The 206195-nt window shown below is 43.0% G+C and carries 166 protein-coding genes, 10 tRNA genes, 1 CRISPR repeat array and 1 riboswitch (1 of these 178 only partly in view); of the genes, 76 read left to right on the plus strand and 100 right to left on the minus strand.

Going from position 1 to position 206195, the window contains the following annotated elements:
• From ACK4EX_RS05560 to ACK4EX_RS05575, 4 genes are all read left to right on the plus strand, one after another.
• Positions 1-336 carry the final stretch of an RsmB/NOP family class I SAM-dependent RNA methyltransferase gene (locus ACK4EX_RS05560; RefSeq protein WP_277028527.1) on the plus strand. Its footprint begins 909 nt before the window's first position, so the window shows 336 of its 1245 coding nt (coding positions 910-1245); its start codon lies beyond the left edge, outside the window; its stop codon occupies positions 334-336.
• On the plus strand, positions 329-1153 hold the full coding sequence (murQ, locus tag ACK4EX_RS05565) for an N-acetylmuramic acid 6-phosphate etherase (RefSeq protein ID WP_124398338.1): 825 nt from the start codon (positions 329-331) through the stop codon (positions 1151-1153). The genes ACK4EX_RS05560 and murQ overlap by 8 nt, the downstream gene beginning before the upstream one ends.
• On the plus strand, positions 1150-1398 hold the full coding sequence (locus ACK4EX_RS05570; protein ID WP_124398339.1) for a DUF6095 family protein: 249 nt from the start codon (positions 1150-1152) through the stop codon (positions 1396-1398). Before murQ ends, ACK4EX_RS05570 begins: the two co-directional genes overlap by 4 nt.
• Before the next feature lie 291 nt (positions 1399-1689).
• Entirely contained in the window at positions 1690-2763 is a 1074-nt protein-coding gene (locus ACK4EX_RS05575; RefSeq protein WP_409770592.1) for a class I fructose-bisphosphate aldolase, read from the plus strand.
• 110 nt (positions 2764-2873) lie between these two features.
• Here ACK4EX_RS05575 and ACK4EX_RS05580 read toward each other — a convergent pair whose 3' ends face one another.
• Both ACK4EX_RS05580 and ACK4EX_RS05585 read right to left on the minus strand, forming a co-directional pair.
• On the minus strand, positions 2874-5027 hold the full coding sequence (locus ACK4EX_RS05580; RefSeq protein WP_409770595.1) for a S46 family peptidase: 2154 nt from the start codon (positions 5025-5027) through the stop codon (positions 2874-2876).
• A gap of 145 nt (positions 5028-5172) precedes the next feature.
• Positions 5173-7092 (minus strand): alpha-amylase family glycosyl hydrolase, encoded by a 1920-nt coding sequence (locus ACK4EX_RS05585; protein WP_409770597.1) that lies wholly within the window; start codon positions 7090-7092, stop codon positions 5173-5175.
• A gap of 63 nt (positions 7093-7155) precedes the next feature.
• Between ACK4EX_RS05585 and ACK4EX_RS05590 the strand changes: the two genes are divergently transcribed.
• Positions 7156-8478: a T9SS type A sorting domain-containing protein gene (locus tag ACK4EX_RS05590; RefSeq protein ID WP_409770600.1), complete on the plus strand. Its 1323-nt coding sequence runs from the start codon at positions 7156-7158 to the stop codon at positions 8476-8478.
• Between the two features lie 275 nt (positions 8479-8753).
• On the opposite strand, the gene ACK4EX_RS05595 is transcribed toward ACK4EX_RS05590, so the two are convergent.
• The 3 genes from ACK4EX_RS05595 to ACK4EX_RS05605 all read right to left on the minus strand — a co-directional run bounded on the left by ACK4EX_RS05595 (position 8754) and on the right by ACK4EX_RS05605 (position 11881).
• Positions 8754-9524, minus strand: coding sequence for a S1/P1 nuclease (locus tag ACK4EX_RS05595; protein ID WP_409770602.1), 771 nt, complete (start codon positions 9522-9524; stop codon positions 8754-8756).
• 76 nt (positions 9525-9600) lie between these two features.
• Complete coding sequence (locus ACK4EX_RS05600; protein WP_409770603.1) at positions 9601-10302, minus strand: ComF family protein; 702 nt, start codon at positions 10300-10302, stop codon at positions 9601-9603.
• Between the two features lie 25 nt (positions 10303-10327).
• Positions 10328-11881, minus strand: a complete 1554-nt coding sequence (locus tag ACK4EX_RS05605) for a PglZ domain-containing protein (RefSeq protein WP_409770605.1) — start codon at positions 11879-11881, stop codon at positions 10328-10330.
• Between the two features lie 27 nt (positions 11882-11908).
• Here ACK4EX_RS05605 and ACK4EX_RS05610 point away from each other — a divergent pair, with 27 nt between their 5' ends.
• On the plus strand, positions 11909-13183 hold the full coding sequence (locus tag ACK4EX_RS05610; RefSeq protein ID WP_409770606.1) for an HD domain-containing protein: 1275 nt from the start codon (positions 11909-11911) through the stop codon (positions 13181-13183).
• Positions 13184-13443: 260 nt separating this feature from the next.
• Here the strand turns inward: ACK4EX_RS05610 and ACK4EX_RS05615 are convergent, their stop codons facing one another.
• The 9 genes from ACK4EX_RS05615 to ACK4EX_RS05655 all read right to left on the minus strand — a co-directional run bounded on the left by ACK4EX_RS05615 (position 13444) and on the right by ACK4EX_RS05655 (position 30867).
• Positions 13444-20952: a GEVED domain-containing protein gene (locus tag ACK4EX_RS05615; RefSeq protein WP_409770608.1), complete on the minus strand. Its 7509-nt coding sequence runs from the start codon at positions 20950-20952 to the stop codon at positions 13444-13446.
• A gap of 104 nt (positions 20953-21056) precedes the next feature.
• A complete protein-coding gene (gene map / locus ACK4EX_RS05620) occupies positions 21057-21842 on the minus strand; it encodes a type I methionyl aminopeptidase (RefSeq protein ID WP_409770610.1) in 786 nt (261 codons plus the stop codon).
• A gap of 14 nt (positions 21843-21856) precedes the next feature.
• A complete protein-coding gene (locus ACK4EX_RS05625; protein WP_409770613.1) occupies positions 21857-22288 on the minus strand; it encodes a BT0820 family HAD-type phosphatase in 432 nt (143 codons plus the stop codon).
• 5 nt (positions 22289-22293) lie between these two features.
• Positions 22294-23826 (minus strand): 2,3-bisphosphoglycerate-independent phosphoglycerate mutase, encoded by a 1533-nt coding sequence (gene gpmI, locus ACK4EX_RS05630; protein WP_409770615.1) that lies wholly within the window; start codon positions 23824-23826, stop codon positions 22294-22296.
• A gap of 56 nt (positions 23827-23882) precedes the next feature.
• Complete coding sequence (locus ACK4EX_RS05635) at positions 23883-26660, minus strand: TonB-dependent receptor domain-containing protein (RefSeq protein ID WP_409770616.1); 2778 nt, start codon at positions 26658-26660, stop codon at positions 23883-23885.
• A gap of 106 nt (positions 26661-26766) precedes the next feature.
• Complete coding sequence (locus tag ACK4EX_RS05640; protein WP_409770618.1) at positions 26767-27054, minus strand: P-II family nitrogen regulator; 288 nt, start codon at positions 27052-27054, stop codon at positions 26767-26769.
• Positions 27045-27995, minus strand: a complete 951-nt coding sequence (locus tag ACK4EX_RS05645) for a sodium-dependent bicarbonate transport family permease (RefSeq protein WP_409770620.1) — start codon at positions 27993-27995, stop codon at positions 27045-27047. The genes ACK4EX_RS05640 and ACK4EX_RS05645 overlap by 10 nt, the downstream gene beginning before the upstream one ends.
• Before the next feature lie 9 nt (positions 27996-28004).
• Positions 28005-28565 (minus strand): hypothetical protein, encoded by a 561-nt coding sequence (locus ACK4EX_RS05650; RefSeq protein ID WP_409770621.1) that lies wholly within the window; start codon positions 28563-28565, stop codon positions 28005-28007.
• Between the two features lie 184 nt (positions 28566-28749).
• Positions 28750-30867: a S9 family peptidase gene (locus ACK4EX_RS05655; protein ID WP_409770623.1), complete on the minus strand. Its 2118-nt coding sequence runs from the start codon at positions 30865-30867 to the stop codon at positions 28750-28752.
• 81 nt (positions 30868-30948) lie between these two features.
• Here ACK4EX_RS05655 and ACK4EX_RS05660 point away from each other — a divergent pair, with 81 nt between their 5' ends.
• Both ACK4EX_RS05660 and ACK4EX_RS05665 read left to right on the plus strand, forming a co-directional pair.
• Complete coding sequence (locus ACK4EX_RS05660) at positions 30949-31794, plus strand: SDR family oxidoreductase (RefSeq protein WP_409770624.1); 846 nt, start codon at positions 30949-30951, stop codon at positions 31792-31794.
• Positions 31795-32046: 252 nt separating this feature from the next.
• On the plus strand, positions 32047-32937 hold the full coding sequence (locus tag ACK4EX_RS05665; RefSeq protein ID WP_409770626.1) for a glycerophosphodiester phosphodiesterase family protein: 891 nt from the start codon (positions 32047-32049) through the stop codon (positions 32935-32937).
• 17 nt (positions 32938-32954) lie between these two features.
• On the opposite strand, the gene ACK4EX_RS05670 is transcribed toward ACK4EX_RS05665, so the two are convergent.
• From ACK4EX_RS05670 to ACK4EX_RS05695, 6 genes are all read right to left on the minus strand, one after another.
• The gene (locus tag ACK4EX_RS05670) at positions 32955-33734 is read right to left on the minus strand and encodes a (Fe-S)-binding protein (protein WP_409770628.1); all 780 of its coding nucleotides are present in this window, start codon (positions 33732-33734) and stop codon (positions 32955-32957) included.
• A 9-nt stretch (positions 33735-33743) separates the two neighbouring features.
• On the minus strand, positions 33744-34328 hold the full coding sequence (locus ACK4EX_RS05675) for a hypothetical protein (protein ID WP_409770631.1): 585 nt from the start codon (positions 34326-34328) through the stop codon (positions 33744-33746).
• On the minus strand, positions 34328-34762 hold the full coding sequence (locus ACK4EX_RS05680) for a phosphoheptose isomerase (RefSeq protein WP_277028534.1): 435 nt from the start codon (positions 34760-34762) through the stop codon (positions 34328-34330). Before ACK4EX_RS05680 ends, ACK4EX_RS05675 begins: the two co-directional genes overlap by 1 nt.
• A 21-nt stretch (positions 34763-34783) precedes the next feature.
• Positions 34784-36097, minus strand: coding sequence for a (Fe-S)-binding protein (locus ACK4EX_RS05685; RefSeq protein ID WP_277028535.1), 1314 nt, complete (start codon positions 36095-36097; stop codon positions 34784-34786).
• Between the two features lie 33 nt (positions 36098-36130).
• Positions 36131-37096: an MlaD family protein gene (locus ACK4EX_RS05690; protein ID WP_277028536.1), complete on the minus strand. Its 966-nt coding sequence runs from the start codon at positions 37094-37096 to the stop codon at positions 36131-36133.
• 76 nt (positions 37097-37172) lie between these two features.
• Positions 37173-38435, minus strand: coding sequence for an N-acetylmuramoyl-L-alanine amidase (locus ACK4EX_RS05695; RefSeq protein ID WP_409770633.1), 1263 nt, complete (start codon positions 38433-38435; stop codon positions 37173-37175).
• Here ACK4EX_RS05695 and ACK4EX_RS05700 point away from each other — a divergent pair.
• On the plus strand, positions 38424-41186 hold the full coding sequence (locus ACK4EX_RS05700) for a putative LPS assembly protein LptD (RefSeq protein WP_409770635.1): 2763 nt from the start codon (positions 38424-38426) through the stop codon (positions 41184-41186). The genes ACK4EX_RS05695 and ACK4EX_RS05700 overlap by 12 nt on opposite strands.
• 12 nt (positions 41187-41198) lie before the next feature.
• Positions 41199-41969 (plus strand): TIGR02757 family protein, encoded by a 771-nt coding sequence (locus ACK4EX_RS05705; protein WP_409770637.1) that lies wholly within the window; start codon positions 41199-41201, stop codon positions 41967-41969.
• A 9-nt stretch (positions 41970-41978) separates the two neighbouring features.
• On the opposite strand, the gene coaD is transcribed toward ACK4EX_RS05705, so the two are convergent.
• The 4 genes from coaD to ruvC form a co-directional block, all read right to left on the minus strand.
• Positions 41979-42437 (minus strand): pantetheine-phosphate adenylyltransferase, encoded by a 459-nt coding sequence (gene coaD / locus ACK4EX_RS05710; RefSeq protein ID WP_277028543.1) that lies wholly within the window; start codon positions 42435-42437, stop codon positions 41979-41981.
• Entirely contained in the window at positions 42437-43420 is a 984-nt protein-coding gene (locus ACK4EX_RS05715; RefSeq protein WP_277028544.1) for a D-alanine--D-alanine ligase family protein, read from the minus strand. The genes coaD and ACK4EX_RS05715 overlap by 1 nt, the downstream gene beginning before the upstream one ends.
• A 141-nt stretch (positions 43421-43561) precedes the next feature.
• Positions 43562-44455: a 3-hydroxyacyl-CoA dehydrogenase family protein gene (locus tag ACK4EX_RS05720; protein ID WP_409770641.1), complete on the minus strand. Its 894-nt coding sequence runs from the start codon at positions 44453-44455 to the stop codon at positions 43562-43564.
• Between the two features lie 92 nt (positions 44456-44547).
• Positions 44548-45102, minus strand: a complete 555-nt coding sequence (ruvC, locus tag ACK4EX_RS05725; protein ID WP_277028547.1) for a crossover junction endodeoxyribonuclease RuvC — start codon at positions 45100-45102, stop codon at positions 44548-44550.
• Between the two features lie 32 nt (positions 45103-45134).
• On the opposite strand from ruvC, the gene ACK4EX_RS05730 reads away from it, so the two are divergent.
• The 3 genes from ACK4EX_RS05730 to cas9 are packed head-to-tail and all read left to right on the plus strand — an operon-like array spanning position 45135 to position 51250.
• A complete protein-coding gene (locus ACK4EX_RS05730) occupies positions 45135-46226 on the plus strand; it encodes a glycosyltransferase (protein ID WP_409770643.1) in 1092 nt (363 codons plus the stop codon).
• A 15-nt stretch (positions 46227-46241) separates the two neighbouring features.
• Positions 46242-47411 carry a sensor histidine kinase gene (locus ACK4EX_RS05735; protein WP_409770645.1) on the plus strand — a complete coding sequence of 390 codons (1170 nt, stop codon included), beginning with the start codon at positions 46242-46244 and terminating at the stop codon, positions 47409-47411.
• 53 nt (positions 47412-47464) lie between these two features.
• Positions 47465-51250, plus strand: coding sequence for a type II CRISPR RNA-guided endonuclease Cas9 (gene cas9 / locus ACK4EX_RS05740; protein WP_409770647.1), 3786 nt, complete (start codon positions 47465-47467; stop codon positions 51248-51250).
• Between the two features lie 251 nt (positions 51251-51501).
• A CRISPR array of direct repeats spans positions 51502-54281; the repeat unit is 46 nt; unit sequence GTTGTGATTTGCTTTCAATTTTTTATAATTTTGGGTCTTTGACATC.
• A 113-nt stretch (positions 54282-54394) separates the two neighbouring features.
• Here cas9 and cas2 read toward each other — a convergent pair.
• Entirely contained in the window at positions 54395-54742 is a 348-nt protein-coding gene (gene cas2 / locus ACK4EX_RS05745) for a CRISPR-associated endonuclease Cas2 (protein ID WP_277028555.1), read from the minus strand.
• Positions 54743-54745: 3 nt separating this feature from the next.
• A complete protein-coding gene (cas1, locus tag ACK4EX_RS05750; RefSeq protein WP_409770649.1) occupies positions 54746-55648 on the minus strand; it encodes a type II CRISPR-associated endonuclease Cas1 in 903 nt (300 codons plus the stop codon).
• 217 nt (positions 55649-55865) lie between these two features.
• Here cas1 and ACK4EX_RS05755 point away from each other — a divergent pair, with 217 nt between their 5' ends.
• Together ACK4EX_RS05755 and dut are read left to right on the plus strand one after the other, a co-directional pair.
• Positions 55866-57320 (plus strand): lipopolysaccharide biosynthesis protein, encoded by a 1455-nt coding sequence (locus ACK4EX_RS05755; RefSeq protein ID WP_409770651.1) that lies wholly within the window; start codon positions 55866-55868, stop codon positions 57318-57320.
• Positions 57317-57757: a dUTP diphosphatase gene (dut, locus tag ACK4EX_RS05760; RefSeq protein WP_409770653.1), complete on the plus strand. Its 441-nt coding sequence runs from the start codon at positions 57317-57319 to the stop codon at positions 57755-57757. The genes ACK4EX_RS05755 and dut overlap by 4 nt, the downstream gene beginning before the upstream one ends.
• Before the next feature lie 2 nt (positions 57758-57759).
• Here the strand turns inward: dut and ACK4EX_RS05765 are convergent, their stop codons facing one another.
• The 7 genes from ACK4EX_RS05765 to ACK4EX_RS05795 all read right to left on the minus strand — a co-directional run bounded on the left by ACK4EX_RS05765 (position 57760) and on the right by ACK4EX_RS05795 (position 68136).
• Entirely contained in the window at positions 57760-59007 is a 1248-nt protein-coding gene (locus ACK4EX_RS05765) for an ABC transporter permease (protein ID WP_409770656.1), read from the minus strand.
• Positions 59008-59019: 12 nt separating this feature from the next.
• Positions 59020-59781, minus strand: a complete 762-nt coding sequence (tpiA, locus tag ACK4EX_RS05770) for a triose-phosphate isomerase (RefSeq protein ID WP_409770658.1) — start codon at positions 59779-59781, stop codon at positions 59020-59022.
• Between the two features lie 206 nt (positions 59782-59987).
• Entirely contained in the window at positions 59988-61814 is a 1827-nt protein-coding gene (locus tag ACK4EX_RS05775) for a phosphoenolpyruvate carboxykinase (GTP) (protein ID WP_409770661.1), read from the minus strand.
• Positions 61815-62089: 275 nt separating this feature from the next.
• The gene (gene trxA, locus ACK4EX_RS05780; protein WP_124398803.1) at positions 62090-62458 is read right to left on the minus strand and encodes a thioredoxin; all 369 of its coding nucleotides are present in this window, start codon (positions 62456-62458) and stop codon (positions 62090-62092) included.
• Positions 62459-62606: 148 nt separating this feature from the next.
• Positions 62607-65114, minus strand: coding sequence for a sodium-translocating pyrophosphatase (locus ACK4EX_RS05785; protein ID WP_409770665.1), 2508 nt, complete (start codon positions 65112-65114; stop codon positions 62607-62609).
• Between the two features lie 113 nt (positions 65115-65227).
• Entirely contained in the window at positions 65228-66502 is a 1275-nt protein-coding gene (locus tag ACK4EX_RS05790; protein WP_409770668.1) for a hypothetical protein, read from the minus strand.
• Positions 66503-66594: 92 nt separating this feature from the next.
• Positions 66595-68136 (minus strand): AbgT family transporter, encoded by a 1542-nt coding sequence (locus ACK4EX_RS05795; protein WP_409770671.1) that lies wholly within the window; start codon positions 68134-68136, stop codon positions 66595-66597.
• 63 nt (positions 68137-68199) lie between these two features.
• On the opposite strand from ACK4EX_RS05795, the gene crtD reads away from it, so the two are divergent.
• From crtD to yidD, 6 genes are all read left to right on the plus strand, one after another.
• Positions 68200-69681: a 1-hydroxycarotenoid 3,4-desaturase CrtD gene (gene crtD / locus ACK4EX_RS05800; protein WP_409770672.1), complete on the plus strand. Its 1482-nt coding sequence runs from the start codon at positions 68200-68202 to the stop codon at positions 69679-69681.
• Positions 69678-70331 carry a carotenoid biosynthesis protein gene (locus tag ACK4EX_RS05805; protein ID WP_409770674.1) on the plus strand — a complete coding sequence of 218 codons (654 nt, stop codon included), beginning with the start codon at positions 69678-69680 and terminating at the stop codon, positions 70329-70331. The genes crtD and ACK4EX_RS05805 overlap by 4 nt, the downstream gene beginning before the upstream one ends.
• Positions 70328-70804 carry a carotene hydroxylase gene (locus ACK4EX_RS05810; protein WP_409770676.1) on the plus strand — a complete coding sequence of 159 codons (477 nt, stop codon included), beginning with the start codon at positions 70328-70330 and terminating at the stop codon, positions 70802-70804. Before ACK4EX_RS05805 ends, ACK4EX_RS05810 begins: the two co-directional genes overlap by 4 nt.
• Positions 70805-70856: 52 nt before the next feature.
• A tRNA-Leu gene (locus ACK4EX_RS05815) sits at positions 70857-70938 on the plus strand.
• Between the two features lie 323 nt (positions 70939-71261).
• Positions 71262-72743 carry a cysteine--tRNA ligase gene (cysS, locus tag ACK4EX_RS05820; protein ID WP_409770679.1) on the plus strand — a complete coding sequence of 494 codons (1482 nt, stop codon included), beginning with the start codon at positions 71262-71264 and terminating at the stop codon, positions 72741-72743.
• The gene (gene yidD, locus ACK4EX_RS05825) at positions 72743-73042 is read left to right on the plus strand and encodes a membrane protein insertion efficiency factor YidD (RefSeq protein WP_277028573.1); all 300 of its coding nucleotides are present in this window, start codon (positions 72743-72745) and stop codon (positions 73040-73042) included. The genes cysS and yidD overlap by 1 nt, the downstream gene beginning before the upstream one ends.
• Here yidD and ACK4EX_RS05830 read toward each other — a convergent pair.
• The 4 genes from ACK4EX_RS05830 to ACK4EX_RS05845 all read right to left on the minus strand — a co-directional run bounded on the left by ACK4EX_RS05830 (position 73004) and on the right by ACK4EX_RS05845 (position 77082).
• Positions 73004-73828, minus strand: a complete 825-nt coding sequence (locus ACK4EX_RS05830) for a nucleoside phosphorylase (protein WP_409770681.1) — start codon at positions 73826-73828, stop codon at positions 73004-73006. The two genes, yidD and ACK4EX_RS05830, sit on opposite strands and share 39 nt — an antisense overlap.
• 88 nt (positions 73829-73916) lie before the next feature.
• On the minus strand, positions 73917-74900 hold the full coding sequence (locus tag ACK4EX_RS05835; protein ID WP_409770683.1) for an alpha/beta fold hydrolase: 984 nt from the start codon (positions 74898-74900) through the stop codon (positions 73917-73919).
• Between the two features lie 26 nt (positions 74901-74926).
• Positions 74927-76492 (minus strand): hypothetical protein, encoded by a 1566-nt coding sequence (locus tag ACK4EX_RS05840; RefSeq protein WP_409770684.1) that lies wholly within the window; start codon positions 76490-76492, stop codon positions 74927-74929.
• 80 nt (positions 76493-76572) lie between these two features.
• A complete protein-coding gene (locus ACK4EX_RS05845) occupies positions 76573-77082 on the minus strand; it encodes a hypothetical protein (RefSeq protein WP_409770685.1) in 510 nt (169 codons plus the stop codon).
• Positions 77083-77691: 609 nt separating this feature from the next.
• On the opposite strand from ACK4EX_RS05845, the gene rplM reads away from it, so the two are divergent.
• From rplM to tsf, 4 genes are all read left to right on the plus strand, one after another.
• Positions 77692-78147 carry a 50S ribosomal protein L13 gene (gene rplM / locus ACK4EX_RS05850; protein ID WP_409770688.1) on the plus strand — a complete coding sequence of 152 codons (456 nt, stop codon included), beginning with the start codon at positions 77692-77694 and terminating at the stop codon, positions 78145-78147.
• A gap of 1 nt (position 78148) precedes the next feature.
• Complete coding sequence (gene rpsI, locus ACK4EX_RS05855) at positions 78149-78535, plus strand: 30S ribosomal protein S9 (RefSeq protein ID WP_409770691.1); 387 nt, start codon at positions 78149-78151, stop codon at positions 78533-78535.
• Positions 78536-78647: 112 nt separating this feature from the next.
• Entirely contained in the window at positions 78648-79418 is a 771-nt protein-coding gene (rpsB, locus tag ACK4EX_RS05860) for a 30S ribosomal protein S2 (protein ID WP_409770693.1), read from the plus strand.
• Between the two features lie 99 nt (positions 79419-79517).
• Positions 79518-80342: a translation elongation factor Ts gene (gene tsf, locus ACK4EX_RS05865; protein WP_409770696.1), complete on the plus strand. Its 825-nt coding sequence runs from the start codon at positions 79518-79520 to the stop codon at positions 80340-80342.
• Positions 80343-80593: 251 nt separating this feature from the next.
• Here tsf and ACK4EX_RS05870 read toward each other — a convergent pair whose 3' ends face one another.
• The 8 genes from ACK4EX_RS05870 to ACK4EX_RS05905 form a co-directional block, all read right to left on the minus strand.
• A complete protein-coding gene (locus tag ACK4EX_RS05870; RefSeq protein ID WP_409770698.1) occupies positions 80594-81073 on the minus strand; it encodes an ExbD/TolR family protein in 480 nt (159 codons plus the stop codon).
• Between the two features lies 1 nt (position 81074).
• Entirely contained in the window at positions 81075-81608 is a 534-nt protein-coding gene (locus ACK4EX_RS05875; protein ID WP_409770701.1) for an ExbD/TolR family protein, read from the minus strand.
• A 1-nt stretch (position 81609) separates the two neighbouring features.
• Positions 81610-81930, minus strand: coding sequence for a hypothetical protein (locus tag ACK4EX_RS05880; protein ID WP_409770704.1), 321 nt, complete (start codon positions 81928-81930; stop codon positions 81610-81612).
• A 19-nt stretch (positions 81931-81949) separates the two neighbouring features.
• Positions 81950-82759: a MotA/TolQ/ExbB proton channel family protein gene (locus ACK4EX_RS05885; protein ID WP_409770707.1), complete on the minus strand. Its 810-nt coding sequence runs from the start codon at positions 82757-82759 to the stop codon at positions 81950-81952.
• A gap of 39 nt (positions 82760-82798) precedes the next feature.
• Positions 82799-82886 (minus strand) — tRNA-Ser (locus tag ACK4EX_RS05890).
• Positions 82887-82955: 69 nt separating this feature from the next.
• Positions 82956-83984: an asparaginase gene (locus ACK4EX_RS05895; protein WP_409770709.1), complete on the minus strand. Its 1029-nt coding sequence runs from the start codon at positions 83982-83984 to the stop codon at positions 82956-82958.
• On the minus strand, positions 83981-84763 hold the full coding sequence (locus ACK4EX_RS05900) for a TatD family hydrolase (RefSeq protein ID WP_409770711.1): 783 nt from the start codon (positions 84761-84763) through the stop codon (positions 83981-83983). Before ACK4EX_RS05900 ends, ACK4EX_RS05895 begins: the two co-directional genes overlap by 4 nt.
• 29 nt (positions 84764-84792) lie before the next feature.
• Positions 84793-85326, minus strand: coding sequence for a hypothetical protein (locus ACK4EX_RS05905; RefSeq protein ID WP_409770715.1), 534 nt, complete (start codon positions 85324-85326; stop codon positions 84793-84795).
• Between ACK4EX_RS05905 and ACK4EX_RS05910 the strand changes: the two genes are divergently transcribed.
• The gene (locus ACK4EX_RS05910) at positions 85326-86321 is read left to right on the plus strand and encodes an acyl transferase (RefSeq protein ID WP_409770717.1); all 996 of its coding nucleotides are present in this window, start codon (positions 85326-85328) and stop codon (positions 86319-86321) included. The two genes, ACK4EX_RS05905 and ACK4EX_RS05910, sit on opposite strands and share 1 nt — an antisense overlap.
• Before the next feature lie 37 nt (positions 86322-86358).
• Here ACK4EX_RS05910 and ACK4EX_RS05915 read toward each other — a convergent pair whose 3' ends face one another.
• Together ACK4EX_RS05915 and ACK4EX_RS05920 are read right to left on the minus strand one after the other, a co-directional pair.
• Positions 86359-87009, minus strand: coding sequence for a response regulator transcription factor (locus tag ACK4EX_RS05915; RefSeq protein WP_409770719.1), 651 nt, complete (start codon positions 87007-87009; stop codon positions 86359-86361).
• A 65-nt stretch (positions 87010-87074) separates the two neighbouring features.
• Positions 87075-88847, minus strand: coding sequence for a tetratricopeptide repeat protein (locus ACK4EX_RS05920; protein WP_409770721.1), 1773 nt, complete (start codon positions 88845-88847; stop codon positions 87075-87077).
• Between the two features lie 197 nt (positions 88848-89044).
• Positions 89045-89149, plus strand: a riboswitch (TPP riboswitch).
• A 58-nt stretch (positions 89150-89207) separates the two neighbouring features.
• Here ACK4EX_RS05920 and ACK4EX_RS05925 point away from each other — a divergent pair.
• From ACK4EX_RS05925 to ACK4EX_RS05955, 7 genes are all read left to right on the plus strand, one after another.
• Positions 89208-91622 carry a TonB-dependent receptor gene (locus tag ACK4EX_RS05925; RefSeq protein ID WP_409770723.1) on the plus strand — a complete coding sequence of 805 codons (2415 nt, stop codon included), beginning with the start codon at positions 89208-89210 and terminating at the stop codon, positions 91620-91622.
• A 159-nt stretch (positions 91623-91781) separates the two neighbouring features.
• Positions 91782-92195, plus strand: coding sequence for a 6-pyruvoyl trahydropterin synthase family protein (locus ACK4EX_RS05930; protein ID WP_409770726.1), 414 nt, complete (start codon positions 91782-91784; stop codon positions 92193-92195).
• 35 nt (positions 92196-92230) lie between these two features.
• Positions 92231-93109, plus strand: coding sequence for an ACP S-malonyltransferase (gene fabD / locus ACK4EX_RS05935; protein ID WP_409770729.1), 879 nt, complete (start codon positions 92231-92233; stop codon positions 93107-93109).
• A 21-nt stretch (positions 93110-93130) separates the two neighbouring features.
• Positions 93131-93910 carry an enoyl-CoA hydratase-related protein gene (locus tag ACK4EX_RS05940; protein WP_409770732.1) on the plus strand — a complete coding sequence of 260 codons (780 nt, stop codon included), beginning with the start codon at positions 93131-93133 and terminating at the stop codon, positions 93908-93910.
• 54 nt (positions 93911-93964) lie between these two features.
• Entirely contained in the window at positions 93965-94924 is a 960-nt protein-coding gene (locus ACK4EX_RS05945) for an isochorismate synthase (RefSeq protein WP_409770735.1), read from the plus strand.
• Entirely contained in the window at positions 94873-96477 is a 1605-nt protein-coding gene (gene menD, locus ACK4EX_RS05950; RefSeq protein ID WP_409770738.1) for a 2-succinyl-5-enolpyruvyl-6-hydroxy-3-cyclohexene-1-carboxylic-acid synthase, read from the plus strand. The genes ACK4EX_RS05945 and menD overlap by 52 nt, the downstream gene beginning before the upstream one ends.
• A 10-nt stretch (positions 96478-96487) precedes the next feature.
• A complete protein-coding gene (locus ACK4EX_RS05955) occupies positions 96488-97480 on the plus strand; it encodes a hypothetical protein (protein ID WP_409770740.1) in 993 nt (330 codons plus the stop codon).
• Here the strand turns inward: ACK4EX_RS05955 and ACK4EX_RS05960 are convergent.
• From ACK4EX_RS05960 to uvrC, 6 genes are all read right to left on the minus strand, one after another.
• Complete coding sequence (locus tag ACK4EX_RS05960) at positions 97477-98559, minus strand: ABC transporter permease (protein WP_409770742.1); 1083 nt, start codon at positions 98557-98559, stop codon at positions 97477-97479. The two genes, ACK4EX_RS05955 and ACK4EX_RS05960, sit on opposite strands and share 4 nt — an antisense overlap.
• 5 nt (positions 98560-98564) lie before the next feature.
• Positions 98565-99716, minus strand: a complete 1152-nt coding sequence (locus tag ACK4EX_RS05965; RefSeq protein ID WP_409770745.1) for a BT_3928 family protein — start codon at positions 99714-99716, stop codon at positions 98565-98567.
• On the minus strand, positions 99713-100270 hold the full coding sequence (locus ACK4EX_RS05970) for a DUF1599 domain-containing protein (RefSeq protein WP_409770748.1): 558 nt from the start codon (positions 100268-100270) through the stop codon (positions 99713-99715). The genes ACK4EX_RS05965 and ACK4EX_RS05970 overlap by 4 nt, the downstream gene beginning before the upstream one ends.
• A 79-nt stretch (positions 100271-100349) precedes the next feature.
• Positions 100350-100886, minus strand: a complete 537-nt coding sequence (locus ACK4EX_RS05975; protein WP_409770750.1) for a hypothetical protein — start codon at positions 100884-100886, stop codon at positions 100350-100352.
• 13 nt (positions 100887-100899) lie between these two features.
• Positions 100900-103011: a patatin-like phospholipase family protein gene (locus ACK4EX_RS05980; RefSeq protein ID WP_409770752.1), complete on the minus strand. Its 2112-nt coding sequence runs from the start codon at positions 103009-103011 to the stop codon at positions 100900-100902.
• Positions 103012-103055: 44 nt separating this feature from the next.
• Positions 103056-104870: an excinuclease ABC subunit UvrC gene (gene uvrC / locus ACK4EX_RS05985; protein ID WP_409770754.1), complete on the minus strand. Its 1815-nt coding sequence runs from the start codon at positions 104868-104870 to the stop codon at positions 103056-103058.
• A 601-nt stretch (positions 104871-105471) separates the two neighbouring features.
• Here uvrC and ACK4EX_RS05990 point away from each other — a divergent pair.
• The 14 genes from ACK4EX_RS05990 to trxB all read left to right on the plus strand — a co-directional run bounded on the left by ACK4EX_RS05990 (position 105472) and on the right by trxB (position 122081).
• A complete protein-coding gene (locus tag ACK4EX_RS05990; RefSeq protein ID WP_409770756.1) occupies positions 105472-105936 on the plus strand; it encodes a division/cell wall cluster transcriptional repressor MraZ in 465 nt (154 codons plus the stop codon).
• 11 nt (positions 105937-105947) lie between these two features.
• The gene (gene rsmH, locus ACK4EX_RS05995) at positions 105948-106856 is read left to right on the plus strand and encodes a 16S rRNA (cytosine(1402)-N(4))-methyltransferase RsmH (protein ID WP_409770759.1); all 909 of its coding nucleotides are present in this window, start codon (positions 105948-105950) and stop codon (positions 106854-106856) included.
• Between the two features lie 5 nt (positions 106857-106861).
• Positions 106862-107206: an FtsL-like putative cell division protein gene (locus tag ACK4EX_RS06000; RefSeq protein ID WP_409770761.1), complete on the plus strand. Its 345-nt coding sequence runs from the start codon at positions 106862-106864 to the stop codon at positions 107204-107206.
• Between the two features lie 2 nt (positions 107207-107208).
• Positions 107209-109230, plus strand: a complete 2022-nt coding sequence (locus ACK4EX_RS06005) for a penicillin-binding transpeptidase domain-containing protein (RefSeq protein ID WP_409770763.1) — start codon at positions 107209-107211, stop codon at positions 109228-109230.
• Positions 109227-110690 carry a UDP-N-acetylmuramoyl-L-alanyl-D-glutamate--2,6-diaminopimelate ligase gene (locus tag ACK4EX_RS06010; protein ID WP_409770765.1) on the plus strand — a complete coding sequence of 488 codons (1464 nt, stop codon included), beginning with the start codon at positions 109227-109229 and terminating at the stop codon, positions 110688-110690. The genes ACK4EX_RS06005 and ACK4EX_RS06010 overlap by 4 nt, the downstream gene beginning before the upstream one ends.
• Positions 110691-110694: 4 nt before the next feature.
• Positions 110695-111933, plus strand: coding sequence for a phospho-N-acetylmuramoyl-pentapeptide-transferase (gene mraY, locus ACK4EX_RS06015; protein ID WP_409770766.1), 1239 nt, complete (start codon positions 110695-110697; stop codon positions 111931-111933).
• Positions 111933-113285: a UDP-N-acetylmuramoyl-L-alanine--D-glutamate ligase gene (murD, locus tag ACK4EX_RS06020; RefSeq protein WP_409770768.1), complete on the plus strand. Its 1353-nt coding sequence runs from the start codon at positions 111933-111935 to the stop codon at positions 113283-113285. The genes mraY and murD overlap by 1 nt, the downstream gene beginning before the upstream one ends.
• A gap of 4 nt (positions 113286-113289) precedes the next feature.
• Positions 113290-114522, plus strand: a complete 1233-nt coding sequence (locus ACK4EX_RS06025) for an FtsW/RodA/SpoVE family cell cycle protein (RefSeq protein ID WP_409770770.1) — start codon at positions 113290-113292, stop codon at positions 114520-114522.
• A complete protein-coding gene (murG, locus tag ACK4EX_RS06030; protein ID WP_409770772.1) occupies positions 114491-115591 on the plus strand; it encodes an undecaprenyldiphospho-muramoylpentapeptide beta-N-acetylglucosaminyltransferase in 1101 nt (366 codons plus the stop codon). Before ACK4EX_RS06025 ends, murG begins: the two co-directional genes overlap by 32 nt.
• Positions 115588-116961: a UDP-N-acetylmuramate--L-alanine ligase gene (gene murC, locus ACK4EX_RS06035; protein WP_409770775.1), complete on the plus strand. Its 1374-nt coding sequence runs from the start codon at positions 115588-115590 to the stop codon at positions 116959-116961. Before murG ends, murC begins: the two co-directional genes overlap by 4 nt.
• Positions 116945-117682 (plus strand): cell division protein FtsQ/DivIB, encoded by a 738-nt coding sequence (locus ACK4EX_RS06040; RefSeq protein WP_409770777.1) that lies wholly within the window; start codon positions 116945-116947, stop codon positions 117680-117682. Before murC ends, ACK4EX_RS06040 begins: the two co-directional genes overlap by 17 nt.
• Complete coding sequence (gene ftsA / locus ACK4EX_RS06045; protein ID WP_409770780.1) at positions 117672-119057, plus strand: cell division protein FtsA; 1386 nt, start codon at positions 117672-117674, stop codon at positions 119055-119057. The genes ACK4EX_RS06040 and ftsA overlap by 11 nt, the downstream gene beginning before the upstream one ends.
• Positions 119058-119070: 13 nt before the next feature.
• Complete coding sequence (gene ftsZ / locus ACK4EX_RS06050) at positions 119071-120951, plus strand: cell division protein FtsZ (RefSeq protein WP_409770782.1); 1881 nt, start codon at positions 119071-119073, stop codon at positions 120949-120951.
• A 188-nt stretch (positions 120952-121139) separates the two neighbouring features.
• Positions 121140-122081: a thioredoxin-disulfide reductase gene (gene trxB, locus ACK4EX_RS06055; protein ID WP_409770785.1), complete on the plus strand. Its 942-nt coding sequence runs from the start codon at positions 121140-121142 to the stop codon at positions 122079-122081.
• A 70-nt stretch (positions 122082-122151) separates the two neighbouring features.
• Here trxB and ACK4EX_RS06060 read toward each other — a convergent pair whose 3' ends face one another.
• The 6 genes from ACK4EX_RS06060 to ACK4EX_RS06085 form a co-directional block, all read right to left on the minus strand.
• Positions 122152-124335, minus strand: a complete 2184-nt coding sequence (locus ACK4EX_RS06060) for a peptidylprolyl isomerase (RefSeq protein ID WP_409770787.1) — start codon at positions 124333-124335, stop codon at positions 122152-122154.
• A gap of 83 nt (positions 124336-124418) precedes the next feature.
• The gene (locus ACK4EX_RS06065; RefSeq protein WP_409770789.1) at positions 124419-125684 is read right to left on the minus strand and encodes a hemolysin family protein; all 1266 of its coding nucleotides are present in this window, start codon (positions 125682-125684) and stop codon (positions 124419-124421) included.
• Between the two features lie 201 nt (positions 125685-125885).
• On the minus strand, positions 125886-126449 hold the full coding sequence (gene lptC, locus ACK4EX_RS06070) for an LPS export ABC transporter periplasmic protein LptC (RefSeq protein WP_409770791.1): 564 nt from the start codon (positions 126447-126449) through the stop codon (positions 125886-125888).
• Entirely contained in the window at positions 126449-127882 is a 1434-nt protein-coding gene (locus ACK4EX_RS06075) for a tetratricopeptide repeat protein (protein WP_409770793.1), read from the minus strand. The genes lptC and ACK4EX_RS06075 overlap by 1 nt, the downstream gene beginning before the upstream one ends.
• The gene (locus ACK4EX_RS06080; protein ID WP_409770794.1) at positions 127882-129201 is read right to left on the minus strand and encodes a hypothetical protein; all 1320 of its coding nucleotides are present in this window, start codon (positions 129199-129201) and stop codon (positions 127882-127884) included. Before ACK4EX_RS06080 ends, ACK4EX_RS06075 begins: the two co-directional genes overlap by 1 nt.
• Entirely contained in the window at positions 129194-129958 is a 765-nt protein-coding gene (locus tag ACK4EX_RS06085; protein WP_409770797.1) for a type III pantothenate kinase, read from the minus strand. The genes ACK4EX_RS06080 and ACK4EX_RS06085 overlap by 8 nt, the downstream gene beginning before the upstream one ends.
• A 57-nt stretch (positions 129959-130015) precedes the next feature.
• Between ACK4EX_RS06085 and ACK4EX_RS06090 the strand changes: the two genes are divergently transcribed.
• A tRNA-Phe gene (locus ACK4EX_RS06090) sits at positions 130016-130088 on the plus strand.
• Between the two features lie 43 nt (positions 130089-130131).
• On the opposite strand, the gene ACK4EX_RS06095 is transcribed toward ACK4EX_RS06090, so the two are convergent.
• From ACK4EX_RS06095 to ACK4EX_RS06130, 8 genes are all read right to left on the minus strand, one after another.
• A complete protein-coding gene (locus ACK4EX_RS06095) occupies positions 130132-131028 on the minus strand; it encodes an exopolyphosphatase (protein ID WP_409770800.1) in 897 nt (298 codons plus the stop codon).
• Between the two features lie 63 nt (positions 131029-131091).
• Positions 131092-132813 (minus strand): single-stranded-DNA-specific exonuclease RecJ, encoded by a 1722-nt coding sequence (gene recJ / locus ACK4EX_RS06100; protein WP_409770803.1) that lies wholly within the window; start codon positions 132811-132813, stop codon positions 131092-131094.
• Positions 132810-133931 carry a DNA-processing protein DprA gene (gene dprA, locus ACK4EX_RS06105; protein ID WP_409770805.1) on the minus strand — a complete coding sequence of 374 codons (1122 nt, stop codon included), beginning with the start codon at positions 133929-133931 and terminating at the stop codon, positions 132810-132812. The genes recJ and dprA overlap by 4 nt, the downstream gene beginning before the upstream one ends.
• Complete coding sequence (locus ACK4EX_RS06110; protein ID WP_409770808.1) at positions 133928-134692, minus strand: SDR family NAD(P)-dependent oxidoreductase; 765 nt, start codon at positions 134690-134692, stop codon at positions 133928-133930. Before ACK4EX_RS06110 ends, dprA begins: the two co-directional genes overlap by 4 nt.
• Positions 134693-134696: 4 nt before the next feature.
• The gene (locus ACK4EX_RS06115; protein WP_409770810.1) at positions 134697-135050 is read right to left on the minus strand and encodes a hypothetical protein; all 354 of its coding nucleotides are present in this window, start codon (positions 135048-135050) and stop codon (positions 134697-134699) included.
• Between the two features lie 51 nt (positions 135051-135101).
• Complete coding sequence (locus ACK4EX_RS06120; RefSeq protein ID WP_409770813.1) at positions 135102-136292, minus strand: ABC transporter permease; 1191 nt, start codon at positions 136290-136292, stop codon at positions 135102-135104.
• A gap of 16 nt (positions 136293-136308) precedes the next feature.
• Complete coding sequence (locus ACK4EX_RS06125; RefSeq protein WP_409770815.1) at positions 136309-136950, minus strand: ABC transporter ATP-binding protein; 642 nt, start codon at positions 136948-136950, stop codon at positions 136309-136311.
• Positions 136951-136976: 26 nt separating this feature from the next.
• The gene (locus ACK4EX_RS06130) at positions 136977-139718 is read right to left on the minus strand and encodes a T9SS type A sorting domain-containing protein (protein ID WP_409770817.1); all 2742 of its coding nucleotides are present in this window, start codon (positions 139716-139718) and stop codon (positions 136977-136979) included.
• 385 nt (positions 139719-140103) lie between these two features.
• Between ACK4EX_RS06130 and ACK4EX_RS06135 the strand changes: the two genes are divergently transcribed.
• Together ACK4EX_RS06135 and ACK4EX_RS06140 are read left to right on the plus strand one after the other, a co-directional pair.
• The gene (locus ACK4EX_RS06135; protein WP_409770818.1) at positions 140104-140496 is read left to right on the plus strand and encodes a DUF2237 family protein; all 393 of its coding nucleotides are present in this window, start codon (positions 140104-140106) and stop codon (positions 140494-140496) included.
• A 75-nt stretch (positions 140497-140571) separates the two neighbouring features.
• Positions 140572-141882 (plus strand): MFS transporter, encoded by a 1311-nt coding sequence (locus tag ACK4EX_RS06140; RefSeq protein WP_409770820.1) that lies wholly within the window; start codon positions 140572-140574, stop codon positions 141880-141882.
• Between the two features lie 148 nt (positions 141883-142030).
• Here ACK4EX_RS06140 and ACK4EX_RS06145 read toward each other — a convergent pair whose 3' ends face one another.
• A complete protein-coding gene (locus ACK4EX_RS06145) occupies positions 142031-143959 on the minus strand; it encodes an SPOR domain-containing protein (protein WP_409770823.1) in 1929 nt (642 codons plus the stop codon).
• A gap of 547 nt (positions 143960-144506) precedes the next feature.
• Here ACK4EX_RS06145 and ACK4EX_RS06150 point away from each other — a divergent pair.
• The 5 genes from ACK4EX_RS06150 (at position 144507) to ACK4EX_RS06170 (ending at position 148818) form a co-directional block, all read left to right on the plus strand.
• A complete protein-coding gene (locus tag ACK4EX_RS06150) occupies positions 144507-146090 on the plus strand; it encodes a S8 family serine peptidase (RefSeq protein WP_409770826.1) in 1584 nt (527 codons plus the stop codon).
• Complete coding sequence (locus tag ACK4EX_RS06155) at positions 146087-146788, plus strand: hypothetical protein (protein ID WP_409770828.1); 702 nt, start codon at positions 146087-146089, stop codon at positions 146786-146788. Before ACK4EX_RS06150 ends, ACK4EX_RS06155 begins: the two co-directional genes overlap by 4 nt.
• A gap of 16 nt (positions 146789-146804) precedes the next feature.
• Entirely contained in the window at positions 146805-147443 is a 639-nt protein-coding gene (locus ACK4EX_RS06160) for a Crp/Fnr family transcriptional regulator (protein ID WP_409770830.1), read from the plus strand.
• Between the two features lie 34 nt (positions 147444-147477).
• Positions 147478-148668, plus strand: coding sequence for a T9SS type A sorting domain-containing protein (locus ACK4EX_RS06165; protein ID WP_409770832.1), 1191 nt, complete (start codon positions 147478-147480; stop codon positions 148666-148668).
• Positions 148669-148744: 76 nt separating this feature from the next.
• Positions 148745-148818: transfer RNA gene (locus ACK4EX_RS06170), tRNA-Arg, on the plus strand.
• A 197-nt stretch (positions 148819-149015) separates the two neighbouring features.
• Here ACK4EX_RS06170 and ACK4EX_RS06175 read toward each other — a convergent pair.
• Positions 149016-149627: a superoxide dismutase gene (locus ACK4EX_RS06175; protein WP_409770834.1), complete on the minus strand. Its 612-nt coding sequence runs from the start codon at positions 149625-149627 to the stop codon at positions 149016-149018.
• A 91-nt stretch (positions 149628-149718) separates the two neighbouring features.
• Positions 149719-150588 carry a glucose-1-phosphate thymidylyltransferase RfbA gene (gene rfbA, locus ACK4EX_RS06180; RefSeq protein WP_409770836.1) on the minus strand — a complete coding sequence of 290 codons (870 nt, stop codon included), beginning with the start codon at positions 150586-150588 and terminating at the stop codon, positions 149719-149721.
• A gap of 146 nt (positions 150589-150734) precedes the next feature.
• Between rfbA and ACK4EX_RS06185 the strand changes: the two genes are divergently transcribed.
• The 4 genes from ACK4EX_RS06185 to ACK4EX_RS06200 all read left to right on the plus strand — a co-directional run bounded on the left by ACK4EX_RS06185 (position 150735) and on the right by ACK4EX_RS06200 (position 156550).
• Positions 150735-150808 (plus strand) — tRNA-Ala (locus ACK4EX_RS06185).
• Positions 150809-151104: 296 nt separating this feature from the next.
• Positions 151105-154116, plus strand: a complete 3012-nt coding sequence (locus ACK4EX_RS06190) for a tetratricopeptide repeat protein (RefSeq protein WP_409770838.1) — start codon at positions 151105-151107, stop codon at positions 154114-154116.
• Between the two features lie 11 nt (positions 154117-154127).
• A complete protein-coding gene (locus ACK4EX_RS06195; protein ID WP_409770840.1) occupies positions 154128-155849 on the plus strand; it encodes a hypothetical protein in 1722 nt (573 codons plus the stop codon).
• An 8-nt stretch (positions 155850-155857) separates the two neighbouring features.
• Complete coding sequence (locus ACK4EX_RS06200; RefSeq protein ID WP_409770843.1) at positions 155858-156550, plus strand: cell division ATP-binding protein FtsE; 693 nt, start codon at positions 155858-155860, stop codon at positions 156548-156550.
• Between the two features lie 22 nt (positions 156551-156572).
• On the opposite strand, the gene ACK4EX_RS06205 is transcribed toward ACK4EX_RS06200, so the two are convergent.
• The 16 genes from ACK4EX_RS06205 to ACK4EX_RS06280 all read right to left on the minus strand — a co-directional run bounded on the left by ACK4EX_RS06205 (position 156573) and on the right by ACK4EX_RS06280 (position 170565).
• Positions 156573-157175 (minus strand): alpha-ketoglutarate-dependent dioxygenase AlkB family protein, encoded by a 603-nt coding sequence (locus ACK4EX_RS06205; RefSeq protein WP_409770845.1) that lies wholly within the window; start codon positions 157173-157175, stop codon positions 156573-156575.
• An 80-nt stretch (positions 157176-157255) separates the two neighbouring features.
• Positions 157256-157570 carry a DUF3467 domain-containing protein gene (locus ACK4EX_RS06210; RefSeq protein WP_409770938.1) on the minus strand — a complete coding sequence of 105 codons (315 nt, stop codon included), beginning with the start codon at positions 157568-157570 and terminating at the stop codon, positions 157256-157258.
• Between the two features lie 14 nt (positions 157571-157584).
• Positions 157585-161892 carry a DNA-directed RNA polymerase subunit beta' gene (rpoC, locus tag ACK4EX_RS06215; RefSeq protein WP_409770847.1) on the minus strand — a complete coding sequence of 1436 codons (4308 nt, stop codon included), beginning with the start codon at positions 161890-161892 and terminating at the stop codon, positions 157585-157587.
• 20 nt (positions 161893-161912) lie between these two features.
• Positions 161913-165737 carry a DNA-directed RNA polymerase subunit beta gene (gene rpoB / locus ACK4EX_RS06220; protein WP_409770849.1) on the minus strand — a complete coding sequence of 1275 codons (3825 nt, stop codon included), beginning with the start codon at positions 165735-165737 and terminating at the stop codon, positions 161913-161915.
• A 102-nt stretch (positions 165738-165839) separates the two neighbouring features.
• Positions 165840-166223, minus strand: a complete 384-nt coding sequence (rplL, locus tag ACK4EX_RS06225; protein ID WP_124397168.1) for a 50S ribosomal protein L7/L12 — start codon at positions 166221-166223, stop codon at positions 165840-165842.
• A gap of 68 nt (positions 166224-166291) precedes the next feature.
• Positions 166292-166816: a 50S ribosomal protein L10 gene (gene rplJ, locus ACK4EX_RS06230; RefSeq protein ID WP_409770851.1), complete on the minus strand. Its 525-nt coding sequence runs from the start codon at positions 166814-166816 to the stop codon at positions 166292-166294.
• Positions 166817-166835: 19 nt separating this feature from the next.
• Positions 166836-167531, minus strand: a complete 696-nt coding sequence (rplA, locus tag ACK4EX_RS06235) for a 50S ribosomal protein L1 (protein ID WP_409770854.1) — start codon at positions 167529-167531, stop codon at positions 166836-166838.
• Between the two features lie 6 nt (positions 167532-167537).
• Positions 167538-167981: a 50S ribosomal protein L11 gene (gene rplK, locus ACK4EX_RS06240; protein ID WP_124397171.1), complete on the minus strand. Its 444-nt coding sequence runs from the start codon at positions 167979-167981 to the stop codon at positions 167538-167540.
• A gap of 86 nt (positions 167982-168067) precedes the next feature.
• Entirely contained in the window at positions 168068-168616 is a 549-nt protein-coding gene (gene nusG / locus ACK4EX_RS06245; RefSeq protein ID WP_409770857.1) for a transcription termination/antitermination protein NusG, read from the minus strand.
• A 19-nt stretch (positions 168617-168635) separates the two neighbouring features.
• Positions 168636-168884, minus strand: coding sequence for a preprotein translocase subunit SecE (secE, locus tag ACK4EX_RS06250; RefSeq protein WP_409770859.1), 249 nt, complete (start codon positions 168882-168884; stop codon positions 168636-168638).
• A tRNA-Trp gene (locus tag ACK4EX_RS06255) sits at positions 168858-168928 on the minus strand. Before ACK4EX_RS06255 ends, secE begins: the two co-directional genes overlap by 27 nt.
• A 64-nt stretch (positions 168929-168992) precedes the next feature.
• On the minus strand, positions 168993-170180 hold the full coding sequence (gene tuf / locus ACK4EX_RS06260; protein ID WP_409770861.1) for an elongation factor Tu: 1188 nt from the start codon (positions 170178-170180) through the stop codon (positions 168993-168995).
• Between the two features lie 38 nt (positions 170181-170218).
• Positions 170219-170290 (minus strand) — tRNA-Thr (locus ACK4EX_RS06265).
• Between the two features lie 9 nt (positions 170291-170299).
• Positions 170300-170372: transfer RNA gene (locus ACK4EX_RS06270), tRNA-Gly, on the minus strand.
• 4 nt (positions 170373-170376) lie between these two features.
• A tRNA-Tyr gene (locus tag ACK4EX_RS06275) sits at positions 170377-170460 on the minus strand.
• Between the two features lie 32 nt (positions 170461-170492).
• Positions 170493-170565 (minus strand) — tRNA-Thr (locus ACK4EX_RS06280).
• Positions 170566-170845: 280 nt separating this feature from the next.
• Between ACK4EX_RS06280 and rfbB the strand changes: the two genes are divergently transcribed.
• Positions 170846-171898: a dTDP-glucose 4,6-dehydratase gene (rfbB, locus tag ACK4EX_RS06285; RefSeq protein WP_409770863.1), complete on the plus strand. Its 1053-nt coding sequence runs from the start codon at positions 170846-170848 to the stop codon at positions 171896-171898.
• A 40-nt stretch (positions 171899-171938) separates the two neighbouring features.
• On the opposite strand, the gene ACK4EX_RS06290 is transcribed toward rfbB, so the two are convergent.
• Both ACK4EX_RS06290 and glgB read right to left on the minus strand, forming a co-directional pair.
• Positions 171939-174362 carry a DUF3536 domain-containing protein gene (locus ACK4EX_RS06290; protein WP_409770865.1) on the minus strand — a complete coding sequence of 808 codons (2424 nt, stop codon included), beginning with the start codon at positions 174360-174362 and terminating at the stop codon, positions 171939-171941.
• 21 nt (positions 174363-174383) lie between these two features.
• The gene (gene glgB, locus ACK4EX_RS06295; RefSeq protein ID WP_409770866.1) at positions 174384-176294 is read right to left on the minus strand and encodes a 1,4-alpha-glucan branching protein GlgB; all 1911 of its coding nucleotides are present in this window, start codon (positions 176292-176294) and stop codon (positions 174384-174386) included.
• A gap of 130 nt (positions 176295-176424) precedes the next feature.
• Between glgB and ACK4EX_RS06300 the strand changes: the two genes are divergently transcribed.
• The 3 genes from ACK4EX_RS06300 to hemF all read left to right on the plus strand — a co-directional run bounded on the left by ACK4EX_RS06300 (position 176425) and on the right by hemF (position 180452).
• Positions 176425-177501, plus strand: a complete 1077-nt coding sequence (locus ACK4EX_RS06300; RefSeq protein WP_409770868.1) for an SPOR domain-containing protein — start codon at positions 176425-176427, stop codon at positions 177499-177501.
• A gap of 153 nt (positions 177502-177654) precedes the next feature.
• Entirely contained in the window at positions 177655-179280 is a 1626-nt protein-coding gene (gene pruA, locus ACK4EX_RS06305) for an L-glutamate gamma-semialdehyde dehydrogenase (RefSeq protein ID WP_409770870.1), read from the plus strand.
• A gap of 248 nt (positions 179281-179528) precedes the next feature.
• Positions 179529-180452 carry an oxygen-dependent coproporphyrinogen oxidase gene (hemF, locus tag ACK4EX_RS06310; protein WP_409770940.1) on the plus strand — a complete coding sequence of 308 codons (924 nt, stop codon included), beginning with the start codon at positions 179529-179531 and terminating at the stop codon, positions 180450-180452.
• Here the strand turns inward: hemF and ACK4EX_RS06315 are convergent.
• Genes ACK4EX_RS06315 through rsfS form a run of 5 tightly spaced genes read right to left on the minus strand, consistent with a single transcriptional unit; the run spans position 180449 to position 185084 of the window.
• Positions 180449-181114, minus strand: coding sequence for a phosphatidylserine decarboxylase family protein (locus tag ACK4EX_RS06315; RefSeq protein WP_409770872.1), 666 nt, complete (start codon positions 181112-181114; stop codon positions 180449-180451). The two genes, hemF and ACK4EX_RS06315, sit on opposite strands and share 4 nt — an antisense overlap.
• Complete coding sequence (locus ACK4EX_RS06320; RefSeq protein WP_409770875.1) at positions 181111-181980, minus strand: phosphatidate cytidylyltransferase; 870 nt, start codon at positions 181978-181980, stop codon at positions 181111-181113. The genes ACK4EX_RS06315 and ACK4EX_RS06320 overlap by 4 nt, the downstream gene beginning before the upstream one ends.
• Position 181981: 1 nt before the next feature.
• Positions 181982-182590: an LUD domain-containing protein gene (locus ACK4EX_RS06325; protein WP_409770878.1), complete on the minus strand. Its 609-nt coding sequence runs from the start codon at positions 182588-182590 to the stop codon at positions 181982-181984.
• A gap of 14 nt (positions 182591-182604) precedes the next feature.
• Complete coding sequence (gene ftsH, locus ACK4EX_RS06330; RefSeq protein WP_409770881.1) at positions 182605-184704, minus strand: ATP-dependent zinc metalloprotease FtsH; 2100 nt, start codon at positions 184702-184704, stop codon at positions 182605-182607.
• 5 nt (positions 184705-184709) lie between these two features.
• Complete coding sequence (gene rsfS / locus ACK4EX_RS06335) at positions 184710-185084, minus strand: ribosome silencing factor (protein WP_409770883.1); 375 nt, start codon at positions 185082-185084, stop codon at positions 184710-184712.
• A gap of 90 nt (positions 185085-185174) precedes the next feature.
• Between rsfS and ACK4EX_RS06340 the strand changes: the two genes are divergently transcribed.
• On the plus strand, positions 185175-185912 hold the full coding sequence (locus ACK4EX_RS06340; RefSeq protein ID WP_409770885.1) for a biotin--[acetyl-CoA-carboxylase] ligase: 738 nt from the start codon (positions 185175-185177) through the stop codon (positions 185910-185912).
• Between the two features lie 3 nt (positions 185913-185915).
• Here the strand turns inward: ACK4EX_RS06340 and ACK4EX_RS06345 are convergent, their stop codons facing one another.
• Together ACK4EX_RS06345 and pyrE are read right to left on the minus strand one after the other, a co-directional pair.
• The gene (locus ACK4EX_RS06345) at positions 185916-186308 is read right to left on the minus strand and encodes an SRPBCC family protein (RefSeq protein ID WP_409770887.1); all 393 of its coding nucleotides are present in this window, start codon (positions 186306-186308) and stop codon (positions 185916-185918) included.
• Positions 186309-186324: 16 nt separating this feature from the next.
• Positions 186325-186966, minus strand: coding sequence for an orotate phosphoribosyltransferase (gene pyrE, locus ACK4EX_RS06350; protein WP_409770889.1), 642 nt, complete (start codon positions 186964-186966; stop codon positions 186325-186327).
• 22 nt (positions 186967-186988) lie between these two features.
• Here pyrE and ACK4EX_RS06355 point away from each other — a divergent pair, with 22 nt between their 5' ends.
• Positions 186989-187594: an NUDIX hydrolase gene (locus ACK4EX_RS06355; protein ID WP_409770893.1), complete on the plus strand. Its 606-nt coding sequence runs from the start codon at positions 186989-186991 to the stop codon at positions 187592-187594.
• An 89-nt stretch (positions 187595-187683) separates the two neighbouring features.
• Positions 187684-189000 carry an adenosylhomocysteinase gene (gene ahcY, locus ACK4EX_RS06360; RefSeq protein ID WP_409770895.1) on the plus strand — a complete coding sequence of 439 codons (1317 nt, stop codon included), beginning with the start codon at positions 187684-187686 and terminating at the stop codon, positions 188998-189000.
• A 105-nt stretch (positions 189001-189105) separates the two neighbouring features.
• Here the strand turns inward: ahcY and ACK4EX_RS06365 are convergent, their stop codons facing one another.
• On the minus strand, positions 189106-189309 hold the full coding sequence (locus ACK4EX_RS06365; protein ID WP_409770897.1) for a hypothetical protein: 204 nt from the start codon (positions 189307-189309) through the stop codon (positions 189106-189108).
• Between the two features lie 235 nt (positions 189310-189544).
• Between ACK4EX_RS06365 and ACK4EX_RS06370 the strand changes: the two genes are divergently transcribed.
• Positions 189545-190522 carry a polyprenyl synthetase family protein gene (locus ACK4EX_RS06370; protein ID WP_409770899.1) on the plus strand — a complete coding sequence of 326 codons (978 nt, stop codon included), beginning with the start codon at positions 189545-189547 and terminating at the stop codon, positions 190520-190522.
• A 26-nt stretch (positions 190523-190548) separates the two neighbouring features.
• Here the strand turns inward: ACK4EX_RS06370 and ACK4EX_RS06375 are convergent, their stop codons facing one another.
• The 4 genes from ACK4EX_RS06375 to ACK4EX_RS06390 form a co-directional block, all read right to left on the minus strand.
• Entirely contained in the window at positions 190549-192315 is a 1767-nt protein-coding gene (locus tag ACK4EX_RS06375) for an AMP-dependent synthetase/ligase (protein ID WP_409770902.1), read from the minus strand.
• Between the two features lie 127 nt (positions 192316-192442).
• The gene (locus ACK4EX_RS06380) at positions 192443-192667 is read right to left on the minus strand and encodes a DUF2795 domain-containing protein (RefSeq protein WP_037357876.1); all 225 of its coding nucleotides are present in this window, start codon (positions 192665-192667) and stop codon (positions 192443-192445) included.
• An 83-nt stretch (positions 192668-192750) separates the two neighbouring features.
• A complete protein-coding gene (locus ACK4EX_RS06385) occupies positions 192751-193299 on the minus strand; it encodes a cob(I)yrinic acid a,c-diamide adenosyltransferase (protein WP_409770905.1) in 549 nt (182 codons plus the stop codon).
• Positions 193300-193351: 52 nt separating this feature from the next.
• Positions 193352-195343, minus strand: a complete 1992-nt coding sequence (locus tag ACK4EX_RS06390) for an OmpA family protein (protein ID WP_409770907.1) — start codon at positions 195341-195343, stop codon at positions 193352-193354.
• A 6-nt stretch (positions 195344-195349) separates the two neighbouring features.
• Here ACK4EX_RS06390 and ACK4EX_RS06395 point away from each other — a divergent pair, with 6 nt between their 5' ends.
• From ACK4EX_RS06395 to ACK4EX_RS06435, 9 genes are all read left to right on the plus strand, one after another.
• Positions 195350-195556 carry a DUF2892 domain-containing protein gene (locus ACK4EX_RS06395; protein ID WP_409770909.1) on the plus strand — a complete coding sequence of 69 codons (207 nt, stop codon included), beginning with the start codon at positions 195350-195352 and terminating at the stop codon, positions 195554-195556.
• Positions 195557-195991: 435 nt separating this feature from the next.
• On the plus strand, positions 195992-196228 hold the full coding sequence (locus tag ACK4EX_RS06400; protein ID WP_409770911.1) for a hypothetical protein: 237 nt from the start codon (positions 195992-195994) through the stop codon (positions 196226-196228).
• A gap of 1027 nt (positions 196229-197255) precedes the next feature.
• Entirely contained in the window at positions 197256-198188 is a 933-nt protein-coding gene (locus ACK4EX_RS06405) for an ABC transporter ATP-binding protein (protein WP_409770913.1), read from the plus strand.
• A complete protein-coding gene (locus ACK4EX_RS06410) occupies positions 198185-199528 on the plus strand; it encodes an ABC transporter permease (RefSeq protein WP_409770915.1) in 1344 nt (447 codons plus the stop codon). Before ACK4EX_RS06405 ends, ACK4EX_RS06410 begins: the two co-directional genes overlap by 4 nt.
• Before the next feature lie 682 nt (positions 199529-200210).
• A complete protein-coding gene (locus ACK4EX_RS06415; protein ID WP_409770918.1) occupies positions 200211-201431 on the plus strand; it encodes a GAF domain-containing sensor histidine kinase in 1221 nt (406 codons plus the stop codon).
• Between the two features lie 42 nt (positions 201432-201473).
• Complete coding sequence (locus tag ACK4EX_RS06420; protein WP_409770920.1) at positions 201474-203669, plus strand: heavy metal translocating P-type ATPase; 2196 nt, start codon at positions 201474-201476, stop codon at positions 203667-203669.
• Between the two features lie 31 nt (positions 203670-203700).
• A complete protein-coding gene (locus ACK4EX_RS06425; protein WP_409770923.1) occupies positions 203701-204240 on the plus strand; it encodes an IS1096 element passenger TnpR family protein in 540 nt (179 codons plus the stop codon).
• A 23-nt stretch (positions 204241-204263) separates the two neighbouring features.
• On the plus strand, positions 204264-205661 hold the full coding sequence (gene lpdA / locus ACK4EX_RS06430) for a dihydrolipoyl dehydrogenase (RefSeq protein ID WP_409770925.1): 1398 nt from the start codon (positions 204264-204266) through the stop codon (positions 205659-205661).
• A gap of 314 nt (positions 205662-205975) precedes the next feature.
• Positions 205976-206195, plus strand: a 220-nt coding sequence (locus tag ACK4EX_RS06435; protein WP_409770928.1) for a hypothetical protein, incomplete at its 3' end; no start/stop codon positions are given.

Here is a 206195-nt window from a genome sequence, read left to right on the forward strand (position 1 = left end):
CATAGCGCCGATAAGCTGCTGCTCGATGTACCCTGTACCGGAACCGGTGTGATTCGCAGAAATCCGGATACAAAGTGGAAGTTGAGAGACGAATACTTTCAACGTGTACTTAGCATACAGCGCGAAATACTCGACACCTACACCGATATGCTCAAGCCCGGCGGAACCCTCGTATATGCGACCTGTTCGCTCATTGACGACGAAAACCGCCGACAAGTAGAAGCCTTCCTGGAGCGAAAGAAAGGCGAATACACCTTGATCACTGACAAGCAAATACTGCCCACCGAACTCGACGCTGACGGATTTTACATGGCATTACTTCAGAAAAATGGCTGAATTCCAACGCATCACAGAGCAAGACTCGCCTTACCGACATCTGGAAAAAAGATCTACCCGCGAACTGCTGGAAATCATCAATCGCGAAGACCAGACTGTGCCTCTGGCAGTGCATAAGGCTCTACCAGAAATTGAAGCTCTTGCAGAAGCAATTTACCAAAAACTCGCTAACGGCGGTCGTCTTTTTTACATCGGTGCAGGTACAAGCGGAAGGCTCGGCATTGTAGATGCCAGCGAATGTCCTCCGACCTATGGAGTACCCCACGGCATGGTCATAGGCCTGATAGCCGGTGGCGATGGAGCCATACGAAAAGCCGTGGAATTTGCCGAAGACGACTACGAAGGCGCCTGGCGCGACTTGCAAGAACATGGAGTAAACGCGGCCGATATTGTAGTAGGAATAGCTGCCTCTGGCACTACTCCTTATGTGGTGGGAGGTCTCGACCACTGTCGCCGGGCAGGAATAGCTACGGGCTGCATCACTTGCAATCCCGGTGCGCCGGTGACTCAGTTTGCCGACTATCCGGTAGTAGTCGTCACAGGACCTGAAGTGGTTACCGGCAGCACGCGAATGAAAGCCGGCACAGCCCAAAAACTCGTACTCAATATGCTCACTACCACAGCCATGATCCGCTTGGGTCGGGTAGAAGACAATAAAATGGTACGCATGCAGCTGGCTAACTACAAACTGATCGACCGCGCTGCCCGCATAGTTGCCGAAAAGGCCTCCATTTCTTACGATATAGCTCTTGATTTGGTACGCCGAACCGGTGATGTAAAATCTGCGTTAGCTTTGTATGAAAATCAGAAAAAATGAAGTTTGAGTACAAACCTCGCCCTCATTCTGACAAAGAGTTACTGGCAAAAGGCGCTACCCTGATGTTTGGCTCTATGCCTTTCATCTTCAGTGGTCCGGTTTTGTTTTATTACATTGGTTTTCCGCTGCTCGACGAGGGCAAAGTGTGGGGCATCGTTCTATCGGCTGCCTTCAGCATTACAGCAATTGTGTTGTTTGTCTTAGGCTTGAGAAAAGTCCTTAAGGGATTTTTTTCAGCGAAATAATTACACTTTATATCCAAATTTGACTGAAGCAATCCTTCACTGCCGGTTTATTGATTCATATTCCTTTCGATAACAAGGACTTTTAACAAAATCAGGTTGATATCCTTTGTCAAAACACTTTTTACAGCCAAACATACTCTGGCCGGATGCTCTCAGTGTATGTTTCGCATTTAGATTTGATCGAATGAATTTTCGTAGTAAAGAATCATGCGAAAATTCTCTAAATGAAAAAGATATTCAACAAAGTGACATGTTAACTTTGTCGGCAACAGAACACAAATACCAAAATGTATGACCCACGCTGAAATCGTTTCGCTGCTCGGTGACCAGGCAGAATCGCTGCTAACGCATACCTGTACAACCATTCCCAAAGAACAACTCCACTTGCCGGGACCTGACTTTGTAGATCGTATTTACGGCCCTAGCAATCGCAACATCCCCACACTGCGAAGCCTACATGCACTTTACAATCATGGACGTTTGGCCGGGACAGGTTACCTGAGTATATTACCAGTTGATCAAGGCATAGAGCACAGTGCTGGCGCATCCTTTGCAAAAAATCCCATTTATTTCGACCCAGAAAACATTGTAAGACTGGCCATCGAAGGTGGCTGCAATGCTGTGGCCTCGACTTTCGGCGTTTTGGCTGCCACTGCCCGCAAGTATGCACACAAAATTCCATTTATCGTAAAAATCAACCACAACGAACTTCTAACCTATCCGAATAAATTCGACCAAATAATGTTTGGCACCATCGAAGATGCTTGGAATATGGGAGCAGTAGCTGTGGGAGCCACTATCTACTTTGGCAGCGAAGAATCTAGCCGCCAGATCGTAGAGGTAGCTGAAGCATTTGCATATGCTCATGAACTCGGCATGGCAACCATCTTGTGGTGTTATACTCGAAACAGCGCTTTCAAACGCGACGGAAAAGATTACCACACCGCTGCTGACCTCACTGGTCAAGCAAACCACTTGGGTGTAACCATTCAAGCCGATATCGTAAAGCAAAAACTACCCACCCTCAATGGAGGATACAAAGCGCTCAACACTGGAGGATCATCTTACGGCAAGCTCGACGAGCGCATTTATACTCACCTCACTACCGATCACCCCATCGACTTAACCCGCTATCAAGTAGCCAACAGCTATATGGGCCGTGCTGGTTTGATCAACTCTGGTGGCGAATCAAAAGGCGCCAGCGACTTGGCTGATGCCGTATTTACTGCAGTGGTGAATAAGCGTGCCGGTGGGCAGGGATTGATCTCCGGCCGCAAAGCCTTCCAGAAGCCTATGAACGAAGGTGTTGCTCTGCTGCACGCCATTCAGGATGTTTATCTGGACGCTGAAATCACTGTGGCGTAAGGTTCGTTGATAGTTTAAAATTCTTTCAAACGGTTTTTAAAAAACGAATCTTTAAAACAAAATCCCCGGTCGCGAAACCGGGGATTTCCATTTTAATTTCTAAGAGTAATTTATTTGCGAATTTCCATCTCTTCGAGTAAGTGGCCTGCATTGGCAAACTTATCGATGATGAAAAGCACGTATCGGATATCGACATTAATGGTGCGCTGGAGCTTTTCGTCGAAGATTACATCGCCTGCCATTGCTTCAATGTTTCCGTCGAAGGCACAGCCAATGAGTTCACCTTTTCCGTTGAGTACAGGCGAGCCAGAGTTACCTCCTGTAATGTCGTTATCAGTTAGGAAATTAACTGGCATAAAACCGGCCTTATCGGCATATTGACCAAAATCGCGCGCATTATAGAGATCGATGAGCCTTTTTGGCAAGTCAAACTCCTCGTCACCGGGCTTGTATTTGGCGATTTTACCCTTTAGAGTGGTGTAGTAGTTGCGAGCAGCATCGTTTCTCGGGTCGCGGGGCAAAGCTCTCACAGTGCCGTAAGTGAGGCGGAGTGTGCTGTTTGCATCCGGATAGAAGGCCTTATTCGGATTAGCACGGCGGAATCCATCTACCATTAGTCTAAAAGCACGGCGGTATTTCGCTTCGAGTTGTTTCTGCTCTGGCGTCTCTTCGCGGTATTTTTCGAAGAGGGCGGAAGAGATTTTATAAATCGGATCGGCTTCGATCAGCGCAATATCTCCGAGCTCTATAGCTGCCTTCAGGCGTTCGGCTGATGAAAACACACTTGCTTTCAGTGCATTAGATATATATGGATGGAAATTGCCACCTGTGCGCTTGCGCAGTTCTTCGATGTAGGGAGCTATGGGGTAGGGAGCCGACTTTGTGCTGTAGAGCGCAAGTTGTGCAGCCAGTACATCCTCTTCGAGCGGCATGTACATGTCGGCGTATTGTTCGTCGATGGTAGCGAAAATACGCTCCTTGAGCATATTACCTCGTTCAGCATCAGCCTTCAGCATTGCATCGATGGAATTTTTGATGCGTACCGGGAATATGGACAACGACGCAGTACGGAAAATGGTCATCAAGTAGTTGTCGTGCCGGGCTTTTAAATTGGTAGCATCGTAATAGGCCTGAATATCTGCCATCACACTGCCATAGAGCTCTCGGTTTTCGGGTCTGTTAGCCCAGCGTTGAAAGTCGCGCTCTTGCTTTTGGCGCGTAGCCACAGTACGATGCTTAGTCAGAGCATCGATCATTCCTTGGCGGTTTTTCCAATAGTTGGCCACTTGAGAATATTTAGTGGCATACATCAGGCGTACGGCATCGTCCTTGTCCATGTATTTCTTCATCACGTCCATGCCGAGCTTTGACCCCTCAACCCAGGCCGGATAAGCATAAGAAACGTTTTGTTGAACGCCGGCCGAAGGCAACCAACGATTTGTGCGGCCAGGATAGCCAAGGATCATGGCAAAATCACCTTCTCTAATTCCGGCCAACGAAATTGGGAAGAAATGTTTGGGCTTAAAGGGTACATTTGCCTTACTATAGGCGGCAGGTTGATTGTCAGGCCCTGCATACACGCGGAAGAGTGAAAAATCGCCGGTATGGCGCGGCCACTCCCAGTTGTCGGTATCGCCACCAAATTTGCCTATGCTCTCGGGCGGTGTACCTACCAAGCGCACATCTGAATAGTCTTGATATACAAAGTAGTAATATTCATTGCCTTCGTAGAAGGAGCGCACCGAAACCACGTATTTGCCGCCTTCGCTGTTTTCGCGCTCGATTTTAGCAATCTCTTCACGGATGATGCGGTCGCGCTCCTCCTCAGTCATTGAGTTGTTTACCTTACTAAGGATACGCTGTGTTACATCGTCCATGCGGATAAAAAAGCGTACAAAGAGCGACTTCGGCTTCAGCTCCTGATCGCGGGTCTTAGCCCAGAAACCATCCCTAAGATAGTTGTTCTCTGGAGATGAAAGTTCGGCAATAGCGCCATAGCCGCAGTGGTGATTGGTGAGCAGCAATCCATCGCGCGATATAAGTTCAGCCGTACATCCACCATTAAACTGAACTACAGCATCCTTTAAGCTCGAATTATTGATTGAATAAATTTCTTCAGCCGTAAGTTGAAGGCCGAGCTTTTGCATATCTCTGTAATTGAGTCGGGCGATGTGCATCAAAAACCACATTCCCTCATTAGCCCGGGCTACCGGAGGTATCAGTAGAAAGAGGGCAAGGCTTAAGCCAATTAGACTTTTTTTCATCAGATTAAAAATTTAGATCGTTTAATGGGCGAAAATAATACGAGCCCGAATGTATTTACGCACGATAGATATATTCTCTATACGAGAATGCGCATGATGAATACTTTTGAAAATGTCATGGATAAGTGTTCTAATCCTACAAACTTTATCTAATTTTAAAAAGCGTAAACGATTTGGGCGGCAAAATCAGCGACTGCCCCTTTTCATTTTCGCCTGACCATTCCACAAGATCGCCAAATACGTATTTTAATTCTGCGAATTCAAAAAATTCAGTAGGGATAAAAGACATCGGTTTGTTGTTTACGTTTGAAACAATGAGAAATGTGTTTTTGGCATCTGACTTTGTATAAAAATAAATTCCGTTACGAGGTATAAACTGCGTAAACTTGCCTGAAGCCAGTGCCGAATGCTCTTTGCGCAAGCGAATAAGTGTATTTATGAAGTTAAAGGCCTCATTTTCATCTGGAGTTCGGCCTTCGGCTGTAAACTTGTTAACCTTATCATCAGGCCATCCGCCGGGAAAATCCTGTCGTATCAAGCCATGACCATCGGTATGTGCCATCAAAATTTCAGTGCCGTAATAGATACACGGAATGCCTCTTAACGTAAGTAACCATCCCAGTGCGATTTTAAGCTTTTTCAAATCTTTGCCTAAAACCCCATAAATGCGCGATACATCGTGATTATCGAGAAAGGTGACAAGCTTTTCGGGAGATTTATACAAGTAATCTGAAGCTAGGATGTAATATAGCTTATTCACACCTTCGGCCCAGCCCGGCTCGCGATTAAGAGCCTCCTGAATGGCAAAGTGGAGCTGAAAATCAGTAATACCATCGAGATGCGTATTCGCCAGCCGGCGCTGAGGAAGGTCAGTATCAAAAAAGAGTTGCGGTGGCACGGTATGCTCCCAAATTTCTGCTACGATATACAGGTCGGGATAGTCTTTCTTTACTGCCTCGATCCAGCTCGACATAAAATCCTGATCGCAATAAGCATATGTGTCAATGCGAATGCCGTTCAGCTTAGCAATCTCTATCCAATAAAGCGTATTTTGAATTAAGTAGCGCGACAGATGTGGATTCTTCTGATTTAAGTCTGGCATATGCGTATCAAACCACCCTTCCGTCATCACTTTGTAATCCAGCTCAGAACGGTAAGGGTCCATTAAGGTGGTGGCTCTATAGTTCGTGCGCGTAAAGGTTGGCCACCAATGATACCAGTTTGAGTCAGGAATGTCGGTATACAAATAATTTTTATCACCAAAATGATTAAATACCATGTCTTTAATGAGCTTAATGCCATTTTGCTGAAGGCTGGTGCTTAGCTTGATGTATTCTTCAAGAGATCCCATTCGTGGGTCTATTTTATATAAGTCGGTAATCGCATACCCGTGATAGCTTTCGTATGGCTGATTGTTTTCCAAAACGGGCGATATCCACAATGCTGAAACTCCTAATTCTTTAAAATATTCGATCTTAGACGCAATTCCAGCAATATCGCCTCCGTGCCGTTCGTAGGGCTCATTTCGGTTAGTGTTCGATTGGAAAAAGCCCTTTTGAATATCATTAGCCCTATTTCCATTGACAAAACGGTCAGGAGTGATGAGATAAATGACATCCGACGTTGTGATGGTCTGAAAATTCTTATGCGTTTTGGGGTAAATAGGAATAGAAACAATTTGAGATTTTTTATTTGCCTTAATATTTAATTTAATAACTTGACTAACAGGATTCTGAGGTATTTCTAGAGTTACAAATAAATATTTTGGATTTTTAGCCGGTGAGAAGTTTTTAATCGTAGCATAACCGGAAACAAGCTCAACAGTTGCATTTTTAAAATCTTTACCCTTCACTAAAAACTCTACCGTATTCCAATACATACCACTCCACCACTGGGGTGGGTCGATGCGCTCTACCAATTGTGAAGAGTTTTTTTGTGCAACTAGTATCCCTGTATTTAATACACTGAAAAAGAGCAGCACCTGAAAATATCTCAATAATTTTACATTGAAATCACCTGTATTTAACAGTCGGTCGTTAAAACCTGATAAAAATCGTGTTTTCATTTTTTAATTTTTGAGTACATTCGCGGTAAATGTAAAAAGTACACTAACTAAAATTTACAAAAGATGAAAAAAATCTACCTTTTTCTCTGCGCAATGCTTACTGGAGGTATGCTTATGGCGCAAACAACATTTCCCGTCACCTTTCAGGTTGACATGGCCACTCAGACCGTAAGCGCTAATGGAGTACACATTGCAGGTAACTTTCAACAGGCTGCAGGTTTTCCATCAAACTGGTCGCCCAACTCTACTCAAATGACCAAAGTGGGAAACACCACCGTATACGCTATCACTGTAAACCTACCCGCAGGATCGTATGAGTACAAGTTCATCAATGGCAACGCCTGGGGCAGCGACGAAAGTGTGCCCGCAGCCTGTGCTGTAAACGGAAACAGAGGGGTAACCGTATCAGGGCCAACAACAATTCCGGTTGTGTGTTTTGGAATGTGTACCGCCTGCCCTACCGGTCCGATACCGAAGTACAACGTAACCTTCCAAGTTGACCTTCAAAACTTCTGCGGAACTTTCGATTCTGTGACCATAGCTGGTACTTTGGCTAACTGGGGTGCCGGAGTTAAAATGAATGCATCACCTACCAATCCAAAGCTTTACACTGTTACTTTAAATGTTGACAGTGGTTCACACGAATACAAATTCCGAACTCACTCCGGAGGTAACACCAACTGGGAAGGGCTTCCAAATAGACAAATCACTATTACAAGCAACCAGACCGTCCCGGTAGTATGCTTTAATCAGACCACACCTTGTACTCCTAAGCCTGCTGATGGACCTGTGACCTTCCGCGTTGATTTGAGCAATGGTCCAGTGCCAGCTGACACGGTATTCCTGATTGGTGATTTTACCACACCAGCATGGCAAGCAGGCCGCGTGCCTCTGACTCCGATCGGAAACGGAGTTTACCAAGTTACCATTCCTAACCTCTGTCCAGCTATTCTCTACTTTAAGTTTGTGAACGGCGATGTATCAAACACTGCTAATGAAGAATCCTTCCCCGATCCTAATGACAGAAACTGTGTAGAACCTAATGGCTTGGGTGGATTTAACCGCAAGTATGTTCGCACTGGCAACAACGATGTGGCTCAGTACAAGTGGAATAGCTGTCAGACTCTGAATATCAGTGTAGATGAATTTACTACTCAGTCTTTTGCAATATTCCCCAATCCATCAAACGACGTAATGACTGTTCGCCTAGGTGAAAAGTCTTACACACTTCGCCTTACTGACATCAGCGGTCGCCTGATCAACGAATGGAATAGAGCCACAGGCGACTTCAACATCTACAAAAACAACCTTGCCGCTGGGGTGTACATGCTGCAAATCATTGACGCAACCGGTAAGTCAATTACACAAAAGATTTCTTTCAGATAATTTCTGGAAATCAAAAAGAAAGCCACCTCAAGTGGGGTGGCTTTTTTTATTTGTTGTTAAAATTTTTAAACCAAAGGAACTTTTATTGCCACATAATTCCATCATTAAGAAAATGAAATCAAAAAAACCTTCGAAAAACTATTTTGATTAATTGTGACAGCCAGATAAACTGTAAATTGAATCCTTAGATAATGCATGAAGGAAAAAAAGCACTATCAATCAACAAATAATTCTATTGTTAATCCAAAAAGAATCCTGAATTTATTTAATAATAACTACCCGAGTAAAGAGTTTAACAAAGCAGCAATTCGAACACCAGCTTGCATGAGGCGCTGTTCATAAAGATCACGCATTTTGTAGTGATATTGATACCCAAGCGATTTATCCCGGTCGAAGGCATAAATTTCTTCTCTAGGTTGCATCGACTCATAGGCCCATGCTCTGGGATCGGTAGAAATCCATTGGTGAGCCTGATGACGGTACTTGCGATAGATGGCTTCTGTGTATTCAGTGTAAGAAAGTTGATAAGAGTCGATCATGTCGCTATCCCAAACTCTGTGGAGATTGGAATTCTGACCAAACCAGCGCACACGTACGTCGTTGCCACCGCGGTCGTCGCCTCTACCCACATGTAGCGGCTGATGGATATCGCCCACCAGATGCACCAGCATCATCAGCGCATCGCGACGGGCAGAGTCTGATTGCGTCAGGTCTTTTAGAACTTTACCTAGCCGATCGATGGCTTCAATTACATCGCCTTTCGGATTTTTCTCCGTTTGTTCGTAGGTTTGTCCATCAGGTATTGTCACCCAGTGCCAGTCGTGCGTGTGATTGTAGCGCGGATCACTTTTTATTTCATCCATCCAGGTACTGACAATGGCAAGCGACTGGTTGCCGATTAGCTTTTGAATGTTTTTTCGAGCTTTATGAGTCAAATATTTTTCAGCAATCTCACCAGTTATGCGATGTCCGGTTTGGCCCCAAGAGAAAGCTTTTGATGAAAAGAAAAACAAGACAATACTTAAAAATAAAACAGACCTTTTCATAGAGTACAAGTGTGATGCAGGGCAAAAGTACTCTTGAGTAGAAGCTTTTCAGCTATTAATAATAAATTCAGTTGTCTTAAATACGCGAGGCAAAAGCTATCGTGAGCACTGAAATGGATTTAATGTCGGCTTTTTTCACCTCTTGATAGCATCGCTCAAGAGTGGCACCCGTAGTAAAAACATCATCGACCAGGATACAATGTTTTCCGGCAATTTCTTGAGGACGTTCGAGCATATAGGTCTCTTTGAGGGTAAGCCAGCGCAGTAATCTTCCTCTCTTTGTAAGCGTATCAGCATACTTTTTGCGCACTAAGGCCGTGGAATTAATATCGATTTTAAATACATCGGCCAATCCTTTCGCATATTCTTCGGCCTGATTATAACCTCGTTTTCTAAGTTTTTTGGGATGCAGAGGTACTGGTAATAGAACAGTATCAGCATAGGGTTTAAAGTTTGCCTCATCGCGAAGCAATCTTGCGTGAATTCGACCCATATATCGGCCGATATCCGGGTTGTTGTTGTATTTCAATTCATGCAAAATGCTCTGGGCCACAGTATTTCTGTAGAAGTAAAGCATGAAATGCGCATACCTGATTGGAATTCTCCCGTGGAGTATTTCGGTTAGCTGATTCTGGCTGATCGAGTAGTTTTGGTTAAACCCAGCCTCAGCCTCACACCGAAAACAGTAATACCACTCAGCTTGCGAAAGTTCGGCACTGCAGTGAATACAACTGTTTGGATAAATAAGATCCAAAAAGTCGGTGAGTGGCGAACCCATAGCATGCTCGTGTAAAAAATACTATCTACCTCGGCCGTAAATAAGCTACGGGTATAAGCATTTCTTCGAGTGAAATACCTCCGTGTTGATAGGAATTGCGGTAATATCGCACGTAATGGTTGTAATTATTCGGGTAAGCGAAAAAGTCATCCTTTCCAGCAAAAATGTAATGAGTATTGACTCCCATGCGAGGCAGGTGATACTCTTCAGGATTTTTTATTTCAAAGACCTCTTTCGGGTTGTACGACATATTGCGCCCGGCTTTGTAGCGAAGGTTTGTCGTCAATTCTCGCTCACCTACGATTTTAACTGGGTTTTGAACATTTATGGTTCCGTGGTCAGTTGTAAGAAGTACAGGCAACTTACGGTCAGCACAGAAGCGCAGAATTTCATATAAGGGCGAATGGATAAACCAGGTTCGGGTGAGCGAACGATAGGCTTTGTCGTTATCGGCCAGTTCTTTGATCACATCCATCTCCGTTTTTGCATGGCTGAGGATATCTACAAAGTTGTACACTACTACGTTTAGATCATTGTCTGCGAGCGATTTAAGGTTTTCCACAAATTTTCGGGCAAAAGCCAGCTGGGATATTTTGGCATAGCTCCATTTGATATGCCCTAATCCGTAGCGCTTTAGGTTTTCTTGTAAGAAAAATTCTTCAAACTGATTTTTCGTTTCTTCCTCGTCATCGTCAAACCACTTGTCGGGATATCTGCGCTTTATTTCAGCCGGCATGAGCCCAGCAAACAACGCATTGCGTGCATATTGGGTAGCTGTGGGCAGAATGGAGCAAAATATTTTCTCAGTCTCCACCACAAAGAACTGCGTGAGCTCTGATTCAATCACTTTCCACTGATCGTAGCGAAGATTATCTATGATAATAGTAAATATTTTTTTTCCCGCTTTCAACGAGGGGAAGAGTTCACGCGGAAGCAATTGTGGAGAGAGTGTGGGAGCAGAGTCGCTCCCTTTGAGCCAAGCTTGATAATTCTTCGATATAAATTTGAAAAACAGAGCATTAGCCTCTTTCTTCTGAGTTTCCAACAAATCGCGAAAGGTGCTGTTTTCCACATGGTCGAGGCTTAAATCCCAGCGAACCAAGTCTTTGTAAATTTTTACCCAATCTTCAATCGTATCGGCCATACTCATATCGATGGCAAGCTGGCGAAACTCAGTTTGGTAGTCCGTTGCAGTTTTTTCGTTGATGAGCTTTCTCTGTTCTGTGAGTTTTTTAATCGATAGCAAAAGTTGATTAGGGTTTACGGGCTTAATCAGATAATCAGCTATTTGAGCTCCTATGGCCTCTTCCATGATGCGCTCTTCTTCGCTTTTGGTGACCATCACCACCGGAATATTTCGATTGATTTTTTTGATTTGAACAAGCGTATCAAGTCCGGTCAAGCCAGGCATATTCTCGTCGAGAAAGACCACCTCATAATGATTCTCCTGAATCATATCGAGTGCATCGCGGCCGTTTGTGGCGGTATCGATTTTATAACCCTTTTTTTCAAGAAAAATTATGTGTGGCTTTAACAGATCGATCTCGTCGTCGGCCCATAGAATGCGCGTGCTCTCCATACTTTTGTGCTTATTGTTTAAGAATGTATGTCTAAAATCAAAAATAAAACCAAGATCATTAACGACCCGATCTATGGTTTCATTATAATCGAAAGCCCACTGATTCTAAAAATTATCGACCATCCTTATTTTCAGAGGCTTAGACGCATAAGTCAAACTGCACTTACTTATCTGGTGTATCCAGGTGCCACGCACACACGTTTTCACCACGCATTAGGTGCCATGCACCTTACACAGAAAGCCATTGAGATTTTGCGTCGAAAAGGTATTGAAATTACTTGGACGGAAGAGGAAGCTACTCTTGCAGCTATTTTACTGCACGATATTGGTCACGGCCCGTTTTCGCATACATTAGAGCATTCGTTGCTGCCCGTGCGGCACGAACATCTCTCCTTACTAATCATGGAAAAGCTCAATATCGAATTTGAGTATGCGCTATCAACGGCCATACGCATTTTCAGAGATCAATACCCAAAGCGCTTTTTGCATCAACTTGTCAGCGGACAGCTCGATATGGATCGCCTCGACTACTTGCGTCGCGATAGTTTTTACACCGGAGTTCATGAAGGCATGGTTAATTCTGAGCGTCTTATCACCATGCTTCATGTGCACGAAAACGAGCTTGTAATAGAATCGAAAGGGATTTACAGTGTAGAAAAATTTTTGATTGCCCGCCGGTTGATGTATTGGCAAGTGTACTTGCACAAGACTGTGCTTTCAGCCGAATTTCTGTTGCAAAAAATATTTGAGCGCGCCCGGCAGCGATATCGGGATGGATATAAAATACAAGCAGGACGCTCGCTGGAAGCTTTGTTACGTAAAGACATTAACATCGAGACTCTTCGAAACGACCCTGTCTGGCTCTCCATTTTTCTTTCGCTTGACGATACCGACATCTGGTCAGCCGTTAAGCAATGGTACTACGATCCTGACCCTGTTCTAAGTAGTCTTTGTATCCGCCTGCTCGACCGCAACTTGCTCAAAATTAAACTTACCGATAAAGAAATCAGCCACGACTACATTACAAAACTCCGTCGGATTGTTAGAACAGCATTAGCCCTTAACAATGGAGAAGAGGAATACCTTGTTTTCGCTGGTAAAGTGGAAAACAAAGCCTATGATCAAAGTCAAAAATCTATTAAACTGCTGATTAGCAGCGGAGAGTGTATTCCCATAGAAGAACATCCCGACTTCCTCCGGATCGAAGCTCTTACTGAGCTCAAGGAACGCAACTTTATATGCTACCCTGCCATAGAAGGTCTGTTCGATGGAAAGAGCTTAAATATCTCAACGACTATTTAATTTTTTAAATCAATTGGTTTCATCTTTAGAGTTCACAGTGTTTTAGTATTCTAAAACTTGTAAAAAAAACGCAATTATTTAATTAAAATATCCCATTTAAATAAATACTCTAATTTCATTTTGTTTATTTTTTCTTCTATTTCATTCAAACAATTAATATACTCAATCCTACAACTTAACTCAATGACCGAATAGTTAAGTTGAAAAAAAAACTGCCCCCCATTTAGGAGGCAGTTCAATAGTTTTTTATGAGAAAATATTTATTTACCGATTACAACCTTCCGGTTAATAATTCCGGCGGATGAGTGTACCCGTAGTAAGTATGTACCTGCAGCTACATCTTCGAGTCTGATGGTTTCTCTGAAGGTGCCACCAGCACTTCTCCACTCCGTGCGATAAACCACTTTACCGGTGAGATCTACAACTTCAATAGGCAGCGTGGCTACATCGTCGCTAAAGGTCACCTCGAATAATCCTCTGTTCGGGTTTGGATAAACCTTCAGGAAGCTGCCGAGCAGCTGCTCTGCCATTGATACTTTGAATTCGAGCGTATCACACTTAGTAGCAGTTCCGCACTTGTTGTAGGCAGTAAGGCAAACGCCATACTTACCATTTTGCGGGAAGGTAAAGGTTGCATTCAGCGTATTGGCAGAACCCAATCCGGCAAAGTTCCACTTCACAGAATCGGCATTTGTAGCAGTTCCATTAAAGGTTACGGTGTAGCTGGTTGGTATTTGAGTGAAGGTGAAGTTAACTGTAGGTGTTGGCGTCGGTGTGATAATCACAGGAGTTCGTACTTGTGAGCATGCTGAAGCTTGATAATAAACCCGAACGGTCCAGGAATTAGCCGGTACAAACTGATAGAGGTCATTACATGGACCCGTTCCACCATCAGGCCAGGTTCTACCCACATGGAGTTCAAGTGTTAATGTATCTGAGTTGATCACACCATTTGCTATAGTCAGCGTACGGGAATAAGCCTGAGTACCACCCTGATTTAGACCCGGTCCAACTACTACAGGTTCTGCTGCATTGTTATTAACCACCCTGATTCTTGAAAGCTGTTCAGAGATCCAGCCACCACCAGTAGCAGTGATTGAATACGATACACGTATTGAGTCGATTACAGCTCCAGCAGGAACCGGCACTTTTAAAATTCCCGGACACGTACTGAATGATGTAGCCGAGTTCACAAAAGTACCTGAACTTTGAATAAGTGGCCCATGTGTCGCACTTGAAGAATCACCGACAATTTGGCGATATTGCAGATAGTAGTCATTCTTTGTTGAAATAGATGGAACAAAGAAGGTGTTTCCGGTAGCTAATGGTGTACCGCCAGTAGGCTGGCCATACCATTCGTACAATAATCCCGGGCCAGGTTTGGCCTGTAGGGTGATGGTATCAATTCCCGCACATACTGAATAAGGCAGAACAACAGGATTCCTTGGTTTGATGAAGACCGCTACGTTCAGAGAGTCGTTGTTTGTAACCTGGTCGTTTGGCAGGGCGGTGTAGCTAAGAATATTCAGGTTAAGTCCCATAAAACCATTTATACTACCCATGGTTATGGTGTCCCTGGCTCCTGGTGCTAGTGAAGGTACAGTAGCGTTGAATGTCTGAGTGATATCTCCTGTTATCTGGCAAGTGACAGGGATGTTAGTCAGAGCGTTTGCTCCCTGATTCCTTACAACGACACGAACGTTCATCACACTATCACCGCACTGCCCGTTTCTCGGATTAACCAACGCTTCAAGGCGGGCATCAAATGCAATCGGGGTACAAACCTGTACCGGGCCTACCCATGCGCTAAACTGATTAGGTCCACAGCTGTCGCGTACATACATATCATAGCAGACATTAGATGTAAGACCTGTAACAGTGTAAGGCTTGGTTGTGATGTTTGTAATTAGTGTGCCCTGCAGCGAACCGGGAGTAAAACCTACAGGACCCCATTCTAGCTGATGGTTGTTGTCAAAACTTCCCCAGTTGAGAGTTGCTGAAGTCGGAGTTGTACTTACTAATGTGAAGTTAAACGGACCTGTACAGGGCAGGGGTACAAACTCTACTGCACCGGGATCGGGTGTAGAAGTACGGGCTACTCCATTGATGTCAGTTGGTACAACACTAAGCAGATTTGCACCAATGTTATTAAACTGAGGTGAACCTGGTGTAAAGTTGTTTGCTGCAGGATTCACATAGAATGGCTGGCCAAACTGGCTGTTCGCATCAGGATTGCCTGTCGATGCCTGCCAGTTAGCAAACGTATTGATATTTGACCCGTTAAATCCAAAGAATGCATTTGTGGAGTTGGTTTGTCTCCAGTATGCATTGTTGTTGTAGGTAATGTTGGTTACAGTATTTGACTGATAAATAACATAGGATGTACCATTGGTGGGTCTGCTTGAAGTGATCAAATTATTCCTGAAGTCAATATTACTCATTGTACCTAGTAAATAGAGCAGATATTCACCACCTGATCCGGCATTAGTGTGCTGTATCGAAATAGAATTGTGATAAATATTCCAGTTGCTGGATGAAGAAAGATAGATTCCATAATTGAATCCTGTATTTTCCCAGCCATACATCCAGTTATTGGCGAAGAGATTTCTGTTGTTAGGATTACCGGTTGATGTGAAATTATAGAATCCAAATGTAGCTCCTGTAATTGAAGTGGAGGTAGCTGCTGCATATGGATTTCTGATTCTGTTATTTGTAATTTTTGAGTTCCTTATTTCATTAGTTACGTAAATTCCGTAGAAGGTAGTTAATGTCGTACGGTTCAGGCGGTGAATATCATTTCCATGAATTTCTAGACTGTCAACACCTCTGGCAAAGAATGCATAAATGTAAGCATCAGCGAGGATGTTGTTCAGTATTTTGTTTCCAATGGTGAATGGTCCTGTAGTGGTAGTATTGCCTCCGATGTAAATGTTTTGATAACCACCAGATATAAAGTTCTTCTCGATGGTAATGCGATCACATACTTTGCCAACTCCGGTGATGTTGCTTTCAGAGATTGATGCCAAAATACCGTTGTAATTGGTATTGGTGAAGTTCATTGGCATTACGATCGAACAATTCTTTACAGTGATGTTTTCTGCATTACCCGTAATAAAAACACCTGTAGCAAATTGTGAGATTGTACCAGTTGAGCTGATATTTAGTGAATCAAGTACAAAGTTTCTTGTACCTTCAAAGGCGATAATAGCTCTGCGATCAGTATTGGTAGAGCTAAATGAAATGGATTCACCATTACCTTTCAGTGTCACAGTATTTGCTACGCTTGTATTTGGTATTGTTCCAAAATAGGCTTGCTCGACATAGGGACCTGAACCAGGTACAACGTTGACTGTGACAGGTCCACAGACACCTACTTGTGATAGAGTATTTGCAAATTCCGTAAAGCTCGCGAAGTTGGTTCCTGAAGTGGCGGAAAAAGCATTAATTGTGTAGCTTCCGCTCAGGCTTCGTCTGATTCCATTCCTTGTCAGAGTGTTGTTAGACGGATCTGTATCCACTCCTGGGCCACTTGAAGTGATGGTTGCTGTAATGTTTACCAATGCATTTGCAGGTAAATTAAAGGTACCTAGCGTAATGTTAACACTCTGAGAGGACGCCAGCACTCCGGTCCAGTTAACTGGCGACTGAGGTGTATTGTTAACAGACCATGCAATAGTAAGGGATGTAACTGTATCAAGACCAAGGTTAGCAATTTGCACTTGAGCTGTAGCAAATGTATCGCAGATTGCTCCAGTGGGTTGGGTAAATGAAACAATTGCAGGATCAGGACCAGGAGGCGGATTGAATTCAATTGCACCAGCATCAGGGAATGCGCCACGGGGTGCACCAAAGAAGTCTGTCGGTACCCAGTTTTGCAAATTGAAGCCCATTCCATTGAATAATACGTTGGTAGGCTGAACGTTTCCTGACCAGATATTGACAAAATTAGGATTTGCATAGCGTCCTTGCTGATCAAATGCATTTGAAGCCACGGCCTGCCAATCGGAAAAGGTGTTGATGTTAGAGCCACGCCATCCAAAGAAATAGTTAGAACCTATTGAATCATGGATAAAGTAAGCATTGTGGTTAATGAGAGGACGGCTAGTAGCCGAGTTGAGGTACATGATGTGCTTTTGTCCTGATCCGGCTCGCATCAGATAGAATAGGTTATTCATATATCTGATAGAGTCGTTTGCAGTTGCATGCCATACAAGACGTGTAGCGTTTGAAGATATGGCGTTGGGAAGATATATGGCAATCGTGTTGTGATATACCTTCCACCAGTTACATGAGCTTAGGAAGTAAATAGCATATATCAAACCATTCGTCTTGATGTCACGAACGATGTTGTTGGCAATCAAGTTCCACTGACCCGGATCAGAACCACCAGAAATGTAAATCGGATAAGCTGCTGATGTTGGGAAGGTAGTTGCTGCGTTAAAGGCATTGTGAATCAGGTTTCCTACAATACGACAGTTGTTGAAGTATCCAGAGTACAATAGACCATAAAAGGTTGTGTGAGTAGTACGAGTGGGCTGTGAAAACTCATTTCCAATTACCTCTAAACTATCATTCGGACCGGCATACACTCCCGCCAGGTAATAATCAAAGAATTTATTGTTTCTTATCCTATTGAATTTGGATAATCCGGCAGAAGTTGAAGAGATACCCATCACGGTGATACCATAATAACCGCCAATTATGGTATTATCTTCAATAAGATTATAGTTACCACAGTTACCAAATGAAGTAGAGCTAGTATTTGTGCCAGATATTACAATGGGCACGTTATTAAAAGTTGTATTTAATGGACACTCGATGCGGCATTTCCGTATGATGTTGTGGTCAGCGTTGTTGGTAAGGTGGAAGCCCCAGCTATTTGAAGCATTAATAGACCGGACATTCAAACTGTCGAATGTAAAGAAATCTGCCCCATTAAGACGGATTACGAAGTTCTGGGCTGAGTTTGTCACATCAAAACGTATTGTGTCTCCATTACCATTAATAGTAATTCTATTTGTTGCATTTGCTCCTATTACTGGATTAAACTGAACTTGCTCAACATAGGGGCCTGAGCCTGGAACGACATTTATTGTTACAGGTCCGCAAATTCCATTTGTATGAAGAGCGTTTGCCAATGCATTAAAAGACTGGAAGTTTGTGGCTGTAGCTGGCGCACCTGCATTGATGGTCAATACTCCCTGTAGACCATTTGTATTGTAAATTCTGGATGTAGTATCATTAGTAGGATTCACATCAGTACCAGGAGCTACTGAGTCTACAAAAGCAACGAGATTATACGATTGACCCGGAACAACAGGAAACGTTCCTAAGGATACAGCCTGATTGGCAGCAGTGGCAAGATTGCCGGTAAAATTAACCGGAGTTTGAGGCACTCCATTCACTGTCCAGCGAATCCGGGCAAATGTCATGGATGTTAAACCATAATTGCTTAAGTTGACTGAAGCTGATACATTACCAGAACATCCTGATCCCGGAACAGGACTTATAAAGGTAGTCAACACGGCATCAACGCCCGGTAAAGGAGTAAATTCATATGCACCCGGGTCAGGTGGTACTGAACGAGTTACATTCAGGATATCATTAGGCACAATCGCAGTCAGGTTAAACCCAATGTTGTTAATCGCCGGATTGATGGGCTTAAGATTACCAGCAGCTTCATTTTCGTAAATCGGATTCGCAAAGGCACCATCCTGATCAAAGGCTCCTGAAGCTACAGACTGCCAGTTGCTCCATGTTTTTACATTCGTACCTCTGAATCCAATAAAGTTAGCAGCTCCGATGGTGTCAATGAAGTATACGTTATTGTTAATTAAAGGAGTATAGGTTGAACTGCTCAAATAGATGATGTGGTTCTGACCTGTACCTCCGCGCACGCAAGTAAATACGTTGTTTCTAATACGCATGCTATCAGGTGAGGTTGAAATAAATACCAATCTGTTTGCACTTGTCGATGTTGAACCTGGATTATTGATTGAAATTGTGTTGTGGAAAAAGTCAAAATATCCGGTTGTACCAGTGTGATACCAGGTATAAATCAATCCATTTGTTCGAATGTTATAAAAAATATTGTTTGCAATAAGGTTACGGTCAGATGCAGTGGTTGCTCCTGAAGTGTACCAAATGCCGTAAAATGAATTCGTAGTGTTTGGCTGTTGCTCAAATGGTGCGTGAAATCTGTTACCTATAATTCTGTTTCTGCGATTGTTTGTACCAAAAACATATATGTAATAACAGGTTGTGAGTGAATTTCTTGTCAGGCGGTGCACACTGTTACCTTCAAAGACAAAATCATCCAGATTGGCGCCATAAACAGCATATAAATATGAATTCCGTATTTCATTATTAATGAATTTATTACCAGTGTTTGGTGTTGTAGCTGTACCATTGAGTGAAATGGTATAATATCCACCTTGAATTATGTTATTAATGAATTCGTTAAAATTACCATTGTTACCTTGACCTGTAGAAGTAGTTTTAGAATTGGTAAATACGATAGCACCGGTGTTAAAAGCTGTGTTTTCCATGTCTGCATGGCCGATGGTACACCCCACGAATTTGTTTGAATCTGCACTGTTTCTAAATTCTAGTGCATGACCATTGGATGCACCTGTTGATAAAATATTTAGATTATTAAATTCGAAGTGTTTGGCTCCATTTAAATCAATAGTATGACGTGCAGCCGAGTTGGTGGCATTAAATTGAATGGTATTTCCATTTCCGTTTATTACTATTTTATTTGTTGGTGAGGTTCCAGGTACATAAGGCAATACTATTTGCTCATTGTAGGGTCCTGAATTTGGAGCTACGTTAATGGTTACTGGTCCAGTCACCGATCCACAAGCAAGTGCATTAGCTAAGGCGGTGAAAGATGCAAAATTGTTTGGACCTGATCCCGAAGGATTAATGGTATATGTTCCATTAAAAATATTTCCAGCGGCAATCACTTGACGGGTGGTAGATGGCGTGGTAGCACTTCCGCAAGTCACATTACATCTAAAGAATGTAGTTGTTGATACAGCTTGTGAATAATTAGGAGAAGTTGCTCCTGTAATATTAGTCCAAGGTCCAGAGGCTGAAGGAGCTGACTGCCATTGATAGGTCTGACCAGCACCAAAGGTGATATTTGCTAAAGAAAAATTCACAGTTGTTCCTGGGCAAACATTTGTATCTGAAGCTACAGTAGTTGCAACTGGAGGAGGAGATGTACAAGGTGTAGTAGGCAATACGTTAATTACATAATCCTCTGTTTCACCAAATGTTTGGGCGTCACACGGGCCTGTAGGTATGGCTACATAATTACATCTTACCCGCAGCCTGATATTGCCTGGAGGAGTAGCTACAGGTATTGTGAAACTTCCGTTAAACGGGGTTGTTGCCCAGGTAACGGAGTTCCAGAGGTCTTCACCTGCATCAAAAAAGTCTCCGTCGTTGTTCCAGTCAGCCCAGATCCTAAAACCTTGTGACCAAGTCGAGCCAGACTGCACTGTAAAATTAATTTGTGTTCCCGGCAACGCTGTAACTACCTGGTTTGAAAAAAACTGATATCCATTTGGCGAACATCCTGAGTTCAGGTTGCTTATGTTTGTTACACCACCGGTGGTTGAAAAATTTTCAATCTGGTCACCTGAAGTACAGCTATTGGTCGGAATACAATAAGTCTGAGCCTCAACATGTTGAAAAGTTAAAAGACTTACAGTTGAAAATAAAATTACCGGAATAAGATTACGAAAGTAATTTTTTGTCATAACAGTATTGGTTTTTATACAAATATACACAAAACGTTATGAAATAAATAATTGTTCTTTGTGTTTTTGTTATGCAAGCATAATGTTAATAAAATATCACAAAATTATGAAAGCGGATTTCCGCCAAGTGATTCATAAATAAAATCGAAAGTAGACAGGATTTCAGCTTTTCCGTTCACAACGGCTACATCGTGTTCGAAGTGGGCTGAGGGCTTTCCGTCTGCTGTTACAATACTCCATCCGTCTTTAAGCTGCCGGACTCGATGGGTTCCGAGATTGATCATGGGTTCTATGGCAATGACAAGGCCGTCTTCTATCTTTTTGCCTTTGCCGCGCTTACCGTAGTTGGGCACTTGAGGTTCTTCGTGCAACTGACGACCTAGTCCGTGCCCTACAAGCTCACGTACCACTCCATATCCGTAAGCCTCTGTATGTGTTTGGATGGCGTATCCTATATCACCAATTCGATTGCCAGCTTTGCACTGATCGATGCCGAGATATAAACTTTCAAGAGTGATTTTCAACAATTTTTTTACTTCAGTTGATACCTCACCAACCATAAAAGTGTAAGCGTGATCGCCCATATAGCCATTGAGCTTCACTCCGCAGTCAATCGATACAATATCTCCTTCTCTTAATGGTTTGGTACCGGGTATGCCGTGTACTACTACCTCATTGATAGAAATACACAGTGTATTGGGAAAATTGTAGAGACCTAAAAATGCTGGTACCCCACCATGATCACGTATAAATTCTTCAGCTTTTTTATCGAGATGGAGAGGTATAGCACCAGGTACTACCTCTTTGGCTAACATTCCTAAGGTCTTACTTACAAGCAATGCGGCCTGACGTATCAGCTCTATTTCTTCTGCTGATTTGAGATAAATCATTTGCTGATTTTTCCTTATTTTTTAAATAATCTGCTTAAAAAAGATCTTTTAGACCTGTTTTTCTTGAGAATTTCCTCGATGTCTTCAGATGGACCGTAAAGTTGCTGATAGATAACTCCCCAGCCAGGAAACCCTCCAAAATTCCTGTCATCTATGAAAAGGTCAGCGTGTATTTTCCGAGATGTTTCTTTTTCGTCAAACTTTTCTTCCGGATATGATTTATTGACGGCATAAAATTCAATTCCGTGCTTTCGGCAAAATTCTACAGCCTCTTCTAATCTGGCACCAGTGCGATATGTCCACAAAATCAACCGATGCCCGTCGGCTTGCAGTTTTTTAAGCGTTTCGAAAGCGAATATCAAAGGCTTTCCGATGTCAGGATATTTATCCTCTACGATGGTGCCATCAAAGTCGATGGCTATAATTTTAGAACCTTTCCTGATCAAGACTTTTAAATTATTTCCTTTACCAAAATATCACCTGTCATCTCTACAGGAATTGGTAATCCCATCAAAGTCAAAATAGTGGGGGCAATATCTCCTAATTTGCCATCTACAATTATGTGGCGTTGTTTTGGTTCACATAAAAATATTGGTACCGGATTGGTGGTGTGAGCCGTATTAGGTGTTCCGTCCTCATTAATCATGAATTCAGCATTGCCATGATCTGCTAGTACTATGCATATATAACCGTTGTCCAATGCTTTTACAACGACTCTTCTCGTACACTCATCTACTACTTCACAGGCTTTAATGGCTGCCTCCATCACGCCTGTATGCCCCACCATATCAGGATTCGCAAAGTTCAAGCAAATAAAATCTGCTGATTTACTTTCTATTTCCGGCAAGATGGCTTCGGCTACTTCATAGGCGCTCATCTCCGGCTTTAGGTCGTACGTAGCCACTTTGGGCGATGGAATCAAAATGCGTCTTTCACCCCTAAAGGGTTCTTCTCTTCCGCCGGAGAAGAAGAAAGTAACATGAGGATACTTTTCGGTCTCGGCAATGCGGATTTGGCTTTTTCCGTGCATTTCAAGTACTTCACCGAGCGTCATTGTTAGATTGTCTTTTTCAAACAGCACCTCTACACCTTGATAGGTGTCGTCGTAGCGTGTAAGGGTGATGTAATGAAGGGGTAAAGTATGCATGCCGTACTCTGGAAAATCCTTTTGGGTAAGCACGGTAGTAATCTGTCTGCCGCGATCGGTGCGGAAGTTGAAATTGATGACCACATCGCCAGGCTGTATGCAAATGGCTTCAGCTGCTGATGGTGCCGCGACGATTGGCTTCAAAAATTCATCCGTTACTTCTGCATTGTATTGTGTCTTAATAGCCTCAATAGGATTATCGGTATACTGACCAATTCCATTTACAAGAGCATCATAAGCTAGTTTTACTCTTTCCCAGCGTTTGTCGCGATCCATTGCGTAGTAGCGACCTGTGATGCTCGCAAGCTTAGCCCCTGTTTTATGCAATACCTCTAAAAGTCTTGTAATGTATCCCACCCCAGACTTTGGATCTGTATCACGGCCGTCAGTAAAAGCATGAACGGCTACATTTCGCACTCCGGCCTGAGCAGCTATTTCAAGTAATCCGATCAGATGATCGATGTGCGAATGGACACCGCCGTCGCTCACAAGCCCGATGAAGTGAAGCTTTTTGTCGGTATTGTTTTTTAAATATTCAAAAGCATTATTGAGCACTGGGTTTTTGGCCAACGAACCATCTTCTATAGCAAGAAAAATTTTTACAAGGTCTTGGTACACTACGCGACCAGCTCCAAGGTTCATATGGCCCACTTCGCTGTTGCCCATTTGGCCATCTGGCAAACCCACATCAAGCCCTGATGCGCGAAGTGTAGCATGTGGAAAACGTTTATATAAACTATCAATAAAAGGCGTATGCGCCTTATCAACAGCTGAAACCTCGGGATTGGTGGCTATGCCCCAACCATCGAGGATGCACAGCAAAACTTTAGAACTCATATGGCGCAAAGATAGATTTTGCTGCTACTAAAAGAGGTGAAAAAAATCAGTTCTTCTCATCGGGGTGGCCCCATCATGGGACTTTCTTCCTTAGGAGCGCGATTACCTCGGTAGTTGCGAAATTGATATAAAAACGATACCAAGTAAAAGCGATTGAGCACCAGCGATTGTGTATCTTCAACATAAAGCTCAGTAACTGTACGATTGATGCTGGTGTTTTGATTGAGCAAATCGTACACTGAGAGTCGAAATTCACCGGCTTTGTTTTTCAAAAATTTGTAGCCAATATATCCATTAATGCGAATAAAATTCGGATTAATCGCATCCGACAGACCTATGTATCTCGTTTGTGTAACCTCGGCATTGAGCACCAAACCTTTCCAAGGCAGTATAGTGGCCGAGGCTGTGTTCAGATTGAGCCAATAGTTGTTATTGAGCTCGGGCTGAAGTTTGTTGTTTACGATGAAATAAGTAAGGTTGGTGCGAAGGTTGAAGTCCACTCGTTCGCCGAGATTGCTGCTTATGCCGAGCCCGCCGTTTGTGGAATAATTGTCCACCCGATTGTCGATGCCGTTGATTCTTGATGGATTCTGTAGCCAGCCAAGGGCACCATTCACATTGAGGTTTATTCTCAGTTTTTGTATCGGCATATTGAAGGCTCCAAAGAAATTGGCATTGGTACGCGAATTTAAATTTTCAGGTACAATTACTTGCGTTCCTCTCTTAATCACAGTGCCATCGGGCAAGATGGAGTCTTGAAGCAGAATTTTTGAAATGTTGGCTATTGGATTGTTTGTCAGGCCATACGAAAGGCTCATAAAACCGCCCTTTCCGCTGAAGTTAAAGAAGCCATATGCGATTCGAATATTGTGCGTGTACTCTTGTCCGAGATTGGGGTTACCGGTAGTTAATACCAATGGATTTGAATTGTCAATTACATTCTGAAGCTGGCTAACTGAGGGTAAATTGTTTGACGTAGTATAGTTGACTCTGAAGTTTTGACGCGGACCTATTCTGTATCTAAAAAAGATGGAAGGAAAAATGTTGTAAAAGGGCTTGTCCACTTGTTTAAAGTCGGGGAACAACTGTTCGCTGTAAAGCCTTGTATAGGCAAAATCAATACCTGTGGTCAGGGTAAATTTTTCATCAGTAGTGCGAAACTGATGCTTAGCCCCAGCCCGTTGGGTGTGAATGAAATTATCAAATTCATTGCTCAGTGCAGTATCAGGCAAATAAACGGTTTGCCCAAAGGCAGTAAGAGCAGCTGTGTATTGATTTGAACGAGTAATTCTGTATTCAGGAGCATAATTGAATTCGATTGAATGCAATTTACCTATGGGTTCAGTAAACGAAAAGCGCACATTGGTATTCAAAGCATCGTTTAATCTATCCTGCTTCTGATCGCGGAAGGTAGAATCAATGTTTCCGATATAAAATATGTTTTCTGCTAAAAGCAGGTTTAGGGTAGTTGTGTTGGATTGATTGTAGTTCAAGTCAGCAGAAAAGGTTCTGCCTGGCTTTAAGAAGCGCTTTCTGAAAACCAGCTGTGTTTGTACTGCCCAGGTTTCTGAGCTGTTTTTCAGCCGATTAAAACCTTCATTCAGATTTTGTACTTTGCCTATGGTAGTCTTAGTTGATGTTGTATCCAAACGATCTGACGTATTGAAGCTGATCGAAGGCACGAAAACGATAGAATGAAGTGTATCGAAGTTGTATTCGAAGCGCCCGTTGAAGCGATGGCTTTGGGTAGTAGTTTGAGCTATCCTGTTTTCGTCGGCAAACTGACTGGTGGTTTCATTTAAAAAAGTTTCGCGCACTCGTTTGGTTTCAAGATCGTTGACGTTGTTTCGGAAATTATATCCTGTGGTCAATTTCCATTTGGCTCCAGAATTCTGGTAGTTAATGCCAAACGTCGATAGAGTATTAATACCATCAGCCGGACTTTCGGCGGGTATAAACTGTCTGAATCTCCTAAACTGGGAATTTGCCAGCGGATCTTCTTGTCCTACATTGAGTTGATTCAAGTTATTGTGCTGACCGTTGATGCTGATGCGCTCTTTGTTGCGAAAGAAGTTGATGTTTCCACCAAAAGCAAATCGGTCATTTGTACCAGCTCCAGCTTCCAATTTACCAAAATTTCCAAACCTTTTTTCTTTTTTAGTTACAATATTCAAAACCCTTCTCTCTCGCCCATCGTCAAACCCTGAGAATCGGGCTTGCTCGCTGCGCTCTTCGTAAATCTGTATGCGATCGGCTATATCAGCAGGCAAATTCTGAACAATGCTCAAGGCATCGTTTCCAAAAAATTCTTCTTTATCAACCAAAACGCGGTCGATTACCTGACCTTGTGATTTGATCTGCCCGTTTTCGATGGTAACACCCGGCAATTTTTTCAATAAATCGGCAACAGTGGCATCGGGATTAACTTTAAACGCATCTGCCGAATATTCCGTTGTATCGCCCTTTACCTGAATTGGAATTACATGACCAATTACTATGACATCTTCGAGCAGACTTGTATCTGATTTGAGTGTAATAGTGCCTAAAACTGTGTCTTTGTTTAAGACAAACTCGGTTTGAAAGGTTTGATAGCCGATAAAAGATATTTGAAAGCGGTATTCTATGCCTTTTTTTAGTGAAACTTCAAATTTTCCTTTGGCGTCGGTCACTGCAGCACCTGCCAGTTTGGCATCTGTTTTTTTTCTTGCCACCACATTTACGCCCGGTAAAGGTTGCTTGTCTGAAGAAGCTATCACTATTCCTCTTACCAAAGCATTTTGCCCCTGTAAAAGACTTGAAACAGCTATAAGTATTAATGCGAATACGTTTTTCATGCGATTTTAAGATGTGCAATGACGATGTTTAGACCTTAAACACTCTAAAATGTTTAAAGTCTGAATGAAAATTGATTGAATGCTTAGAAATCTTTTAAGAAAATATTTACAAAGTTTGTACAGTGGAAACGCTGGCTATACCGCCTGATTTCGAGATGAGTTGCCGGATAGAGGGCGAAATACTTTCTACAACGGCTTCGTCGCAAACTACAATGACAAGCAAATTTGTAAATGAATCGCTTAATCCCAAGTTATCGCGATCACCTCTCTGGCCGTGCCCTTTCACACTGTCAATCACGGTATAACCTTCGATTCCCGGATGCTCCAAGATCTTTTTCAATCTCGGAAAGTCTGGTTTGGGTATTACAATTTCGAGTCTTGATTTCAATGCCATAGGAGCTGAATAACAGAATTATACAAAGGTATTCCGATCAATATATTCACTGGAAAAGTAATACCAAGAGCCAGAGGCACATACAATCCGGGATCAGCCTCAGGAACCGCTGTGCGAAATGCCGCTGGCACCGCTATGTACGAAGCACTTGCGCCGAGTACCGCCATAAGGAGCGCATCACCTGCGCTTGCCCTCACTAAGTAAGCTAAACCCATAAAAAATACAGCGTGAAAAAAGGGTGAAAACAACCCAAATAAAATGACTTTTTTTCCAAGTTTGGAAAGAAAGCTCATCCTATGGCCTGCCACAATGCCAAGATCTAACAAAAAAAAGCAAAGCATACCTTTAAAAATATCTTGAGTAAAGGGCTTAATACCTTGCATCAGATCGTGATCAGAAATTAGACCGATTAGAAACGAGCCCAACAGAATGAATACCGAGCCATGTGTAAGAGTTTCGAATACCAATTCCCGAAAACCCAGCTGTTGGTCAGGCTGATTTTTGCGCACGAAGAAAATCCCTTGAATTATGGCCGGAAATTCCATGAGGGCAAGTGCAGCCACCATATAACCGCCGAAATCTATACGTTGTTGTTCCAAATACGAGACTGCTGTGATAAAGGTAACTGCCGATACTGAACCATACGTGGCTGCTAATCCAGCTGCGTTTTCGATGCCCAAATTCTTTTTAAATAAGTGAAATACATACCAACCCGTAAACAGTGAGCCAGCCACGCACACCAGAAGTATAATTACAATACTCAGAGAGAAGGCATTTTCATGAAGCTCATACCCCCCTTTTAACCCAATGCTCATTAAGAGGTAATACGAAATAAACTTGGTGATAGGCTGAGGCAACTGAAAGTCGCTCTTTACAAAATGTGCTAAAACACCGAGAAAAAAGAAGAGAATTACAGGGTTTAAAAATTGATCAATGTTCATGATTTTGATTTAGAAAGAATTCAATGACCAGGTGACAATTCCTGTTGAACAATCAATGTCCAGCGCCTTTGATTGAGGTTCTTCAAAGATTTTTAATAGCGACTTTTTTAAATTATTCCACTCTTCCTTTTCCCATTCGTAACAAGGGGTATCCAATACAAGAATATATTCTTGATTAAAAAGTATGTAGTATTGTCCTTCGGGATCGTTGATCTTAGCCTTGCGGTTTGGCTTAACAGAACTGTTTCTTATAAACTTTTTAAACCAAATTTCAGCTGCTAACCGACATTCATCTGGATCACTGTAATAGTAAATTGTTAAGTAAATTCTCGATTTTTTCCCAGTTTCAGGATTTTTGTCTTTTCGAGTCAAAAGCATTTCAAATGTCGAAGCAGGTGCAGTTTCCTGAATTTTTCCATGATCGCGAGAGGCAAGATTGTACAACTTCCGCTCGTATTTTTCAGCGTTGGCTTGATAAAAGGCATTTGCCATCTGTTTCAGTTCTTCTATTTGGGCATTAGCTAGTAATCCGAAGAGGTACAGGAATAAGAATACCCATTTTATTTCCATATTTTGGATATTTTTTCCAAATTTTGGACATTTCGTAGCGACCTCGTTTTTCATATATTATTGATATTCAGCGATTTTTATTCATTAAATCACTTTGGCATAGAGCTTGAATTTTTCTTATTGGAGTAGAGTTTTCATAGTTTTGGCTTTTGCCCATAAACCCCGACGTGATGTCGGGGTTTTTTTATAATTCTTTTACGGCTAGTTGAGCCATATCGAGCAGAAATACGTATTTCATCGCTACTTCTTCCAAATAAGAATACCTGCCAGATGCTCCTCCATGCCCGGCATCCATATTAGTGTACAGCAGCAGCGGATTGTTATCTGTCTTTGTAGCTCTAAGTTTGGCTACATATTTAGCCGGTTCCCAATATTGGACTTGAGAGTCGTGTAGCCCAGTGGTGACAAGCATAGGGGGATACGCCTTTTTCTCAATATTGTCATATGGCGAGTAACTTTTCATGTAATAATAGTACTCCGGATCTTTGGGATTGCCCCACTCTTCGAATTCACCTACAGTGAGTGGCAACGATTCGTCGAGCATGGTGGTCACTACATCTACAAAAGGCACTTCAGAGATGATACCTGCCCATAGTTCAGGACGCATGTTAGCCACTGCACCCATCAATAATCCACCGGCTGAACCACCCCAGGCAAACAGCCTTTTTGGGTCAGCATATTTTTCAGCAATGAGATGCTCTGCACAAGAAATAAAATCGGAGAAAGTATTTTTCTTCTTCAGAAATTTTCCTTCTTCGTACCACCTTCTCCCCTTCTCCTGTCCGCCTCTGATGTGGGCTATAGCATATACAAATCCGCGGTCAAGAAGGCTGATACGAGAAGTGCTGAAGGTTGCCTCAAGGCTGTAACCATAGCTGCCGTAACCGTAAAGTACACAGGGAGCTGAGCCGTCGAGTTTGGTGGATTTTCGGTAAACAATCGATATGGGCACTTCTTCGCCATCTACGGCTTTAGCGTAGATATATTGGCTCTCGTACTTTTCACTGTCGTAGCCAGGTACTTCCCTGGTTTTGAGCACTCTGGTCTCTCCGGTTCTCAAATTGTACGCACGCGTTGAGGGTGGGGTTACAAAGCTTTGATATTCAAAGCGCACCCACTCCGACTGTTGATTTTCGTTAATTCCCAAATTGAGGGAATACGTAGGCTCGGGCATTGATACTTCATTGAGCTTTCGCCCGCTGTAGTCGTAGATGGATAGGTGAATCTGACCGTCGTACTTTTCCTCTACCACTAAGTGGCTTTTAAAAGGCATGATGTCTTCGATTAGTACATCAGTGCGATGCGCGATTAAGTCCATCCAGTTTGATCTAGATGTTTTATCGAGCGGTGTGGTCATCAACTTAAAATTCTCTGCTCGGTCAGCGTTGGTCTTTATGATCCATCGGTTTCCAATGTCAGCCACAAAATAGCGAACGCCTGTTTCTCTGGGTTGAAAGATCTTGAAAACTTCATAAGGCCGATCAGCAGGAATATAGCGAATTTCAGATGTAAGAGTACTGCTGCTGCCTATTAAAATAAACCTCTTAGAAGCAGACGGATATACATAACAGCTAAATTTTTCATCTTTTTCATGGAAGACTTCGTCAATTACCTGCGTTTCCAGATTAAAACGCATCACTTTAAAAGAACGCAAAGCATCGTCTTTGATATTGAAAAAAACCGTCTTATTGTCGGCTGCCCACACCGCTTGCCCTGTGGTGTTAGGAATTGATTGTGGTAATACCTCATTTGTTTTGAGGTTTTTGAAACGTATCACATACTGTCTTCGTCCGATCGTATCTTCAGAAAAGGCCAGCAACTGATTGTCAAAGCTCACCGCAAACCCTCCAATGCTGTGAAATTTTTTGCCTTCAGCCAGCTTATTCTGGTCGAGCATTATCTCTTCAGAGGCTTGCAGATTCCCCTGTTTGCGGCAGTAGACCGGATATTCCTTGCCAGCTTCATACCGATAGTAGTAGAAATACCCATTGCTCTCGTAGGGCACCGAACTGTCGTCTTCCTTAATGCGCGATTTCAGCTCTTGAAATATTTTGTCTTTCAGTGGCTTAAGTTCGCTGAAAATAGTCTCGGTATAGGCATTTTCAGCTTTTAAATAGTCGATTACTTTCGGATTCTCGCGTTCGTTGAGCCAATAGTAGTAATCTATTCTTCTATCACCATGAATCTCAAGCACTTTGGGAATTCGCTCAGCCATCGGAGGCTTAATGCGCGACTTTTCATTCTTCATTTCACAAGAAAATACACCAAGTAGTAAAAATACCATCGGCCCGTATTGCTTCATAAACTTTATTTGCGGGCAAGATTACTTCAAATTTTTGACCATTCATACACCATGTTTTCTAAACCAAATACGGGCTCATTGATGCCTGCGGGTGTTTTCCGCGAAAAAGTTTTCTGGGTAACGGGCGGTGGTACAGGTCTCGGCAAGTCTATGACTCGCTACTTTGCCGAACTCGGAGCCACAGTAATAATCTCGAGCCGCCGACAAGAAGTGCTTGATGCAGCCGCACAAGAAATCAACGCTTTAGGATATGAAGGCAAGGTAGTACCCATAGCCTGCGACGTGCGGGAGTACGATCATGTGGAGGCACTTACCGAACAGATCATTAACACTTATGGCACTCTACACGTGTTGGTAAACAATGCCGCCGGAAATTTTATTTCGCCTACCGAAAGGCTTACTTCCAAAGCCTTCGACGTGGTAATCGACATCGTACTGCGCGGTACAAAAAACACTACCCTTGCCGTTGGAAAAAAGTGGATCGATACCAAACAAGGAGGCGTAATGCTTAACATTACCACCACTTACGCCTTCACAGGCAGTGGCTACGTAGTGCCCTCAGCCATCTCAAAGGCCGGAGTACTCGCCCTTACTCGCAGCCTTGCCGTAGAATGGGCTAAGTACGGCATCCGCCAGGTAGCTATAGCCCCCGGACCTTTCCCTACAAAGGGAGCCTGGGAGCGACTCTTCCCAGGTGGCCTCGACCAAAAACTCAACGTCATTAACGAAATCCCCCTTCGCCGTGCCGGTGAGCACCAGGAGCTGGCCAATTTAGCCGCATACCTGGTCAGCGACTATGCCTCCTACATCAACGGCGAAGTGGTCGTGATCGACGGTGGTGAGTGGCTCCAGGGTGCCGGCGAGATGAACTTCCTGGAAGTAATTACTCCAGAAATGTGGGACGAACTATCCAAGTACCGCAAATAACTTCTTTGAGAATTTTTTAATATTTCTTGTTTTTTGGGCTTGCCCCAGACAAGGCACTTAAGGTGCCTGTGTCTGGGTCGGTCCATTCCGGGCTCGCTGTTCGTTCGGTGCTTCGCTTCGCTCAGCCCTGCCGGCTTTGCCGGCACCCTCCATGTACCACACGTATTCAATGTTCTAACGATGTAAAATCGTTCGAACTACTTTGCATACTTTTAGCTGAGGAATTGCCCGAAAAAAACCGCACCTATTACCATGAAGCAAGCTTTTTCCTTTTTGCTATTTTTTCCATTGTTGTTAATACCTTCAGCGTGCAAAAAATCAGAAATTGAAATTCAGGGACATCGGGGCTGCAGAGGCTATTGGCCTGAAAATTCTATATACGGCATGCTCGAGGCCATAAAGCAAGGTGTAGATGTGCTTGAAATGGACGTAGTCGTATCAAAAGACCTCGAAATTGTACTTTCTCACGAACCTTTTTTTCACCACGAAATTTGCCTTGACCCCAACGGAAACCTCATATACGAAAGCACCCAAGAGGCTTATAATATTTATGAATTCACTTACGAACAAATTCGCAACACCCGCTGTGGAACCTTCCCACACCCGCGCTTCCCCCTACAAAAACAAAAGAGCTATTACAAACCGACCCTATCAGAAGTGATCGACACTGTTGAAAAAGTATCAAAACATCTCAATAAACTTATCAGATACAACATTGAAATCAAAGCACGAGACGAGTGGAACGGCATATTCCACCCCGACTATCGGGCCTTTGCCGATTTAGTCGCTGGTGTCATTTACCGACATGGCATTACTGAAATTACAACAGTTCAAAGCTTTCACATTCCAACCCTTCAATACTTACACCATGCACATCCCAGTTTGAAACTTGTGCTTTTGGTCGATGAAGACGAAGATTTGGCAAAAAAATATAAACAATTAGGCTTTACACCTGATGTGCTCAGCCCACACTACAGCCACGTTTCGGTGCCTTGGATAAAATTTGCTGAGTCAAGAGGGATGAAGCTGATCACCTGGACGGTAAACGATGCGGAAACTGCCATTAAGCTTGTGAATATGGGCGTACACGGCATCATTACCGATTACCCCGACAGCATCCATAAGGCTGTAAAAAATAAATAACATTAACAGGCAAAATTTTATACAGTTTGATCGACGAGCTCGGCTATGTCGAGCACTTTCACCGATTGCTCTTTTTCCTTGTGCTTTACGCCATCTGTGAGCATTGTATTGCAAAACGGGCAAGCAGCTGCGATCACTTCACTTCCTGTGGCTAGGGCCTCTTCTGCTCGCTCTATGTTGATATCCTTAGTGCCTTTTTCTGGCTCTTTGAACATCTGTGCACCACCGGCTCCACAGCACAATCCCTTGGCTCTGCTTCGCTTCATCTCCGCCAGATCAGCATCCAGTGCTTCGATGATTTCGCGCGGGGCTTCGTACTCGCCATTGGCTCTGCCCAAATAGCAAGGGTCGTGATAGGTAATTTTTTTGCCTTTAAAGCTACCGCCTTGTATCTTGAGCTTATTGTTTTTCAGCAATTCATTGATCAGCTGTGTATGGTGTACTACCTCGTACTTTCCGCCCAGCTCCGGATATTCATTTTTCAAGGTATTAAAACAGTGTGGACAGGCTGTTACTATTTTTTTCACCTCATATGCATTCATCACCTGAATGTTTTGCATGGCCATCATTTGGAAAAGAAATTCGTTACCGGCTCTTTTAGCCGGGTCGCCGGTACAACTCTCCTCTGTGCCTAAAATTCCAAAGGTGATGCCTGCTTTTTGCAGTATTGAAGCCAAACTGCGCGTAATGCGCTTCGCACGTTCGTCAAAAGAACCCGCACAGCCTACCCAAAAGAGAATTTCAGGACTTTTACCCTCGGCCACCCATTCGGCCATTGTTTTTACACTTTGATTCATGCTTTCCTGTTAATCAATCCACAGATATTGAAGATTGTGGCTGCATTTAAAGCCAATTAATTTACCACCGTTTGACAAAGAATAATAGAGCACCGGATAGGTAGGTGACCGCATTGTTAAGACCGATATGTATTCTTGTCCAATAAGTTTAAGAGATTCGAGGTATTGGCAATTTTTTACGCACACCATTTCTTTCGGCAAGTTGTTGAGGATCATTTCATTTTGAATACCAAGATGAGAAATTTTTACAGTTAATTCATCGTGTAGCCTTGAAAGATTGGTGGAATCATATCGCGCTTTGAGCTGAAATTCAATGAGCAACTGAAGATCAGATACTAATAGTTTATGTGTTATCACCTGATAAACAGGCACCTGGTTGTTTAAAGCTTCACCGGCTATGTAAAAGGTGTCAGCAAAATGACGTGCCGTGAATGTATCTCCCGCCTGTGAAATGCAGCGCTTTAAGTCTTTAAAATCTTTAAAAATATCTTGTGAAGCTTTGTGAACCGGGATAATAATTTCGGATTTGTTTTTACATCCTGAAAAAATAATTGAGAGAAGAACTAATAAAGCGAAACTGGAGAATCTTTTCATCACTCTTCAAAAACCTCAATTGTTAGATTTCGTTCGACCAAATCGGTAAATTTTCCCTTATATCGGGTAGCGCGCACGATGTGGTTGTCGATCCAGTGGTAATTGCCACCACGCGGCTTGCCAAAGAGTATGCCGTGGTATTTAAATCCATGCTTTTTAAGCCAGGCTTCTGTCACTTCGCGATGCTCTTCGGTACGCGATGTAAAAAAGGTGATAATGTGCCCCTGATCATACCATTGGTTACAGATTCTCAAAGCATCGGGGTACACTTCAGCATCGATCATGCGCCAAGGCTCTTCGTTAGGGATGTCTTCGCAGATCGTACCATCGATATCAATCAAAAAGTTTTTGATACCCGGAGGCAACTGCGGGCTGATTCGCTTGCCGTTTTCTTCTGCTTCCTGTAAAGGTGGGGTTGTGTGAATGTGTGTCATGGCAATGCTGAGTCAAGGAGATTACTGATAGATCCAGTTGGCTCTGTCTGCTTGCGAAAACTGCCAGGGAGCTCCGTTGTTTTCCACGTTGGTCATCATCATGTTCAGGCTTTGCGGGGCCTTTGATTCTTCCATCACCACATACTGCCTGAGCTGCATGATGATGTCGAGCGGATCGATGAGCACCGGACAGGCCTCTACGCAGGCATTACAACTGGTACAAGCCCAAATTTCTTCCCGAGTGATGTAATCGTCAAGCAGACTTTTGCCATCGTCCACAAACTTTCCACCATTAGCATCCATTATTCTACCAACTTCTTCGGCGCGGTCGCGCACGTCCATCATTATTTTGCGGGGCGAAAGCTTCTTGCCAGTCTGATTGGCAGGGCATTCGGCAGTACATCTACCACACTCTGTACAAGTGTACGCATTCAGCAAATTGACCCAAGTGAGGTCCATTACGTCTTTTGCCCCAAACTTTTCGTTTTCAGCGGTTTGCCCATTTTCAGGGGCATCATACGGATTAGCGTTAGGGTCGAGCATCAGCTCGACTTCCTTCTTTACGCGCTCATTGATGGGAAACTTTCCTTTGGGAGTCAGCTTGGCATACCAGGTATTTGGGAAGGATAAAATGATGTGAAAGTGCTTTGAAAAAGGTAAATAGTTTAAAAAGGCGAGTATGCCGAGAATGTGAGCCCACCAGGCTACTCGCTCAGCAATGTGAAGGCTTTCTTGTGACCACCCTGAAAAAATCGGCGACAACATCGAAGATACCAAAAATGGACCGGCGGGGGCATTGTCTAAATTGGCCTCAGCTGCTCCTATCATCAGCAGGGCTACCATCAGTACGATTTCGATGATCAATATGTTGTTGGCGTCTTTAAATGGCCAGCCTTTCAGTTCCGGTTTTTGGAAGCGATCGATCTTCATCACATTGCGCCTCCACAAAAAAACTATGCATGCAACAATAACCGCTACAGCAAGCACCTCAAAAAAATTGATGGCAAGGGTATAAACCCCGCCTAAAGGCTTAGCAAACAGCCGATGTGTACCTAACAAACCATCTAAAAGTATCTCGAGTACCTCAATATTGATAAGCAGAAAGCCAGCGTAAATGATGATATGAAAAAAGCCAGCTACAGGATTTATTACCATTTTGCTCTGCCCCAGCGCTACGCGCATCATGGTACGCCAGCGTTTTTCTGGTTGATCTGTGCGATCAATATCTCTGGCCATTAGGATATTCCGCCGAATTTTTTTTACATTTTTTGTGAAGAAATAAATTGCTGTAGCAAGGGCAGCTGCAAAGAGCACATTGCTGATTCCGAAACTCATAATCCTTTCAATTCCAGTTAGTGAAAAAACAGGTTAAGGCTTTAATGGTTTTTCATTCTTAAATTTTTCACGTACTTCCTCGTCAGAGTAGGGTTTTGTTTTTTTTCCAAAAACAGATACGTGAATGTATCGCTTTGGATTGTACTTCAAATCGATAAGGAGTTTATTGAGCTGGTCGGTAGTGATGCGCAGATTTTCATACAGGGTTGAGTCTTGGGTTAATTTTCCTAAATTTCCTCTACCAGCCTGTATATCTGCAAGCAATTTTTTTAGTTCGTCAGTGGTCTGTTGCAGGCTTGCCACCAGTCGGGCTGGATTTTCAGCCATTAGCGAATCTGTAATGGCAGCGGCATTGTTGAGCGTGCGATTGAGGGCAGAATTATTTGCCGACAATGTTTGTGTCAATTTTTCAAGGTTGCTGACTATGGTGCTGATACTCTTGGCGTTTTGGTCGATTACTTCATTGATTTTAGCGATGCTTCTATTCAGATTACGTACATTGTTTTCGTCGAGGATGTGATTAACCTTAGTTAATAGCGAATCGATATTGTGAGCTATGTTTTCAAAATTGTCTTTAAGCTGAACGAGTTCTTCTGCAAATCCGTTGTCGAGAGCTGCCTGCAGCGTATCACCTGCTTCGAGAAATTCCGGTGAGTCGCCCGGCTTTAGCACTATGGATTTACCGCTCAACAGGTCGGTCGTCGAAATCATTGCAATGGAATTCTTAGGCAGCTTGATTTTTTCGCGTAAAGAGAATTCTACAATAAGTTTACTGCCCGTAGCATCGAGAAAGGAAATGCTTTCTACTTGCCCAACGTTATATCCATTCAAGATTACAGCCTGAGCGCGAGCCAGACCATTGACATTGTCGTAAAGAGCGTAATATGTGGTTTTGGTTACAAAGATGTCGTTTCCTTTTAAGAAATTGATGCCCCAGTACAAGAAGGCTACAGTGATTAGTGCGATTGATCCTGCTTTAAATTCTCTTGAAAACTTCAATTTTAAAAATTTTGTGCAATATTACAATGCAAAGTAGGACATAATATTTGAACTAGTGCCAAAATGCCTGAAAGAGTTATTGGCTCTTGATCAAGTTTTCAGCTTCGATCACCGATATGCGCTTAGAACCATTGTAAGGAGCGACGAAGGCATCTTTGAAACCTTTTTTTCGCACTTTATTCTGTGTGGATACTGCTTCGGCCATGCTTTGAAAGCAGCAAATCTGATATTTATACAAATTCCCTTCTTTTACTTCAATAACGCCCTCATCTATCTGATACACCTTGTCGCCTTTTGACTTTTGCGAAGAGGAAGTCTCAATCTGTACTCTGAAATGTACACCTTTGCCAAGATCCGTTTCCAAGAGGTTTTTTGTTGGTTCTGACGAGGGAGTGGCAGAAGGAGTTTCAGTAGCTGTTTCTTGGGAAGATGCGGACGTATTTTTTGTTTGGTTTCCGGCAGTTGGATTAGTCCTTTTATAGGGCTCTGTCTTTCCAGCCACATCACTGGCTGGAGTTAGTGGTATTGACTTTCGGCTGCGAGCTTCGACCGTGGTTTTGTATTCTTTCACAGCGCGATAAATGGCTGACGCCATGAGCTCTTGCCCTTCGCGTGTGTTTAGAAAATCTTCTTCAGCCGGATTGGTAAGAAAGCCCAATTCAATCAATACGGCTGGCATGCTCGTGCGACTGGTAACGTATAAGGGCTGCTGACGCACTCCGCGATCTTTGCGCTTGGCTCGCTCTCTGAATTGGTTTTGCACCATTTGCCCGAACTCAATACTTTGATTTAAGTGCGCGTTTTGATAAAGAGTGAGTGCGATATATGTCTCAGGCTTGGTAGGATCAAAGCCTTCATAGCGCAATTTGTAGTCTTCTTCCAGAAAGATTACAGAGTTTTCTTGAATAGCTACGCGCATGTTCTCTTCGCTGTGGTTCATTCCCATCACAAATGTGGTAGCTCCAAATGCCACCGGAGAGGTGTAGGCGTCGCAATGGATGCTGATGAATAAATCGGCTTTGGCTCGATTGGCAATGTTGGTGCGTTCGTAAAGTGGCACAAACACGTCTCGATCGCGTGTGTACACTACCTTTACGTCGGGAAGATTTTCTTTAATGTATTTGCCGACCAAAAGCGAAACTTCAAGAGCAATGTCTTTTTCTTTCTTCTGTTTTCTTCCCGTTCCTTTATTACCTGTATCGTTGCCTCCGTGGCCGGCATCGATCACTACTGTACGGATAGTACCATCACTGGCTTTGTGAAATATTTCAAATCCAGGCAGAAAAACAAACATTCCGAATACTACTGCTGTGAATTTGAAATATTTGTGAATTTTCATAAGCACAAGAGCGCCAATCTTAACCAAGATTTTCAAAATTCGTTCCTAATACAAAATACTTTTGCCCGTTTTAATCACGAACTCTATCCAAAATTAGTAGCTATTAACTTACAGATTTCTAAAAATATACACAACTTTTCAACGCTGCTATGTGTGTTGTTCCTTTTGATTGTGGTAAACTTCGCACATGGCCAGTCAAGCGATTCTCTGGTGGTGCCTGCATCACTTGGTGGTTCAAAACGGGTAATCAAAACTTCAAAAACCCTGCTCGATGTGGTGAAATACACAGCCGATGACACCATTTCGATCTCAACTAACGGAAACTATGCCTTGCTGTACAACAACGCTCGCGTGGAATACGAAAACATCTCGCTTAAGGCCGGCAAAATCATCATTTACCTCAAAACAAATGAACTGGTAGCCATGGGCATACACGACTCAACCGGCAGGGTAGTTCAAAAACCTGTCTTTACCGAAGATGGTAAGTCGTACAACACGGATACCATCCGCTACAACTTCGAGTCAAAAAGAGCTAAAATCAAAAAAGTTATTACTCAAGAAGGTGAAGGATTTCTGCACGGTGAGGAAGTAAAAATGATGGAAGACCAAGTTCTGTACATACGAAGGGCCTCTTTTACCACTTGCAGCCACGAACATCCTCACTTCCGCATTGTAACTCAAAAAACAAAAGTAATCCCCGGCAAGCAAATTGTGACAGGACCGGCATTTCTCGAAATGCTCGATATACCAACACCGGTAATTGTGCCTTTTGGTTTTTTTCCAACCATTCAAAGACAGAAATCTGGTTTTATACTACCGGGCTACACCAACAACGCAGAGCGTGGATATGGCCTTACCAACCTCGGCTTTTACTGGGCAGCAAGCCGGTATTGGGATATGCAAATCAATGCTGACATCTACACGATGGGCGGCTTTCAGCTTCGTACAGCCAACCGCTACGCCCGTCGATACAAATTCTCCGGAAATGTAAATATGACCTTCAACCGACTGATTATTGGTAAGCCGATCTACTCGGAATTTGGCAAATACATCAATCAAAGCGACTTTCAAATCACCTGGTCACACACCCAAGACCCCAAAGCTCGACCTGATCTGAATTTTACTGCCAACCTCAACTTCGTGACGACCAATTTCTACCGCACCAGTACTTTTCAGCAAAACAACGTACTGAATAATAACATCGGTTCATCCATTAATCTGGTAAAAACCTTTCCCGGAAAACCCATTTCGCTGAACATTGGAGTAAACCATCGACAAAACCTCCAAACCGGCCAGGTAGACTTAAACCTGCCGGAACTTGCTCTTAACATCACACGCGTATTGCCATTCAAAAAGAAAAATGCCACCGGACTACCTCGCTGGTACGAGGAGATTGGATTTAATTACTCCATGAACTTCAGAAATTCGGTATCTTTTATTTTGGATTCACTCGGAGCAAATCCACTTGATCAATTGCTGCGAAGGTCTGTTAACGGCATTAGTCACCGGATTCCTTTTTCAGGCAACTACCGCATTTTGAAGCACATTACGATGGTGCCATCCTTTAGCTTCAACTCGAGATGGTATTTCCAATCGTACTCTTATGTGTACAGTGACTCCCTAAGGCGCGCTGTTATTACGGATACACTGAGAGGTTTTAATATGCTTAACGACTTTTCGACCTCTGTTCAATTCAGCACCAAACTGTATGGAATTTTCAATTATAAATACGGTCCTTTGAAGGCCTTACGCCATGTAATGACTCCCCGACTTGGCCTAAGCTATACGCCCGACTTCGCTTCACCCGGCTGGCGAGGATTTTCAGGAAATCCCTATCAACTCGTACAAGTGGATACGAGTGGAAAGCTCGGATTTCAAAACCGCTTTCAAGGAGCTGTGTTCGGTACACCCGGGCTTGGCATGCAGGGCCTGGTCACCTTCGGGCTCGACAACATTTTAGATGCCAAATTCAAAAGCAAACGCGACTCAACAGGCGAAACCAAAGTAATGCTGATCGAAGGTTTTTCAATCGACGGGAACTACAACATGGCAGCCCGCGACTATAAGTGGAGCATTATAAACGTCACGGCACGCACCTCTCTCTTCAAGGGCAAACTGAACCTCAATTACACCACTTCCTTTGACCCTTATACACTGGATTCGATTGGAAATCGCATCCCTGTGCTCGAATTCGATAAAACCGGCCGACTCCTTCGCCAGCAGGCTACCACGCTAAACCTTGGCACGAGCATCAGCAGCTCCACCTTCGACCGTTGGTTTGGAAAATCGGCGGAAAGCAACAAAATCAGCACATTATCCTCTTCAGTGGCTACTGATGACTTCAATCCAGCTGGTGTTACAGCCGGCGACATCAATTACTACAGCCCGGTAACCTATGTGGATTATATGGCTAAATGGTCGCTGTCAGTAAATTATGCGCTGGCCTACACGCCTAGTGCGAGGGGCAATCAGTCTTCAACGGTGCAATCGCTGATGTTTAGTGGCAATATCGAACTCACTCAGAACTGGAACATCAATTTCAACTCGGGCTACGACCTGGTGCGCAAGCAAATTGGTTTTACAAACATCAACATCACCCGAAACCTACATTGCTGGAATTTGTCTTTCAGTTGGGTGCCGGTAGGATTTCAGAAATCGTACTTCATCACCATCAACGCCAAAGCAGGCATGTTGCGCGATCTGAAGTTTGACCGAAGAAGAGGTGTGGGCGACTTCCCCGCGGTATTATGAGGATGTGAGCATATGGAAATTCTGGCACTTAAAGAATTCTTAGACCAAAAAGCGCACTACTACGAAAGCGAAATATTTATTCTCGACGATCCGATTTCGGTACCACACCGTTTTCAGCTGAAAAACGACATTGAAATCGCCGGATTACTCACAGCCACCATCAGTTGGGGCAATCGAAAGTCCATCATTAAAAGCGCAAATTTTTTAATGGAATTGATGGACGACACCCCTTATGAATTTGTGATGCATCATTCACCAAAAGAACTGAAAAGACTATCTCGTTTTGTGCATCGAACGTTTAATGCAGAAGACGCTATGTTCTTTGTAAAAGCTCTGCACCAGTACTATCAGCGGTTTGATAGCCTTGAAGAGGCTTTCTTACCAAAAGAGGGCGAAAACGACTTAATGTGGGCAATTACCCGGTTTCGCCAATTGATGCTGCAGCTGAAGCCTACCGAGCGGAGCGGAAAGCACATAGCCGACCCCTCAACGGGCTCAGCTGCAAAGCGCATACACATGTATCTTCGCTGGATGGTGCGGAGCGAAAAAGGAGGAGTAGACTTTGGATTGTGGAAGAGAATCTCTCCAGCCCTCTTGAGCTGTCCGCTCGATGTACATACAGGAACCACAGCACGAACCCTTGGCCTGATCACGCGCAAGCAAAACGACCGCAAAGCAGTGGAAGAGCTGGATCGAGTGCTGAGAACCTTAGACCCCATCGACCCGGCGAAATACGATTTCGCCCTGTTTGGCATCGGGATGGAAAAGAAAATCAAGATCTAAAAGTCCGTTTTAAATTCTCACGGCATCAGGCACTAAAAGCGTGTAATCGCCACCGTTGCGAATGACATCGCGTACAATGCTGCTCGATATGGAAGAATGGCCCGAAGAGGTAAGCAGAAAGACCGTGTCGATGTCTGGCATCAACTTTCGATTGGTTTGAGCCACAGCTTTTTCAAACTCAAAGTCAGCCGGATTACGCAGGCCGCGCAGTATGAAGCGCGCGTTAACCTTTTTGCAATAGTTTACTGTAAGGCCTTCATAGGAATCGACGCTAATGTTGCTACGCTTTTCAAACGTCTTGCGAATCCATTCCATGCGTTGCTCGAGCGAAAACATGTAGGTTTTGTTAGAATTGATTCCAACAGCTACAATGATATGGTCAAAAAGCTCGGCAGCTCGACAAATCACGTCGTAATGTCCTTTGGTAATTGGGTCGAATGACCCCGGAAACACGGCAATTCGCTGCATCAGGCTCGGCGTTTTAAAGCGTTAAAAATACAGGCTGAAAATAGTTCAGACAGCCTGATGCCGAGATAAGCTGCCTGGCGCGGCAAAATAGATTGCTCAGAAAGGCCCGGTACGGTGTTAATTTCAATCAAAACAGGGTTGGAATCGTTGGGTACTATAAAATCCATACGGCACAAACCACTTAAATTCAACAACTTGTATACTTCCACAACGGTTCGCTTAATGTGATCGGCGGATTCAGGACGTATGCGCGCCGGGGTAATTTCTTGCGACTTGCCACTGTACTTGGCGTTGTAATCAAAGAAATCGCCTGCAGGCACTATTTCTGTAATTTCTAAAGCTCTGACTTCGCCAAAAACGTCTGTAACTCCGCACGATACCTCAATGCCCTTTACCATCTGCTCGATAAGAATAAGCTTGTCAATCTGACGAGCGATTTCAATGGCTTTTGGCAAATCGGCGGGAGTTGTCACTTTTGATACACCCACGCTGCTGCCACTTTTTGCAGGTTTTACAAAAACGGGAAATCCGAGTTCTTGCTCTACTCGTTCAGCTTCGACATTTTCGGTGGTGTAAATACCTTGGGGAACAGTGAAGCCCATTTTTGACACATAGGCATTGCACTCAGCTTTGCTGAACGTCAAGGCCATTGGTAAAACGCCTCCGGTAGTGTAGGGAACATGAAGCATATCGAGCATACCTTGTATGATGCCGTCTTCACCGGGCGTGCCGTGTATGGCTATAAACGCTACATCGAAAGTGCATGTGACATCTTCTGTATAAAAACCAAACGGACTTAAGGTAGCGGGAACCTCACCTTGAGGGGTTTGAACGAAAAGCCCTTCAGGACGAACATCGACGAGATATTTATCAAAAGTGTCGGAGGGCAGATGGTCGAAGACAACTTTTCCGCTTTTAAGGGAAATTTCTCGCTCTGCACTGTATCCGCCGTAGAGTACGGCAACACAAATCTTTTTTGACATGCTATATCCTGGGTAATTGGCGACAAAGCTATGCAGTGGGTAAAGATGATGGATTGTACCTTGAAAGGCTGTTGCAAAAAGCTCAGAACAATAATAAAGCCGCCTTAGCAAGAGACGGCTTAAAGCAAAAGGAGTTAATGTTTATTTTTTGACAAACATGCGACTAACTTTAGTGGCTTTAGAGCCCTCTGAATAGTCATAAAAGCCTTCACCACTTTTAACGCCTAGCTTGCCGGCAGTAACCATGTTGATAAGCAGCGGACAAGGAGCATACTTGGGATTGCCCAGTCCGTCGTGCAATACTCTGAGGATGGCCAAGCACACATCAAGGCCGATGAAGTCAGCCAGCTGAAGGGGCCCCATAGGATGAGCCATGCCCAGGCGCATGATAGAGTCGATCTCTTCAACGCCGGCTACTCCCTCGTGCAGGGCGATGATTGCTTCGTTGATCATTGGCATCAGAATGCGGTTTGACACAAAGCCGGGGTAATCGTTACAGGGCACGGGTATTTTATCGAGTGCTTTAGAAAGCGCAGTGATTTTTTCGGTAGTTTCATCAGAGGTGCTGTAACCGCGTATGATTTCGACCAGCTTCATGATGGGCACAGGATTCATAAAGTGCATTCCAATGACACGGTCGGGCCTTCGGGTGGCTGCGGCAATGCGGGTGATGGATATGGATGATGTGTTGGAAGCTAAGATGGTGTGTTCGGGTGTGCTGGCGCAGAGGTCAGCGAAGATGCGCAGCTTGGTTTCAAGGTTTTCGGTAGCGGCCTCTACTACGAGGTCAGCATTGGTCACGCCGGCTTTTAAGTCGGTGTGGGGGGTTATGTTTTTCAGAGCTTGCTCCTTTTCAGCTTCAGTGATGGTGCCTTTGGCTACCTGGCGATCGAGGTTTTTGGCTATGGTGGCTAGCCCTTTTTGAAGGCTGGCATCATTTATATCGATGAGCGATACGCTGTACCCTTTCTGTGCAAAGACGTGGGCAATACCATTGCCCATAGTACCTGCTCCTACTACTGCTATGTTTTTCATTCCGTTTGCGATTGAAATTTTTCTATTGAGGGCGCTAAAGTACTGTGCAATTGAGTGCTATGGTATGGTCAATGCGTGGAGACAAGCGCAAATCAACGAATGCGGTCGGGATTGGAGCGAACAAAGGCCTGCCACGAATTAGCTCCCTTGCTTGTGGGCAGGGATTGTTGCTGATAAATATGGGTAATGGCTACAGCAAGGGCATCGGTGGCATCGAGGATGGCTGCAGTAGCAGGCAAAGTGTACTGTGCTGCTAATAAAGCTGCCACTTGCTCCTTCGTAGCACTGCCGCGGCCGGTTATACTTTGCTTTATCTTTCGTGGAGAGTACTCGGCTACTGACAAACCTCTGTAAAGTGCAGCAGCAATAACTACTCCCTGTGCGCGACCCAGTTTGTGCATCGATTGAACGTTTTCACCATAAAAGGGTGTCTCTATAGCTAATTCAGTTGGCAGAAATTGGTCGATGATGTATAGGATTTTTTCGAAAATGATTTTTAAGCGCAGTAATGCATCGCCCTCAGCACGAAGGCGAACCACATCGCAAACTGCTACGGTGATTTTATTGCCCGACTGTTCGGCGATGGCGTAGCCAAGCACCTGAGTGCCAGGATCAACACCTAATATTATTTTTTTTTTAAGTTCCATTTAATTTTTTTGTGGATTTGTACTTTTAGCTCGTGGAATGGGTAATTTTTTTCATTTCAATCTTTGCTTTTGGACTTTATTTATATCTCTTTTTGAACGGTAAAAAATACCTAAAAAGCAGAGATATAGATAACTATTCCAATTTTTCAGGAAGCACAAAGGTAACCATCGTCATTCCATTTCGCGATGCTACTGAAGAGCTTCTATTATGGCTCAATGCTTTCGAAAAAGTAAAATATGCTGAAAATGCTGAGATACTGCTCATAAACGACGGCTCAGTAAACAGCCTTTTAAAGCTGCGCAAGCGGGTACCTCTCTACCCTAATGTGCGCCTTATCGACCGCAGCCATCAAGGCAAAAAAAAAGCGATTGAAGTAGGAGTCAAACTGGCCTCAAACGACATTATCATCTGTACCGATGCCGATACAGTGCCCCAACAGAACTGGATTGCCGGCATTTTGGCGTGCTTTGACTCAGAACAAGTACAAATGGTCTGTGGCAGGGTGGTTCCATCCAGAGGATATTGGCTAGCTCAAATCGACTTTTTGGCTCTGATGGCAGCCAGCGAAGTATTGATTAAAAAGAAGCTGCCGGTGATGTGCTCTGGCAGCCATATGGCCTTTCGCAAGTCGGCATTTAAAGCGGTAGAGGGCTACACAGGATATTGGCACTTTAAGTCAGGCGACGATGTTATTTTACTTCATAAAATCAAAGCACATTTCGGCGGCCAAAGCATTGTATTTAACGACTTTTTCAAGGCCAACGTACTAACAGCTATGCCCGATAGCGTCGGTCGCTTTTTGATTCAGCGGCAGCGCTGGGGCGGAAAGGCAGTTTATTATCGCGATACATTTTCGAAAGCTCTTGCTTTCACTGTGCTGTATTGTGCAATTATGACGTATGCAAGTTTTCCTATATTTTGGAATAGTGCCTTCGCATTGGGTATCTCTGCAGCCTTGATTTCTATCAAGATTCTGACAGATGTAATACTTATTAAAGCGTATGCCAATGAATCTGATGTATCGTTAAAAACTTCTCAACTCACCCTCGCAGTATTACTATACCCAGTGTATATTGCAATTGTGTTTGTTCGCATATTGCTCAATCCCAACCCGAGATGGTAAAAATTTAACGGTCTATTGAAACGAATCTTAGCTTCACGCCCTACCTATACCCATTTCTACGCCCGTAAGAACTTCTGGAAAGTCCTCTTATTAGCTTGTATGCTTTTCATTGGGGGGGCTACCCTGTACTACACCGAAAATTTGACCAGTGCCCTTCGCGAAGAAGAGCGAAAAAAAGTAGAACTATGGGCAGCGGCCATCAATGTAGCTGCCTATGCCGAGCCAGGCGAAGACCTGAATCTGGCCAACAAAATCATGGTGACAAACACCACCATACCCATCATACTGGCCGATCAATACGACAACATCATTAGCTACAACAATCTGACCGAGCGCCAGTTGCGTCACCTGTCCGAGACATTGCAAAAAATGAAACTCAAAGGCAACCGAATCTCCATCGACCTGGGCGATGGACTGGTCAATGTACTCTACTACGACGAATCGAAACTACTCACCCAATTGCGCATTTACCCTCGCATACTGCTCGGCGTCATCGGCTCCTTTATGCTACTGGCCTATGTGGCCTTCAGCAGCGCCCGTAAAGCCGAACAAGACCGTGTCTGGACCGGATTGGCCAAGGAAACAGCCCATCAGATCGGCACTCCTCTCAGTTCGCTGCTCGGCTGGCTCGAAATTCTCAAAATGGGTGAGCACGACCCCCAGATGGTCGAAGAAATGCAAAAAGACCTAGACCGCCTGCAGAAAATCACCGGCCGCTTTTCAAAAATCGGCAGCCAGCCCACGCTCGAACAAGGAGACCTTCGTGCAGTAATCAAAAACAGTACTGAATATCTGAATACACGCATCCCGCGCCGGGTGCAAATTATTTTGCAACTTCCGGATGATCCCATAGTTCTACGGTTTAATTCACTGCTAATGGAATGGGTGCTCGAAAACCTAATCCGAAACGCACTCGATGCCATTGAAGGCGAAGGAACAATAACCATCAAGCTAAGTAAAAGCGATAAACGCGTGGAACTCACAGTGGCCGACACCGGCCGCGGTATACCGCGTCATCTCCATAAAGCCATCTTCCGACCGGGCTACACCACTAAAAGCCGTGGCTGGGGACTCGGTCTCTCCCTCGCACGTCGGATCATCACCGATTACCACGGCGGTAAAATCTTCGTCGCCCATTCAGAGCCCGGAAAGGGGACAACTTTCAAGGTGGTGTTGCCTTCTTAGGAAACAATCAAATCTTATTAAAAGATATCTTAGATTTGTGCAAATCTGAAAATATGGCTTACAAAAAAATTCTGGGCCTCGATTTAGGTGTAAGCTCAATCGGCTGGGCACTTATTAAAGAACAAAATGAAAAACCTACCGAAATTATTGGAACTGGAGTGCGAATTATACCATTAGACACAGATGAAAGTGATGAATTCACGAAAGGTAATGCTATTTCCAAAAATCAAAAAAGAACTGCAAAACGCACTGCACGCAAAGTAAATTACCGCTACGTACTCAGACGGAAAGCACTCACAGCTGAATTGAAAAAACATAACATGTTTGACGAAACCCTTTTCAAACTGCCTCAGCTGGAATTGTGGGGTCTGAGAGCTAAGGCTGTTACAGAAAAAATTTCTTTGAAAGAGCTTGGACGAGTGTTATATCATCTCAATCAAAAACGCGGCTATAAATCTTCAAGAAGCGAAGAAAATGCAGACAAAAAAGATACTGAGTATGTTGCTGAAGTAAAAAACAGATTTCAAAAGCTGAAAGAAGAAGGCAAAACCATTGGTCAAAAATTTTATGAAGAACTCTCTAAAAATCAATACTACCGAATCAAGCAACAAGTTTTTCCTCGTGAAGCATACATAGAAGAATTTGATGCAATCCTGAAAAAACAGCAAGAATATTTTCCGGATGTCCTAACGGATGAATTTATAAACCATGTTAGAAATAATATCATTTATTATCAGCGCAAACTTAAATCGCAGAAAGGATTGGTTTCCGTTTGTGAATTCGAGGGGTTTCATGCAAAAAATAAAGATGGAAAAGAAGTATTTACCGGCCCTAAGGTGGCGCACCGTAGCAATCCTTTGTTTCAGGTTGAAAAAATCTGGGAAACCATTAATAATATCAGCATTAAGGATAAACGGAACAATGAATTCCCGATAACATTAGAACAAAAACAAAAAATATTTGAATTCCTTGACAATAACGAAAAACTAAGCCAAACTGATTTATTCAAAATCCTTGATATTAAAGATAAAAGTGGATGGTTTGGCAACAAAATGTTGAGCAAAGGACTGCAAGGCAATCTAACCAAATGTGCCATTAAAAATGCATTAGAAAATGAAGATCTGGCTAAAAAATGGCTTACTTTTCATTTGAAAATTAATAATACTGGTAGTAATGTTTATATCTGCGATAATAAAACGGGTGAAGTGATTGCTGAAAATGAAGAAAAAGTTATTTCAGATGAATGTATAAATCAGCCTTTATATCAACTATGGCATATTATATATTCAATTGCCGATATAGAAGAATGTAAAAATGCCTTGATTAAAAAATTTGGATTCGATGAGAATACTGCCTATCGGCTTGCAAAAATTGATTTCACAAAACAATCCTATGGAAACAAATCGGTGAAAGCCATTCGCAAAATTTTACCCTACTTAATGGAGGGTTATAAATACAGCGACGCTGCAGCTTTTGCTGGTTATAATCATTCAGATTCTCCTACCAAATCTGATACTCAGGCGCGAAGACTTCTTGACAAAATTCCTTTGCTGAAAAAAAATGCCTTACGCCAGCCAGTAGTCGAAAAAATTCTGAATCAAATGATTCATATCGTTAATGATATAATTGATGAAAATCGCGGTTGGGTAAGCAAAGAAGAAAGAGAAAAAGGCTTATTTGAAATCAGAATAGAATTGGCCCGTGAGCTAAAGCAAAGCAAAGAAGAACGAAACGAAACTTTTAAGAACATCAATAAAATCGAACGTGAAAATAAAGAAATAGAAAAGCGACTACAAGAATTAGGATTACGCGCCACCCGAAAAAACATCATTAAATACCGCTTATTTAATGAAATTAATGGCGATGACAAAAAAATAAATGCGATGTGCATTTACACAGGAAAAACTTTCTCGCTTACCGATGCCTTGAATGGAAACGAGATTGATGTAGAACACATCATCCCTAAATCATTATTATTCGATGATTCACAAAGTAATAAAACACTTACTTTTCGATGGATTAATCAAGAAAAAGGTGACCGAACCGCCTATGATTACATGGCATCGAAAGGCGAAGCGGAACTAAATGCATATATCGAACGCGTTAATAAACTCTATAAAGACGGCATTATTAATAAAGCCAAGCGAGATAAATTGCTGACGCCAGGCAATAAAATCCCACAGAATTTTATCGAGCGACAGCTTCGTGAGTCACAGTATATAGCTCGTAAATCCCGAGAAATCCTTTTTCAGATTTCAAAAAATGTTTGGAGCACTTCGGGAAGTGTAACGGAATATCTTCGAAGGCTATGGGGCTGGGACGATGTATTGATGAACCTCCACATGCAACGAATTAAAGAAATCATTCCAGACCCATTGGCTGAAGGAATTACAGAAATAGTAGAATGGGAAACCAGCAACGGTCAAATTCACAAAAAGGAAGTCATTAAAGGCTGGACCAAGCGCGATGACCACCGTCACCATGCAATCGATGCATTGGTAGTGGCATGTACCAAACAAGGGTATATACAGCGCATCAATACTATGAGTAGCCAAGCCACTCGCGAAGAGCTATACAAAGATGTAAAGGAGCGTAAAGATGAATTTCGCGAATCACTTTCTCTATTAGACAAATACTTCATCAGCCAACGCCCTTTTACAACCAAAGAAGTAGAAAATAAAGTAGCAGAAATTATTGTTTCTTTTAAACCAGGTAAAAAAGTGGCCACCTGGGGTAAGCGTTTTATAAAAAAGAACGGAAAGCGAATAAAAATACAAGACCACATTCTGGTACCAAGAGGCCCTCTCAGCGAGGAAAGTGTATATGGTAAAATAAAAACCATCGAAAAAAATAAACCCGTAAAATATCTCTTTGAAAATCCGCACCTTATTTTCAAACCTTACATAAAAGAATTGGTAGAACTGCGACTTGCCGAACATGAAGGCGATGTGAAAAAAGCATTGGCATCGTTGAAAAAAAATCCTATTTACCTGGATGAAAATAAAACCATACCTCTGGAGTACGGAACCTGTTATAAGGAAGAATACGTTATAAAATATCCAATTGAAAGCATTAAACAAAAGGATGTACCTTACATAGTAGATAAAAAAATCAGAGAATTAATTGATGAACGATTAAATCTATTCAATGGAAAAGAAAAAGAAGCATTTAAAGAGCCGATTTATTTAGATTCTGCTAAAACTATTCCCATTCGCACTGTTCGAATGTTTACCGGACTTTCAGCAGTTGAGCCCATCAAATACGATGAAAAAGGAAATCCTATTGCTTTTGTAAAACCGGGCAATAACCACCACATAGCCATATATGTAGACGATCAAGGCAACAAAATCCCTCACTTATGCACCTTCTGGCATGCAGTGGAACGTAAAAAATATGGCTTACCCGTGATTATTGAAAATCCTAAAGAAGTTTGGGATAAAATATTGAACAACAAAGAAGATTACCCGGAAAGCTTTTTGGAGAAGCTGCCATCAAGCAATTTAAAGTTTATATGTAGTTTTCAGGAAAATGAATATTTCACCTTAGTAAGTGATAAGGAAGTAATTTTAGACTCAATCTATAACAGGAATAAAAAAATATACTCAACTATTCCTATATACAGATTAAGAAAACCAGATAATGGTTTTTCTTTGATACATTACATTATTAAATCAGAAAGCGAGCTTTATAAAAAAGGTAATGAAAAATTGAAAGATTTATACCGTAAATCAAACTTATTTACTTATTTATTAAACAAGGAAAACTTAGAAAATTTAGGAACGTCTATTTTTAAAATTCGTATAAGCCGTTTAGGCGAAATACAAGGCATATACAAATAAAAAGGGCGAGTTGCCCCGCCCTGTCTGTTTTCACAACGGTCATTAAGACCTTATTGTGATTTGCTTCGGTGCTAATATATAAAATTTTTTCATTTCAAAATCAGTATACAGCAATTTTTTTGGGGCTTGAAATCAAGCCCCAAAAAAATTGCTGTTTTAACACAGACATTTAGCTTTTATCTGCTTTAAATTTTTTATATTTTTAGATCCTTTTCATCCATTTTTTTTTGCGTTTTACTCTACACAGTCTTGTTGTGATTTGCTTTCAATTTTTTATAATTTTGGGTCTTTGACATCACAAACTTGCAAATTCTACTTTTAGCCTTGGTTGTGATTTGCTTTCAATTTTTTATAATTTTGGGTCTTTGACATCTGGCATTAACAAACACAGAAACACAGTAAAGTTGTGATTTGCTTTCAATTTTTTATAATTTTGGGTCTTTGACATCAAAAATGGTCTTTTTTGACCAAAAAACGTAGTTGTGATTTGCTTTCAATTTTTTATAATTTTGGGTCTTTGACATCTGCTGCACGTTGACGAGTACACACAGTTTGTTGTGATTTGCTTTCAATTTTTTATAATTTTGGGTCTTTGACATCTTTTGAATTGTTTTCCATTGCATAATTTTTGTTGTGATTTGCTTTCAATTTTTTATAATTTTGGGTCTTTGACATCTTTCTGCTATTATGTATCCCATATTTTCGAGTTGTGATTTGCTTTCAATTTTTTATAATTTTGGGTCTTTGACATCGATGAAGCTGCACTAGTGCGTGAGGCAAGGGTTGTGATTTGCTTTCAATTTTTTATAATTTTGGGTCTTTGACATCCCCAACCCGCATCGCATCTTGGTACAATCCGTTGTGATTTGCTTTCAATTTTTTATAATTTTGGGTCTTTGACATCTGGCGCTCATGTTAAAACTCGCAAGCCATGGTTGTGATTTGCTTTCAATTTTTTATAATTTTGGGTCTTTGACATCTTTTGAATTGTTTTCCATTGCATAATTTTTGTTGTGATTTGCTTTCAATTTTTTATAATTTTGGGTCTTTGACATCTTTCTGCTATTATGTATCCCATATTTTCGAGTTGTGATTTGCTTTCAATTTTTTATAATTTTGGGTCTTTGACATCGATGAAGCTGCACTAGTGCGTGAGGCAAGGGTTGTGATTTGCTTTCAATTTTTTATAATTTTGGGTCTTTGACATCCCCAACCCGCATCGCATCTTGGTACAATCCGTTGTGATTTGCTTTCAATTTTTTATAATTTTGGGTCTTTGACATCTGGCGCTCATGTTAAAACTCGCAAGCCATGGTTGTGATTTGCTTTCAATTTTTTATAATTTTGGGTCTTTGACATCTGAAGCACGTTTTTATCGGGAGGCAAGGCAGTTGTGATTTGCTTTCAATTTTTTATAATTTTGGGTCTTTGACATCCTCGCCAAGGCCGTCCACCGCATGCACCTCGTTGTGATTTGCTTTCAATTTTTTATAATTTTGGGTCTTTGACATCCCGCCTCATGAGCGTTAATCCGGTACCAGTGTTGTGATTTGCTTTCAATTTTTTATAATTTTGGGTCTTTGACATCTAAACTTGCCGAGCTTGCCGAAGCGGTGGGGTTGTGATTTGCTTTCAATTTTTTATAATTTTGGGTCTTTGACATCTCGAGAAGAAGAGACCCGACACTTGCTACAGTTGTGATTTGCTTTCAATTTTTTATAATTTTGGGTCTTTGACATCCTCCACCTTGGCTAAGTCTTCTTGTTGCCGGTTGTGATTTGCTTTCAATTTTTTATAATTTTGGGTCTTTGACATCTAGAGAAGGAAAGGGAGGAGGTAAGTTATCGTTGTGATTTGCTTTCAATTTTTTATAATTTTGGGTCTTTGACATCTAACATTTACACCCATCATACCACTTCCTCGTTGTGATTTGCTTTCAATTTTTTATAATTTTGGGTCTTTGACATCGGTGCTGAGAAGGAGTGCCTTTTGAGGGTAGTTGTGATTTGCTTTCAATTTTTTATAATTTTGGGTCTTTGACATCTAAATGAGCCGATACCATCGTCCAGCGTAAGTTGTGATTTGCTTTCAATTTTTTATAATTTTGGGTCTTTGACATCGAAGGATGAGTACACGAGTGTGATTGGAGAGTTGTGATTTGCTTTCAATTTTTTATAATTTTGGGTCTTTGACATCCTTAACCGAAAGGAAAGTCCGTCTATACATGTTGTGATTTGCTTTCAATTTTTTATAATTTTGGGTCTTTGACATCGCAAGGCCTGTACTTTAAGACCCGTATCAGTTGTGATTTGCTTTCAATTTTTTATAATTTTGGGTCTTTGACATCGGTGCGGGTTGAATGCCCCGAGGTGCAGGTGTTGTGATTTGCTTTCAATTTTTTATAATTTTGGGTCTTTGACATCTTAGTTAAATTGCTCATATTAATTTAATTTGTTGTGATTTGCTTTCAATTTTTTATAATTTTGGGTCTTTGACATCGGCTAATGCCGCATTAATTTTCAATCAATTGTTGTGATTTGCTTTCAATTTTTTATAATTTTGGGTCTTTGACATCGACTGCTGGGCAGGCTATATTTAGCCTCGGGTTGTGATTTGCTTTCAATTTTTTATAATTTTGGGTCTTTGACATCAACAGAGCCGACAGGCAAGTCGTCTTTTCTGTTGTGATTTGCTTTCAATTTTTTATAATTTTGGGTCTTTGACATCAAGGCTCTTGTGGATTGCGTTATGAGTGCTGTTGTGATTTGCTTTCAATTTTTTATAATTTTGGGTCTTTGACATCGACCAAGCTGTGCATTTAAATTTAGAACAAGTTGTGATTTGCTTTCAATTTTTTATAATTTTGGGTCTTTGACATCCGCAGCCCTTGCCATTTTTCCATGCGCTGAGTTGTGATTTGCTTTCAATTTTTTATAATTTTGGGTCTTTGACATCTGATTTCAGATTGTGCTTTATGTTAATGTTGTTGTGATTTGCTTTCAATTTTTTATAATTTTGGGTCTTTGACATCAGAGAGCCCCTTAAAATGCTGGATTTCAAAATACTATAAACAAAACAGGATTCAAATTCTGATACTTTAGCAGTATCGAATTTTAAATCCTATCTAAAAATGATGATTCTATTTTAAAAAAGCTCCAACTGGAGTTGTATTACTTTTTGATCCGGTGTTTTCTTTTGTTTTTTATGACCCACTAAAAATTCCATCATCCCAAACTGCTTGTCGGTGATTTCGAAGAGGATAATGCTTCCCTTTTCGGGCAGGACGTTTTTCACCCGTTTGCGGTGCACTTCCAAATTTTCCCGACTAGCACAATGGCGGGCGTAGATAGAGTACTGTATCATTATAAATCCGTCTTTGAGCAGCTCTTTTCTGAAGAGAGAGTATGCTTTGCGTTCAGCTTTAGTCTGGGTAGGAAGATCAAAATATACAAAGAGCCACATGATTCGATAAGCGTTTAGTCTGGTATTCATGGCTTAGCAATATTCCGGGTAGAGCATTCTGCGGGCTTCACCGGTGTAACAAGCGACAAGTGAAGCGGATGTGCGCTGAGTAGCAATCATAAGTGGACTTTTCTGTCCATCGATTATTGTATCGAGGGTTGGGATGATAAGCAGCTGTCTTTTTATCTCAGTAGTGAGTTTTTCAGGGATTTCGCCACATTGTGAGACAATGTTCAGCGCCACTTTGTCCACAAAAGGCCTGTAAGGCTCCATAATATCATCAGCCAGACAGAATGCATTGTACTTATTTCTGTGATAAATGCCTACCATCAAAAGGCATCCGCTGGCAGAGAGACTTCGCGCTACTACAGCGCGAAGTATAGCATAGCCGTAGTTGAGAAGATTATTTGGTGGTGGGCCATTTCTATGCCGTTTGCATCGGGTATCGATATAGGAGAAGTACTTGTCCCAATAGTAGGAAGCGGCCTTTGCTTCTACATTTTCTTTATCACCACTTGTTACTTCGGATGCCCAGCGCAGCATAGGTGTACTGTCGATACCAATAGATTTGAGCAAGGCTGCCTGATTGCGGATTTTGGCAGCTACGGTTTGTTTCCAGAGATTTTTCTTGAGGGGTTCGGATGCTTCGAGTTGATATCGGACCTTTTCTGAAAAAGTATTGTTCTGAGCCAGGGGCATCATCAAACCCGAAGGCATGTGTTTTTCGTCGCAGCAGAGTATGCATGCATTGTTGTCGATCAGGGAGGCGATGACTGATTGGGTTATAGTGATTTGTTGGTTTTCAAGTACCACAAATCCAATGTCTTCGACAGGTACCTGATAGCTTGTGTTTTGGTGTTTATGCTCGATGACAAGCTGCCTGTTTAAAATGTGAAGATAGGCAGGTTGCGAAAAAAAGAGGGTCTTCTTTATCATGCTGTAAATAGTTTTGAACACCGAAGTGTTCATAAATTGGGCCATATTGTTGATATCTTTATTTGATTTTACAAAAAAACCTCTGACTTTCAGATACTTTTTCAATCTTCAATAAAAATAAGAAATTGTGTTACCGGAAATTTTCAATTCGATTTTTCTAAATGTAGGTGAAGTTTTATTGAATTATTTTGCCCAGATTATGTGAAAATATTAAAACTTGTCATCTCTCCGATCATTAGCCGGTCAAACAGCTATTTATGGTCTCTCATCCATTGTTGGAAGGTTTGCCTATTTTCTGCTGACGCCTCTGCATACTACTGTGCTTCAGCGGGCAGAGATGGGTATAAATACGGATATATATTCATGGATAGCGGTATTAACCGTAGTTCTTACGCTTGGAATGGAAACGACTTATTTCAGATTTTCGACCAAAGAGGGGCTGGATGAAAAGACCATCTTTAGACAAACCTTCTGGGTGATGACAGCAGCTGTTGGCTCTTTTGTAGTGCTTGCGATGCTTTTGCAAAACCACATTTTACGAGCTATGCGGTATGAGTCGCATCCCGGATACTTGTGGCTATTGCTGCTGATTCTCTCGGGCGAAGTGCTGGCTACATTGCCGTATGCGCGTCTTCGTCAGCAAAATAAGGCTCTGCAATTTGCCCTAATTAGGCTTACAAACATTTTTGTCAATATTGGTTTGAACCTCTATTTTTTTCTTTTGACGCCTTTTTTGGCAAACAGAGGTGTTAATCTGCCTGTACCTGTCAATCCGGTTTTGGCCATTTTTTTAGCTAATGGGGCTGCTGTGATTGTTCAACTGCTCTTGCTTACACCGATGCTAAGGCCAGTATTTGTATTTAAAAGCAAGGGCATTCAGCTAAAAAAAATACTCAGCTACGGTTTACCTGTCATGTTGGCAGGTCTACCAGGAATTGTCAATGAAGTGTTTGATCGCCAGTTGCTTAAATATTTGTTACCCGCCGAAATCTCACTGGAACAGATGGGGGTATATGCTGCTGTGTTTCGGCTTTCTGTTTTTATTTCGCTTTTCATTCAGGCTTTTAGGTATGCCGCTGAGCCTTTTTTCTTTAAAAATGCCGAAAACAAGAAGGCTCCCGAACTCTACGCGCGGGTTATGGAGCTCTTTGTGCTAGTAATGGCAATAGCGGTAGTGCTGCTGAGTGCCTTTTTGCCTGTGGTCAAGTATTTCATTCACAGTAAGTTTTGGGATGGTCTGCATATATTGCCCTTACTTTTCGTAGCTCAGATGCTTCTTGGAGTTATTTTTAATCTAAACATCTGGTATAAAGTAACAGAAAAAACACACTATGGGATCACTATAAGCCTATCAGGCGCTATTGTAAATCTTTTGGTGAATGCTACTTTAATTCCGGTTTTAGGCATTATGGGTGCTGCTCTTGCCCTTGTGATCTCTCATGTAGTAATGGTGATGGTATCGTATTATCTAAGCCGAAAATACTTCCCCATCCCTTATCGCGTAAAAGCCATTCTGACACTTATGGTTATTTCTACATCGACTTCTTTTCTATTGTTTCAAATTAATAATTTTATCGGAAAAGGAGTTGTATCTCTTCTTGCCTTAGTGCTTCTATACCAAACTGAAAAAGAGGAAATTAAAACTATATTAATATCTATTTCAAAAAGATGAACGTTGTAAGAATCTCTATTATCAACGATAGCTTAAACGTGCTGCCAGAATACCAAACCATTCACTCAGCCGGCATGGATCTTAGAGCCAACCTAGCTGAAAGCATTACTCTACAACCCGGTGAACGACGTTTGATTCCAACCGGGCTTAGGATAGCACTGCCGGATGGCTTCGAAGCTCAAGTGAGACCCCGAAGTGGACTGGCTCTGAAACACGGCATTACTTGCCTTAACAGTCCGGGAACAATTGATGCGGACTACCGTGGCGAAATTGGCGTTATTCTCATCAATCTTGGACATGAACCCTTTGAAATTAAACCTGGTGATCGCATTGCACAGCTTGTGGTGGCTCCCTACAGCCGTGTGGAATGGGTAGAGGTAAAAGAACTGCCCGCGTCTGAAAGGGGTGAAGGGGGATTTGGGTCTACCGGCAGATGATCCTACTCAAACTTTAGCACTCTGGCAGCCGGTATGGCTGAAATGTATCTGGAAGGTACCAATAAGATTAAAAGACACATAACCAGGGTGCCTGTATTAACCGATAGTATCCAACCTAAATCGAAGTACACAGGAACACTATCAACAAAATATGCGGTCTGATCGAGCTTAATTATCTTCCATGTACGCTGCATCCAGGCATACCCGAGTGCTATTGCATTGCCGATGAAAAGACCCCGCGTGAGAATAACGAAGGCTTTGTAGAGAAATATTTTTGTAATCAAAGTATTTTCAGCACCTAAAGCTTTTAAAAGACCTATCATTCGCGTGCGCTCCACAATCAGAATCATAAGCGCACTGCTCAAGTTTATGGCTGATACCACCACCATTACTATGATGATAATCAAAATGTTAATGTCAAATAAATCCATCCACTGAAATAACTGCCTGAAAGCCATTTTTGCTGAAACAGACTGTAAATCAAAGGGCAAAAGCGCTGAAAGCTCTTCAGCGACTCGTTCAGGATCGCTGCCTTCTTTTAAAAATACTTCAACAGCACCTGCCTCATCGGCTTCCCAACGATTAATGGAACGTATCAGATCAATATCGACCCAGGCAAATTGTTTATCTACGTCTTCTACACCTGACTCGTAAATGCCTGATACAATCAGGTAGCGCAAAAGCGGTGTTTTAGGCGCTTCGCGAATGAAGTACACAGCCAATCGGTCGCCAGCTTTTACATCCAGCACTCGAGCGTGATACGCTGATAACACTATACTATCGCTTTCTGTACCCTTCAATTTTCGAAAAAATGTGCCTTCCTTAATGTACGAGGCTAAACGACTAGCGTCGAAGTGTTCGTCTATACCTTTAAGTACACAGCCTTCGAAGTAATTCGTAGACTTTAGAATAGCCGTGCGATATGCGGAGCTTTGTACGTGGCGCACAGAGGGATGTGCCTTGATGGCCGATAGCAAATCATTGGTGAGCAAGATACTCTCTGACTCGAGCAGGTCGTCATCGTCCACATATTTTTTTATCTGTACATGCCCTCTAAAGGAGTAAATTTTGTTTTTGATTTCATGTTGAAGACCAGTACCAGTAACGATGGCAATAATCATTACCACACTGCTTACCGCTATTGCTGCAGTAACCACCGCAATTACCGGGCCTGAAAAGCTACGCCCACTGCTGTCGGCATGGCGCAGCCGTCGACCGATCCAGAGTGGTAAAATCCAATTTTTAATCACGCGACAATTTGCTTAGCCAGCTGATTGGATGATGGTTAAAAATTCCTCTGGCTTCAGTGAAGCGCCACCTACCAAGGCTCCGTCGATATGCGGCATTGCGAGCAGGTTGGCTGCATTTGCAGCATTTACGCTGCCGCCGTACAGAATTTGTAGTTGGGCCCCGAGATCGTCGCCAAAACGCTTGCCTACCACATCGCGGATGAAGGCATGCATTTCATCGGCCTGTTCAGGAGTGGCTGTCTTACCAGTGCCAATAGCCCATACCGGTTCATAGGCAATGGTGATTTTGGGCAATTTTTCTTCAGAAAGTTTGTAGAGCACCGATGTGACTTGTTCTTCTACCACTTCGAAGTGATGGCCACTTTCGCGGTCTTCGAGCACTTCACCTACGCAGTAGATCGGGTATATTTCGTGTTTTAATACAACTTTAATTTTCTCCAGTGCACTTTCGTTGGTCTCGCCATAGTATTGCCGGCGCTCACTGTGTGCAATAATTACTTTTCTGACCCCTAACTCTTTAAGCATCAACACAGAAACTTCGCCTGTATATGCTCCGTTTAATTTATCGCTCACGTTCTGCGCTGCCAGACATATTGAGCTGCCTTTTAATTTTTTCTGAAAATCAGACAAATGCGTGTAGGGAGGAGCTAAAGCTACTTGTACTTTGGGATTTTGTTTAGAGAGCCCCTGAAGGAGTGCATCCAGCGTTTTCAGACCCTCCGAAACAGTTGTATTCATTTTCCAATTGCCAGCGATGAGTTTGGGTCGTTTCATCGTTTCTTAAAATTTTCATGCAAGTATGGAAAAAAATTCCCGTTTATCCAAAGTGTGTCCTTCACTTTAATTCTTTCAATCTTTTCGTCTTTTTTTATTTTCATTCAACATTTCTTGAAGATTCCGTTTAAGTAGACCTAAAGCGGTTTAATAAAAAATGCCCGACCGAGTGGCCGGGCATTCCTTTAATTTATTTCAGTGTTTGATTATACATGCCAATCAAGTGGCTTGCGCCAGATGCTGGAGAGAATCAATTCACGCATATAGAAGAATTCTTTCGGCATTTTGTCATACATGGTTTCAAATAGCTCCTGATGCGAGAGAATCTCCTTCTTCCACTCGTCGGTATCGATGCGCATCACTTCTTCAAACTGTTCTTGCGAATAGTCGAGGCCGGTCCAGTCGATGTCTTTGTATCGGGGCATCCAGCCGATAGGACTTTCTACAGCTGATGTCTGTCCGCTCGAACGCTGGAAGATCCACTTCAGCACGCGCATATTCTCACCGAAGCCTGGCCACAGGAATTGTCCGTCTTTACCCTTTCTAAACCAGTTTACAGCAAAAATTCTTGGCGGATTTTTCAGTTTGCGACCAAAATCGAGCCAGTGGTTGAAATAATCGGCCATGTGATAGCCGGCGAAAGGTAGCATCGCAAAGGGATCACGGCGCACCTTGCCAATCTGACCAAAAGCAGCGGCCGTCATCTCTGAACCCATAGTAGCAGCAGTGTAAACGCCAAAATTCCAGTTAAAGGCTTGATAAACTAAGGGTACTGTATTGCTTCGGCGACCACCGAAAATGAAGGCTGAAATAGGCACACCTTCCGGATTTTCCCACTCACTATCGATGGCTGGGTTTTGACTGGCAGCTACGGTGAAACGCGCATTGGGGTGTGCACAAGGCTCGCCCGACTTTGGATCGTGCACTTGACCCTTCCAGTTAATAGTGCCTTCGGGCATAGGCCAACCGATGCCTTCCCACCATACATCGCCGTCAGGAGTTACCCCTACATTGGTAAAGATGGTGTTTTTACTGATGGTTGCCATCGCATTGGGGTTAGTAAGTGCACTGGTACCCGGTGCTACACCAAAGTAGCCGGATTCGGGATTGATGGCGTATAATCTACCGTCTTTTCCTTCGCGAATCCAGGCAATGTCGTCGCCCACAGTTGTGACTTCCCAACCTTCGAGGCCTTTGGGTGGTATCAGCATAGCGAAGTTGGTCTTGCCACAAGCACTCGGGAAGGCAGCAGCTACATATTTTTTTGAACCTTCAGGACTTTTAACTCCGAGTATAAGCATATGCTCTGCCAGCCAGCCTTCGTCGCGGCCCATTACTGAGGCAATGCGAAGGGCAAAACACTTTTTGCCCAACAGAGCGTTTCCTCCGTAACCTGATCCATAGGACCAAATACTGCGCTCTTCAGGATAGTGCACTATGTATTTTACCTTAGGATTGCACGGCCACTTCGAATCCTCTTGTCCTGGTTCGAGGGGTGCACCGACCGTGTGAACGGCTTCTACAAAATCGCCATCAGTACCCAGCTTGTCGATTACAGCCTTGCCCATACGGGTCATGATGCGCATGTTTACCACCACATATTCGCTGTCGGTTATTTCGACTCCTATTTGCGATAGAGGTGAGTCAAGTGGCCCCATGCAGAAGGGAATTACATACATCGTGCGGCCGCGCATCGCTCCGGCAAAGAGAGGCTGCAAAGTGGCTTTCATTTCGGCAGGAGCTACCCAGTTATTAGTGGGGCCGGCGTCTTCTTGTCTGAGGCTGCATATAAAAGTGCGGTCTTCTACGCGAGCTACGTCTGATGGGTCAGAGAAGCAAGCATAGCTTCCAGGGCGCTTTTCTGGATTGAGGGGGATAAACGTCCCTTTCTTAACCAGGGCATCACACATGGCCTGGTATTCCTCGTCCGATCCATCACACCAATGCACCCTGTCGGGTTTTAGCAGGTCTTGCATTTCCTTGACCCATTTGAGCAATTTCGTGTGTTTCACATCTTTGGAATAGTCGCTCATTTTAATTGAATTAAGTTGAACTAATGTGGGTGCGAAAATAGAATGCCAATACGCAACTCTAATTTCCGGTGGCTAAAGTAAACCGCAATTTATCTGGTGTGACTGACAATTGTCAATTATACATATCCTTACAACGAAATGTAAGAGTACTTTACAGAAATTTCTTTTCTCTGATTTGGAAATAAAATACTCCGAAATGATTATATCACTTCGGAGTATTTTAAAATTGGTTAATTATACGAGAACTTCTACCTATAAAAACTCGAATAAGCGAATTAAATCGCTTTCTTGTTCAGCAGTTGTTCGTCAATGGCTTTTTTGAAGATGCTTTTCGGGAGAGCTCCGGGCTGCATCATGGGCAAGCCTTCCATTGGAATAAACAAAAAGGTTGGAATGCTCTGAATGCCAAATACAGCAGCAAGCTCGTCTTCTACCTCTGTATCTACCTTATATATGTCGATTTTACCGGCATATTCTTCTGATAGTTCTTCCAAAACAGGTGCTACCATGCGGCAGGGCGCACACCAATCGGCGTAGAAATCGATCAAAGCGGGCTTGTCGCCTTTGTATTTCCATTCAGTCTCTTTGGTGTAGTCAAAGATGTTTTCTTTAAATGCTTCGGTGGTGAGTTTTTTAGTCGGCATAATTTGTTAAAAATTTGTGCAAAGGACTTACAATATTTCCGATAAATCAGGTAATTTGAGTTACGCAGGGCACGTATTACATTCTTCTTAACAAAAAAAAGCGGCCTCACGCAGAGGCCGACTCATTGTTTGATTTAAAATTCAAAAATTATTGAGCAACAGTAATTTGTACTTCATGTAAAATGGCCCCGTCGTAGCGGGCTGTAACGCGAGCCGCCACGGGGTCTTTGTCTTTGTAGAGGCTGATGAAACCTTTCATGTCTGACACGTTAGGATCTTCGGCTGAGCGTACAATGATGCTTGATACGAAGAGCACCTTAGATGGTGTTTGAATGCTGGTAGCTGATTCTATTACCTCTCTATCGAGGTAGAGATCCACCTTTCTTAGTGTTCCGTCTTCATTCTGTTCGATTATCGCATTTCGAACTGGGATAGAAAAACTTCCGCGATTTGGTATATTGAGTATTGCATCAGGATGTGGCTGCTCAGCTGGCATGGTAGCTTCCAGTTGAACTGCAGATTCGGTTATGTCAGGCACCTGGTGTTGATCTTTTACAGCTATATGAGGAGCGATCACCAGCGATACGATGCTCATGAGTTTGATAAGGATGTTCATCGATGGGCCTGAAGTGTCTTTAAAAGGATCACCTACAGTATCACCTGTTACGGAAGCCTTATGCGGTTCAGACTTTTTATAGTACACCTGACCATTGATTTCTACACCTTTTTCAAAAGATTTCTTGGCATTATCCCAGGCACCACCGGCATTAGATTGAAACATACCCATCAGCACACCCGATACGGTAACACCGGCCAGCATGCCGCCCAGCACTTCGGGTCCGAAGGCATAGCCAATAATTACGGGTACGATCAAAGCAATAGCCCCCGGAGCAATCATTTCGCGAATAGATGCCTTGGTAGAAATTTCTACACAGCGCTCGTATTCCGGACGTGCCTTATACTCCATAATGCCAGGAATTTCACGGAATTGACGGCGCACTTCGTTTACCATGTCCATCGCTGCACGACCAACTGCTGCTATGGCCAATGAAGAAAAGATAAATGGAATCATACCGCCGATAAACAGCCCTGCAAGCACATCGGCTTTGTAAATATTGATGGCATTGATGCCGGCCACTCCCACAAAGGCAGCAAACAAAGCAAGTGATGTAAGAGCGGCAGAAGCAATGGCAAAACCTTTACCGGTAGCTGCTGTGGTATTTCCAACTGCATCGAGTATATCAGTGCGGTGCCGTACTTCTTCCGGAAGCTGACTCATTTCTGCTATACCACCAGCATTATCTGCTATGGGTCCAAAAGCATCTATGGCCAACTGCATGGCGGTAGTAGCCATCATACCTGCAGCGGCAATACCCACCCCATACAAGCCGGCAAGCTGATATGAACCATAGATACCGGCCGCCAGTACGATGATCGGCAAAACGGTACTTTCCATTCCGACAGAAAGACCACCGATAATGTTTGTAGCGTGTCCGGTAGCTGATTGCTTTACAATCGAATTTACCGGGCGCTTACCCATTGACGTATAATATTCAGTGATGACGCTCATCAAAGCACCTACGATCAGACCTAATATAATGGAGTAGAATACGTGTATGTTGGTAAATGCATACCCGCGAATTTCCATCTGCTCTGGCAAGATGTACTTCACAGCAAAGTAGGAAGCGATGGCAGTGAGTACAATTGAGCCCCAGTTACCTAAGTTAAGCGCTTTTTGTACATTGCCTTTATCGTCAGAGATGCGCACCAACTGCATACCCACTATAGAGAAAAGCAGCCCAAGGCCTGCGAGTATCATCGGTAGCACCACAGGAGCGATTCCTCCGAAGTCGTCATTTGAAACTATTTCTCTACCCAACACCATAGTTGCTAGGATAGTAGCCACATACGACCCAAAAAGGTCTGCTCCCATACCGGCTACATCGCCCACATTATCGCCTACGTTGTCGGCTATGGTCGCAGGGTTGCGCACGTCGTCTTCGGGTATGCCAGCCTCTACTTTACCGACCAAGTCGGCACCTACGTCAGCAGCCTTAGTGTAAATACCACCACCTACACGAGCAAAAAGCGCTATTGATTCGGCGCCAAGAGAGAAGCCCGCTAGTACTTCAAGGGCAGTAGCCATTTCGTCGCCGTTCACATTGCCACCAACACTTACGACATATATGTAGTAAAACACGATAAACAATCCACCTAAACCGAGTACGGCAAGGCTAGCCACACCTATGCCCATCACGCTTCCGCCGGTAAAGGAAACTTTAAGTGCCTTAGCCAATCCGCTGCGGGCGGCTTGCGTAGTGCGCACATTGGCTTTAGTAGCTATGCGCATACCGATGTAACCTGCTGTGGCTGAGAAAACAGCTCCAATTATGAATGCAATCGCAATTACCGGGCTGGAGTTGTGCGTTTGAGTACCCAACCATGCGAGCAGCAGCATAGCGATAGCGGCAAAGTAGCCAAGTATTTTCCACTCAGCTTTTAGAAAAGCCATAGCACCACTGGCAATGTAACTGGCTAAATCGCGCATTTTTTGTTCTCCGGCATCTTGTTTTTCGACCCAGGAAGATTTAACCAACATCGCAATGAGCCCAACGACGCCCATTAACGGAACTAAATACAGTATTGAATGCATCATAATAGTCTGATTTTCAAATCTTTCTTAAAAAAACGGCTGCAAATGTAATGCAGAAAGGCTTGTTAAAACATCATTGGTAATGCGCTTTGTTAAAAAGATCCCTACATGGATCTTTAAAAGGTATTGCGAGGTATTATTTTAAAAGCCTTAATATTAACTCCATCCACCGGTGGTAATTTCCCTTCGGGATAGCGATCCATAAAATTATTAAAGCCTTTTTTTACGACGTAAACAGCCAGGGCATCGCCCAGATTGGTGTAAATTTCAAAATATCCATCCGGATCGATGGGAGTATTAAAGTCGTCGATCAAGGGTTGAATCCACCAATAATCGGTGCGCGAAAAGAGCACTACATCGTGCTCTGCCGGTGAATATCCCCGAATGAAACCGCCGGCTATCATCACATCCCGATAGGGCATAAAGCCTACATATATTCCCTGTGAAGTAGCCTGTTTTTCTAAATGGCGGAAATAATTGTTGTTAATGTCTATTTCAACTCCATCGCTCCATTTGCTCTTCAGACCTCTGATATCTTCGGCATATACGCGTGCCAAATAGGGATTGGGCTCGATATTTCTTATCCGCATGCCAGTGTTGTTGGTGTAATAACTAATGCCCACCGCAGTGCGTTGGTTTGTCGGTAGAAACTCCAGGCGGTATTTCACTGCACCGTAAGTTGGTGTCCATATCACATCAAAGCCTTTCTTCAAAATGGCTTTTTGGATTTTTTCTCCGTTTTTGGGCGTTCTTATTTGGGGTGGATCGGGCAAATCCACAATTTGAGGAGCCTCGCCAGAAGGCGGAATAATAGCCGCTTTACCACTTTCGATTACATAATCGCCAGAGGCATTCTTCAGCGTGTGATCGCCGGCATAACTCGAAAACAAGGTTGATTCACCTCCAGACTTTTGCGTGATACCTGTCTCAATATAAGGTGCAGCTGCTTTATTCGATTGAAGCAATACCTCGCCACCGCTGTATTTAATTTTTCCTGTAGAAAAGGCTAAATCAGCATCCAAGGTGTAGCGCACATCTCCTTTGATCAGATACAGTGCACCTTTACCGTCATTGGTCTGCTCAAGCCACACTTCACATTCGTCGATAAGCTCGATTTTGCTTTTTGGATTAATTACCAATGCTGCCTCGGTACCAGCAGGTATGCGAATGCGATCACCCCAATAAATGTCGTCTCCATTGCGCACGGGCTCCCAATCTTCCTTATTAGATCTCAAAACCTCTACCTGATCCGAGTTGCACACCAAGGTAGTTTTAAGATTAATTAAGCTTACGGGCTCCTTGGGTTTACGTAGGTAGAAATACCAATAAATTCCAAAACCCACCGCAATCAGCAAGATCAGAATGGAAAAAAAACTTACAAGTCTTTTCATGTGTGTTTTTGTAATAATGAAGTTAAATAGTGAGTAGAGCTTGTAAGTGTTTGACTTTCGCCGTCAAAAGTAATGTTTTTAATGTAACAGATTTACGGAGTGTAATACAAGGAAACTCCGGGACCAATCGGCAGGCCAGTGACGATCCACACGATTAGGAGTAGGACCCAGCCAATCAGAAACAACACGGAATACGGCAACATGAGTGATATAACCGTTCCGATTCCGGCTTTGGGCTGATATCGCTGAATGAATGCGACTATCAGAGCAAAGTAGCTCATCATCGGGCTAATAATGTTTGTGACTGAGTCGCCAATGCGATAAGCTACCTGCGTAAATTCTGGAGAATACCCCAACAGCATGAGCATGGGTATAAAAACAGGGGCCATGATAGCCCACTTAGCTGATGCTGAACCCATTACCAGATTGATTAAGGCCGACAATACTATGAAGGGCACCATGATAAATACTGCCATTAGCAATTTGTTTTCAAGCCCCAAGGAACCAATAAGGGCTTTTAGTCCTTCAGCTCCCTTAACGGCGGAAATTAGACCGAGATTCGTCCAATTAAAATACGCTACAAACTGCGCTGCAAAAAATACAAGAACGATATACGACCCAAGAGTTTCCATTGATTTTGACATGCCTTTCATCACATCAGCATCGCTTTTTATGGTGCCAGCGCCTATTCCGTAAGCTATTCCCATGATTCCAGCACTTAAAAATACCAACGCGACGATGCCATGCATAAAGGGCGACTTTAGCACACTGCCATCTGCCCCGCGCAGCACTCCATTTTCTGGCAAAATACCCATAAGAATTAACGCTGTGAAAACAATAAAAGCCACCAAAGCATACTTCAAGCCCCGGCGCTCTGATGTATTCAGATGCTCTATTTTGTCTTGATTTTGAACTTGATAATCTTTACCTAATCTGGGTTCTACAATCTTCTCAGTTACAAAAGTTCCCAAAAAAGAGATCAAAACAGTAGAAAATGCCATAAAGTAATAATTGCAGGCAGGATTTACCACGTAATTTTTATCGATGATGCGTGCAGCCTCTTCAGAAAGCCCTGCCAACAGCGGATCAATTGTACCCAGCAACAAGTTGGCACTGTACCCACCCGATACACCCGCAAAAGCAGCTGCAAGACCAGCTAGCGGATGACGCCCGGCCGACTGAAAAATAATGGCTGCCAGCGGCACCAACAGTACATACCCAACTTCGCTGGCTGTATTGCTAAGCACTCCTGCAAATACAACAACAAAAGTGAGCAACTTCGGGGGCGATGACAAAACAATTTTTCTCAAAACCACACCTATCAATCCGCTGCCTTCAGCAATACCAATCCCCAGCAAAGCAACGAGCACCGTACCCAATGGAGCAAAGCCCGTAAAATTGGTAACCATCTTAGTCAGGATCATGTCTAATCCTTCCCTGGAGATCAGATTTACTGGCTTAATGATGGATCCATTGCCGGGATGCACCACTTCAATGTGAAAAAAACTAACCACTGCTGACAGGACCACAACAATAACAGCAAAAAGAAAAAACAATGTAGCCGGATGTGGTAAAGCATTGCCTGCCCGCTCGATTAAGGCCAAAAAGCGATCAACGCGTGAAGATTTTGTCATTAAAAAATGCTTTTTAAGCAGGCGAAAATAAACTTAACCTTTGTACCCCGCGTATTCTGAAATATGAAAACCAATAAATCCAGTGCTGCCATCATCGGCTCAGGCGTAGCTGGCCTTGCTTCTGCAATTCGCCTTTCGGCAAAAGGATTTGATGTACACGTATTTGAAAAAAATTCTTATCCAGGCGGGAAGCTTTCAGAAATACAAGTCGGAAAATATCGCTTCGACGCTGGTCCTTCGCTCTTCACCATGCCACAATTCCTGGAAGACACCTTTGCAGCAGCTGGTTTACGCCTTGCCGATTACTTTTCATACGTCAAGCATCCTACCGCGTGCCATTATTTTTGGGACGACGGCACTTTTCTGCCCGCCTCTGGCAATCTGAAGGAATTTGCCACTATGGTGGAAGATGTTTTAAAAGTTCCGAAAAATAGAGTTATTGAATATCTTGAAAATGCCCGTTTTACCTACGAAAAAACCGGGAAAATCTTTTTGGAGAAGTCGCTCCATAAATTAGGAACCTGGCTTACTGTCGAAACGCTGAGGGCATTAGCGTATTTTCCCCGTTACCAAATCACCACTACCCTACACCGTGTAAATGAAAAGTGGCTTGAACACCCAAAATTGGTGCAGCTCTTCGACCGATTTGCCACTTATAACGGTTCAGACCCCTACAAGACGCCGGGTATTATGCATATAATTCCGCACTTTGAGCACAATGTGGGTACTTTCTTCCCCATCGGCGGCATGCATGCCATCACTGAAGCGCTATACAAAGCTGCTACCGACCTGGGAGTCACTTTCCACTTCAATACGCAGGTTGAAAAAATCCTTTGGGAAGGCAATACAGCCACGGGGGTACTTGCTGATGGAGATTTTAAACCCTTCGATCTGATCGTGTCAAACATGGACGTGGTGCCTACTTACAAATATCTTTTACCTGATGCACCTCAACCTGAGAAAATTCTAAGTTATCCCCGCAGCAGTTCAGCTCTCATATTTTATTGGGGCATTAGGCATCAATTTCCGGAGTTGGATATGCACAACATCTTCTTCTCAAACGACTACCGCTCTGAATTTGAACACATTTTCCGAAAAAAAACCATTTATCACGACCCAACAGTGTACATCAACATCACCTCGCGCTGGAATCCTGGAGATGCCCCCGAGGGCTGTGACAATTGGTTTGTAATGGTTAATGTACCCGGCAACACAGGGCAGAATTGGGATGAGCTCTTGCAACAAACGCGTGAAAACATTCTTAGAAAATTGAGTAAAAGACTCGGTACTTCCATCGAACCACTCATCGAAGCCGAGGCTACACTTGACCCCAGAAGTATTGAAAGCAAAACATTCTCCTATCAGGGAAGTTTATATGGTGCGGGCAGCAATGATATGTTCTCTGCCTTTGCCCGCCATCCAAATTTTAGCAGAAAAATCCGAAATCTCTACTTTTGCGGGGGCAGCGTTCATCCCGGAGGTGGCATACCCCTATGCCTACTCTCTGCTCGTATTGTCTCCGATCTAATTGAAATATCTTCATGAAAGACATAAAAAACCTATTTAAAAATCTTGAACAGTCACTCCTTGCATTACTTATAGCCATGCACGTATGGGCTTTAGTAGCTTTTAATCTACCTACATTAAGAGGTATATTTCTACCACTAACTCCTTTGAATTTACTCATTAGCGCCTTTGTGATTTTTAAAAGTTATCGCGGACAGACCTTATACGTTTTTGCTCTTGCTTCTGCCATTTATTTGTTGGGATTTTTCATTGAAGCTATAGGTGTTAATACGGGTTTTCCCTTCGGAGAGTATGTATATGGCAACGTTCTCGGTCCTAAGGTATGGGATACACCGATTATCATCGGTATTAATTGGTTTATAATGTTTTCGGGCATCTTGTATGCCATCGAGCTCATTCGACTACCGATACTAATAAAAGCATTAGCTGGTGCAACGCTGATGACTGCTTCTGATTATTTGATAGAGCCTGTAGCTATTTCTCTGGAGTTTTGGACCTGGGACAAAGGTCTACCACCGGTTGAAAATTACATGGGCTGGTTTGTTGTATCTTTTGGGATGTATTTATTGTATTACAAGTTTTTTAAATCGGTAGTTGTGACCAAAAATGCCTTCTGGGTTGTTTCTATTTTTGTATTGTTTTTTGTTTTTCAAAATTTAATTATATGATTTGGGCATACATCCTCGTAGCGTTAGTCACTTTTGTAGCGATGGAATATGTAGCTTGGGCTGCGCATAAATACCTGATGCACGGACCTCTTTGGGTTTTACATCGAGATCACCACATTAAGGAGCCTGGATTTTTTGAAAAAAATGATGCATTCTTTCTAATTTTCGCTATACCCTCTTGGCTATGCATCATGCTAGGTCTCATGTATTCAAACAACTGGTCAGTGAGCATCGGCGCTGGTATTGCTTTGTATGGCATTGCCTATTTTATTGTACATGAAGTTTACATCCATCAGCGCTTTAAATGGCTGAAGCCCTCTAAAAACCTGTACTTTGCCGCCATATTGCGCGCTCACAAAATGCATCACAAGCATTTGGTAAAAAATCCGGGAGAGAGCTACGGAATGCTCTTTATTCATCCGAAATACATTCGCGAAGAAATTGAATTTCGCAAGCGCAAAGCAGCTATGTAAAATTTTATACTTTATTTATTTTCTCATATATCTATTTTTGCAGGCCTGAAACGCCGAAGTGGTGGAATTGGTAGACACGCACGTTTCAGGGGCGTGTGGAGAAATCCGTGTGGGTTCGAGTCCCACCTTCGGTACTTAGAGAAAAAGCTGCCCTACCATGGGCAGCTTTTTTATTTTTAAAAATCGCTTTTTCACAATGTCTTTACAACAGTTTTCCTTGATAAATTTTTGTAATTTTTAACCTATATCTCAAAAAGGTTTAATCATTTGCTGTGAAAACTTTTCACTAACCAGTTGTTTTTATAAATTTTTAGTTTGATCGGATTAATTATTTTTTTGAGTAAAAAACATTGCCTGCATATATTGTCAAAATCTCGCGTTATAAAAAACCTTTTTGATTTTATTGAAAAAATAGTCCATCAATTCTACCGAAATTTGGAGCGTCAACCACAAATAGATGAAACACGGCGAAACACAAGAGATTTATATATATAATACTCTATCAGGTGAGAAAGAAAAATTTGAACCCTTAAACCCTCCATTTGTAGGAATGTACGTGTGCGGACCTACCGTCTACAACGACGTACACCTGGGCAACTGCCGCACATTCATATCTTTCGATGTGGTATTCAGATACTTACAACACATAGGCTACAAAGTTCGTTATGTGCGAAACATAACAGATGCCGGCCACCTTGAAAACGATGCCGATGAAGGCGAAGATAAAATCGCCAAAAAGGCTCGGCTGGAACAGCTCGAGCCAATGGAAGTGGTGCAACGCTACACCGTGGGCTTTCACCGCATTATGGAGCGCTTCAATGTACTGCCTCCCTCCATTGAGCCTACAGCCACAGGACATATTGTGGAACAGATTCAAATGATTAAAAAAATTCTCGACCAAGGGCTTGCATATGAAGTAAATGGTTCAATTTACTTCGACGTGAAAAAATACATGGAGAAGGAACCTTATGGCGAACTGAGTGGCCGGAATGTGGAAGAATTAATCGCAGGCTCTCGCGAGCTCGAAGGTCAAAACGAAAAGCGGAATCCACTCGACTTTGCCTTATGGAAAAAGGCTTCACCCACGCACATCATGCGCTGGGAATCGCCCTGGGGAGAGGGCTTTCCGGGTTGGCATCTCGAATGCTCAGTAATGAGCACCAAGTATTTGGGTGAAGTATTTGACATTCATGGCGGAGGGATGGATTTGAAATTTCCGCACCACGAATGTGAAATAGCCCAATGTACTGCCGCCCACCACAAGAAGCCAGTTCGTTATTGGATGCACGCCAATATGCTCACGCTCAATGGTAAGCGCATGAGTAAGAGTACAGGTAACACCCTGCTGCCACAAGAAATCTTTACCGGCCAAAATCCTTTCCTCTCTAAGCCTTACAGCCCGGCAGTTGTGCGCTTCTTTATGCTTCAGGCGCATTATCGGAGCACACTCGACATCAGCGACGAGGCACTGGCCGCAGCTGAAAAGGGATTTCGGCGTCTTATGGATGCTATTGCCCTTTTGCCTGAGCTGAAGGCTGCTGAAAAATCTACCTTCGATGTGCGTGCCACCGTACAAAGGGTGTACGATGCACTGAACGACGACTTTAATACCCCCATAGCCATCGCTGAGCTTTTTGAAATCGTTCGCTTTATCAATCTGATGAACACCGGCCAGGAGTCTCTGACTGCCTCTGATTTACAATACTTATCAGACCGTGTAAAAGCACTGGTACAAGATGTGCTCGGCCTGGAAGAGGATTCCCATGCGACCACTGATACCAGCAAGCTCGATTCGGTCATACAAATTTTGATCGAAATACGTCAAAAGGCACGTGCAGATCGAAATTTTGCTCTTTCTGATCAAATTCGCGATCAATTGTTGAAGGCTGGAATTCAACTAAAAGACACCAAAGAAGGCACAACATACACCCTTTTATAATGGAAATTTTAAAAGCTTTAAAAAAACTGACGGGCTATTTTATCATTTTGCCCGTCAGATCATATCAATACTTTTTTTCTCCATTCTTGCCAAAAGTCTGCAGACATACACCTTCGTGCTCAGAATACATGATAGAAGCAGTACAAGTATGGGGGCCATTAAAGGGCACATGGTTGGGACTGAAGCGGTTGTCGCGCTGTCACCCCTGGGGTACCTATGGCTACGATCCTGTGCCCCGACCTGATTCTGCTACTCAAAAATTACAATCTGCTGAGCACATCCAATCCCCTGAGGATTAACTCCTCCATTACTGCCTCCGGCTGAGGAGAGAATTCGCCCGTGATGCGATTGGCTAAGATGGCGTTGAGTGAAACAGCCCGATGACCCAGCAGGGTACTTAATGCATAGATACCGGCTGTTTCCATTTCGAGGTTTGTAAGGCCCTTTTCGGCCACAAAACCGCTTTGAGATCTCAACCAGCTAAGTGCCGAAGGTATTCGGATGCTTCTTCCCTGTGGACCATAAAATCCGGAAGTTGTAAGTGTAATTCCTTTTATAAAACCGGCATTCTCGAACTCCGTGATCAAACCTGCATCGGCCCGGGAGTGATAAGCGAAAAGGCCAGGCTGTATCTCGGTTAAAGGTCCGAAGTCATATCCAGCATGCAAACCGTCGATGCCCCAGGCCTCTTCACTTACAAGTAATGTACCTACCTGAATGTCAGTCTGTATGGCTCCTGAAGTGCCCATGCGGCAAATAATCAAACTCTTGGGAAATGGGTGAGCGATGCGCTCTGGCAGAAGCACATTTGCTAAAATATCCAATTCGTTTAGCACGATATCGACATTATCTGTGCCAATACCTGTAGATACTACTGAGATCAGTCGGCCGCGATAAGTTCCAGTGATGGTTCGAAACTCCCTGTGCTGACGCGTAAGTTTTACTGATTCGAAAAATCCGGCCACTTTATCCACCCTACCCGGATCGCCTACTGTGATGACAATTTCAGAAATTTCTTCCGGTTTTAGATGTAGATGGTAAATCGATCCATCCGGATTTAAAATGATCTCGGCCAGATTTTGCATACTGGAATCGTTTGGACTTAATGCCCGCAAATGTAATTGCCGTTGCTGCGGATTCAGGCTGTGCTCTCAACAAATGAAACCTTTGGGGTTATTTCTTTTCGGTTACAAAACCGGAATCAATAAATTTTTTCACCGCACTGTTGAACGTATCTGCTCCCTCCCATTGCACAAAGTGTCCGCATTTAGGCACCATTACTAGAGTAGCTTTTGGAATTTTGCTATATCCGGCCAAAGCCACATCGCGCGTACGCCCAGGATTCAGAAACCGATTAGGAATTAAGTTGTCACTTTCACCAAAAACGATTAAAGTGGGTTGAGTCAACTTATCGAGCAGGTCAAACACCGGCTGATTAACCATACCCTGTACACTCTTGGGGATTATGTAACAATACCCATCGAAGTCTGATGCAAATCGCATGGCCAGTCGGTCGCGAATCATGAAATCGGCATCTTTGGGAAATTTGTAGAAATTAAAGCCAAAATTGCTCTGCACGGTTTGAGCTGGCGTGAGCGCAGTACTTCGTGCAGTTACTACCTCTCTGAACCACTGTTTTTGTCCTTCGTTAAAAGTTTCAAATCCTGCAGGTGCTGCCAATATTAAAGCTTTTACGCGCTGGGGATACCTTAAAGCTGTGACAATCGAAATCTGACCGCCCATGGAATGGCCGGCCAAAACAATCTGTTTAAGCCCCAGTTTGTCAGCAAACTGGATGACGACATCTGAAAAGAATTCCATCGAGCCATCGTAATCGCCCTTTGAAGATTTACCGTAGCCAGGCAAGTCAATAGCTATGCATCGGTAGTACTGGCGCAGTACTTCCACATTCTTTTTCCAGGCTGGTAAATAACTGCCAAGCCCGTGAATGAAAATAATTGTTTCACTGCCCTTTCCTTCATCAGCATAGGCCACAGTAATATCGTTTGAAAGTTGAACTTTTTTAGTTTCAAATGGATACTGCAGCTCCTCAAACGACGAAATTCGAGGGTAATCATCCATTGGAGTCATCAGCATTTGCGCTTGTGCAATTTGTATCCAATAGAAAAGTGTAAAAATCAACCCTAATTTTTTCATTGTTTAAAAGCTTTTTAAACATGTTTTTAAAACATAAGCCATCGGTACACCAGAAACACCGTCCACGGATTCACCGGACGGGTATTAACACCACCGTTTACAAGTGAGCTGTTGTAAAAGTCACCGAGCCATAGGTATGCGCCGTGCAGTTCTATGTTCATAAATACCTGGGGGGTATATTGAAGTCTAAAGTTCATTTCATTGCCAATCAAGAATCCACCGCCAGAAGGGGCTACGTTACTTACAGCTGTGGCTGCACCTATCTTTCCATTTAATTTATGAGGTACAAAATCCCTATGGACATTCAGTACCATACCCGTAACCCCGAAACCCAAATTCGATGGATCGGTCACTGCGGCTACAAATCGGTTTACCACATTGCCATGTGGGAATAGGATATAGGCACCATGGCTTATATATAAACTTACTGGTGAGCCCCAAGTATTACCTGTTAGAATGCCAGAATATTTATTATCGGACAGCGAATTTGCATCTCCACTAGTGTACACGGCATCTAAGTGAATGATATCGCCAAGAGTTTGTCCGTATTTATAGGCGAGTCGAATGTTAGAACCAAATCCACCAATGGAGGCACGCCTGTGAAACGTTTGAGCAGGAGAGATCGTATCTACCCGACCAAAGTTGTAGTTAAAAAATCCGTTAAACGTCCATGGACCCATGGCGTGATCTGCATTGTAATTGACGATTGTACCGACCCATCCTATATCAGCCCTGTAACCACTACCCAGAGGAAAGCGATAGGTACCGTTATAGTCGTTTAACACCGAATTCAGACCCTGCCCTAAAATCGAAGGACCACCTTCGCCATTGCCGCGATCGCGTACATAGTCAGCACTTAATGCCACACGCCAAAGACGGGCCACCTCGCGCTCATACATCCACTCAAAGCGCTGAACATCGTCGTCTTCTTGCGGATTGTTTTCGTAAAATTGCCAAAATCCCACCTTCATGCGCTCAAAGTCGCCGTCGTAGCGCACATTGATGCCCGAAGCATCAGTACCCCAGTAAAAAAGTCTGTAACCCGTATTTGTCAGTTGATCAAATAAAGTGCGATACGCATTGCCCGGATGGTCAAACATTCGTTGAAGGCCAAAGAGTACTGACCATTTTTTAAAAGGCAAAACTTCTAATTGAATGTTTTGCGTTTGAATGTTTACCTGGTCAGCAGAGAGAGCCCCACCGAAATTACCGCCTACGCCATAAGCCACATCGCCCCATGTATAATCGATTTCAAACGACGTTCGCAGGATAGCCTTGCCGTTCAGCAACTTAGGTGAATAGATCAAAAAGGGCAAGAGCCGTTGTTCAAAATATTTGGCGGTCAATTCCTTTGAAGTATTGGTGGTATTTTGACCGAAGAGTCGCCCGAAAATCTGACCTCTTAAAAAGTCGTTCGTTGGAAAATAATTACCAGCTACATATTGATTGTAAAATAGGGCAAAGACTTGTAGCTCCCGATCCGCCTTTTTTGGTATTGCCCTATCGAGCTCGCGAAGGGTGGGCGCTTGCACTTGCGCCATTACGCGGTATACTGAAAACAGAACAATTGTGAGAAATAGTCCTTTTTTCATACATTTAAGTAAATTTTGGGCATAAAAAAAGCTGATAAGTTGCCGTTTTGGGCATCTTATCAGCTTAGTAGGTTAGTAGATTAAGGTACTCTCACGTAAGTCTGCACATTGGCTTGACCGAGAGCCCCGCCATTGGTACTTCCAAATCCACCTTGCGGTGTAGGAGGTACTGCCTGAATATCGGGCTGAGTTTGCACGATCTCGTATTTCATCGTATTGCCCGTGATTTCAAATATTCCTTCACTGATCAGTGCTGATGGTTGAGTTTGCTCTACGCGAATTGTCCAAATATTGCCGACGTTGCTCTTTGTTTGAGTGTAGGTTCCTGACAGAGTGGGCAATTGAACTCCATTTTTATTCCATTGCTTTACTTCGTAAGTATTGTTTGTTTTAAATTCGGCGTAGATCGAGTCGATCTGAAAGAGCGTTACAAGTAGAGGGGCGACATTTGCCTTTGAAGATTGCCATTTACCTTGAATGCCTACGAGCTGGGTGGTGTTGTCGTCGTTGTTATCGTCTTGTTTTTTACAACCAAGTAGAGCTGAAGCTACGAACAAACCAAGTAAAGCGTAATTTTTGTACTTTTTCATTTTTAGGAGATTTAAAATTTCACGTAAAGTTAAAAAGATGTTTCCACTATGTGAAAACCAAGCAAAATTCAGATTAGCCCTGACTTATAATTTTTGACAAGTTAAAAATTTGTTTTAAATTCTGATATTCAACATTTTTTACTCATTAAACACTTAACGACAATCGATCGATTAAAGACTCAATTTTCTACTCAAAATCTTTCTTATGCCATTGGTTTTTGAGTTCTTTGGCTGCTAAAATCTAATTTTCTTCAGCATTTTTACCACAGTGCCTCATAATTGTAGCAACATTGGACATAAAGGGACTATTTCCATTTTCACGGGAGTTGGTATTCATTACTTATTTACATTAAAGTCAAAATCTGGTAACTTTTACACTTATTGAAATGTACATTAAAGACAGAACTTAAAAATAAATCAAACCCTGTCTATTGCAAAAAGAGAAAATTCTACTACCAAGCTTATATTTATTTACAAGTTCTTAAAAGAGTGATCTTCGAATAAAAAATGCTGCATAAATTGAAGAATTGAAAATTTAATGTACTTTTGCAGCCCAATTTTTAGCCATTGTAAAACAATATTGTTCAAACATTTATAATTAAGACAACTGTGGATACGATTAGTTATAAGACCATTTCAGCCACTCCCGCAATGGTGGAGAAGAAGTGGTATGTAGTAGATGCAACAGGCGTGACGCTCGGTAGACTTGCATCTGTAGTGGCTAAAATCGCCCGTGGAAAACACAAGCCCTATTTTAGCCCAAACATCAACTGTGGTGATCACGTGATTGTGATCAATGCGGAAAAAGTAGCTCTTAGTGGTAACAAGCTGACCGATAAGCAATATGTATTTCACACCGGTTATCCAGGTGGTCAGTACCACAGAACTCCCCGCGAAATCATGGCAAAAAGACCCGAAAGAGTAGTAGAATTGGCTGTGAAAGGTATGCTGCCAAAGAACAAATTGGGCAGAGACCTCTTTCGCAATGTGCGCGTGTACGCCGGCCCAACGCATGAACACGAAGCACAAAAGCCAGAAGTGTTGAACATAAATGCATGGATATAATATGTCAATAACACACGCTGTAGGCCGCAGAAAGACCGCTGTAGCCAGAGTATTTTTAAAGGAAGGTAGCGGTAACATAACCATAAACGGTCGCGACCTCAAGTCTTACTTCTCTACAGGTATTCTTCAGTCGAAAGTGCTTCAGCCACTGAAACTCACAGGTACTGAAGGCGCATTTGACATCAAAGTTAACGTTCAAGGCGGTGGTATCACAGGCCAAGCTGAAGCAATTCGCCATGCCCTTAGCCGCGCTCTGTGCTTAGTGAACGCTGAATACCGCCCTGCACTCAAGGCCGAAGGTCTCTTGACTCGCGACCCACGCATGGTAGAGCGCAAGAAGTACGGTCGTAAAAAGGCTCGCAAGAGATTTCAATTCTCTAAGCGTTAATGGTGTATTTAGCATCCAAACCGGTAGGATCGGGTTAACCCCCCGCTACCTGTCGGTTGCTAAGTCAGCAGCTTAGTAAAAGGAAAGTAAAGAACCAACTTAACCTCAATACATGAATCACGAAGAAGTAGTAAAAGAGTTGCTCGAAGCTGGTGTGCACTTCGGACACCTCACTCGCAAGTGGAATCCGGCAATGGCTCCATACATTTTCATGGAGCGCAACGGAATTCACATTATCGACCTCTACAAGACTGCACAAAAACTTGAACAGGCTGGTGAAGCGCTCAAGAAGTTAGCAAGCAGTGGAAAAAAGATTTTGTTTGTAGCCACTAAAAAACAAGCAAAAGATGTAGTTGCCAACTTGGCTCAAGAGCTCAACATGCCTTACATTACAGAGCGTTGGCCGGGAGGTATGCTTACAAACTTTGTGACCATCCGCAAAGCGGTAAAAAAGATGACAAACATCGACCGCATGAAGGCTGATGGTACTTTTGATACACTCTCTAAGAGAGAAAAGCTACAAGTAGAGCGCTTGCGTGCAAAGCTTGAGAAAAACCTCGGATCTATTGCCGATATGAGCCGTCTGCCCGCAGCTCTTTTTGTAGTGGACATCAATCGAGAGCATATTGCCGTTAAAGAGGCTCACAAACTCAACATTCCAGTATTTGCCATCGTCGATACTAATACAAATCCTTACGAAGTAGATTTTCCCATTCCTGGTAATGACGACTCTTCGAAATCTATTGCAAAAATTCTGGAATATGTAAGAGTCTTCTTACTTGAGGGAATGAACGATCGCCGTAGCGAAAAAGACAAAGGCAATACAGAAAAGGTGGCTAAAAAAGCCGCTAAAATGGCTACAGCCGACGAAGGTGAAGAGTAATGTGGTAACCTTAATATTCGCGTAACAAATTTAGCAAGGGCAAAAATGTAATTTTGCCCTTGTTTATTTAAATAATAACCTAAAAATCAATCGTTTAATATGGCTAATATAACAGCAGCTGACGTAAACAACTTAAGAAAAATAACCGGAGCAGGCATGATGGACTGCAAGAAAGCCCTTGCAGAAGCCGATGGTGATGTAGAAAAAGCAATAGACATCCTCAGAAAAAAAGGCCAGAAAATCGCTGCCAATCGTGCAGATCGCGCTACTACTGAAGGTTGTGCCCTTGCCACTACCAATAAAGATAACACTTATGGTGTAATAGTCGCTCTAGCCTGCGAAACAGATTTTGTGGCTAAAAACGAGGGCTTTATTGCGCTCAATCAAGCTATACTCAACATTGCTCTTGAGAACAAACCAGCAGATATTGAAGCACTTAAAGCTCTTCCATTCCAAGGAAGCCTCACAGTAGGCGAAAAGCTGATCGAACAAACCGGTGTGATCGGCGAAAAAATCGACATAGCTGGGTACGCTACCCTCGAAGGCTCGTATGTGACTTACTACATTCACTCAAATAAAAAGATTGCTACTTTGGTAGCCCTCACAGCTGAAGCTCCAGAAGCTGGTAAGGATGTTGCCATGCAGGTAGCCGCTATGAATCCGATTGCACTTGATAAAGATTCTGTATCTCAGGATATTATCGAAAGAGAACTCGAAATCGGTCGTGAGCTCGCTCGTCAAGAAGGTAAACCAGAAAATATGATTGACAAGATCGCTCAAGGCCGATTGGGCAAGTTCTTTAAGGAAAATACTCTGGTTGAACAAGAGTTTATTAAAGAGCCAAAATTGAGCGTCGCCCAATATCTTGATTCTGTACAAAAAGGTCTTAAAGTAACCGGTTTCAGAAGAGTTGCTTTAGGCTGAGTAAGATAAAATTTTATTTTAAAAAAAGAATCCGTCGTTAGCAAAGCGACGGATTTTTTGTTTTTTAAAGAAACATTTTAATTAAAATCAACACGTGGAATTTATCTTGTAAATACAGAGTGTAAATTCTCGTAAAATCTTCTTTTACAGTTTGTGTAATAAACTCTTACGATTCAATCTAATTTTTAAAAAAATTGCTGTAAAAAAAAGCTGCCCGATTGGACAGCTTTTTTGAAAGATAACGTAACTACTTAATTATCGCCAAAAGGTTTACCTTTCACTGTTGAGTAGTTGATCTTCAGGGCTTGGGCTCTGCGCAATTCAAATTTAAGATCCGTAATTAATCCCATTTTTACAGTTTTATCGGCTTTGATAGACACGGTCATGAGCGGTCTTTCAGCCTCATTTCTGCGCTCTCTTTCGTCTGTAATATAGGGACCTATATCGCTTAGTGTAGCAAATTGGTCGTTTAGCTGGATGCGAGGTTCAGTACCAAATTGCGCTTGGAGCGATTTGATTGGAGGACCAACATAAATATATGAAACCAGTGACCTGCGCTCGAGCTTCACTACCTCTGTGGCAAAGGGTTTCCTGTTCTGCACAAGTAGGGTAACTTCACGCATAACGGTAGTAACCATAAAGAAGAACAGAAGCATGAATACGATGTCAGGCAGTGAGGCAGTAGATATGGCAGGCTGGCTTTTACCTGTTTTGCGTTTAAATTTTGACATATTATTTGAGTTTTACAGGTTCAGCTTCTGAGATTTTCAACGGGTAATAATCAGCTATTTCCTTAGCGCTGGCCTCATCGAGCAGGTTAAACTTTCGTCCGAAGCGCTTCAGAGCTTCTTCGTCTCTAAGTTCATTATAAGCAGCCGTCAATTCGTTTTGTACGGCAATGTACATTTCGTATGATGTGCCTCTGTCGTTTTGCAAAGAAATCACATGCTTTTCAGGGCTTTCAGAGAGGTTTTCTTCCTTGCCGAAGTTAGCTATGTGTCTTTTTGCATATTCCTTCAAGTCTTCCAATTTCATATACTGGTCGTCCACCAGGAGTAGGTCCTGGCTATTGACCAGCACGCGTAAAATGTTGCGCTCTTTAATGGGTGGCATTTCCGGTGGTTCACGCTCATCGTATGGTGGAAGCTTACGCGAAATACCAGAATCCACATCCATTGTTGTAGTAACGAGGAAGAAAATCAAAAGCAAGAAGGCTATGTCTGCCATCGAACCTGCATTGATCTCCGGGGCTGCTCTTCTGGCCATTTTATTTGAAAATTTTAGAAACTTCTACGTACAAAATTGAAAGTACTGAAAGAAGGGCAAGAACGTAAAACGTAGTTAGCCCTGTGCCTACCATTTTAGATTTTGCTTCAGTAATGCCCATAGAAGCCGGATAGTTTACGTAATCGCTGCCATCGGCTATTGAATAGCCAATGAAAAAGATTACAAGCAACAAGGCAATACCTATCAGTGCATTTTTAACTTTGCTGAAGTGGGTAAAAACCTTAGCAATTGCAAAGCCTGCAATGGCGGCAACACATATACCAATCATGATATATGTGAGTATGATTCCGGTATCGATCATCGTTCAAATATTTTAAGGATTATTTACCCATTTTGTGATTGTATTTCACAAGTAAATCGACCAGTGAAATGGAAGCTTCTTCCATTGAGTTAGTGATGCTATCGATTTTAGCTATAATGTAGTTGTAGAATATCTGAAGAATCATTGCAACGATGAGACCGAATACGGTGGTCAATAGAGCCACTTTAATACCACCAGCTACCAGTGATGGAGAGATGTCACCTGCAGCCTCGATGGCGTCGAAAGCTTGAATCATACCAATTACAGTACCCATGAACCCAAGCATAGGAGCAAGAGCGATGAAGAGAGAAATCCATGATACACCTCTTTCCAGCTGACCCATCATCACACCACCATATGATACGATCGACTTCTCTACGATGTCAATACCTTCGTTGTATCTGTCAAGACCTTGATAGAAAATAGAAGCAACCGGACCACGTGTATTGCGGCAAACTTCTTTAGCCTTTTCGATACCTCCGCTGTTGAGGGCCTGCTCAACGTTGGCAATCAGTTTTTCATTGTTTGTATTAGCGAGGTTAAGATATATAATTCTTTCGATGCTAATGGCCAGACCAAGAATCAGTGAAATCAATACGATTCCCATGAATTCTGGACCACCTTCGATAAATTTCTCTTTGATGATTTGGTGGAAAGTCTTTGTGTTTTCAGCAGCAGCTTCATCAGCAACTTCTTTCTCCGGCGCAGCTGCTGTTGTTGTTTGCTCAGTTTGCTCTGCATTAGCGGTGTCTTCTTGAGCGAAAGATAGATTGAATGAAAACATCAGCATACCAGCTGAGAGTGTCAAAATAGAGAGCGCTTTTCTCATACTTGATGTTGGTTTTTAGGTTAATTTACAGTTAATCAGCGGAGAGAAAGGGATTCGAACCCTTGATACCCTTTAGGGGTATACACGCTTTCCAGGCGTGTTCCTTCAGCCACTCGGACACCTCTCCGTACCTCGTTTTTTACCTGAAAAAACGCACGCAATTTAACAAAATTTCATTCGCACGAAAAAATGAAAATTAATTTAAGGTTATTTCACCAGCCAGAGGTGTTTGAAACAATCTTTTAAACTCTGTAAGGTCTTTAGCCAAAGGAAGGGTGCACATGGTTTTGGTGATAGCAGCTTCGCGCGTCATATCATATCCGCTGATCACGTCGTGATCCAATAGCCAATGACTTACTTCGTATTTTCCCATAGCTACGGAGCCTGCCTTACACTGAGAAATGTTTATAACAGGAATTTTTCTATCGTTCATCATTTTGAGCAGTGATTTCAACTCTGGATTTTTTGGTGCATTTCCCGCACCGTATGTCAGCAGAATGAGTGCTTTCAGATGATGTGCATTTTCTAAAGCACTTCGCATCCACTGAAAATTGATACCTGGAAAGAGACTAATGTTTAGGATATTAGACTCGTAATCAGTAAAGAGATGCACAGGAGCATCTGAAGAAGGGAGCAGGTTTTGTCGGTAAATTTTGATTTCAAGTCCTGCTTCGCCAAGCAAGGGATAATTCGGGCTTTTATAGGCTTTAAAAGATTCCGATGAGTGCTTATAGGTTCGATTTCCTCTGTAAAGTTTGTATTCGAAATAGATGCAGACCTCTCTCACCAAGGGTTCACCATTTTCATCGCTGAACATGGCTATCTCAATGCTGGTGAGCAGGTTTTCCTTTCCGTCGGTTCGAATGATGTTGATGGGTAACTGTGAGCCGGTCAGAATAACGGGCTTGTTCAAATGGCAAAGCATAAAACTCAATGCAGAGGCCGTAAAGGCCATAGTGTCGCTGCCGTGTAGCACCACAAATCCATCGTAAAAGGCGTAATTCTCAAAAATCTGATGAGCGAGCTTTACCCAGTGATCAGGAGTCATTTCGGTAGAGTCGATGGGTGTTTCCCACGATTGAAAATGAATCTCAGCGGGCAGTTCCTTCAGTTCGGGTATTAGAGCATAAAGTTTTTCAAATTCAACAGGTACCAGAGCACCATCGCTTCCTTGGCGTGCCATTCCTATTGTGCCCCCGGTGTATATGACGAGTATTTTTTTCATTTCCAGGCTTTTGGAAATAAATTTTTCGAGTTTTTATACGTGATTTCTGCTGCATCGCCTGGTGTAGTTTTCCAGACCTCGGCCAATTTGGCAAGTATGTATAAAATATAGGAAGGTTCATTTCTCTTGCCCCTGAAAGGCACCGGACTCAGATAGGGTGCATCTGTTTCGAGCACTATTCGCTCTTTTGGCACATGTGGCAAGATTTCTGGTAAATCCGATTTTTTATACGTGAGTACACCTCCTATTCCGAGGTGAAATCCAAAATCTACAATCCATTGAGACTCTTCTAACGTGCCTGTAAAACAGTGAAATACTCCTTTAAGGCCTCTGCCTCTATAAGGTTCGAGTGCATCAAAAATGGCTTGAAAGGCATTACGGCTATGTATCACGATGGGCAAGTTAAACTCCAATGCCCACTGAATGTGTTGATCAAATGACTGAATCTGAAGGTCGAGTGTAGAAACATCCCAATAGAGGTCGATGCCCGTTTCGCCGATTGCTACTACATCGTCTTGATAATCATTGAGATATTTATTAAGCTGAGTAAGTTGTTTTCTGAAATCCTCTTTTACCGATGAGGGATGGAGCCCAATCATTGGAAAAAGATGTGACGGATAGCGTTCAACAGCTTTTTGGAGAGCCGGCCAGGTGGAAATTTCAATGTTTGGCAAGAGCATCCGTTCCACACCTGCATCGATAGCTCTCTGTAGTATTTGATCGAAATCCGCATCAAAATCTTCTAAGTAAATATGTGTATGGGTATCAACAATTTTCATGAAAGGCCTAATACGGTCCAAAGGAACACCTACTGTGGTCTTTTTACAACTATTTCGGGAGAAAAAGAACGGGCAGATACATTCAGTGCTCTATCGACCAGACGTATGCCTACTCTGATAGTATCTCCCTCGGCAAGGCCATCTATGGGAATTTCGTATTGAATTTCGCCTTCAAGGCTTTTTACCTGTCCGGGAGGAGTAATGTTTGGAATTCGAGCATTAAAGTTAAAGGTATCGACTATCAAAGAATTTTTTATGGTAAAAAGTTCAATCCACAAATTGTGGTAAAAAGGACTGGAGATGTCAAAGGGAGGCAAGGTATCGCCTTCACTGAGGCCAATGTCGCCATCGCCATCCCGAAAGGTCATTTCGAGGTGTAACATGTGTAATCCAAGAGGTTGAGAACGTTTGAAGTAATGACTTTTGTATTCAATCACGGGTATGGGATCAAAGGGATTAAACTTTCGGCATGCGCCCATGAGTAAAACTACTGAAAGTATCCAAAAAAATGGCATACGTACTTTTGCCATAGTTTTATCATAATCTTTGCTAAGGTACTTCATTGGAAGCGTCATTTTTCACACCGTCTGAAATCATAACAGAGCTTTCAGACAATTTATTCACTGAAAAGGCTTTGGAAGTTTTCAATTTTCAACATGCTCATTGCGAGGTTTATCGAATGTTTGTGGACGGGCTGGGTATTAATGTTTCGTCTGTTAAAACACTAGAGCAAATACCCTTTCTGCCGATCGAAATGTTTAAAAAATTCCAAATTCTCACTGCTAAAAGTACCTATCAAACCATTTTTAGAAGCAGTACTACTACAGGTGCTATACCCTCAAGTCATTATATAGCTGACCTCGATTGGTACAAAAAGAGTTTAACCACCGGATTTCAACTTTTTTACGGTGCGCCTGGAGAATTCTGCATTATCGGCTTATTACCTTCTTATCTCGAACGCAAGGATTCCTCGTTGGTGTATATGGTAAATCACTTAATGCGCCTTAGTGCTCATCCTCTAAATGGATTCTTTTTATATGAATACGAAGAACTTGTAAATCGCTTAGAATATCTAAATAATAAAGGTCAAAAAACACTGCTCATCGGAGTAACATTTGCATTACTTGACTTGGCCGAACGTTACTCCCTGGAACTTCCTGACACAATACTCCTCGAAACAGGCGGAATGAAAGGGCGAAGGCGAGAAATGATACGCGAAGAAGTGCACGACATTTTAAACGATCGGCTCCGTCCAAAGCGAATTGATTCAGAATACGGAATGACAGAGTTGCTTTCACAGGCATACAAAATGGGAGAATTGCCCTTTGTTACAGAACCTTGGATGCGTGTGTTTGCTCGAAACATAAACGACCCTCTTGGAGCTTTTGCCTACAATTCCACCGGACTATTACATGTGATTGATTTGGCAAATGTGTACAGCTGTGCCTTTATCGCTACTCAAGATTTAGGTCGAGTTTATTCGGATGGCACTTTTGAAGTATTAGGACGCTACGACCATGCCGAAGCACGCGGTTGTAACTTGATGGTGAGTCTTTGAAAATATACCGAGTTTTTATTTACTTTTAAAAAGTCATCTATTTCTGACGGAATTTGATAACAGCTTCTACTTTGTTATGTACCTGGAGTTTTCTGTAAATGTTTTCTAGGTGTTTGCGAACAGTACCCTCTGAAATTCCCAGGTTGTGAGCTATTTGTGCATTGCTGAGTCCACGGCTCAGCTGAACCATTAGCTCTGACTCACGACTTGTAAGGATTTCTTCTGATTTCTCTGATTTAGAATCAAAATTGCTCAGGTTTGCCTTTCTCAGCAATTCAACGGATTTTTTTAGAATTTCTTCTGAATAGTAAAAATTGTGATTATATGCATTTCGTATTCCGGTGGCAAGAGTTTCTGGAGATGCGTCCTTTAATATATATCCACTGGCTCCGGCTTTTACAGCTCTGTAGATTACTTCCTCATCATCAAAAACTGTAAACATAACAACTTTGATGTGAGGAAAATATGATTTTATTTTCTCAGCAGCTTCGATGCCATTAACTTCAGGCATTTCAACATCCATAAGTACAAGGTGTATATTCGGTGTACGACGCAGAAAGTGTATTAATTCCCGAGCGTTTGACGCTGTAAACACCAATTCAATGTCGTCAATCAGGCTCAGATTTCGCTGAACGGATATTCGAGTGTATGCATTATCATCGGCCAATACAACCCGAATTTTATTCATATACCAGCAATGAATAGTAAAAGTAAAAGCAGTTATTTATAAATACAATACGATGTTTACCTGATTTAAACAATTACGACCAGTTTTGTGCCAATATTTTCATTTGAAATCACAGAGAAAGTACCTCCCATCATGTCAACTCTTTGCTTTATATTTTTTAAGCCATTGCCGTTTTTGGATTCTTCAGGATTAAATCCAACTCCATTGTCAATGATCATCAGCCTGAAGTGATTCTTTTCTCCTTCTATTTCTATACGGGCTTCGCTGGCATGAGCGTGTTTAATTACATTGTTCAGACCTTCTTTCACAATTCTCAAAATGTTGAAAGACAGAATAGGATTTGAGGCATCATTTATCCATTTGAAATTCAGGCTAATTTTTGTCTTTGAGTCATGCCGATTGTAAAATTCTACGAGTTCGGTAAGATCGTGTTTTAAATGCTGTACCGTGTAATCAGCAATATTCAGATTTCGAACCATCTGCCGTAATTCATATAACGTGCGTCTGGTGAAGGTCAGAAGCTCAGCCAGTTCAAATATGGGTTGCTTATACAAAGTATATTCAAGTGTGGCAATTACGAAAGTAAGATTTGAGCCAATGTTGTCGTGCAATTCTTTTGATATTTCTTTCTTTAGATTTTCAATCATCCGGCGTGCTTCATTTTCTTTCTTTTGCCGTTGTTTCCTGGCATATGCAAACATGGCAATTATGCTTATAATCAGAAGTAATAGAGCGAGAACCGATATAAGAAAATTTATTCTGGCAGAAGCAGTTTTTTCAATAATTAACTTCTCTTTTTCAGCCAGTTCTCGTAGTTTTTTCTGAAATTGATATCTGTTTTCCAGCGCCAGAACGATGCTGTCTCTTTGTTTCTGATTAATTTCTGCATAAAGGTTATAAGCATTTTTGTAATACATCATTGATTGTTTAAAATTTCCGGTATTTTCATAAACTTTTGAGAGTCTATCATATACCATTAATAGTGGATACAGTAATTGTTGTTCCTGAGCGATTTTTTCTGCTGATTTTAATATATTTTCTGCTTTCTGAAATTTTTTAATCTGAAGGTATATTTTTCCAATAGATGCAAGATTAGATACAATTAATTTTTTGTTAGAAAAATTTTCTGATAACCTAAGCGACAAATCAAAATAATGTAAAGCTGAATCGTGATTATCAGTTTTTAAGAATAAAGCTCCCAAGTCATTGTAGGTAATTGCAAGCCCGTAGAGGTCTTCAATTTTTTGTTTGATGTGAGCTGCTAGCCTCAGATAGTATAGACTGCTGTCTAAATTACTAAGCTTTTCGTGATAAATTCCTAGATTGGTGTAGGATATTGCAATATTTCGGTCAGCCTGTGATTTTACATATTCCTGCAATGCTAAATGTTGATAATAAATCGCTTTTTCATAATTTCTTTGAGTAAACAATATCAGAGATATATTGCTGTAAACATTGGCTGTCCCTTTTGAATCACTGATCGATTCGTAAAGTTCCAGGGCTTTGAAGTAATATGAAATTGCCGAGTCATTCTTCAGTTTATTCCAATGGATCAAACCAATATTGTTCCAAATACTTGCCTGTAATTTTTTGTAACCATTTTTTTCTGCAATTTTTAAAGCTTTTTCATAAATATAAAGAGCACTATCCCATTGATTGATAATATCGTAATAGATACCTAATACATTGAGTGTTTTTGATATAAAATATTGGTTTTTTTCTGCCGTAGAAATGTTGTAAATTGAGTCAATTCTTTGTTTGCAATCAAATGGATTTTTATAACATAAATTCACAATTTCATTCAGGGTATTTTCTGTATTTACAGAATCGGTAATCATCCGTGATTGTGTCGCAGCATCTTTTAGAAAGAACATTAATGCTGTGAGGAAGAAACAGAAACTCTGGTTAAGCATCAAATGGCTTTTCAGATGATTACAAATGTAAAAGTCTTAAATGATAAGTTAAAATTCTCTTTCATAGGTTTTCAGAAAACAGACTATGTTCTTTTTTTTTTCTGGTAAGTAAATACCTTTGCGCCGATCTCAAGGGGTGCTGGAGCAGGCGCGCGATGCTCCGGCTGAGATTATACCCATTGAACCTGGGCGGGTAATGCCGCCAAGGGAAGAGATGGCTCTTTATTTTGTTTAACGCACACGGGTAACCGCCCCTGTTACTTGTGATTAACACAAAAGTTAATCATGAGAAAAGTACAACGGTACAGTGTGCAGCAGCTATCAGGTATATCTGCTGTGGCCCGCATCAGTCGGGTTTGGGCTTTTGCATTAGCCCTATTTGGATTCTTCTACACAGCCTCAGCACAATCAGGACTGTGTTTAACGATTCGCGATGCTTCCAATGCTCGTCCATTGGAGGGAGTGTTTGTTTATGTGCCAGTTACAGGTGAGCGTTTGCCATCTGATCGCGAGGGCAAAGCATGCCTAAGCCGGGCTTTTCGCACAGCACAGGTAATTCTCGAAGCCGATGGATACAAGGTTTTAACAACCCAAATCACTTGGTCAGATTCAGAAGTTCAGCTGCTAATGACACCTTTGACGGAGTATCTCAGCGCGGTAGATGTTTCTGCCTATCGGGCCCTGAGCACTACACCTGTAGCCCAAACCCGAATCGAAAAAGCTGAACTCTCAACACTCAACGACGGCCGCGACATACCTGTAGTGCTCGAAAACGTGCCTGGCGTAGTCTCTTATTCCGACGCCGGAGCAGGTATCGGTTATACAGGTCTTCGCATTCGGGGAAGTGACCCTACACGCATCAATGTGACCATCAATGGTGTAACTATCAACGACGCTGAGAGTCAAGGTGTTTTTTGGGTAAACATGCCCGATTTAATCAGTTCGGCACAATCCGTTCAAATACAGCGAGGCGTGGGAACATCGGTCAACGGTCCGGGAGCTTTTGGAGCAAGCATCAACATCGAGACCGACCAACCTCGCCGTGAATCGTATGCCGAAGGCATTCTTGGAACCGGAAGTTTTAACACACGTCGCTTAACTGCCAAATTCGGTACAGGCCTGCTCAATGACCGCTGGGTTTTAGATGGTAGAATTTCACGTATTCTGAGCAACGGGTACATCGACCGGGCCACCAGCGATTTGAATGCATGGATGTTTAATCTCCATTGGCTGGGCGAAAAAACGTCGGTGCGATTTGTGTCTTTCGGAGGCCATGAAGTCACCTACCAGGCTTGGTATGGTATTGACAGTGCCTCTATTGGTCTTTATGGTCGGAAATTCAACTTTGCCGGGGCGAAATACAACGACCAATGGGAACCGGTAGATTTTTACCGCGATGAAGTGGACAACTACCGTCAGCAACATTATCAGCTGCATGTGCGACATGCCTTCAGCGATGCCTGGTCGGCATATTTTACAGCCAACTACACCAAAGGAGCGGGCTATTACGAACAGTTTCGGCAAAACGACCGCCTTTCGCGCTACAATCTGCCCCCTATGCTCATTGGCTCAGATACCGTACGCCGAACTGACCTCGTGCGCAGACTTTGGCTCGACAACGACCTGTATGTAGCCTCTGCCACGTTACGATATGAAAAAACCGGTTGGAATGTGGTAGGCGGTCTGTCTTACTACGATTATTTTGGCGACCACTTCGGCGAAATAATTTGGGCTCGTTACAGCGGAGTGCTCAATCCCTATCAACGCTTCTATTTCAACGATGCCCGCAAACGCGACTACACCGCCTTTGTAAGAGCTGACTATCAATTAAACAATAAATGGTTTCTCTACACCGACCTACAATATCGATTGGTGACCTATACCGGCCAGGGTATAGACCGCAACCAGAGCACTATCGCCGTAAATGACCGACTTCCCTTTTTAAATCCTAAAACCGGACTTTACTACAAGGTAACTAAAGGTATGGATTTGTACGGTTCAATAGCTGTAGCCCATCGCGAACCTGCGCGTCGCGACTACCTTGAAAATACTGAATTGCCAAAGCCCGAGCAACTTATTGATTATGAGCTGGGTGCTCGCTGGCAATTTAGTGGCTTACACATTGAGGCCAACGCCTTTTACATGGATTACTACAACCAGCTTGTAGTGACCGGCGAACTCACCGACGTAGGTTTTGCATTGCGCAGAAATGTGGGCCGCAGCTATCGCAGAGGTGTCGAAGCAGCAGCCACTTATAAAATAGGCACTTTGGAAGCCTTCGCTAATGCAAGTCTTTCACAACACAGAAACATCGATTGGAAGGAAGCCATCAACGATACAATCATCGTTTCTTTAGGTAATACGCCTATCGCCCTCTCTGCAGGCGAAATCGTTCAAGCAGGCCTAACCTACCACCTGACCAAAGGCATATCTGCTTCTGTCATCCATCGCTTTGTAGGAAGGCAATATCTCGATAACACTGGAAACAGTGCCTTGAGCCTGAATCCCTATCAGGTGACAGATGCACGCATCACTGCACAGATTCCAGCCAAATGGTGTAAAGAGCTGTCGTTAAACCTCTTTGTAAACAACCTATTCTCTACCCTCTATGCATCTAATGGTTATGTATTTGAGGGCGTAGCCTATATCTTTCCTCAGGCCACTCGAAATTGGTTGCTCAACGTCGCTATCAGATTTTAAAAGTCTTTATTAGCTTATTTCAATGTTTTCTCCCGGTCAAACCAGTAATGGTGACCGGGATTTTTATTCTTAGCGCACTCAGTCAGTTTAATCGTTTTCAAAAACTTTTAGATACGAAAAATGTACCTTTGCCGCTCTAAATGAGGTAAGAAAAAATAGATGATTTACATACAGCGAAAAGAGCGCTTTAGTGCAGCCCATCAGTTATACAATCCCAACTGGAGCGAGGAGAAGAACGACGAAGTATTTGGCAAATGTGCTAATCGAAATTTTCACGGACACAATTTTACTTTAACAGTTACTGTAAAAGGTGAAATCAATCCAGACACCGGATTCGTAATGAACCTCAGCGATCTAAAAGATCTTATTCGTACACATGTAATTGATCGTCTCGATCATAAAAATCTGAACCTGGATGTAGATTTTCTGCGCGGCAAGATGTGCAGCACAGAAATCATCGCTATTGAAATTTGGAAAATCTTACAGCCCCTTATTGCGGAAAGAGGTGCCACACTACACTGCGTACGGCTCGATGAAACAGAGAACAACTCCGTAGAATATTACGGAGAATAATTTCCTTATTTTCGCCACCGACTAAAATTGCCAACATGAAAAAAGCTTACGTTTTTCCTGGTCAGGGGTCACAGTTTCCCGGCATGGCAGCAGAGCTTTATCGCAGCCACCCGGATGCCATGAACCTCTTTGAGCAGGCAAATGAAATTCTTGGGTTTCGGATTACCGACATAATGTTTTCGGGCACTGAAGAAGAGCTAAAACAAACCAAGGTAACTCAGCCTGCCATTTTCTTACACAGTGTGATTCTCGCTCTTACTTTAGAAAATTTCGCGCCTGATATGGTTGCAGGCCACTCGCTGGGAGAGTTCTCAGCTTTGGTGGCAGCCAGAGCACTTCGATTTGAAGACGGTCTTAAGCTGGTAAATACCCGAGCCATGGCCATGCAAGAGGCCTGTGATGCTGTGCCCTCAACCATGGCTGCAGTTCTTGGTCTTGACGATGAAAAAGTCGAAGAAGTTTGTAAACAAATAGATGGAATTGTGGTGGCTGCCAACTACAATTGCCCCGGACAGCTCGTCATTTCTGGCGAAAAAGAGGCTGTACAAAAGGCTTGTGATGCCCTAAAAGCAGCCGGAGCAAAGAGAGCGCTCCTCCTGCCTGTAGGCGGAGCCTTTCATTCGCCTCTGATGCAACCTGCCTCTGAACAGCTGGGAAAAGCCATCGCAGCTACACATTTTAATATTCCGATTTGCCCAATCTATCAAAACGTGACAGCCCAGCCCCACACCGATCCTGAAGAGATCAAAGCAAACCTGATGGCTCAGCTCACAGGTCCTGTACGCTGGACTCAAACTGTCAGAAACATGGTGGCCGATGGTGCGACCGTTTTTACGGAAGTAGGTCCGGGCAAGGTGCTTCAAGGGTTGGTGAAAAAAACAGCTCCTGAAGTGGAAGTTTATGGCATTCAATAAAAAATTTACACTGAACTACACATGTCAGCTTTCATTCAATCCGAATTCAGCGATGGAGTGCTCTCCATCTATTTAAATAGACCTGAGAAGTACAATGCCTTTGTGCGGGAGATGGCTTTGGCCTTTCAGGAGGAGCTCAATCGGGCTGAAGCAGATGCTTCTATTCGTGCTGTGTATATAAGTGGTCGGGGCAAAGCTTTTTGCTCAGGCCAGGATTTAGCCGAAGCCATCGATCCGAACGGGCCTGAACTCACTCGCATTGTAAGCGAACACTATAATCCCATCATCATAAAAATGCGACAGTGTATGAAGCCCATTGTAGTGGCAGTGAATGGCGTAGCCGCCGGTGCCGGGGCAAACATTGCTTTGGCAGGCGATGTAGTGGTAGCTGCTCGTTCTGCAACTTTTATCCAGGCTTTCAGTAAAATTGGGCTAATACCCGACAGTGGCGGCACCTACACACTACCCCGCCTTATTGGTTTTGGGAAGGCCTCTGCCCTGATGATGCTCGGCGACAAAGTCTCAGCCGACGAAGCCGAACGCATGGGTATGGTCTACAAAGTGTTTGAAGATGCTGAATTTGCCGAAGCCTCGTACAACATAGCAAAGACACTGGCACAAATGCCCACTAAAGGCCTTGCACTTACAAAAAAAGCACTCAATAAATCAGCATCCAACGACCTCATCACCCAACTAAAATTAGAAGACGAACTGCAAACTCAAGCCGGAAATACCTACGATTACAAGGAGGGAGTTATGGCATTTTTAGAAAAACGTGCTCCAAAATTTATAGGTAAGTAATAGGCAGTGCATTCATTTTTGCTATATCGCAAACCAGGCTATCAACATTCGGAGATGGTGCTCCTGAGCACCGTTGATGCACATACTGTACCTACTCCTGATCAGCCACTGTTTGTGTTTGCGGGTTTTAAAGCAAGTGAGCATCTGCACCTTTTCAGAATTACAGACGCTCAGGGCGAAACAGACATAAAAGAGCTTGACTCTCTGCTAAAAAAGCACCTCACCTTAGCTCCCGAAATTTCACCGGATTCCAAAAAACACTTTTTAAATGCTGTAGAAACAGCGATCAAAAGTTTTGACACAACAGTATTTACAAAAGTCGTCTTATCTCGACGCGCCACATATCCGGCAAAAGGTATAACTTATGTTTCAACATTTGCCGAATTGAGTCGTAGGTATCCTGACGCCATGGTTTTTCTGATGTACAGTCCGGAAACAGGCTGCTGGCTAGGGGCTACACCTGAACGATTGCTCTACGGCGAAAACAAAGAAGTGCACAGTATGAGTTTGGCCGGTACACGACTTACGATCGACCCTACTCCGTGGGCTGAAAAAGAACTAGAAGAGCAAAAAATTGTAACCGATTACATCGAAGAAGTTTTTTCCTCAGCATATCACGCCATCTCGATCAAAAAAAACGGACCTTATGAGATAGTTGCGGGTCCGGTGAAACACTTGCGCACCGACATAAGCGGCACTTTACTGGTAATGCCCCATTGGCTTCAATTAGCACTGCAGCTCCACCCTACCCCGGCAGTACTCGGCAGTCATCACGCCAAAGCTATGGAATTTATCAAAAAATACGAAGGATACGATCGCTCGTACTACACTGGTTTCTTCGGTTTCTGGAATTTTGACAGCGCCGACTTTTACGTAAATCTTAGAAGCATGCAAATCTTTGACGATCAAGTCATACTCTATGCCGGGGCCGGTATTACAGCTGGGTCTGATGCCGAATCAGAATGGCGAGAAACCGAGTTGAAAATGCAAACTCTATTAAGCGTATTGGTGTGACAACGACTTTCGATCAGTTTGATTACACCAATTGGCTTCTTCTAATACTCGCCAAAGCGGGAGTGGAGGATGTAATTATTAGCCCGGGCTCGCGAAATGCACCTCTCCTTATTGCGCTCACTAAGCATTTCCCTAATTTTAGACTTCATTCGGTGGTCGATGAACGCTCGGCAGGTTTTAAGGCCATAGGGATAGCTGATATAACTATGAAGCCCGTAGCCCTTATCTGCACATCGGGAACTGCAGCCGCCAATTATCTGCCAGCCGTGTGCGAAGCATGGTTTCGGTCTGTTCCTCTCGTTTTGATTACAGCCGACCGCCCTGTTCATCTCACTACGGCCCGCGAAGGCCAAACCATCTTTCAACACCACCTTTATGGCCGCCATGCAGATGCCTTTTGGTACCTTTCTGAAAGTTTGTCGGCAACTTCACTTATTGAAAATCTTCGGAACATTTATCTGAACATCCTCCATCAGCGACGACCTATTCACATTAATATACATTACGAAGAGCCCCTTTACCGCTGTAAAGATCTCGTTGAGCTGCCATTTACTTTGCCCGAACCAGAACGAGCTAAAGTCTGGAATGAGCCTATCGATTTATCGGGTTTTGGAAAAATAATGGTTGTGGCCGGCCAGTGCCGACCGGGTTATATATCTGAGGGCACACAAAAGCTTCTTTCTGAAAAAGGGTTTTTAGTAGTAAGCGGAGGATTGAGCAACTTACATCCAGATTATGCCATCTATCACGTGAATGAATTTGACTATTCAGGTTTACCTCATCCTGACCTGGTCATAACAGTAGGAGGCGAAATCACACACAAAAATTTCAAAAATTTCTTGCGTTCCCTTCCATCACTTACTCATTGGCACGTCGAAGACATTCCATATCCGCCTGACACCTTCGGCAAAGGTGTACGACTGATAACAACAGATGCTTCTCAATTTCTTGATAAGTTAGCAGACCTACCTTTAAAACTTGATCACTCTTTTTCACAAACCTGGTATGCGACCGATCGCTTTTTTACTGATTCCTACCTGAAAAAGGATGAAATCAAAACGTATTATGCCCCTATTGCCATAGCAGCCCAACAGCTGAATGCTAAAGTTGTAATAGGTAATAGCGCTGTAATTCGCCAATTCTTCAAACTTCCTGGCATATGGCAGCAAAATGTTTTTGGCAATAGGGGCACTGCCGGAATCGATGGCAGTCTATCGACCGCCGTGGGCATGGCTATGGCTACAGATGCCCCGGTATGGTGTCTATTAGGCGATCTGTCTTTTTTTTACGATGCAAATGCTCTTTGGCAAAAACCTCTGCCCAAAAATCTCACTGTTTTTGTCTTTAACAACAAACGCGGAAAAATCTTCGAAATGATTTCAGGGCCAGGCGATTTTCCTGAAATTTATAATCTACAAACAACCCCCCATTCTTTTACTTGCAGCAATTTCGCAAAACATTATTCGATGAAATATATACATTGGAACGGTGAAGATGATAGATTTTTTGAAACCGATTTAAGCAACACAATCGTTGAAATTTCATTGATGTAAACAGAATAAAGTGAAGCTCAAAATCGAAGAAAAATATATAATCTTTGCTCAAAAAGCATATTCTGCTTTACGTACTCCGATAATTAATAGTGCGATAAAATACGCTGTAATTATTGTCTGTTTTTTCATTCTGTTTCAACGCCTTTCTAAATCAGATTTTAAGCCCGAATTTCTTTTTTATCAGGCCACTTTTCTTCAGATTATACCAATTTTCATATTACTCTCTTTAGCAAATTTTTTTCTCGATGTGCTTCTGTGGTCGTTTATTTCTAAAGGCAGTCATAAACTTCGATTTTGGCACTACGCAAGACATCACCTCATCTCTTTGTCGCTTGGTTTTATTACTCCAAATAACATAGGCGAGTACGGTGGCAAAATGCGGCAATTCGAAGCTCCTCTGGCCAAGCTGAAAGGTTTTTTTCTGGCATTTCACTTCCGAACTGTAAAAACTGTCGCCCGAAATATTATCGGATTTTTTGCAACTTATCTTTTATTTTATACAACTGATTCTTTTTTAAAAGAATGGCATTTGTATCTGTTCTTTTTCGTTGTTTTTATACACTTATTGTTTTATTGGAACATTGAAAATTTTTTGCCTTTACTTACAAACATTAGCATACGTGGCAAAAATTATTTTCAGTCCTTTTTACGAATTAGAATATCTTCTTTCGAAAAGATTAAATGGATTAGTCTTTCAGCAGTTAAATTTTTCATTTACACCTCACAGCTTTCCATAGTACTTTTATCGATAGGCTCATCTGGAGCTCACTTTTTTACCATCTGGTTGTATGTAGCTTTTTATTATTCACTGGCTGCTTATTTGCCCACGATTTTAGTATTTGATCCGATTGTAAAAGGAGCCGTCGGCATTTTTCTACTGAAACAACTTCATCTAAGCGATTGGTCAATATTTACCTCCGTTACGTTAGTATGGACAACCAATGTAGCGCTGCCCGCATTGGTAGGCAGCTTCCTCTGGGCAGGGCGAAAAAGACTTAATTAATTACTTGATATCGTGGGATCTAACCATCGATATACAAGATCAGTGAGAACATTTACTACAATAAAAACTGCCGAAAACGTTAAAACACATCCCATCAACACCGGCAGATCGAGCGTAGTAGCCGATTCTACGACCATCTTGCCAATGCCATTCCAACCAAAGATATATTCCACAAACACACTACCAGCCAGCATAGATGCCATCCACGAGGACGATACAGATACCACAGGGTTTAAAGCATTGGGCAAAATGTGTCTGAGAGCTATTGTCCGGTTTGATAGCCCTTTGCTTATAGCTGTCAGCACATAGGGCATGGTCGATTGTTCGAGGTACGAGCTGCGCATCATCTGCACAATTACACTGAGTGGCCTTATCCCCAGTGTAAGAGCTGGAAGTATTAGATTTTTCCATCTTATTGTCCGCACTTCTCCTAGATCATCCCATTCCCAAAGATTTCCTGTGATATTGAGACCAGTGTAAGAATGGAGCAAAAAAGCAAATATCCATGATGCTATAATGGCACTTACAAACGAAGGCAAACCCATACCTGCAGTAGATATCAAAGTTATCGACTTATCAATCCACGTATTTTGGTTCATACCTGCCAATAAGCCTAAGAGTACTCCCAACGTAAAAGCAATAGAAAAGGCCGAAAGGGCTAGAAATAAGGTATTAATAAAGCGCGAGCTTATCAAAGATGCAACGTCAACACCTTGGTATTGAAAACTCTGCCGAAGATACGGCCACTTTATGCCTACAAAAGCATCAGTACCTACAGCCAGGAGCTTAATTGTCTTCACTCCGCGCTCTGATGCTCTTAAAAGTGGAACCTCAGAACGATTGTTGTAAAAGCAAACGGGTGATAAATCATTGATAAATAATAGATATTGAATCGAAATAGGCAAATTAAGTCCATATTGTTGCCTAATGGCTTTCAGTTGATTTTCATCTTCGCGCTGGTCTGTAAGCATTCGCGCCGGATCAGCAGGCAATAAATAAAAGACAGTAAAAACGAGTGTAGCTACACCCCAAAAGATCAAAAGACTGTAACCGAGCTGTCGAAAAAGCCGATGAACCATCTTGCTTAAAAAAGTTGAGAGGCTTTAGCCTCTTCGGGTGAGGGCACATCGCGATGGCTAAACATGGCCTTCACTGTGCCCTTGTTGAGGATTATCACACCCGGATTAGATCGAATCATTGTTTTCAGAGTAGTCATATCGCACGTAGCCCATGGATAAGCAGCCTGTACCTCATGGCGAATGGGCTCAAAGTCGGACTGCGAACTACCTGTGACGCCATAAACTTTGGCGCCACTGTGCTCAGCCAGTTCAGCAAGTGCATTGATCCTAGCGAAGTTGCGAAGATCCGTTTTATGAATGTTGTACATGATTACAAGCATTACTCTGTCGGCTGAAAGTACTTCCTGAGTGATGTCTTCGCCGTCGAGCACTAATTTAAAGTCGTGAATCGGGGGTTCATACCCTTTGCGCACTTTTACAGTGCGGGTTTTATCGCTCTGAATTTCCCATTCTTCTCTCTCCCACCACTTCTCAGCGAGGTATTCATCGCTATTTACCTCGCGAGTTTCGCCAGTTTTAGTATTTTTTAATGTGTAAATCGTCATGTATTTAGGCGACTCCAGGCCGAGCTCTTCGGCAGTCTTCATGCCTTCTACGATGCTTTTTCCCACAGCATAAGGCCGAAAATCAATGAAAGGCAGATGATGCAGTACATGGCGTGCTGTGATAAGGCATGCGATCAATGATATGACTACAATTCCCATTGAAACCTTGTCTGAAAATACGGGCATAATCGTATCTCTATACATAAAAAGAAACAGTATTAAAACCAACAGCACTACATCTTTGGTAAATGACTGCCAAGGGGTTAGAGGTATTGCATCACCAAAACATCCGCAGTCGGTTACTTTATTAAAATATGCAGAGTAAAAAGTAAGAAAAGTAAAAAATACGATCATGGCCAAGAGCAAATTCAATGTTAGCCTCACTCTAAAACCAAGTAAAAGCATTATTCCCAAAACAATCTCAACACTTACAATGGCTATGGCTAGAGGTAAGGCAACCGGGGTTAGGAAGGGAAGGTTCAGTACATCAGCCGCAAAGTAGTCTTCCAGCTTAAAGGCAAAGCCCATAGGATCGTTGAGCTTTACCAAGCCTGAAAACACAAACAGCACTCCTACAAATACCCGAACAATCAAAACAACCCACTTCATCATTTGGCAATTTTTTCTTCTTTTAAACGTATAAGAGCAAAAATAGCGTAGTTCACTATATCCATGTAGTTAGCATCAATGCCCTCTGACACGAGGGTTGCACCTTGATTGTCTTCTATCTGCTTGATGCGCAAAAGCTTTTGCAAAATCAGATCGGTGTAGCTCGGGATGCGCATATCGCGCCACGCCTCTCCATAGTCGTGATTTTTGCGGTCCATAAGCGATAGAATTTCTCGAGCCTTATTCTGATACAATTCTTCGGCTTTTGCTATGTCGATATCTGGCTGTGCAGCCACTCCGAGTTCTATTTGTATAAGCGCCATAATGGCGTAATTAATGATGCCAACGTATTCATTTTCAACGCTGTCTTGCACCATCTGTTGCTTTTTCTCTTCGATGGTACGAATGCGCTGTGCTTTGATAAAAATTTGATCGGTAAGTGATGGCAGGCGAAGGATGCGCCAGGCCGTGCCGTAATCTTTTAATTTTTTCGTGTAGAGCTGAAAACAATGGTCTAGTACTTCTTCAGCTTGCTGTCGGGTATGCGTGTATATCATCTTTAGTGTTGTGCACTTGCTATGGCCAAAAGTACGCAGCCATGCTACTCTGAAATAAAGAAAAGATTTAAAATAAAGCTTACCCTTTTCTGTGGAGCCCCTTTAAATGACCATAGGCTGTGATAAATATACCTGTTAGACCAGTGAACAAAAAGAACACAGCAATGAGATAAGACAACAATACTTCAGAAATCAGGGAATCAAAAAACATCAATATACCAAAAAGCAACATTAAAACAACAAAAAAATACAGTAAAAGATTCCTGTTTTGATTAGTTCTGTAAAGGAGCAATGACAAAGCCATAATAATGGATAATATGCCAATAAAATCAGAAAAATACTTAGATATATAATTCAAATTGCTGTATAAAACAATTGCAATAGTTATGTCAACCAACGCATAAATTGCATAGGAAAAAATGGGCTGTTTTCTTACTAGTTTAAAAATGAACACAGACAGTGCAATTGCGCCAAGTAAGAACCAGAAAATGCTGAGTGTTTTAATTAAAAAATCCGGATTGTTTGATTGAACATAGAGGGCATACACACCAAATAAGATTAACAAAAAAAATCTGAGATAAAGAAAACTGGCATTTTTTGCAAAGAAAGAGTTCATGACTTTTTAAAATTTAAAACCAATAACCGACTGAAATGTATGCTAAAATTCTGGATGAGTTGCTATTACCCATCAAACTAAATTCGATTGGACCAAGTAGCGTGTTAATACTATAAGTAACGGCATAACCATCGATGACCTCATTGGTGATTAATTCGGGTACTTCCTCACCGATTTTACCCACGTTATATGTGAAAGTAAAGTACTGATTAGGAAAGGTACGCAAGAAAAATTCCCCGCGCAACACAGCACTTTGACGACCTGACAATTCGAGAAAGCGATAACCTGCAAACTTGTGTATGTGCTGAAAATAATTGTTTCCCAGACCGCCGAGAAACGTTCTATATGGAAAAAACTGGTAAGTACCTAGCGAAATGGTGGATTGAAAGGTTAGGTTCATGCCCACTCTTCCATAGCCTAGTGCTTGCATGTAATTTCCGCTTAAAACAGTTGTCGGCTTGATGAAAACTTGATATCTCTCGGTACGCGACAAAACTCGAGCTATTACTTCAATTCTGGCACCTCTTTGTGGTTTAAAAAGCTGGTCTAAATTGTCAAAATGCAATTGACCAAAATAGTTAAAATATGTAAGATTATTTCGAATAAGTGGATTGTCGAGTTGTGTTGGAATTAAGTTAAAAAATTCTGTCTGAATACCACCAGTAATTGAGATAGATTTCGTCAAAATGGATTGAATGAATACATCGCTGCTAAGATCTGTATAATTGATAAAATTTACCGGTCTCTCATTGCTCCAAAGTGCAGACCGAAAGGTGTTAAATCTGCCTCGAATTCCCAGCATTGGAATAACACCACGATCTATAAAGTAGGTAAAATTTCCCCGAGGGTTGTCACCTAAAACAAGATCAACATTTAAAAATGAATTTCTAAAAATCAAATTTTTGTTGTAATACGAAAACAAAAATGCGCTTCCAAAATCACTATCGAAGTGTAATCCTAAGCGCAAATATTGGTTGTATTTAAACGACTTAAAATACATATTAAGTGCATAAGAAGTATCTGTAATCGGGAATAAATCGTATTTGATAATTTCATGGTTTTTTCGCCCGTAGATCTGATCGATTAGATCGTGAATTTTATTAAAAGAAAGAGCGCTGTTTTTTCGAAACCCAAGCTTGGCAGATATGTAGTTTTCATTTACATCAGACGAACCTGTGACTTTAATGTTAGAAATGACGACCTCATCAGGGGGTAGTTCTTTCAGATACGGTACTGTACGCGGGAATTTTTTGGCCAATGCCACAAGTGTATCCCAGTGTTTGAGTGCTACATTTCTACCTTCTTGAATAACTCTGTCCATTAGTTCAAAACTAAGCAGACCCGCTTCAGGTACTTTGGGTTGAAAAAGTAATTGGGCCTCGCAGATGTAATCCTGATAGGCACGTATGCTAGCGAAGGTAGCTGCCTGCTCGAGTATTTTGTTGATCGAGTTAAGTTCTTCTTTGGTGTAGGCGGCATTCTGTACGTCAGAGGCTATGATGTACTTTACACCTCTCTTCTTTAGAAGATTGATGGGCAGATTATCCATAACACCGCCATCTACATACAGCCTGCCATCTACTTCATAAGGCGAGAAAATACTCGGAAAGGCTGTGGTGGCCCGCAAAATATCGCTGATGATGCCTTCTTCGAATTCTTTGAGAATTCCGTTTTCGATGTCGGTGCCAGTGCACACAAAGGGTATCGGGAATTTTCTGAAGTCTTGATACCCGGGATAATATGCGGTAAGCCTTGAAAGCGTTTGCAGGATGTAGTATCCATAATTAATACCGGCAGGAATAGTGATTCCCTTGTCGGTAATTGGCAGGCTAACGAGGTATTTGTCAGTTTGCCTGCGGTCGAAGTAAGAAAGTTTTTTGCGCTGGATGCGATTGTCGCTCACGGCTTGCCAATCGACCGAGCGCATTATGGCTTCGATCTGCTTGCCGGAGTAACCCATGGCGTAAAATGCACCTACGACAGCTCCCATGCTTGTACCGGCTATGTAACCCACCTGCAGGCCTGCAGAGTCGATGATTTGTAAAACTCCTACATGCGCCATGGCTCGTGCCCCACCACCGCTTAGTACCAGCCCTATGCCTTTGGGCTGGGCCAAGCACAGCATCCCGTGTAAGCAAATTAGTAGGGTGTATAGCACACGTCGAGTATTCAAGGTTCGGTTACATTTTCGCGTTGAAAGTATGAAAAAATCTTTTGAGCTTTAGACTTACCGACTACCTCGGCGAGCTGTTCGAGGTTTAAGGTTTTAATCTTTTTCACGCTACCGAATTTTTTAATAAGAACTTCGGCAGTGGCTTCTCCTATGCCGTCGATTTCGGTCAACTCGGTTTTCAGGGCCGATGAGGTTCGGCGTTTGCGATGATGTGTGAGACCGAATCGGTGTGCCTCATCGCGAATGTGCTGAAGGACTTTGAGGGTCTCTGATTTTTTATTGAGCATCAAGGGCAGTGGATCGTTTGGAAAGTAAAGCTCTTCTAGCCGCTTTGCAATGCCAAGTATGCGCACTTGCTTGTCGATACCGAGCTCTCTGAGACTTTCAAGGGCAGCGTTAAGTTGGCCTTTACCACCATCGATCACAATAAGCTGAGGCAGGGATTGCCCCTCGTCTAGCATACGTCGGTATCTCCGGTACACCACCTCGCGCATGGTGGCAAAATCGTCAGGACCTTCTACGGTTTTAACATTAAAGTGGCGGTATTCCTTTTTACTAGGTTTTCCGTCGCGAAAGACGACACAAGCACTTACTGGATTGGTACCCATAATGTTGGAATTGTCGAAGCACTCGATATGGCGTGGCTCTTGGTCAAGGCCGAGGTCGGCCTTCATCTGTTGCATAAGTCGATTGACATGGCGATCGGGGTCAGTGATTTGGAGATTTTTAAGTCGCTCAAGCCGGTGATAGCCAGCATTCTTGACGCTGAGCTCCACGAGGTCGCGCTTTTCGCCTCGGTAGGGAGTATGAATTTTAACGTTTGGAATCTCGAGCTCTACGGGATGAGAGGTGTAAATCTCACGCGCTTCAGAATCAAAGAGCTTGCGAAAGTGTGGAATGGCCAGTTCGAGGATTTCGCTTTCGGTTTCGTCGATTTTCTTTCGGAATTCTTCTGAAAAACTGTTTACAATCCCGCCATCGACAATTTTTAGGTAGTTGACGTAGCAAAATTCGGCATCGCTCACTGCTCCGAAAACGTCAGCCTCTTTGATATTGAAATCAACTACGCTCGATTTGGCTTGGTATTTAAGCAGGGCTTCAAGTTTTTCTTTGGTTTTTTGGGCTTCTTCAAAGCGCATTTCGGCAGAGAGTGCCTGCATTTGATCGATCAGTATTTGCTTTACAACGTTGAGATGGCCTTTGATGAGGTGGCGAGCACCTTCGATCTCGCGCTGGTAGTCTTCTTTCGATTGAAGGCCTTCGCATGGGCCGCGACAATTGCCCATGTGATACTCCAGGCACAATTTATACTTGCCTGCTTGTACGCCGGTTACAGTCATGGGCATCTTACAGGTACGCACAGGATATAAAGTTCGAATGAGCTCAAGGACGGTGCGCATTACCTTGACAGAGGCGTATGGACCATAATAGGAAGAGCCATCGTTTATTTTTTTTCGGGTCGGAAAAATTCGGGGGTAATCTTCGTTTGTGATGCAAATCCAGGGATAGGTTTTGTCGTCTTTTAAGTTGATGTTGTAGCGAGGTTGGTATTTTTTGATGAGGTTGTTTTCGAGCAAAAGAGCGTCGAATTCGGTTTCTGTTACGATCACTTGAATATCAGCTACTTTGCGCACGAGCATGGTTAGACGTCCACTGGTATGATCTTTTTGAAAATAGGATGAAACGCGTTTTTTAAGATTTTTAGCCTTGCCAATGTAAAGGATGTTTCCGTCTTTATCAAGGTGTTGATAGACACCTGGTTTTTCTGGAAGCGTTTTGAGCAGATTGGCTATGTGTTCGCTTATCTCCATGTCTTTTTAAAAAATGGTAACTGCGATAAATAATTTATGTATGGAAAAGCAAAGTTCTATTGAAAAATCTACTGTCCACCGAAAGATACAGATGTTAAACTCGACTTGTTTGAACGGATCAAAGCACTAAGCGGTTAGTGACGCCGGCACTGGGAGTTTAGGAAGCTTAGCAATAGTGCGCTCAATGGAATTCAAAAAGGTTCAAGAACAGATCTTTAATGAATAAAAAAAAGAATGTTGGCCCTTTGTAGAGAAAATAGCAGAAGATTACTAGTAAAAATCCTCCTACGTGAAGAAATAAGAGCAAATAACCTTACACGAAGTCAGCTATCACTGCCTTATCTAAGCACGACCGAACTATTTATCAAGACGTAGGAGTTAGAAACATGCCCACATAAAAAAGACAAAATCGATTTTGGGAAGCAGGAATTATCCATTTATACCACTTTTTACCACCTAAATAATTAGCAGAATATCAAAGATCTTTTATTTTTAAAAGAGCTTGAAAGAGAAAAACTTTTCAACAATCAAGATATTAGGTGGAAAAATGTGGGAAAAATGTTTTTACCTTTGAGCATCAGAAACATAAAAGCGAAAATCCTTGAATCTGATAGGGGTACATGAGTTAAAGGCTGATGAGAAAGCGCGGATACTACTTCCATCTGCGCTTAAGAAGCAGCTGTTGCCCCTACTGGAGGAAGGATTTGTGCTGAAGCGGAGTGTCTTTCAGAAGTGCCTGGAGCTGTACCCCATGCGTGAGTGGAATCAAATCATGAACAAGCTGAACAAGCTGAATCGGTTTGTAAAGAAGAACAACGACTTCATACGCATGTACACAGCGGGTGTGCGCATGGTAGAAATCGATGGCAATGGAAGACTACTCATCCCAAAAGACCTCGTGAATTTCGCCGGAATACAAGGCGATATCGTGCTCAATGCTATGGGCAGCTGGATCGAAATATGGAATAAAGAGGCCTACGAGGCGGTGGTGAATAATCCGGATGTCGATTTTGCTGCTCTGGCTGAAGAAGTGATGGGCAACTTAGATGAAACAGAAAGTAACTAAGCTCAATATAAATGACTGTGCCAGCATACCACATACCGGTGCTTCTGCAAGACACCCTGGAACTGCTCGCTGTGAAGCAGAACGGGGTGTATGTGGACTGTACCTTTGGTGGAGGTGGGCACAGCCGAGCAATACTGGAGCGGCTGGGCCATGAGGGCAAGCTATTTGCCTTCGACCAAGATCCTGACGCTGCGGCCAATGCACCTGACGACCCACGCTTTAAGCTGATTGAGGAAAATTTTAGGTACATCAAGCGCTTCTTGCGCCTTGAGGGCATACGCTCTGTTGACGGCATTTTAGCTGATCTTGGCGTGTCGTCTCATCAGTTTGATACGGCAGAGCGGGGGTTTTCACTGCGATTTGAAGCTCCGCTCGACATGCGAATGAATCCAGAGATTTCGCTCACGGCAGCTGACATTGTAAACGATTGGCCTGAAGATGCCATTGCTGACCTGCTACAGCGCTATGGCGAACTGCCTCATAGCCGCCGAATTGCTCGCGCCATCTGTAAAGCTCGTGCTGCTGAACCTATACTTACCACCAGTAGGCTAAACGAGGTATGCCAGCCCTACTGTCGCAAGGATCGCGAACACCAAACCCTAGCGCGCATTTACCAGGCCCTTCGCATAGAGGTAAACCAGGAGCTGGAGGCACTTAAAGAAATGCTGATGCAGGCTACCGAGCTGGTAGTACCAGGTGGCAGACTAGTGGTGATTTCGTACCATTCGCTCGAAGACCGCTTAGTGAAAGTCTTTATGCGGTCGGGAAATTTCGAAGATCGCACTGAAAAGGATTTCTACGGCAATGACCTATCTCCGTGGAAGCCTTTGACAAAAAAAGCCATAGAACCAAAAGAACAAGAAATAACTGCAAATACCCGCTCGCGCAGTGCACGACTGCGAGCTGCTGAACGAAAGTAGAGTGCATGAAAGCAAAAGAGGTAAAAATATCGGAAATTATTAAAGGCAGTTTTTTGGCCGATAGCCGGTGGAATCGCCACCGACTCTTTGTGCTTTGGCTGGCTCTGCTGGCCTTGCTGAGCATCTTCAGCGGGCATATGGTAGAGCGAAAAGTGCTGATTTTGTCAGCCCTGCAATCTGAAATGAAAGACTTGAATTCAGAATTTACTGAAACGCGTTCGCGCCTGATGAAGCTAAGCATGCGCAGCAAAGTAAAACAAAGGGCAGAAGCTATAGGGCTGATAGAAAGCAAAGAACCTCCGCTGATGATTGCTGTGGATAAAAAAGGAAGACTCGTAAAGCAGGACTAAAAGTGAAGGACCTCAAGAAAAATTTATACATCCGACTATACCTCACAGCACTGCTGCTGACGATGCCCTTTGGTGCCATACTCTACAAGCTTGCAGTACTACAGTGGGTAGAGGGTCCGGAATTAAAAGCCTCTATCGAAAAACAAATCATTCGCTATCATACCATTCCGCCGGTAAGGGGTAATATATATAGCTCCGACCAAAAACTGCTGGCCACTTCAATGCCACTCTTTGACATCTATTTCGACCCCCTGGCAGTAAGCAGAGAAATCTGGAGCAATGAGATCGACGCCCTCGCCGAAAAACTTTCGAAATACGGACGCTCTAAAAGGGAATGGCTTACATTGCTAAACAGCAGCCGAATAGCCAAACACCGATACGTAAAACTGCTTGACAACATTGCTTTTTCCGAAGTTCAGCAGATAAAAAACTTTCCTGTATTCAGATACGGTAAGTTTAAAGGTGGGCTTATCGTCGAGCAAGAGAGCTTTCGAAAGATGCCTATGAGTGGAGTAGCCGAGCGCACCATAGGCTACAGCAGCGCCGACCGCGGACAAACCGGATTAGAAGGTGCCTTCGACACATGGCTAAAAGGTAAAGAAGGAAAGCGCTGGATGCAAATGATGGCCAAAGGCCATTGGAAACCAATTAACAACGGATGGGATGAAGACCCTGAAAACGGCTACGACGTAGTATCGACCATCGATACCCGGATGCAAGACATCTTGCACCACGAGTTGCTTTCTACCCTTCAATACTATGAGGCCGATCATGGTACTGCCGTACTCATGGAGGTAAAAACAGGCAAGATCAAAGCCCTGGTAAACCTGGGACGCACCGAAAACGGCAACTATGGGGAAATTCTGAACTATGCCATTTGGGAAAGTACTGAGCCGGGGAGCACTTTTAAGCTGCTAACTACCCTCATCCTGCTCGAAGACAACAAAGCCGATACCTCCACTACCATCGACATTGCCAATGGATCATGGACCTTTTACGACAGAGTAGTGACTGAGTCAAACTTTAGCGAAAAGGGCGCTTCGGAAAATTTCGGCTCAATAACACTGGCGAGAGCTTTCGAGCAGTCGTCTAACGTAGCCTTTGCCCGATTGGTTTTTGAAAATTATCGTGATAATCCGGCCCAATTTGTGGATAAACTCTACAAAATTGGCCTGCATAAGCCTTTGAATTTTGAAATAAAAGGCGAAACACCTCCCAAAATACCACATCCCGACGACCGCGACCAGTGGAGTGGCATCACCCTGCCGTGGATGGCCTTTGGCTATCAGACCAGCTTTACACCACTTCAATTGCTCACTGTTTACAACGCTGTGGCCAACAATGGCGTAATGGTGAAACCGTATATCGTAGAAGAAATCCGCAAAAACAAGAAAACCATTCGCCAATTTGGGCCAACAGTTTTGAATCCATCTATTTGCAGCCAAAAGACACTAGACAAACTTAAAGTACTCTTAACTAATGTAGTAAAACAAGGTACTGCTAAGCACCTGTATAATCCTCAAATAAAGCTCGCCGGCAAAACAGGAACTGCAAAGCTCGACTATTGGAAGGACAAAGGAAGCCGAAAATACAGATCATCGTTTGCTGGCTTCTTTCCAGCCGACAATCCTCAGTACAGCATAATCGTGGTGGTGGATAAGCCCAACGCCGAAAAAGCCTATTACGGAAGCCGTGTGGCTGCACCAGTAGCAGCACGTGCTGCACTGGCCGTGATAAGCCTAAGCCCCACCAAACCATTTGAACTACTTAATACATCAACGAAAGCAGAAGCATCGTCGCATCAGAAAATACAGCCAAAGTATGAGCACATCGTAATGCAGTTGCGCAAAGGACAAATGCCCGATTTAACGGGAATTCCCATGTCGCTGGCCCTTTCGACGCTCGAAAACGAAGGTTACCGAGTGAGTGCCACAGGCGCTGGCCGCGTAGCATGGCAGTATCCCATGCCTCAGGCGGCTATTTCGAAGGCCATGATGGTCGAACTAAAAAGCTACAATCGATGAAAGTACTGAAAGATATTCTCTATAAAGTTGATCTAAAGGGAGTGCGCGGCAATCTGAACCTTTCGGTTTCAGAAGTGGCTTTCGACTCTCGTAAGGTAGTCGATAAGTCGCTCTTTGTAGCAGTTGTTGGTACAAATTCCGATGGCCACAACTACATTGAGCAAGCCATTAATTCCGGAGCTATAGCAGTAGTGTGTGAGCACGATAATAATCTGAGCGAAAAATATCCCGAAACATCTTTCATTTATGTCGAAAACAGCGCTCGGGCATTGGGCATAATTGCCTCCAATTTCTACGAAAACCCTTCTGAAAAGTTGAAAATTGTAGCTGTGACCGGTACAAATGGGAAGACTACAGTTACTACCCAGCTTTATGAGGTTTTTAAAAAAGTGGGCTACCGTACCGGACTGATTTCGACCGTACGTGTGATGATACACGATGTGGAATTGCCGGCCACTCACACTACTCCTGATGCACTATCGCTTCAGAGTCACCTAGCTGCTATGGTTGATGCCGGTGTCCAGTACTGCTTTATGGAGGCGAGCAGCCACGGTATACATCAGGAGCGCCTGGCAGGCACTGACATTACCGGAGCTGTTTTTACAAACATTACGCACGACCATCTGGACTATCATAAAACGTTTGCCAACTACATAGCTGCCAAGCAAAAGCTCTTTAATGAGCTGCCCTCAAAGGCCTTTGCCCTCTTCAATGCCGACGACAGAAACGGCCATGTAATGATTCAGAACACAAAGGCCAAAAAATATTCCTACGCACTCAAGCAAATAGCCGATTTTCACTGCAAGGTCATTGAAAACAACATTGGAGGCCTCACGCTGCGTATCGGAGGCGCCGACGTATATACCACACTCACCGGAGAATTTAATGCGTACAACCTGCTAGCCGTGTATGCGGTTGCGGTTTTGCTCGGCGTTGACGAAAGTCTGGCACTTATGGCCATAAGCTCCCTTAGGCCAGTCGAAGGCAGATTTGAGACCCTAACCGGTCCGACAGGTCAGATAGCCATCGTCGATTACGCACACACTCCTGATGCATTGCAAAATGTTTTGAAAACCCTGCATGAATCGCGAAAGCATGACCAGCAAATCATCACCGTATTCGGCTGTGGTGGCGACAGAGATAAGGCCAAGAGACCTGAAATGGGCAAGATCGCTGCCGAGTGGAGCGACCGGGTCATTATCACCTCCGATAATCCGCGCTCTGAAGATCCTGAGCAGATCATGGCAGAGATAGAAGCAGGCATTGAGCTACACCTAAGGCGAAAATGCCACAAAATCACCGACAGGCGTGAAGCTATCCGCATGGCCCTGAGCCTCGCCCGAAAGGGCGATGTAGTACTCGTAGCCGGAAAAGGGCATGAGAAATTTCAGGAAATCAAAGGAGTAAAACATCCATTTGACGACAAACAAGTAATCATAAACTACTTCAATCAAAAATAATCGAATGCTTTACCACCTATTTACATACCTCAACTCAGTGTACGACCTCCCCGGAGCGGGAATGTTTCAGTACATTACGTTTCGGGCATCGATGGCAATCATTTTCGCACTGTTTATCACCCTTGTATATGGAAAGCGCGTTATTGTCTTCTTGCGCAAAAAACAGGTAGGCGAAACCGTCCGGAATCTGGGTCTGGCAGGCGAAAACTTAAAAGCAGGCACTCCCACGATGGGCGGCATCATCATACTGGGAGGCATTCTGATACCCGTTCTCCTCTTTGCTCGCCTCGACAACATTTACGTGATACTTCTCCTCATCACCACTGTATGGATGGGATTGATCGGATTTATTGACGATTACATAAAAGTATTTAAAAAAGACAAAAAGGGCCTTAGAGGTAAATTTAAAGTGCTTGGGCAAGTAGGCCTTGGCCTTATCGTAGGTACCACGCTGTATTTTCATCCTGAAGTAACCATTAAAGAAAAAGAAACAGAAACGCGTATTCAGACCCTGACAGCTCAAATCGATCAAGGCAAAAAGCCCGTTTTTGGCGAAGCAAAAAAGAGCATAAAGTCGACAATTCCCTTTCTTAAAAACAATGAATTAGACTATTCTGAAGCCGTACGCTGGTTTGGGCTCGACGGCCAAAGATGGGGTTGGATTGTCTATATCCCCATCGTAATATTCATTATCACGGCCGTTTCAAACGGGGCTAATCTCACAGACGGACTCGACGGATTAGCTACAGGTACTTCAGCCATCAGCTCTGTCGCGCTGGGAATTTTTGCTTACGTATCGGGTTCCATCATTTTCGCTGATTATCTCAACATTATGTATATCCCCAACTCGGGTGAGATGGTGGTTTTTGTGGCTGCCCTTATAGGAGCATGCGTGGGCTTTCTGTGGTACAATACCTACCCGGCACAAGTTTTTATGGGAGATACAGGCTCACTCGCACTGGGAGGCATATTAGCTACTCTGGCCATAGCCGTGCGCAAAGAATTGCTAATCCCTATCGTATGTGGCATCTTCCTGGTCGAAAATCTCTCAGTCGTTCTGCAGGTTAGCTACTTCAAATACACTAAGAAGAAATACGGCGAGGGTCGAAGGATCTTTTTGATGTCGCCTCTGCACCACCACTACCAGAAGAAAGGATATCACGAAGCCAAAATCGTAACCCGGTTCTGGATCGTAGGCATCATTCTGGCCGTAGTGGCATTTGTAACGCTAAAAATCCGGTAATGAGAGACAAAGGATTTAAAAAAATTGCCATTATAGGAGCCGGCGAGAGCGGTACAGGAGCCGCCTTACTTGGCAAGCATCTGGGACTGGATGTGTATCTGAGCGACGCTGGTAAGGTAGCTGAAAAATACGCTTCTAAGCTTAGAAATGCTCTAATTGACTTTGAAGAAGGCAGTCATGATCTTGAAAGAATTCTCTCAGCAGATGTGGTAATTAAAAGCCCCGGTGTACCCGACAAGGCTCCGGTGGTTAAAAAAGCTCTTGAGGCAGGCAGAAAAGTGATTTCAGAAATTGAATTTGCCTCGTATTACACCGATAAACCCATCATAGCCATAACCGGAACCAACGGAAAGACGACAACAACCTCACTTACAGGACATATTTTTTTAAAAGGTGGAGTAAAAACCGGGATCGGCGGAAATATCGGAAAAAGCTTTGCCGAACTGGTAATCGACGATCACCAATACGAAGCTTATGTACTCGAGGTGAGCAGCTTTCAGCTCGATGGCTGCTACACATTTGCGCCCGATGTGGCAATTCTTACAAACATTACCCCCGACCACCTCGATAGGTACGAATACAAATTTGAAAACTACATCGCATCAAAATTTCGTATTGCACAAGCACAACGTGAAAACCAGGTTTTTGTGTATTGTGCCGACGATCCGGTAACAGTGGCCTACATGCCCAAATACCCCATTCGCGCACGCAAAGTCCCCTTCAGTGCTCAAATAGAACCCGAAGAGGGCGCCTTTCTGGTAAACGAAAACGAATTCATTGTAAAAATAAAGAATATGGAAACGATGGTAATTAAGGAGTTTAAACTCAAAGGCACACACAATGCCTACAACAGCATGGCAGCGGCCATTGCAGCGCGCATCCACGAAATTCGCCAAGAAAAAATCAAAGAAGCCTTCTCAGATTTCGAAGGCGTTGAGCATCGATTAGAGCATGCTGGTACAATAGGCGGAATTGACTTTATCAACGACTCAAAAGCAACCAATGTAAATTCAGTACTTTACGCTCTGGGCAGCATTAAACGACCCATTGTGTGGATAGCTGGTGGAGTAGACAAAGGCAATGACTACTCAACCTTGCATCAATTGGTAAAAGACCGCGTAAAGGCCATTGTGTGTTTAGGTAAAGACAATTCGAAACTGCTGGATGAATTTACCGGAATGGTAAATGTAATTGCCGACACACACAGCATGGAGCAGGCTGTGAAAACTGCTTACAGCCTTGCCTCAAAGGGCGACGTAGTATTGCTTTCGCCGGCCTGTGCCAGCTTCGACCTGTTTGAAAACTACGAAGATCGCGGCAATCAATTTAAATACTGGGTGCGCCAACTGTAATCGTATGATAAGCAGCCGACTCAAGCTCAAAGGGGATAAAGTCATTTGGATAGTGGTATTTCTGTTATCGCTTTTTTCCTTTCTGAGCATATACAGCGCGGGCAGTAACCTGCAGTGGACTTACGGCAGGATAAGTGCCTTCGCACTGCTGCTAAGGCATGCCATGCACGTACTGATGGGTTGGCTCATCATTTGGATGCTTCACAACATCCATTACCGCTACTTTGCACCAGTTTCGGTCATTTTGTTGGTGCCGGCAGTTATTTTATTACTTTACACGCTTTCTCAGGGCTATACAATTGGCAATGCGAATGCAAGTCGTTGGATACAGATACCAATGCTCGGTATCACCATACAGAGCAGCGTAATCGCCGGTTTAATACTTATGGTGTATTTAGCTCGTACCTTGTCGAAAAGAGAAAATCCGGCTGAATGGACCTTTAAAATGGTCGTTTGGCAAATACTGGCGCCGATTTTTCTGGTGTGTGGATTGATTTTTCCGGCAAATTTCTCAACAGCTGCTATCATTTTCGCTCAGGCTATACTTATTATGATCATCGCGCCTTTTCCTAACAAATACGTTTTCTACACCATAGGCGCAATAGTTGCCGGCTTGGCATTCTTCATCGCAGCAGTGGTCACTTTTCCCGATTTAATGCCCAACAGAGTTGATACCTGGAAAGCAAGAATTGAAAATTTTTTTGACGGCAATGCTGACAACAACTACCAGGTAGAACGCTCAAAGATGGCTATAGCCAATGGCGGACTATTAGGCACCGGGCCTGGTAAGAGCACGCAGAAGTACTTCTTACCTCAGTCTTCCAGCGATTTCATTTTCAGCATCATCACTGAAGAGTACGGATTTGTTGGTGCGGTGTCGGTACTGTTCTTGTATTTTCTGTTGCTTGTGAGATTTTTACTGGTAGCTACGCGGGCCAAATCTCTATTCGGCAGTTTATTGGTAGTGGCGGCAGGTTTTGGTATCATTATCCAAGCACTTATAAATATGGGTGTGGCAGTCAATCTATTGCCTGTCACTGGACAAACCCTTCCGCTGCTCAGTGCCGGCGGCAGCTCCATTTGGACCATTTGTGCAGCCATCGGAATCGTACAGTCGGTGAGCCGTTTCTCTTCTGAAGACCTCGATAAAGCTGATAAAATCAGCGATGATAACGCGGCTATTTCAAACCAAACAACGCAGATGCATGAGCAGGAAGCCAATGAAATTTATGCTTAGCGGAGGTGGTACTGGAGGCCATATTTTTCCTGCTCTTTCAATAGCCGACGAACTTAAAAAAAGGCTACCAGAAGCAAAATTTCTTTTTGTGGGAGCTTTAGGACGTATGGAAATGAGCCAAATCCCACGAGCCGGATATCAAATTGTTGGCTTGCCCATCACCGGTATTCAACGTTCTTTTTCGTTTAAAAACATATTGGTACCTTTTAAACTCCTTTATAGCATCGTAAAATCCATCGCTTTACTACGTCATTTCAAGCCTATCGCAGTGATTGGCACAGGCGGATTTGCCAGTGGTCCGCTTGTTTTGGCAGCAGGCTTGCTGAAAATTCCTGTCTTTCTCCAAGAGCAAAATTCCTTTCCCGGAATAGTAAACAGATGGGCGGTGCACTTTGCGCGTAAAATTTTTGTGGCATACGAAGGCATGGAAAAATACCTGCCAGCCCAAAAAATTTTAATCACCGGAAATCCCATCCGTGATGAAATCGTAAACTCCAACAAAAAAGACCCTGAAATAGCAACGAAATTTATGATCGACCCATCGAAGCCAACCGTACTTGTCGTTGGCGGAAGTTTGGGCGCCCGCTCCATAAATCAAGCCATTGATTCATTGGTTTACGAAATTCAGGATAAGGCAAATCTGGTTTGGATTTGTGGAAAAATCTATTTCGATACATACCGAAAAAAGTATCCGGAAAACATATGCGGATTTTATCTCGATGCCTTTACTGCTGATTTATACAAATTATATCCCTGGGCTGATGTGGTGATATCGCGCGCAGGGGCAGGTACGCTTTCAGAGCTATCAGCGGCCGGTAAGGCTTGCATTTTAATTCCCTCGCCCAATGTGGCAGAGAATCATCAATTCAAAAATGCCATGGCATTTGCCGAGAAAAAAGCAGCCATCGTTATCGAGGAAAAAAAACTCTCATCGCTACTAGATAACTTAATGATGCTTCTCACCTCTGCAGAAGCAAGAGCACAACTCGAACAGAACATTAAACTCCTATCTAAACCCGATGCCACCAAAAAAATAGCAGATGAAATACTTAAAGACTTAAAAGCATGAATCGACCCATCGATACATACAAATATTTCTTTTTTATTGGCATTGGAGGCATAGGTATGAGTGCTCTGGCCCGATTTTTCAACTTGAAAAAAGCCATTGTGTCAGGCTTCGATAGGGAGCGCTCGGAGCTTACTGCTAAACTCGAGGCTGAGGGTATAGTTATCACCTATTCCGATGCGATTAATACCTTACCAATGCTAAGAATAGGAACACCTGCCGATACACTTGTGGTGTACACACCTGCTGTGCCTGCAAGCAATCAACTGATGAAGTGGTTTCGGGAGCGAAACTTCACCCTAATGAAACGTGCTCAGGTGCTGGGTTTGATTACAAAGTCATCGCGCAGCATAGCAGTAGCTGGTACCCATGGCAAAACAACCACCACAGCGCTGGTCACGCACATTTTAAAGCACAACAACATCGATATCAGTGCATTCATTGGCGGCATCAGCGCTAATTACAATACTAACTTCCTCTATGGAAGCAGCGATACAGTGGTAATAGAAGCAGATGAATTTGACAGATCTTTTCTTCGTCTTGAACCTTCACTGGCAGTGATTACCTCTACCGATCCCGACCACCTCGACATCTACAAAGACCAGGAGGGCGTTCGGGAGGCTTTTTTAGAATTTGCCAGCATATCCAAAAAATTTGGAAAACTTCTCACGAAGATCAATCTACCAGTATCGGGCGATTTTACGTATGGTTTAAATAAAAACGCGCATTACCACGCTGATGACATACAGATTCAAAACGGCCAATTTCACTACACCCTTTCATTTCCTGACAGAGAGAGGGTCACCACCAGCTGCCAAGTGCCCGGCATTCACAACGTAGAAAACTCAGTGGCAGCCGCTGGGCTCTGCCATTTGTACGGACTTACGCCAAATCAAATCTCCGAAGGCATTAAGACCTTTAAAGGAGTAAAAAGGCGCTTTGAAATCATTCTACAACTGCCTGACCTCACTTTTATAGACGATTACGCGCATCATCCGGCAGAGCTAGAGGCTTTGTTAAAATCAGCAAGGCTCTTGTATCCCGACCGCAGGATTACCATTATCTTCCAGCCGCATTTATATAGCCGCACACGCGATTTTCATCAGGAGTTTGCACAAAGCCTTAGCCTGGCTGATCGAGTAGTGTTGCTCGACATATATCCGGCGCGTGAAGAAAAAATCGAAGGCGTAACCGAAAAACTCATCTATTCACACCTTACCTGCACTGAAAAACACATCGTTTTTCTAGGCGATTTATTGGACTTTATAAAAAAAATTGAACTGCAAAAAGATGTGATCATTACAGCAGGGGCTGGTAATATAAGTGATGCTGTTGAAGGCATTAAAAACATCCTATATGAAAAGAAAAATTAATTTTTTTCGACTACTTATTTTGATCAGTCTCACGATAGGATATTTAGTGATTTCGGGTTTTGCAAAGCGCAAACTCAAAGGCTCAACTATTGATCATATCGCCATTGACATCGAACGCTATCACGATAAATACCTTATCAGTAAAGATGAAATATTAAAATTGAGCTTAATCGAAGTACAAAAAAGTAAATCATTGGATCGAAAAAGTATCAACATAAAATTGTTAGAAGAAATATTAGATAAACAAAAATCCATTGAAAAATCAGAAATATTTTTCACTCTAAACGGTGAATTGCACATACAGGTGAAACCGAGAAATCCATTGTTGCGCGTACTAAACTCAAATAATAACTATTATATTGATAATCATTGTGTTGCATTTCCCCTTTCGCCCTATTACTCAGCTCAGGTACCAGTAATCGACGGTGCCATTAATGAAGAAATACTTGAGAAAATTGTTTCCTTACTTCAGAAAGCAGAGGGTGACGACTTTTTCAATCATTTCTTCAGCGGATTTTTTGTATCAGAGCGTCATGAAATAACAGCATTTAGCACAATATATGACGAAGTTATTTTCTTCGGAAAAAGTGAACAACTCGAAGAAAAACTACTTCGATTGAAAGCATTTTATCGTTACATATATCCAACTTTGGAAAACAAAAAAATAAAAACCATTAATTTAACCTTTGGCAAACAAGTAATTTGCGCGTATGAGCAGTGATAAAATCGCCGTAGGGCTCGACATAGGTACAACAAAAATCGTGGCCGTAATCGGTCGAAAAAATGAACATGGAAAAATAGAAATCCTCGGGATGGGTCGCGCCAAATCAATGGGCGTAAGTCGAGGTGTTGTAACGAATATTACTCAAACCATCGACGCCATAAGGCAAGCTGTATCAGAGGCTGAGGCACGCTCGGGGCTTAAAATATCTCATGTAGTAGCAGGTGTAGCAGGCCAACACATCCGCTCTCAGCAGCACAGAGACTACATCGTACGCGAAAATCCTGAAGAAGTAATCGAAGAGGAGGATATCGAAAAACTGATATCCAACGTGCAAAAGATGAATATGCTACCCGGCGACGAAATCATTCACATCATACCTCAAGAGTACAAAATCGACGGTAAAATCGAAACAACCGAACCTCGCGGTATGTATGGCTCTAGGCTCGAGGCGAGCTTCCACATTGTGATTGGTGATATGGCTTCCATTAAAAACATTGGTCGCTGTATAATAGAGTCAGGATTAAAACTCTCACAAATTACCCTCGAACCCATAGCATCGGCTGAAGCTGTGCTTACAGAAGAAGAAAAAGAAGCCGGAGTGGTACTCGTAGATATCGGAGGCGGTACCACAGATGTAGCCATTTTCAAAAACGGCATAATTCGCCACACAGCCGTCATACCGTTCGGCGGAAACATCATCACCGAAGACATAAAAGAAGGTTGCTCAATTATCGAAAAACAAGCCGAATTGCTAAAAATCAAATTTGGATCTGCTTGGCCTGGTGAAAACAAAGAAAACGAAATCGTATCAATACCCGGTCTGCGAGGCAGAGATCCAAAAGAAATATCTCTGAAAACTCTCTCTAAAATCATTCATGCTCGCGTCTCGGAAATTATCGAACAAGTTCATATCGAAATAAAAAACTACGGATACAACGAACCCCGAAAGCGTCTCATAGCGGGCATCGTACTAACCGGAGGTGGTGCCCAGCTAAAGCATTTAAAGCAGCTAGTGGCTTATATCACAGGCATGGATACACGCATCGGATATCCCAACGAGCATCTTGCTCAAGCAGAGTACAGCGAACTGGGATCACCCGCTTATGCCACAGCCATTGGCTTGGTAATGAAGGGTCTTGAATCTCAAGAACTCGAAGAACGGAGGAAACAAAAAGCAAAAGCTGAAAATTCAGCTGAAACAGAGAATACCATAAACCCATCAGAAAAAAATCAAACTGAACCCAACCCTGAGGAAACCACTGCCTCTAATGATTCAAACACCTCCTTTGACTTGCCAAAAAAGCGACCAAGCATCTTTGAACGTTGGACAAAAAAAATAATAGAATTTCTAAACAACGACGTGAATACATAAAATCATAAAAAATATGGAAACGAACGAAATTCTCAACTTTGACCTGCCCAAGAACAAGTCATCCATCATAAAAGTAATCGGCGTTGGTGGTGGTGGTGGCAATGCAGTTAATTATATGTATTCTCTTGGTATCAAAGGGGTAGATTATGCCATCTGTAATACCGATCGCCAACATCTCGAAAACAGCCCTGTACCAATAAAATTGCAACTCGGCGCAAACATCACCGAAGGCCTTGGTGCCGGAGCAAATCCCAGCGTCGGAAGAGCAGCTGCCGAAGAAAGCCGTGCTGAAATCGAAAAGCTACTTGCTCAAGACACAAAAATGGTCTTTATAACAGCTGGTATGGGGGGAGGCACAGGTACCGGAGCAGCTCCGGTAATAGCCGAAATAGCAAGATCACTCGGGATACTAACCGTGGGCATCGTAACCACGCCTTTTGGATTTGAGGGGAGATTACGGCTTCAACAGGCCGAGGCTGGCATAGCTGAAATGAAGAAACATACCGATTCTCTCATTATAATCAATAATAATAAACTAAGAGAAATATTCGGAAACCTCCACTGGAAAGATGGCTTTGCCAAAGCAGACGAAGTGGTGGCAACAGCTGCGCGCTCGATTGCCGAAGTCATCACTAGAAACTTTAACATCAACATCGACCTGCGCGATGTAAAGACCGTACTCTCTAATAGCGGTACAGCGATCATGGGCAGCGGCCGCGCCAGTGGTACCGACCGAGCATCAAAAGCTGTAAAGCTCGCCCTCGACTCCCCCCTGCTCAACGACAACCACATTCACGGGGCTACTAATGTTTTATTGCTGATCAACGGATCAAGCGATGTGACCATTGATGAGATCGGTGAAATCAACGATTACATTCAGGATCAAGCCGGTGGAAATGCAAACATCATCATGGGCCTGGGCGAAGATGAATCCTTAGGGCAAGAAATTTCAGTTACCGTAATAGCCACAGGATTTAATCGCGATAACACACGCCTTATTGTTGAAGAACCAGAAAAAAAAGTACACTTCTTAACTACTGATGAGGTTCAAAATCCTACTCCAAAACCAGCGGAAAAAACACCTCTGCCAACCAAATCATTAGAAAATATCCCAAAAGTAGTTCAACCATCGCTGCTTGACATTGAAGAAACTTTTGATAAAAATTCTGAGATTAAAAAACAAGATATTGTATCAGACGCTAATGAACACATTAAACCCCATGATTCAACAGTAAAAGAAATAAAAATATCTGAAAATTCAGATGAAGAAATTCACTTTACATTAGAAGACGAAAGCGAAGAAATTCAAATCACTTATATTAAAGATGCTGAAGAATCAGCACAAGTGGTTGTGTTTGACTTCGAAAAACCAATAGATGAAGTGTTTTCTTCAAACAACCCGGAAATCGCAACACAAACCCAGGTTGAAGAAAAAATAACCACCAATGATAAAAGTGGTATTAAAGTATTTGAACTAGTGGATGAAGAGGAAAAACAGCTGCAGAAAGTGGCTTCACAGTATGAAAGTGAAGATGAAAGTTTGGAATTTGAAGTAAAAGTGAAAAGTGAAGTTTCATTAACTCCTAAAAAGCCTTTTAGAAAGGAAGTAACTGAGGAACATGAAGATTACTTCGATAAACCAATTGAATACGCCCTGAACAATTTGAGCAAGTCTCGCAGAGAAAATTTAAAAAAATATAACTTCAACTTCAGAAACAAAAAACACCAGATAGACGAATTGCACGCAGAGCCAGCATATAAGCGCAGGGGGATTGATATTGAAAATGAATTGTATTCAAAAAAATCAAATGAGAGCAGATTTACCATTTCTGGAAAAGGAAATAACACAGAATTGCGAACAAATAACTCTTTTCTACACGATAATGTAGATTAATCAATTTTTTCTTATCGGATATGTAAAGGCTCGTTAGGCAATAGTCTAATGAGCCTCATTTTTTATAGATTTTTATTATTTGTTTTTATTATTAATTTATATCGTCGATAAAACAAAACTTAAATCACACTGTCCACGGCAGTATAAAGGCTACCTTTGCGGCCTAATTTTAAAAACTCCCAGAAAGAATGGAACAACACAAATGTGTAATCATCGGCAGTGGCCCTGCTGGATACACAGCCGCCATTTATGCAGCAAGAGCCAATTTAAAACCCATTATGTACACCGGTCTGGAGGTAGGAGGGCAACTCACTACCACCACTGAGGTTGAGAACTTCCCGGGATATCCAGATGGGGTAATGGGCCCGCAAATGATGGAAGACTTAAAACGCCAGGCAGAACGATTTAATACAGAAATTCGCTTTGGGATGGTAACGAAAGCGGAATTTTCAACAGAAAAAGGCGGCTGGCATACACTGACTATCGACGACGAAAAACAAATACAAGCCAAAACAGTGATCATAGCCACAGGAGCTTCAGCCAAGTATCTTGGCCTTGAGAGCGAAAAGCGGCTAATGGGTCACGGGGTATCTGCTTGTGCAGTTTGCGACGGCTTCTTCTACAAAGGTAAAGAAGTAGTACTTGTGGGCGGTGGTGATGCAGCTTGCGAAGAAGCGATTTATCTCTCAAAGCTTTGTCCGAAAGTTACTATGCTCGTTCGCGGTGATAAGATGCGCGCTTCTAAAATCATGCAAGAGCGTGTATTTAAAACCCCAAACATCGAAGTACTCTACAATACTGAAACCATAGACCTCATCGGTGAGCACGCTGTAGAGGGAGTAAAAGTGCTTTCCAAAAAAGAAAACCGAGAATATGTGATTCCGGCTTTTGGGTTCTTTGTAGCTATTGGGCACAAGCCGAATACTGACATTTTTAAAGGACAGATCGACATGGATGAAACCGGCTACATCAAAACAATTCCGGGAACAAGCAAAACAAATCTACCCGGTGTGTTTGCCGTGGGCGATGTTCAAGACAAAGTTTATCGACAGGCAGTGACAGCCGCCGGATCAGGTTGCATGGGTGCACTGGATGCTGAGCGCTATTTAGCCGAAATTGAGGAAGCATAATCTAATTAATCAATAAACAAATAAAAAAAGCCGGCCAATTGAACCGGCTTTTTCGTTTTAATTCATCAGATTAGAAGAATCGGTATCTCTGATCTACTATGTTAGCTGATTTCTTGAGCGATTCAAATATTTGAGAGCGTACAAAGGGCTTAACAGCATTTTCAAGGCCTTTTGTATAGTTGTCGTACTCTCCGGTATCGCTAACCGGTTCGATAGATTTTACATTCACTACGATGGCTGCTATTTCTCCTTCGTAAGGTTTTAGGTTCAAGCCAGGTTGTAGACCGCAGATGTAACCCACTGCTTTCGGATCATTGCCTATACCAGGTATGATGTTAGATGTAAAATTGATACGGGCATTGGTGATTCCTACTTTTAGCTTATCGGCTATTGTCTTGAGGTCTGTGGCACCTTTAGCCGCTTCCTCGAGTTCTTTAAGGGCCATTTTGGCCTTCTTCTCCTTCAATACTGCTTCTTTTACTTGGTCTTTTACCGACTCCAGTGAGCGGTATTTTCCGTTTTCTATCTGAGTAAGTTTTACTACCACATACGACTTGCCTTCAGAGGTATTGATGTCAACGTCGCCCACTTTTCGGTCTTCATTGAAGGCCCAACGCACAATGTCTCTGTTTCTGCCAAGACCAACGATAAATTCCTGCATTGGAGTGATATCGTTTACGGGTCGAATCACAGTACCTAATGCAGCGGCCTCTTGCTCAAATTTAAGGGGATCGCCCGCTACTGATGCCAAACGAGATGCTTTAGCATACACTTCTTCAATGGTCTTCTCACTGGGCTGCAGCTCGCGAACGATGGTAGCAAGCTGAAGAGCGCGTTCGGAGCCTTTTTGATCGAGAATTTCTATGATGTGAAATCCAAACTCAGAGAGCACTAAGCCAATTTCGCCCTTATTATTTGTAAAACAAAATTCTGAGAATGGTTTAACCATTTTGTCTGGACCAAACCAATTCAGATTTCCACCTTCTATGGCTGAACCCTTGTCATCGCTTAGTGTGCGCGCTAAGCTATCAAACTGATTGCGATTTTCTTTTAGATATGCTAAAAGGGTATCAGCCATTTGTTTGGCCTCCATGGGCTGACGAGATGATTGACTGCCTTGTGCTCCGGCAAAAGAAATCAGAATGTGGCGGGCATTTACTGAATCTGGTAAGAACTTTACCTTGCTCACTTTGGTGAGTCGGTACTCGTTGTTGACTAAATACGGACCATGAATGAATCCCGGATTTTTACCTTTAAAAATGGTGTCCTGGTCTTGTAACTTTGATTCGCGGATGAATTCTCTCTTAAAAGGCACATCACTTCGGGTAGACACATATGCTGAATCGTCTTCAGCCTCGAGAAAAGATTCAATCGGCTCTACAGTACCATCGGCATTTACTTTCTCAGAAGGTATGGTATAGCTGATCAATTCTTTGCGAACATTTTCCTCGTCTTCTGATGATGGAGTCACTGAAAAACTGGCGTACAGAATAGAGCGAATCGGCTCTTCAAGCTTATATTTTTTTTTGTTTTTGCGATACCAGGCATTGATGTCAGAATCATTTACCACCACAGCCGAGTCGGGAATGGATTCATAGGTTTTGGCTACAAGCTCCACGTTGAAGTATTGATTGTTGTTATAGAGCTCCATTTTTCCAAAAGCTTTAGGCACATAAATGGCGAGCTCTACAGCCTTAATGTACTTCTGCTGAGCTGTTTGTTCTCGAATGGCTTTTTCGAAATTAAGCCACTGGCGCCAGCGCTCGCGGCTTTCTTGATCGTTGTTTTGATTGTCTTGTAGCTGCTGAATGTAGTTTTGAAAAAGCGCATCGGAAAACATGCCGGTCATTTGGTCTTTAAAAACAGGAGCTTGCTGAATGTTTGGGTCGCTCTTCAAACGCTGATAGAGCTCTTCCGGGGTTACAACGATGCCGAGTTTTTGCATGTAGCTGCCCCAAACTTTTTCGCGGATGAGCTCATCCCAAATAACATCGGCGAAATCTTTGCGCGAGGCATTCTGAAGTGAATAGTCGCCACTTTGTTGTTTGTAGATTTCGATGCGTTCGTCCACAAGGCTGTTAAACGTCATGATGTCAATGGCCTCTCTGTTAATTTTTCCTACGTTTACAGCGTCGCCTCTCAGTAGTGAGTTGCCTGATGAAAGCAAATCTGTAAGGATAAATACCACTAAGGCCAGACCTACCATGATGATGAGCAAACCGGAGCGCTTACGGATTTTTTCTAATGTAGCCATGTATTTCCTTTTGTTGTAATAATTGAGGTTTAAAAAATCAGGCTGCGAATATACAATATGCCTAAAGCCAGGCAAAAGCTCTGTTATTTGATTGCCTCAAGTATTCGCACTTTTTGAATGCGGGTTTGTTCTATGAGTTCAATTTTTAACTTATATCCGTCAATTTCAATAAGTTCACCGGAACTTGGTATGCGCTCAAGGCGATGAAAGATGAGACCTGATAATGTGCTGTAGTTTTCGTCTTCGGGCAAGTGTATTTCATATAATTCATTCAGACGATTGATTTCTACTCTGCCGCTAGCTATTATGTCTCTTCCATCTTCCGTGATTTCCTGATTGTCATCTTCTGCTGTATCATGCTCGTCTTCAATATCGCCAAAGAGCTCTTCTACTACGTCTTCGATAGTGACAATTCCCGAAAGCGAACCGAACTCGTCGTACACAGCCAGTATGCTTCGGTTTTCTTTGGTCATAAGTCGCAAAACTTCACTAGCAGTCATACTCTCAGGCACAAAGCGTATCGGGCGCAGAATGGAAGTGATGTCTTTGGGTGAATTTATTAGGTCATAAACATGCACGTATCCTAAAAGATTGTCAATGGTGCCTCGATAGATTAGAATTTTGCTGAGATTTGATTCTTCAAAGAGCTTTTTTAATTCTAGAATGCCAGCGGTAATGGGTAATGCAATCAAGTCGGTACGTGGGATGATGAATTCACGTAGTCGCCGGGTTTCCATTTGAATGGCATTCTTGAAAATTTCAATCTCATTTTCTTCGCGGGCGGCTGTTGAACTGTTTTCGTACTTCTCTTTGAAGAAATGTGCTAAATCATGCCTTGTAAAAAGAATGTTTTCTTCATTTTCGATGTGGTGCTTTTTAAAGAGCAACCGCAGGATGCCGTTGCTAAACTTAACCAATACATATGTAAACGGCCATAACAATATGTAAAAGAGCCAGGCAAATACGGCAAATCGCTGCAACATGGTGTGCGGACGGCTCTGAAATACGCTCTTTGGGAGAAACTCTGCTAACACTAAAATGATAAAAGTAGAGACGATACTTTGTAATGCCAACAGAGTATAACCAGTAGGAATATCTGCAAACAGAGGACTTAATAAATCGGGTATGAAAATTCCATAAAGTACAAGCGCGATGTTATTACCAAGCAAAAGTGCAGCAAGCAACATCCCTTGCTTTCGGCTGAGAAAAGAAACGATCTTGAAAGCAAATGAACCTTTTTTCTGTTCGACTTCTACAAAAAATCGGTCAGCACTCAGAAAGGCAATTTCCAAACCTGAAAAAAGAGCTGATAGAAGTAGTGAAGCAAATACAAAGGTGTATGCACTCATTTCTGATGATGAGCGTTATTTTCTCGTCTAAGATAGTGTTTTCTTTGAGTTCGTCTCAGAATATACATAATGGTGGCACCAATACCCACTACGATGTAAATCGAAATGCTCGTTTCTGAATCTGTTACGATAGCACGCACTATTTCAAAGACACATATTGTAATAACTACCAGCCATGCGATTTCTACAATTTTTAGCGTGTCACTTATTTTCATCTTCTAAAAGAATTTCACCAGTGATTTTCTGTATTTTGTAAGAATTGAAATATTGGTCTGCCTCAAAACCCTCGCCTATTATTATTTCTCTGCCTGTTGTGACTGTAACTTTTTTGTCTGAAAAAATTTTTTCAGCAGCTTCATCCCAAATGAGATGGTCAGTTTCCAATTTTTCACCTTTTCTGCTAACAAATATAACGTTGTATAACGCCTCCCAGCGGTTTAAGGCCGGGTAGCGCACCGCATATCCTGCGGAAAGCTCACTTTCTACCTGTCCAAAATAGTCATAAAACCATACGTGAATGCCTTTTGAAAATTCGAGTTTCGGATTTTGAAGGTCGTTGTAGAAAGCTGCCATTGGTGCTTTCATTTCAAAGCGTTTGAAACCACTATCAGTGTAAACAAGATGTACATTTTCTCTTTGCTCTACAGGTAGTGAATCTACCTGATTGAGCTGACGCACGACCTCCGGATTGTTTCTACATCCGACAAATAAAAAAAGCACTACAACTAATGCTGCAGTGCCTATTTTCACAAACTTACAGGGCATTATTTGATGTCAAAATCCACTGTTACAGTTTCATTTATCCAGCAACCGATGGTGTATTTATCGCCTTGCTTCCAGTTGAATTGGAAAGAGATGCCCTTATCAGGTAATCTGCGGCTGTATTCTGAGATGAGTCTTCTGGCTTTGTTAGCTACGTTTGGATCGGCGTTTATGGCTGCGCGAAGTTTGTCGATAGCAGCCCAATAGACAGCTTTCTTTTCGAACACGTTGTTTCCGCAAACACCTTCAGCTGCGGCATACACCTGTGCCAGTAGAATGTATCCCTCGCCAGACTTAGAATTGATCTGAATGCTCTTCAAAGCTGCTGCTTTTGCAGCTTCGAGCTGCCCTTTTCTCAGCATAGCCTCACCAGCTCTGCGCCAGTCATCTGCACGCTTTATGGGGTCGGCCTCTAGCTCAGCTGCTTTCTTAAATGATTCTATAGCGAGATTGTAGTCTTTGTTATACAAGGCTATCTTTCCTAATGAACGAGAAGATGTAGCACTTGGCTCGAGCTTGTTGAGTTCGTTGGCAATTTTCAAGAAAATGGGTAATGTAATACAGCTCTCGCGTTCGCCCTCTTCGTTTTCGCGTTCTTTTTGCAGCAGTTTGGCAGCTCTCCTCAGCCAGTTGATATCGTTTTTGTTGGCATTAAAAGTTTCGTCGTTATACAGTACAGTCAGTCTGTCGCAAGTGGCAATTTTGGCTATTTGTAGCTCTATGTTCGTCTCTACTTTGGTGTAGTTTTCGAGTTCTTTTTCAAGTCTTTCTTTGGTTTTCAGATCCTTGTCAGTAGCTTGGTTAGCATCAATCTTTCGCTGAATTTCTTCTATCTGGCGATTGTAATTGTTGTTGTTGTTTTCAAGAGCCTCACTAATAAGATTAAATGTTTCAAAAACTCTGTCCAGACCAAATTTTTTACTGTCTTTTTGATACATGCGTATCACCATGATGAAATAGTTGTTAAAGAAAGCAGCACTGTGCTCAGAGGTCTCAAGCTCAAGTGCTTTTTGAAAGGTATTAAAGACCTTTTCCATCTCGGATTCTGGCTCATAGGTCATCATATCCATGGCCTTCAATCCTATCACATAGCCTTCTTTTTCAGGGAAATATTTGTTTCGGTCATCATAAATTCTGTAGAGCAATTGTGTAAGCTCCCTTCTCTTGGCCTGATCTTTTTCAGAATCAATTTTAGCTTTTACAATAGTGGGACCATATATATAGATGTTTTTGGTCATTTCTTTACAATTGTCGAAGGTGTATTTCCAACCCTCGAAAGCCTCAACATAATTGCGTGTTTTGTACAATTCATAAAATATAGAATAATTGTTTTTACAGTCTTCTGAAGCATTCTGAAACCCCCCCTGTGCAATAACCCACTGGGAAAATGCCAAAGCAAAAAACACGATAAGAGAGATGTTTTTTGTTTTCATCATTATCTGTATTTGTATTTGATAAACCATTTATCGTTTAATGTGACACCGAAGTGAAACCTGAGATAATCTTCTTGGATCAGATTACCTGTGGTTGTACCTCGGCGGCCTGCCACAATGCCGATGTTGATGTGATTGTACTTCACTTCGCCTGGCGCCAGGCCTCGGATTCGCAGTGGTAGGGCGAGGCCAAAAGTCATGCCAAGTTGAGAAATGTTTTGATTCTGAATGTTGATGATACCTGTCTCATAAAAGGCTCCGAGCCTGTATTCCAATCGGTTAAAGTAATTGGTGCTCCTTTCGAGATTGGGAAAGAAAAAGCGAGGAAGCAAGCTCACTCCAGCAGCAAAGCGCATATTGTTTTGCCAGGTGCTGCCTTCTATGGGCATGACTAGTTCACTTCCTTTGATGTAACGCATTTCAGCTCCTGCTGTAAGAACTGGTATAACGTGATTAGTGGAATACTGTTGATAGGTAATGGCTCCTCCCCACTGCAACGGGTAGGTTACTTTTGCTTCAGCCATTGATTGGCTAAAAGTGTCAACCGGATTGCCAAAATCTCCACCTGAGTGGCTATACTGTACGTCGGTATATTCAGCTCCCAACTGTATCGAAGGAGAAAATATACCAGCGATAACAAGTTCTTTGCGCTCTGCCAGTTTTAGCTGATAGGTTAGGCCAGCGTTATACACAAATCCATCAATACGTACAGTGCTTTTCTGGCGTGTATTCAGGGCATTGGTAAGATCTGGGATCACATAGTTCAATCGCTCTTTGTCGCCAAAGAGGTATTTAAAGGTCAAACCAAAAGACAAACCCTTTAAGGGCCTAGAACCCACAGCTAAGAAAGCCTGATTAAAACCACCAGATCCAGTGAATCGGTACAACACTTTTGGCAAAGGATCTTGATTTTCTTCTAAAGTGCGTATGTCGTATCCTATAAATGAATAGGGCATATATCCAAAAGAAATCGTTTGCCCCTTATATACGGGAATAGCAAACTTCAAGTGCGAAAAATTGGTCGAATAATTTCTCAGGCCTGACGGATTCTGCTGGTTTGAAATCTTGTATATCGAAGTGTTAAGACCAAAGTCGAAGGTGGTAAGATCTAATGCACTAAGTGTAGCAGGATTGTCGATGTTAAAAAACAAAGGGTTGTATTGTCCAATGGTCATGCCGCCCAAAGCAAAACTTCTACCATTCGTAACCCACTGCAGATCGCCCAAGCCGTACTGTGAATAGGCAGATACTGAATTTTTTTGACCAAGAACCGAAATTGCGTTTATTACTAAAAGGCCAACAAGGGCTGCGACTTTATGCATTGAGTTCGTAAAGAATGTTTAAACCTTCCAGACACATATTTGGACGCGCAAAGATGTCCGATTTTATCAATTTTTCCAAAGTAATAGCATCACCACCTGTTAAATAAATATTTAAATTTTCATGCATTTGAGATAAACGATTGATGTATTCATTTATTTCAAAGGCTGCACCTTGTACACTACCAGCCAAAAGGCACTCTTCGGTTGTTTTACCTACAAAGAGGGAATTTTCTTCATTCCAAACATCGTTGAATTTAAAAACATTTACTTCGGGCAAAGCCTGCGTGAAGTGATGCATTGCCCTAGCTCGCATTTTTACTCCGGGCGATATACTGCCACCTATGTAGGTAGTGCCTACTAATACATCGAAAGTGATGCACGTGCCGGCGCTTATGATCAAACTGGCAGATTCCTTACTTTGAGCTGCTGCCGCTACTAAACAAATTCTATCTGAACCAAGAGTGAAAGGCGTGCGATATCCTATGGTAAAGGGCAATCGGAGCTCAGAATGAACCTTCATAATGCGCCCTGAAACGTTAAGTTGCTCGATATGAGAATGAAAATCAGGAATCACAGAGCTATAGAAAATATCTTCTATACCATACTGATTTAAGATTCTTTGCCAACGCTCAAAGGGAAAATTTCCACCATCGGAAAAACTCTCGAACGTAAGTTGCTGAATATCATTATTACAATGAACTTCAACCTTCGTATAGGAATTGCCGATATCAGCAAGAAGGAATTTTTTTTTGGTCAAGTGAAAATTTTTTTTGCAAAATTAGATCATCGAAATACCTTTGCAGCCCGAAAAAATGGTGCGGTAGCTCAGTAGGTAGAGCAGAGGACTGAAAATCCTTGTGTCGGGGGTTCGATTCCCTCCCACACCACGTGTAAAGCCTGGTAACTTTGCCAGGCTTTCTTGTTTTTAAATCAAAGCTTTTCAACCAGGTCTTTGTATAACGCCCTCACAATGCCGTCAGCGAGACCGAGCTGCGGCACATAAATGCGATCAGCCCCTGCCCAGCGCATTACACTTAAATAAATCCGGCACGCATGAGTGATTACATCCGCGCGATCGGGATTTAAATCCAATTTTAAAATCAATTCCTCTTTTGTAAACTTTTGTAAATAGTCGAATGTGCTTTCCAAATATTCTCGCGTCAAAGGCACACCTTGGGCTTTACCACTCATTTTAAAAATTTTGTTGATGTTGCCTCCGCTACCAATCATCACCACATCTCCAATGCCTTGGGTATGCTCACGAAGCCAATGTTTTAAGACATTCCAATCATCTTCTTTTACCAGTCCGTTTAGCAAACGCACAGTACCTACGTTAAACGAACGAGAGGCAGTTACTATACCTCTCTGAATGAGTGTGAGTTCGGTACTACCACCCCCTACATCGATGTAGAGCACGTTGGGCTCCTGTTCGGTGAGTTTGGTAAGAAATTCGTTGTTTTTAATTAGTCGTGCTTCTTCTTCGCCAGAGATGATTTCTATCCGAATCCCGGTCTCTTTTTTCACTTTTTCGATCACCTCTTGTCCGTTGGCGGCATCGCGCATAGCTGCTGTAGCACATGCTCTATATGCCGATACTTCATTTACCTCCATCAGATATTTGAAGGCTAGCATGCCGGCAATGATCTTTTTTTCTGTTTTTTTTGAAATGGATTTTTTTACAAACGAGTCGCTGCCAAGCCTTATAGGTAGCCTGGTAAGGGAGCTTTTTTTGAAATAGGTTTCTTTTTGGGTTTTAATAATATTGGCAATGAGTAATCGGATGGAGTTAGAACCGATGTCAATAGCCGCCAGGTGCTTAATGATCATTAATGTAAAATTTTAATTCTTCAAAAATACTCCCATACGCACAAAGTGACTATGTACTAAACATCAGGAATGTAGCGCGATATCTTCTACCCTGAGCTGAATACGGCGCTCGTTCCGAAAATCATTAAACTCGACGCGATACATTACATCTACAGCTGATGCGCTTCGTATTTGTTCAAAATAATGCCCTTTCGAAAACCATACGGCTTCCTTAGTCGTATTAGTCATTTCTTCGTGCAGGTGCAAACGAATGTGGCTTTGATCGGCCCCCATCAGCCGGCTACTTTCCAATACTTTTAATTTTCTGGAGACAAACAAAGGCGTTGGATTACCATAGCCGGTGGGCTGTAAGTGCTTAGTGGAGAGGCGGGTAAATTTCTCGTCGATCTGTGCTAAGCGTATTACTGCTTCAGCTACCAGAGTCCGTTGGCGGTCATCTATGGTCGAAAGGCTTTTGACCTGATGGTTAAATTCAGAAAAGAATTCTTCAAATTTCTCTGGGAGTACCGTGACGCCAGCAGCCTGGCGATGGCCACCATACTGATAAATATGTTGTTCGCATCTCTCTAATACATTGTAAATATCTACTGTCGGGGTGCTACGTGCACTGCCCACAAGCTTGCCTTGACTTTCAGTAAATACAATGGCTGGTCTATAAAATTCCTCAACGAGACGTGCAGCCACAATTCCAAGTACACCTTTTAACCAATCTTTCCCATAAAGAGCTATGGCGTAATTATACCGCTCTGGATTGGATTTTACCATTGAAATGGCCTCATTGGCTGTAAGGTCTTGAATGGATTTTCGCTCTGCATTCAAGCTTTCAATTTGGTTGGCAATTTCTGTAGCTTTATTAAGGTCATCAGTGGTAAGCAATTCAAGGGCTACATTGGCATGATCTATTCTGCCGGCTGCATTGATGCGCGGCCCGATAATGAACCCAACGTGATACGATGTGATAGGTCCAGTGATTCCGGCTGATTTTATCAAGGCTGCCAGACCCAGAGTAGGTTTGCTGTTGAGCACTTGCAATCCCATCATCATCAGGATGCGGTTTTCATCAGTAAGCGGAACCATATCGGCCCCAATGCTTAAGGCCACTAAGTCAAGTAAGTCGTAGAGTTGACCTTTGTCAATGCAAAATCGATCAGCCAGTGCACAAGCTAACTTGAAAGCTACAGCACATGCAGAAAGCTCTTTGTATGGATATGGGCAGTCAGGTCTTTTAGCATCGACTACTGCCACTGCATCAGGAAAGGTATGCCCTGGTGTATGGTGATCGATGACAATCAAATGCATGCCCAGATGACGAATTTCCTTAGCCAGCTCTACGGATTTGATGCCACAGTCGAGGGTTACTATGGTGTGGACGCCCGATAACTTAGCGTATTGAACACCTCTAAGGGTAAGCCCATAGCCTTCGGTATAACGGTCTGGGATATACGTGATAAAGTTGGGATAAAACGAACGGAAAAAGCGGCTCATCAAAGCCACTGAGGTGGTGCCATCTACATCATAATCGCCGTAAAACATGATTTTTTCACCGCGTTGAACCGCGAGAGCCAGGTGCTCCACAGCTTCATCCATATCGCGAAAAAGCATCGGATCGTATAAATCATCATAGCTTGGTTTAAAGAATCGTCGCGCTTGTTCGAAGGTAGTGACGCCCCTGCTGAAGAGTAGAGCTGTGTATTCGGGTTCGAAGTTGAGGGCTCGACTGAGCTGGTGTATTTCTTCTGTAATTTCTTGATTTCGTATAACCCAAAGGGCGTTTTGAAGGCTCATAATGCTTGATACATTTTACCTGGCAATCCAATGATTGCACCTTTTATCTCTAATTCAGTAAGAATTGGAATAAGCTGCGAAATGGGTAAGTCGGCAGCATCGCGAAGTTGTTCAATATGAATTTTATCGGCCTTGCGCACGATGTCAAAAAGGCGTTGTTCGACTTCAGTAAGTTCTGGAAATAGGTTGGTTTGAACTACTCTGACTCTTTCCTGTTGACCATGTTCATCCCATTGCAGCTTTTGCAGAAGGTCATCTACTTTGGTATACATGTAAGCTTTTCCTGAGTTGATTAAAGCATTGGCTCCTTCTGAATAAGTATCTCCAATGCGACCGGGCACTGCAAACACATCGCGTTTAAAATTCCTCGCAAAATCTGCAGTGATCAATGCCCCACCCGTCTCAGCGGCTTCTACTACAATGATGACATCGCTCATTCCGGCTACAATGCGATTGCGCACCGGAAAATTCTCTTTGTCAGGTTTTACACCTCTGAAATACTCTGACACAATTCCGCCGTTTTCGGCCATTCGATTGGCCACTGCAGTATGCGAGGGCGGATAGATGCGATCTAATCCATGCGCTACCACAGCTACAGTGGGTATCTCAGCTTCGAGGGCTGCTTTGTGCGCAGCTATATCGATACCATAGGCTAAGCCGCTAACAATACAAACATTAAATGGCTTGAGATCTTCTACAATTTTTTTGGTCACATTCACACCGTAGGCAGTAGCCTTTCGGGTACCCACGATAGCCACCATTCGATGATTGTTTAAATGGATATTGCCTTTTACAAAAAGTATTGCAGGTGAAACAGATAAAGCCTTGAGCTTTTCTGGAAATTCACTGGAGTAAAATGGCAAAACGCGGATGCTGTTTTTTTGAAGAAATTCCCACTCTTTGTCGATTGTCTTTCTTTCAACCTGAATGAATTCTTTGATTCGGTTTGCTAGCGTTTCCCCGATTCCGGGTGTACGAGCCAAATTTTTTACAGAAGCTTTAAAAATTCCTACTGCTGTCTTGTGATACGAAATAAGTGTTTTCGAGAGTGTATTACCAATGCCCGGCACCAGCTGCAAGGCTAAAAAGTGGTAAAGTTCCTCTTCGCTTAGTGTCATACGTGGTTGCGATTGATCAGGGTAGAAGTTGCCTGAGTCGTAGGCGTAAGCACAATATCGTGAATGCACACATGCTGGGGCTGATGAATTACAAAGGCGATGCATTCGGCTATATCTTCGGCAGTAAGCGGTTGTATGCCGTGATACACAGCCTTGGCTCTATCCAAATTTCCTTCAAAGCGAACAATGGAAAACTCCGTCTCGGCTAAGCCTGGAGAAATCTGACTGACGCGTATGCCAAATTTGAACAGATCTTGTCGCATTCCTTTGGTAATGGCCTCAACAGCATGCTTCGTTGCACAGTACACATGGCCTCCGGGGTACACCTCTTTTCCGGCTAAGGAACCAATATTGACGATATGCCCTCTACCAGCCTCTACCATGTAGGCAGCAGCTGCCCTGCCCATGTACAACAGGCCTTTGATGTTTGTGTCGATCATCTGATTCCAGTGATCGGGATTTGCCTGATCAAATCGATCCAAGCCAAGGGCCAATCCGGCGTTGTTGACTAGTACGTCTGGGGCACCAAGCAGTTCAAAAGCCCTTTTCGTTTGCCTGTTTACCTCCTGAGCATCGCGCACATCGAGTACAAAAACTTCTGTTATTGATCCCAACGCTTTACATTGCCGGGCTATATATTCGAGTTTCTCATTTCTACGAGCAAAAAGGGCTAAAGTATGGCCTTCTTTTGCCATCCTAAGGGCAGTGGCAGCACCAAAACCTGCACTTGCGCCGGTAATCCAAATAATTTTTTTACTCATACGATTAAATCACTCCCAATTCTTCAAAATAGTGAATTACGGCCTCCTTCATAAGCCAGCTCTGTTCACCAGGCTTTAGGTATGGTAAGGACTGAATGAGCCTGTAGTGTGGCCAACCGTCGGCATCTATACCTTCAAACGCATAATAACCATAAGGCTCCAAGACTCTGCAAATGGCTATGTGCATTAGATTTATCTTTTCGTCTTTTTTAAACTTTTGGTATCCTTTGCCGAGCTCTTGTACCCCGATTAAAAAGAGAATACCGTCTAAATCAATATCTTCACCCTGACTAAAGGTATGGCTGAGTTCCTTGACCAGTCGGTTCCATTTTTCGCGCATTACATCACGGTCTGTCATATTTGTACAAAAATACTTACGTGCATCCTTTAATTCCACAAAACTATGTGTCTAAAATGCTTTTTGAATGGTTAATACCATTGATTGGGTATAGGCCCGAATGGCAGGTAGAAGGGAAGCTATTATTCCTGTTATCAGGGCCAAAAGCATCAAAAAAGCATCATCAGCCGATAAACCATATTCAAAACTGTACCGGAAGGCATTGACAGCATAATCGCTTAGCAACTTTTGACCTATTTTGGCTAAAGCAACTCCTAAAAATCCACCCACAAGGGAGATAATTAGTCCTTCACTCAATATCAAACCGAAAATTCCAATGGGTCGATAACCTAAAACTCTTAAAAGCGACAACTCATGTACTCGACTGCTAAGTGACTGAAATAGAGAAAATACTAAACTGACTACAGAGAGAGCAATCAGCACCAAAGCAATCCAATTAACAATTTCAACTCCAATACCTATTAGATTGAATACTCTGTTGATTTCAATAGCCGGCAGAGCTGCCTGCATGCTGCTGTTTTGATTGATAAGCCTGGGCAAAGAAAAGTTTGCCATTGGTCCAGTGAATTTTATGAGAGCCAAAGTGATTTCTTTAAGCTCATCTTCTTCTGCATGGTCGTTTGAATGCTCCTGATGTACCTCCCACACACTTTCAAGGGAAGTAAAAATCAACTGATCAGCTACTGTACCAGTATTTTTAAATATTCCGACAATTTTGTAAGGATGATGATGGGCATCGTCGCTGCCAGCAGCTAACCCATGTGTGCCCTCGATTTTTTGATTTAAAGAAAGATTTAACTCCTTTGCCAGGCGTTCACTGATGATGGCTTGCAAAGGCTTTTTAAAGGGTTTTCCCTGAAGAATTTTTAAATCGTAATGAGCATAAATGGTGCTGTCGGTGCCTACAATTCGGTAGCCCTGATAATTGTCGCCAAGACTTATAGGAATGAGTTCTTTGACCCATTGATTTTTACGAAGTTCTTGAACTTCATGGAGGGGAATATTGCCTGTAGGCGCATCGATGTGGTATATACCACATAAGACCAATTGTAGTGGGCTGCCTTTTGCTCCTACGATCATATCTACGCCCCGCAAATTGCCTTGGAACTGGGCTTCAACATTCGAGGCGAAAAAATGCATTAATCCGATCATTCCAATTCCAAACGCCATGAGAAGCACGGAGATAAAGCTGCGAGTCGGCGAATCGAGTATGTTAAACAGTGCAAGCTTTAAATTTTTCATATTAATTCAATTCTTCTTATTGCGAAATGTGATATACAGCGTCATCGCTATTTACAATTCTTCGATCGTGTGTTACAACAATGAGTGAAGCATTCTGTTGGCGAGCTGTACTTTTTAATAAATCAATTACTTCAAGGGCGTTGTGGTCGTCGAGTGCTGAGGTTGGCTCATCTGCTAATACGAGTTTTGGCCTGTTTACCAAAGCGCGGGCTATTGAGGCTCTTTGCTGCTCTCCTTGACTGAGCTGATGAGGTTTTTTGTGCTTATTTTCTAAAATTCCAAGCTTTTTGAGCAAAAATTCAGCATGTGCAGCATCAAAAGAAACTCCAGCTGCATAGGCTGCCCATTTTAAATTTTCCAAAATGCTCACTGACCTCAAAAACACATTTTTTTGAAAAACAATACCAATATGTCTGCCTCTGAATACATCGCGCTTAGAGGGTGATAACTGCTGGAGTAAAGTGCCATTAATTGCAATTTCACCACTTACAGGTGTTAAAAATCCTGCCAATAAATTTAGCAGGGTAGACTTACCTGAACCTGACCTGCCCAATACAAATAAAACATCTCCTTGATTGAGCGTAATATCGCTGTAAGAAAAGACAACATCTTTTTGATACGAAAATTTGAGTGAACGCGTCTCTACTACTAAAGTCATTTCACGTACTTTTCGAACAGCCGAATTTAAGGCTGACCGACGATAAACTTCAAAGCGTGCGTCTCTCCGGGTGAAGAAGAAAGATACAAGATATACATTCCGGGAGCCAACGTCGATGTATTGAGCTGATATTGACTGTTTATCCAAGTTGATTCTCCCCGAAGTACATTTCTGCCATCTACAGTATAGATGGCATATTTTAGTTTACCTTCTTGCGAGGTCTTATTTCGAATGATTAAAAAATCTGATGCCGGATTGGGAAAGAGCGCGTAAGTAGATGATGTGGCTACCTCGTTTTCATTGGGCAATCCGATGTTTGAAGGAGCTTTTCCTTTAAAGAAATGCATGCCTCCTGAAGCATTGCCAAGAATCATTTCAGGCCAGCCATCGTTGTCAAAATCGTATAAAGCAGCAGCATTTAATTGACCCTCCACAATTTTCTGCCCATAGTCGTATAGTGATGGTAAAAGTGTAAAGCGCATATCAGGCCTAATGTTGGAGGCTGCCTGATAAGGCATCTCGCATCCATTGGCGAAAATGGTATTGAAGCCCTGAATGTTGCCATATGCATTGGCCTGATAGCCAGCATCGTGACCTGTAAGCACAATGTCTTGATTGGGAATATTTTGCGAAAAACAGATCTCGATCACCAGATTTGATGTTCCATCCCATAAGAAGGAGTTGGTAAGCTGTATGTTATTCCAACCTTGAGAAAGAATGAGCATTTGGTTAAACACTTCTCTAAACCCTAATGTATCGAACTGATTTAGAGCATTAAGAGAAGTGTTTTTCATTCGAATGCTGATACCTTGGCTTATGTAAAAATTTCCTGAAGACGTTACATTAAAACCAATATGAGTGATTCGGCCTGCCACCAGACCATTAGCCTTCAGGTCTGATGCTCGGTAGAGAATTTGGTTCCTGCCAGTTCGACGGCTTGTACCAAATGGAGTTACATCTGCATTTGACAGTGTGTGTGTGGATGTTCCTATGGTTTGAGTGATTTGTTCGGGTTTTTGAGAGATGAGACTTAGGCTGTCATACATGTAAATGCCTTGACTTAAGCTACCCACGGCCAGGAGTTTCTTACCCTGATGTACGAAGTGCCGTGGCATAGCATATCCTTGAAAGTCAAACTGTCCTCGCGTATCAACCCCCCCAAATCGAGCATTAACCAAAGTAAACAGAGGAGCAGTAGCTGTGCCTGTATTGCGGTAGTAAAGGAGATAACCCGTACGATTTCCAACCAGCAAATCAAGCAATCCATCGCCGTCTACATCCACTAATTCGGGAGCTGCCCACTGCCCTGCTTGTATGCCGGCATAATTATTTACAGGAGCAGCCCATTGAGGATTGGTGGCAGATCCGGTGTTTTGGAAATAAGAAAGTGTTCCATTGGCTAATCCGACGATTAAATCCAAATCGCCATCTCCATCCAAATCGCCTAGCGCAGGATACACATTTGCTGAATTAAGCTGCCAAGTATTCGCCAGATTCGTATCGCTTAGCACATAAGCAGGCATGCTACCGCTGCTTATATTTTTGAAAAAATACAATCTGCCCCTGTATACCGAGCTATCTACCTCATGCCCATGATGACCAACGATTAAATCTGGTTTACCGTCACCATCCAAATCTTTAATAAGTGGGTATGCGCAATATTCGAGATTGATTGTTTGATCTTGTAAAAAAGATTTTGTTTGAAGCTGAAACTGGGCGCCGGGTCCGGTGGCCACATTTTTTAGATACCACACACTGTTTTTCATCTTCCCGTTGAATTGTCGTGGACTGACAATTAAATCGCGTTTTCCGTCTTTGTCGATGTCTATGAAGACAGGTGAAGGACTGTACGGCAGCACAATAGGTGAATTTGATGGAAAAGCGGTATCTTGTGATGTCATCCACGCGTCCACATTATTAGCACCGGTATTAAAAACCGCCGTGAGCGTGGGATAGTCTTCTTCGCTCATAAGCATATCGAGTCGGCCATTGCCTGAGAGGTCAAATACTGCTGCGTTTACTGCACCGAGATGCTGTACCTTTTCCGGGATAATTACATTGTCGTAAAGTGAGTTGATACTGCATGTCATTAGCTTCAGAGCCAGAAACAAATCGCTTTTCACAAAACCTCCCCAGCACAATTTCACTTGCTGAAAATGTGTGGTACAGGGCTGAACGGCTGTATGCAGTTCAAAACGATCCTCAAAAACGCTTTGATTGATGATGTCTAAGCGATTGTCCCCATCAATGTCGGCTATTACAGGTATAGACAGTGGGTTATTAAAAATTGTAGAACTTATGGTGCCAAACTGGGAAAAGAGGAAGTCTCCGTTGGGATTTTTTGTGAACTGTAAATTGCCATTTGAGCTGGTATTCAGATAGAGTAGAATACCGGCAAACATGTTTCCCGTAAATAGATCTTTTTTTCCATCGCAATTGATGTCAGCAGTTATGATAAAACCACGCAATTCAGGAATCTTTTTGCTGATTTCGTAATTGTACTCAAAGGTATAATTGCCGGCCATCCCCTTTCTAAGGAAAACCATTGGCCTATTGCCCATTCGATCAAGCGCTAAAAGATCTTCCATTCCATCGAAGTCGAGGTCAATTTCGGCAAAGTGCATATGGCTCATACCTCCAATCCATGGTTGAGTCAAAACATTACCAGAAATCTGTACCGGAATGTTCTTATAGAATTCAAAATCGACTTGACCCAATGAAATATTTATAGCAGTTAGGAAAAGCAAAATGCCTGATCGACCACGCATCGTTATAAAATCTTAAAAGTGCATGAATATACGAATTAATGAGAAGTGTAATCTGTGACCTGTAACCACCGATTATAGAAATCCGATAATCTTGGCTCAAAGATCTATAGGTTCCTGAAATCTTATATTTATAGCATTTTGCTTCACATTTCTCATAATTTCTAAAGGAGCTTTTTGTAAAATTAACCTATTGTAGTAGCAATATTTTCTAAAAATTTATAATCTCAAATTATCATTTTTTACTTAAAAATTTATTTTTATCTGTTTTTTGAATGACTCATTAAGATATAGCCTCCGAATAAGAGCATTTTATGCACAAAGTTTTAAAAAAATTTTAAGAAAATCAAAACGCTTTACTTTTGGAAAAGTAAAAACGCAAAAAACCATGAAAGACACCTCTTTAAACATATTTGATCTTCCTCTGGAAGAATGCAGCAGAAAGCCACTGACCGGCTTTTTTAGAAACGGATGCTGCGACACTGGTCCCGAAGATGTAGGTTGCCACACAGTATGTGCGGTGATGACTGAGGAGTTTTTACTATTTTCCAGAAGAATGGGCAATGATTTAATCACACCTCGTCCGGAGTACGATTTTCCGGGACTAAAAGCCGGCGACAGGTGGTGCCTTTGTGCCTTGCGCTGGAAGGAAGCCTATGACGCAGGATGCGCACCTTATATTATACCCGAAGCCACCCACAAAGCAGCACTGCGCTACATCGACATCGACATTTTAATCCAATTCGCTTTGAAAAACAATACTTTAGATACAAATGGCTAAAAGTGTAGAGAATACACTTGCGATGTAAAAACTTTTTTACTTTAGGCCCCTGAAAAAAATGTTAAAGCTCTGTTTATGGCTCGTAAAGAGAAACCTCTTCTTTCTTTTTGGCAAATCTGGAATTTGAGTTTTGGCTTTTTAGGCGTTCAGATAGGTTATTCCCTTCAAAACGCTAACACGAGTCGAATTTTATCAGCCGTGGGGGCCGATGTGCATCACTTGAGCTTGTTTTGGCTGGCGGCTCCCGTTGCCGGACTAATCGTACAGCCCATCGTAGGGCTTTCGAGCGATAAAACTTGGACGCGCTTTGGCCGCCGTATTCCTTTTATTCTGGGCGGAGCCATCGTATCGGCCATTGCCATGTTTTTTATGCCAAACAGTGAATACTACGCCCACCTGATGCCTCCTGTGATTTTTGGAGCCTTTATGCTGCTGCTCATGGATACTTCATTTAACGTAACCATGCAGCCTTTCAGAGCCTTAGTGAGTGACATGGTGCCCGATCGGCAGCGCAACCTGGGCTACAGCATTCAGAGTTTTCTGATCAATCTCGGTGCGGTGTTAGGTAGTGTATTGCCGGCTATTCTCACATTTATTGGCATAAGCAATACGCCAGGTGAGGGCGAAAAAGTAGCCGCTACCGTTATCTGGTCGTTTTACATCGGAGGAGCCACTCTTTTTCTCACAGTGATTTGGACTGCAATCAACACCCGTGAATACCCACCAAAAGAATATGCAGAGTACAACGATATCGAAGACGATAAACCGCGCAGAAACTTTCTCAAACTTTTGACCGATGTGCCAAAAATAATGTATCAACTGGCAGTTACCCAATTTTTGAGCTGGTTTTCGCTCTTTCTCATGTGGGTATACACTACCCAAGCCTTAGCTGAAAACATTTGGAATACGACGGATGCACAATCAAAAGAATTTAATGACGCAGGCAACTGGACAGGAATTCTCTTCGCAGCCTACAGCGTATTTGCTGCCCTGTATAGTCTTCTTATGCCTAAGCTCGCTGATAAATACGGAAGAAAGACCGTTTATGCTCTTTCGCTGATTGCGGGTGGCATCGGCTTAATTAGCATCTTACTGATTAAAAATCAATATTTATTGCTGGTGCCTATGATAGGCATAGGTGTAGCATGGGCTGCCATTCTAGCTATGCCATATGCGCTGCTTTCATCCAGATTGCCCGCTCAAGACACTGGTGTATATATGGGTCTATTTAATGCGACCATCACCATACCGCAGATTGTAGCCGGTCTTACAGGCGGATTATTGCTTAGCCTGGCTGGCGGTGAGGCTGTGTGGATGCTGGTGTTTTCTGGAATGTCGATGACGTTGGCAGGTATCGTAGCACCTTTTGTGATTAAAGACGTATAAAATATCTTAATCCTTATCTTAAAATAAAAATTTGTGACAAAACTTTATTCGCTTTTAATTATTTAAAGGAAGGCTTGTAAATATCATCCCTTTTATTAATGCTGGAGCTTATTGAGTTATGTATTTTTTCAATTAAGCATAAGAGATTTTAAATCCTCAAAAGCCAGGCATCTGGATAAGAAGACTTAATGTTTGCAATATCAGCTTTTGCTTCTCGGAGCGTGGCATAGGTTTTCACTGCTATTCTGAAATAAGGCGTTCCCGGAATTTTAACAATCTCAAATTCAGAGCGCCCAGCTACAAATAGTTTCGCATTTTCTTCGCTTGTAAAAGATGCGACAATCAATTTCCAACCTTGTCCGGCCGATTTTGACACGGCTGAAGATATGCCTTGAGCAGTTGATAACTGGCTGTAAGAAGTATTTCCATTATTGGCTGATGCATCTTTAAAATAATCTCTTCCGCGCACGAAAGCACCACTACGCGTAAGTACTACCAAACGGTCGATAAAGGCTTTTTGCGAAACATAGGGTTTTTCTGATTCTACAGGTGTATCTGATGGTTTTTCTTTTGGTGTTTGCAGGGTTGGCATAGTTCGCTGCTCTTTTGCAGTAGTCGTTTGTGCAGGTTTTTCTTCCGCTTTAGGTGTCTCTCTTAAAGGCTTTTCTGTATTACTAGGCGATCGAGCCGGCTTTTTATCAGTTACTTCCGAGCTTGATTTAATATCTTTTTCTTTTGTGCTTTCTTCAGCAGTATTCTGTTTTAATTTTTCTTCACTTCTGGTAGTAGGAAGTGCCTGTTGGTTGTCTTCGAAAGTGATTTGTTCGCTTGTTGGAGTTACTTCAGCTTTTGTTTCTTGATATAGCAGTGCTTGCATTTTTCTCAGTCCGTAGGGCAAAGGCGATGGAGTGAGGTCAATCTTCAATTTTTTATCTGCAAGTTCGGCTTGAATATTTTTAACCTCCGGAATGTACCCTCCAGATCTCCTTCTTGAAGCTCTTTTTGGCAGTGGTCGCAAAGTAGATCGGTCTATTCTGTCTTTTCTGAAATAGTAATCGTGCAATATTTTTCGAACCAAAGGCTGATAATACTCCCAAAAGAATTTTCGGCGATCGTTGTAATCCTGGTTGTTGTAAAACAACTTGCGTATGTAGGTAATGCCTTTGAAATAAGCAGTAAGAAATCCAAATGGGTTGTCGCTGTAGTCGCCACAGAAGTAGAAGCGCAAACCCTCAGCAGTGTCACCGATTACAGCCGGATAAATCTTTGGAATTCGATAGTACATCAGAAAGCTGTCGCCCCGTTCATTCGGATGTACCCTGTAGTTGGCAATCACGTTTTCTTCAGCGTATGGAATGACTACGTCTTGCCAGAAGGGATATCTCAAATACTCAGGTAGGCCGTAGTATTGAGCGTATGCTCTTTTTGTATTGATTACTGGAACTTCTGAAATGAGGTCGTCTTTTTTTGTCAATACAAATACTATCCCGTTCTCATTCACATAGGCCAAACCAGGTCCCTTGTAATCCCATGGCCTGTCCTGAGATTCGTTGTGCAAGCGAATCATCCATTTGGGAATATCAGGGTTTTTTGCCGTGTCTAATTCGTCGTAATATCTTAACGTCCAACCTGTATATCGAAACTGAAAGAGGTCTTCCAATGCTTTGCGCACATCATATGGAGTGGGAGAGGCTACAAGGTTAAACTCACCGATAAGGAGCTTACGCTGCTGAAACATTTTTTCCATTACAGTAACCTCCGAAAAGTTTGCTCCGCCATAAATAAGCGTTGAACGTTCGTTGATACTGCCTTTCAGATACCATTCATTCGAATAAACGCCATATGCATCGGTGTAATAAAACGCGTCGTAATATTCTGCAATACTGTCGAGTTGCTCGTCAGAGTAAAGGCTAAGGTCTCTCACTTTGAACTGTGGTCTGTTTACGGGAAAAAATCCCCAGTAGTCCTCTGATTTGATGTATCTGTTTTTGTCAGGCTTAACAAAACGGTTGTAATTGAGTACCCACATCAAACTCAAGTGTTCGTCGTATGTGGTGCGTGAAACTGTTTTGTCCATTATAAAAATTCGAATGGGCTTTTTAGGCCAGAAATACCAGATAAGGAAACTCCACAATGGTGTGAAAATCAATAGTATGACGATTATCTTCCTAACTAGATACTTAGTTCTTTTTGGTTTTTTTTGAGTAGAATCGGCTGGCTGAGTTTGAGCAGTACTCACTATTTTCTTGTATTTATGACTAAAATACCTTTAGTTTAGTGAGAAAATAAACCATTTTTTTTAAATTTATCAATAAATGAATGTTGATAATCAGGCATGTAACACCTGAACTCTTTTGTGTTGTATTACAAAGTTTTCAACAAAAACGCAGTGATTTTTTCTTTCAAAAAATAATCTTGTTAATAACTCTTAAAATATTGAACTTAAAACTATTTAGTAAGCTTTTTAATGATACACATTCATATTTTTCTGAATATTATTTGAATTTGCTTTTAATTTTTGCTAAAATTTTGAGTTTAAAGTTTCAAATGCTTTATTCGCACTGGCGGTTGAGATTATGAAAAGTATTTATTCAATTTTTGTTTTTCTAGTTTCGCTTTTTTCAATGGCACAACCTAAAGATCGATATTGGGTTGAGTTTGCCTATAAAGGCACGTCCTTCGATCCTTTTACCTATTTTGACCCTAAAGCCATTGAACGAAGACTCATAAACAATGTACCATTATGCGACAGTTCAGACTTTCCGGTTAACGAGCTTTTTTTAAAATATCTAACTTCTTGTAATGCAGAGGTTATATATGCCTCGCGCTGGCTAAATGCAGCCTACATCATTGCTGATGATTATTCCATAAATCACATACAACAATTTACGTTTGTAAAATCGGTAAATAAAGTAGAAAGCCGGTTGGTCATCAGTTCCCTACCCTCTGTAACATCCGACGATGAAACTTTACAAGAATTGGCAGAACGGCAGATCGCCTTGATGAAAGGACAGCTTTTCGCCGAAAAAGGCATCACGGGAAAAGGCGTGCGAATAGCCATTTTTGATGGTGGATTTCCTAACGTCGATCGCCATCCGGCCTTTGAACACATCCGCAGCCAAAATCGAATTCTTGCTACCTTCGATTTCACCAAAAAGAATCAACACGCTTACCGAGGTAATAGTCATGGACTTTCGACTTTTTCAAACATTGGAGGAAAATTCGGAAAACTTTTCATAGGGCTGGCACCCGATGCCGAGTTTCTACTGGCCATCACAGAGGTGAATCGAGAAATCTTAAAAGAAGAAGTGTGGTGGGTGGCAGCAGCTGAATGGGCAGATAAAATGGGCGCTCAAATTATCAACAGCAGCCTCGGCTACACCGTACCGAGATACTCACCAGAACAAATGAATGGAAGACACACAATGGTGTCGAGAGCTGCAAACATGGCTGTGGCAAAAGGAATCCTGGTTATCAATTCAGCAGGCAACGAGGGCGATGATCTTGACTGGCAAATTATAGGTGCCCCGGCAGATGCCGACAGCGTGCTCTCGGTAGGAGGTGTAAATCCCTACACTGGATTGAAAATCGGCTTTTCATCTTTTGGCCCAACAGCCGAAAGAAAACTCAAACCCAATGTGGCAGCCAGTGGCACAACGGTGGCTGCAAAGGGAATTGATAGATATGGAGATGTAAGTGGCACATCATTTTCAGCGCCCTTGATCACAGGCTTTGCAGCGTGTGTTATGCAGTTGTATCCCGGATTAAAAGCAATGGAATACTTCGACAAAATTCAAAAATCTTCACATCTCTACCCCTACTTCGACTACGCTCATGGGTATGGCGTACCCCAGGCAGATTTTTTCTTCACTGGTAAAAAAGAAAGAAGCACCTTTACGGCTGCAATTGTTCGAACTTCTATGTTAAACCCAGTAAATCCATTCGACAAGAAGAGCAATTTAGTAAATAAAAAATCTTCAATACTAGAAATAAAAATTTCACTCGAAGAAGAACACAGCAACAATTCTAATTTTAAAGCTTTTGACTATTTCTACTACCACATTGCCAATGAAAAAAACGAATTATTGGACTATGAGGTACTCATACCGATAAAGGAATTTTCAATTCCTATTTCTCATCCGGATGCCGTAATTTTCAGAGCTTTTTATCAGGACCAATTCATTGAATTAAATTTAAAAAGCCAATGAAAAATTTATTAAAGCTTAGTTTGATCGTATTAGTGTGCTTTAATGCATCTGGTCAAACTACTGTTTTGAAAAAACCAAAAAGCGTTTTAGACGAAAATTATACCTACGGAAAAAATCGAAAACATTACGTGCATACTGGATTTTCCTATTTACCAGGTATATCAGCTACTACCCTTCCGAACTTAGAATTCAGACCTTTTTCCTCAAGTTTATTCCAATTTTTTGCACTATATAAATACAAAATCAACAACACATTTTCATTAACTTCAGAACTAAGCTTTGGCGGTATAGAACTTACCTATAAATTCAAGGATTCGATACCTCAATATTCTCTTTTTACGACTCAAAAAGAAGATAAAATTAACAGAGGTGAAATCGAACTTCGGCAAAATATTCGCATCAGATACTCAGGTGCCCAAAGCAAAATTGGTAATTTCGTAGAAATTGGTGTCTTAGGAGGTTTTGCCACGTCTAATCACTACACACATACGGGCGTTACAGCTCTAAATCAAAAAACAGAGATAAATTTTATCAATAGTCCCGTACAATTGACCGACGGAAACTTGTATTCCTTCAATCGATGGTATTATGGCTTTTCTGCCCGATTGGGCTTTAATCGATTTTCCATTCCTTTTCGGTATATAAATATTGGTGATGTTAAATACATGGTTGCAGGCATTGAGATTTCATTTTTTTAATCCCTAAAAAAATTTTATGCAAGAAATAGACATTAAAAAAAGATTTCCTGAATTTGAAAACGAGCTTATAAAAGAAATGCTCGAACACGCCATCATACGCGAATTTATGGCGGGTGATTACATTATACAGTCAGGTCAATATTTCAAACAATCAATGCTCGTGTATGAAGGCACAGTAAAGCTATATCGTGAAGGCAATGAAGGTAACGAATTTTACCTCTATCATATCAAAGCTGGTGAACCCTGCGCCCTTAGTATGAGCTGTGCTATCAGACAAGAGCGCAGTGAGGTGATTGCCAAGGCTGTAACTGACTGCACACTCATCTTTATACCAGCTACCCTTACCGAAAAATGGATGACTACTTACCCCGGCTGGAACCGCTTTGTGCTCGATAGCTACAGAAAGCGCTTCGAAGAAATGCTCGAAACTATTGATCAAATATCCTTTAGAGCGCTGGATGAGCGCCTGGAATTCTATCTGAAGCGCCAACTAGAAATATATGGTTCTAATGTCATAAACATTTCTCATCAGCAAATAGCCGACGAACTAAACTCCTCAAGAGAGGTCATATCTCGCCTTCTTAAAAAAATGGAACAGCGCGGTTGGCTTGAACTTCACAGAAACCAGATTGTTTTATTGCCAAAATTTAAGTAATTGTTATTTTTACTTTTCTAAAATTCTAACTGCTATGAAGAAAATTTATACGCTTAGCACAGCTTTCTTTCTGGTTTTAACGCTTAATGGCCAGAGGTACCTAAACGAGGTTTTCACACAACTTGACTCCATAAAAGATGTACAATATGGGCAAGGTTTAGCCTGGAACAACGACACAGTAAAACTTTATGTCGATATCTTCAAGCCGGCAAATGATTCTGCAACGAACAGACCCCTCATTATCCTCGCTCACGGAGGCTCTTTCATAGCCGGAAATCGACAAGATGAATTTATTACCGACTTGTGCAGGCGTTTTGCCCGCCGTGGCTATGTTACAGCCTCCATTTCCTATCGATTGGGTGTCAATCAACAAAACTTTCTGAATATTTCTGAAGAATTTATCATGGCTGCCATCAGAGGCACACAAGACTTCAATGCCGCTGTGCGGTTCTTTAAGAAATCAGCCACTCAAGGCAACCCTTACGGAATTGACACAAACCGCGTGGTGGCAGGTGGCTATTCTGCTGGTAGCATAGCTGCGCTGCACTCTGTGTATTTGCGCGATACCAACGTAGTAACTCAACAAGTGCGATCACTCATTAAATTACTAGGAGGTGTTGAGGGAAACAGCGGAAATCCCGGCTTCAGCTCAAGATCACATCTGGTAGTGAATATCGCAGGTGCTGTGCTCGATACACAAATAATACTTCAGCAGCACGTAAGGCCCATTGTGAGTTTCCATGGCACAGCCGATAACACGGTGAAATTTGGAAGAGGCTTTGTACAAGTGAATGGTTTCAACATTTTGCAGCTCGATGGGTCAAGTCTGATAGATGTGCGCGTAAAAAATCTCGGTTCTGCAAGTTCTCTGTTTGCTTTTCAGAACGTAGATCACGACCTGCCCTACAACACCACAAGAAGAAATACCATTGTAACCGAGATGGCAAATTTCCTCTTCGCCTGGCTGAATGGAACTCTCGGGCAAAAAACATTTACCGATCTACGAGTGGCCTATTATCCCAACCCTGCTCGCGAGGTATTGAACATTACGCTTGAGAAGTCAGCTCTGGTAAAATTTTACTCCATCAATGGCCAACTTCTCAGGGAGATCTCTTGTACCGAAGGCGATAATGCCATCAATGTAGCTGACCTCCCAAGAGGCATGGTGATAATAAGCATTCACGATGGTGTAAATACCGTAACAAACAAGTTGCTTTTACAATAATTTAACAGGCAACTGAAAACGAATTTTCTTTAGTTTTGCAGCCCTTATTGAAGCTCACCTATAGGGGAGCATAATGGGTCCGGTAGCTCAGCTGGATAGAGCAACTGCCTTCTAAGCAGTAGGTCAAAGGTTCGAATCCTTTCCGGATCACTTAAAATTAACCTTGAAAGCTGCATCTTTAAGATGCAGCTTTTTTTTATTGTTTTCAAAAACTATTTAATTCCAAGAAATTTTCTATTGTGGGTGATAGTTAAATTTTTCCAAATCTTTTTCTTTTTAAATTGAAATTACGGCTTTTAAAGAAAAAAACCCGGTCAGAGCCGGGTTAAAATTGTTAAAGTCTAATTTTATTTCATCGCTTCCTGGTATCTGCGACTTACTTCAGGCCAATTTACCACATTCCAGAAGGCTGCGATGTACTCAGGCCTGCGGTTTTGATACTTTAAGTAGTAGGCGTGTTCCCAAACATCGAGACCCAGAATGGGAGTACCTTTTTGTTCAGCAACATCCATAAGTGGGTTATCTTGGTTAGGAGTGCTAGTTATGAAAAGCTTTTTGTCAGGACCTACGCAGAGCCATGCCCATCCGGAGCCGAAACGGGAAGCCGCAGCCTTGTTAAACTCTTCTTTCATCTTGTCGAAAGAGCCAAAGGTTTTGTCAATAGCAGCAGCGAGCTCACCTGTGGGTACACCTCCTCCGTTTGGCGACATAATTAGCCAAAACATGGAATGGTTGTAGTGACCACCGCCATTATTGCGCACGGCTACAGGCAGCTTACTTACGATAGCCATGAGCTCTTCGATGGTTTTATTCTCATACTCTGTGCCCTGAATGGCGGCATTCAGATTGTTAACATATGCCGCATGATGCTTGCCATGATGAATTTCCATAGTCATGGCATCGATGTGCGGTTCTAAAGCCGCTTTGTCATAAGGCAAGTTAGGAAGTGTAAAAGCCATTTTTCTTGGTTTTATTGATTAAAAATCGAAACAAAGGTAAAATTCAAAAAGTTTAGCTACGGATTGATTCTGTCAATCACTTATCGATGACTCAGTTTCTGTACTTTAAAAGATTAAGCAAGTATTGACCATATCCACTTTTTAAGAGAGGAGCTGCTGCAGCCTCTAACTGCTCATCGGTGATAAATCCTTTACGCCAGGCAATCTCTTCGATGCATCCGATTTTTAATCCCTGTCGCTCTTCGATTACTTGTACAAATTGCCCAGCCTGCATAAGAGAGGTAAATGTACCCGTATCGAGCCAGGCTGTACCGCGCTCGAGCTTTCGCACTTCCAGGCGACCTTGACGAAGGTATTCGTTGTTTACATCGGTAATTTCATACTCACCTCGCGCACTTGGTTTAATCTCAGATGCAATTTTTACTACATCGTTGTCGTAAAAATACAGCCCGGGTACAGCATAGTTCGACTTTGGGCGCTTGGGCTTTTCTTCAATAGAAATAACTCGGTTGTTTTCATCAAATTCTACCACGCCATAACGCTCCGGGTCGCTTACGTGATAAGCGAATACGATACCACCTTTGGGATTTTCGCAAGTTGCCAACAGCCGGCCCATGCCCTGTCCATAAAAAATGTTGTCGCCCAACACGAGAGCTGCACTATCGCTTCCGATAAAATCTTTTCCTAACACAAAAGCCTGCGCAAGCCCGTTGGGTTCGTGTTGAACAGTGTATTGAAAGTTACAACCTATGCGGCTACCATCGCCCAGTAGCCGATGAAAAAGAGGAGCATCGTGCGGAGTGGTGATGATCAATATATCGCGAATACCTGCCAGGAGTAAAGTCGATAGCGGATAATACACCATTGGTTTATCATACACAGGCATTAGTTGCTTACTAATGGCTAAGGTGAGTGGGTGAAGTCGCGTACCACTGCCGCCGGCTAAAACAATTCCTTTCATGCAATTTTTTATTTACGATGTGAAAGTAGTGTGAAAGTAAGAAAATCGCACAAAAGAATCCATGCCAAATGCGAAGAATTTTACATATCAGAATTTCACTTTGCATTAATCATCGCGTTAGTATATTTGCAGCCACTTAAATAAATGGGGAATTAGCTCAGCTGGCTAGAGCGCTACAATGGCATTGTAGAGGTCATCGGTTCGACTCCGATATTCTCCACGCAGCTTAGTAAACCCACCATCATACGGTGGGTTTTTTTATTTCCTGCTGCATTTTTAATTTATACCAACAAGCTTTTTTAACCTTTTGCAAGGAGAAATACTGTAATAAATCTTTTAAGTTAATCGCTCATTTATAGTCAATTATTAATTTCAATAAATACCCCGCAATCACAAAATTTTGGTTGACAGACATACGATTTTGTTTTACTGAGGAGTTAATCGATTGACGGTATTTATATATTGAAAAAGAGTTATTCGAGTGAACTAATTTTACCCCAAAAATTTGCTTTTAGCGTGAAAAAAGCCATTTCCAGAATACTTGGAATCATCCTGGCCCTTAGTTCAGGTGAAGTAAAGAGCCAACTTACGGAAATTCAACGTTCGCCAGAGGCTGACTTTCAAACCGGAATATTTTACATCCAACAAAACATGTACGGCGCTGCCCGTGATGTTTTCACACGACTTTTGGCTGATAATAAGAATCTTACGGCAGATCAGCGGCTCAATGCTGAGTATTATCTCGCCATTGCAGCCGTACAGATGCTACACCCCGATGGGGAGTTTTTGTTAGAAAAATTCATTCAAGACTATGAAACCAGTGCTAAGGCAAATGAAGCAAGGCTGTATATGGCTGATTTTCTCTTCAAAAACCGGCAATACAGGCGCGCAGTAAAGTATTACCAGCAAGCTGACTGGACACTGATGAATTCTGCTGAACGGGCAAAAATTCAATTTCAGTACGGTTATTCCCTCTTTTCAACCGACGACCTCGACGGAGCTGAAAAGCAATTTGCTGCTGTGAAAGATGGCAAGTCGCAGTATGCAGCTCCTGCCTTGTATTACTACGCCTACATCTGCTACATGAAAGAGCGATACGATGAGGCTTTGGTAAACTTCGAAAAGCTGCGCAACGACAAGAATTTCGGTGGAATGGTACCCTATTACCTGGCCCATATTTACTATAAAAAAGGCGAGTACGACAAACTACTTACTGTAGGCAAAGAAATTTTGGAAGGCGATGAGCCAGCTCGGGCTTCAGAAATTGCCAAGTTAGTAGCTGATGCCTATTATCGACGCAAGGATTACAAAAATGCACTTGCATACTACACTAAATTTTTGGAAAAAGGAGGTAAGCCTTCACAAACAGATTATTACGAAATCGGCTACACATACTATCAACTCGGCAAATTCGGCGAGGCCGTGCAATTTTTCAATAAGATTACCAATGCCCGTGAAGAAATCGCCCAAAATGCCTATTACATGCTGGGTGATTGCTATCTGAAACTTGGCATGCGACAAGAAGCTGCAGGTGCCTTTAAAGCGGCTGCACAAAGCGATAAAAACCGCGAAGTACAAGAAGATGCTTTTTACAACTTTGTAAAAATCAATTATGCCGAGACATCACCATTTCAAAATCCGATTGAAGCCGCTGAAGAATTTTTAAAACTCTTTCCCCAAAGTCGTCATCGCAAAGAAATAAACCGACTGCTTGCAAGCCTGTACAGCAACAGCAGCGATTACGCGCGAGCAGCAATTGCCCTTGAGCAAGCGGGCCTCGATTCACCAGAAATGCGCGAAGCCTGGCAACGCGTACAATACTTCCTGGGTGTGCGCAGCTACACGAGCCGCCAATATGCACAGGCCATAACCCACTTCAAGCGCAGCCTCGAGCATCAATTAAATCCACGCTTTACAGCCCTGGCGTATTACTGGATGGGCGAAACTTACTATCAACTAATGGAGTACGATGCAGCCCTAAATGCTTTTAATCAATTTGCATCCACCCCTCAGGCATCGCTGTTAGCAGAATTTCCAAATCATTATTACAACAAAGCATACTGCTATCTCAAAAAACAACAATTTGCACAAGCAGCTACAGAATTTCGAAAGTTTTTGACCGAAAAGAACATCACATCTGCCCGCAGGCGCGATGCACTACTGCGTACCGGCGATGCGTATATGATGATCAACCAATTCGAACTCGCACAAGACTTCTACTCCCGGGCCGAAGCTGCTGGTGCTGATCCTGACTACACACGCTTTCAGAGAGCTCTGGCCTTGGGATTACTCAACAAAAACGAAGAAAAAATTCAAGTGCTCAGGAAGCTGATTGAGTCAAGCTCTAACGACAATACGCGTGCAGCTGCGCGTATGGAACTGGGAAATACGTGGCTACTAATAGACCGTTTTACAGAGGCTGCTGGAGCTTTTGACGAATTTATAAAGTTTCACCCACGACATCCGCAAGTACGCCGAGCCCTCATGAGTAAATCCCTTGCGCTGAAAAACGCACGACGCTTCGACGAAGCCCTTGCAATTCTTAAAAATCTTGTAGCTCAATATCCTGAATCGCCTGAAGCTGCTGAAGCCATCGGATTCGCACGGATTATCTATGCCGAAACCAATCGCATGGGCGAATACGTAGATTGGGTAGATCGCAACAAGCTCGGCAATATTTCGCGCGGCCAGCTCGATTCATCGCTTTACAACAACGCTTACGAGCTCTACAGCATGCAGCGTTGGCAAGAAGCTGCACAGGGCTTTGACGAGTACCTGCGCCGTTTTCCGGAGGGTATCTTCGTTCAACGTGCCGAAAACTTTATGGCTGATAGCTACTGGAGGCTCAATCGCCGTGCCGATGCCGTACAGATCTACGAACGTATAGCCGGCAAACCTAATCATGCCTACTTCGAAAATGCTTCAATGCGGGCGGCTAGCTTCTATTTCGATCAAAAAGATTGGCCGGCGGCTCGAAGGATGTATCGACAAATTGCTGACCTTAGTACTGCTCGCGAAAGCAATCGCCTCACTGCTGAAAACCAGCTATTGCGAATAGCTTACCAAATGGGCGACTGGAACGAATGCCAGAACTTGGCCGACCGCATTTTACAGCGCCATGATCTCGACCAGGCTTTAAACCAGGAGGCTACTTTTTACAGAGCAATAGCTTTATTCAATCGTCAGCAACACGCTCTTGCCGCAGCCGACTTTGAAACACTAGCGCGATCAGGTAGCGGTATTTACAAAGCGGAGAGCATGTATTATTTAGCATTAAACTACTTTAACCAGCAGCGCTACTCAGACTCAAAAAAACTTGTGTACGACCTCGTGGAGGCCTTTCCTGAAAACATTCAGCTGCGCGACCGAGCACTCATTTTACTGGCGCGAAACTTTATTGCTGAGCGTGACTACTTTCAGGCCGACTTTTCTCTGGATTTTGTAATCAAATCGAATTCATCGCCTGACCTTGTAAACGAAGCTCGTGCCCTGAAAAACGACATTAAAAACTTCACCCAGAAAAAATAATCTGCCGGTACATGAAAATTAAAGCTTTAACTATAATTGCACTAACTATCGGACATGTAATCGCTTTCGGTCAAAACGAAAATCTCGGGCAGATAAAACTCGAAGTAATCGGGTCTTATAAAGCCACCATCGAAGATGCCCAAAAGCTCAATGACCTGCCTCGCACTGAGGATACAGCACGCAGCCGGGTCCCGGTAAAATTTGAGATTAAACCCATCGTTTTACCTACCGATTATACCCCAGAGCCCTTAAAGCCGGCGCGTATCAGCAAGTCGGCCATAGAGCCGGTTCCGCGTACTTTCGTGCGTATAGGAGCAGGGCTATACTCCACACCGCTGGCCGAAGTCCGTTATGATAGCGATCGCTCCCGAAACAATGCCTTCGGCGCCGGGTTCAACCACTACTCTACCCGTACCGGTATTCGCAATATCGTATTTGACAACAATGGCCTGTCTACTACTTCCGGTTCGGTGTACTACAGACATTTTTTTACCAATTACAGCCTCGGAGCTTCCACAGACCTTGAGTACGACCGGGTAAAATACTATGGGCTGCCAAAACTTGCTTTACCGCCTGTTGATACGTTTAGTGCAGGTGATCCGGCAGTACAAAGCTATCTGATCTCAACTACACGGATAGATGCTACTCGTTTGGTGCCAGTCAGCGAGTTTGCCATGACTAATTTGGGATTTCGCTTTGACTTTCTGCGCGATCGATATGACATTGCCGAACTGCATGCAGCTCTTCCGATCGACTTTAAACTTAAGCGCACTGACAATCGCAATCTCAACCTTCGCCTTGCCTACGAACACATGCAGCACTACAATACTAAAAATGATTTAGCTATGGCCTTCAGTGCCAATGTGCTTCGGGTACGCCCTGCCATGAATTTTTCGAAAGGCGAATGGCAGTTTGACCTGGGACTCAATATGGTACTGAGCAGCTATGTTCGAAAAAATCTGATTTCTATCGATCCTAAGGATCCCGATGAAATGTACTTTTTTATCTTTCCTGAAGGCCGGTTCAAACTACCCGTGATTACTGATATTCTCGAATTCGACGGGATGCTCTCTTATGATTATCAGCTGAATACTTTGAGAACGCTTAGCCGTCAGTGGCTATTCACAAGTCCGGGTTTAGAGCTCGATTACACTCAAAAAGTGCATGCTCAAGTCGGAATGTCAGGTCTTATCTTTCCTGGAGCAAGTTATCACCTCAGTGCAGGGTACATTGACTGGCGCAACTTGCCGATCTTTTATCGCAGTCCTTTGTATTACACTACACCCCAAAACATTCAAGGTGTAGAAGTGCTCTACCTCGATGGCAATCAGGTACCACTTCAAGCCAAACTATCCATTAAACTTACCAAAAACATAGATGCTGAAGGTATTGTAAACTATAACCACTACGAAATGAAAGGAGGCCAGGCCTGGCACTTGCCGAACTGGCGAAATGAAATAAAGCTCAAATATTCTAATGGAAACTCTTTCGACCTTGGCCTCGATGTCTTCTTTATTGGAGAACGGATAGCCTTTGACCAGTCATTAAATCCCAATATTAGTGCCCGTTTAAAACCCTACACCGATGCTAATCTACACCTGAATTATCACTACAGCAAGCAGATGAGTTTTTTCCTAACTATAAACAATATGTTTTTTAATGCATATGAACACTACCTCGGCTATCCGGCTCAGCAGTTTCTTGCCATAGCAGGCGCAGTGTACAAACTTTAATTTCATCAATGACCACGAATTTGCAACCGATCGTTTCCCTTATTGACGCAGCTGTAGGACACGGTAATGAGCCGGTACTTGCCGGAATAAATCTTTCCCTCCATCCCGGCGAATTTGTTTATCTCATTGGCGAAACAGGTAGTGGTAAGTCAACGCTTTTAAAGACCCTGTATGCCGACCTGACCTTGATAGCAGGCGAAGCTTATGTGGCCGGCTATGCTCTTCACCAGTTAAAACGAAAGCAAATTCCCTATTTGCGCAGGCAGTTAGGCATCATCTTTCAAGATTTCCAGCTCTTGCCTGACCGGACAGTGTACGACAATCTCCTCTTTGTGCTTCGCGCTACTGGCTGGAAAGAGAAGAAGCACATCAATGAGCGCATCGAGCGCGTTCTCAGCTCAGTAGCAATGCTCGACAAGGCCAAAAAAATGCCTCATCAACTCTCTGGTGGTGAACAGCAACGTGTATCCGTAGCTCGCGCTCTGCTCAACGAACCAAAACTCATCATCGCAGATGAACCTACCGGAAACCTCGATCCCGACACAAGCGAAGAAATTATTTTACTTATTCGCGAATTAGTCAAATCGGACCGAAGTGTACTTATGGCCACACACGACTACAACATCATCATGAAGTTTCCCGCCCCTACCCTGCGTTGCCATGCCGGTAAAGTGATATCGGTTTTAAAACCTACCTTATAAAAAGTAGCTTGGTACTTAAGTTTTATTGAGTTTTTACAGCGCGAAAGGTCAAGTTAATGCGATACTTTTCTCCTCTTTTCATTTTTGGTATAGCGTGTAAAAACTGTGATTGAAAATGCGCCTTCATCACCAAAAGGGATCCATGTGGCAATAAGACCTTTTTTGAAGGACCTTCAGATTTTGGCTTCCAAGCGAAATAACGTTCCGCTCCTAAACTTAAACTGGCTATCGTAGGCTCTGGGCCCAGCTCAGGCTCATCATCGGCATGCCAGCTCATGGAATCGCTACCAGTTCTATACAAATTGAGCAAAACCGAATTAAATTCTGTATTTAAATATTTTTCAAGTTCCTTTTTAATACTCAAAACAGTAGGATTCCAGACAAGTGGCTGAAACGTATTGCCTGAGAAACTATAGGAAGCTCCCTGCTGGCCCATCCAGCTCATTAGCCTTGGAAATGGGATCTTTTTACCGTAAAGAGTCAAATAATGTTGCTGCCAATCAACGGAAATGAGCAGATCTGTGAAAAACCTATCAGAACATGTTTTATCGAAAAAATCAGGATATAGGATTAAAGCGTTTTTCTCAAGTTCCAGAGGCTGGTTCTCAAAAAAATCAAACATCATCGATAAAAAAACGCTGTAAAATTTTAAACGCATCAAAGTTAAAAGAAAAAGCCGCTGGTTTTCAGCGGCTTTTTTTGTTTTTAGGCTTGTCCTTTTGGCCCGAAAGGCATTGGTATAGGACCTCCGGGTTCAACTTCGTTAATGCGTCCGAAGGCTGCCTCGTATTTAGCAATGTTATCGCCGAGTGCGATGAGCAGTCTTTTGGCATGCTGCGGTGTAAGAATAATTCGAGATTTTACTTTGGCCTTAGGCATGCCAGGCATAATTTGTAGAAAATCCACCACAAACTCACTTGGGCTATGGTTGATGATTGCTAGGTTGGTGTACACACCTCCAGCCACATCATCTGTGATTTCTACATTGATTTGTTGCTCAGGAAAGTCATTTGGATCCATAGCCATTATACGTGTTAGTTAGCGGTTTCTTTTTCTTTTCTTGCTTTCATCGCCTCGTAATCAGTCAGTGAGCCTACAAGGATTCTTTCGAACGACTTAAGGCCTGTACCTGCCGGTATGTTGTGACCCACGATGACGTTTTCTTTCAGACCTTCGAGGTAATCTACTTTTCCGCTTACAGCGGCTTCGTTGAGTACCTTGGTTGTCTCTTGGAAAGAGGCTGCTGAGATAAATGACTTCGTCTGCAAAGCTGCACGGGTAATACCTTGAAGCACAGGATTAGCTGTAGCAGGTCTTGCATCGCGAGCTACGACGAGCTTTTTGTCTTGACGCTTCAGGCGGCTGTTTTCGTCGCGCAACTTGCGAGCTGATACGATCATGCCGGGCTTCAGCTCGGTAGAGTCTCCTGCTTCTTCCACTACTTTCTTATCGAAGATGTAATCGTTTTCGGCATTGAAATCATTAATGTGCACCAACTGACCTTCGAGGAAGCTGGTATCACCCGCCTCTACGATTTCTACTTTGCGCATCATCTGGCGCACGATTACCTCAAAGTGTTTGTCATTGATTTTTACACCCTGGAGGCGATACACTTCCTGGATTTCGTTCACCAGATACTCTTGTACCTTACTTGGGCCTTGGATGGCCAGAATATCAGCAGGCGAAATAGCGCCGTCTGAAAGGGGTGTACCAGCTTTTACAAAGTCGTTCTCTTGGACGAGGATCTGTTTTGAAAGATTGATCATGTACACTTTGCGCTCTCCGGTCTTACTTTCTACGATCACTTCGCGGTTACCGCGCTTGATCTTAGGACCGAAAGTCACTATACCATCGATTTCAGAAACAATGGCAGGGTTAGATGGATTACGAGCTTCGAAAAGTTCGGTAACACGTGGAAGACCTCCGGTGATATCACCAGCCTTGGCTGATTTACGCGGGATTTTGGCGATTACCTTACCTGCTTTAATGGTGCTTCCGTCTTCTACAATAAGGTGAGCACCCACCGGTAGGTTGTATGATTTAAGGATTTCACCGATTTCTGACTGGATATGGAGGGTGGGGATGAGTCTCTTATTTTTAGATTCAGAGATTACTTTTTCTTTAAAACCGGTTTGTTCATCCACCTCTTCGCGACAAGTCACACCCATTTCGATACCATCGTACTTGACGATACCGTTGTTTTCAGCTACAATTACCGCGTTGTAAGGATCCCATTCGCAGATTTTAGTACCTTTTTGCAGCGACTGACCGGCTTTTACATAAATGGTTGAACCATATGGGATGTTGTTGGTCTGTACGACTACACCAGTCTTTTCATCTACGATGCGCATTTCAGCAGTACGACCGATAACTACTTCAATGGTCTCGCCAAGGTCATTTTCGCTTTCTACGGTGCGCAATTCATCTATTTCGATCTTTCCGTCGAACTTGGCGACGATTTTAGATTCTTCGGCTACGTTACCGGCTGTACCACCTACGTGGAAGGTACGCAGAGTAAGCTGAGTACCTGGCTCACCGATAGATTGAGCTGCAATTACACCCACTGCCTCACCGATTTGAATCATCTTAGAGGTAGCAAGGTTACGGCCATAGCACTTAGCGCAAATACCCTTCTGAGATTCGCAGGTGAGCGGGCTACGCACCTCGACCATCTGGATGGGTGAGTTTTCGATTTTGCGCGCTATTTCTTCAGTGATCTCCTGGCCACTCTTTACATAGAGCTCATCTGTAAGTGGATCGTACACATCGTGCAGAGATACACGACCCAGGATTCTGTCGTAGAGAGGCTCAACTACTTCCTCGTTCTTTTTCAGAGCTGTAACCTCTAAGCCACGCAGCGTACCGCAATCTTCTTCAGAGATAATGACGTCTTGAGCCACATCGACCAGACGACGAGTGAGGTAACCAGCATCAGCTGTTTTGAGAGCCGTATCTGCCAGACCTTTACGTGCACCGTGAGTCGAGATAAAGTACTCGAGGATGGAAAGACCCTCTTTAAAGTTTGCGATGATGGGGTTTTCAATGATTTCGCCTCCAGTTGAACCTGATTTTTGGGGTTTAGCCATAAGGCCGCGCATACCTGAGAGTTGGCGAATTTGCTCTTTAGAACCACGAGCACCAGAGTCGAGCATCATATAGATTGGGTTGAAGCCCTGGCGGTCGTTTGAGAGGTAATGCATGGCGCGCTCTGTGAGGCGGGCATTGGTATTCGTCCAGATGTCGATGATCTGGTTATAACGTTCATTGTTGGTAATCAGACCCATGTTATAGCTGGCGATTACGTTTTCCACCGCCTCATTTGCTTCTGCGATGAGTTGTTCTTTTTCAGGTGGAATGATGATGTCGCCAAGGCTAAATGACAGACCTCCCTTGAATGCATAGCGATATCCTAGGTTCTTCATGTTGTCGAGGAAGGCAGCTGTCTTCGGAATATTTGTGAGACGGAGGATTTTGGCAATGATGTCTCTAAGTGACTTTTTCGTCAGAAGCTCGTTGATAAATCCGACTTCCTCAGGCACTATGGTGTTAAATATTACTCGGCCTGCTGTGGTTTCAATGATTTTTTCAACCAACTGGTCATTTTCGCGCACTTTCGCCTTTACTTTGATCTTAGCATTAATATCAAGGCGGTTTTCGTTCAAAGCTATTTGAACTTCTTCAGCGCTGTAGAAGATTTTACCTTCTCCTTTTACTGGGTTATCAGGTGTGCTTGGACGCGGTTTAGTGATATAATACAACCCGAGTACCATGTCTTGAGAGGGAACGGTAATCGGCGAACCGTTGGCTGGGTTAAGAATGTTATGCGAAGCCAACATCAGCATTTGAGCCTCGAGGATGGCAGCATGACCCAGTGGCAGGTGAACTGCCATTTGGTCGCCGTCGAAGTCTGCATTAAATGCGGTACAGGTTAACGGGTGAAGTTGAATAGCTTTACCTTCAATCAATTTGGGCTGGAATGCCTGAATACCGAGGCGGTGCAGGGTTGGTGCACGGTTCAGAAGAACAGGGTGGCCCTTCATCACGTTTTCCAGAATATCCCACACCACAGGTTCTCTGCGATCGATAATTCTTTTGGCGGATTTAACGGTCTTTACAATACCTCTTTCGATCAATTTGCGGATGATGAAAGGCTTGTACAGCTCGGCAGCCATATCTTTTGGCAAACCGCACTCGTGCAGCGCCAGTTCCGGACCAATCACAATCACCGAACGACCAGAGTAGTCAACGCGCTTACCCAGCAGGTTCTGACGGAAGCGGCCTTGCTTACCCTTTAAGCTATCAGAAAGAGATTTAAGTGCGCGGTTTGACTCGGTCTTTACAGCAGTTGATTTGCGGGTATTGTCAAAGAGTGAGTCAACTGCTTCTTGAAGCATGCGCTTTTCGTTGCGCAAGATGACCTCTGGAGCTTTGATCTCCATGAGGCGCTTCAATCGGTTGTTTCTGATGATTACACGGCGGTAAAGGTCATTGAGGTCGGAGGTAGCAAAGCGACCACCGTCGAGCGGCACAAGAGGACGCAATTCGGGTGGTATTACAGGGATCACCTTCATGATCATCCACTCCGGCTTATTTGCGATGCGGGTATTTGCTTCGCGTACTGCCTCAACTACCTGAAGTCTTTTGAGGGCTTCTTGTTTCTTTTGCTGCGAAGTTTCTCTGTTTGCCTGATGTCTTAATTCGTAAGAAAGTTCATCGAGATTAAGACGCTGAAGCAGCATCAGCAGTGCCTCAGCCCCCATTTTAGCAATGAATTTATTGGGGTCGTTATCGTCGAGATATTGATTCTCAGGTGGTAGTTTTTCAATGATTTCGAGGTATTCCTCTTCAGTGAGGAAGTCCATTTTATTCAATTCCGAACCATCAGGATATTTAGCTATGCCCGGCTGAATTACTACGTAACGCTCGTAGTAAATGATCATGTCCAGTTTTTTGGAAGGGAGACCGAGCAAATAGCCTATTTTATTTGGGATGGAACGGAAATACCAAATGTGTGCTACAGGAACAGTAAGAGTAATGTGTCCAATGCGCTCACGACGAACTTTTTTCTCTGTAACCTCTACACCACAGCGGTCGCAAACGATCCCCTTGTAGCGGATTCTTTTGTATTTGCCGCATCCGCACTCATAGTCTTTAACAGGACCAAAAATGCGCTCGCAGAACAATCCGTCACGCTCTGGCTTATGGGTGCGGTAATTGATGGTTTCGGGCTTTAATACCTCGCCATAGGAGCGCTCGAGAATATACTCGGGCGATGCAAGGCTTATAGTAATGGTGCTAAAGCGGCTGCTTTGGGTGTTTTTATCTGTCTTTTTAAACGACATATTGAAATTTTTTAAAATCCTTATTCCATTGTCACTTTCAGTCCAAGACCGAGCAGTTCATGCAACAAAACGTTGAATGATTCGGGAATTCCCGGCTCAGGAAGATTTTCTCCTTTTACTATGGCTTCATATGTTTTGGCACGGCCAATTACGTCATCGCTCTTTACAGTTAAAATTTCGCGCAAGATGTTGGAAGCACCATAAGCTTCAAGTGCCCACACCTCCATCTCACCGAAACGCTGACCACCGAACTGCGACTTACCGCCAAGTGGCTGTTGGGTGATAAGTGAGTACGGTCCAATTGAACGAGCGTGCATTTTGTCATCGACCATATGGCCAAGCTTAAGCATGTAAATAACCCCAACGGTAGCCTTCTGGTCGAAACGCTCTCCAGTTCCACCGTCATAGAGATAAGTATGACCAAATCTCGGTAATCCGGCTAAATCAGTGTAGTAGTTGATCTCATCTATGCTTGCACCGTCGAAAATAGGAGTTGCAAACTTGAGTCCTAACTTTTGACCTGCCCATCCCAAAACAGTTTCGTAGATCTGACCGATGTTCATTCGGGAAGGTACACCGAGTGGGTTGAGTACAATGTCAACCGGAGTTCCGTCTTCGAGGAAAGGCATGTCTTCGTCGCGCACAATTTTAGCTACTATACCCTTGTTACCGTGACGACCAGCCATTTTGTCACCCACTTTAAGCTTACGCTTTTGAGCTACATAAATTTTAGCCAGCTTCACAATACCTGGTGGAAGCTCATCACCCACCATGATATTGAACTTCTTGCGCTTCAGCACACCCAACAGATCGCTGGCTTTTATTTTATAGTTGTGCAGTAAGGTGGTAATGAGGTTGTTCTTTTCATCGTCAGTTGTCCACTGGCCACCTTGTATACGGGTATAGTCTTCAATAGAGTTGAGGATCTTTTGGGTAAACTTCGTTCCTTTTGGAATGACAACCTCGTTCAGGTCGTTGTAAACGCCTTGAGAGGTTTTACCGGCCACCAGAATATTCAGCTTTTCTAGGAATCTCTCTCTCAAAGCAGCCATATTCTGATTGTATTCGTCCTCTACCTCTTGAAGCTCTTGCTTTTCTTTTTGCTTAGAACGCTTGTCTTTAAGTGCCTTGGTGAATAGTTTCTTGTCGATGACCACACCGTATGCAGAGGGGGGAGCTTTCAGCGAAGCATCTTTTACATCGCCGGCCTTATCACCGAATATGGCTCTCAAGAGCTTCTCCTCTGGTGTAGGATCCGATTCGCCCTTCGGAGTGATTTTTCCGATTAAAATATCACCAGGCTTAATCTCTGCGCCGATTCGAATAATACCGTTTTCGTCGAGCTCGCGGGTAGCTTCTTCACTTACGTTGGGTATATCGCAAGTAAGCTCCTCCATACCCAGCTTGGTATCCCGCACATCTACGGAATACTCTTCGATGTGGATGGAAGTGAATATATCTTCGCGAACGACGCGCTCTGAAATCACTATAGCGTCCTCAAAGTTGTAACCCTTCCAGGGCATGAAGGCCACCTTGAGGTTTCGGCCAAGAGCCAGCTCACCATCGCGAGTAGAATATCCTTCGCACAAGACCTGACCCTTCGTTACGCGATCGCCTACGCGCACTATGGGCTTAAGGTTAATTGTGGTGTTTTGGTTTGTTTTTCTGTATTTGATAAGCTTATAAACTTTTAAGTCATCGTCGAAGCTTACAAGCCTTTCGTTTTCCGTTCTATTATATCGGATGTGGATTTCATTGGCATCTACGTATTCTACTATGCCATCACCTTCAGCATTAATGAGCACGCGGGAATCCTTGGCCACAATGCGTTCCATTCCTGTTCCCACGATAGGTGCTTCAGGACGTATGAGTGGAACGGCCTGGCGCATCATGTTTGAGCCCATCAAGGCGCGGTTAGCGTCGTCGTGTTCGAGGAAAGGAATTAGAGAAGCTGAAATGGATGCGATCTGGTTAGGAGCCATATCCATGAAGTGAACTTCAGAGGGCTCCACGATTGGGAAATCGCCTTCCAAACGGGCCTTGATCTTTTGATTGATAAACTCCCCAGAGTCTGAAATTGGCGCGTTCGCTTGTGCGATTACCATTCCTTCTTCTTCCTCAGCTGAGAGGTACACAGGCTTTTCGTCGAGTTTTACAACGCCATTTTCAACCTTGCGATAAGGTGTTTCGATAAAGCCGAGGCTGTTTACTTTGGCAAATACGCAAAGCGAAGAAATCAAACCGATGTTCGGACCTTCAGGTGTTTCTATAGGACAGAGACGGCCGTAGTGTGTATAGTGAACGTCACGTACTTCGAAACCAGCGCGATCTCTTGAAAGACCACCAGGACCAAGAGCCGAGAGACGACGCTTATGCGTAATCTCAGCCAATGGGTTGGTTTGGTCCATAAACTGGCTAAGCTGGTTCGTTCCAAAGAAAGAATTAATTACGGAAGAAAGTGTTTTTGCATTTATAAGATCAATTGGCGTAAATACCTCGTTGTCACGCACATTCATGCGCTCGCGTATTGTACGCGCCATACGAGCCAGGCCCACGCTGAATTGGGCAGCCAATTGCTCACCTACTGTACGAACACGGCGGTTACTGAGGTGGTCGATGTCATCCACTTCAGCTTTAGAGTTGATGAGCTGAATTAGATATTTAACGATGGCGATGATATCTTCTTTGGTGAGCACCTGAACATTTGGATCAATGTCGAGACCAAGTTTCTTATTGAGACGATAGCGACCGACATCTCCCAGGCTGTAGCGAGTATCTGAGAAGAAGAGTTTTTCGATGATTCCCCTTGCTGTTTCTTCGTCGGGGGGGTCAGCATTTCTGAGCTGCCGATAGATATACTCCATAGCCTCCAGCTCAGAGTTGGTAGAGTCTTTTTGGAGCGTATTGTAGATAATAGAATATTCTGATGACTCTACATCCTCTCTGTGCAGGAGAATCGTTTCTACATTGGCCTCTATAATAAGGTCTATGTGTTCTTTTTCGATGATTTCATCGCGATCAATGAGCACTTCGTTTCGCTCAAGAGATACAACTTCGCCAGTATCTTCATCTACGAAGTCTTCAATCCAGGTTTTGAGAACGCGAGCAGCAAGCCTACGACCTACCACGCGCTTGAGCGCAGCTTTCGAAACTTTTACTTCTTCAGCAAGGTCAAAGAGCTCAAGAATGTCCTTATCGCGCTCGTAACCTATGGCCCGTAAAAGGGTTGTAACAGGTAATTTCTTCTTGCGGTCGATGTAGGCATACATAACATCGTTGATGTCGGTAGCAAATTCTATCCAGCTACCCTTAAAAGGTATGATTCGAGCTGAATACAATTTAGTACCGTTGGCGTGATAGCTCTGCCCAAAAAACACACCCGGTGAGCGGTGTAACTGAGAAACAACTACGCGTTCAGCACCATTTACAATAAAGGTACCGCGATCAGTCATGTAGGGTATGGTACCCAAGTACACATCCTGAACAATGGTTTCAAATTCTTCGTGTTCTGGATCAGTACAGTAAAGTTTGAGGCGAGCCTTTAATGGTACACTGTACGAAAGACCTCTTTCGATGCACTCTTCCTCGGTGTAGCGCGGTGGATCTACGAAATAATCGAGGAATTCGAGTACAAACTGGTTGCGAGCATCAGTGATCGGAAAATTCTCCATGAAGGTTTTGTAAAGACCTTCATTTTTGCGATTTTCCGGTTTGGTTTCGAGTTGAAAGAAATCTTTAAAGGATTTTATCTGGATCTCGAGTAAGTCGGGATATTCAGGTTGCGACTTCATGCTACTGAACGAGACCCTTCCATGTACCACTTCGTGAGGAATCTGGCTGCTCATACTGTATGGAAAAGAAAGTTTTTAAAAATAAGTAAATAAAACGCAAAAAGGTTTAGGTTTGAAAACCTTCAAACCTAAACCGAAAAACAAAGTGAAAATAAATTACTTAATCTCAACTTCAGCTCCTGCCTCTTCAAGTTGTTTTTTGAGAGCATCGGCTTCGTCCTTAGTTACGCCTTCCTTCAAAGGCTTGGGTGCATTGTCCACTACATCTTTAGCTTCCTTCAGACCGAGGCCAGTGAGCTCTTTTACAAGCTTCACTACAGCAAGTTTCTGTGGACCAGCAGACTTAAGAATCACATCAAAAGATGTTTTCTCTTCTGCAGCTGCAGCACCATCTCCACCACCGGCAGCAGGACCTGCAGCAACTACAGCAGCAGCGGCAGGCTCAATGCCATAAGTTTCCTTCAGGTAGTTAGCAAGCTCTTGAACTTCTTTTACAGTAAGACTTACGAGTTTATCACCGAGTTCTTGAATTGTTGACATTTTAATTTGTTTTTTAGTTGGTTAATAATTAATTGATGTATTTGGAAGCTGAGTGCGTACTCTTTGGATTAACTTTTAGCTCTATCTTCCAGCGTCTTGAGCAATCCTGCGATTGTCTGGCCACCGCTGTTAAGAGCAGATACCACATTTTTAATCGGGCTTTGCAGCAGAAGAATGATGTCGCCGATAAGTTCTTCGCGTGACTTGAGGTTCTCAAGTACCTTCAGCTGATTGTCGCCGACAAATATGGCTTCTTCTACATAAGCGCCTTTCAGTATGGGCTTTTCTGATTTTTTGCGAACTTCGAGAATGAGCCTTGCAGGTGTGCTTCCACTCTCTGCGATCATCAGGCTTGTCATTCCCTTTAGGGTTGGGAAGAGTTCCCCAAAGTTTTTGCCTGATCTTTCCATGGCCTTTTTAAGCAGCGTGTTCTTCACCACTCTCAGCTGTACTTTCTTGTTAAAGCACATTCTGCGTAGCTGGGAGGTTTGAGCTGCATTAAGACCCTCGATATCTGTGAGGTAGATTACATTGTTATTTTTCAAAATTTCTGTAATCTCCTCTATCAATGCATTTTTTTCCTCTTTAGTCATTTGCCAATTCTTTTAATCATTAATTTGTAGCCTGACGGGTATCTACTGCAATTCCGGGGCCCATTGTGCTGCTCATATAAATGCTCTTGATATATGTGCCTTTGGCAGTAGAGGGCTTTAGGCGTACAATGGTTCTGAGCAATTCCTCAGCATTCTCTTTAATCTTGGAAGGCTCAAAAGATACCTTGCCAATGGCAGCGTGCACGATACCGTAGCGATCTACTTTAAAATCTATTTTACCGGCTTTCACATCTTTTACTGCCTTTCCAATGTCCATGGTTACGGTACCAGTCTTTGGGTTTGGCATCAATCCACGTGGACCGAGTATTCTTCCCAATGGACCAATTTTGCCCATTACTGAAGGCAGAGTAATGATGACATCAACGTCAGTCCAACCGTTTTTAATTTTCTCTATGTACTCGTCTAAACCCACATAGTCAGCTCCGGCCTCTTTAGCTTCAGCCTCTTTATCAGGCGGCACAAGGGCAAGTACGCGAACTGTCTTACCAGTACCGTGTGGCAATGTAACTACACCGCGTACCATTTGGTTGGCTTTGCGTGGATCCACGCCGAGACGCACAGCAATATCGACTGAAGCATCGAATTTAGCGATGGAGGTCTCTTTCACCAGTTTTGCAGCTTCATCGAGTGTGTAGGCCTTGTTTTTATCTACTTTGGCCTGAGCTGCTTTCATCTTTTTCGTTAACTTCGCCATACGTCATTACTTTTTTAACGGTGATTCTCCAACGATGGTCAAACCCATACTGCGTGCAGTTCCGGCGATCATGCTCATTGCAGATTCGATAGTAAAAGCATTGAGATCCTGCATTTTATCCTCGGCAATAGCACGAATTTGATCCCAAGTTACTTTACCTACTTTTTTGCGGTTTGGCTCAGCACTACCACTTTTAATCTTAGCCGCTTCCATCAGTTGAATGGCAGCGGGAGGGGTCTTTACGATAAAGTCAAATGACTTATCTGCGTACACTGTAATAAGCACGGGCAATATTTTACCCATTTTATCTTGCGTACGCGCATTGAATTGCTTGCAGAACTCCATAATGTTCACGCCCTTCGAACCTAGTGCAGGTCCGATAGGGGGGGCAGGGTTTGCTTGTCCACCCTTAGCCTGGAGTTTGATTATTGCGGTTACTTCTTTAGCCATTTTGTTTTGTTTTTGCCAACAGGTGCCAAACTGGAAGCGGATTTGGCACGCAGTTAAATGTATATTGAGCTCACATCAATATCTGATCAGGATTCCCTCTCTACTTGCATGTAGCTAAGCTCTAGAGGTGTTTTGCGACCGAAAATTTTTACCATTACCTCAAGCTTTCTCTTTTCTTCGTGGATTTTCTCAATCACCCCGTTGAAACCGGTAAAAGGACCATCAATTACCTTTACAGTTTCACCTACTACAAAAGGCACTTGTGTAACTTCCAAACTTTCGGTCAATTCATCTACTTTTCCGAGCATTCGATTGACTTCGGCAGGGCGCAAGGGTACGGGGTCTCCGCCTTTCGTTTCGCCAAGGAAACCAATCACTCCCGGAATATTTTTAATTATATGAATCATTTCACCTTCGAGGTTGGCCTCGATGATGATGTAACCTGGAAAATAGTTGCGTTCTTTAGTTATTTTTTTTCCGTTTCTTACCTGAATTACTTTTTCAGTGGGAATAAGGACCTTGCCAAGTTGGTGAGAAAGGTTATTGCGAAGAACTTCATTTTCGATGTAGCTCTTCACTTTATTTTCTTGGCCGCTTATAGCCCTTATTACATACCACTTTTTATTGTCAGTCATTTTTCTGAGTAGAACATGTTTAAAACAGAGAGTATATCGTCTCTAAAACAAGTGTTATTACCTTGTCCATTAAGAATATGATCAGTGAAATGATCACCGAAGCCAATGCTACTAGAGCCGTTGTTTTTTGCATTTCAGTGAGTGTAGGCCAGGTGGTTTTTTGAACCAGTTCTATATACGACTCTCTGAAAGCATTTTTTATAGAGTTAACAATTTGCATTGGTTTAGCACCTAATTTGAGCACGGGTGGAGAGATTCGAACTCCCATCAACGGTTTTGGAGACCGCTATTCTACCCTTGAACTACACCCGTATGTGGTAAAAGGTGTTTCGAGTTTAATTCCCGAAACACCTTTAGAATATTGAAAAATTATTAATTATTCAAGAATTTCAGTTACCTGACCAGCACCTACTGTGCGACCACCTTCGCGGATAGCGAAACGGAGACCCTTGCTGATAGCTACAGGCGTGATCAGATTTACGGTGATGGTGAGGTTATCACCTGGCATTACCATGTCAACGCCTTCAGGAAGGATGATCTCACCAGTTACGTCAGTAGTACGGAGGTAGAACTGTGGACGATACTTGTTGTGGAATGGAGTGTGGCGACCACCTTCTTCCTTCTTCAGGATATACACCTCAGCCTTGAATTTCTTGTGTGGAGTCTGAGAACCTGGCTTGCAGATCACCATACCACGACGAATTTGAGACTTTTCAATACCGCGAAGCAAGAGACCTACGTTGTCACCAGCTTCACCTCTGTCGAGGATCTTTCGGAACATCTCCACACCTGTAACGGTAGAAGTGAGCTTTTCATCACCAAATCCAATAATTTCTACAGGATCACCTGTGTTAATGATACCTGTCTCGATACGACCAGTAGCCACAGTACCACGACCTGTAATGGTGAACACGTCTTCGATCGGCATCAGGAAAGGCTTATCCTTATCTCTTACAGGCTCTTCGATCCAGGTATCAACAGCATCCATCAGCTTCAAAACTGTATCCACCCACTTGGGCTCACCGTTGAGAGCACCGAGAGCAGAACCTCTGATCACAGGAGTGTTGTCGCCATCGTATTCGTAGAATGAGAGAAGCTCACGAACCTCCATTTCTACAAGCTCGAGCAGCTCTTCGTCATCTACCATGTCCACCTTGTTGAGGAACACTACAATTCTGGGTACGCCTACCTGACGAGCGAGAAGAATGTGCTCACGAGTTTGGGGCATCGGACCATCGGTAGCAGCTACAACGAGGATAGCTCCATCCATCTGAGCGGCACCGGTAACCATGTTCTTCACATAGTCAGCGTGACCCGGACAGTCAACGTGTGCGTAGTGTCTCTTGTCAGTTTCGTACTCTACGTGTGCAGTGTTAATGGTGATACCTCTTTCTTTTTCTTCAGGTGCATTATCGATAGAGTCGAAGCTGCGAGCCTGAGCAAGACCTCTTTCAGCCAAAACTTTTGTAATAGCGGCAGTCAAAGTAGTCTTACCGTGGTCTACGTGACCTATAGTACCCACGTTTACGTGGGGTTTGGTTCTAATAAATTGCTCTTTTGCCATTTCGGAAGCTCAATTAATGTTGATAAACAAAAAATCAGAGCCGATGGAGGGAATTGAACCCTCGACCTTTTCCTTACCAAGGAAACACTCTACCACTGAGCTACAACGGCTTACCAAAGAGCGGAAGACGGGATTCGAACCCGCGGCCCTCAGCTTGGAAGGCTGATGCTCTACCAACTGAGCTACTTCCGCACACTGGTGGGGAGAGAAGGATTCGAACCTCCGAAGCTTTCGCAACAGATTTACAGTCTGCCCCATTTGACCACTCTGGAATCTCCCCAATCTTTTGAAAAAGAACGTTTTAAAATTAAGAGCCGGCAGAGGGACTCGAACCCCCGACCAGCTGATTACAAATCAGCTGCTCTACCAACTGAGCTATGCCGGCTTAAATTTTGGGATTGCAAATGTAGAGATCTTTTTTGTTCTGCAAAATGTTTTTCAAAAATCTTATTGGCATTTTGAAATGGCCGTCTTACCTTTACATTACTAAATTAAAAAATTGAAAATCAATTCTTTGAAAAGTTCTTTTTGAGTAATTCATCAAACACAGTTCACAACACCGATTAGTGCTTCACAGAAATTAGACAACTTTTAACACTTATCATCAAAAAAAAGGAAGGCATATAAATCTATTCGTTTTCTTTGTTGCACAATTTCAAACAACCATGAAAAAAATTCTGATTACCGGAGGTGCCGGATTCATTGGCTCACACGTGGTGAGGCGTTTTGTAACGAGATATCCTGAATATCACATATACAATCTCGACGCCCTAACTTATGCCGGAAACCTTGAAAATCTGAGAGACATAGAAAACGCTCCTAACTATACCTTTTTAAAAGAGGACATTACTGAGGGTGAGCGCATGATGCATCTCATTAGTGAGATAAAACCCGACGGAGTGATTCATTTAGCTGCTGAATCGCATGTTGATCGCTCTATAAACGATCCTCTCGCTTTTGTTAAAACCAATGTTATCGGCACTGTTAACCTTTTAAATGCCTGCAGAGAGACTTGGAAAGGCAGTTACGACAAGACACTTTTTTACCATATTTCTACCGACGAGGTGTATGGTACGCTGGGCGAAACCGGGCTATTTACAGAAACTACCCCTTATGCACCTAACTCTCCATACTCGGCATCAAAAGCAGCATCTGACCATTTCGTACGTGCCTATGGTGAAACGTACGGAATGAGCTATATAATTACCAACTGTTCAAACAACTATGGCCCATACCAATTTCCAGAGAAATTAATTCCGCTCTTTATCAACAATATTATACACCAAAAACCACTGCCAGTGTACGGCGATGGACTTTATACTCGTGACTGGCTGTATGTAGTTGATCACGCTATAGCTATTGATTTAGTTTTCCACAAGGGAAAAAGTCACGAAACCTACAACATCGGTGGCTTCAACGAATGGAAAAACATTGATCTGGTTAGATTGCTCTGCCGGCTAATGGATAAAAAACTCGGAAGAGAAGAAGGTAGCTCTGAAAAACTCATCACCTTTGTAAAAGATAGGCCGGGTCACGATCGAAGGTATGCCATAGATGCCTCCAAAATAAATCGCGAGCTGGGCTGGAAACCATCTGTTACATTTGAACAAGGGCTTTCCGAAACCATCGATTGGTATCTTAATAATACAGAATGGCTCACTCATGTAACCTCCGGTGCTTACCAACACTATTACGAGCAGATGTACAAAAACAGATAAGATAAGTTTACAATAAAATTCAGCCTCCGGTCTTGGCACTTTACACCATCCTGGGGGCTGATTTATTTAATTTACCTCGTATTTCCATTCCAAGTTTATTGGCCAGCAGCAACACTCCAAACATTTCTGATTGGGGAAATTTACCCTCTTTAATTATGGTAAATATCAAATCCTGAAGTTCGTTGAGTTGTGGAGTTATACCTATAGATTTTAAGCTGTTTATCAAATCAATAGACAATTCGACGACGAGGTGGATGTTTTGATTTTTGCGATATTCTTCTACAAGGGTATTAATTTTCAAAGTAGCAGCATAGTTGAGCCTTTCTGTTGGGATTCGGAATTTCCATTTCAGAATTATTTGCTCTATTTCGTGGATCTTGTCGATATCGGGCAAAGTAGGTGATGCAAGCTCGTCATAAAGATTCTGTATAACTAAGGTCTTTAAGTTGGTTATCAAAATTTCGGGGATTGTCAGACCTTCTTTGTGCATCAAATTGAGCAGCAGGAAGGTGCGCTCATTGATGCGCTCGTAAAAATCAAGGGCATTTTTAACCTGAATATCCAGTACGCGATCGAGTAATTTTTTCTGTTCGTCTTTGAAAAGGTCAAAGAAAGAGAAGGTGCGTGAAGCAAAGTTGTCTTTAATAAGCTCAAGTACCTGGGTCAGATTTCCGGCATCAAAGTATTCTCTGAATTTTTTGACAAGCGAAGCGTATTCATCATAGCTAAGGCTATCAGCGGTATTGCCAATGAGGTGATGATTGCCAAGATACAGAATTACAAAGCTGAAGCGCTTTTGACTCTGGGTCACCTTTGAGCGCACCTTCGTTTGACCAATTACGAGCAACTGGCCGCCTGCCTTTATACGGGTAAGTTCTTCAGAGGTGCATTCATAATTGAGCACTGTGAGGTTGCGAGCATCTTCTTCGAAGAGGGTACTTACTGCATAGTGCATACCAACTTGAGTAAGCGACAGGCGCTTGGGCACTACCATAGTGCGATATATGTCGGCCCCAGTACCCAGTGAAGGAATATTGGACTGAGCCTGGCTCAAAATTTCCAGAAAACGCGGATAAAGGTCCACTTGCGCTACATCCTCGGCCAGCTGCATGGCGCGCTCAGCATATTGTAATATTTGAATGGTTTCAATTCCAGAAATTTCGTTGAAAAACCAACCGCAGGAAGTGTACATATATAGGGCCATGCGCTGCATTTCGAGTGCGCGGATGATGGTAATGATTTCTTCCTCTTTGAGGTCTTTACCAATATAATGTTCAATGAACCGTAGTGTTTTTGTGCGGCTCCTCTGCTGAAAGATGTGGATGTATTTGTTTCGAAGATCCCATGGATTCGGATGGTATTTTTTTAGTTTTGATTCAAAAATATTTGCGAGTTCATCTCTCAAATAATCAAGGGCTTCGCGCAAAGGCTTACGCCACTTCTGATTCCAATGGGGCTCACCACCTGTCTTACAACCGCAGTCTGATCTCCACCGCTCTACCCCATGTGCACACGACCAGGAGGAGTTTTCATGAATCTGAACCTCGTATTGAGGTGGGAATTTTCTCAGATAGTAGCCATAGTTGGCTATTTTTATATCAGGTTGTTTTTTTAGGTAATGAATGCAGTAGGCCAGTGCCATGTCGCCATTGCGGTGGTGATGACCATAGCTTTCACCGTCAGTTGCAATATGTACCAATTGCGCCTCACTTGGGTCGGAGTCGAAGGCGCTCATCAACTGGTGTGCGAAAAATTTTCCGTCGTTTAAATATCCTTTGAAGGCGACGCCTTGCGATAATTCGGCATGATAAAAAAAGATAGCAATCGACTTGCCCGACGGCAAGTTGCAAACGTAAGCTCTGCGGCTGTCGATACCAGGAATCCAGTCGTTTGTTCCAATTCGCCGAAAACGAGCGGCCTGATATGGCGACAGGATGGTGAATTTTATTTTGTTTTCGGCCAGGATTTCAAGCGTTTCGGTATCAACGGCGGTTTCGGCAAGCCACATACCTTCCGGATTTCTACCGAAGCGCTTTTCAAAGTCCTCTATTCCCCAAATGATTTGTGTCTCTTTGTCACGGCGATTGGCCAGTGGCATAATGATGTGGTTATACACCTGTGCAATGGCCGACCCGTGTCCCTCGAACTGAACGATCGACTGCATATCGGCATCTATAATTCGCTGATATACATCGGGCTGGTGAATTTCGAGCCAGCTGAGCAAGGTAGGACCGAAGTTGAAGGAAATATCTATGTAGTTGTTTACGATATCAGCGATTTTTCCTGCATCGTTCAGGATGCGACTCACACTGTTTGGTCGATAGCATTCTTGGGTGATGCGTTCGTTCCAATCGTGATAGGGATGTGCAGATTCCTGAATCTCGATCTCTTCGAGCCAAGCATTCTCCCGGGGTGGCTGGTAAAAGTGACCATGTACGCAGATGTACTTTTTGCATTCGGCCATGTGTCAAGGGGAATTAATATTTTAAGTGTTTGATTTTGCAAATACTACAACTGCCAGTGGAGGTAAATCAACGGCTATACTGTGTTCGCGGCCATGCCATGGAGTGGTATCTGACTTTACTTTGTAGCCATTTTTTAGCATTCCGCTGCCGCCATATTTGGCATCATCGGTGTTTAGTATTAATTTCCAATATCCATAGGAGGGAACTCCAATTCGGTAATCTTTACGTGGTACAGGGGTGAAGTTAGCAATGATTACCAGGTCGTTGTTAGGATTGCCTGATTTGCGCACATACGAAAGCACACTTTGCTTCCAGTCGTTGGCTTCAATCCACTCAAAACCTTCGGGGCTGTACTGTTTTTTATAGAGTGCCTCTTGATTTTTATAAAGGTGATTTAAATCAATAATGAGTTGCTGAATGCCTTGACTGAAGGAAAGGTTAGCAAGCTGATCCCACCGCACCGAGCCATCGTGATTCCATTCGCTCGATTGACCAAATTCGCTGCCCATAAACATCAGTTTGCTCCCAGGATGGGTGTACATATAGCCGTACAAAGCTCTTAGGTTGGCAAATTTTTGCCAAAGGTCACCCGGCATACGACTTAGTAAAGATCCTTTGCCGTGAACAACCTCATCGTGCGAAAAGGGAAGCACAAAATTCTCGCTGAACGCATATACCAGGCTGAAGGTAATTTGATTGTGGTGATACCTGCGAAAGAGAGGATCGATGCTGAAGTATTTCAATGAATCATGCATCCAACCCATCATCCACTTCATTCCAAAGCCAAGGCCTCCATCATACACAGGCCTTGACACTTTTGGAAAAGAGGTAGATTCTTCGGCAATCATTTGGATGTCAGGATGTTCCTTATATATATACTCATTGAGTTCTTTCATAAAAGAGATAGCTTCCAGGTTTTCCTTTCCACCGTACTGATTAGGAACCCATTCGCCAGGCTTTCTGGAGTAATCCAGGTAAAGCATGGAGGCCACAGCATCTACTCTCAGTGCATCGGCATGAAAGTGCTCAATCCAAAACATGGCATTTGAAAAGAGGAAAGAACGCACTTCATACCTTCCGTAATTAAAAATATAGCTATTCCAGTCGGGGTGATATCCCTTTCGGGGGTCTTCGTGCTCGTAGAGCGATGTACCATCAAATTTATGTAGACCATGTGCATCGCCAGGAAAGTGAGAGGGCACCCAGTCGAGAATTACTGCTATGTCAGCTTGATGAAAAGCATCGATCAGCTCCATAAACTCAGCAGGCGTACCGTATCGTGAAGAGGGAGCGAAATATCCGGTGATTTGATAACCCCATGATCCGAAAAAAGGATGTTCCATGACGGGCATAAACTCCACGTGCGTATAACCCATTTTCTTTACATAAGGCACCAATTTTTCGATTAATTGCTTATAGCTCAGAGAGGTGCCGTCAGGGTTTCGCATCCAACTGCCCAAGTGCACTTCATAAATGCTCATGGGGCTATCATGGCAATTACGCAGACTTAAATTGGCTTTCCATTTTTTATCCTTCCAATGGTATTTATCCTTCCAAATAATGCTGGCAGTCTTGGGAGGTGTTTCGCACATTCGGCCGTAGGGATCTGCCTTCTCAAGATGGTAGCCCCAGGGCGAAACAATCATGTATTTGTAGCGATGCCCTTCCAAAGCCCCGGGCACAAAGCCTTCCCAGATTCCTGAACCATCCCAACGCGGGTAGAGTGGATGGGCTTCTTTATTCCAAAAATTAAAGTCACCTATTACAGAGACATATTTCGCATTCGGTGCCCACACTGAAAAATACGTTCCTTCAACTCCGTCTATCTCCATGGGATGAGCTCCCATTTTTTCGTACATTTTGAAGTGGTGACCCGAGCTGAAAAGAGAAATATCAAAATCCGTATAAAGAGAATGTGGGACTGTACTCATACCATTGTAAGGAATGAAATGATTTCAATGCTGCTAAATAAATTCAAAGATTTCACATAAATATGTGGTTTGGTCAGGAATGATCTAAATTAATTTTCCATACCTTTGCCATGATTAAGTAAAAAGGCCGATGACGATAAACGAGCACATTATCAATCTGCTCTATTCTTACGACTGTGTAATTATACCTGGTTTCGGTGGTTTTGTTGCCAGATACTTTCCCGCCGAAATACAGGAGGGCACATATATGTTTCGGCCACCTTCGAAGCGCATTTCTTTCAATGCCCGATTGAAAGAAAACGATGGCTTAGTAGCACACTACATCAGTCAGAAAGAAGGAATTTCGTACCAGGAAGCCCTTCAGATGCTCGAAATAACAGTTCGCTCTTGGAATAGAATACTGGAAAGTGGCAACAAAATACATCTTGAGGGCATAGGTAAGATTTACACCGATTCAGAAGGCAATTTGCAATTTACCCCGGCCCTTGAGGCTAATTTTTTGACTTCATCATATGGACTCGCCATGTTTCGCTCACCGGCAATTACAACGGAATCATTGATTGCACAATCCATTCGCCGGCAAGCAGAAGCTGAAGGCAAAGTACTCGAGAGCAGAAATGCTGGTTATTTTCTTTCAAATGTCTTCAATACGGTAAAAGTAGCATCTGTAGTGGTTGTGGTAGGATCCATCTTTTACTTAGCCATTGAAAACACTCAGATGTTTAAAAGGTCAAAAACCGATAGTTTTTCATACATAGGTTTCACAGTCAATGATTCCATTGCACCTACTTCTGAGGATCTTAAAGATAATTTTAATATATCTGAGTCAGAGTCAACAGAATTCAATGAGCCTGCGCGACAGATTGAAACAAAATCACAGGAACAAAAAATCGAGAATTTTTCCTCGGTTGAAATTCTCCCGCTGAAGGAAGTACGATCAGCTGAAAACTCAAGCTACAATGGCACCAGCACCGCCGAAAAAGTCAGTGAAGTGCGAGAAATTGTTAAAATTTCCGTAGGTGCCTTCGGCGTAGAAGCAAATGCTCAAAACAGACTCAGAGAACTTGCTAATCATAATATAAATGGTTTCATAGAACCCACTGGCAAGCTCTATCGCGTGGTGGTAGCTTGTGAAAAGAAAGAGGCTGATGTAATGCTTCAAAAGATCAAAGAAATGGTAGCACAAGATGCCTTTGTTTTAAAATAACACATTTTTTTACTCTTTTTCGCTACAAGGATTTTACAAGCGCCTTTTGAAAGAACAGTCCAGAGTTTCCAATCATTTTTTTGTGACTACCGGTCCCGACCGATTAAGATCTGCAAGCGTAGTTTTGTTTCAGAATTTTAATAATTCCAAATTATGATAAAGGGTTTTTTTAAGCTTCCGGACGTAAAAAATGAACCGGTAAAACAATATGGCCCAGGAAGTGCTGAACGCGCTGAACTTCAGGCCAAATACGACGAACTGTGGAACAGCATTCGCGACATACCGATGTATATAAATGGGCAGGAGGTGCGCACGGGCAGGACTGAGCGCGTATTGCCTCCACACGATCACCAGCACAACGTAGGCCACTATCATATGGGCAATGCCAGCCATGTGCATGCTGCCATCGATGCTGCCCTTAAGGCGCGTAGTAAGTGGGCAGCCATGAGCTGGGAGCAGCGAGCCTCTATCTTTCTGAAAGCGGCTGATTTGCTGGCTGGTCCCTATCGGGCTGAGGTGAATGCTGCCACGATGATTGCCCAGAGCAAAACTGCCTTTCAGACCGAAATCGATGCGGCCTGTGAGCTGATCGACTTCCTTCGGTTTAACGTAAAGTATATGGCCGAGATCTATGCTGAGCAGCCCAATTCAATGCCTGGTGTATGGAACCGCATGGAATACAGACCTCTGGAGGGTTTTGTCTTCGCTGTTACTCCGTTCAACTTTACCGCCATCAGTGGAAACCTGCCTGCCTCCGCAGCTCTGATGGGCAATGTAGTAGTGTGGAAGCCCTCGCTTTATCAAGTGTACTCTGCGCACGTTGTAATGAAAGTGTTTATCGAAGCCGGATTACCCGCTGGAGTGATTAATATGATTATGACCGACCCGGCTGAAACAGCCAAAATAGTGCTGAGCCATCCGGACTTTGCTGGAATTCACTTCACGGGTTCAACTGCCGTTTTCAAAAGCATCTGGAAAACTATCGGAGAAAATATCCATCGCTACAAGTCATATCCTCGCATCGTAGGTGAAACAGGAGGTAAAGACTACGTATGGATGCATGCCTCAGCCAATGTGCGTGAAACAGTAGTCGCCCTTGTGCGAGGTGCCTTCGAACTGCAGGGTCAGAAATGCTCGGCGGCCTCACGTGCGTACATTCCGCGCAGCCGATGGAACGAAGTGAATGCCGAACTGGGCCGGATGCTCTCCGAAATCAAGATGGGTTCGCCTCGCGACTTTTCAAACTTTGTAACGGCAGTGATTCACGAGGGAGCTTTTGACAAAATTGTCTCCTACATCGAATATGCCCGCCACGACAAAGACAGCGAAATCATCTATGGCGGTAAGTACGATAAATCCGTTGGCTATTTCATTGAGCCAACGGTGATACTCACCAAAAATCCGAAGATGAAGACCATGGTAGAAGAAATCTTCGGCCCTGTGCTTACAATTTATGTATATGAAGACAAAGAATGGGAAGCGTCTCTTGACCTGGTGAACGAAACTAGTGAATACGCTCTGACGGGCGCCATTTTTGCTAAAGATAGATATGTGATAGAAGTGGCCACTAACAAACTGGTAGACAGTGCGGGTAATTTTTATATAAACGACAAGCCAACAGGGGCGGTGGTAGATCAACAACCCTTCGGTGGAGCTCGCGGCAGCGGCACTAACGATAAAGCTGGTTCTAAGCTGAACCTACTCCGATGGGTGAGTGCCCGCTCCATTAAAGAAACAATGGTACCACCTACGGATTACACTTATCCCTTTATGAAATAAGTATTTAGGGTATTGCAAGTCTTTGCTTTGCTGCAATACGTCTCTCGCAGGCATCGCCTCCACTCGTGAGGTGGCTGGAGTAGACCGGCAAAGCCTCTGGTGTGGAGCGACACTCAGGCAGCAAGGCATAACTGATGAAAACTATTAGTTTTATCAGTACTTTAAACTCCATTAGGTTAGACAGTTCCGGACGAAGTCGGCTATTGCCGCCTTGTCCGGAGCTTGCTTAAAAAAAAAAAAAAATGACTATCAAAGATCGATTTGTAGGCTACATACACCAGCTACAAGACCGCATTTGTAAATCGCTGGAAGAAGTCGATGGAAAGGAGCATTTCGTAGAAGACCGCTGGGAGCGACCCGGAGGCGGAGGAGGAATCACGCGGATCATACAGGGTGGACAAGTCTTTGAAAAAGGCGGTGTAAATACGTCAGTGGTTCACGGTGTTCTTCCGGAGGTGATGATGCAAAGGCTTGGTGTTCAGCACAATCGGTTCTTTGCGTGCGGCATCTCGTTGGTCATTCATCCGATTAATCCTTTTGTTCCTACGGTGCATGCGAATTACCGCTACTTCGAGCTGTACGACGAAGCGGGAGCAGTGGTCGATTGCTGGTTTGGCGGAGGGGCTGACCTAACGCCTTATTATATCTTTGAGGAAGACGGCAGACACTTTCATACTGTCCTTAAAGAGGCTTGTGATAAGCATTCGCCTGAGTATTATCCGAGATTTAAGGCAGAATGCGATCGGTACTTTTACATTGATCACCGAAAAGAAAACCGGGGAATAGGTGGAATTTTTTTCGACTATCTGAGGCCTGATGTCAATCAAACGGCCGAACACTGGCTTAGCTTTGTGATGGATGCAGGCGATGCATTCTTACCGGCTTATGTGCCAATAGTTGAGCGCAGAAAAGAGTTGCCTTACGGAGAGCGGAACATACATTGGCAAGGGATACGTCGTGGCAGGTATGTTGAATTTAACTTGGTGTACGACCGTGGGACACTCTTTGGTCTGAAAACCGACGGCAGGATTGAGTCTATCCTAATGAGCCTGCCTGCCACTGCTCGTTGGGAATACAATCATAAACCTGTACCCGGCAGCGATGAAGCCAAATTACTCAAGGCATTAGAGCATCGGGATTGGATAAATACATTTAAAATAGATGAATATTAATTAGTTCTTTTCTCAGCTATTACGGTAATACCACCCACGGTTTTATCGCCGATTTTAATGCTTGGCACAGTGCCAGGGGGCAAGAAGATGTCGAGTCGGCTGCCGAATTTGATGAATCCGCTTTCATCTCCCTGGCGAGCTGATGCGCCTTCTTTCGCATACATAACAATGCGTCGAGCTACATACCCCGCAATCTGACGATAGAGCACAGGGCCCCAAACAGGGCTGTTTATCACAACAGACGTCCGTTCATTAAGAGTACTCGACTTTGGATGCCACGCCACGAGGTATTGACCCTGGTGATGACGGGCATATTCGATGCGTCCACTTACAGGATAACGATTTACATGCACATTCAGGGGAGACATAAAGATGGAAATCTGAAGTCGTTTGCCTTTGAAATATTCAGGTTCTTCGACTTCATCTATAATGACAACCTTTCCATCGGCCGGGGCTATGATCTTGTTTTCATCGCGAACAATGTCGCGACGGGGATTTCTAAAGAATTGCAGCACAAGGCCGTACACAATCAGAGAAGCAATGATGAAAATGTTGCGAATCCAGACGACATCTGTAATCAAATGAATCAGTGCATTAAACACAAAGAGCACAACAAGAGTAACAAATACAATGGTGTAGCCTTCGCGATGAATTTTTATCATAGATTGAGCAATAAAGGATAGACAAAGTAAAATGCGGGAGCAGCAAAGAGAAAACTATCGATGCGATCGAGAATGCCGCCATGACCGGGGATAAATGAGCCACTGTCTTTGATACCTGCTTTGCGCTTGAGCTTTGACTCAAAAAGATCACCCAGAAAAGCAAAAAGTGCCAATACAAACGCAAGTATATATCCGGAAATAGCTTGGGAGAAAGGCAGTATTTCAGAACGACTGAAAAAAAATGTGAGAGTGGCTGCACCTGCTATTCCACCTGCTAATCCCTCCCACGTCTTTCCAGGTGAGATGGATGGGGCAATGACGTGTCGGCCAAACAACTTGCCAAAGACGTAAGAAAAAGTATCAAAGGTCCACATGAAAATAAAGATCAACAAAATTGGAGAAATAGCCAACTGTTGATCTGATATATCGATCTCTACTGCCAACACAAAAGGCATTATGATGTATGCAAAAGGCAAAAGGCTTTTATATCCCCTTTTTTTGTAAAATAGTAAAACTGTTACCAAAAATGCACCCAGAATCCAAAGCCACCTCCATTCGAAAAAAGCAACAATCAGATCGGCAATTTTATTTGAAGTGAGCCATACGGTGTAAAAATTAAAAAAGGGATTTTCAAAGAAAAATGTATTGACTAAAACCGTAGAAAACCATGGGAGAAAGGCAATCCAGAAGCACAATAGCCAAAGTTGAATGACATTTTTTTTTAGAAAGAGAATTTTACCTAATTCTACCATGGCCAAAGAGCCAAAAAGTGCGAAAAGGATAGGTGAAAAGTTGTAGTAAACGAATAGTAGTATCAGAAATACATAAAGAAGTCCAAAAATGCTGCGCTGAATGAGTTCTTTCATTCTAAACCGTCAGAAGAAGGTAAATATTTTTTGTCGAAAAAGCAGAATTGGGATCCTCAAGGCCATCGCCTTTAGGCCCTTTAAGTGTTGTAATCATCGATGGTATTTCTTTGGGAGGATATTTAGCCTTAATATGAGTCAAAGCATTGTTGAGTTTATCAATAATTTGAGACGTTTTACCTAAAACGATGATTGTGTTAGGAAGATTCTGAATTTTGATGTGATAGGTCTGATTGGCAGTGACCATTATGCCGCCATTGCTTGCAATCAGCAATTCGCAAGTGATAAATGCAGCATCTGCATTTTTAGATAAATCCGTTGGCTGAATAATACCTGCTTCTCTGACAAGCGTCTGTAAATATGTATCGTTACACGACAATGTCTCAATTAGTTCTTCAGCTATGATGTCTTGCAGCGTTTTAATCACCTCTTCTCGATCTTCGCAAAAAATAAACTTCCCTCCAGCTGCTACAAACCTGTCAGCGAAGATGGCTTCTAAGTGTGCAGGATTAACAGCAGATTTTGGCGCTGCTGAAGCCTCTGAGGTTTTCTCAGGGGCTTTAGGCAGCAAGGAAGAGAATATTTTTGAGAAAAGTGATGACTGCGCCATAGAACAAAGAGGTGTTAGTCCTTTGATTCTTGGACTGAAACAGTAGCTCCGCTCAACTCAGCTTCATCTTTTTGTTCCTTTTCAGCTTCGCCTTCATTATTTGAAAGTTCAGTGGAATTAGACTGGGTATCTGCTTCTTTATCCCACTTGCGCTTTCCGAAAATCTGTTCCAAATCCTGTTTAAAAATAACCTCTTTTTCGAGCAATAATTCAGCTAATTGAATGAGTTTTTCTTTATGAGTTGTTAATATCTCAATGGCTCGTTCGTATTGCAGATCGACGATTTTTTTCACCTCTTCGTCGATGATCTCAGCTGTTTTTTCACTGTATGGCTTATTGAAGCCAAACTCGTTCTGACCTGATGAATCGTAGTATGTAATGTTACCTATGCGCTCGTTGAGGCCAAAAATGGTAACCATAGCTTGTGCCTGGCGTGTTACTTTCTCCAGGTCACTCAAAGCTCCGGTTGAAACTTTGTTAAAGATCACCTTTTCGGCAGCCCGTCCACCGAGGGCAGCGCACATTTCGTCTTGAATCTGGTCGGCAGTGGTAATCTGGCGCTCCTCGGGCAAATACCAGGCCGCCCCTAAGGAACGACCTCTTGGCACAATGGTAACCTTAACCAGTGGAGCAGCATGTTCGAGCATCCAACTTACAGTGGCGTGGCCTGCTTCGTGATAGGCAATTACTTTTTTCTCTTCAGGAGTTATGATTTTCGATTTTTTCTCCAAGCCGGCGACGATTCTATCCACAGCATCGAGAAAATCCTGAAGCTCAACGACTTTTTTGTCTTTACGAGCAGCGATCAGTGCAGCTTCATTGCATACATTGGCAATATCTGCCCCTGAAAATCCCGGAGTTTGCTTGGCCAGAAAATCGATGTCGAGGTCAGAAGTATGCTTTATGCGACGCAGGTGAATTTTAAAAATTTCTTTGCGCTCATTCAGGTCAGGCAAATCGATGTATATCGTTCTGTCGAAACGCCCTGCGCGGGTCAAGGCGCGGTCGAGAATTTCCGGTCGGTTGGTTGCAGCCAGTACGATTACTGTCTCATTCGTCTGGAAACCGTCCATTTCAGTGAGCAACTGATTGAGGGTATTTTCTCTCTCGTCGTTTCCTCCGCTGAATGAGGCTTTTCCTCGGGCTCTACCTATAGCGTCAATTTCATCAATAAAGATGATGGAAGGTGCTTTTTCCTTAGCCTGCTTAAAGAGGTCGCGAACCCGCGAAGCACCTACGCCCACAAACATCTCCACAAAGTCAGATCCAGAAAGGCTAAAGAAAGGAACTTTCGCTTCGCCGGCTACTGCTTTAGCGAGCAATGTTTTACCCGTTCCCGGAGGACCTGCCAACAAGGCGCCCTTTGGTATCTTACCGCCCAAATTGGTGTACTTCTCGGGGTTCTTCAAAAAGTTGACAATTTCCTGAATTTCTTCTTTGGCGCCTTCCATACCAGCTACATCTTTGAAGGTGACCTTCACATTGGTGTTTTTATCAAAGAGCTGGGCTCTTGATTTACCGATATTGAAGATCTGACCTCCGGGGCCACCACCCATTGTGCTCATCCGGCGCATGATAAACATCCATATCAGGAAGATGAACAGGAAAGGAAGCACCCAGGCTAAAATGTCGCTCCAGTAATCACGCTGTTCTTCGTAGGTAATGGGCACCTTACGTCGGTCAATATTAGGGTTGTCTTCGTAAAAATTCCTCAGTTCATCGCGAAAGGCGTCACCTGGCATTTGAAAAACTAAGTGCGGACCAGGAACAACCCCCGAACCTGTGCTCCTGCTTCTCAGATCTTTAAATACTTCTTTGGTCTTTATACTTTCTTGACGGAGAAAAACTTGAATTTCCTTTGAATTCACTACCCGAATGCGCTCTACATCGTCGCTCAGCAAGTAGGTTGTTAATTCATTGAAGCTGCTCTTTTTAGCAGCACTATTCATCATGCCAAGCAGCTGAATACCAAAGATTACTGCAATTAGGATAATGTATATCCAGTAAAAATTGAACCCCCCGTTTCGTTCGGAGTCCCCGTTTCCTGAATTTTGATTTTGGTTTCTTTTTCGGAATTGACCGAATTCTGCAGGATGTTTTTTCTTTTGAGCCATAATGGTTAATCGACATTTGAAATTTCAGTAATGCGCGCATCACTCCATAGACCATCGAGGTCGTAAAAACGCCTTTTTTCGGGTAAGAAGATATGCACGACTACATCTACGTAATCTAACAAAACCCATTCGGAATTGGTTTTGCCCTCTATATGCCAAGGCCTTTCTCCAGTATTTTCAAACACCTTTTCTTCCACTGAGTCGGCTAAAGCGCTCACCTGAGTGGTGGAATTGCCTTCAGCGATCACAAAGCAATCACAAACGGCCTTATCAATTTCAGAGAGGTCAAATATTTTAATGTTAAAGCCTTTTACCTCGCGCAGACCTTCAATTATTGAGTGTATAAGTCTATCAGTATCAATATCTTGTTGTATTTTCATTCAATTATATGTAATTCTGTAGCTTTAAATTGTAAGACTGCTAAAATAAGCAATAAAATTGCCAATTGTTTTTGAAATTTTGTCAATTCTATGTTTCATCGAAAACACTTACCGGTAGTAGAATCGACCAACGACTGGCTTAAAAAGATGCTTGAACAAGGCACTATCGAAAACAATTTATTGATTTTCACTCAAAACCAAATAAAAGGACGAGGACAGTTCGATAGACAATGGCACATGGAACCTGAATTAGATTTAGCTTTTAGTTTTTTCATGGAAGTGCCAGAAGTTGGAGAAAATTTTTTACCAGCTATTCATTCAATGACAGTTTGTCTTGCACTACATAACACTTTTGACAGGTTGGGCATACATACTCTGATAAAATGGCCTAATGACCTGCTTGTCAATGAGAGAAAAATTTCAGGAATTTTACTGGAATCTATCAATTTGGATAAAAAGATTTTTTTAATCAACGGCATTGGAATCAACTTAAATTCTTTTAGAATCGACAAAGAAACTCAATACAAATCCATCTCGGTAAAAGATATCATAAGGAGAGAAATTGCTGCCGAAGATTTTCTCAATACCTTTGAAGATTCATTCAAACATTTTTATTCATTTCAGGTAAGTGGTAATTACGAAAAAATACTTTCGGCATACGAAAAAAATATGTATAAAAAAGGTGAAGTTGTAGAATTAATAAACCTAAAAAACAACAAAGTTTTTGAATCGAAGATAAAATGTATAGATGCAAACGGGCGATTGATTGTGGAACTGGAAGAAGCCACAATGAGCTTTCACAATGGAGAAGTAAAATGGATGTATTAATGCTTAGAAAGTTCCCGCTCTCTCTGCCAATTTATCAATGAAATTTTGAAGCGGTTTTTCGAGCATCATTCGCATCATCATATTCACTTCCCCGTCAAAGAAAAATTGAATACCACTGGTTTGGGGACTCTGTTCTGAAAGCACACAAGTAAGTGTAAATTTTAAGATGGAAGTAGCTGATTCAAAGGTTATTTTCTGATTTTCTACTTTCTCCTTTACACGAAGCTGAACTTCAGGAAATCCTTTTAATCCAAAGGTAAAAGTATCGCCCTCGGCCTTAAAAACTGTCACTTCAGGCGGCATTATTTCTTTGTAATTTTCAAGAGAAGAAGTCAGTTGATTATATAATTCACGAACTGGCTTATTTACCGTAATAAGTTTGCTTTGTAAATTCATAGGTTAAAATTTTTAATTATCGACCCCATTTTTCGGGCATTAATCTCCATTCATTGAGTTGTTTCAACTCATTTTCATTAATGTATCCAACTTTTAGCGCTGTTTTTATCAGATGTTCATAATCGCTGAGGGTAATAAGTTGGATGTTTTCATCCTCAAACAATTTGTGGGCATCGTCGAATCCGTAGGTAAAAATTGCCTGGACCCCTAAGACCTTTAGTCCGGCTTGTTTTAAAGCATTGATCGCATTTAAAGAACTTCTGCCTGTAGAAATCAAATCTTCGATTACAACCACATTTTGGCCTGAGATGATGTACCCTTCAATTTGATTCATTCGACCATGAGATTTGGGTTCTGGCCTCACGTAAATGAAAGGTAATCCGAGCTCATCAGCAACGAGAGCCCCAATTGCAATCGCACCGGTAGCCACACCTGCTATAACGTCGGGTTTTGGGAAGTGACGCTCAATATTTTTAACCATCATCTCTCGAATGTACGTTCGTACTGCCGGGAAGGATAAAACAACCCTATTGTCGCAGTATATTGGAGATTTCCAGCCGCTTGACCATTGGAAGGGAGATGATAAATTTAGCTGTACCGCTTTGATTTGCAACAGAAATTCAGCTGCTTTTTGAGCAATATCTTTGTCAGCGATCATATGGCGCAAAAATATGTACAAAGTGAACATTCAAAATTCGCTTCTTGCAATCGGGGGCAAACCCATTCGAAGACCCGACTGGCTGATCGATTATTATAATAATTTTCCTTTTGACATGATAATCAATCAGTTAGAAAATTCGCCTGTCACTTTGTACTATCATATTAAGGCTGATAACAACGAAGAAGAAGTGTGGAAAGAATTTACAAAATATTTTGAGATGATTCAAGCCGCTGGCGGTGTTGTCAAAAATAAAGATGGGAAATTTCTGATAATTAAACGCCATGGTAAGTTTGACCTACCCAAAGGCAAGGTTGAAGAATATGAAAACTTAAAAGATGCTGCTCTTAGAGAGGTAGCCGAGGAATGCGGCATTAAAAACTGTACCCTCGATGCAGAAGAGCCAACAATATCATATCACACTTACAGCATTGATGGTAAGCGCGTGTTGAAGAAAACGCATTGGTTTCCGATGACCGTAGATGATCCATTATATTTGTTCAAGCCTCAAACGGAAGAAGGAATTACGGATGTCTTCTGGCTTGAGCCAGAAAAGTTAAATACCATCTTTTCAAATACATATCCAAACATCAAAGACTTGTTAATTCACTTTTCACAAAAAAAATAAACGTTCTGTAGAGTTTTGTCTCAAATTCATGATTTAGAATTTTATTGCCTAGTCATTCCTTTATTTTTGTGACAAATTCTTAAACATAAATGAACACAACGGAAACAACTTACATTCCTTACAAAGTAAAAGACATCTCACTGGCCGAATGGGGACGGAAGGAGATTCAGCTTGCTGAAGCTGAAATGCCGGGATTGATGACTCTGCGTAAAAAATACGGAGAAAGCAAACCCCTGAAAGGGGCCCGTATAGCCGGCTGTTTACACATGACCATACAAACTGCAGTTTTAATCGAAACATTGGTAGAACTCGGAGCTGAGGTAACATGGTCGTCTTGCAACATTTTTTCAACCCAAGATCATGCAGCTGCAGCTATTGCTGCTCGTGGCATTTCAGTATATGCATGGAAGGGAATGACCGAAGAAGAATTTGATTGGTGCATCGAGCAAACCCTTTTCTTTGGTCCTGAGCGCAAGCCTCTTAACATGATCCTCGACGACGGTGGCGACCTTACAAATATGGTATTAGATCGCTATCCTGAGTTGGTAGCTGGTATTCGCGGTATTTCAGAAGAAACTACCACCGGTGTACACCGCTTATATGAGCGTATGAAAAAAGGTACATTGCCACTTCCAGCTATTAATATTAATGACTCAGTTACAAAATCAAAATTTGACAATAAATACGGCTGTCGCGAATCAGCTGTAGATGCTGTTCGCCGTGCTACTGATGTAATGATTGCTGGTAAAGTGGTAGTAGTAGCTGGCTATGGCGACGTGGGAAAAGGCACGGCTGCCTCCTTCAGAGGTGCAGGTGCACGCGTGATTGTGACCGAAATAGACCCCATCTGTGCCCTGCAGGCGGCTATGGATGGTTATGAAGTGAAGAAGATGATCAACGCCGTGCCATTGGCCGATATTGTAATCACCGCAACGGGCAACTGCGACATTATACGCGAAGAGCACTTCCGACTGATGAAGGATAAAACCATCGTGTGCAACATCGGACACTTTGACAACGAAATCGATGTTGCCTGGCTAAAGAAGAACTACGGCCATACGCGCATTAACATTAAGCCGCAAGTAGATCTTTACAACGTTGATGGAAAAGATATCATACTTCTGGCTGAAGGTCGTCTTGTAAACCTAGGTTGTGCAACCGGGCATCCATCCTTTGTAATGTCTAATTCCTTTACCAACCAAGTGCTCGCTCAAATCGAATTGTGGAACAACCACGACAAATACGAAAACAAAGTTTACACATTACCGAAACATCTCGATGAGATGGTGGCAAGACTGCACTTGGAAAAAATCGGCGTAGAGCTCGACGAGCTTACACCCAAACAAGCCGAATATATAGGTGTAGATATAAACGGACCATTTAAGCCTGAATATTATCGTTATTAATGAAGAAATCAAGCAAAAAAGCCGACTTAAAAAGTCGGCTTTTTTGTTTTAAAAATAATAAAAAAACCGCCTGACAGGCGGTCTTTTTTAATGCATTTTTGCCAATTACTTTTGCTCGGCAGCAGGAGTTTCAGCTTGAGAAGCGCTATCAGCTTCAGCTGTTTCAGCAGCCTCTTCTTGATTTGACTCCTCAGTAGCAACTTCTTCAGTTGTTTGAGTTTCTTCTTGAGCAGTTTCTTCCTTAGCGTTGTTGCAAGCTACGAAAGCTACCATAGCAAGAGCAGCAAGAAACAAATTGATTTTTTTCATGACGCGTAATTTTAAATTGATTAATAAACTGCTACAAAAGTAGTAGCATTTTTTTTCTTTGTACAATACCGAAAATGTGTTTTCACTTGAGGTACAGAATGTTTTAATAAGATTTTAACATTGGTTGCTTTTTTAATCATTTTGATTTTTATTTATTCTTATTGATTATTCTTAATAAACCTATGTCAAAAGGGAGCAATACATTTGTTTTAGTTTAACATGATTTTTCTACTTTATGAATTCGCTCGAAGAGTATAAAAATTTGATTGAAGACTCCATAATAAAGTATTCATCTGGCACCAAACCAGAAAATTTACACGATTCCATACGATACATACTTAGCCTCGGCGGCAAACGCATAAGACCGATACTCGTGCTCATGGGATATGGCGTGTACAATGACCATGTAGAACGCGCCCTTCATCAAGCCCTTGCAATCGAGCTGTTTCACAACTTCACTTTAATACACGACGACATAATGGATAGGGCCGACTTGCGCAGAGGCAACCTCACTGTTCATAAAAAGTGGAACGAACCGACTGCCATACTTTCAGGCGATCTGATGCTCATCAAGGCCTATGAACTACTTTGCGATGCTCCAGCACATTTGGTGCAGCCAATGCTTCAAGCCTTTAACACTATGGCCACTGAAGTTTGCGAAGGTCAACAAATGGATATGGATTTTGAACAGCGAACCGATTTAAGCGAAGAGGAATACATCGATATGATTCGCAAAAAAACTTCTGTACTCATCGGCGCTGCAATACAAATAGGAGCACTGCGTGCCGGAGCAGATGCCTCTGAAGCCGGATTGCTGTACGAATTTGGTGTCAATATTGGCCTGGCCTTTCAAATGTTGGATGATTACTTAGATGTATTCGGACAATCAGAAAAAACCGGAAAAATAGAAGGCGGTGATGTGCTTAATAGAAAGAAGACTCTTCTTTTTCTACATTGTTATCGCCATGCAGATGAACAATCGAAAAACGAATTGCTTTCGATTTATGAAAATCGCTCTTCGAAATCGGATGCTGAAAAAGTACACACGGCTCGAGAGCTTTTTAAGAAAGCAGGTTCAGATAAATATCTCTACCAAAAGGCGGAAGATTACTATCACATAGGTTTAAATCTATTGAAAAGTGCTGATTTTCAAAGAGAGCGCATCAAACCCCTCCTAACTCTGGCAGAGTATCTCATGCAAAGAGAAAATTAAAAAAAAGGGGGCATAAGCCCCTTTTTTTATGCGTAAATCTTTTTATAAAGATCTTCGTATTTTTTAAGAATTACTTTCCTGCGCAACTTCATGGTGGGGGTCAGATGCCCAGCTTCGATTGACCAAACATCGGGAGTAAGCTCAAATTTTTTAATTTTTTCCCAATTTCCAAATTCTTCGTTGTATCGATCCACTTCTTTTTGTATTCTTTCAATTACTTTCGGATTTTTAATGATTTCTTCGTTTGAAGTGTATGGAATTCCCTTTCTTTCGCACCATTGCTTTAAGAAGACAAAATCAGGCTGAATAAAGGCAGCAGGATGTTTTTCATTTTCGCCAATCACCATGATTTGCTCAATGAAACGGCTTTCTTTGAACTTGTTTTCCATGATTTGAGGCGCAATGTATTTGCCTCCCGATGTTTTGAAAATCTCCTTTTTACGGTCGGTGATTTTTAAAAATTGCCCTTCAACCATTTCGCCGATATCACCTGTATGGAAGAATCCATCTGCATCGATCACTTCAGCGGTCAATTCTGGCTTTTTGTAATATCCCATCATCACATTAGGTCCTTTTACCAGGATTTCGCCGTCTTCGGCAATTTTTACAATACACTCATTAATGGGACGGCCTACAGTGCCAATTCTGGTGCCATCGTTTTTCGGACAGTTTACAGCTATAACGGGCGAAGTTTCTGTAAGGCCATAGCCCTCTTGTATATTAATTCCGGCGGCCAGAAAAATTCGACAGAGTCGGGGATTAAGCGCAGCTGCACCAGAAGCTACGGCCAAAACCCTTCCGCCAAGGGCCTCTTGCCATTTCTTGAAGATAAGTTTACGGGCAATTGCGAGTTTAATTTTATAAAAAAGACTTTTACCTTTAATATCATACTCTTCAGCGAGTCCTACAGCCCAATAAAACAGCGCCTTCTTGATGCCCGTAAGAGTCGCGCCTTTGTCCATAATTTTAACAAAGACTTTCTCCAAGAGCCTTGGCACAGCTGTGAAGATGGTCGGACGTACTTCGCGCAGATTTTCGCCTATGGTATCCATGCTTTCGGCATAATACACTGAAATAAAGTTGTAACAATACAAATAATTGAGCATGCGTTCGTAAATGTGGCACATTGGAAGAAAACTGAGAGCCACCCCTCCATCGGTAATGGGCAAACGGTCCTGGCAATTCATTACATTGCTGGCGATGTTTCGATGGCTGAGCATTACGCCTTTTGGCCTGCCTGTTGTACCTGAGGTATAAATGAGGGTAGCCAGTTGCTCAGGCTTAATGCTTTGCATGATCGATTTCAACTCAGCGCGCCTGCCGGAGTTTTTGCCAAGCTCTACTACCTCCTTGTAGTTAGGCAAATCTGGTTCTTCATCAAAAACATATATTTTTGAGAGTGTAGGCACTTGTGATTTTATGCGCATGACTTTCTCGTAAAGCGGGCGGTCTGAAACAAAGCAGATTTTTACCTCAGCATCGTTAAAAATGTAGATGTAATCATCTTCGGAGGCTGTGGGATACACAGGCACATTGATGGCTCCGCATTGCATGATGCCGATATCGCAGAAGTTCCATTCAAAACGGTTGTTGGTGCTGATTAAAGCGACTTTGTCATCGGGCTTTATGCCTAGTTCCATTAAGCCAAGCGCAATGTGTTCAGCTGCTTCTACATATTCTTTTGTCGAGATTTCAATCCATTTCCCATTTCGTTTAGATGCTAATGAAACGGACAAAGGCTTTTTTTCGAGCTGGTATTTTGGGAAGTCGAAAAGTCTTGTAGGCTGATTCATTGTTAATGAATTTTTAATGTTTGCAAATAAAACATATTACAACGTTAATTGGGAAGATTGTTTATCAAAAAAATGTTGTTAAACAAAAAAACCTCCCGATTGGGAGGTTTTTTGTAGAAGTTGGTGGTTAATACTCGTCTTCGTTCCAAAGGAAGTCTTCCTGAGTGGGATAATCCGGCCATATGTCTTCGATCGACTCATAGATTTCTCCTTCATCATCTTCTATGGCCTGCAGGTTTTCGATTACCTCTAATGGCGCACCAGTACGAATCGCGTAATCTATGAGCTCATCCTTTGTGGCCGGCCAAGGTGCATCACTGAGGTAAGAGGCTAATTCAAGCGTCCAGTACATCGTCCGGGGTTTTAAAATTTTTTGCAAAAGTATAAAAAATTTATGGAATATTTCAAAATCGTGTAAACAGCATCTTATTGAATTTATGATGTTGATTTCCAGTGGATTTCTTGAGAGCCGGTGAGAAATAATGTGAATCTTGCCAGTGTAAAGAAGTAGTCTGAGAGTCTGTTAAGAAACTTGATAATGCCTGGATCGACTTGCTCTTCAGAAGCAAGTAATACGACAATTCGTTCGGCTCTTCGGCATACACAGCGCGCGAGGTGACAATACGATGCGACCGGGTGTCCTCCGGGTAAAATAAAGTTTTTTAAAGGCTTTAAGTGTTTAGTCATTTCGTCTATGTAGCCTTCCAAAGCTTCCGTAGAATCAGTAGGCCAAGGAGTGAGATACGACTTTGCTTGTTCATTTTCAGCAGCAAGATGGCTACCGGCTAAAAAGAGCAGGTTCTGTATCTGATGTAGTTGGTTTATGATATCAGGATGCATGTATTCATCAGCTACTAAGCCTATCCATGAGTTGAGCTCATCCAATGTACCGTAAGCTTCGATGCGGATGTGGTACTTTTCTACTCTACTGCCGCCAAGTAGAGACGTTTGACCCCCATCACCTGATTTCGTATAAATTTTCATTTGAGAATGGCTTTTGTGTATTATGTCAAAATTAGAGGGATGGAGGCCTTTTTTAAAAATCTTTAATTACAAAAACGGTTCGTCTGTTGAGCGCTCTACCTTGTTCGGTTTGATTGGAGGCAATCGGTTTGTCGGGGCCAAATCCTTTATACGACATACGCGAGGGCGATATTCCTTTATTAAGAAGGTATTCATAAACCACTTTTGCCCTGTTGTTCGAAAGCACCAGATTGTCTTCACGGGTACCCACATTATCGGTATGTCCCTGTATTTCAATATGTATGCTTTTGTTGGTTTTTAAAAACTCATAAAATTCTTCCAATATTCGAACAGCCCTTTTATCTAAAGCATACGAGTTCGTTTCGAAGTTGATATCATGCAATCGGTATTCTTCGCCCCGCTTGAGTTTTTTTACTTCAATTGTCTGTTGTTTTATTACAGACTCTTGCGATGCGTTGAGGTCTTCAGCAACGATGTAGCGCGAAGTGAAAGCAGTTCCTGCCTTTTCAGCCACCAACAGCAAATCTTCATTCTGCTGAGTTTGCAATGCTACGGCAAAGTCACCTGTAACTGTATCGATCCGCACAGTTGTCTCCTGGGCTGATTGCACTTTTTTAATTTTAACTTGCACATTTCCAGGCGATTGTCCGTTTTCATCTGTTAATCTGCCGGTAATTAGTCTTGTAAAGTTAGGACGGGCACTTTTCGGCAACTCAAAGTAAAATACATCCCAGCCTCCTTTACCCTTAATCTTATCTGTGGAAATGTACCCTTTTGTGCCATCGAGGCTTACAAAAAGCCCCACTTCATCTGCCTCAGTATTTATAGGATAGCCAATATTCTGAGGAGCACTCCACTTTTGGGTTTGCAGATCGAGCTGAGTGTAAAAAATGTCGTGACCACCTATGCCGCCATGCCCGTTAGATGAGAAGTAAAGGGTTACTCCATCTGAATGGATGTAAGGCGATTTTTCGTCTTTTGATGTATTTACGGTAGGTCCTAAATTCTCAGGAGCACTCCATCTGCCATCGGGCAATCGATAGCATCGGTACAGGTCAAGGCCGCCTTGGCCTCCTTTGCGATTGGAGGCGAAGTACAGCCAATCGCCATTGGCAGTCACAGAAGGTTGAGACTCCCATGAATCGGGCCTATTGATCAGCTCTCCCACACTTTGTGGTTCTGACCATCGGTCGTTTGAATAAGTTGAAATGTAAATATCGCAGTTCTGATAACCGGAGGGAAGCAATTCGCATATCGTGAAATACAGCTCCCTGTTATCGGCAGTGATTGACGGTCCGCCTTCGTTGTATTTTTGATTAAAGGGCGAAGGCAGGGGCTGTCCGCGTTCAAATTTTCCATCAGGTAAACGCCGTGCATAGGAAAACTTCTCAACAACTCGCTCCACTGGTACAGGACCTGATTTTCGGTCAATTTCTTTACCCCGACGGGTGAAAAAGCACCATGAGCCATCTGGAGAGATGGTGGCCAAATATTCATCTGCAGCTGTACAAATGTCCTCTAATGGCTTTGGATGAAAGTCAACCGGGTTTTCGCGCAGTCTTCGCTCCATGTCTAAACTATTAAGTATTGAACGCGCTTCACGGTCAAACTGCGGTTCTCGATCGGGATGCTGAATGTACTTTTTTAACAACTCAACGCCTTTGGAGGGCTGCCCATTTTCAATCAAAACCACTCCGGCATAAAATAAAACATCAGCTTTGTAGTCAGGACAAAGCTCCAAAAGACGCATCCATGCAGCCTCAGCTTCACGCATGCGTCCACCGCGTACAGCCGTCTCACCATATAGATATAAAACATGCGGGCAGTTGCGATCGAAATTCATCATCAAATCAGCATACCTTCTCATTTCTTGATAGTTCTTAGCCCGCCAAGCCTTATTCCATTTTTCTATTTGAGCTACTGCCTTTTCTGCACAAGGTTTCTCACAAGTTCCTAATTCGGGTTGTGCATATAATTTTGAAAAAAATTGAACTCCGGTTACAACAACAAAAGCAGCAAACAAATTATATTTGAAAAAAATCATAAACCTATGAAAGCTAACGTTGGAAAGTTGGACAAAGGTATCCGATTAACGATTGCAGTAGTAGCCTTAGTGCTTTATTTTACTAAAGTTTTGACCGGAACAGTAGGTATTGTTGCTCTTGTATTAGCTGGCCTGCTGGTATTCACATCGCTCGTAAATTTTTGCCCAGCTTATACGCTTTTTGGCATAAACACATGCGAAACAAAAAAATAATTCCGGGAGCGATTTAACCTTACGTGTTTAAAACCGGTAATCCTTTCGATTGCCGGTTTTTTTTTTGACCAATTGATACATTTTAGTTTCGAACAATTCAATTCTTACAAGTAAGCATGAAATACAATTCAAGAAGTGTATCTCAATCCATCTTGAAATAGAATTTTAAGTTTATATGTTTTAAGAGCACTTAATCCAACTTTAAAAAAATATGAGATATTTTCTGGCAGGGGATTACTGAATTAGCAATGTGATTCAAATTACGCAACATAACGTATAAATGTAAACATCAAAAAATTTAAAGCCAAACATTCTTCAAATTTACTCTCATCGATTTTTTTTCGTCACTTTTATAAAAATTGTTAAAAAGATACTTTTTATCAATATAAACAATTTTTGTTTATTTTTGTCGTGTAAATGGTAACTTTAAATACAATGGAAGAAGTAAAAATGACTCCAAAAAATGTAGCCAACTACCTAAAATCAAATTTCAGCAATAGAGGTGGCTTAAAAAGCGTATTCGCTTCTCAATTCCTTTCAAAATTCGATTTAGAGCAATTAGAAGCTTTAAAAGCTGATATCGAAGCAGAAATTCAAGCTCGTTACGATGCCATCGCTCAAGAGAAAATTGCTGAAGTAGAAAAACTTGGCTACAAGGTTATTAAAGCCTAATCAGGCTACCAAAGAAGTATAAAACCGTCCACGATAGGGCGGTTTTTTTGTTTTATATACTTCATTGTCAGTGATTTTATAATAAAAAATCAAAAACTTCCTTAAGACAAGTTTTAAAAATAGGAATATATTTTTAATCAGCAACTAATCACTTATAAAGACCTTTTGACGCCGAACGACTACTTTCTATTGAAAGTAAAGATTGCTTAATTGAGAACATTCACCATAAGTAGAAAATAATTTGAAAGATAGAGTCCCTTCACTTGACAATATCCCGAATTAGTATACGCAAACAAAATAGATTGATTCCATGAGGAGTATTATCAACCATAATTGTAAAGAATTTTTTTACAAAAACTTGAGATAATCAGACAGAATCTTACAAATCAATGAAACCTGAAATCGCCCAATCAAAAAATTACATTACGATAAAAAATTCATTAAACGCTCAAAAATTTGCTTAAGTACTATTTAGCATTTAAAGAAATGCTCAACAATTCTGAAATATTAATTTACATCGATCAAAAAGTACTTCCATCTACTATCCCTTATTTATTCCAGCACTCTATGCTCTTGGATAAACTTTTTATTTTGCCTTTAAAAATGACCTATATCAAGTTTAAAGCAATAAAAATTTTAACTCAAATCTTAAGCAAGTGCTCCATTTATTTCTAAAAACCTTTGAAACTATTATAGTATTTTCTGATGTTTGCAACATTATTCAGTTTTCGATACATTCTATTTCATCACATAAAATATCTTTTAAGAATTTACTAATAACTTCTTTGATACAGAACACCAAAGAGTTTTTTTAAAATACTGAGTTGAAAAAATTGAAGGGATTCAACGCTTAAGCAATAGTTATTGGAATTCAGTCTATATTAATATCTGTAAGTAATTCAGAATTAAATAATCCAACAAAGTTTTTCAAATAAGCAATGCAAGTGATTGTTGAGCAATTAAAACATTTTAATTCGCGTTATAAAAAGACAATACTTACTACTTTTACGCGTCAGCGTACACACCGATGTCCATCCTGCTCGAAACACACAACATTTCAAAAAAATACGGAAATCACCAAGCCCTGTCAAGCGTATCGCTTCAGGTCAAAAAAGGAGCCATCTTTGGTCTATTAGGGCCAAATGGCGCTGGTAAGACAACGCTTATACGCATCATTAATCAAATCATATCGCCCGATAGCGGCACAGTCTACTTCGACGGAGAGCATTTAAACCCGAGTCATCAGGCTCGGATTGGATACTTGCCGGAAGAGCGTGGTTTGTATCGTACCATGAAAGTGGGCGAACAAGCCCTCTACCTTGCTGGACTAAAGGGTATGCCCACGGCTGAAGCTAAAAAAGCTCTGCGCTACTGGTTTGAACGCCTCGATATCACTGACTGGTGGGACAAGAAGGTGGAAGAACTTTCAAAAGGCATGGCTCAAAAGGTTCAGTTTGTCATTACCGTACTTCACAAGCCAGAGCTACTCATCCTTGATGAACCTTTCTCGGGCTTCGACCCTGTTAACGAAGGCATCATTCGCGATGAACTGCTCGAGCTCCATCGACAGGGTACCACCATTATCTTCTCAACCCACCGGATGGACACCGTCGAAGAACTCTGCCAAGACATTGCCATGATTGATCGCTCACGCCTGGTGCTTAGCGGACCACTCCATTACATTAAGCGCCAGTATGCTCGTCATCAATGGGAAATTGTTCTCGACCCTGTAAATGTAAACGCGCTAACACTTCCTAATGATTTCCACATCATCAGCCATTATACCACTGAATATTATACTCATCTCCTTGTTCAAGACATTCGCATCCAAGGTTTAAGTCCACTCTTGCAATGGCTTGTGGCACAGCCAGGTTTACAGCTTCATTCTATCCGCGAAGTGCTCCCTGCTATGAAAGACATCTTTATCGACGTGGCTAAAAACAACACCTCAGCAGCATGAACAAAATTTGGCTCATTATACAACGCGAATTTCTCCATCGCTTGCGCAAGCGCTCCTTTATCATTATCACTCTTATAGGGCCCCTGCTTTTTGGCTTACTAATCATTGCCCCCGCTCTACTGTCAAACATGCAGCAAGAAAAGCGCACAATCCTTGTACACGACCGCGCTACTGTACTCGACTTCCACCCAGGCAACGACGATATAGCCTTCACATATTTAGATCCATCGCGCTACGATTTACAGCAGGCAAAACAGCTTATAAAAGAAAAATCCGAATTTTACGCTCTTCTTTACATTCCCACAGGTGAAACCTGGGACCCCGATTTCATTTCTGCGGGCGTATCCATGTATAGTCAAGGTGACATATCTCTTAAAGTTCAATCCTACATCGAAAACCTTATCAAATCAAAAATACAGGAAGAAAAGCTCAAGCTCCTGGGTGTGGACCCCTCCGTGGTTAAACAATCTGAAACAAACGTACGCCTGCGCACTTTTTACCTCGAAGAAGTCAATAGCGCCGAAAAACAATCAGCCACCGAACTCAAGTTTGTGCTTGCCTACATCAGCAGCCTGCTCATTTATCTGTTTATCTTCCTCTACGGCAGCATGGTGATGCGCGGCATTATCGAAGAGAAGGCTAACCGCATAGTCGAGATCATCATTACTTCAGTGAAGCCCTTTCAACTGATGATGGGAAAAATCATTGGCATTGCCCTCACAGGACTGCTGCAATTTGCCATTTGGGTAATACTCAGTACCGTCGTTTATGCACTGGCATCGCAAATCTTCTTCCGAGAAAAATTCGAAGCCGCTCGACAGCTCGCCCTGCAGCAGGAACAACTGCGCGCAGAGGGAAGTGCTATTCCAACGGACATCGACCGCTCCCTTGAAATCATCAATGCCATCCAAACCATAGACTTCCCTCTCATACTTTCCCTATTTCTTTTTTACTTCATCTTCGGCTATCTGGCATATGGAGCCTTGTTTGCTATTGTTGGCTCTACGGTCGATAATGAAACCGACTCCCAGCAGCTCGTTCTGCCCATTAGCATCCCGCTGATCATCGCCATCATAGCCATGCCATCCATTTTAGACAATCCTGATTCCACTTTTGCTAAAGTGCTCTCCTTCATACCCCCTACCTCCCCTGTTGTGATGATGACACGCATACCCTTCGGCGTACCCTGGTGGGAAACTATAATCTCCATGCTGTTGCTTGTACTCTTTTTTTTGCTGGCTACCTGGGTCGCCGGGCGCATTTACCGCGTAGGTATTCTCATGTACGGAAAGCGCTATTCCCTACGCGACCTCATCCGATGGTTCACCTACCGCAGCTAATTCTTTATGCACTGTTTACCCTTTTTGAAAATTAGGGCGTGCTCCTGACTTCCTTTTCTTCACTTAATAGTCTGAGCTTGTTTTCACCAGAGGCTGAAAGGTCCTTCGTTTGGACTTGGAAAAAACTGGATGCTTTTAGCAAGTAGTCTTAATGGGATACACTTACAAGATAAAAGATGCTGACAAAACAAAAAGTTTTCGTCAGCATTTGCTTCGTTCCAGTACTTCGACAGCGCTTCCCTCTGCCTTAGCACCGTGCTACTACACACCCGTCACATTTGTGATGCGACAACGGCCAATGATCGCTTTTCTTAAATTTAAACTTTAATTAAAACCAAATGTCTTCTTACGCCATTCTGCAAATTTTGAGGAAAAAACAAATCCGCTTTATTTGCTTCCCTTTGGAAAATAAAGAGCTGAATATGCCGACAAAGCTCCCTCGATATTTCGAAGGTAGTAGGCTGCACAGAATGAGAATTTTTAGATAATAGATTAAACCAAAAAATCTTTACGCTAAATTACAATAATTGTTTTAGATCTATCACCCAATAAACCGAAATCAACCTACATCTATTACCCTCAAAATCTAAATTAAATAAAAATATGATAAAAATCAGGTTAAGTAATCCAAGTTTTATTAAAATATTGTCATTTTCAATTACTTTTGAGAAAAATCCTGTAAATGGTTGCTCCAAAGCCGATTGATGAAGAAGAACGATTAGCCGAATTATACAAATACGAAATACTCGATACCTATCCAGAGGAGGACTTCGATCAGCTTGTAGAGTTGGCCTCAGCTATATGCGAAGTTCCCATTTCTCTTGTATCACTGATAGACCGCGACCGCCAGTGGTTTAAGGCCAAGAAAGGCTTAGACCTGGACGAAACTTCCCGAGACGTCGCCTTTTGCGCTCACGCCATACTGCAGGACGAGGTCTTTATTGTCGAAAACGCCTTGGATGACATCCGTTTTTTTGATAATCCATATGTGGTTAATGACGGCATCCGATTCTACGCCGGTATGCCCATCAAAACCCGAAACGGCAAGAACCTGGGGACGCTCTGTGTGATCGACCGGGAGCCAAAGACCCTAAGCCCCAGCCAAAAACGCGCACTCGAAATTCTCGGCCGACAAGTGATCAATCTGATGGAACTTCGCCTGACCAATAACCGCCAGAAAGAGCTCATTACCCTGCTCGACAAGCAAAAAGAAGAGCTCAAAGCCCAAAACGAGTTTAACTCCCGCCTTATCAAGCTACTGGCGCACGATATAAAGAGCCCTTTGACCTCCATCAAGGGCGGCCTCGACCTGATCCTCGATGGTCATCTGCCAGCTGAAGAAGCCTCCCAAATCTTCAAAGACCTCTCCGATAGCATCAACTCTACCCTTCAGATGGTGGACGACACCCTCCGCTGGGGGCTGTTGAACATGCGCAAAATTCTGCCTCAGCAGCCTGTTAGATTACATGATATGATCGAAGAGATTAAGGATTTATACAATTTCCTGTTAAAATCCAAACACATTCAATTTGTAAATTCTATTCCCAGAAATTATATCATCGAAACAGAACCAGAAGCGCTCGAAATCGTTCTTCGAAATCTCATTCAAAATGCCATTAAATATACTGAAAATGGCAGTATTAAAGTTTCTGTTACCGACTCAGAAAACATGAAATGCATCAGCGTGAGCGATACCGGTAAAGGCATGAAACCATCACAGCTTCAAGCTATTAATAATCAAACAGGCGAATTAGTTTCTACCCTTGGCACACATGGCGAAAAAGGCACTGGTTTCGGCCTTCGCATGTGCATCGATCTGGCTAAATCCATCGGTGCAAGCCTCTACGCCACCTCTGAAGAAGGCAAAGGCGCTCAGTTCAAACTGATTTTCAAACAAGACTAATTAAACCAAGTTTGTAAGTCGCTTAAAAGACCGACAACATTAATGAAAACCGTCAAAAACACCTTTCCGGTACTCGATATGTCGTGCGCAGCCTGCGCTGCCTCAGTAGAAAAAGAGCTCCAAAGGCAGCCTGGTGTACGCTCGGCCACTGTTTCTTATGCCAGTGGCTGCGCTGTTGTAGAATTCGACGAAGAAAAAACAAACCCAGATCAACTTCGCATCGCTGTCAGAGCCCTTGGCTACGACATGGACATCGGCGAATACAACCGCCGAAAGCATCGAGAGGCAGAACTACAAGCTTTCCGCAATCTCAGGCTTCGGGCCTTTTTCAGCCTTGCACTTTCAGCACCGGTCATGGTCATCGCCATGCTCTGGATGCATAAGCCCTGGGCTGATTACGTGCTCTGGGTTCTCACTACAGGCGTAATCTGGTTTGGCCGTCGGTTTTTTTCCAATGCCTGGAAGATGACCCTGAGCTGTCAGTCAGGCATGGATACCTTAGTAGCCCTTAGCACCGGCACAGCTTATCTTCTGAGCACACTTGTTACTTTCTGGCCTTCCTGCTTTGCGCAGTTACTCGGTCATCACACTTATTATGAGCCGGCTGCCATGGTCATCGCCTTTGTGCTGCTTGGCAAATATCTGGAAGAGCGCTCGCGCCATCGGGCTACCAATTTTCTCGACGCTCTTGCCTCCAGCCTGCCCGAAACTGCCATTCGCCTGTCAGGCGAAACCCAGGAGGAAATCCCTGTTCATCTCGTTCAGCCTGGTGATCTGCTCCTGGCACGTATGGGCGACCGCATCGCCGTGGATGGCGAAGTGGTCGATGGACAGGCATGGATCGAGGAAAGCATTCTGACCGGTGAATCCCTGCCAGTGTCAAAAAAAACAGGTGATCCAGTCTTTGCAGGTACCATTAACACAGATGGTCTGCTGCGCTACCGCGCTGTAAAAACCGGGTCAGAGTCGCGCTTTGCCAAAATCATCGCCCTGGTGGAGGCTGCACGCTCATCCAAGCCTTCGGTACAGCGCCTTGCCGACCGCATTTCAGGCATTTTTGTGCCAATAGTGCTGAGCATAGCAGTGCTTACTTTCTTAGGATGGTGGTTTTTTGGTGGTTCTGGCGCATTCTCTGTTGCTCTTACTACATCTTTAGCTGTGCTCGTAGTGGCTTGCCCCTGTGCCTTAGGCCTTGCTACACCTACAGCCATCGTCAATGCCATCGGTACCACCGCCAAATGGGGCATCCTGGTTAAAAATGCCGAAACTTTTGAAATCGCCTCACGTGTATCACATCTTTTTCTTGACAAAACGGGTACACTTACCTCCGGAACTCCAGCCATAGATACCATCCACTACCACACTGCTGCTCCCATAGATTTCATCAACACCCTACTCCTCAGTATGGAATCACGCTCTAATCATCCCTTAGCCAAAGCTATTTTACAGCATTTTAATAAGAATGAACAACTCCTCGACTTCGACGATTGGACCTACCACCCCGGCCGCGGCATCGAGGTCGTTTACAAAAACCAGCACTTCTACTTAGGCAGCAGTCAATGGATGAAAGAAATTCTAAAATCCTCATCTTTCAATACAGACACTTCAACCGGCATGTGTTTCTACCTATTTACTAGAAGCGAGCTTTTGGCCACCATTACCTTCCACGATACCTTAAGACCACAGGCAGTTGAAGCTATTAGAGAGCTGAATGAGCTTAAGATCAAAGTCGCTATACTCTCAGGCGATGCAGAGAAAACAGTTGAGTCCATAGCACGAGAAGCTGGCATAGCTGCATTTTACAGCCAATGCTCCCCAGAGGAAAAGCTTAAAATCATCAATCAAACCAAAGCAGATGGTCATACCGTGGCTATGGCAGGCGATGGCATCAACGACGGTGCTGCTCTGGCAGCCGCCGACCTCGGCATCGCCATGGGCAGCGGAGCTCACCTGGCCATCGAATCCGCTCAGATCGTCATCAAAAACGATTCCCCTCTCCTGATTGCCCGCATTCTTCAGTTTTCGCGCAGAGTGCGCACCGTCATTTACCAGAATCTCTTCTGGGCCTTTATCTACAATCTTATTGCCATACCTATAGCTGCCGGACTGCTCTTCCCCTCATTCGGCATTCTACTCCAGCCGCACTGGGCTGGCGCAGCCATGGCACTCAGCAGCGTAAGTGTGGTTTTGAGCAGCCTCAGATTGAGATATTATAAACACAAGGCTTCCGACCTGTAAACTACATTTGCCGGGTAATCTGACGGCTTGCATGGAAAACTTTACTTTTCTGGTCACTCTCGACGACGATAAGTCTGACGTGATCCGCGAAATCGGCATTGAATCTAACAAAACCCTAGAAGACCTTCATCATCTCATCGTCAGCAGCTTTGGACTTCCTCCAGGCGAGCTGGCCTCCTTCTACCGAACTAATGAAAACTGGGAACAGCTCGACGAAATTCCGCTATTGCCTCTTGGCGAAGGCGAAAATGCTCCTCTCCCTATGAGAGAAATCAGTGTAGGAGCTTACTTCACCAACAACAACCGCCTGCTCTATGTGTATGATTTTTTGAATTTATGGACATTCTACGTAGTGAAAAAATCACAGGGACCTGCCCTTCCCGTGGGTCTTATTCACAGCATCGGCGTACTTCCGCCTGAAGCTCCGGCGCGCTTTTTCACAGGTGAATCCAATAAAGATAAAAAATCCTCCTTTGACGACGATTTCGCTTTCAGCAACGACGAAGATGAATTTTTCGACGACGAAGACTTCGGTGAAGGCTTTCACGAAATAGACCCTGACGATTATTAATACCCTTAAATCCCTCTTTTCCAATGAATTCCTACGATCTCATCGTTATAGGCTCTGGCCCGGGTGGATATGTGTGCGCCATCCGTGCTGCACAGCTCGGCTTTAAAACCGCCCTTATCGAAAAGTACAACTCCCTCGGAGGCACCTGCCTCAATGTGGGCTGCATCCCATCCAAAGCCTTACTTGACTCCTCTGAGCATTATCACAATGCCCTCCTAAACTTCAAAACACACGGCATCGAAATCGACACTCCCCGCGTCAATATGCCCCAGATGATCGAGCGCAAGCGCAAAGTCGTGGCCCAAACCGTGGACGGCATACGCTTTCTGATGAAAAAAAACAAAATCGACGTATATCACGGCATAGGCTCCTTTGTCGATGCAAATACCGTGAAGGTTGCCGGCGAACAGGAAGAAACCCTCACCGCCAAACACATCGTCATCGCCACCGGCAGCAAGCCGGCAACACTGCCCTTCGTAAAAATTGACAAAGAGCGCATCATCACCAGTACCGAAGCCCTCGAGCTGCAGGAAGTACCTAAGCACCTCATCGTTATCGGAGGTGGTGTAATAGGTGTAGAGCTCGGCTCTGTGTATAAGCGCCTGGGAGCTAAAGTCAGCGTGGTCGAATACATGGACCGCATTATTCCCGCCTTTGACCAGGCCCTGAGCAAAGAACTCTACAAAGTGCTCAATAAGCAAGGCATGGACTTCTACCTCTCCCACAAGGTCACCGCAGTCGAGCGAAAAGGCGCCGAAGTCACCGTCACAGCCACCGGCCCCGACGGCAAAGAAGTACAACTCACCGGCGACTACTGCCTAATCAGCATCGGCCGTCGGCCCTACACCGAAGGCCTCAATCTGGAAGCAGCCGGCCTCAGCACCGACGAGCGCGGCCGCATTCCTGTCAACGACCACCTGCAGACCGCCGTACCCCACATCTACGCCATTGGCGACGTAGTACGAGGAGCCATGCTCGCCCACAAAGCCGAAGAAGAAGGCGTATTTGTAGCCGAGCACATCGCCGGCCAAAAGCCCCACATCGACTACAACCTCATCCCCAACGTCGTTTACACCTGGCCCGAAGTAGCCTGCGTTGGTCGCAGCGAAGAAGAGCTCAAAGAAGCCGGCATACCCTATCGCAGCGGCACCTTCCCCATGCGCGCCCTCGGCCGCGCCCGCGCCAGTGGCGACACCGATGGCCTGGTCAAAATCCTCGCCCACGCCGAAACCGACGAAATTCTCGGCTTCCACGTCATCGGCGCCCGTGCAGCTGACCTGGTAGCCGAAGGCGTCGTAGCCATGGAATTCCGCGCCTCCGCCGAAGACCTTGCACGCATATCCCACGCTCACCCCACTTTCGCAGAAGCCATTAAAGAGGCCGCCCTCGACGCCACCGGCAAGCGCGCCCTCCATATGTAATCTACCCTTCAGAATACCCCATCCCACCGTCCCGGGCACATCTACTGCCCGGGATTTTTTTTATTTTTTGGACTTGCCCCCTCAGAGCATGCCCTCTCGGAAAGCTTATTTGGCTTGTCCAGACAAGGGGCTGAAAAGCACCTTCGTCAGGGATCAGGCTAATCAAATGAGGTCGAAGATGCTGACAAAACAAAAAGTTTTCGTCAGCATACGCTTCGCTTCCGTGCTACGGCTTCGCTGCGCTTCGCCTGCGCACCGCGCTGGCGCGCGCCCGCCGTATCCCTCACGCGGCAGCGGCCTGCGGCCGCTTTTCAATGACTGTAGCAAATATTTTTACCAAGACCCTTTTTTTAATACACTACTGCCCGGTACCCGAGTCACAATGGAATGCAAATGCCCACCCTCAGAATGCAAACAAAGACATCAAAACGAATGCTTACCCCACCCAAAATCCCTCTCTAAGCCCGACCAGCGGATGTAAGAGGTGCGTTGCCCCTTTTTCCTACAAAAAGCCACAGAGAGATATCGGGGGTG

The organism is Thermaurantimonas sp. (assembly GCF_046299575.1).
GTDB lineage: Bacteria > Bacteroidota > Bacteroidia > Flavobacteriales > Schleiferiaceae > Thermaurantimonas.

Coding starts and splice junctions, on each gene's coding strand:
- ACK4EX_RS06010 (WP_409770765.1), top strand. CDS start 109,227: ATGAAAGTACTGAAAGATATTCTCTATAAAGTTGATCTAAAGGGAGTG.
- uvrC (WP_409770754.1), bottom strand. CDS start 104,870: ATGGAGATAAGCGAACACATAGCCAATCTGCTCAAAACGCTTCCAGAA.
- menD (WP_409770738.1), top strand. CDS start 94,873: ATGGCGAGAAACCGAGTTGAAAATGCAAACTCTATTAAGCGTATTGGT.
- cysS (WP_409770679.1), top strand. CDS start 71,262: ATGAAACACGGCGAAACACAAGAGATTTATATATATAATACTCTATCA.
- cas2 (WP_277028555.1), bottom strand. CDS start 54,742: ATGAATACCAGACTAAACGCTTATCGAATCATGTGGCTCTTTGTATAT.
- ACK4EX_RS05570 (WP_124398339.1), top strand. CDS start 1,150: ATGAAGTTTGAGTACAAACCTCGCCCTCATTCTGACAAAGAGTTACTG.
- ACK4EX_RS06345 (WP_409770887.1), bottom strand. CDS start 186,308: ATGAATTTACAAAGCAAACTTATTACGGTAAATAAGCCAGTTCGTGAA.
- ACK4EX_RS06200 (WP_409770843.1), top strand. CDS start 155,858: ATGACCACGAATTTGCAACCGATCGTTTCCCTTATTGACGCAGCTGTA.
- nusG (WP_409770857.1), bottom strand. CDS start 168,616: ATGACTGACAATAAAAAGTGGTATGTAATAAGGGCTATAAGCGGCCAA.
- tsf (WP_409770696.1), top strand. CDS start 79,518: ATGGCTAATATAACAGCAGCTGACGTAAACAACTTAAGAAAAATAACC.
- ACK4EX_RS05900 (WP_409770711.1), bottom strand. CDS start 84,763: ATGAAAATTGTTGATACCCATACACATATTTACTTAGAAGATTTTGAT.
- ACK4EX_RS06325 (WP_409770878.1), bottom strand. CDS start 182,590: ATGGCGCAGTCATCACTTTTCTCAAAAATATTCTCTTCCTTGCTGCCT.
- ACK4EX_RS05960 (WP_409770742.1), bottom strand. CDS start 98,559: ATGGTTCATCGGCTTTTTCGACAGCTCGGTTACAGTCTTTTGATCTTT.
- ACK4EX_RS06160 (WP_409770830.1), top strand. CDS start 146,805: ATGCAAGAAATAGACATTAAAAAAAGATTTCCTGAATTTGAAAACGAG.
- secE (WP_409770859.1), bottom strand. CDS start 168,884: ATGGGAGTTCGAATCTCTCCACCCGTGCTCAAATTAGGTGCTAAACCA.
- ACK4EX_RS06205 (WP_409770845.1), bottom strand. CDS start 157,175: ATGATGTTTGATTTTTTTGAGAACCAGCCTCTGGAACTTGAGAAAAAC.
- ACK4EX_RS05790 (WP_409770668.1), bottom strand. CDS start 66,502: ATGAAAAGACTTGTAAGTTTTTTTTCCATTCTGATCTTGCTGATTGCG.
- rplJ (WP_409770851.1), bottom strand. CDS start 166,816: ATGACTAAAGAGGAAAAAAATGCATTGATAGAGGAGATTACAGAAATT.
- trxA (WP_124398803.1), bottom strand. CDS start 62,458: ATGCCGACTAAAAAACTCACCACCGAAGCATTTAAAGAAAACATCTTT.
- ACK4EX_RS06125 (WP_409770815.1), bottom strand. CDS start 136,950: ATGACTTTAGTAGTAGAGACGCGTTCACTCAAATTTTCGTATCAAAAA.
- ACK4EX_RS05670 (WP_409770628.1), bottom strand. CDS start 33,734: ATGAATCAAAGTGTAAAAACAATGGCCGAATGGGTGGCCGAGGGTAAA.
- ACK4EX_RS05895 (WP_409770709.1), bottom strand. CDS start 83,984: ATGAAAAAAATACTCGTCATATACACCGGGGGCACAATAGGAATGGCA.
- ACK4EX_RS06340 (WP_409770885.1), top strand. CDS start 185,175: ATGTTTCATCGAAAACACTTACCGGTAGTAGAATCGACCAACGACTGG.
- ACK4EX_RS05660 (WP_409770624.1), top strand. CDS start 30,949: ATGCCTGCGGGTGTTTTCCGCGAAAAAGTTTTCTGGGTAACGGGCGGT.
- ACK4EX_RS06385 (WP_409770905.1), bottom strand. CDS start 193,299: ATGAAAATTTATACGAAATCAGGTGATGGGGGTCAAACGTCTCTACTT.
- murC (WP_409770775.1), top strand. CDS start 115,588: ATGAATCGACCCATCGATACATACAAATATTTCTTTTTTATTGGCATT.
- tpiA (WP_409770658.1), bottom strand. CDS start 59,781: ATGAAACGACCCAAACTCATCGCTGGCAATTGGAAAATGAATACAACT.
- ACK4EX_RS06390 (WP_409770907.1), bottom strand. CDS start 195,343: ATGATTTTTTTCAAATATAATTTGTTTGCTGCTTTTGTTGTTGTAACC.
- ACK4EX_RS05915 (WP_409770719.1), bottom strand. CDS start 87,009: ATGAATAAAATTCGGGTTGTATTGGCCGATGATAATGCATACACTCGA.
- ACK4EX_RS05940 (WP_409770732.1), top strand. CDS start 93,131: ATGTCAGCTTTCATTCAATCCGAATTCAGCGATGGAGTGCTCTCCATC.
- ACK4EX_RS06165 (WP_409770832.1), top strand. CDS start 147,478: ATGAAGAAAATTTATACGCTTAGCACAGCTTTCTTTCTGGTTTTAACG.
- ACK4EX_RS05640 (WP_409770618.1), bottom strand. CDS start 27,054: ATGGCATTGAAATCAAGACTCGAAATTGTAATACCCAAACCAGACTTT.
- ACK4EX_RS05880 (WP_409770704.1), bottom strand. CDS start 81,930: ATGATCGATACCGGAATCATACTCACATATATCATGATTGGTATATGT.
- ACK4EX_RS06135 (WP_409770818.1), top strand. CDS start 140,104: ATGAAAGACACCTCTTTAAACATATTTGATCTTCCTCTGGAAGAATGC.
- ACK4EX_RS05680 (WP_277028534.1), bottom strand. CDS start 34,762: ATGACACACATTCACACAACCCCACCTTTACAGGAAGCAGAAGAAAAC.
- ACK4EX_RS06000 (WP_409770761.1), top strand. CDS start 106,862: ATGAAAGCAAAAGAGGTAAAAATATCGGAAATTATTAAAGGCAGTTTT.
- rpsB (WP_409770693.1), top strand. CDS start 78,648: ATGAATCACGAAGAAGTAGTAAAAGAGTTGCTCGAAGCTGGTGTGCAC.
- ACK4EX_RS06300 (WP_409770868.1), top strand. CDS start 176,425: ATGACGATAAACGAGCACATTATCAATCTGCTCTATTCTTACGACTGT.
- ACK4EX_RS05885 (WP_409770707.1), bottom strand. CDS start 82,759: ATGAGAAAAGCGCTCTCTATTTTGACACTCTCAGCTGGTATGCTGATG.
- ACK4EX_RS06405 (WP_409770913.1), top strand. CDS start 197,256: ATGTCCATCCTGCTCGAAACACACAACATTTCAAAAAAATACGGAAAT.
- rpoC (WP_409770847.1), bottom strand. CDS start 161,892: ATGTCGTTTAAAAAGACAGATAAAAACACCCAAAGCAGCCGCTTTAGC.
- ACK4EX_RS05805 (WP_409770674.1), top strand. CDS start 69,678: ATGAAAGACATAAAAAACCTATTTAAAAATCTTGAACAGTCACTCCTT.
- dut (WP_409770653.1), top strand. CDS start 57,317: ATGAACGTTGTAAGAATCTCTATTATCAACGATAGCTTAAACGTGCTG.
- glgB (WP_409770866.1), bottom strand. CDS start 176,294: ATGAGTACAGTCCCACATTCTCTTTATACGGATTTTGATATTTCTCTT.
- ACK4EX_RS05675 (WP_409770631.1), bottom strand. CDS start 34,328: ATGAAAAGATTCTCCAGTTTCGCTTTATTAGTTCTTCTCTCAATTATT.
- rpsI (WP_409770691.1), top strand. CDS start 78,149: ATGTCAATAACACACGCTGTAGGCCGCAGAAAGACCGCTGTAGCCAGA.
- ACK4EX_RS05590 (WP_409770600.1), top strand. CDS start 7,156: ATGAAAAAAATCTACCTTTTTCTCTGCGCAATGCTTACTGGAGGTATG.
- ACK4EX_RS05845 (WP_409770685.1), bottom strand. CDS start 77,082: ATGAAAAAGTACAAAAATTACGCTTTACTTGGTTTGTTCGTAGCTTCA.
- ACK4EX_RS05635 (WP_409770616.1), bottom strand. CDS start 26,660: ATGAAAAACGTATTCGCATTAATACTTATAGCTGTTTCAAGTCTTTTA.
- ftsZ (WP_409770782.1), top strand. CDS start 119,071: ATGGAAACGAACGAAATTCTCAACTTTGACCTGCCCAAGAACAAGTCA.
- ACK4EX_RS05705 (WP_409770637.1), top strand. CDS start 41,199: ATGGAAATTCTGGCACTTAAAGAATTCTTAGACCAAAAAGCGCACTAC.
- ftsA (WP_409770780.1), top strand. CDS start 117,672: ATGAGCAGTGATAAAATCGCCGTAGGGCTCGACATAGGTACAACAAAA.
- dprA (WP_409770805.1), bottom strand. CDS start 133,931: ATGACACTAAGCGAAGAGGAACTTTACCACTTTTTAGCCTTGCAGCTG.
- ACK4EX_RS05835 (WP_409770683.1), bottom strand. CDS start 74,900: ATGAAAAAATTAGGGTTGATTTTTACACTTTTCTATTGGATACAAATT.
- ACK4EX_RS06075 (WP_409770793.1), bottom strand. CDS start 127,882: ATGATGAAAACAAAAAACATCTCTCTTATCGTGTTTTTTGCTTTGGCA.
- ACK4EX_RS06175 (WP_409770834.1), bottom strand. CDS start 149,627: ATGGCTTTTACACTTCCTAACTTGCCTTATGACAAAGCGGCTTTAGAA.
- ahcY (WP_409770895.1), top strand. CDS start 187,684: ATGAACACAACGGAAACAACTTACATTCCTTACAAAGTAAAAGACATC.
- ACK4EX_RS06155 (WP_409770828.1), top strand. CDS start 146,087: ATGAAAAATTTATTAAAGCTTAGTTTGATCGTATTAGTGTGCTTTAAT.
- ACK4EX_RS06365 (WP_409770897.1), bottom strand. CDS start 189,309: ATGAAAAAAATCAATTTGTTTCTTGCTGCTCTTGCTATGGTAGCTTTC.
- ftsH (WP_409770881.1), bottom strand. CDS start 184,704: ATGGCTCAAAAGAAAAAACATCCTGCAGAATTCGGTCAATTCCGAAAA.
- ACK4EX_RS05930 (WP_409770726.1), top strand. CDS start 91,782: ATGATTTACATACAGCGAAAAGAGCGCTTTAGTGCAGCCCATCAGTTA.
- ACK4EX_RS06130 (WP_409770817.1), bottom strand. CDS start 139,718: ATGCGTGGTCGATCAGGCATTTTGCTTTTCCTAACTGCTATAAATATT.
- ACK4EX_RS06025 (WP_409770770.1), top strand. CDS start 113,290: ATGATAAGCAGCCGACTCAAGCTCAAAGGGGATAAAGTCATTTGGATA.
- rsfS (WP_409770883.1), bottom strand. CDS start 185,084: ATGAAAATACAACAAGATATTGATACTGATAGACTTATACACTCAATA.
- murG (WP_409770772.1), top strand. CDS start 114,491: ATGAGCAGGAAGCCAATGAAATTTATGCTTAGCGGAGGTGGTACTGGA.
- ACK4EX_RS05720 (WP_409770641.1), bottom strand. CDS start 44,455: ATGAAAAACATAGCAGTAGTAGGAGCAGGTACTATGGGCAATGGTATT.
- ACK4EX_RS05830 (WP_409770681.1), bottom strand. CDS start 73,828: ATGCAAAATCTGGCCGAGATCATTTTAAATCCGGATGGATCGATTTAC.
- rfbA (WP_409770836.1), bottom strand. CDS start 150,588: ATGAAAGGAATTGTTTTAGCCGGCGGCAGTGGTACGCGACTTCACCCA.
- ACK4EX_RS05980 (WP_409770752.1), bottom strand. CDS start 103,011: ATGCTGTGCTTGGCCCAGCCCAAAGGCATAGGGCTGGTACTAAGCGGT.
- rplK (WP_124397171.1), bottom strand. CDS start 167,981: ATGGCTAAAGAAGTAACCGCAATAATCAAACTCCAGGCTAAGGGTGGA.
- rpoB (WP_409770849.1), bottom strand. CDS start 165,737: ATGAGCAGCCAGATTCCTCACGAAGTGGTACATGGAAGGGTCTCGTTC.
- ACK4EX_RS05785 (WP_409770665.1), bottom strand. CDS start 65,114: ATGATGCATTCAATACTGTATTTAGTTCCGTTAATGGGCGTCGTTGGG.
- ACK4EX_RS05870 (WP_409770698.1), bottom strand. CDS start 81,073: ATGTCAAAATTTAAACGCAAAACAGGTAAAAGCCAGCCTGCCATATCT.
- rsmH (WP_409770759.1), top strand. CDS start 105,948: ATGACTGTGCCAGCATACCACATACCGGTGCTTCTGCAAGACACCCTG.
- ACK4EX_RS06060 (WP_409770787.1), bottom strand. CDS start 124,335: ATGGCTACATTAGAAAAAATCCGTAAGCGCTCCGGTTTGCTCATCATC.
- ACK4EX_RS05665 (WP_409770626.1), top strand. CDS start 32,047: ATGAAGCAAGCTTTTTCCTTTTTGCTATTTTTTCCATTGTTGTTAATA.
- ACK4EX_RS05615 (WP_409770608.1), bottom strand. CDS start 20,952: ATGACAAAAAATTACTTTCGTAATCTTATTCCGGTAATTTTATTTTCA.
- ACK4EX_RS06110 (WP_409770808.1), bottom strand. CDS start 134,692: ATGAGTAAAAAAATTATTTGGATTACCGGCGCAAGTGCAGGTTTTGGT.
- ACK4EX_RS05810 (WP_409770676.1), top strand. CDS start 70,328: ATGATTTGGGCATACATCCTCGTAGCGTTAGTCACTTTTGTAGCGATG.
- ACK4EX_RS06290 (WP_409770865.1), bottom strand. CDS start 174,362: ATGGCCGAATGCAAAAAGTACATCTGCGTACATGGTCACTTTTACCAG.
- ACK4EX_RS05875 (WP_409770701.1), bottom strand. CDS start 81,608: ATGGCCAGAAGAGCAGCCCCGGAGATCAATGCAGGTTCGATGGCAGAC.
- trxB (WP_409770785.1), top strand. CDS start 121,140: ATGGAACAACACAAATGTGTAATCATCGGCAGTGGCCCTGCTGGATAC.
- ACK4EX_RS06320 (WP_409770875.1), bottom strand. CDS start 181,980: ATGAAAGAACTCATTCAGCGCAGCATTTTTGGACTTCTTTATGTATTT.
- ACK4EX_RS06400 (WP_409770911.1), top strand. CDS start 195,992: ATGGAAGAAGTAAAAATGACTCCAAAAAATGTAGCCAACTACCTAAAA.
- ACK4EX_RS05970 (WP_409770748.1), bottom strand. CDS start 100,270: ATGATATACACGCATACCCGACAGCAAGCTGAAGAAGTACTAGACCAT.
- recJ (WP_409770803.1), bottom strand. CDS start 132,813: ATGAGCCTTCAAAACGCCCTTTGGGTTATACGAAATCAAGAAATTACA.
- ACK4EX_RS06395 (WP_409770909.1), top strand. CDS start 195,350: ATGAAAGCTAACGTTGGAAAGTTGGACAAAGGTATCCGATTAACGATT.
- cas9 (WP_409770647.1), top strand. CDS start 47,465: ATGGCTTACAAAAAAATTCTGGGCCTCGATTTAGGTGTAAGCTCAATC.
- ACK4EX_RS06210 (WP_409770938.1), bottom strand. CDS start 157,570: ATGGATCCAAATGACTTTCCTGAGCAACAAATCAATGTAGAAATCACA.
- ACK4EX_RS05600 (WP_409770603.1), bottom strand. CDS start 10,302: ATGGGTTCGCCACTCACCGACTTTTTGGATCTTATTTATCCAAACAGT.
- ACK4EX_RS05650 (WP_409770621.1), bottom strand. CDS start 28,565: ATGGAAATAAAATGGGTATTCTTATTCCTGTACCTCTTCGGATTACTA.
- ACK4EX_RS06065 (WP_409770789.1), bottom strand. CDS start 125,684: ATGAGTGCATACACCTTTGTATTTGCTTCACTACTTCTATCAGCTCTT.
- ACK4EX_RS06380 (WP_037357876.1), bottom strand. CDS start 192,667: ATGTACTGGACGCTTGAATTAGCCTCTTACCTCAGTGATGCACCTTGG.
- ACK4EX_RS06145 (WP_409770823.1), bottom strand. CDS start 143,959: ATGGACAAAACAGTTTCACGCACCACATACGACGAACACTTGAGTTTG.
- ACK4EX_RS06140 (WP_409770820.1), top strand. CDS start 140,572: ATGGCTCGTAAAGAGAAACCTCTTCTTTCTTTTTGGCAAATCTGGAAT.
- ACK4EX_RS05920 (WP_409770721.1), bottom strand. CDS start 88,847: ATGATTACCGATTCTGTAAATACAGAAAATACCCTGAATGAAATTGTG.
- ACK4EX_RS06315 (WP_409770872.1), bottom strand. CDS start 181,114: ATGATAAAAATTCATCGCGAAGGCTACACCATTGTATTTGTTACTCTT.
- ACK4EX_RS05965 (WP_409770745.1), bottom strand. CDS start 99,716: ATGATGAAGTGGGTTGTTTTGATTGTTCGGGTATTTGTAGGAGTGCTG.
- ACK4EX_RS05975 (WP_409770750.1), bottom strand. CDS start 100,886: ATGAACTCTTTCTTTGCAAAAAATGCCAGTTTTCTTTATCTCAGATTT.
- ACK4EX_RS05575 (WP_409770592.1), top strand. CDS start 1,690: ATGACCCACGCTGAAATCGTTTCGCTGCTCGGTGACCAGGCAGAATCG.
- map (WP_409770610.1), bottom strand. CDS start 21,842: ATGATTTATCTCAAATCAGCAGAAGAAATAGAGCTGATACGTCAGGCC.
- rfbB (WP_409770863.1), top strand. CDS start 170,846: ATGAAAAAAATTCTGATTACCGGAGGTGCCGGATTCATTGGCTCACAC.
- ACK4EX_RS05840 (WP_409770684.1), bottom strand. CDS start 76,492: ATGAAAAAAGGACTATTTCTCACAATTGTTCTGTTTTCAGTATACCGC.
- ACK4EX_RS05795 (WP_409770671.1), bottom strand. CDS start 68,136: ATGACAAAATCTTCACGCGTTGATCGCTTTTTGGCCTTAATCGAGCGG.
- ruvC (WP_277028547.1), bottom strand. CDS start 45,102: ATGGAACTTAAAAAAAAAATAATATTAGGTGTTGATCCTGGCACTCAG.
- ACK4EX_RS05925 (WP_409770723.1), top strand. CDS start 89,208: ATGAGAAAAGTACAACGGTACAGTGTGCAGCAGCTATCAGGTATATCT.
- ACK4EX_RS05695 (WP_409770633.1), bottom strand. CDS start 38,435: ATGAAAATTCACAAATATTTCAAATTCACAGCAGTAGTATTCGGAATG.
- ACK4EX_RS05645 (WP_409770620.1), bottom strand. CDS start 27,995: ATGAACATTGATCAATTTTTAAACCCTGTAATTCTCTTCTTTTTTCTC.
- crtD (WP_409770672.1), top strand. CDS start 68,200: ATGAAAACCAATAAATCCAGTGCTGCCATCATCGGCTCAGGCGTAGCT.
- lpdA (WP_409770925.1), top strand. CDS start 204,264: ATGAATTCCTACGATCTCATCGTTATAGGCTCTGGCCCGGGTGGATAT.
- cas1 (WP_409770649.1), bottom strand. CDS start 55,648: ATGATAAAGAAGACCCTCTTTTTTTCGCAACCTGCCTATCTTCACATT.
- ACK4EX_RS05655 (WP_409770623.1), bottom strand. CDS start 30,867: ATGAAGCAATACGGGCCGATGGTATTTTTACTACTTGGTGTATTTTCT.
- ACK4EX_RS06375 (WP_409770902.1), bottom strand. CDS start 192,315: ATGAATCAGCCTACAAGACTTTTCGACTTCCCAAAATACCAGCTCGAA.
- ACK4EX_RS05605 (WP_409770605.1), bottom strand. CDS start 11,881: ATGGAGAGCACGCGCATTCTATGGGCCGACGACGAGATCGATCTGTTA.
- ACK4EX_RS05715 (WP_277028544.1), bottom strand. CDS start 43,420: ATGTCAAAAAAGATTTGTGTTGCCGTACTCTACGGCGGATACAGTGCA.
- ACK4EX_RS06420 (WP_409770920.1), top strand. CDS start 201,474: ATGAAAACCGTCAAAAACACCTTTCCGGTACTCGATATGTCGTGCGCA.
- ACK4EX_RS05585 (WP_409770597.1), bottom strand. CDS start 7,092: ATGAAAACACGATTTTTATCAGGTTTTAACGACCGACTGTTAAATACA.
- tuf (WP_409770861.1), bottom strand. CDS start 170,180: ATGGCAAAAGAGCAATTTATTAGAACCAAACCCCACGTAAACGTGGGT.
- ACK4EX_RS05685 (WP_277028535.1), bottom strand. CDS start 36,097: ATGAGTTTCGGAATCAGCAATGTGCTCTTTGCAGCTGCCCTTGCTACA.
- ACK4EX_RS06040 (WP_409770777.1), top strand. CDS start 116,945: ATGAAAAGAAAAATTAATTTTTTTCGACTACTTATTTTGATCAGTCTC.
- ACK4EX_RS06150 (WP_409770826.1), top strand. CDS start 144,507: ATGGCACAACCTAAAGATCGATATTGGGTTGAGTTTGCCTATAAAGGC.
- murQ (WP_124398338.1), top strand. CDS start 329: ATGGCTGAATTCCAACGCATCACAGAGCAAGACTCGCCTTACCGACAT.
- ACK4EX_RS06415 (WP_409770918.1), top strand. CDS start 200,211: ATGGTTGCTCCAAAGCCGATTGATGAAGAAGAACGATTAGCCGAATTA.
- ACK4EX_RS06080 (WP_409770794.1), bottom strand. CDS start 129,201: ATGCATAAAGTCGCAGCCCTTGTTGGCCTTTTAGTAATAAACGCAATT.
- ACK4EX_RS06095 (WP_409770800.1), bottom strand. CDS start 131,028: ATGATCATTAAGCACCTGGCGGCTATTGACATCGGTTCTAACTCCATC.
- lptC (WP_409770791.1), bottom strand. CDS start 126,449: ATGCCCTGTAAGTTTGTGAAAATAGGCACTGCAGCATTAGTTGTAGTG.
- fabD (WP_409770729.1), top strand. CDS start 92,231: ATGAAAAAAGCTTACGTTTTTCCTGGTCAGGGGTCACAGTTTCCCGGC.
- coaD (WP_277028543.1), bottom strand. CDS start 42,437: ATGCAGCGAATTGCCGTGTTTCCGGGGTCATTCGACCCAATTACCAAA.
- ACK4EX_RS05945 (WP_409770735.1), top strand. CDS start 93,965: ATGGTGCTCCTGAGCACCGTTGATGCACATACTGTACCTACTCCTGAT.
- ACK4EX_RS05580 (WP_409770595.1), bottom strand. CDS start 5,027: ATGAAAAAAAGTCTAATTGGCTTAAGCCTTGCCCTCTTTCTACTGATA.
- rplL (WP_124397168.1), bottom strand. CDS start 166,223: ATGTCAACAATTCAAGAACTCGGTGATAAACTCGTAAGTCTTACTGTA.
- ACK4EX_RS06370 (WP_409770899.1), top strand. CDS start 189,545: ATGAATTCGCTCGAAGAGTATAAAAATTTGATTGAAGACTCCATAATA.
- ACK4EX_RS06120 (WP_409770813.1), bottom strand. CDS start 136,292: ATGAAAAATTTAAAGCTTGCACTGTTTAACATACTCGATTCGCCGACT.
- gpmI (WP_409770615.1), bottom strand. CDS start 23,826: ATGAGTTCTAAAGTTTTGCTGTGCATCCTCGATGGTTGGGGCATAGCC.
- pruA (WP_409770870.1), top strand. CDS start 177,655: ATGATAAAGGGTTTTTTTAAGCTTCCGGACGTAAAAAATGAACCGGTA.
- ACK4EX_RS06425 (WP_409770923.1), top strand. CDS start 203,701: ATGGAAAACTTTACTTTTCTGGTCACTCTCGACGACGATAAGTCTGAC.
- ACK4EX_RS05595 (WP_409770602.1), bottom strand. CDS start 9,524: ATGAAAAGGTCTGTTTTATTTTTAAGTATTGTCTTGTTTTTCTTTTCA.
- ACK4EX_RS05610 (WP_409770606.1), top strand. CDS start 11,909: ATGTCTAAAATCAAAAATAAAACCAAGATCATTAACGACCCGATCTAT.
- ACK4EX_RS06410 (WP_409770915.1), top strand. CDS start 198,185: ATGAACAAAATTTGGCTCATTATACAACGCGAATTTCTCCATCGCTTG.
- ACK4EX_RS05905 (WP_409770715.1), bottom strand. CDS start 85,326: ATGAAGTACCTTAGCAAAGATTATGATAAAACTATGGCAAAAGTACGT.
- murD (WP_409770768.1), top strand. CDS start 111,933: ATGAGAGACAAAGGATTTAAAAAAATTGCCATTATAGGAGCCGGCGAG.
- ACK4EX_RS06195 (WP_409770840.1), top strand. CDS start 154,128: ATGAAAATTAAAGCTTTAACTATAATTGCACTAACTATCGGACATGTA.
- pyrE (WP_409770889.1), bottom strand. CDS start 186,966: ATGATCGCTGACAAAGATATTGCTCAAAAAGCAGCTGAATTTCTGTTG.
- ACK4EX_RS05775 (WP_409770661.1), bottom strand. CDS start 61,814: ATGAGCGACTATTCCAAAGATGTGAAACACACGAAATTGCTCAAATGG.
- rplA (WP_409770854.1), bottom strand. CDS start 167,531: ATGGCGAAGTTAACGAAAAAGATGAAAGCAGCTCAGGCCAAAGTAGAT.
- ACK4EX_RS06115 (WP_409770810.1), bottom strand. CDS start 135,050: ATGACAGACCGTGATGTAATGCGCGAAAAATGGAACCGACTGGTCAAG.
- yidD (WP_277028573.1), top strand. CDS start 72,743: ATGGAAATTTTAAAAGCTTTAAAAAAACTGACGGGCTATTTTATCATT.
- mraY (WP_409770766.1), top strand. CDS start 110,695: ATGCTTTACCACCTATTTACATACCTCAACTCAGTGTACGACCTCCCC.